This is a genomic window from Pseudomonas sp. D4002, from assembly GCF_013385665.1.
Taxonomy (GTDB): domain Bacteria; phylum Pseudomonadota; class Gammaproteobacteria; order Pseudomonadales; family Pseudomonadaceae; genus Aquipseudomonas.
The window spans coordinates 409-217,919 of record NZ_JACAPN010000025.1 but is presented as its reverse complement, the minus strand read 5'-3'; the positions used below and the strand labels follow the sequence as shown (position 1 = coordinate 217,919).

219 protein-coding genes, 2 tRNA genes, 2 pseudogenes and 2 riboswitches are annotated in these 217,511 nt (G+C 60.3%); of the genes and pseudogenes, 121 read left to right on the top strand and 102 right to left on the bottom strand.

Translation table 11 applies throughout. From position 1 onward, the window contains the following. Positions 1-61: 61 nt before the first annotated feature. On the bottom strand, positions 62-1,078 hold the full coding sequence (locus HX824_RS20220; protein WP_003212103.1) for a DUF4917 family protein: 1,017 nt from the start codon (positions 1,076-1,078) through the stop codon (positions 62-64). A 127-nt stretch (positions 1,079-1,205) separates the two neighbouring features. On the opposite strand from HX824_RS20220, the gene yiaY reads away from it, so the two are divergent. Continuing rightward, a complete protein-coding gene (gene yiaY, locus HX824_RS20215; protein ID WP_008437790.1) occupies positions 1,206-2,354 on the top strand; it encodes an L-threonine dehydrogenase in 1,149 nt (382 codons plus the stop codon). Here the strand turns inward: yiaY and HX824_RS20210 are convergent. Next, positions 2,321-3,508: an MFS transporter gene (locus HX824_RS20210; protein ID WP_003212098.1), complete on the bottom strand. Its 1,188-nt coding sequence runs from the start codon at positions 3,506-3,508 to the stop codon at positions 2,321-2,323. The two genes, yiaY and HX824_RS20210, sit on opposite strands and share 34 nt — an antisense overlap. A 115-nt stretch (positions 3,509-3,623) precedes the next feature. Between HX824_RS20210 and HX824_RS20205 the strand changes: the two genes are divergently transcribed. The 5 genes from HX824_RS20205 (at position 3,624) to HX824_RS20185 (ending at position 8,987) form a co-directional block, all read left to right on the top strand. After that, complete coding sequence (locus HX824_RS20205) at positions 3,624-4,298, top strand: NAD(P)H-binding protein (RefSeq protein WP_102604145.1); 675 nt, start codon at positions 3,624-3,626, stop codon at positions 4,296-4,298. Then, positions 4,299-5,210: a LysR substrate-binding domain-containing protein gene (locus HX824_RS20200; RefSeq protein WP_102604146.1), complete on the top strand. Its 912-nt coding sequence runs from the start codon at positions 4,299-4,301 to the stop codon at positions 5,208-5,210. It begins immediately after the preceding gene. A 257-nt stretch (positions 5,211-5,467) separates the two neighbouring features. Next, positions 5,468-6,661: a CaiB/BaiF CoA-transferase family protein gene (locus tag HX824_RS20195; protein ID WP_003212092.1), complete on the top strand. Its 1,194-nt coding sequence runs from the start codon at positions 5,468-5,470 to the stop codon at positions 6,659-6,661. Further along, positions 6,658-7,596, top strand: coding sequence for a hydroxymethylglutaryl-CoA lyase (locus HX824_RS20190; protein WP_177054977.1), 939 nt, complete (start codon positions 6,658-6,660; stop codon positions 7,594-7,596). The genes HX824_RS20195 and HX824_RS20190 overlap by 4 nt, the downstream gene beginning before the upstream one ends. A gap of 59 nt (positions 7,597-7,655) precedes the next feature. Continuing rightward, positions 7,656-8,987, top strand: coding sequence for an MFS transporter (locus HX824_RS20185; RefSeq protein ID WP_177054976.1), 1,332 nt, complete (start codon positions 7,656-7,658; stop codon positions 8,985-8,987). Here HX824_RS20185 and HX824_RS20180 read toward each other — a convergent pair whose 3' ends face one another. Further along, positions 8,988-9,476 (bottom strand): DMT family transporter, encoded by a 489-nt coding sequence (locus HX824_RS20180; RefSeq protein WP_003212086.1) that lies wholly within the window; start codon positions 9,474-9,476, stop codon positions 8,988-8,990. Between the two features lie 68 nt (positions 9,477-9,544). On the opposite strand from HX824_RS20180, the gene HX824_RS20175 reads away from it, so the two are divergent. Further along, positions 9,545-10,468 carry a LysR family transcriptional regulator gene (locus tag HX824_RS20175; protein WP_177054975.1) on the top strand — a complete coding sequence of 308 codons (924 nt, stop codon included), beginning with the start codon at positions 9,545-9,547 and terminating at the stop codon, positions 10,466-10,468. Between the two features lie 156 nt (positions 10,469-10,624). Next, a complete protein-coding gene (locus HX824_RS20170; RefSeq protein ID WP_003212082.1) occupies positions 10,625-11,152 on the top strand; it encodes a DUF4142 domain-containing protein in 528 nt (175 codons plus the stop codon). A gap of 55 nt (positions 11,153-11,207) precedes the next feature. On the opposite strand, the gene HX824_RS20165 is transcribed toward HX824_RS20170, so the two are convergent. The 6 genes from HX824_RS20165 to HX824_RS20140 form a co-directional block, all read right to left on the bottom strand. Then, complete coding sequence (locus HX824_RS20165; protein WP_003212079.1) at positions 11,208-11,633, bottom strand: low affinity iron permease family protein; 426 nt, start codon at positions 11,631-11,633, stop codon at positions 11,208-11,210. A 110-nt stretch (positions 11,634-11,743) separates the two neighbouring features. Next, entirely contained in the window at positions 11,744-12,226 is a 483-nt protein-coding gene (locus tag HX824_RS20160; protein WP_177054974.1) for a methylated-DNA--[protein]-cysteine S-methyltransferase, read from the bottom strand. 89 nt (positions 12,227-12,315) lie between these two features. Further along, complete coding sequence (locus HX824_RS20155) at positions 12,316-12,648, bottom strand: hypothetical protein (protein WP_003212076.1); 333 nt, start codon at positions 12,646-12,648, stop codon at positions 12,316-12,318. 22 nt (positions 12,649-12,670) lie between these two features. Then, positions 12,671-13,081 (bottom strand): type II toxin-antitoxin system HicB family antitoxin, encoded by a 411-nt coding sequence (locus HX824_RS20150; protein WP_003212074.1) that lies wholly within the window; start codon positions 13,079-13,081, stop codon positions 12,671-12,673. 23 nt (positions 13,082-13,104) lie between these two features. Next, positions 13,105-13,287 carry a type II toxin-antitoxin system HicA family toxin gene (locus HX824_RS20145; protein WP_003189411.1) on the bottom strand — a complete coding sequence of 61 codons (183 nt, stop codon included), beginning with the start codon at positions 13,285-13,287 and terminating at the stop codon, positions 13,105-13,107. A gap of 171 nt (positions 13,288-13,458) precedes the next feature. Beyond that, positions 13,459-14,367 (bottom strand): LysR family transcriptional regulator, encoded by a 909-nt coding sequence (locus tag HX824_RS20140; RefSeq protein WP_177054973.1) that lies wholly within the window; start codon positions 14,365-14,367, stop codon positions 13,459-13,461. Positions 14,368-14,462: 95 nt separating this feature from the next. Between HX824_RS20140 and HX824_RS20135 the strand changes: the two genes are divergently transcribed. Further along, positions 14,463-15,626 carry an MFS transporter gene (locus tag HX824_RS20135; protein WP_102368280.1) on the top strand — a complete coding sequence of 388 codons (1,164 nt, stop codon included), beginning with the start codon at positions 14,463-14,465 and terminating at the stop codon, positions 15,624-15,626. Next, positions 15,623-16,813 carry an MFS transporter gene (locus tag HX824_RS20130; protein WP_177040315.1) on the top strand — a complete coding sequence of 397 codons (1,191 nt, stop codon included), beginning with the start codon at positions 15,623-15,625 and terminating at the stop codon, positions 16,811-16,813. Before HX824_RS20135 ends, HX824_RS20130 begins: the two co-directional genes overlap by 4 nt. Here the strand turns inward: HX824_RS20130 and HX824_RS20125 are convergent. The 3 genes from HX824_RS20125 to HX824_RS20115 all read right to left on the bottom strand — a co-directional run bounded on the left by HX824_RS20125 (position 16,806) and on the right by HX824_RS20115 (position 18,384). After that, positions 16,806-17,114: an addiction module antidote protein gene (locus tag HX824_RS20125; RefSeq protein ID WP_003212064.1), complete on the bottom strand. Its 309-nt coding sequence runs from the start codon at positions 17,112-17,114 to the stop codon at positions 16,806-16,808. The two genes, HX824_RS20130 and HX824_RS20125, sit on opposite strands and share 8 nt — an antisense overlap. Positions 17,115-17,116: 2 nt before the next feature. Beyond that, positions 17,117-17,410 carry a type II toxin-antitoxin system RelE/ParE family toxin gene (locus HX824_RS20120; protein WP_087692619.1) on the bottom strand — a complete coding sequence of 98 codons (294 nt, stop codon included), beginning with the start codon at positions 17,408-17,410 and terminating at the stop codon, positions 17,117-17,119. A gap of 161 nt (positions 17,411-17,571) precedes the next feature. Next, positions 17,572-18,384, bottom strand: coding sequence for a helix-turn-helix transcriptional regulator (locus HX824_RS20115; protein ID WP_008437810.1), 813 nt, complete (start codon positions 18,382-18,384; stop codon positions 17,572-17,574). 95 nt (positions 18,385-18,479) lie between these two features. Here HX824_RS20115 and HX824_RS20110 point away from each other — a divergent pair, with 95 nt between their 5' ends. Beyond that, positions 18,480-19,370: an SDR family oxidoreductase gene (locus HX824_RS20110; RefSeq protein ID WP_177054972.1), complete on the top strand. Its 891-nt coding sequence runs from the start codon at positions 18,480-18,482 to the stop codon at positions 19,368-19,370. A 33-nt stretch (positions 19,371-19,403) separates the two neighbouring features. Then, positions 19,404-19,645: pseudogene (locus HX824_RS20105) on the top strand (GNAT family N-acetyltransferase); the annotation flags it as partial. A 49-nt stretch (positions 19,646-19,694) separates the two neighbouring features. Here HX824_RS20105 and HX824_RS20100 read toward each other — a convergent pair. Both HX824_RS20100 and HX824_RS20095 read right to left on the bottom strand, forming a co-directional pair. Further along, positions 19,695-20,045: a BrnA antitoxin family protein gene (locus tag HX824_RS20100; protein WP_008437812.1), complete on the bottom strand. Its 351-nt coding sequence runs from the start codon at positions 20,043-20,045 to the stop codon at positions 19,695-19,697. Positions 20,046-20,048: 3 nt separating this feature from the next. Next, the gene (locus tag HX824_RS20095; RefSeq protein WP_177054971.1) at positions 20,049-20,330 is read right to left on the bottom strand and encodes a BrnT family toxin; all 282 of its coding nucleotides are present in this window, start codon (positions 20,328-20,330) and stop codon (positions 20,049-20,051) included. Between the two features lie 574 nt (positions 20,331-20,904). Between HX824_RS20095 and HX824_RS20085 the strand changes: the two genes are divergently transcribed. The 4 genes from HX824_RS20085 (at position 20,905) to HX824_RS20070 (ending at position 25,427) form a co-directional block, all read left to right on the top strand. Then, positions 20,905-21,711, top strand: coding sequence for a polysaccharide lyase family 7 protein (locus tag HX824_RS20085; protein ID WP_177054970.1), 807 nt, complete (start codon positions 20,905-20,907; stop codon positions 21,709-21,711). 222 nt (positions 21,712-21,933) lie between these two features. Beyond that, the gene (locus tag HX824_RS20080; RefSeq protein ID WP_008437815.1) at positions 21,934-22,707 is read left to right on the top strand and encodes a 2OG-Fe dioxygenase family protein; all 774 of its coding nucleotides are present in this window, start codon (positions 21,934-21,936) and stop codon (positions 22,705-22,707) included. After that, complete coding sequence (locus tag HX824_RS20075) at positions 22,704-23,627, top strand: lysine exporter LysO family protein (protein ID WP_177054969.1); 924 nt, start codon at positions 22,704-22,706, stop codon at positions 23,625-23,627. Before HX824_RS20080 ends, HX824_RS20075 begins: the two co-directional genes overlap by 4 nt. A gap of 24 nt (positions 23,628-23,651) precedes the next feature. Continuing rightward, a complete protein-coding gene (locus HX824_RS20070) occupies positions 23,652-25,427 on the top strand; it encodes an amidohydrolase (protein WP_256347035.1) in 1,776 nt (591 codons plus the stop codon). A gap of 115 nt (positions 25,428-25,542) precedes the next feature. Here HX824_RS20070 and HX824_RS20065 read toward each other — a convergent pair. The 10 genes from HX824_RS20065 to HX824_RS20020 all read right to left on the bottom strand — a co-directional run bounded on the left by HX824_RS20065 (position 25,543) and on the right by HX824_RS20020 (position 35,888). Continuing rightward, positions 25,543-25,616 (bottom strand) — tRNA-Gly (locus HX824_RS20065). Positions 25,617-25,753: 137 nt separating this feature from the next. Then, complete coding sequence (locus HX824_RS20060) at positions 25,754-26,638, bottom strand: alpha/beta fold hydrolase (RefSeq protein WP_003212046.1); 885 nt, start codon at positions 26,636-26,638, stop codon at positions 25,754-25,756. Positions 26,639-26,943: 305 nt separating this feature from the next. Continuing rightward, the gene (locus tag HX824_RS20055; RefSeq protein ID WP_177022964.1) at positions 26,944-27,636 is read right to left on the bottom strand and encodes a pseudouridine synthase; all 693 of its coding nucleotides are present in this window, start codon (positions 27,634-27,636) and stop codon (positions 26,944-26,946) included. Continuing rightward, the gene (locus HX824_RS20050) at positions 27,636-27,848 is read right to left on the bottom strand and encodes a cysteine-rich CWC family protein (protein ID WP_008437822.1); all 213 of its coding nucleotides are present in this window, start codon (positions 27,846-27,848) and stop codon (positions 27,636-27,638) included. Before HX824_RS20050 ends, HX824_RS20055 begins: the two co-directional genes overlap by 1 nt. Before the next feature lie 73 nt (positions 27,849-27,921). Beyond that, positions 27,922-31,563 carry an urea carboxylase gene (uca, locus tag HX824_RS20045; RefSeq protein WP_177054968.1) on the bottom strand — a complete coding sequence of 1,214 codons (3,642 nt, stop codon included), beginning with the start codon at positions 31,561-31,563 and terminating at the stop codon, positions 27,922-27,924. Positions 31,564-31,867: 304 nt separating this feature from the next. Then, positions 31,868-32,500 carry an urea amidolyase associated protein UAAP2 gene (locus tag HX824_RS20040; protein WP_003212037.1) on the bottom strand — a complete coding sequence of 211 codons (633 nt, stop codon included), beginning with the start codon at positions 32,498-32,500 and terminating at the stop codon, positions 31,868-31,870. A 9-nt stretch (positions 32,501-32,509) separates the two neighbouring features. After that, entirely contained in the window at positions 32,510-33,235 is a 726-nt protein-coding gene (locus HX824_RS20035; RefSeq protein WP_003212035.1) for an urea amidolyase associated protein UAAP1, read from the bottom strand. Next, entirely contained in the window at positions 33,232-33,996 is a 765-nt protein-coding gene (locus HX824_RS20030) for an ABC transporter ATP-binding protein (RefSeq protein WP_008437829.1), read from the bottom strand. Before HX824_RS20030 ends, HX824_RS20035 begins: the two co-directional genes overlap by 4 nt. Further along, positions 33,993-34,808 (bottom strand): ABC transporter permease, encoded by an 816-nt coding sequence (locus HX824_RS20025; protein ID WP_003212030.1) that lies wholly within the window; start codon positions 34,806-34,808, stop codon positions 33,993-33,995. The genes HX824_RS20030 and HX824_RS20025 overlap by 4 nt, the downstream gene beginning before the upstream one ends. 12 nt (positions 34,809-34,820) lie before the next feature. Then, positions 34,821-35,888, bottom strand: a complete 1,068-nt coding sequence (locus tag HX824_RS20020; protein ID WP_008437831.1) for a putative urea ABC transporter substrate-binding protein — start codon at positions 35,886-35,888, stop codon at positions 34,821-34,823. A 61-nt stretch (positions 35,889-35,949) separates the two neighbouring features. Beyond that, positions 35,950-36,050: riboswitch (guanidine-I (ykkC/yxkD leader) on the bottom strand. Between the two features lie 302 nt (positions 36,051-36,352). On the opposite strand from HX824_RS20020, the gene HX824_RS20015 reads away from it, so the two are divergent. Together HX824_RS20015 and HX824_RS20010 are read left to right on the top strand one after the other, a co-directional pair. Then, a complete protein-coding gene (locus HX824_RS20015) occupies positions 36,353-36,709 on the top strand; it encodes a hypothetical protein (RefSeq protein WP_003212026.1) in 357 nt (118 codons plus the stop codon). A 160-nt stretch (positions 36,710-36,869) separates the two neighbouring features. Then, on the top strand, positions 36,870-37,319 hold the full coding sequence (locus tag HX824_RS20010) for a DUF3757 domain-containing protein (RefSeq protein WP_134325887.1): 450 nt from the start codon (positions 36,870-36,872) through the stop codon (positions 37,317-37,319). On the opposite strand, the gene HX824_RS20005 is transcribed toward HX824_RS20010, so the two are convergent. Continuing rightward, positions 37,313-38,425: an enoyl-CoA hydratase/isomerase family protein gene (locus HX824_RS20005; protein WP_177028564.1), complete on the bottom strand. Its 1,113-nt coding sequence runs from the start codon at positions 38,423-38,425 to the stop codon at positions 37,313-37,315. The two genes, HX824_RS20010 and HX824_RS20005, sit on opposite strands and share 7 nt — an antisense overlap. Positions 38,426-38,560: 135 nt before the next feature. On the opposite strand from HX824_RS20005, the gene ung reads away from it, so the two are divergent. Next, a complete protein-coding gene (ung, locus tag HX824_RS20000) occupies positions 38,561-39,253 on the top strand; it encodes a uracil-DNA glycosylase (RefSeq protein WP_003212020.1) in 693 nt (230 codons plus the stop codon). Positions 39,254-39,321: 68 nt separating this feature from the next. Here ung and HX824_RS19995 read toward each other — a convergent pair whose 3' ends face one another. The 5 genes from HX824_RS19995 to HX824_RS19975 form a co-directional block, all read right to left on the bottom strand. Next, positions 39,322-40,359 carry an AbrB family transcriptional regulator gene (locus HX824_RS19995; RefSeq protein ID WP_003212018.1) on the bottom strand — a complete coding sequence of 346 codons (1,038 nt, stop codon included), beginning with the start codon at positions 40,357-40,359 and terminating at the stop codon, positions 39,322-39,324. Further along, positions 40,352-41,866 carry a tripartite tricarboxylate transporter permease gene (locus tag HX824_RS19990; RefSeq protein ID WP_003212016.1) on the bottom strand — a complete coding sequence of 505 codons (1,515 nt, stop codon included), beginning with the start codon at positions 41,864-41,866 and terminating at the stop codon, positions 40,352-40,354. The genes HX824_RS19995 and HX824_RS19990 overlap by 8 nt, the downstream gene beginning before the upstream one ends. A 1-nt stretch (position 41,867) precedes the next feature. Beyond that, positions 41,868-42,326 carry a tripartite tricarboxylate transporter TctB family protein gene (locus tag HX824_RS19985; RefSeq protein WP_008437838.1) on the bottom strand — a complete coding sequence of 153 codons (459 nt, stop codon included), beginning with the start codon at positions 42,324-42,326 and terminating at the stop codon, positions 41,868-41,870. Between the two features lie 130 nt (positions 42,327-42,456). Beyond that, positions 42,457-43,443 (bottom strand): tripartite tricarboxylate transporter substrate binding protein, encoded by a 987-nt coding sequence (locus HX824_RS19980; protein WP_166742143.1) that lies wholly within the window; start codon positions 43,441-43,443, stop codon positions 42,457-42,459. Between the two features lie 28 nt (positions 43,444-43,471). Further along, a complete protein-coding gene (locus tag HX824_RS19975) occupies positions 43,472-44,752 on the bottom strand; it encodes an OprD family porin (protein ID WP_177046260.1) in 1,281 nt (426 codons plus the stop codon). A gap of 236 nt (positions 44,753-44,988) precedes the next feature. Here HX824_RS19975 and HX824_RS19970 point away from each other — a divergent pair, with 236 nt between their 5' ends. Both HX824_RS19970 and HX824_RS19965 read left to right on the top strand, forming a co-directional pair. Then, positions 44,989-45,660, top strand: a complete 672-nt coding sequence (locus HX824_RS19970; protein ID WP_003212008.1) for a response regulator — start codon at positions 44,989-44,991, stop codon at positions 45,658-45,660. Next, positions 45,653-47,038: a sensor histidine kinase gene (locus HX824_RS19965; protein ID WP_003212006.1), complete on the top strand. Its 1,386-nt coding sequence runs from the start codon at positions 45,653-45,655 to the stop codon at positions 47,036-47,038. The genes HX824_RS19970 and HX824_RS19965 overlap by 8 nt, the downstream gene beginning before the upstream one ends. Here the strand turns inward: HX824_RS19965 and HX824_RS19960 are convergent, their stop codons facing one another. Both HX824_RS19960 and HX824_RS19955 read right to left on the bottom strand, forming a co-directional pair. Next, positions 47,039-47,860: an HDOD domain-containing protein gene (locus tag HX824_RS19960; RefSeq protein ID WP_177035873.1), complete on the bottom strand. Its 822-nt coding sequence runs from the start codon at positions 47,858-47,860 to the stop codon at positions 47,039-47,041. 36 nt (positions 47,861-47,896) lie between these two features. Beyond that, positions 47,897-48,838: a folate-binding protein YgfZ gene (locus HX824_RS19955; protein WP_177054967.1), complete on the bottom strand. Its 942-nt coding sequence runs from the start codon at positions 48,836-48,838 to the stop codon at positions 47,897-47,899. A 139-nt stretch (positions 48,839-48,977) separates the two neighbouring features. Here HX824_RS19955 and HX824_RS19950 point away from each other — a divergent pair, with 139 nt between their 5' ends. Together HX824_RS19950 and HX824_RS19945 are read left to right on the top strand one after the other, a co-directional pair. Continuing rightward, a complete protein-coding gene (locus tag HX824_RS19950) occupies positions 48,978-49,232 on the top strand; it encodes a succinate dehydrogenase assembly factor 2 (RefSeq protein WP_003212000.1) in 255 nt (84 codons plus the stop codon). After that, complete coding sequence (locus HX824_RS19945) at positions 49,216-49,668, top strand: protein YgfX (protein WP_177008913.1); 453 nt, start codon at positions 49,216-49,218, stop codon at positions 49,666-49,668. The genes HX824_RS19950 and HX824_RS19945 overlap by 17 nt, the downstream gene beginning before the upstream one ends. On the opposite strand, the gene nadB is transcribed toward HX824_RS19945, so the two are convergent. Next, positions 49,637-51,253: an L-aspartate oxidase gene (gene nadB / locus HX824_RS19940; RefSeq protein ID WP_003211997.1), complete on the bottom strand. Its 1,617-nt coding sequence runs from the start codon at positions 51,251-51,253 to the stop codon at positions 49,637-49,639. The genes HX824_RS19945 and nadB overlap by 32 nt on opposite strands. Before the next feature lie 467 nt (positions 51,254-51,720). Between nadB and rpoE the strand changes: the two genes are divergently transcribed. The 4 genes from rpoE to HX824_RS19920 all read left to right on the top strand — a co-directional run bounded on the left by rpoE (position 51,721) and on the right by HX824_RS19920 (position 55,578). After that, positions 51,721-52,302, top strand: a complete 582-nt coding sequence (gene rpoE / locus HX824_RS19935; RefSeq protein ID WP_003172477.1) for an RNA polymerase sigma factor RpoE — start codon at positions 51,721-51,723, stop codon at positions 52,300-52,302. Between the two features lie 31 nt (positions 52,303-52,333). Then, complete coding sequence (locus HX824_RS19930) at positions 52,334-52,921, top strand: sigma-E factor negative regulatory protein (RefSeq protein ID WP_003172479.1); 588 nt, start codon at positions 52,334-52,336, stop codon at positions 52,919-52,921. Positions 52,922-52,937: 16 nt separating this feature from the next. Continuing rightward, entirely contained in the window at positions 52,938-53,894 is a 957-nt protein-coding gene (locus HX824_RS19925; protein WP_003211995.1) for a MucB/RseB C-terminal domain-containing protein, read from the top strand. Positions 53,895-54,138: 244 nt separating this feature from the next. Beyond that, positions 54,139-55,578, top strand: coding sequence for a DegQ family serine endoprotease (locus tag HX824_RS19920; RefSeq protein ID WP_003211993.1), 1,440 nt, complete (start codon positions 54,139-54,141; stop codon positions 55,576-55,578). Between the two features lie 67 nt (positions 55,579-55,645). Here the strand turns inward: HX824_RS19920 and HX824_RS19915 are convergent, their stop codons facing one another. Next, positions 55,646-57,079: a M48 family metalloprotease gene (locus HX824_RS19915; RefSeq protein ID WP_003211991.1), complete on the bottom strand. Its 1,434-nt coding sequence runs from the start codon at positions 57,077-57,079 to the stop codon at positions 55,646-55,648. Between the two features lie 95 nt (positions 57,080-57,174). Between HX824_RS19915 and HX824_RS19910 the strand changes: the two genes are divergently transcribed. Both HX824_RS19910 and HX824_RS19905 read left to right on the top strand, forming a co-directional pair. Next, positions 57,175-57,414 carry a sulfurtransferase TusA family protein gene (locus HX824_RS19910; RefSeq protein ID WP_003211989.1) on the top strand — a complete coding sequence of 80 codons (240 nt, stop codon included), beginning with the start codon at positions 57,175-57,177 and terminating at the stop codon, positions 57,412-57,414. A 40-nt stretch (positions 57,415-57,454) separates the two neighbouring features. Further along, the gene (locus HX824_RS19905) at positions 57,455-58,525 is read left to right on the top strand and encodes an AI-2E family transporter (RefSeq protein WP_003211986.1); all 1,071 of its coding nucleotides are present in this window, start codon (positions 57,455-57,457) and stop codon (positions 58,523-58,525) included. 133 nt (positions 58,526-58,658) lie between these two features. Here HX824_RS19905 and HX824_RS19900 read toward each other — a convergent pair whose 3' ends face one another. Beyond that, the gene (locus HX824_RS19900; RefSeq protein ID WP_003211984.1) at positions 58,659-59,132 is read right to left on the bottom strand and encodes a peroxiredoxin; all 474 of its coding nucleotides are present in this window, start codon (positions 59,130-59,132) and stop codon (positions 58,659-58,661) included. A gap of 10 nt (positions 59,133-59,142) precedes the next feature. After that, positions 59,143-59,703 carry a glycine cleavage system protein R gene (locus HX824_RS19895; protein WP_003172487.1) on the bottom strand — a complete coding sequence of 187 codons (561 nt, stop codon included), beginning with the start codon at positions 59,701-59,703 and terminating at the stop codon, positions 59,143-59,145. A gap of 261 nt (positions 59,704-59,964) precedes the next feature. Between HX824_RS19895 and dapA the strand changes: the two genes are divergently transcribed. The 5 genes from dapA to HX824_RS19870 all read left to right on the top strand — a co-directional run bounded on the left by dapA (position 59,965) and on the right by HX824_RS19870 (position 63,654). Beyond that, a complete protein-coding gene (dapA, locus tag HX824_RS19890) occupies positions 59,965-60,843 on the top strand; it encodes a 4-hydroxy-tetrahydrodipicolinate synthase (RefSeq protein ID WP_003211981.1) in 879 nt (292 codons plus the stop codon). 17 nt (positions 60,844-60,860) lie between these two features. Then, entirely contained in the window at positions 60,861-61,976 is a 1,116-nt protein-coding gene (gene bamC, locus HX824_RS19885) for an outer membrane protein assembly factor BamC (protein WP_177054966.1), read from the top strand. Positions 61,977-61,980: 4 nt separating this feature from the next. After that, a complete protein-coding gene (locus HX824_RS19880; protein ID WP_003211977.1) occupies positions 61,981-62,739 on the top strand; it encodes an MBL fold metallo-hydrolase in 759 nt (252 codons plus the stop codon). Positions 62,740-62,767: 28 nt separating this feature from the next. Further along, on the top strand, positions 62,768-63,481 hold the full coding sequence (gene purC / locus HX824_RS19875; protein WP_003211975.1) for a phosphoribosylaminoimidazolesuccinocarboxamide synthase: 714 nt from the start codon (positions 62,768-62,770) through the stop codon (positions 63,479-63,481). An 83-nt stretch (positions 63,482-63,564) separates the two neighbouring features. Next, positions 63,565-63,654, top strand: a tRNA-Ser gene (locus HX824_RS19870). Positions 63,655-63,749: 95 nt separating this feature from the next. Here the strand turns inward: HX824_RS19870 and HX824_RS19865 are convergent. The 5 genes from HX824_RS19865 to HX824_RS19845 form a co-directional block, all read right to left on the bottom strand. Next, positions 63,750-63,941, bottom strand: coding sequence for a DUF1508 domain-containing protein (locus tag HX824_RS19865; RefSeq protein WP_065893477.1), 192 nt, complete (start codon positions 63,939-63,941; stop codon positions 63,750-63,752). 136 nt (positions 63,942-64,077) lie between these two features. Next, a complete protein-coding gene (locus HX824_RS19860) occupies positions 64,078-64,614 on the bottom strand; it encodes a hypothetical protein (protein ID WP_141687970.1) in 537 nt (178 codons plus the stop codon). A 793-nt stretch (positions 64,615-65,407) separates the two neighbouring features. Then, complete coding sequence (locus tag HX824_RS19855) at positions 65,408-65,950, bottom strand: recombinase family protein (RefSeq protein ID WP_177054965.1); 543 nt, start codon at positions 65,948-65,950, stop codon at positions 65,408-65,410. A 133-nt stretch (positions 65,951-66,083) separates the two neighbouring features. After that, positions 66,084-66,302, bottom strand: coding sequence for a hypothetical protein (locus HX824_RS19850; protein WP_065893479.1), 219 nt, complete (start codon positions 66,300-66,302; stop codon positions 66,084-66,086). 69 nt (positions 66,303-66,371) lie between these two features. After that, positions 66,372-66,590, bottom strand: a complete 219-nt coding sequence (locus tag HX824_RS19845; RefSeq protein WP_065893480.1) for a hypothetical protein — start codon at positions 66,588-66,590, stop codon at positions 66,372-66,374. A 426-nt stretch (positions 66,591-67,016) separates the two neighbouring features. Between HX824_RS19845 and HX824_RS19840 the strand changes: the two genes are divergently transcribed. Then, positions 67,017-67,877, top strand: a complete 861-nt coding sequence (locus HX824_RS19840) for an AbiJ-NTD4 domain-containing protein (RefSeq protein WP_065893481.1) — start codon at positions 67,017-67,019, stop codon at positions 67,875-67,877. Here the strand turns inward: HX824_RS19840 and HX824_RS19835 are convergent, their stop codons facing one another. From HX824_RS19835 to HX824_RS19810, 6 genes are all read right to left on the bottom strand, one after another. After that, on the bottom strand, positions 67,878-69,095 hold the full coding sequence (locus HX824_RS19835; RefSeq protein WP_141687972.1) for a hypothetical protein: 1,218 nt from the start codon (positions 69,093-69,095) through the stop codon (positions 67,878-67,880). Positions 69,096-69,558: 463 nt separating this feature from the next. Next, complete coding sequence (locus tag HX824_RS19830) at positions 69,559-69,801, bottom strand: hypothetical protein (protein WP_065893483.1); 243 nt, start codon at positions 69,799-69,801, stop codon at positions 69,559-69,561. Between the two features lie 59 nt (positions 69,802-69,860). Beyond that, a complete protein-coding gene (locus HX824_RS19825) occupies positions 69,861-72,113 on the bottom strand; it encodes a hypothetical protein (protein ID WP_177054964.1) in 2,253 nt (750 codons plus the stop codon). Next, on the bottom strand, positions 72,110-72,520 hold the full coding sequence (locus tag HX824_RS19820; protein ID WP_177054963.1) for a hypothetical protein: 411 nt from the start codon (positions 72,518-72,520) through the stop codon (positions 72,110-72,112). Before HX824_RS19820 ends, HX824_RS19825 begins: the two co-directional genes overlap by 4 nt. Before the next feature lie 316 nt (positions 72,521-72,836). Continuing rightward, a complete protein-coding gene (locus HX824_RS19815; protein ID WP_177054962.1) occupies positions 72,837-73,385 on the bottom strand; it encodes a hypothetical protein in 549 nt (182 codons plus the stop codon). A 741-nt stretch (positions 73,386-74,126) separates the two neighbouring features. Continuing rightward, positions 74,127-75,599 (bottom strand): tyrosine-type recombinase/integrase, encoded by a 1,473-nt coding sequence (locus HX824_RS19810; protein ID WP_065893488.1) that lies wholly within the window; start codon positions 75,597-75,599, stop codon positions 74,127-74,129. A gap of 237 nt (positions 75,600-75,836) precedes the next feature. On the opposite strand from HX824_RS19810, the gene HX824_RS19805 reads away from it, so the two are divergent. The 6 genes from HX824_RS19805 (at position 75,837) to HX824_RS19780 (ending at position 79,205) form a co-directional block, all read left to right on the top strand. Beyond that, positions 75,837-76,232 (top strand): nucleotidyltransferase domain-containing protein, encoded by a 396-nt coding sequence (locus HX824_RS19805; protein WP_087692601.1) that lies wholly within the window; start codon positions 75,837-75,839, stop codon positions 76,230-76,232. Further along, on the top strand, positions 76,222-76,656 hold the full coding sequence (locus HX824_RS19800) for a DUF86 domain-containing protein (RefSeq protein WP_177019695.1): 435 nt from the start codon (positions 76,222-76,224) through the stop codon (positions 76,654-76,656). Before HX824_RS19805 ends, HX824_RS19800 begins: the two co-directional genes overlap by 11 nt. A 75-nt stretch (positions 76,657-76,731) precedes the next feature. After that, complete coding sequence (locus HX824_RS19795) at positions 76,732-77,289, top strand: cytochrome b (protein ID WP_087692600.1); 558 nt, start codon at positions 76,732-76,734, stop codon at positions 77,287-77,289. Positions 77,290-77,332: 43 nt separating this feature from the next. Beyond that, positions 77,333-77,884: a tetratricopeptide repeat protein gene (locus HX824_RS19790; protein ID WP_003211945.1), complete on the top strand. Its 552-nt coding sequence runs from the start codon at positions 77,333-77,335 to the stop codon at positions 77,882-77,884. Between the two features lie 59 nt (positions 77,885-77,943). Then, a complete protein-coding gene (locus HX824_RS19785; protein ID WP_003211943.1) occupies positions 77,944-78,441 on the top strand; it encodes an RNA polymerase sigma factor in 498 nt (165 codons plus the stop codon). Continuing rightward, positions 78,438-79,205: an anti-sigma factor gene (locus HX824_RS19780; RefSeq protein WP_177054961.1), complete on the top strand. Its 768-nt coding sequence runs from the start codon at positions 78,438-78,440 to the stop codon at positions 79,203-79,205. The genes HX824_RS19785 and HX824_RS19780 overlap by 4 nt, the downstream gene beginning before the upstream one ends. Before the next feature lie 2 nt (positions 79,206-79,207). Here the strand turns inward: HX824_RS19780 and HX824_RS19775 are convergent, their stop codons facing one another. The 3 genes from HX824_RS19775 to HX824_RS19765 all read right to left on the bottom strand — a co-directional run bounded on the left by HX824_RS19775 (position 79,208) and on the right by HX824_RS19765 (position 82,138). After that, a complete protein-coding gene (locus tag HX824_RS19775; protein WP_102368299.1) occupies positions 79,208-80,236 on the bottom strand; it encodes an AraC family transcriptional regulator in 1,029 nt (342 codons plus the stop codon). 26 nt (positions 80,237-80,262) lie between these two features. Beyond that, the gene (locus HX824_RS19770; RefSeq protein WP_102368300.1) at positions 80,263-81,084 is read right to left on the bottom strand and encodes an SDR family NAD(P)-dependent oxidoreductase; all 822 of its coding nucleotides are present in this window, start codon (positions 81,082-81,084) and stop codon (positions 80,263-80,265) included. A 112-nt stretch (positions 81,085-81,196) separates the two neighbouring features. Further along, entirely contained in the window at positions 81,197-82,138 is a 942-nt protein-coding gene (locus tag HX824_RS19765) for a LysR family transcriptional regulator (protein ID WP_003211934.1), read from the bottom strand. Between the two features lie 159 nt (positions 82,139-82,297). Between HX824_RS19765 and HX824_RS19760 the strand changes: the two genes are divergently transcribed. From HX824_RS19760 to HX824_RS32985, 5 genes and pseudogenes are all read left to right on the top strand, one after another. Beyond that, positions 82,298-83,608, top strand: a complete 1,311-nt coding sequence (locus tag HX824_RS19760) for an MFS transporter (RefSeq protein WP_008437874.1) — start codon at positions 82,298-82,300, stop codon at positions 83,606-83,608. Between the two features lie 22 nt (positions 83,609-83,630). After that, entirely contained in the window at positions 83,631-84,860 is a 1,230-nt protein-coding gene (locus HX824_RS19755) for a Zn-dependent hydrolase (protein ID WP_177054960.1), read from the top strand. A gap of 168 nt (positions 84,861-85,028) precedes the next feature. Then, complete coding sequence (locus tag HX824_RS19750; protein WP_177019689.1) at positions 85,029-86,054, top strand: histone deacetylase family protein; 1,026 nt, start codon at positions 85,029-85,031, stop codon at positions 86,052-86,054. 155 nt (positions 86,055-86,209) lie between these two features. After that, a pseudogene (locus tag HX824_RS32990) lies at positions 86,210-87,001 on the top strand (MCP four helix bundle domain-containing protein); the annotation flags it as partial. Continuing rightward, positions 86,996-87,859 carry a methyl-accepting chemotaxis protein gene (locus tag HX824_RS32985; RefSeq protein WP_371316151.1) on the top strand — a complete coding sequence of 288 codons (864 nt, stop codon included), beginning with the start codon at positions 86,996-86,998 and terminating at the stop codon, positions 87,857-87,859. The pseudogene HX824_RS32990 and the gene HX824_RS32985, both read left to right, overlap by 6 nt. On the opposite strand, the gene HX824_RS19740 is transcribed toward HX824_RS32985, so the two are convergent. Both HX824_RS19740 and HX824_RS19735 read right to left on the bottom strand, forming a co-directional pair. Beyond that, positions 87,828-88,679: a hypothetical protein gene (locus HX824_RS19740; protein WP_003211926.1), complete on the bottom strand. Its 852-nt coding sequence runs from the start codon at positions 88,677-88,679 to the stop codon at positions 87,828-87,830. The genes HX824_RS32985 and HX824_RS19740 overlap by 32 nt on opposite strands. A gap of 192 nt (positions 88,680-88,871) precedes the next feature. Beyond that, a complete protein-coding gene (locus tag HX824_RS19735; RefSeq protein ID WP_003211924.1) occupies positions 88,872-89,717 on the bottom strand; it encodes a DUF6216 family protein in 846 nt (281 codons plus the stop codon). Positions 89,718-89,868: 151 nt separating this feature from the next. Here HX824_RS19735 and HX824_RS32645 point away from each other — a divergent pair, with 151 nt between their 5' ends. Together HX824_RS32645 and HX824_RS19725 are read left to right on the top strand one after the other, a co-directional pair. Continuing rightward, on the top strand, positions 89,869-90,114 hold the full coding sequence (locus tag HX824_RS32645) for a hypothetical protein (RefSeq protein WP_008437880.1): 246 nt from the start codon (positions 89,869-89,871) through the stop codon (positions 90,112-90,114). Next, positions 90,111-91,013: a LysR family transcriptional regulator gene (locus HX824_RS19725; protein ID WP_008437881.1), complete on the top strand. Its 903-nt coding sequence runs from the start codon at positions 90,111-90,113 to the stop codon at positions 91,011-91,013. The genes HX824_RS32645 and HX824_RS19725 overlap by 4 nt, the downstream gene beginning before the upstream one ends. On the opposite strand, the gene HX824_RS19720 is transcribed toward HX824_RS19725, so the two are convergent. Together HX824_RS19720 and HX824_RS19715 are read right to left on the bottom strand one after the other, a co-directional pair. Then, positions 91,005-91,763, bottom strand: coding sequence for a substrate-binding domain-containing protein (locus tag HX824_RS19720; protein WP_087692592.1), 759 nt, complete (start codon positions 91,761-91,763; stop codon positions 91,005-91,007). The two genes, HX824_RS19725 and HX824_RS19720, sit on opposite strands and share 9 nt — an antisense overlap. 12 nt (positions 91,764-91,775) lie before the next feature. Then, positions 91,776-93,068 carry an MFS transporter gene (locus HX824_RS19715; protein WP_003211917.1) on the bottom strand — a complete coding sequence of 431 codons (1,293 nt, stop codon included), beginning with the start codon at positions 93,066-93,068 and terminating at the stop codon, positions 91,776-91,778. 198 nt (positions 93,069-93,266) lie between these two features. Here HX824_RS19715 and HX824_RS19710 point away from each other — a divergent pair, with 198 nt between their 5' ends. Beyond that, complete coding sequence (locus HX824_RS19710) at positions 93,267-93,413, top strand: hypothetical protein (RefSeq protein WP_166742144.1); 147 nt, start codon at positions 93,267-93,269, stop codon at positions 93,411-93,413. Positions 93,414-93,533: 120 nt separating this feature from the next. Here the strand turns inward: HX824_RS19710 and HX824_RS19705 are convergent, their stop codons facing one another. Then, positions 93,534-93,926 carry a VOC family protein gene (locus HX824_RS19705; protein WP_177054958.1) on the bottom strand — a complete coding sequence of 131 codons (393 nt, stop codon included), beginning with the start codon at positions 93,924-93,926 and terminating at the stop codon, positions 93,534-93,536. Between the two features lie 134 nt (positions 93,927-94,060). On the opposite strand from HX824_RS19705, the gene HX824_RS19700 reads away from it, so the two are divergent. The 6 genes from HX824_RS19700 (at position 94,061) to HX824_RS19675 (ending at position 100,320) form a co-directional block, all read left to right on the top strand. Next, positions 94,061-94,783, top strand: coding sequence for a GntR family transcriptional regulator (locus HX824_RS19700; RefSeq protein ID WP_003211913.1), 723 nt, complete (start codon positions 94,061-94,063; stop codon positions 94,781-94,783). Beyond that, positions 94,780-95,568, top strand: a complete 789-nt coding sequence (locus HX824_RS19695; protein ID WP_087692590.1) for an SDR family oxidoreductase — start codon at positions 94,780-94,782, stop codon at positions 95,566-95,568. Before HX824_RS19700 ends, HX824_RS19695 begins: the two co-directional genes overlap by 4 nt. Before the next feature lie 82 nt (positions 95,569-95,650). Next, positions 95,651-96,583 carry a 3-keto-5-aminohexanoate cleavage protein gene (locus HX824_RS19690; RefSeq protein WP_008437904.1) on the top strand — a complete coding sequence of 311 codons (933 nt, stop codon included), beginning with the start codon at positions 95,651-95,653 and terminating at the stop codon, positions 96,581-96,583. Positions 96,584-96,652: 69 nt separating this feature from the next. After that, entirely contained in the window at positions 96,653-97,531 is an 879-nt protein-coding gene (locus tag HX824_RS19685) for an SMP-30/gluconolactonase/LRE family protein (RefSeq protein WP_003211906.1), read from the top strand. A 75-nt stretch (positions 97,532-97,606) separates the two neighbouring features. Then, entirely contained in the window at positions 97,607-98,929 is a 1,323-nt protein-coding gene (locus HX824_RS19680) for an MFS transporter (protein WP_003211904.1), read from the top strand. A 59-nt stretch (positions 98,930-98,988) separates the two neighbouring features. Further along, positions 98,989-100,320 carry an MFS transporter gene (locus HX824_RS19675; protein ID WP_102604245.1) on the top strand — a complete coding sequence of 444 codons (1,332 nt, stop codon included), beginning with the start codon at positions 98,989-98,991 and terminating at the stop codon, positions 100,318-100,320. Here HX824_RS19675 and HX824_RS19670 read toward each other — a convergent pair. Then, the gene (locus tag HX824_RS19670; protein ID WP_023659101.1) at positions 100,275-100,520 is read right to left on the bottom strand and encodes a hypothetical protein; all 246 of its coding nucleotides are present in this window, start codon (positions 100,518-100,520) and stop codon (positions 100,275-100,277) included. The genes HX824_RS19675 and HX824_RS19670 overlap by 46 nt on opposite strands. Positions 100,521-100,581: 61 nt before the next feature. On the opposite strand from HX824_RS19670, the gene HX824_RS19665 reads away from it, so the two are divergent. The 3 genes from HX824_RS19665 to HX824_RS19655 all read left to right on the top strand — a co-directional run bounded on the left by HX824_RS19665 (position 100,582) and on the right by HX824_RS19655 (position 103,164). Further along, positions 100,582-101,517 (top strand): LysR substrate-binding domain-containing protein, encoded by a 936-nt coding sequence (locus tag HX824_RS19665; protein ID WP_003211897.1) that lies wholly within the window; start codon positions 100,582-100,584, stop codon positions 101,515-101,517. Positions 101,518-101,543: 26 nt separating this feature from the next. Further along, the gene (locus HX824_RS19660; protein WP_177050409.1) at positions 101,544-102,731 is read left to right on the top strand and encodes a low temperature requirement protein A; all 1,188 of its coding nucleotides are present in this window, start codon (positions 101,544-101,546) and stop codon (positions 102,729-102,731) included. 70 nt (positions 102,732-102,801) lie between these two features. Continuing rightward, positions 102,802-103,164 (top strand): 5-carboxymethyl-2-hydroxymuconate Delta-isomerase, encoded by a 363-nt coding sequence (locus HX824_RS19655; RefSeq protein ID WP_102368307.1) that lies wholly within the window; start codon positions 102,802-102,804, stop codon positions 103,162-103,164. A 128-nt stretch (positions 103,165-103,292) separates the two neighbouring features. Here HX824_RS19655 and HX824_RS19650 read toward each other — a convergent pair whose 3' ends face one another. The 4 genes from HX824_RS19650 to HX824_RS19635 all read right to left on the bottom strand — a co-directional run bounded on the left by HX824_RS19650 (position 103,293) and on the right by HX824_RS19635 (position 108,849). Then, a complete protein-coding gene (locus HX824_RS19650) occupies positions 103,293-104,228 on the bottom strand; it encodes a LysR family transcriptional regulator (protein WP_023659100.1) in 936 nt (311 codons plus the stop codon). 137 nt (positions 104,229-104,365) lie between these two features. Then, positions 104,366-105,553 (bottom strand): cyanate transporter, encoded by a 1,188-nt coding sequence (locus tag HX824_RS19645; RefSeq protein WP_177054957.1) that lies wholly within the window; start codon positions 105,551-105,553, stop codon positions 104,366-104,368. A gap of 231 nt (positions 105,554-105,784) precedes the next feature. Continuing rightward, positions 105,785-107,227 carry an aldehyde dehydrogenase family protein gene (locus HX824_RS19640; protein ID WP_177054956.1) on the bottom strand — a complete coding sequence of 481 codons (1,443 nt, stop codon included), beginning with the start codon at positions 107,225-107,227 and terminating at the stop codon, positions 105,785-105,787. Then, complete coding sequence (locus HX824_RS19635; RefSeq protein WP_177054955.1) at positions 107,224-108,849, bottom strand: 5-guanidino-2-oxopentanoate decarboxylase; 1,626 nt, start codon at positions 108,847-108,849, stop codon at positions 107,224-107,226. Before HX824_RS19635 ends, HX824_RS19640 begins: the two co-directional genes overlap by 4 nt. A 111-nt stretch (positions 108,850-108,960) precedes the next feature. Between HX824_RS19635 and HX824_RS19630 the strand changes: the two genes are divergently transcribed. Next, positions 108,961-109,839 carry a LysR substrate-binding domain-containing protein gene (locus HX824_RS19630; RefSeq protein ID WP_008437911.1) on the top strand — a complete coding sequence of 293 codons (879 nt, stop codon included), beginning with the start codon at positions 108,961-108,963 and terminating at the stop codon, positions 109,837-109,839. A 118-nt stretch (positions 109,840-109,957) separates the two neighbouring features. Here the strand turns inward: HX824_RS19630 and HX824_RS19625 are convergent, their stop codons facing one another. Further along, positions 109,958-110,572 (bottom strand): NAD(P)-dependent oxidoreductase, encoded by a 615-nt coding sequence (locus HX824_RS19625; RefSeq protein WP_177054954.1) that lies wholly within the window; start codon positions 110,570-110,572, stop codon positions 109,958-109,960. Positions 110,573-110,606: 34 nt separating this feature from the next. Continuing rightward, entirely contained in the window at positions 110,607-111,479 is an 873-nt protein-coding gene (locus tag HX824_RS19620) for an MBL fold metallo-hydrolase (protein WP_102368312.1), read from the bottom strand. Positions 111,480-111,583: 104 nt separating this feature from the next. On the opposite strand from HX824_RS19620, the gene HX824_RS19615 reads away from it, so the two are divergent. Together HX824_RS19615 and HX824_RS19610 are read left to right on the top strand one after the other, a co-directional pair. After that, complete coding sequence (locus tag HX824_RS19615; protein WP_003210653.1) at positions 111,584-112,489, top strand: LysR family transcriptional regulator; 906 nt, start codon at positions 111,584-111,586, stop codon at positions 112,487-112,489. 100 nt (positions 112,490-112,589) lie between these two features. Further along, positions 112,590-112,766: a hypothetical protein gene (locus HX824_RS19610; protein ID WP_162835184.1), complete on the top strand. Its 177-nt coding sequence runs from the start codon at positions 112,590-112,592 to the stop codon at positions 112,764-112,766. On the opposite strand, the gene HX824_RS19605 is transcribed toward HX824_RS19610, so the two are convergent. Then, positions 112,750-113,646: a helix-turn-helix domain-containing protein gene (locus tag HX824_RS19605; protein ID WP_003210655.1), complete on the bottom strand. Its 897-nt coding sequence runs from the start codon at positions 113,644-113,646 to the stop codon at positions 112,750-112,752. The two genes, HX824_RS19610 and HX824_RS19605, sit on opposite strands and share 17 nt — an antisense overlap. 189 nt (positions 113,647-113,835) lie before the next feature. Here HX824_RS19605 and pobA point away from each other — a divergent pair, with 189 nt between their 5' ends. Together pobA and HX824_RS19595 are read left to right on the top strand one after the other, a co-directional pair. Then, entirely contained in the window at positions 113,836-115,020 is a 1,185-nt protein-coding gene (gene pobA, locus HX824_RS19600) for a 4-hydroxybenzoate 3-monooxygenase (protein ID WP_177035912.1), read from the top strand. Between the two features lie 74 nt (positions 115,021-115,094). Further along, complete coding sequence (locus HX824_RS19595) at positions 115,095-116,606, top strand: MDR family MFS transporter (protein WP_102604253.1); 1,512 nt, start codon at positions 115,095-115,097, stop codon at positions 116,604-116,606. A 144-nt stretch (positions 116,607-116,750) separates the two neighbouring features. Here the strand turns inward: HX824_RS19595 and HX824_RS19590 are convergent, their stop codons facing one another. From HX824_RS19590 to HX824_RS19580, 3 genes are read right to left on the bottom strand one after another with little or no spacing between them, the layout of a single operon-like run. Continuing rightward, on the bottom strand, positions 116,751-117,590 hold the full coding sequence (locus HX824_RS19590) for a cache domain-containing protein (protein WP_032899696.1): 840 nt from the start codon (positions 117,588-117,590) through the stop codon (positions 116,751-116,753). Between the two features lie 55 nt (positions 117,591-117,645). Continuing rightward, complete coding sequence (gene cynS / locus HX824_RS19585) at positions 117,646-118,116, bottom strand: cyanase (protein ID WP_177054953.1); 471 nt, start codon at positions 118,114-118,116, stop codon at positions 117,646-117,648. A 29-nt stretch (positions 118,117-118,145) separates the two neighbouring features. Further along, positions 118,146-118,787 (bottom strand): carbonic anhydrase, encoded by a 642-nt coding sequence (locus HX824_RS19580; protein WP_087692575.1) that lies wholly within the window; start codon positions 118,785-118,787, stop codon positions 118,146-118,148. Positions 118,788-118,899: 112 nt separating this feature from the next. On the opposite strand from HX824_RS19580, the gene cynR reads away from it, so the two are divergent. Then, positions 118,900-119,766: a transcriptional regulator CynR gene (gene cynR, locus HX824_RS19575; protein WP_008437920.1), complete on the top strand. Its 867-nt coding sequence runs from the start codon at positions 118,900-118,902 to the stop codon at positions 119,764-119,766. Here the strand turns inward: cynR and HX824_RS19570 are convergent. Continuing rightward, positions 119,741-120,517 (bottom strand): transporter substrate-binding domain-containing protein, encoded by a 777-nt coding sequence (locus tag HX824_RS19570; RefSeq protein WP_008437921.1) that lies wholly within the window; start codon positions 120,515-120,517, stop codon positions 119,741-119,743. The genes cynR and HX824_RS19570 overlap by 26 nt on opposite strands. 387 nt (positions 120,518-120,904) lie before the next feature. Here HX824_RS19570 and HX824_RS19565 point away from each other — a divergent pair, with 387 nt between their 5' ends. From HX824_RS19565 to HX824_RS19540, 6 genes are all read left to right on the top strand, one after another. Continuing rightward, entirely contained in the window at positions 120,905-122,278 is a 1,374-nt protein-coding gene (locus tag HX824_RS19565) for a glutamine synthetase family protein (protein WP_003210664.1), read from the top strand. Between the two features lie 145 nt (positions 122,279-122,423). Then, a complete protein-coding gene (locus HX824_RS19560) occupies positions 122,424-123,074 on the top strand; it encodes a class I SAM-dependent methyltransferase (protein WP_003210665.1) in 651 nt (216 codons plus the stop codon). 122 nt (positions 123,075-123,196) lie between these two features. After that, positions 123,197-124,330 (top strand): ribonuclease D, encoded by a 1,134-nt coding sequence (gene rnd, locus HX824_RS19555; RefSeq protein ID WP_003210666.1) that lies wholly within the window; start codon positions 123,197-123,199, stop codon positions 124,328-124,330. Next, the gene (locus HX824_RS19550) at positions 124,327-124,620 is read left to right on the top strand and encodes a YcgL domain-containing protein (RefSeq protein ID WP_003210667.1); all 294 of its coding nucleotides are present in this window, start codon (positions 124,327-124,329) and stop codon (positions 124,618-124,620) included. The genes rnd and HX824_RS19550 overlap by 4 nt, the downstream gene beginning before the upstream one ends. A 116-nt stretch (positions 124,621-124,736) precedes the next feature. Next, positions 124,737-125,669: a D-2-hydroxyacid dehydrogenase gene (locus HX824_RS19545; RefSeq protein ID WP_003210668.1), complete on the top strand. Its 933-nt coding sequence runs from the start codon at positions 124,737-124,739 to the stop codon at positions 125,667-125,669. A 209-nt stretch (positions 125,670-125,878) separates the two neighbouring features. Beyond that, complete coding sequence (locus tag HX824_RS19540) at positions 125,879-129,265, top strand: hypothetical protein (RefSeq protein ID WP_256347034.1); 3,387 nt, start codon at positions 125,879-125,881, stop codon at positions 129,263-129,265. An 80-nt stretch (positions 129,266-129,345) separates the two neighbouring features. On the opposite strand, the gene HX824_RS19535 is transcribed toward HX824_RS19540, so the two are convergent. Next, entirely contained in the window at positions 129,346-129,945 is a 600-nt protein-coding gene (locus HX824_RS19535) for a nitroreductase family protein (protein WP_008437924.1), read from the bottom strand. Between the two features lie 153 nt (positions 129,946-130,098). On the opposite strand from HX824_RS19535, the gene HX824_RS19530 reads away from it, so the two are divergent. Both HX824_RS19530 and HX824_RS19525 read left to right on the top strand, forming a co-directional pair. Then, complete coding sequence (locus tag HX824_RS19530) at positions 130,099-130,548, top strand: YcgN family cysteine cluster protein (protein ID WP_003210671.1); 450 nt, start codon at positions 130,099-130,101, stop codon at positions 130,546-130,548. A gap of 12 nt (positions 130,549-130,560) precedes the next feature. Next, complete coding sequence (locus tag HX824_RS19525) at positions 130,561-131,799, top strand: hypothetical protein (protein ID WP_087692570.1); 1,239 nt, start codon at positions 130,561-130,563, stop codon at positions 131,797-131,799. A 106-nt stretch (positions 131,800-131,905) separates the two neighbouring features. Here HX824_RS19525 and HX824_RS19520 read toward each other — a convergent pair whose 3' ends face one another. From HX824_RS19520 to HX824_RS19510, 3 genes are all read right to left on the bottom strand, one after another. Beyond that, on the bottom strand, positions 131,906-132,256 hold the full coding sequence (locus tag HX824_RS19520) for a DUF2892 domain-containing protein (protein ID WP_003210673.1): 351 nt from the start codon (positions 132,254-132,256) through the stop codon (positions 131,906-131,908). 69 nt (positions 132,257-132,325) lie between these two features. Then, a complete protein-coding gene (locus HX824_RS19515) occupies positions 132,326-132,793 on the bottom strand; it encodes an RNA methyltransferase (protein ID WP_003210674.1) in 468 nt (155 codons plus the stop codon). A gap of 163 nt (positions 132,794-132,956) precedes the next feature. Next, positions 132,957-133,331: a YajD family HNH nuclease gene (locus HX824_RS19510; protein ID WP_003210675.1), complete on the bottom strand. Its 375-nt coding sequence runs from the start codon at positions 133,329-133,331 to the stop codon at positions 132,957-132,959. Positions 133,332-133,479: 148 nt separating this feature from the next. Here HX824_RS19510 and HX824_RS19505 point away from each other — a divergent pair, with 148 nt between their 5' ends. Next, positions 133,480-134,394, top strand: coding sequence for a ParB/Srx family N-terminal domain-containing protein (locus HX824_RS19505; RefSeq protein ID WP_008437929.1), 915 nt, complete (start codon positions 133,480-133,482; stop codon positions 134,392-134,394). 573 nt (positions 134,395-134,967) lie between these two features. Beyond that, a complete protein-coding gene (gene rarD, locus HX824_RS19500) occupies positions 134,968-135,852 on the top strand; it encodes an EamA family transporter RarD (protein WP_032899734.1) in 885 nt (294 codons plus the stop codon). A 22-nt stretch (positions 135,853-135,874) separates the two neighbouring features. Here the strand turns inward: rarD and HX824_RS19495 are convergent, their stop codons facing one another. After that, positions 135,875-136,561: a spermidine synthase gene (locus tag HX824_RS19495; RefSeq protein ID WP_003210678.1), complete on the bottom strand. Its 687-nt coding sequence runs from the start codon at positions 136,559-136,561 to the stop codon at positions 135,875-135,877. Between the two features lie 78 nt (positions 136,562-136,639). Here HX824_RS19495 and HX824_RS19490 point away from each other — a divergent pair, with 78 nt between their 5' ends. Next, a complete protein-coding gene (locus HX824_RS19490) occupies positions 136,640-136,927 on the top strand; it encodes a hypothetical protein (RefSeq protein WP_003210679.1) in 288 nt (95 codons plus the stop codon). On the opposite strand, the gene HX824_RS19485 is transcribed toward HX824_RS19490, so the two are convergent. Next, positions 136,924-137,397, bottom strand: a complete 474-nt coding sequence (locus tag HX824_RS19485) for a cyclic nucleotide-binding domain-containing protein (protein ID WP_177054951.1) — start codon at positions 137,395-137,397, stop codon at positions 136,924-136,926. The two genes, HX824_RS19490 and HX824_RS19485, sit on opposite strands and share 4 nt — an antisense overlap. Before the next feature lie 82 nt (positions 137,398-137,479). Continuing rightward, the gene (locus HX824_RS19480; RefSeq protein WP_177054950.1) at positions 137,480-139,534 is read right to left on the bottom strand and encodes a S9 family peptidase; all 2,055 of its coding nucleotides are present in this window, start codon (positions 139,532-139,534) and stop codon (positions 137,480-137,482) included. A gap of 21 nt (positions 139,535-139,555) precedes the next feature. On the opposite strand from HX824_RS19480, the gene HX824_RS19475 reads away from it, so the two are divergent. Genes HX824_RS19475 through HX824_RS19465 form a run of 3 tightly spaced genes read left to right on the top strand, consistent with a single transcriptional unit; the run spans position 139,556 to position 141,465 of the window. Beyond that, complete coding sequence (locus tag HX824_RS19475) at positions 139,556-140,104, top strand: hypothetical protein (RefSeq protein WP_003210682.1); 549 nt, start codon at positions 139,556-139,558, stop codon at positions 140,102-140,104. Between the two features lie 30 nt (positions 140,105-140,134). Continuing rightward, positions 140,135-140,911 carry a class II glutamine amidotransferase gene (locus HX824_RS19470; protein ID WP_003210683.1) on the top strand — a complete coding sequence of 259 codons (777 nt, stop codon included), beginning with the start codon at positions 140,135-140,137 and terminating at the stop codon, positions 140,909-140,911. 11 nt (positions 140,912-140,922) lie between these two features. Further along, positions 140,923-141,465, top strand: a complete 543-nt coding sequence (locus HX824_RS19465) for a DUF2937 family protein (protein WP_177040339.1) — start codon at positions 140,923-140,925, stop codon at positions 141,463-141,465. A gap of 110 nt (positions 141,466-141,575) precedes the next feature. Here HX824_RS19465 and HX824_RS19460 read toward each other — a convergent pair whose 3' ends face one another. Beyond that, positions 141,576-142,514: a LysR family transcriptional regulator gene (locus tag HX824_RS19460; RefSeq protein ID WP_008437943.1), complete on the bottom strand. Its 939-nt coding sequence runs from the start codon at positions 142,512-142,514 to the stop codon at positions 141,576-141,578. Positions 142,515-142,690: 176 nt separating this feature from the next. Here HX824_RS19460 and HX824_RS19455 point away from each other — a divergent pair, with 176 nt between their 5' ends. The 3 genes from HX824_RS19455 to HX824_RS19445 are packed head-to-tail and all read left to right on the top strand — an operon-like array spanning position 142,691 to position 145,055. Then, on the top strand, positions 142,691-143,434 hold the full coding sequence (locus tag HX824_RS19455; RefSeq protein ID WP_177054949.1) for a 5-oxoprolinase subunit PxpA: 744 nt from the start codon (positions 142,691-142,693) through the stop codon (positions 143,432-143,434). Next, on the top strand, positions 143,431-144,135 hold the full coding sequence (gene pxpB / locus HX824_RS19450; RefSeq protein WP_177040340.1) for a 5-oxoprolinase subunit PxpB: 705 nt from the start codon (positions 143,431-143,433) through the stop codon (positions 144,133-144,135). Before HX824_RS19455 ends, pxpB begins: the two co-directional genes overlap by 4 nt. Beyond that, the gene (locus tag HX824_RS19445; protein ID WP_177019672.1) at positions 144,132-145,055 is read left to right on the top strand and encodes a biotin-dependent carboxyltransferase family protein; all 924 of its coding nucleotides are present in this window, start codon (positions 144,132-144,134) and stop codon (positions 145,053-145,055) included. Before pxpB ends, HX824_RS19445 begins: the two co-directional genes overlap by 4 nt. A 136-nt stretch (positions 145,056-145,191) precedes the next feature. Here the strand turns inward: HX824_RS19445 and HX824_RS19440 are convergent, their stop codons facing one another. From HX824_RS19440 to HX824_RS19430, 3 genes are all read right to left on the bottom strand, one after another. After that, positions 145,192-146,370: a VWA domain-containing protein gene (locus HX824_RS19440; protein ID WP_003210689.1), complete on the bottom strand. Its 1,179-nt coding sequence runs from the start codon at positions 146,368-146,370 to the stop codon at positions 145,192-145,194. Between the two features lie 11 nt (positions 146,371-146,381). Continuing rightward, on the bottom strand, positions 146,382-147,227 hold the full coding sequence (locus tag HX824_RS19435; RefSeq protein ID WP_003210690.1) for a MoxR family ATPase: 846 nt from the start codon (positions 147,225-147,227) through the stop codon (positions 146,382-146,384). A 142-nt stretch (positions 147,228-147,369) separates the two neighbouring features. Further along, on the bottom strand, positions 147,370-148,446 hold the full coding sequence (locus tag HX824_RS19430; protein WP_134325912.1) for a DUF748 domain-containing protein: 1,077 nt from the start codon (positions 148,444-148,446) through the stop codon (positions 147,370-147,372). Between the two features lie 123 nt (positions 148,447-148,569). Here HX824_RS19430 and cysK point away from each other — a divergent pair, with 123 nt between their 5' ends. The 3 genes from cysK (at position 148,570) to HX824_RS19415 (ending at position 151,946) form a co-directional block, all read left to right on the top strand. After that, on the top strand, positions 148,570-149,544 hold the full coding sequence (gene cysK / locus HX824_RS19425) for a cysteine synthase A (RefSeq protein ID WP_010176514.1): 975 nt from the start codon (positions 148,570-148,572) through the stop codon (positions 149,542-149,544). 186 nt (positions 149,545-149,730) lie between these two features. After that, positions 149,731-150,669 (top strand): aspartyl/asparaginyl beta-hydroxylase domain-containing protein, encoded by a 939-nt coding sequence (locus HX824_RS19420; RefSeq protein WP_003210693.1) that lies wholly within the window; start codon positions 149,731-149,733, stop codon positions 150,667-150,669. Positions 150,670-151,085: 416 nt separating this feature from the next. Beyond that, complete coding sequence (locus HX824_RS19415) at positions 151,086-151,946, top strand: DMT family transporter (protein WP_023659095.1); 861 nt, start codon at positions 151,086-151,088, stop codon at positions 151,944-151,946. A 31-nt stretch (positions 151,947-151,977) separates the two neighbouring features. Here the strand turns inward: HX824_RS19415 and HX824_RS19410 are convergent, their stop codons facing one another. After that, positions 151,978-152,874, bottom strand: a complete 897-nt coding sequence (locus HX824_RS19410; RefSeq protein ID WP_177022940.1) for a DMT family transporter — start codon at positions 152,872-152,874, stop codon at positions 151,978-151,980. A gap of 72 nt (positions 152,875-152,946) precedes the next feature. Next, positions 152,947-154,557, bottom strand: coding sequence for a methyl-accepting chemotaxis protein (locus tag HX824_RS19405; RefSeq protein WP_003210696.1), 1,611 nt, complete (start codon positions 154,555-154,557; stop codon positions 152,947-152,949). 426 nt (positions 154,558-154,983) lie between these two features. Between HX824_RS19405 and aceK the strand changes: the two genes are divergently transcribed. The 6 genes from aceK to HX824_RS19375 all read left to right on the top strand — a co-directional run bounded on the left by aceK (position 154,984) and on the right by HX824_RS19375 (position 164,705). Then, on the top strand, positions 154,984-156,705 hold the full coding sequence (aceK, locus tag HX824_RS19400) for a bifunctional isocitrate dehydrogenase kinase/phosphatase (RefSeq protein ID WP_087692561.1): 1,722 nt from the start codon (positions 154,984-154,986) through the stop codon (positions 156,703-156,705). Between the two features lie 70 nt (positions 156,706-156,775). Further along, the gene (hrpA, locus tag HX824_RS19395) at positions 156,776-160,687 is read left to right on the top strand and encodes an ATP-dependent RNA helicase HrpA (protein ID WP_008437986.1); all 3,912 of its coding nucleotides are present in this window, start codon (positions 156,776-156,778) and stop codon (positions 160,685-160,687) included. A 355-nt stretch (positions 160,688-161,042) separates the two neighbouring features. Continuing rightward, positions 161,043-162,164, top strand: a complete 1,122-nt coding sequence (locus HX824_RS19390; protein ID WP_003210699.1) for a beta-ketoacyl-ACP synthase III — start codon at positions 161,043-161,045, stop codon at positions 162,162-162,164. 25 nt (positions 162,165-162,189) lie between these two features. Further along, positions 162,190-162,804 (top strand): RNA polymerase sigma factor, encoded by a 615-nt coding sequence (locus tag HX824_RS19385; RefSeq protein ID WP_008437987.1) that lies wholly within the window; start codon positions 162,190-162,192, stop codon positions 162,802-162,804. Then, positions 162,798-163,031 (top strand): anti-sigma factor, encoded by a 234-nt coding sequence (locus tag HX824_RS19380; protein WP_003210701.1) that lies wholly within the window; start codon positions 162,798-162,800, stop codon positions 163,029-163,031. The genes HX824_RS19385 and HX824_RS19380 overlap by 7 nt, the downstream gene beginning before the upstream one ends. 339 nt (positions 163,032-163,370) lie before the next feature. Next, positions 163,371-164,705: an OprO/OprP family phosphate-selective porin gene (locus tag HX824_RS19375; protein WP_003210703.1), complete on the top strand. Its 1,335-nt coding sequence runs from the start codon at positions 163,371-163,373 to the stop codon at positions 164,703-164,705. 33 nt (positions 164,706-164,738) lie between these two features. Here HX824_RS19375 and HX824_RS32635 read toward each other — a convergent pair whose 3' ends face one another. Continuing rightward, complete coding sequence (locus tag HX824_RS32635; protein WP_157222855.1) at positions 164,739-164,894, bottom strand: hypothetical protein; 156 nt, start codon at positions 164,892-164,894, stop codon at positions 164,739-164,741. Positions 164,895-164,933: 39 nt separating this feature from the next. On the opposite strand from HX824_RS32635, the gene HX824_RS19365 reads away from it, so the two are divergent. After that, positions 164,934-166,058, top strand: a complete 1,125-nt coding sequence (locus HX824_RS19365; RefSeq protein ID WP_177054948.1) for a GNAT family N-acetyltransferase — start codon at positions 164,934-164,936, stop codon at positions 166,056-166,058. An 11-nt stretch (positions 166,059-166,069) separates the two neighbouring features. On the opposite strand, the gene aqpZ is transcribed toward HX824_RS19365, so the two are convergent. The 5 genes from aqpZ to HX824_RS19340 all read right to left on the bottom strand — a co-directional run bounded on the left by aqpZ (position 166,070) and on the right by HX824_RS19340 (position 171,171). Next, a complete protein-coding gene (gene aqpZ / locus HX824_RS19360) occupies positions 166,070-166,768 on the bottom strand; it encodes an aquaporin Z (protein ID WP_008437990.1) in 699 nt (232 codons plus the stop codon). Between the two features lie 179 nt (positions 166,769-166,947). Continuing rightward, on the bottom strand, positions 166,948-168,780 hold the full coding sequence (locus HX824_RS19355) for an ABC transporter ATP-binding protein (RefSeq protein ID WP_177054947.1): 1,833 nt from the start codon (positions 168,778-168,780) through the stop codon (positions 166,948-166,950). Between the two features lie 83 nt (positions 168,781-168,863). Then, a complete protein-coding gene (locus HX824_RS19350) occupies positions 168,864-169,427 on the bottom strand; it encodes a peptidylprolyl isomerase A (protein ID WP_003210708.1) in 564 nt (187 codons plus the stop codon). 3 nt (positions 169,428-169,430) lie between these two features. Further along, positions 169,431-170,234: an alpha/beta fold hydrolase gene (locus tag HX824_RS19345; protein WP_177054946.1), complete on the bottom strand. Its 804-nt coding sequence runs from the start codon at positions 170,232-170,234 to the stop codon at positions 169,431-169,433. Positions 170,235-170,247: 13 nt separating this feature from the next. Then, on the bottom strand, positions 170,248-171,171 hold the full coding sequence (locus HX824_RS19340; protein ID WP_003210710.1) for a LysR family transcriptional regulator: 924 nt from the start codon (positions 171,169-171,171) through the stop codon (positions 170,248-170,250). Positions 171,172-171,220: 49 nt separating this feature from the next. On the opposite strand from HX824_RS19340, the gene HX824_RS19335 reads away from it, so the two are divergent. From HX824_RS19335 to HX824_RS19325, 3 genes are all read left to right on the top strand, one after another. Further along, positions 171,221-171,535, top strand: a complete 315-nt coding sequence (locus HX824_RS19335; protein ID WP_177054945.1) for a 3-phosphoglycerate kinase — start codon at positions 171,221-171,223, stop codon at positions 171,533-171,535. A gap of 151 nt (positions 171,536-171,686) precedes the next feature. Further along, positions 171,687-172,286 carry an FMN-dependent NADH-azoreductase gene (locus HX824_RS19330; protein WP_003210712.1) on the top strand — a complete coding sequence of 200 codons (600 nt, stop codon included), beginning with the start codon at positions 171,687-171,689 and terminating at the stop codon, positions 172,284-172,286. Between the two features lie 203 nt (positions 172,287-172,489). After that, positions 172,490-173,371 carry a carboxylate/amino acid/amine transporter gene (locus HX824_RS19325; RefSeq protein ID WP_102368336.1) on the top strand — a complete coding sequence of 294 codons (882 nt, stop codon included), beginning with the start codon at positions 172,490-172,492 and terminating at the stop codon, positions 173,369-173,371. Here HX824_RS19325 and HX824_RS19320 read toward each other — a convergent pair. Continuing rightward, positions 173,316-174,221, bottom strand: coding sequence for a LysR family transcriptional regulator (locus HX824_RS19320; RefSeq protein WP_032899700.1), 906 nt, complete (start codon positions 174,219-174,221; stop codon positions 173,316-173,318). The two genes, HX824_RS19325 and HX824_RS19320, sit on opposite strands and share 56 nt — an antisense overlap. A gap of 153 nt (positions 174,222-174,374) precedes the next feature. Between HX824_RS19320 and HX824_RS19315 the strand changes: the two genes are divergently transcribed. Next, positions 174,375-175,019 (top strand): hydrolase, encoded by a 645-nt coding sequence (locus HX824_RS19315; RefSeq protein ID WP_177054944.1) that lies wholly within the window; start codon positions 174,375-174,377, stop codon positions 175,017-175,019. Positions 175,020-175,069: 50 nt separating this feature from the next. On the opposite strand, the gene HX824_RS19310 is transcribed toward HX824_RS19315, so the two are convergent. Continuing rightward, complete coding sequence (locus tag HX824_RS19310; protein ID WP_177054943.1) at positions 175,070-176,368, bottom strand: mechanosensitive ion channel family protein; 1,299 nt, start codon at positions 176,366-176,368, stop codon at positions 175,070-175,072. A 193-nt stretch (positions 176,369-176,561) separates the two neighbouring features. Between HX824_RS19310 and HX824_RS19305 the strand changes: the two genes are divergently transcribed. After that, complete coding sequence (locus tag HX824_RS19305) at positions 176,562-177,908, top strand: DEAD/DEAH box helicase (protein WP_003210717.1); 1,347 nt, start codon at positions 176,562-176,564, stop codon at positions 177,906-177,908. A 46-nt stretch (positions 177,909-177,954) separates the two neighbouring features. On the opposite strand, the gene HX824_RS19300 is transcribed toward HX824_RS19305, so the two are convergent. Further along, a complete protein-coding gene (locus tag HX824_RS19300) occupies positions 177,955-178,230 on the bottom strand; it encodes a hypothetical protein (protein ID WP_102605391.1) in 276 nt (91 codons plus the stop codon). A 153-nt stretch (positions 178,231-178,383) separates the two neighbouring features. Between HX824_RS19300 and HX824_RS19295 the strand changes: the two genes are divergently transcribed. Continuing rightward, positions 178,384-178,773, top strand: a complete 390-nt coding sequence (locus tag HX824_RS19295; protein ID WP_008438132.1) for a hypothetical protein — start codon at positions 178,384-178,386, stop codon at positions 178,771-178,773. Positions 178,774-178,776: 3 nt separating this feature from the next. On the opposite strand, the gene HX824_RS19290 is transcribed toward HX824_RS19295, so the two are convergent. The 3 genes from HX824_RS19290 to HX824_RS19280 form a co-directional block, all read right to left on the bottom strand. After that, positions 178,777-179,643 carry a DUF6279 family lipoprotein gene (locus tag HX824_RS19290; protein ID WP_008438133.1) on the bottom strand — a complete coding sequence of 289 codons (867 nt, stop codon included), beginning with the start codon at positions 179,641-179,643 and terminating at the stop codon, positions 178,777-178,779. 66 nt (positions 179,644-179,709) lie between these two features. Then, positions 179,710-180,435: a TorF family putative porin gene (locus tag HX824_RS19285; RefSeq protein WP_003210721.1), complete on the bottom strand. Its 726-nt coding sequence runs from the start codon at positions 180,433-180,435 to the stop codon at positions 179,710-179,712. Between the two features lie 208 nt (positions 180,436-180,643). Then, positions 180,644-180,823, bottom strand: a complete 180-nt coding sequence (locus HX824_RS19280; protein ID WP_003210722.1) for a hypothetical protein — start codon at positions 180,821-180,823, stop codon at positions 180,644-180,646. A gap of 323 nt (positions 180,824-181,146) precedes the next feature. Here HX824_RS19280 and HX824_RS19275 point away from each other — a divergent pair, with 323 nt between their 5' ends. The 3 genes from HX824_RS19275 to HX824_RS19265 all read left to right on the top strand — a co-directional run bounded on the left by HX824_RS19275 (position 181,147) and on the right by HX824_RS19265 (position 184,175). Beyond that, the gene (locus tag HX824_RS19275; protein WP_017479141.1) at positions 181,147-181,983 is read left to right on the top strand and encodes a S1 RNA-binding domain-containing protein; all 837 of its coding nucleotides are present in this window, start codon (positions 181,147-181,149) and stop codon (positions 181,981-181,983) included. Between the two features lie 142 nt (positions 181,984-182,125). Further along, positions 182,126-182,533: a DUF2177 family protein gene (locus HX824_RS19270; protein WP_177050452.1), complete on the top strand. Its 408-nt coding sequence runs from the start codon at positions 182,126-182,128 to the stop codon at positions 182,531-182,533. Positions 182,534-182,732: 199 nt separating this feature from the next. Then, positions 182,733-184,175 (top strand): NCS1 family nucleobase:cation symporter-1, encoded by a 1,443-nt coding sequence (locus HX824_RS19265; RefSeq protein ID WP_008438164.1) that lies wholly within the window; start codon positions 182,733-182,735, stop codon positions 184,173-184,175. Here HX824_RS19265 and HX824_RS19260 read toward each other — a convergent pair. Then, positions 184,087-185,295 carry an MFS transporter gene (locus HX824_RS19260; protein WP_177054942.1) on the bottom strand — a complete coding sequence of 403 codons (1,209 nt, stop codon included), beginning with the start codon at positions 185,293-185,295 and terminating at the stop codon, positions 184,087-184,089. The two genes, HX824_RS19265 and HX824_RS19260, sit on opposite strands and share 89 nt — an antisense overlap. Before the next feature lie 104 nt (positions 185,296-185,399). Between HX824_RS19260 and HX824_RS19255 the strand changes: the two genes are divergently transcribed. The 3 genes from HX824_RS19255 to HX824_RS19250 all read left to right on the top strand — a co-directional run bounded on the left by HX824_RS19255 (position 185,400) and on the right by HX824_RS19250 (position 189,094). Beyond that, positions 185,400-186,293, top strand: a complete 894-nt coding sequence (locus tag HX824_RS19255) for a LysR family transcriptional regulator (RefSeq protein ID WP_003210727.1) — start codon at positions 185,400-185,402, stop codon at positions 186,291-186,293. Between the two features lie 137 nt (positions 186,294-186,430). Continuing rightward, positions 186,431-186,553, top strand: coding sequence for a PA1414 family protein (locus HX824_RS32630; protein WP_003210728.1), 123 nt, complete (start codon positions 186,431-186,433; stop codon positions 186,551-186,553). A gap of 441 nt (positions 186,554-186,994) precedes the next feature. Then, positions 186,995-189,094 (top strand): FAD-dependent oxidoreductase, encoded by a 2,100-nt coding sequence (locus HX824_RS19250; RefSeq protein WP_177054941.1) that lies wholly within the window; start codon positions 186,995-186,997, stop codon positions 189,092-189,094. Between the two features lie 61 nt (positions 189,095-189,155). On the opposite strand, the gene HX824_RS19245 is transcribed toward HX824_RS19250, so the two are convergent. The 4 genes from HX824_RS19245 to speB all read right to left on the bottom strand — a co-directional run bounded on the left by HX824_RS19245 (position 189,156) and on the right by speB (position 193,552). Continuing rightward, positions 189,156-190,538, bottom strand: coding sequence for a sodium:solute symporter (locus tag HX824_RS19245; RefSeq protein ID WP_003210730.1), 1,383 nt, complete (start codon positions 190,536-190,538; stop codon positions 189,156-189,158). 111 nt (positions 190,539-190,649) lie between these two features. Continuing rightward, positions 190,650-192,155, bottom strand: coding sequence for a cytosine permease (locus HX824_RS19240; protein WP_177019656.1), 1,506 nt, complete (start codon positions 192,153-192,155; stop codon positions 190,650-190,652). Positions 192,156-192,176: 21 nt separating this feature from the next. Continuing rightward, entirely contained in the window at positions 192,177-192,602 is a 426-nt protein-coding gene (locus HX824_RS19235; RefSeq protein WP_003210732.1) for a nuclear transport factor 2 family protein, read from the bottom strand. Further along, on the bottom strand, positions 192,602-193,552 hold the full coding sequence (gene speB, locus HX824_RS19230) for an agmatinase (protein ID WP_003210733.1): 951 nt from the start codon (positions 193,550-193,552) through the stop codon (positions 192,602-192,604). Before speB ends, HX824_RS19235 begins: the two co-directional genes overlap by 1 nt. A gap of 244 nt (positions 193,553-193,796) precedes the next feature. Between speB and HX824_RS19225 the strand changes: the two genes are divergently transcribed. The 7 genes from HX824_RS19225 (at position 193,797) to HX824_RS19195 (ending at position 201,586) form a co-directional block, all read left to right on the top strand. Then, positions 193,797-194,690: a LysR family transcriptional regulator gene (locus HX824_RS19225; protein WP_003210734.1), complete on the top strand. Its 894-nt coding sequence runs from the start codon at positions 193,797-193,799 to the stop codon at positions 194,688-194,690. Positions 194,691-194,696: 6 nt separating this feature from the next. Continuing rightward, on the top strand, positions 194,697-195,293 hold the full coding sequence (locus HX824_RS19220; RefSeq protein ID WP_003210735.1) for a tRNA-uridine aminocarboxypropyltransferase: 597 nt from the start codon (positions 194,697-194,699) through the stop codon (positions 195,291-195,293). Between the two features lie 100 nt (positions 195,294-195,393). Continuing rightward, the gene (gene cysM / locus HX824_RS19215; RefSeq protein WP_003210736.1) at positions 195,394-196,296 is read left to right on the top strand and encodes a cysteine synthase CysM; all 903 of its coding nucleotides are present in this window, start codon (positions 195,394-195,396) and stop codon (positions 196,294-196,296) included. Continuing rightward, positions 196,296-197,648, top strand: coding sequence for a 23S rRNA (uracil(1939)-C(5))-methyltransferase RlmD (rlmD, locus tag HX824_RS19210; RefSeq protein ID WP_177054940.1), 1,353 nt, complete (start codon positions 196,296-196,298; stop codon positions 197,646-197,648). Before cysM ends, rlmD begins: the two co-directional genes overlap by 1 nt. 136 nt (positions 197,649-197,784) lie before the next feature. Then, on the top strand, positions 197,785-200,028 hold the full coding sequence (relA, locus tag HX824_RS19205) for a GTP diphosphokinase (RefSeq protein ID WP_008438176.1): 2,244 nt from the start codon (positions 197,785-197,787) through the stop codon (positions 200,026-200,028). A gap of 153 nt (positions 200,029-200,181) precedes the next feature. Beyond that, positions 200,182-201,015 (top strand): nucleoside triphosphate pyrophosphohydrolase, encoded by an 834-nt coding sequence (gene mazG / locus HX824_RS19200; RefSeq protein ID WP_003210739.1) that lies wholly within the window; start codon positions 200,182-200,184, stop codon positions 201,013-201,015. Positions 201,016-201,040: 25 nt separating this feature from the next. Continuing rightward, complete coding sequence (locus HX824_RS19195; RefSeq protein ID WP_003210740.1) at positions 201,041-201,586, top strand: DUF2058 domain-containing protein; 546 nt, start codon at positions 201,041-201,043, stop codon at positions 201,584-201,586. 188 nt (positions 201,587-201,774) lie between these two features. On the opposite strand, the gene HX824_RS19190 is transcribed toward HX824_RS19195, so the two are convergent. The 4 genes from HX824_RS19190 to purM all read right to left on the bottom strand — a co-directional run bounded on the left by HX824_RS19190 (position 201,775) and on the right by purM (position 204,647). Then, positions 201,775-201,963 carry a hypothetical protein gene (locus tag HX824_RS19190; RefSeq protein WP_003210741.1) on the bottom strand — a complete coding sequence of 63 codons (189 nt, stop codon included), beginning with the start codon at positions 201,961-201,963 and terminating at the stop codon, positions 201,775-201,777. A 253-nt stretch (positions 201,964-202,216) separates the two neighbouring features. After that, positions 202,217-202,930, bottom strand: a complete 714-nt coding sequence (locus HX824_RS19185) for a DUF3108 domain-containing protein (RefSeq protein WP_003210742.1) — start codon at positions 202,928-202,930, stop codon at positions 202,217-202,219. 8 nt (positions 202,931-202,938) lie between these two features. Continuing rightward, the gene (purN, locus tag HX824_RS19180; RefSeq protein ID WP_008438189.1) at positions 202,939-203,589 is read right to left on the bottom strand and encodes a phosphoribosylglycinamide formyltransferase; all 651 of its coding nucleotides are present in this window, start codon (positions 203,587-203,589) and stop codon (positions 202,939-202,941) included. Beyond that, entirely contained in the window at positions 203,589-204,647 is a 1,059-nt protein-coding gene (gene purM / locus HX824_RS19175) for a phosphoribosylformylglycinamidine cyclo-ligase (RefSeq protein ID WP_008438191.1), read from the bottom strand. The genes purN and purM overlap by 1 nt, the downstream gene beginning before the upstream one ends. Positions 204,648-205,006: 359 nt before the next feature. On the opposite strand from purM, the gene HX824_RS19170 reads away from it, so the two are divergent. The 5 genes from HX824_RS19170 (at position 205,007) to HX824_RS19150 (ending at position 209,626) form a co-directional block, all read left to right on the top strand. Next, entirely contained in the window at positions 205,007-206,047 is a 1,041-nt protein-coding gene (locus tag HX824_RS19170; protein ID WP_003210745.1) for a DUF2066 domain-containing protein, read from the top strand. 53 nt (positions 206,048-206,100) lie between these two features. After that, complete coding sequence (locus HX824_RS19165) at positions 206,101-207,174, top strand: AI-2E family transporter (protein WP_003210746.1); 1,074 nt, start codon at positions 206,101-206,103, stop codon at positions 207,172-207,174. Positions 207,175-207,391: 217 nt separating this feature from the next. Beyond that, positions 207,392-208,096, top strand: a complete 705-nt coding sequence (hda, locus tag HX824_RS19160; protein WP_003210747.1) for a DnaA regulatory inactivator Hda — start codon at positions 207,392-207,394, stop codon at positions 208,094-208,096. 213 nt (positions 208,097-208,309) lie between these two features. Continuing rightward, on the top strand, positions 208,310-208,939 hold the full coding sequence (locus HX824_RS19155) for a C40 family peptidase (protein WP_003210748.1): 630 nt from the start codon (positions 208,310-208,312) through the stop codon (positions 208,937-208,939). Positions 208,940-209,083: 144 nt separating this feature from the next. Then, positions 209,084-209,626, top strand: coding sequence for a C40 family peptidase (locus tag HX824_RS19150; RefSeq protein ID WP_003210749.1), 543 nt, complete (start codon positions 209,084-209,086; stop codon positions 209,624-209,626). Between the two features lie 133 nt (positions 209,627-209,759). Here the strand turns inward: HX824_RS19150 and HX824_RS19145 are convergent, their stop codons facing one another. Further along, complete coding sequence (locus HX824_RS19145) at positions 209,760-211,073, bottom strand: sorbosone dehydrogenase family protein (protein ID WP_102368344.1); 1,314 nt, start codon at positions 211,071-211,073, stop codon at positions 209,760-209,762. Between the two features lie 99 nt (positions 211,074-211,172). Further along, positions 211,173-211,410, top strand: a riboswitch (cobalamin riboswitch). A 79-nt stretch (positions 211,411-211,489) separates the two neighbouring features. Here HX824_RS19145 and cobO point away from each other — a divergent pair. From cobO to HX824_RS19115, 6 genes are read left to right on the top strand one after another with little or no spacing between them, the layout of a single operon-like run. Beyond that, complete coding sequence (gene cobO / locus HX824_RS19140; RefSeq protein WP_003210751.1) at positions 211,490-212,101, top strand: cob(I)yrinic acid a,c-diamide adenosyltransferase; 612 nt, start codon at positions 211,490-211,492, stop codon at positions 212,099-212,101. Next, positions 212,098-213,489: a cobyrinate a,c-diamide synthase gene (locus HX824_RS19135; RefSeq protein WP_177054939.1), complete on the top strand. Its 1,392-nt coding sequence runs from the start codon at positions 212,098-212,100 to the stop codon at positions 213,487-213,489. Before cobO ends, HX824_RS19135 begins: the two co-directional genes overlap by 4 nt. After that, positions 213,486-214,136: a 5,6-dimethylbenzimidazole synthase gene (gene bluB / locus HX824_RS19130; RefSeq protein WP_003210753.1), complete on the top strand. Its 651-nt coding sequence runs from the start codon at positions 213,486-213,488 to the stop codon at positions 214,134-214,136. The genes HX824_RS19135 and bluB overlap by 4 nt, the downstream gene beginning before the upstream one ends. Beyond that, on the top strand, positions 214,133-215,041 hold the full coding sequence (cbiB, locus tag HX824_RS19125) for an adenosylcobinamide-phosphate synthase CbiB (RefSeq protein ID WP_087694822.1): 909 nt from the start codon (positions 214,133-214,135) through the stop codon (positions 215,039-215,041). Before bluB ends, cbiB begins: the two co-directional genes overlap by 4 nt. Beyond that, positions 215,034-216,023, top strand: a complete 990-nt coding sequence (gene cobD / locus HX824_RS19120; RefSeq protein WP_102606289.1) for a threonine-phosphate decarboxylase CobD — start codon at positions 215,034-215,036, stop codon at positions 216,021-216,023. Before cbiB ends, cobD begins: the two co-directional genes overlap by 8 nt. Beyond that, complete coding sequence (locus tag HX824_RS19115) at positions 216,020-217,471, top strand: cobyric acid synthase (RefSeq protein WP_087694823.1); 1,452 nt, start codon at positions 216,020-216,022, stop codon at positions 217,469-217,471. The genes cobD and HX824_RS19115 overlap by 4 nt, the downstream gene beginning before the upstream one ends. Positions 217,472-217,511 lie beyond the last annotated feature (40 nt).

Sequence of the window (217,511 nt, the reverse complement as noted above, 5' to 3'; positions counted from 1 at the left end):
TAAGTGGCCGTTACCGCAGCAACGGATATGTACACCCCACCCCACCTCACCCCAACTACCATCACCGCTCCACGGGCACCGAAAGCCCCGAATTCCCAAGCGCATGACTACGCGCATCAAAAAACCGCAACTCCACCTCCATCCCCTCAAACAACTCCGCAAAACGCCGCTTCTGCTGCTGGATAAACCCCGCACTGCGGCCAAACACCGAAATCGCCAACGTGCTGATCTTCGCCTGTCGAATCGCCTGCACCAGATGCACATCCTGCGCGCCGAGGTGATGCCCAAAGATGCATAGCCCACCTTCATGGCCCAACAACTGCTCATAACAGAACGACAAATAGTCAGAACTGCGAATGGTCTTCAGCTTCTCCTCAACCTTGCCCTCGCTGACAAACAACGGCACATCATCCAGCGTCTTGATCGTGTTGTTGATCGCAAAACTGCTGAGCAACGTGCTGTCAGTGGTCGGCAATTTACGCGCCGTACCATCAAGGTTACGCACCAGGTGCAGGCCACCATGCAGATACAAAATGCGCGTGGTGTCGCAGGCAGTATTGCGCAGGTCAAAGCTCGCATCGGCACTGCGAAACAGATCATCGATGCCCGGCGCATGCAGGATCGCCCAGTAGTTGAGCAGGTCGTAATTGCTGGTGAACACCGTCGGGTAACTCGCCAGCTCCTGATGGAGGGTCGCCAGTGTCGACGGCTTCACCAGGCGCCACGGAATATGCACGCTGTGGATCGTATTGATCAGCGCTTCCTTGATCGCGTAATAGCGATTACGCGGCGCAGCCGAGCTGACCGCCAGGGCCTTGTTGACCCGGCTGGTGGTTTTCAGTGCACCCAGCACCTGCTCGAAGCTGCGGGTCTGCATCGCGTCAAACACGCTGAGTTCGGACTGGCTCAGGGGTTTTTCTTCCACGGTGCGGGCGTTTTCGAACAGCGAGTCGTAGGCAAAGTCTTCCCACACTGCGCGGCTGGCGCCGTTGCCGATCAGGATCCCGCTGATGGCGGTACTGCTGCGCAAGGCGTTCCAGTCTTCTAGGTGGGCATCAAAATCCTGGGAATCCTTCATTGCGGCGGGTCTACTCGAAATCGGCTGGGCGGTGACTTTATCACGAGCGGGCGTTGATCCTGGTCAAGATGCCGCAGGCAATCGAGGTCGATGCTGTAGGCATAACGACTTTAAAGGATTAGCCACCATGAGCAGCACCTTCTTCATTCCCGCCGTCAACATCATGGGCCTCGACTGCCTCGACGAAGCCATGACCGCGATTCGCAACTACGGTTTTCGCAAGGCGCTGATCGTCACTGACGCCGGGATGGCCAAGGCAGGTGTGGCCAGCATGATCGCCGAGAAGCTTGCGATGCAAGACATCGACTCGGTGATCTATGACGGCGCCAAGCCCAACCCGAACGTCGAGAACGTCGAAAAAGGCCTGGCGCTGCTGCAACAGAGTGCCTGTGATTTCGTGGTGTCACTGGGCGGAGGCTCACCCCATGACTGTGCCAAGGGCATTGCCCTGTGTGCAACCAACGGCGGGCACATCGGTGACTATGAAGGCGTCGATCAGTCGGCCAAACCGCAACTGCCGCTGGTGGCCATCAACACCACCGCCGGCACGGCCAGCGAAATGACCCGCTTCTGCATCATCACCGACGAAACCCGCCACGTGAAAATGGCCATCGTCGACCGCAACGTCACGCCGCTGCTGTCGGTCAACGACCCGGCGCTGATGGTCGGCATGCCCAAGGGCCTGACTGCCGCCACCGGCATGGACGCGCTCACCCACGCAATCGAAGCCTACGTGTCCACCGCCGCCAACCCGATCACCGATGCCTGCGCGATCAAGGCCATCGAGCTGATCAGCGCCAACCTGCGGATTGCGGTGCGCGACGGTAAAGACCTGGCCGCCCGGGAGAACATGGCCTACGCGCAGTTCCTTGCCGGCATGGCCTTCAACAACGCGTCCCTGGGGTTCGTGCACGCCATGGCGCACCAGTTGGGCGGGCTGTATGACTTGCCTCACGGCGTGTGCAATGCGGTGCTGTTGCCCCATGTGCAAAGCTTCAACGCCAGCGTCAGCGCCGAGCGCCTGAGCCATGTGGCACGGGCCCTTGGCGCAGATATCAAGGGTACGTCGGTGGAAGAGGGCGCCCAGGCGGCCATCGCGGCGATTCGCAGCCTGTCCCAGGATGTGGAAATTCCTGCCGGGTTGCGGGAGCTGGGCGCCAAGTTGCAGGACATCCCGCTGCTGGCGTCCAACGCCCTGAAGGACGCCTGCGGCCTGACCAATCCGCGGCGGGCGGATCAGCGTCAGATTGAAGAGATCTTCCGCAGCGCGTTCTGATCAGTCCTGGCCATGGCGACGCACAGCAGTGCGCCGCCCGCCAGCGTCACGCATAACACCGCCAACGGCCAGGCCTGCTGACTCGCCAGCAGGCTGGCCACGCCACCGATCGCCGCAGCCATCAACTGATGCATAAAGCCGCTCAAGGCCATGGCGTAGGAGCCGCTCACCGGTGATTCATCATTGGCCAGCGACAGGCTGATGGGATAACTCATCGATTGGCCGAACACCGCCAGGCAATACGGCAGCCACAGCAGGATCGCCAGCCCATTGGCAAACAGGCTGCCCAGCAACATCGTCGCGCTGCCGCACATCACCAACGCCACGCCCCAACTCATCATCGACAGGCGCCCGGTGCGGGCGACGAGGCGATTGACCATCAACGCCCCCGCCAGATACGCCCCGCTGATTGGCCAGCCGAGCCAGCCATATTGCGCCGCGCTCCACTCGAAATGGCCCTGCAAAATCAACGGTGCGCAGGTGTTGAACGCGATGATCACCCCGTAACCCAAACCGCCCGCCAACGCAGGCCGCAGGAACGCCGGATGGCGCAGGATCGTGCCGTAGATGCGCCAGGCCGAGACGTGTCCAGAGGCTTTTTCCAATCTTGGAAACACCACCCGTTGCAGCGCAATCATCAAGCCGACAGCCGCGACCGCCAGCCCATAAAAGATCGCCTCCCAACCAAACGCCACCTGCAACAGCGAGCCCACAAACTGCCCGATGCCCAGGGCGATCACGAACGTCATGCCCAGCCACGACAAACCTTTGGCCAACAGGGCACCGCTGAAGCTGTCACGAACCAGCACCCGCGCCATCACCGACACACCGCCCGCACCGAGGCCTTGGACCAGCCGCAGGCCGAGGAACGATTCGAGGCTGTAGGCGGACGGAATCGCCGCACTGGCCAGCGCATACAACGCCAACGCTGCCAGCAACACCGGCTTTCTACCCAGGCGCTCACCGAGGCTGCCCCAGAGCAGCATCGGCAACGCCATGCCGATCAAGTACACCGCCAGGGCCAGTGCCACCTGGTCCTCTGCAGCGGTCAATGACAAGGCAATCGCCGGCACGGCGGGCAGATAACTGCTGATGCCAACCTGGGACAGAAAGGCCGCGCTGCAGGCGATGGCGAGGGTCGTGGTGCTTTTCAAGGGGCAAAAGATCCTGTTGAGCAGTAAGCTGCAAGCCGCAAGCTACAAGTTGCCAGTGGGTTTGTCTCTACCTTGCAGCATGAAGCTAACCGCTTGTCGCTTAGGAACCAACCTTATGAGAGTTCTATTATTCGGCGCCACCGGCATGGTCGGCCAAGGCGTGTTGCGCGAGTGCCTGCTGGCCAGTGACGTGCAGGAAGTCGTCGCCGTCGGCCGTACCGCGCTGACCCAGGAACACGGCAAGCTGCATCAGGTGCTGCATGCCGACATGTTCGATTTCCAGCCCCTGGAGCATCTGCTGCAAGGTTTCGATGCCTGCTTCTTTTGCCTGGGCGTTTCTTCGGTGGGCATGGATGAAGCCAAGTACACCCATTTGAGCTACGACTTGACGCTGGTGGCCGCCAGCACCCTGGCGCGGCTCAACCCGCAGATGACCTTTATCTACGTGTCCGGCGCCGGTACCGACAGCAGCGAAACCGGCAAAACCATGTGGGCACGGATCAAGGGCAAGACCGAGAATGCGTTGCTGCGCCTGCCGTTCAAGGCGGTGTACCTGTTCCGTCCCGGGGTGATCCAGCCGTTGCACGGTGTGCGCTCGAAAACCCCGCTCTACCAGTCCATCTACACCGTGGTCGGCCCGTTGTTGTCGCTGCTGCGCCATGTGCGACCGGCCTGGGTGGTGAGCACGGAAACCGTTGGCCGCGCAATGCTCTCGGCCGTCCGGCACGGTGCACCTCTGCCGGTGGTGGAGCAGGCCGATATCAATCGCCTGGCCACCGAGCGCGCCTAGATGCTGCACAAAAGCCTGGTTCGCCGCCTTGACCTGATCACCCTGCAATTGTTTGTGGCAGTGCATGAAGAAGGTACGCTGACCCGCGCCGCCGCCCGTGAAGCTATCGCGGTCTCGGCGGCCAGCAAGCGCTTGATGGAGCTGGAGCAGGTGCTGGGCGTCAGCCTGTTTGTGCGCCAGGCCAAGGGCATGCAGCTCACGGCTGCGGGCGAGACCTTGCTGCACCATGCACGGCAGATGCTGTTCAATGTCGAGAAGATGGGCCTGGAGCTGGGCGAACACAGTCACGGCGTGCGCGGTTATGTGCGGATGCTGGCGAACCTCTCGGCAATCATTCAGTTCCTGCCGGAAGACTTGCGCGACTTTTCCGCGCTGCATCCACAGGTGAAGGCTGACCTGGAAGAGCGGCCCAGCAATGGCGTGGTCCAGGGTGTGATTGACGGCGTTGCGGACCTGGGCATCTGTTCCAGCGACACCGATACCAAAGGCCTGCCCGGCGTGACCTATCGCCGGGACAAGCTGGTGGTGCTGATGCCGGCGGATCACCCGTTGGCCTCGCGCAAGACCCTGGCGTTCGCCGAGACGCTAGACAGCGACTACGTGGGGCTGCATTCCGCCAGTTCGATCAACATGCGCACCCATGCGGCGGCGCGGGAGGCGGGCAAGGTGCTGCGCTTGCGGATCCATGTGCCGGGCTTCGATGCCATGTGCCGGATGGTCCAGGCCAACATGGGCATCGGCATCCTGCCGCAAAAAGCCTATGAACTGTTTGGCCGGGCGTTGGGCTTGCACGCGGTGCCGCTGACGGATGCCTGGTCGGACCGCAGCCTGATCCTGGTGGTGCGTGACGAGGCGCAGCTGTCGCCGGTGAGCCGGTTGTTGTTCGATTACCTGCGGCGGGAGCAGGCGTAAGCAAACCCTGTGGCGAGGGCGCTTGCTGTGGTGAGGGAGCTTGCTGTGGCGAGGGAGCTTGCTCCCGCTGGGGCGCGAAGCGGCCCCAAAATCCAGGGAGCGCTACGCACTCCAGCGGGAGCAAGCTCCCTCGCCACAACCAGTCCTTACTCAAGCGTTCGCATTTGGCGAACGCTCGTTGCCAACTGACGGTTGGATTTCTACTGCCTGCGTCCTCTAGCCTTGGCCCCACATTCCAAGAACAAGAGGTACACCCCATGACGGCTCCCCTGAGCGGTATCAAGGTGATCGAGATCGGCACCCTGATTGCCGCGCCCTTCGCCGCCCGGCTGATGGCCGAGTTTGGCGCCGAGGTGATCAAGATCGAAGCCATGGGGCAGGGCGATCCGCTTCGCAAATGGCGAAAGCTGCACGAAGGCACGTCGCTGTGGTGGTACCTGCAATCGCGCAACAAGAAGTCCCTGGCCCTGGACCTCAAGTCGGCAGAAGGCCTGGACCTGGTCAAGCAACTGCTGGGCGACGCCGACGTGCTGATCGAAAACCTGCGCCCCGGCGGCCTGGAAAAACTCGGCCTGGGCTGGGACGTGCTGCACGCCCTCAACCCCAAGCTGACCCTGGTGCGCATCTCCGGCTACGGCCAGACCGGCCCTTACCGCGACCGCCCGGGCTTCGGTGCCATCGGCGAGGCCATGGGCGGGATTCGCTACACCACCGGCAACCCGGATTCGCCACCGGCGCGGGTCGGCGTGAGCCTCGGTGATTCCCTGGCGTCGCTGCACGGTGTGATCGGCGCGCTGATGTCGCTGCTGCGGGTCAAGACCGGCCAGGGCGATGGCCAGATTGTCGACGTGTCCCTGGCCGAAAGCGTGTTCAACCTGATGGAAAGCCTGGTGCCGGAATACGACATGCTTGGCCATGTGCGTGAACGCAGTGGCGGCGCCTTGCCCGGCATTGCACCGTCCAACACCTACCTGACCGCCGACGGCGCCTATGTGGTGATCGCCGGCAACAGCGACCCGATCTACAAACGCCTGATGCTCGCCATCGGCCGCGCCGACCTGGCCGAAGCGCCGGAGTTTGCCCACAACGATGGCCGCGCCGCGAAAAGCGGCCTGCTGGACGCCGCCATCACCCACTGGACCAGCAGCCTGCCCATCGACCAGGTGCTCAGTGCCCTGGAAGCCGCCGAAGTGCCGGCGGGGCGCATCTATTCAGTGGCCGATATCGTCGCCGATCCGCACTACCAGGCCCGCGACATGCTGCTCAGCGCCGACCTGCCCGGCGGCCTCACGGTGAAGATGCCCGGTATCGTGCCCAAACTGTCGGAAACCCCCGGCGCGGTGAATTGGCAGGGCCCGAGCCTGGGCCAGCACACTGATTCAATCCTCGGCGACCTGGGCCTGAGCGGCGCCGATATTCAACGCCTGAAAACCTCGGGAGTGGTGCAATGAAAAACTATTCCGATGCGCTGGTCGTGCAGGAAGTCTCGCCTCGTGACGGCCTGCAAATCGAGCCGACCTGGGTCGAGACTGTCGACAAGATCGCGTTGATCGATCAACTGTCCATGGCCGGGTTTTCCCGGATCGAAGCCGGCTCGTTCGTGTCGCCCAAGGCCATCCCAGCGTTGCGCGATGGTGAACAGGTTTTCCAGGGCATCACTCGTCGCCCCGGGGTTATCTACGTGGCGTTGATCCCCAACCTCAAGGGCGCCCAGCGTGCTATCGAGTCCCGGGCCGATGAGTTGAACCTGGTGATGTCCGCCAGCCAGACCCACAACCTGGCGAATATGCGCATGCGTTGCGAGGCTTCGTTGGCCGCATTCGGCGATATCGTGAGCTTTGCTGCCGAGCACCCGGTGCGCCTCAACGGCAGCATCGCTACCACTTTTGGTTGCCCGTTCGAGGGCAAGATCGATGAGGACCGCGTGCTGCAATTGGTCGACGCCTACCGCGGGCTGGGCATCCAGGGCATCAGCCTGGCCGACACCACCGGCATGGCCAATCCGCGTCAGGTCGAGCGCCTGGTCAAGCGCGTGCTGGAACGTGTTCCGGCGAGCGACCTGACCCTGCATTTCCACAACACCCGCGGCCTGGGTTTGTGCAATGTGCTGGCCGCCTACGAGGCCGGTGCGCGGCGGTTTGATGCGGCATTGGGCGGCCTCGGCGGTTGCCCGTTTGCGCCCGGCGCGTCGGGCAATATCTGCACTGAAGACCTGGTCAACCTGTGTGATGAAGTCGGGATCCACACCGGCATCGACCTGCCGCACCTGCTGAAAATGTCGCGGCAATTGCCGGCCTTGCTGGGCCATGAGTTGCCGGGCCAGGTGGCCAAGGCCGGGCGCAATTGCGACCTGCATCCGCCACCGGCCTACATCGCCACCTTGTAAGCCGTAACCAGACAACAAAAACAATCGGATGCCTGCGAGCAGTCCGCTGGAGAGAATCGATGAGCCTTAATACGTTGGAGGCCGGCGTGCGCCCGGCCGCTGAACACGATGCCGAAAAAGCCCTGGTCAGCAAGGTCGCCTGGCGCCTGATGCCGCTGATCATGGTCTGCTACCTGTTCGCGTTTTTTGACCGCATCAACATCAGCTTCGCCAAGTTCCAGCTACAGGCCGATCTGAGCCTGAGTGACACTGCCTATGGTCTCGGCGCCGGGCTGTTTGTGGTGGGCTATGTGATCTTTGAAGTGCCGAGCAACATGATGCTGTACAAGGTCGGCGCCCGCCGCTGGATCGCTCGCATCATGATGTCGTGGGGGCTGGCGACGGCCGCTATGGTGTTCGTCACGGCCGAATGGCAGTTCTACGGCCTGCGTTTCATCATCGGTGCGATGGAGGCCGGGTTTGCCCCGGGCGTGCTGTATTACCTGACGTTGTGGTTCCCGCAGCACTTCCGTGGGCGCATCACCTCGATGCTGTTCCTGGCGTCGGCGTTTGCCGGGCTGGTGGGCGCGCCGTTCTCCGGGCTGGTGCTGGAACACCTCGATGGTGTGCTGCAAATGCGCGGCTGGCACTGGTTGTTCTTGCTCGGTGGCTTGCCCTGTGTGGGCCTGGGGTTCCTGGTGCTCAAGCTGCTCAAGGACCGTATCGAGGACGCCCACTGGCTGACCTCGACGGAGAAGACGTTGCTGGCCAGCCGCATTGCCGTGCATGAACCCCACAAGAGCGGTGGCTCGTTGCTGGCTGCATTGCGTATCCCAGGCTTCCTGATGCTGGGTTTTATCTACTTCCTGATCCAGGTGGCGTCCTACGGCCTGAACTTCTGGGCGCCGCAACTGATCCGCAGCGCCGGCACCCAGAGCCCGGTGATGATCGGCTTGCTGACGGCGATTCCCTACGTCTGCGGTGCCATCAGCATGGTGGTGATCGGACGCTTGTCCGACGCCACCGGCGAACGTCGCAAGTTCGTCAGCGGCCTGGTGGCGCTGGGGGCGGTGGGGTTCTTCTGTGCCGGGATCTTTGCCGATCACACCACGTTCCTGATCGTCGCCCTGAGCTTGCTGGGCGCGGGGATCATCGCTTCGATCCCGACGTTCTGGACGCTGCCGCCGAAGTTGTTGGCCGGTGCCGGCGCGGGCGCTGCTGGCGGGATCGCCGTGATCAACACGTTGGGCCAGTTCGGCGGCATCGTCAGCCCGGTGATGGTCGGCCGGATCAAGGACCTCACCGGCAGCACCACGCCGGCGCTGTATGTCATCGGCGTGTGTGCGTTGCTGGCGGCGGCGCTGTTGCTGTGGGGCTTGCCTCAGAAGCTGCGCACCCTCGACAAGCGCTGATCAGCCGGCGGTCACCAGCGAGCGGGTGGGTGCGGCACTGAATTGAATCAGGGCCACACCGCCAATCAACATCAGCGCCCCGATCAACCGGGGCGCGGTCAATTGGCGTTCCACCAGCCCGAACAAGCCGAAGTGGTCCAGCATCAACGAGGCGACGATTTGCCCGGCCATCGCCAGGGCGATAAACCCCGAGGCGCCGAGCTTGGGCATCAGGATCAACGCCAGCGAAATGAAGCACACGCCGAACGCGCCGCCGCTCCACATCCACAGCGGCGCCTTGGTGATAAAACCCAGGTTGGGCAGCGGCAGGCGCAGGGCCAGGATCACCGGCAGCAGCACGATGATGCTCACCAGCAGCGAGGCCAGGGTGGCCCACAGCGGATGCCCCAGGCCGCGTCCCAGGTTGGCGTTGATCGCGCTTTGAAACGGCACCACTGCCCCGGCGAACGCGGCCAACAGCAACAAACCTACCCAATGCAACGTCGTCATTATCAATCTCCCAGAGGTTTTGCTGGACTCTAGGCTATTCGTCGCGCAAATTTAAATTCCAAGTTCTTATGCAGAACATGCAGCTGATGAATGATCTACGACGCATCGACCTTAACCTGCTGGTGATCCTTGATGCCTTGCTCAGCGAGCAACACGTGACCCGTGCCGCCGAGCGCCTGCACCTGAGCCAGCCGGCGGTGAGCCACGCGCTGGCGCGGTTGCGGGATTTGCTCGGAGACGCGTTGCTGGTGCGCCAGGGCAGCTCGCTGGTGCCCACTGCTCGTGCTCTGGAACTGGCCATGCCGCTGGCGGAAGCGCTGGCCCAGGTACAGGCGCTGCTGGAGCCCAATCGTTTTGATCCGGCGTCGGCCAAGCGCACCTTCCGGGTCGCCATGTCGGACTACAGTGCGGCGATTTTCTTGCCGGGGCTGGTGCGCACCTTGCGCCGGGAAGCGCCGGGGATTGATTTGCAGATTATCCAGGCCAGCCGCGAAGGCATGCTTGACGGTGTGCTCAATGGCGATATCGACCTGGCGGCCGGGGTGTTTCCCGACATGCCTGCCGAACTGCGCAGCACGCCGCTGTTTGAAGAGCATTACGTGTGCCTGGTGGACCGTGACAGCCTGCCGGCAAGCGGTGTACTCGACCTGCCCACCTATCTGGCGCGGCCCCACGTATTGCTGGAAATGCGTGGCAGCGGCACCCCGGAAATCGAACGGGCGCTGACGGCGATTCGCGAGCGCCGACACGTGGCTATCAGCTTGCCTCATTGGGGTGTCGCGCCGCAGTTGATCCAGGGCACGGACCTGGTGCTTACCGTGTCGTCTCGCGGGCTGCTCAATATTGATCACGAACGGCTATTGGCCGTGCCGCCGCCGTTTCATATCCCATCGTTTGCGTTTGTGCTGGCATGGCATTCGCGGCGGGGGGGAGACCCGGCGTTGCAGTGGTTGAATGGGCAGGTGCAGGGCGTATTGTCTGAGCGCGGTTGATAAATACCGTGTTTGTTACCGGGCCTGTTTGGCAGCAGGGCATGACGACCGTTCGTCGCACTAACAAGTTTTTTCTAAACCTTTACCGCCCTGAAAATTCAGATTCAGAGCGGGGCTCGTTTCCCTGCACCTGTTTATTACCTGGAGGAACCCATCATGAGCCGCATGGCTATCCGGTTACGCACCGCCAGTTTCGCGATGCTGCTGGGCCTCGGCGCCAGCAATGCTTTCGCCCAGTCGCCTGCCGATTTCATCGAGCAGGCTTCGGCCAAGGGCATGGCCGATATCGAGACCAGCCGCATGGCACACGCCAAGACTTCGTCCCAGGAGATCAAGGACTACACCATCGAAGTCATCAATGAACGCACCCTGGCCAATCAGCACCTGGCGGCCATCGCCAAGAAGCTCGACTTGCCGGTGGCCCCTCGGGACAAGATTGTCGACAAGGCCGAATCGCTGATGCCCGAGCTCAAGGACGGCGACTCCTTTGACGCCGCCTACACCGCCCAGCAGATCAAGGCCAACGAAGACGCGATCGCCTTGTTCAAGCAGGAGGGCGCCGAGTCGGATATCCCGGAAATAAAGGCTTTGGTGGATGAGACCTTGCCCAAGTTGGAAGAGCGCCTGGAGAAAGCCCGGGCGCTGGCGTCGACGTACGGCAAGGGTCACCAGGGCGACGGTTGATTGCCTTGAGTACCCCATGAAAAACGGCGGCTGGAGTGATCCAGCCGCCGTTTTTTTATGCCTGGTTCAGGTCTGTCTTGGACCGGCCATTGTCATCCGTTGTTTCGGTAACCAGGGTCGTCACAGTGATGGTTTCACTGTCGCCGATGGTCTTGTATTCCTTGCGCAGTTTCTCCAGTTCCTTGCGGTCCAGGCCGTCCAGGCTCAATACGGCGTTTTGTGCATCCTTGGTGGCGCGCAGCAACTCGTCAATCTTGATATGCAAAATATCGTTGTCGCGGTTTTGCGTGTTCTGGATCAGGAACACCATCAGGAAGGTGATGATGGTGGTGGAGGTGTTGATGATCAGCTGCCACGTGTCGTTGTAGTGGAAATAGGGCCCGCTCAGACTCCACAGGAGGATCAATCCCACCGCCGCGTAGAACGTGCGGGCGCTGCCTGCCCAGCGGGACAGGGATTGTGAGATGGCGGAGAATTTCATGACCGTTTTCCTATAAGGGTGGGTGATGAAAATACTGACCGCAGGCGCGCTCTGAAATTTCTTTTTACAATTGAGGATCTGAACAAAGTTGTACGTTTTCCTGCTGGGGGTCAGCCGTGATCCTCCAGCGCCAGTAGATACTGCTTGGCCTCAAGCCCGCCGGCGAACCCGGTCAAGCCACCCGACGCACCAATCACCCGATGGCACGGCGCAACAATCGAAATCGGATTGCGTCCGTTGGCGCCGCCGACGGCACGCACGGCCTTGGGGTTGCCTATCTGCGCAGCGATCTGGCTGTAGCTGCGGGTCTCTCCGAACGGGATGGTCAACAGCGCCTGCCAGACTTTCTTCTGGAAGTCGGTGCCGGCGAAGTCCAGTTCCAGCTCGAAACGATTGCGGGCACCGGCGAAGTACTCCTTCAACTGTCGCTCGGTCTCCAGCAGTACCGGGCTGTTGCTGGCTTCTTGCAGGGCACCCAGGCGAACGCGATTGGGCCGCTCTTTTTCCCAGAGGATGGCGGTGAGTTTTCCGTCACGGGCCACGAGGGTCAGTTGGCCGACGGGGGAGGGCATGTATTTGTATTCGTAGGACATGGTCGGGCTCCTTGAGTGGGTATGGCTCTACTGTAGATGGGCCGGCCCAGGGTGGAACTACGTTTCTTGCGGTCGAATTCGCGAACGACTTAGAAGTTCCAGTAAACCCAATCGGCGTAATACGGATACCAATAAAACCACGAGAACCAGTACAGCGCCTTGAGTACCGATGCCGTGCCAATGACAAAAAATGAAGCGATGTTGAGCAGCGTGATGATCACGGCAAATACGGTTACACGCCGACTGGCATGCAGTTGGGCAAACCGGGCGCCATAAACGGAGGCCGTGATGGACGCCAGCACCAACACGAGTCCCAGCGCAAAGGGCAGCCTGAGGAACGAAAGCAGCAGAGGAGCGATCAGCACCCAGCCCAGTACCTTGCGCAGTACGGGGCTGGGCGTGCGGTGTGACGGAGGGAGCATTGCGCGGTTCCTTGAAGTGCTGTTACCGGTCCTGTTGCAATACCTTGAGGGCAGCAGACGCAAGAAAGCCCGAACGGCTTTTTTCTTCCGGATGATGCAGGACGTATTCGTCAATGCGGTTCAGCAGATAGCCGGGCAACGTGATATTGAGTTTCTGTGCCTTGCCCAGGTACTTGGTCACATCAATATCCACCACCGCCCACGTGCAGCCGGCATATTGCGGGTTGGCGGCATGGAGGGTGACTTTCTGTGCTGTAGGAATGGGCGCACCGTCTTCTGCGAGGATCTCGAAGTGGCCTTCGATCGCTTCGCGGGCCATGGCCATGGCGTCGTCCAGATCATCTCCAGCTGAGAAGCAACCGGGAATGTCCGGGACTTCCACACCCCAGGCATGGTCCTCGTCACCGGTTGAAATTGCGATTGGGTACAGCATGTTTGTTGTCCTCCACGAACGTGTTAGCTGAGCAGAGCTTGTTTCAAAATGCTCTTTGCGGTCTTGTCCAGCAGGTCCTTTTTAGGATGGGGAATCGTCACGAGCCCCGGCTTTGTCGGGTGCTTGAAATGATGATGGCTGCCTCTGATTCGCACCAGATACCAGCCATCCGCAACGATGTGACCTATCAAATATCGGCTGTCCACAGCACCTCCTTGTGGTGTGTGTTGGTGGAGACTATAACCACTGAAAATAAATTATCAACACTCTACCTACCAGCGGTCGATGACCGGTGTTTCTGTAGGGGCTGTATGCAGTGTATGAGCGCATGGGGACGGTGCCCGACGGAGGTATTGCGAGGTTTTTCGAGAGAACAATCAGGCTTTCTGACGAGCCTGCAGCAACTCATCAATTACCGTGAGAAATGCCGTGACCATCAAGCTGCTTGCGCCGCTACGCGTAAGAACGAGCAGCCGTGCATACGCTTCCGCGTCCACCAACGGCCGATACGTCACGCCCTTGTTCATCAAACTCTGCGTACATTCCGGCACCAGCGCCACACCTTGTCCCGCCGCCACCAGTGCAATGATCGAGGTAATTTGCCGTCCCGACGGCCCAGCCTTTAGTGGCAAACCTTTGTGCCGATAAAGCTGCTCAATGGACTGGTTAAGCCCCGAGCCATAATCGGCTGGGAACAGAATCAACGGGTACCCACTCAACTGCGCCAGGCTGACCTCGGCCTGGTTGGCCAACGGGCTGTCGCTGGACACCGCCGCCACCAGCCGCTCCTCACCCAACGACAACGCTTGCACCTCAGTCTGACCGTCCTGGGGCAGTAACCGGCTCAGGCCGATATCCAGGCGGCCATCAGCCACCTGTGCGCCCAGGCTGCCGGAGGCGCATTCCACCAGCGTCAGTTGCACATCGGGAAAGCGTTGGGCGAAGGCTTGAATCGCCTGGCTGAACAAGTCCGACAGGGCTATCGAGCTGACGTAACCCAGCGCCAGTTGCCCGGCGGCACCCGCCGCCAGTTTGCCCGCGATGACTTCAGCGAGGTCGACCTGCTCCAGCACCGCCCGTGCGTAGGGCAGGAACGCGCGCCCCTGGGGAGTGAGCGAAACCGTGCGACTGGTGCGGTCGAACAGGCGAAATCCCAGCTCAATCTCCAGCGCGGAAATCTGCCGGGTCAACGGCGGCTGGGCCAGGTGCAGGCGAATGGCCGCTCGGCCGAAGTGCAATTCTTCGGCGACGGTCAGAAAGTAACGCAGCTTGCGTAGGTCGAGCATCCTGGCCCCAGGGTATTGATCGGTTCGAAATCGGTATTGGTCTCGGGTGTGCGGGTCATTCTATAAAGGCCTCAGATAATAAAACGAGAGGTTTCATGAAACCGCGCCTGCATTGTGCCCGTCTTGCCCTGTTCCTGTGTGGCTGCGCGGCGTTTCTCAACCTCTACGCCACCCAGAGCATTTTGCAGACCCTTGCCGCCAACTTTGAAGTGAGCGCCAGGGCGGCCGGTTGGAGCATTACCGTCACCACCTTGGCGGTAGCGCTGACCGCGCCCTTTGTCAGCCGCCTGACCGGGCGTTTTGAGCAACGCACGGTGATCTCGGCGGCCTCGCTGTTGCTGGCGTTGCCGGCTTTGATGACTGCCTATGCCAGCAGCTTTGCCGAACTGCTGGTGTGGCGCTTTATCGAAGGCATGCTGATCCCCGTGGTGTTCGCTACCAGCGTGGCCTACATCGGTGATCGCTGGCGCGGCGGCACCGTCACCGAAGTCACCAGCCTCTACGTGGCCGGCACCGTGCTCGGCGGGTTTGCCGGGCGCTTCGTCACCGGCGTGATGACCGAGTACGTCGGCTGGCGCGAAGCCTTTGAACTGTTGGCAGTGTTGAGCCTGATGGTGGGCGGATTTATCCAGTTCCTGCTGCCGGGCAATCCGCCCCGAGTCGCACGACCTTCAACCACCTGGGCCGACGTGCTCGGCACGCCGCTGCTGGCAGCCTACGCCGTAGGATTTTGCGTGCTGTTCTCCCAAGTGGCGACGTTTACCTACGCTGGCCTTTACCTCAGCCAAGCCCCGTTCGACCTTGGCCCGGCGGCGCTGGGCACGATCTATATGGTGTTCCTGCTGGCCCTGGTGGTCATTCCCGTTGCCGGGCGCCTGAGCAAATCCCGCCCGCAATCCGAACTGCTGACGGCGGCTGCGGTGCTTGGCGTTTGTGGCTCGGGCCTGACCTTGCTGCCATCCCTGTGGTGCATCGTATTGGGCCTGGCCCTCAGCTCCACGGGCGTGTTCCTCGCCCAGGCCGCCGCCAGCGCCTTCACCACCGCCACCGCCCGCCACAACAAGGCCGGCGCCGTGGGCCTGTACCTCACCTGCTATTACCTGGGCGGCAGCTTCGGCGCCATCGTCCCGGCGCTGATCTGGGGGCGTTGGGGTTGGGTGGGGTGTGTGGCGCTGATCATCGGTTTCCAGCTACTGTCGTTGCTGATCGCCCTGGCGGGCTGGAAGCCCCTCCAACCTGAACTGAGCAAGACCTCATGAACGATGCCGTTGCCCTGCCGGTACCCGAGACTTCCGCCCGTCGCCGCTCGTTGATCGCCGGCTGCAGCGCCCACGCGATTCACGATGGCCTGACCGATGTGATCTACGTGCTGCTGCCGATCTGGCAAGCGCAGTTCGGCATGACCTACGCCCAGGTCGGCCTGCTGCGCGGTGCCTATTCCGGGATGATGGCGGTGTTTCAGCTGATGGCCAGTCGCGCCGCCAAACGCTGGGGACGCACGCCGATGCTGGTGGGCGGCACGGCGCTTGCCGGTGTTGCCTATCTGTTGGTGGGGCAGGCGACCGGGTTGGGCATGTTGTTGCTGGCGCTGCTGTTGGGCGGGCTGGGGGCGAGTACCCAGCATCCGCTGGCTTCTTCGATGATCACCGACACCTACGAGAACGGTGGTGGGGTCAAGGAAGCGCTGTCTCAATACAACTTCTCCGGAGACATTGGCAAAACCCTGGTTCCCGGGCTGGTCGGCCTGTTGCTGACCGTCATCAGCTGGCGCGCGAGCGTCACGCTTCTTGGAATGCTGGGATTGGCCGCGGCGGGGTTGCTGTGGTGGCTGATCCCAACGCAGGCAGCGGCGTCTGCTTCCGGCAAAACCGCCAAGACCTTGATCGGAAGTGGCTCGGTCAGCGGTCTGCGTGCGCTGATCGTCACGGGCACACTCGACAGTGCCGTGCGGATGGGCTTTCTCACGTTTCTGCCCTTTCTTCTGAAAGCTAAAGGCGCCGGCACTGCGGGCATCGGTCTCGCGCTGACCATGCTGTTTATCGGCGGCGCCTTCGGCAAATTGCTCTGCGGCTACCTCGGCGCACGCATCGGCATGATGAAAACCGTGTGGCTGACGGAAACCGTCACGGCGCTGTTGATCGTCGCGGCGGTGTACCTGCCGTTGAGCGGGTTGATGGTGATATTGCCGGTGTTGGGGCTGGCGTTGAATGGCACCTCTTCGGTGCTGTACGGCGCGGTGCCGGATCTCGCTGGCGCAGGTAAACGAGAGCAGGCGTTTGCCGTGTTCTACACCGGCACCATCGGAGGTGGCGCGTTGGCGCCGGTTCTGTTTGGCGGGCTGGGGGACTTGATGGGCGTGCCGGTGGCGGTGATGGTGCTGGCGGGGATGTTGTTGCTGACGTTGCCGTTGGCGTGGGTGGTGCAGCGGGGCTGCTCACTCAAATAATCGAATGATTGGCGACATGCCCCGGCTGTGCTTGCAGATCGATACCCAGTGCGTGAAGCACCTTGAGTACCGTTTCGAAGCGGGGCTTTGCTCCAGGGGCAAATGCCTTGTACAGACTCTCACGGCCCATGCCGGTATCGGTCGCGACCCGCGCCATCCCGCGAGCTTTGGCCACGTACCCGACGGCCCTGAGGAACTCCTCGTTATCGCCGTCGGCCAGAACTTGAGAAAGGTATTCGCTGATGGCTTCATCACTGTCGAGCAGTGCCGCCATATCAAATGTCGTCAGTGTTTGGCTCATGATCAAACTTCCTTTGCCAGTTTTTTTGCTCGCCGGATGTCGGCGTCTTGTGAGGATTTGTCGCCACCGGCCAGCAAGACGATGACGGTTCTTCCTCGCTGCGTGAAATACACTCGATAACCTAGACCGATATCTACGCGCATTTCCGAGACACCATTGCCTACCGTCTTTATATCGCCCAGATTGCCAGCAGATGCGCGATCGATGCGCCGGGCGATGGCGATTTTTGCGCGTAAATCACGTATTGCTGAATGCCAGGTAATGAAGGTCTGCGTTTGCTGGACATGATAGTTCACGGGTTCTCACTGTATCCATATGGATACTGGCTGGCAATAGGCATGAGCACGTGCGCGCGGCGCGGTTAGGCGCAGGAGAATGATGTGAGTAAGGCTAAGGATTCAAATGGTCTCTTGTTGCGAGCGATTGCAGTGTCGAAGTCTCTTGCAGTTGCTGGCGCCTAATCCATCAAGGATGCGATCCGCTGCGCATCCTCCGGCGTCGCCGGGTTGTACACCACCATATTCAGATCCTTGCGCCCATCGACCGCAAACACCGAATACTCAAATTCGATCGGCCCCAACACCGAATGGCGTATCCGCTTGATGCGATCACCATGGGCGCCCTGAACATCGTTTTCGCTCCACATCGCCTTAAATTCAGGGCTGCGTCGACACAGTTCATCCACCAGCGGCTGCACCTGCTCCGCCGCGCCTGAGCGCGCCGTATCAATCCTGAAAGCCCCCAACACAAACCGCGCCACGCTTTCCCAGTCGTATTGGGCCGCGCGGGAATTGGGATCAAGGAACATGAACCGCAGGATATTTCGCTGTTCCGGCGCCTGGGATCCGTAGTCCATCAACATCACCGTCGCCGCCTGGTTCCAGGCCACCACGTCCCAGGTCGCCGTACGCAGGATCGCGGCGCTGGGGTTCAAGGCATCCAGTACCCGTTGCAGGCGTGGCGTCACCGTTTCGTTTTGCTGGTAGCGCACTTCGGGTGGGCGTCCGAAGGCCAGCAGGAACAGATGCTCGCGTTCGATATCGGTCAACATCAGCGCATGGGCAATCCGCTCCAGCACTTCCACCGACGGCGCGCCGCCACGGCCCTGTTCGAGCCAGGTGTACCAGGTAGGGCTGATGTTCGCGCGTTGGGCCACCTCTTCGCGGCGCAAACCTGGCGTACGCCGTCGTGCCGATGAGAAGCCGAATGCCGCCGGATCAAGCCGGGTACGTCGGTCTTTCAGATAGCTGCCCAACTGGTTTGCGCTCATAGCCTGTTAGCCTCTATACCCTGATAACTTCACTACTTTACCCGTATAGGGCAAGCGCACAGATTAGTCTCTGAATACACACGGAGATACGGTTCATGCGCATATTTATAACGGGTGCCAGCGGATTTATCGGGTCGGCTGTCGTCAAGGAACTGATCTCGGCGGGCCATCAGGTGCTGGGGTTGTGTCGCTCGGATGACAGGGTGGCAGCGCTGGAGGCCGCCGGGGCTCAGGTACATCGTGGGTCGCTTGAGGACCTGGGAAGCCTCAAGTCTGGTGTTGCCCAGGCGGATGGAGTGATTCACCTGGCGTTCAATCACGACTTCTCGAAATTCGTCGCGAACTGCGAGGACGACCGCCGGGTTATCCAGGCGCTGGGAGAGGCACTTGCCGGGTCGGATCGACCGCTGATCATTACCTCCGGTGTCGGAATTGCGAGCACCGTGCCGGGGCAGTTGGCGACGGAGGATGGTGCGGTGGTTACCTCAGCGCAAATTCCTCGTGCAGCGTCGGAAGAAGCGGCTAACGCTGTAGCCGCGACGGGGGTGAATGTGTCGGTGATGCGTTTGCCTCAAGTACACGACACCGTCAGGCAGGGGCTGGTTAGCCCGGTGATCGAGTTGTATCGCGAGAAGGGCGTTTGCGCTTACATCGCCGACAGGAAAAACCGTTGGCCGGCGGCACATATTCTGGATGTGGCTCGGCTCTACAGGCTGGCGATTGAAAAGGCCGAGCCGGGCACGAGGTATCACGCGGTGGCGGAGGAGGGTGTGTCGCAAAGGGAGATTGCCGAGGTGTTGGGGACGCGGCTAGGGTTGCCGGTTAAATCCATTTCGGCGCAAGAGGCTCAGGGGTTTTTTGGTTGGTTGGCAAGGTTTACCGCTCACGATATGCCTGCATCCAGTGCGATCACGCGCAAGAAGTTGGGATGGGAACCGGTGGGGCCGGGGTTGCTTGCGGATCTTGCGCAGTTGGAGGGCTTTTAAGGTCGAATTGCTGGAGGGCAGATTACTAATGTTTTCGAGAACGGGTTTGTTTCATTAGTCGTTGTTTCTCCAGCATTCCAACGTCAAGGAATAGCGCTTCGGCTGCTTGCTGCGTCTGAGACCGCCTGCAAGACGATGAAGCTTTTTACCTCGGCAAATACGTCCAACGTCGCTTCCCAGAGACTCATCGCCAAGGCTGGTTTTTTCCAAGCGGGGTTATCGAGAACCCGAATGAGGATGATCCGGAGCTGGTTTATTTCAAACGTATTCGGTGAATGAGACGGGCCGTTTGATCATTGTGAAACACCACGCTTGAGGCCTGGCTTAGTGTTTGCCGGAGTTGTGTGCTCCTAACACACGATGCAACTCCCCCGCGACAGCAAGCAGTTGCTGTTCCAAGGCTTCCACATCGGATGCGTTGATCCTGTCATTGATGACAGGCAAGGTTTTCGCCCGCTTTTTCGGGGCGGTTACTAGGTTATGTGCATCCTGGGAGACCAGAGCCTGGCGCAGAATGTTATTGATCACCGTCTGATAGCCCGTACCGGCGTTTTCGGCGCATGTGCGTGCTGCATCGATCACGACGTCATCCAGCATGATGGTGATGCGTGTCTTGCCTTTGTTGCCTGCAATAGCACCGCGCTTCCCTGAGCTGAAATCGTATTCGTCTTTCATGGTTCAAACCTCCAGATACTGGCGTCGTTCACTTTTGGATGCGAGCCTTGTACCGATGATGCGTACGAAATTCGGATCACGGTAGGTGTAGGCCACCACCAATATTCGATCCTTTGCATCTTTGCCCACGACTACCCAGCGTTCTTCATCGTGGTCGCGGTCTTCTATCATCAATGCTCTAGCGTCGTGAAATACCGGTTCAGCATCGGCCAGGCTTACACCTCTGTGCTTTAGCTGATTCAGTGTGTTCTTGGTGTAGTCATACTGGATTCTGAAGGTTTTCATTATGCATATTTTATATGTATAAAAAAGCGATTGATTGGGGGATGGATCTTGAGGGAAGGGATGACGGATTTCCGTCGGTCGACGCTGATGCGCCCGGTATGAGGGGGATGCTTAGTGTGTAGGGAAGGTGAGGAACCAAGGGGGGATTGTTGAGCGCAGCTATCTGGAAGAGAGATCTTGCGGCTTTGCCTACACAACCATCAGAATCGTCCCGGTTGTACGCCTTGGGCGACGTCTTCAAGGTTCGTCAGCCGCTGCCCATCAGCGGTCGGGTTTAGTAGCCCGATTTGATCAACGGCGTATGGCTGTGCCATTTTTCAGACGTTTGAATGTCTGGTCTTTATGGTGGCTGTACGCGGGGCGCCTTTGGGCGCGCCGGTTTCGTTGATCAACCGGTCTACTAACCCGCGTATAGCCGCCACCCTTTGTTTAGTAGCTTCGGAAGGTGGTCCTAACCGAGGATCAACAGATGTGTACTGGCTCGTATAACTCACCCACATTGATTCGACGCCCCCAATCGCTGTCGGATTGCTGGCGTTGCAGTTGGCGCTTTGACGAATGATCGGTGACGGTGATGCACGCATTTAAAGTGTTTGGCGCTGGATTTAGCGTGGTGTCGGTCTTGGCCATCGGAGTGATTTTTAACGGTGGAAATGCCTTTGCCCTGGATGCCACAAAAACCCCAGGCGACAACCTGCCCAACCTGAGCCGTGCGTACGTTCTTCAGGATTTCAATGCGCAAGGTCAGCCAGAAGAAATAGCGCTAGGCGAAAATCTTCAGAACGCCTATTTCTACACAAACTGTTATCGCTCATCGGGATGCCATCAAGGTGTGCCGGAAGGAGCGCTGGTATTCAACACACCCTCGGGTTTTAACGCGACGCCCAACAGTCACTATCCCCGGGTTGAACTGCGGGCAAAAAGAGAGTTCACCGCAGGTGATGTGTTTGATAACACCCAGTCCGGCGAGCTTTATGTGGTGCAAAATCCAAGCACAAAATCGATCATATTTGCCCAGATACATGGCGACAAGGCGGGAGGTTCGGAGCTGCTGAAGCTTCGCTGGGAAGGTGGCTCGATCATCGCCGGGACCAAAACGCGCTATGGGCAGAAGGAGCAACGGACAGTATTGCTGAAGGGGCTCGAGCTTAACGACAAGCTGAATTACAAGATTGAGGTCAAGGGCTCCGAGGGTGGCATGGTGCTGCTGGTTTCGGCTGCGGCGAATGGCAGGCAGGCCAGCCGGGAATTCGATATTTCGCCATCGGGTTGGCAGGGCATCAATCTGTATTTCAAGGCCGGGAATTACAACCAGACCGCTGAGCAGGACGGCGGGGCAGCTATTGTTGCGTACACCTCCCTGGATGTGGGTTACCAGTAGCAGTGTGCGCCGGTTCAGAGACTCCCCGGCCCAGCAACCTGCGTACAGTTCCACCCTATCTGCGTAGTACTGCGTCAGTAATGCCGAGTAAAAAGATTCGTTCCCCCTCGCTCCATTAGCGTCCGACGTCGTTGTAAGACACTTCTCGTTGTTCGCGCCTCCATTGAAGTTCTCCACGGTGATTGCCTATGTTTGATGGCATCAAACCAAGGAGGAATGACCATGCCTCGAAGTGCCTTAGCAGAAGATGGATATCTGCATTACATGCCTCGTGTGAGCCAGACTCATTGCGTCGAAGAGCTCGCAGAATTACGTCGAGAGTTTGAACAGTTAGAGCCGGATGAGTACGCCCCGCCTGGAGTAAACAGGTTTCGACGGTATGGCAACGGAGTCATTCTTCCCTGGCAAGACACGCATGAAGGCCACTGGTTGCCAATCGTCAAAGATGGGGCAGGCCACGGACGCGCAGGTTACGACCAAGGCGGTAACAATCCGGATCACGCAAATATTCGCTACTTTCACGCGTTGAGTGATGCGGTAAAAAACAATCGCGTACTACTCGACCTGATCGATGAAGATTTTTCCCTGACGTTCTGGCAGCATCCTGGCCAGCCCCTTCCTATCTATTTTGGGGTGCATTTTGTAAAACTCACGTCCGCGAGGTCGGATCAGCCAGGTATAAGCTCACCGAACTTTTTTCACCAGGATGGAGAGCCCTTCACGTTTGCGCACTTGATCTACCGTTCTTCGAACATGACGGGTGGCATCAATTTTATTGGGCATCCGGAAATTCGAAACATGCTGTTTGAGGACGCGCGGTCAAGTCAGATTTGGGCGGAGTTTACCCTTTCGGAGCCTCTCGATAGTTTTGCCGTTCATGATCCGAAGGTTTCGCACTATATAAGCCCGATCAAGAAACTTGACGACGCCTCTCCCGGAGTCTGTGAGCGCTGTATTGTTTTGGTTGATTTCTCGCCAACCATTCAGAGGATATGACGGTGCAGGCGTTGAGCTCGGTATTGCCCATCTTGATTGCGTTGGGAATAGGCTATCTATCGAGCAAACTCTTGCTCCCGGATAAAGTTGTTGTCCGTTTGGTCAGTCTGATCAGCCCTTTGGTTTGGGGGCTACTTTTTCTGATAGGCACTGAGTTCGGCGAAGTGGTTTCTTCGCTGGATGCGGTTGGGTATGTGCTCAAGACATCTTCGCTTGTCGCGGTCGCAACAACAGTGGTGCCTTGCATGCTGCTGCTGGGCTTGGCGGCTTTGAGAGGGGCTGGACGAGAACCAGGCAGGGTTGCCAGTTTCGATATGCATGGCGCTGCTGCTCCTCTGAAAGAATGCTTTATTGCGCTGCTGATGGTGGCCTTGGGCGTGTTGTTCACATATGCAGAATCAACCGTTGCAAGCTTGTGGCTTCCGCCCAGCAACGTGATGTTAATGGTACTGATCTTCTTGGTGGGACTCGACTTGTCGAGCATCAAGTTAGGTCGTGACTGGATCTCATGGGGCGTTCTATGCGTTCCGATTGCCGTGGTCATTGGCTCAATATTGGGAGCCTATGCGGTTCATTTCATCACTGGCGAAGATATCCGTTTGCTCCTGGCACTCTCGACGGGATTTGGATGGTTCACGCTATCCAGCGTCCTGGTTGGAGGGCTGTCCGGAGAAGTTCATGGCGCTACGGCATTGCTCGCAGACCTGGGGCGCGAACTGATCGCGATCGCTTTACTGTACCTGGTCGGTGGCTTCCACCCAAGGGTCGGTATTGCCGCCGCTGGGGCAACCGCTCTGGACTCGACGTTACCGATCGTGCGCCAAACCTGCCACTGCGACACGCTGCCTACTGCTCTCATGAGTGGTTTGATTCTGACGGTGTTAGCGCCCTTTTTTATAACCTTCTTTCTGACCGCATGACGTGACCTCTTACTGGAGGAAATCATGACTCCACGATTTTCAGGAGAAAAACCGAGTCTGCAACCATCAGCATTTAAAAGTCTCACGCTCGGCCCGATGCTTGCCGCGTTTGAACAGCTGCTGATGTGTATCAAAACTCAGCCCAAGGCGTTGATCCCGGTGGCTATGTTCCTGTCGCTGGCGGGGCCTGTCCGGGCGGAGCCAACGATTATGGAAAATGTGCGTGGTTATACCGTGAGTGGAGGCCGTCTGATGCGTTTTGATGCGTTGGCCTTTGATGCGTCGGGCAAAGTGATTTGCGTCGGTATGGCGGCCGATCTTGCTGGCAAGCATGCATTGGCGACGCGCATCGATGGTAAGGGTGCGTCCCTCTTGCCTGGGTTGACCGATGCGCACGGCCATATCAAATGGCTTGGAGAGTCCCTTCGAAGCATTGCTTTACGGGGCTCTCCAACACTGGTTGATACGCAGGAGAGGCTTCGGGTATTCGCTGCAGCGCGCCCCGGCGCCCGTTGGCTGACCGGCTCAGGCTGGAACCACGTTACCTGGAAGTTGGGGCGGTTTCCGACGGCTGCCGAAATTGATAAGGTCGTTGTCGATCGACCAGTGTGGCTAATTCGGGTGGATGCCCATGCCGGATGGGCTAATACCAAGGCGATGCAACTGGCGGGTATTACTAAGGACACGCCTGATCCGAAAGGCGGACGTATCGAACGGGATGCAGAAGGTAACCCGACAGGTGTATTTATCGACGCCGCTATGGGGCTGGTCGCGGATATTATTCCGCTGCCTGACGAGCAGGAGCGAGAGGTCGCGTTGCAGGCTGCATTGGAGCATCTCAATGCACAAGGCCTGACATCTGTGCACGATGCAGGTGCTGATAGGCAGATGATCAAGACGATGCGCGGTTTTGCCGATCGCGGCCGGCTTCCGTTACGTGTCTACTCGATGATCAACGGTGCGGGGGATGATTTCGCGGTGTTGTCCCAGGACGGCCCTTTGATCGGCTACGGCGATGATCGTCTTACCATTCGTAGCGTCAAGCTTTATGCCGATGGCGCTTTGGGAAGCCGTGGTGCGGCGCTGTTTGAGCCATACACCGACGACCCAACCAACAAGGGGTTGCTTTTTGAAAGCCGGCAGGAGATGAAGCACAAGATTGAGTCGGTACTGAAAGCCGGCTTTCAAGCTAATGTGCATGGCATCGGTGATGCTGCCATCAAGCAGGTCATGGATAGCTTTGAACAGACCTACGCCACAGTCGGTGGGCGCGCCTTGCGTAACAGGATCGAGCATGCGCAGGTGGTTGATGTGGCGCAGATACCGCGCTTTATCGATCTAGGGCTGATTGCATCGATGCAGCCTACACATGCTACCAGCGACATGAATATGGCTGAGGACAGGGTGGGTGTCGAACGGATCAAGGGGGCTTATGCCTGGCGCACTCTGCTTAACCAGGGAACGAAAATTGCGGCAGGGTCAGACTTCCCAGTCGAATCTGCCAATCCGTTCTACGGCATACATGCTGCCGTGACTCGCTCGGATCATGAGGGCAACCCCTTGGCTGGATGGCACCCTGAGCAGGCCATGACCCTCTTCGAGGCTTTCCGTGCATTTACGCTGGATGCAGCTTATGCAGCCCATCAAGAAGCTACCCAAGGCAGCATTGAGCCCGGAAAGTGGGCCGATTTTATCCTGGTTGATCAGGACATTTTTGCCGTCAGCCTGGCAGACATCTGGAGGACACGCGTCCTGCAGACTTGGGTTGGCGGGAAGAAGGTCTATCAGGCGATTGAATGAGCCCGGTTCGACCGTTTAATTTCCAAATCCCACCCATAAAAAAACCGGACACCAAGGACCGGTTTTTTTACACATCCCCCGTCAAAACCAGCCTGACGCAGGAGCAAAATCTGAGTGGAGCGGGTAGAGGGAATCGAACCCTCATCTAAAGCTTGGGAAGCTTTCGTTCTACCACTAAACTATACCCGCTCAGAGCGGCTGACTTTGTACCAGATGTGCTCGCGGATTTGAAGTTTTTCTTCGAAAATTCTGTGTTTTACGTGCCAACGGTCGATCGTGGGCAGGCGGCCCCCCTGGGAAATCCGGCCCGCCCACAACCCCACCGCTCATACGGCAAACGCATGCTGTGGCTGTGACGCGTGGTACCGCAACCGGCTTGGCTGCTGCTCCGGTCTCAAAAAGCCCATCAACGCCTCCCGGCTATCCCGGCACGCGGCCTTGTGTTCCATATCCAGAAAGTGCCCGGTTGCCTGAATCGTGCCGAAGCTGCTTTTCGCAATATGTTGCCCAAACAGCTTGGCATCCTGGGCACTGGTGTACTCGTCCCATTCGCCGTTCAAGAACAACACCGGTATATCAATCTGCTTAGCGGCCTTGAGGTAGCACAGCCGGTCGCTGTTGAGCACGTGGCTGATGTGAAAGTGCATCTGCCCATACTCGTGCTCGGCCAGGCTGCTCACGTGTTTGTGATTGAAGCGTTTGAACAGCGACGGCAGGTGTTTGCCGATGGTGCTGTTGACCAGGTGGCCCACGCGGTCGCGGTCGAGGTTGCCGAGGTAGTCGACACCGCGCTCCAGGTAGTCGCGCATCGGGGCGTTGATCACCGGGGAGAACGAGCTGATCACGGCCTTTTCCACACGGCGCGGGCGGTGGGCGAGGGCGACGAGGGTCGCGGCGCCGCCCCAGGAAAAGGACAGCACGTGTTCGGCGGCGAAGTGGTCGATGAGTTCCAGAAGGATCTGGCCCTCGACTTCTTTCGTCAGCATATGCTCGTGGCGGTTGTGGATTTTGGAGCGGCCAGCGTAGGGCTGGTCATACAAAACCACGTTGAACGTCGGGTGCAGGCTTTTCACGGTCTGGGCGAAAGACGCAGTGGTGGCCATTGAGCCGTTGACCAGGATGATGGTCTTGGCTGCTGCGTCCGCGCGATAGAACTCCGTGTAAACCCGATACTGACCCTGTATATCCAGCACAGCGATTTCTGGCCTCATGTCGTAAGACTCCTGGCAAGCGGGTAATGCGCGCAGATCACTCTGCACGAGCTTTGTGACAGGTAGGCATACGCCTGGAAGTGAGGGCCCATGTCGATCCGGTACTGGCTGGCCGACGGGTGTTGTTATGGCGGGCAATTTGCCGTGAGAGGCCCGCAGGTCAAGCGTGCGGACGGGCAAAGTGTTTCTTGTAGGTAGGGGTGACTCGCCAGTCAGATTGCGGCTGGCTGGGTAGATTCAAGCATCAGGGATGCCAGTTCGCCAGTCGATGGCGTGGGTTTTTGCCATCATCGGCTGAACGGTCATCAGACCTGTTGGATTTCAGCCTCTGTAAGCGCCCGGTAATGGCCTGGCGCAAGGGCTGCGTCCAACTCCAGCGGTCCCATGCGTTCGCGGTGCAGGCGCATCACTTTGTTGTCGAAGTGCCCGAACATGCGCTTCACCTGGTGATAACGCCCTTCAATGATGCTCAGGCGCGCCGTTCTGGGGCCCAATAGTTCCAGTTCCGCCGGTTGGGTGGTGAGGTCTTCAAAGGCGAAGTACAGGCCGGCGGCAAAGGTGGCCGCGTATTGCGGGCCGATGTCCTGCTCGGTCTCGACGTAGTAGACCTTGGGCAGTTTGGTTTGCGGCTGGGTCAGGCGGCGCGACCACTGGCCGTCGTTGGTGATCAGCATCAGGCCGGTGGTGTTGAAATCCAGACGACCGGCGATGTGCAGCTCGTGCTTGTCAGGTTCATCCAGCAGGTCGAGCACCGTGGGGTGTTGCGGGTCGGACGTGGCGCTGACGCAGCCCTGGGGTTTGTGCAGCATGAAGTAACGCGCGGGTTTGCCGGCTTGCAGCACTTCGTCATCCAGCAACACACGGCTGAACTCGCTTACCGGGTGGTGCGGATCGCTGGTGGCCTGGCCGTCGACGCTGATCCGCCGCTCCACCAGCAACAGGCGAACCTGTTTACGGTTGAAACGGGGCAGGTTGCTGAGGAAACGATCTACGCGCATTACGACCGCTCGTTGCCGCGCAGTTGTTCGTCCACCTGAGCACAACGCGGGCACAGGCAGGCTTTATTGCGCAGTTCCGCCGGCAAGGCTTCGAGCACTGCGGGGTCGATGCTGACGGAATAGCACCAGCACGCCTGGTCGGCAGTGCGCGGGTCGGCCAGGACGCAATCGTTGCGGGCGCCGCAGGCGGGGCAGAGGGTTGGCGTGGTCATCGGTCGGTTCAGGCTGTATCGGACAAGGTCCCGGTGAAACCCGGTGTGCCTTGCACGATACAGCCCCGCCGCGTTATTGCAAATCACGCTCCAGCACCACCACCCGTTGGCCTGCGCCAATGCCGCTGCCGGGCTGCACCGGAATTTCCCGCACGGTACCGGCGAACGGTGCGACTACCGGGATTTCCATTTTCATCGACTCCAGGATCACCAGCACATCCCCCGCCGCCACGCGTTCGCCAGCGCTCACCTGCACTTGCCAGAGATTGCCGGCGATGTGGCTGTCGATGCTGTATTCGTTGGCCTGCAAGGGCGTGTCTGCGCCCTGTGGTGCGGCGAGTTCCTCGCTGTCGAAATGCGCCTGGCCGCTGGCCATCCAGCGTTCGCGTTCGGCGTTGAACGCGCGCTGCTGTTGCCCGCGAAACGCGCCGATGCTTTCGGCTTCCTGCGCGAGAAAGGCCTGGTAATCCGTCAGGTTCAACTGGCTGTGTTCGATGCTCAGTTCAAACCGCCCAAGGGGGAAATCCCGGCGAATCTGCACCAGCTCATCGGCGCTCACCGGGTAAAAGCGGATCTGGTCGAAGAAGCGCAGCAACCACGGTTTGCCATCGAACGCGGCCACTTCCCGGTAGCGGTTCCACATCTGCAAGGTACGCCCGACGAACTGATAACCGCCGGGGCCTTCCATGCCGTAGACGCACAGGTAGGCGCCACCGATGCCCACGGAGTTTTCGGCGGTCCAGGTGCGTGCCGGGTTGTACTTGGTGGTGACCAGGCGGTGACGCGGGTCCAGCGGCGTGGCCACGGGCGCGCCGAGGTAGACGTCGCCCAGGCCCATCACCAGGTAGCTGGCATCGAACACGGTGTGGCGCACTTCGTCGAGGTTGGCCAGGTCGTTAATGCGGCGGATGAACTCCAGGTTGCTCGGGCACCACGGGGCATCCTTGCGCACGGTGGTCATGTATTTTTCGATCGCCAGTTGGCAGGCCGGGTCGTCCCAGGACAGTGGCAGGTGGACGATGCGCGACGGCACCTGCAGGTTTTGGCTGGCGCAGACGGCGTGCCATTCGGCGGTGATCAGCGCCAGGAGGTCGGCGAGGGTAAGTTGTTCGGGCTGATAGTGGATTTGCAGGGAGCGGATGCCGGGTGTCAGGTCGATGACGCCGTGCAGGGCTTGTGCTTCGAGGGCTTGCATCAGGGCGTGGGCGCGAAAGCGCAGCACCAGGTCGAGTTCCGGGGCGCCGATTTCCAGGAGCAGGTGGGTGTCGCCGGCGAGGCGGGCGACGAGGCGGGTGTCGGCCTGGCTGATGTCCAGAACAACAGGCGACCTGATCATTCCCACGCTCTGCGTGGGAATGCATCCTGTGACGCTCTGCGTCATTGCGTCGACAGCGGGACGCGGAGCGTCCCAGGCGGCATTCCCACGCAGAGCGTGGGAACGATCCCAGTTCAAGGCGAGGTTTCGGGCGGTCTTGATGTCGACGGGGGTGAAGCAGATTTTGTCACCCGCCTTGAGCTGGCCCAGCTGCCACAAGTCCGCCTCGATCACCGTCACCGGGCATACAAACCCACCCAGGCTCGGGCCATCGGGGCCGAGGATCACCGGCATGTCCCCGGTAAAATCCACCGCACCGATCGCATAGGGATTGTCGTGAATATTCGACGGATGCAACCCCGCCTCACCGCCATCCGTACGCGCCCACAGAGGCTTCGGCCCGATCAACCTCACACCCGTGCGGCTGGAGTTGAAATGCACTTCCCACTGGGTGGCAAAGAACGTCTCGATGTACTCGGGCTTGAAGTATTCCGGCGCGCCGTGGGGGCCGTAGATCACCCGCAGTGTTCGCACCTCGCCAAGCGGTTCAGGCACTAGCGTATTGCCGCAACTGAGATCCTCCAACGGCAGTAAGTGCAACACATCACCCGCCCGCAAAGCCCGCCCGCCATGCCCACCAAACTGGCCAAGGGTGAAGGTACTTTTGCTTCCCAGATAATCCGGAACCTGCAGCCCGCCGCGCACGCAAAGGTAGCTGCGAGCTCCGGCCCCGGCGATGGTGCCCAGGCTTAAGGTTGCGCCCGCCGGGATCAGCAACGCGGTGTTCATCGGTACCGCTTCATCATTCAAGCGCAGCACAATGTCTGCACCCGTCACCGCCACCACCGCCGCACAATTGAAGCGCAGCAACGGCCCGCTCATGGTGATTTCCAGCGCAGCGGTGCCCTCGGCATTGCCCAGCAGGCGATTGCCCAGGCGCAGCGCGCGACTGTCCATCGGCCCCGACGGCGGCACGCCTACGGCCCAGTAACCGAGGCGCCCCGGATAGTCCTGCACACTGGTTTGCGTGCCGGCGCTGAGCACTTCAAACGTGTTGGCGTGGTACACCAAATCTTCAAGGCAGCGCGTCCACGGATGGCCACTGGCGAACGGTGTAGCGAGCAGAATCTGGCGCAGATAATCGCGGTTGGTTTCCACGCCGTACAGTTGGCTGTTGCTCAGGGCTTGATGCAAGTCCAGGCGTGCCTGTTCGCGGGTCGGCGCCCAGGTGATGAGCTTGGCGATCATCGGGTCGAAGTAGGGCGGAATCTCGCAACCGGCCTCCACCCACGTGTCGATGCGCAGGCCTTCAGCGACCGGGAAGTCCACATACGTCAAAAGCCCCGGGCTTGGCTGAAACTCCCGGCCCGGATCTTCGGCGTACAGGCGTGCCTGAATCGCGTGGCCGTGAGGCTTCAGTTGCAGTTCCCGCAATGGCGGCATTTCCCCGGCGGCCAATTGCACCATCCAGCGCACCAGGTCCACGCCCCACACTTGCTCGGTGACGCCATGTTCCACCTGCAACCGGGTGTTCACTTCCAGAAAATAGAAGCGGCCATCGGCGCTATCAAAGATAAATTCCACGGTGCCGGCGCTGCGGTAATCCACTGCCTTGGCCAGGGTGATGGCGGCACGGCACAGCTCATCCGCCATGCCGTCGGGCAGGTTCGGCGCCGGGGTTTCTTCAAGCACTTTCTGGTTGCGCCGCTGCACCGAACAGTCGCGCACGCCGAGGGCGATGACCTCGCCGCAGCCATCACCAAACACCTGCACTTCCAGGTGCCGGGCGTGCTGGATGTACTTCTCGATAAACACACCGGCATCGCTGAAATTGTTCTGGCCCAGGCGTTTCACTGCCTCGAAACAGTCGCGCAATTCATCGGCGCTGTGGCACACGCGCATGCCGATCCCGCCACCACCGGCGGTGCTTTTAAGCATGATCGGATAGCCCACGGTTTCCCCGGCCAGTAACGCAGAGTCGAGGCTGTTGAGCAGCTCGGTGCCTTCCAGCAGCGGGATGTTGTGCTGCCTGGCCAACGCGCGCGCGGTGTGCTTGAGGCCGAATACCCGCAGCTGTTCCGGCGTCGGGCCGACGAAGGCGATGCCTGCTGTTTCGCAGGCTTCGGCGAAGGCGGCGTTTTCCGATAGAAAGCCATAGCCGGGATGAATCGCGGTGGCGCCACACGCCTTGGCCGTGGCGAGGATTTTCTCCACCGACAAATAGGTGCCGGCCGCCGCGCCTTCGCCCAGGCTGTAGGCCTCATCCGCTTGCTGGATATGCAGGCTCGCGGCATCGGCTTCGGAATACACCGCCACGCCCTTGACCGAAAGCTCACGCAAGGTGCGCAGGATGCGGCAGGCGATGGCGCCACGGTTGGCGATCAACAGTTTTTCGAACATGGCAAAACCCCGCAGGCCGATGAGTGCTCGGCCTTGTCCTGGGATGCGGGCCGTCCCGCAAATGTGGATGGCGCTGCGGTCGTCCGCAGCGCATGCAGTCAGTGTGGGAGGTGGAGTGTGGGAGCGGGCTTGCTCGCGAATGCGGTGGTTCAGTCAATACATCAGTCGCCTGATACGCCGCTTTCGCGAGCAAGCCCGCTCCCACACAATCTCGCTCCCACAGGTGATCTTCAGCGTTTTCGGAGGCACTGCCCGGCGCGAGCCTGGCACAGGGCGAACAACCACTGGCGCAACCGCTTGATCTTCAGTTCCATACCAGTAACTCCGCAGGGGTTGGGTTGTAGCCGTTGCACGGGTTGTTCAGTTGCGGGCAGTTGGAGATCAGTACGATCACGTCCATCTCGGCCCGCAGGTCGACGTACTTGCCGGGGGCGGAAATCCCGTCCTCGAAGGTCAACCCGCCATCGGCGGTCACCGGCACGTTCATGAAGAAATTGATGTTCGGCCCGATGTCGCTTTTACCCAGCCGGCCATCGTGGGCGCAGGCCCGCAGGTAGTTGTCGCGGCAGCTGTGCATGTAGCGTTTTTCCAGGGCGTAGCGCACGGTGTTGCTCTCTTGGGCGCAGGCGCCGCCAAGGGTGTCGTGGCGTCCGCAGGTGTCGTCGACGATGGTCAGCATTGGCTGGCCGAGGTTGGAATACAGCACGCTGCCGGTGCTCAGGTACACGCTGTTTTGCCGACGCAGGGTGCGCTGCACGTCGTAGCGTTCCCTGGGGTTTTTCAGGCTGTAGAACAGCGTGTCGACCGCCTGGTTGCCCTCAAGGTCGAGGATGCGCAGGGTCTGGCCGGCCTTGACTTCCATCAGCCAGGGTTCGCCGGCGGGAATGGTCGCGCGGTACACGGCCGCGTCCGGTTGTTTGGCGAGTGCGATAGACATGGCAGGTCCTCAGGCGAACAGACGGTCGGTGTTGATAAAGCCGCGCTCGTTTTCCGGGCGCGAGGTACGGCAGTGTTCGGCGACGCTTGGGTCGGCGTTCATCCAGCTGAGTTTCAGCGGCTGCGGCGCGTACTCGGGGTTGGGGTCCATGGGATGTTGCAGCGCGGTGAGCACCACCAGTGTGTCCATCGGTGCGTAGAGTTCGATGTAGTCGCCGGCCTTGGAGTGACCGGGGACAAAGTGCAGGCTGCCAGCTTCATCTACCGTGACTTTGCTGAACAGGTTGAGGGTCATCAGCAGGTCGGACAGCCCCAGGCCCCACTTGCCCAGTTCCACCAGCAGGTTGTCGGTGCCGTTGCGGTAGAAGCCGTTGCGCAGCTCTTGATAGCGGCCTTTGCCATATTTTTCCGCGACCTCGGAGGCGCATGACACGCCGCCGATACTGTCACTCCAGCCGCAGGTGTCGGCGGTGATGGCAGCCAGCACGCGGCCCATGTCCGAGTACAGGCAATGGCCGTTGGTGAGCTTGGCGGTGTGTTGGCATTTGAGGCTGTCGGGCAGGTTCAGGCGCTCGGTTTTTTCATTGGCATTGAGCAGGGTCAGGCTGACGTTGGCGCCGCCGCGAATGTCGGTGAGGCGCAGCAGTTGGCCGCGCTTGAGTACAAAGGAACGGTGGCCGCCGCCGGGGAGCATTTCCTCGGCGAAAGGTGGGAACAATTGAGTTGAGTCGGTCATTTGGAAGTGGCTCCAAGTTCGGCGGCGATCGCCTTGCGGCGCTCGCTGTTCAAAGGGATGTCGTAGGTGATGCGGGCGCCGTATGCGCCGGGGGCGTGTGGGTCGAGGCGCACCTTGTCGAACACCAGCAAGCGGGTGCCGAGGCTGAAGCCTTCGCTGAGGTCGTGGGTGACCATGAACACCGTCAGCCTGGTTTCGCGCCACAGCTCCAGCAACAGCAGGTGCATGTCTTTGCGAATGCCCGGGTCGAGGGCGCCGAAGGGTTCGTCCAGCAGCAACACGCGGGGCTTCATGATCAGCGCCTGGGCGATGGCCAGCCGCTGCTGCATACCGCCGGAAAGCTCCGCCGGGTACTTGTCCAGGGCATGGCCCAAACCGACTTTATGCAGCAGGGCTGCGGCCTGTTCCCGGGCCTGTTTTTTCGCGCTGCCGAACAGGCGGCCGAGCAACGCTGAACGTGGCAACTCAAGGCCCAGCGCAACGTTGTCCAGCACCGTCAGATGCGGGAACACCGAGTAGCGCTGGAACACCACGCCACGGCTGGCGTCGGGTTCGGCGGCGAGCGGTTTACCGTCCAGCAGGATCTCGCCATGGCTGGCGGTTTCCTGCCCCAGCAGCAGGCGCAGGAAGGTCGATTTGCCGCAACCGGAGGTGCCGACCAGGGTGCAGAATTCGCCTTCAGCCACGTGCAGGTTCAGGCGCTCCAATACCACCTGGTCGCCATAGCGCTGCCACACATTGTTGACGTTGATAAAGCTCATGCCCGCGCTCCTTCGTACCAGGGGAACGCGCGCCGCGTCAGGGCCTTGAGGCCCCAGTCCATCAGCCAGGCCAGCAGGGTGATCCACACCACGTAGGGCAGGATCACGTCCATCGCCAGGTAGCGGCGCACCAGGAAGATCCGGTAACCCAAACCGTCGGTGGAGGCGATGGCTTCGGCTGCAATCAGGAACAGCCACGCCGAGCCGAGCATCAAGCGCAGGGAGATCAGCAAACGTGGCAGCAATTGCGGCAGCACCACCCGCAGCATCAGGGTCCAGGTGGAGGCGCCGAGGGTCTGTGCCTTCACCAGCAACTCCACGGGAATTTCCCGTGCCCGCTGTTCCAGGTCCCGCGCCAGGGCCGGGGTGATACCGATCACGATCAGCATCACTTTCGACAATTCCCCCAGCCCGAACACGATGAACAGGATCGGCAGGATCGCCAGCGGCGGCACCATCGACAGCACCGTCAGTAACGGCGACAACGGTGCGCCAAACAGCGGCAAGGTGCCGGCTGCAATGCCCAGGCACAGGCCGGCGAGGGCGCTGATGCCCAGGCCGATCGCCAGGCGGCGCAGGCTTGAGGCGCTGTCTTGCCACAGCACGTATTCACCGGTGCGAGTGTCGGCGCTGAAGGCCAGGCGTTTCACTGCGTCGCCCATTTGTGCGGCGCTGGGCAGCAGCTTGTCGTTGGGGTTGTCTGCCAGGCGCTCGGCCGAGCCCACGAAGTAGGCGAACAGCAGCAGGGCGAAGGGCAGCAGCACCAACAGCAGGCGACTGGAGCGTTCCGGGTGACGGTTGATCAGGCGCATGGCCGCGTCCTCTTACAGCGTGCCGTCGGCGGCCATCTGTACGTAGCTGGGGTCGAAATGCAGCTTGAGGTTGGCAGTGTCGCCGCGGGTCACGCCATTGGCGAAGCTCATGCCCACGGCGTTGGTGTCCTTGGCACCTTCACCCAGCAGGCCGTGTTTAAACGAGAACTCGGCGACTTTGTCCATGGTGGCGGGCAACTGCGCGCTGGTGGCAAAGGCCAGGGCTTCCTTGGGCGTGGCGAACAGCTTGGTGGTGTCCAGTTGCGACTGGAAGCCCTTGAGGTCGGTGCCGGAGGCCTTGGCCATGTGCTCCAGGGCGTCGGTGCTGGCGGCGTTTTTCGCGTTCATCAGCGCCACCACTTCAAACCAGGCGCCGGTCAACGCTTTGCCCAGCTTGGGGTTGTCCTTGAGGGTCTGGGTGTTGACCACCATCATGTCCATGATTTCGCCGGGCACTTTGCTGGAGTCGAACACTTCGGTGACGCCGGGCTTGGCCTTGATCTCCGAGAGCATCGGGTTCCAGGTGGTGACGGCCTTGACCTGGTCGGTGTTGAAGGCGGCGGCGATGTCGGCGTCGGAGGTGTTGACCACTTTCAGGTCTTTTTCGCTGAGGTTGGCCGACTCCAGGGCGCGGGCCAGCAGGTAGTGGGACACGGAAAGTTCCACCAGGTTGACGTTCATGCCCTTGAGGTCGGCGACTGTCTTGCCTTCACCTTTGATGACCACGCCATCGTTGCCATTGGAGAAGTCGCTGACCACCAGCGCGGTGCTGTCCACGCCGCCGGCGGCGGGAATGGTCAGGGCGTCCATGTTGGTCATGGTGCAGCCGTCGAACTGGCCGGCGGTGTACTGGTTGATGGATTCGACGTAGTCATTGAGCTGCACCATGTCGATCTTGATGCCGTACTTCTTGGCCCACTTGTCGAGGATGCCTTGGCTGCCGGCGTATTCCCACGGCATCCAGCCGGCATAGATCGTCCAGCACACGCTGAAATGGTCTTTGGGGGCGGCTTGGGCGGAAAAACTCACCACGGCGGCGAAGGCGGCGGCGAGCAGGGCGGGTAAACGTATCGAGGGCATGGATGCTTCTCCAGTTGATCAAGGGCGAGCAGGAGCAACGCGGCACCGTGAACGGTGGCTTGTCTCCCGGGCTTTTATCCCGCCGTGTAACCTCAACTGGAGGTCGCCGACTCTCGGACCAGCCACTCGCCTTAGCGAGCCGGAACCCTAGTCAGCCATTGCAAATTGTGGTGCCGCGAACCTGTGATGACTCCTGCACGGGAGAGGTAAAGCGAGAGTCGTGCCAAGTGGCACGGGCGCAGTAATGGCGTGGGTTGGCGCGAGGAGGAGGGAGAAACGTGTAGGGAATATGCATTGTGGTGGTGCGGGGTTGCACTGCAATGAGGCGACCGGCAGATGTATCAATCTATGTCTAAATCGCACCAGATTCCGTTTTTGATGTCAGATATTTCGTCAGGCAGTGAAAGCTGTTTGCCGCCCCCCAGCGTCGCTGGGTGTGCTCTTCCGCGGTCCAGGAGGCCGCCATGTATCGTCGACTGCTTCTCATCGCTTTGCTCGGCTTGACCCTGTCTGCGTGCGCGCCTTATTACGGTGGCGGCCAGGCCTACTACGGTTCCGAGGTCTACACGGCGCCCGCGCCGGCGTATTACTACGGCGGCGGCCCGTATTACCATTACCGCCAGGGTTACTACCCGCCACCGCAGCGTTATTACCCGTCGCCGCGTTATTACCAGCCGGCGCCGCGCTATTATCCTGCGGGGCCGCGCGCGGGTTATCGGCCTTACCCAAACCAGGGTTGGGGCAACAGTCACTGGGGTAATGGTGGCGGACATGGCCAGGGTGGTGGTCAGGGTGGAGGCCGTGGCGGCGGTCATCGCTGATAGGAATAATTGGAAAAACGGCGCTCAGGCGCCGTTTTTGTTTACCGTTGGTCGGCACTGTCATATTTGACAGCTATCCTGTGGGTTACGCCTGTAGTTAATTGGGAGCAGTCGCCTGTTTGGCGTATCGCTTCCAGCATCGACTGATGGAACCCATGACATGAACGTCAGCCCGCTCTACCTGTTATTTTTTGCTTTTCTTGGCGTCAGTACGTTGGCAGCAGCGCAATCCTGTCCTTACCCGAGTGCTGTACGCTACGTTGACGGTCACTTTCAGGGAACTGACAGCGACTCGCCATGGATAAGCCAGGCAATGAGCGGCGGGGAATTCGTGGAAACCTTTGTCGGCGCGCTTTTTACTCCTAGCGAGCAGGACGAGCGCAAGCATGGCTATCTGGAAAAGTGCATTTATAAAACCCTGAGGGGTAAGACAGTCACCCTGAGGTACGGCACGGCCCAAGCCGGGGGGGCGATGTCGCTGGCAGATACCACGCATTGGGTACCGGGCACCGATGCTTTCGGGCAACAGGTTTTCCAGTGCGACGACCACCAACCCGATAATTGTGCCTTCACGTTCGAGGGCAAAAAAGCGCCGGCGGACGCTCAATAGTCAGACAGGTCCGCCAGCGGATGCCGCCCTTCCCAGACCTTGTGGAAGTGCGCCTGCACCACGGCCTCGGGGATCAAGTTGATGTCCGGCCAGTGCCAGTGTGGCTGCTGGTCCTTGTCGATCAACCGCGCCCGCACACCTTCGCTGAATTCCGGGTGACGGCAGCAGTTCAGGCTCAAGGTGTATTCCATCTGGAACACCTGGGCCAGGGACAGGTGCCGCGCGCGCTGGATCTGTTCCCACACCAGGTGCGCGGTCAGCGGGCAGCCTTCGTTCAGGGTCTTGCCTGCGCGGCGGAGCAGCGGGTCGGTGTGATCGCGTAACTGGCTCAAGGCTCGCCACGCACAGCGCACATCCCCCACGTCCAGCCACTCGTCGATCTGCCCACGGCGCGGCAGCCATTGGGCTTCGGGCAACTGGCCGGTGGCTTCCTGGGCCAGGGCCTTGAGCAGGCTGTTGAGCTGCATGTCGGTCTGTTCCTGCCAGTTCAGTTGCAGCAGGCCTTCAAGCAGTTCGTCTTGTTGTTCATCCAGCAGGAAACGGTCAGCCAGGCCCAGGTCCAGGGCGTCGCGGCCATTCATATGGGCGCCGGTCAGGCCGAGGAACAACCCCAACTTGCCGGGCAGGCGAGACAGGAACCAACTGGCGCCCACGTCCGGGTACAGGCCGATGCTGATTTCCGGCATGGCCAGGCGGCTGCTTGGAGTGACGATGCGCACGGCGGCGCTTTGCAGCAAGCCCATGCCACCGCCCAGCACATAGCCGTGGCCCCAGCAGATCAGCGGTTTGGGATAGGTGTGCAGGCGGTAGTCGAGGCGGTACTCCGCGGCGAAAAATTGCGCGGCCAGCGCCGGTACTTCGCCGGGATGTTCACGGCAGGCCTGGGCCAGGCTGCGGACTTCGCCACCGGCGCAAAAGGCCTTGGGGCCATTGCCGCGCAGCAGCACGCAGACGATTTGCGGGTCTTTGGCCCAGGCGTCCAGGCGTTCGCTCAGGGCCAGGATCATCGGCAACGACAAGGCATTGAGGGATTTTTCCGCGTCCAGGCTGGCGATGCCAACGCGGGCGCCGCCGGTGCCAATCAGCTCTTCGAAGTGCAGGTTCATCATGACCTCAATCGATAAAGTGAAGGTTCAGTATGATCGCTTCGCAGGAAAGTGCGGTATCTGCGTCAGATCAATTGACAAGCAAGGTCGGCTTTCCTAGGGTTCGCCTCATTCTTTTGACTAGACAGCGTAACCATGACCACCGACGACCGTATCAAACTCGAACCCAGCTGGAAACACGCCCTGCGTGACGAGTTCGACCAGCCGTACATGGCCCAGTTGCGGGAATTCCTGCGCCAGGAGCACGCGGCAGGCAAGGAGATCTACCCACCCGGCCCGATGATCTTCAACGCACTCAACTCAACGCCCCTGGACAAGGTCAAGGTGGTGATCCTCGGCCAGGACCCGTATCACGGCCCGGGCCAGGCCCACGGCTTGTGCTTCTCGGTGCAACCGGGCGTGCCGGCACCGCCGTCGCTGGTCAATATCTACAAAGAACTCAAGCGTGACCTGAACATCGACATTCCCAACCACGGCTACCTGCAAAGCTGGGCCGACCAGGGCGTGCTGATGATCAACACCACCATGACCGTGGAGCGCGCGAATGCCAACGCCCATGCGGGCAAGGGCTGGCAGTTCTTTACCGATCGGATTATTGAAGTGGTGAGCGAGCATCAGCCGCACCTGGTGTTCTTGCTGTGGGGCGCCCATGCGCAGGGCAAGCAGAAGCTGATCGACGCTACCAAACACCTGGTGCTGACGTCGGTGCATCCGTCGCCGTTGTCGGCCTATAGAGGGTTTATTGGCTGCGGGCATTTCAGCCGCACCAACAAGTTTCTTGAGCAGAATGGCGAGACGCCGATCGAGTGGCGATTGCCGCCGGTTTGACATAGCTCCAATGTAGGAGCTGTCTCGCTAAAGCTCGACAGCTCCTACAATTGAACGTCTCTTGGGCTTCAGATTTTGTCTGGCTGCCGGTTCCAGTGTCGAAACAAAGGCTCCGCCAGAAACAGCACAAACAACAAACGCATCACCTGCATCGCCGTCACCAACGGCACCGACAATTGCAGGGTTTCCGCCGTCAGGCTCATTTCCGCAATTCCGCCTGGCATCATGCCCAGTGTCAGCGAACGCAGGTCCAGATGTGTGAGTGCACTCAAGCCCACAGCCGCCAGCGTCGCAATCAACATGGTCAACGCCGTTCCGATCAACGTACGTCCCATGAACAACGGCGCGCGCCGGAAGAACTGCCGGTTGAAGTGGCAACCCAGGCCGCTGCCGATCAGCCACTGGCCGATCTGGCTGCCGCCGTCGGGCAGCCCGATGTGCAAGTCCCAGGTAATGCTGGCGGCGGCACTGACCAGCAGCGGCCCGAACAGCCAGGGGTTTGGCTGACGCAAGCGTTGCCAGCCCCAGGCCACCAGGGCGCCGACGGGAAACAGCAGCGCCAGCCAGGTCCAATCCACCGTCGCCGGATGAAACTGCGGGGCACCTTCCCCCAGCAAATACTTGAACGCCGCCGGCACGCAGAGCACCACCACCAATACCCGCAAACTCTGGCCCGCCGCGACGCGGCTGAGTACTGCGCCGTTGCGTGCGCCGAGGTTGACCATCTCCCCCGACCCACCCGGCATGCTCGAGAAAAACGCTGTGGCACGGTCTTCACCGCTGCGGCGCATCAACCACACACCCACGATGCTGGAGAGGCTGGTGACCAGCGCGCCGAAGAAGATCAGGCCGAAGTGGCTCATCACCTGCTCGATCACCACCGGGGTGAAGTGCAGGCCGATGCCGATGCCCACCACCCATTGGCCGCATTTGCGGCCGCCGGGAATTTCTGCGAGCTGCCAGGGTGTCAGGCAGCGCACCAGGATGATCGCCAGCAACGAGCCGACCATGTACGGCAGTGGCCAGCCGATCTGGCTGGCGAGATACCCGCCCAGCAGACCGACCAGCGGTGTTGCCCACCAGTTTCTGAACGTGGCCTCAGACATCGGCCACGGCACGACGCTGCAGGGAACGCTTGCGCCAGATGCGCAGGAGCGGGAACAACAGCATCAAGGCCGTCAGTACCCACACGCCGAAGGTGATCGGGCTCGACCAGAGGATCTGCAATTCGCCGTTGGAAATCGACAGCGCACGACGCAGGTTCTGCTCCATCAACCCGCCGAGGATAAAGCCCAGCAGCACCGGCGAGAGCGGGAAATCCAGCTTGCGCAGGATGTAGCCGAAGATGCCGATGCCGACCATCAGGAACAGGTCGAAGGTGGTGGCGTGAACCGCGTACACACCGATCGCAGTGATGATGGCGATCACCGGCACCAGTGCCCAGTTCGGCACGGCAAGGATGCGGGTGAAGATGCGGATCATCGGGATGTTGAGGATCACCAGCATGATGTTGGCGATAAACAACGAGGCGATCAGGCCCCAGACGATGTCCGGTTGCTGTTGGAACAGCAGCGGGCCGGGGGTGATGTTGTACAGCGACAGGGCGCCGATCATCACCGCCGTGGTGCCCGAGCCGGGTACGCCGAGGGTCAGCATCGGCACCAGGGCGCCGCAGGCGGAAGCGCCGATCGCGGTTTCCGGAGCCGCGAGGCCGCGCATGTCGCCCTGGCCGAATTTACCGCTGGCACCGGCCAGGCGTTTTTCGGTCATGTAGGCCACGGCCGAGGCCAGTGTGGCACCCGCGCCCGGCAATACACCCATGATGAAACCCAGCAGGCCGCAGCGAATATTCACGACGAATACCGCGGAAGCTTCCTTCAGGTTGAACATCATGCGTCCGGTGGCTTTCACGGCTTCCTGGCCACGGTGGGTTTTTTCCAGCAGCAACAGGATCTCGCTGATGGAGAACAGGCCCAATACAAGCACCACGAACTGGATGCCGTCGGTCAGGTGGATGTTATCGCCGGTGAAGCGGTATACGCCGCTGTTGGCATCGATACCCACTGCTGACAGAAACAGGCCGATCAAGGCCGCGACAAAGGTCTTCAGCGGCTTGTCACCGGCCATGCCGCCCAGGCAGACGATGGCAAACACCATCAGTACGAAATATTCCGCCGGGCCGAAGGCAATCGCCCATTTGGCCAGCAGCGGGGCGAACAGCACCATGCCGCAGGTGGCGATAAACGCACCGATGAACGAACTCCACGCCGACAGCGACAACGCCACGCCCGCCAGGCCTTTGCGAGCCATCGGGTAGCCGTCGAGGGTGGTCATCACGGTGGAAGCTTCACCCGGGATGTTCAACAGGATCGAGCTGATGCGCCCGCCGTATTCGCAGCCCAGGTACACGGCCGCCAACAGGATCAAGGCCGACTCAGGCGGCAGCCCCAGGGCAAATGCGATGGGGATCAACAGCGCTACGCCGTTGATCGGCCCAAGGCCCGGCAACAGGCCGACCACGGTGCCGATCAAGGTGCCGCACAGTGCGGTGATCAGGTTGTAAGGGGTCAGTGCAACGCCGAAGCCCTGGCCCAAATAGCTGAACGTATCCATATCAGTTCTCCAGAACTTCAAGCAGGCCGAGTGGCAGCGGTACATCCATGGCCTTGTCGAACAGCAGGTAAAGACCGATGCTCATCAAGGTCACGATCACCACGCTGGGCATCCAGCGGCCGCCATACAGGCGCGCCATCGGAATGCCGATCAGCATGCTGCTGAGGATGAAACCCAAGGGTTCGAAGGTGCCGGCAAACACCAGCAGCAACCCGACGCAGATGCCGATCTTGATCAGGGTCTGGCGGTCCAGCGCGGGCTCTTCTTCTGTGTGCTTGGTGGGCTGTGGACGAAACAGCATGTAGATCAGGCCCAGGCCCATCAGCCCGAGCATCAGCAGCGGGTAGGCCCGAGGCCCTACCGGCTCGTAGGAAAACGACGCCTGATATGGCCAGGCCATCAGTGCGAGGCCGGCACAGACCAGCAACATCACTGAGGCGAAAATGCGTTGTAAGAGCATGGGAAACTCCTTGGAGACTCTTGTAGGCGCGAGCTTGCTCACGAAGAACGCCAGGACGTCGCGTTTATACAGGCAGCACGCGTCATCGTTGAAGTTTTTCGCGAGCAAGCCCGCTCCCACAGAGGGGCGATTACTGGATCAGGCCGAACTCTTTGGCCAGCACTTTGTAGTCAGCCACCTGTTTCTTCACGTAGGTGTCCAGCTCCGGGCCGGTCATGGCGAACGGGAACAGCTCGCGCTGGTCACGCAGCTTGGCGAACTCTTCGGAAGCCAGCAGTTTGTCGAAGGCGTCTTTCCACCAGGCATAGTCTTCGTCGCTGACTTTTGGCCCGAGGTAGAAGCCACGCACCACCGGCCAGACGATGTCGTAGCCTTGTTCCTTGGCGGTCGGGATGTTCTTCATTTCCGGCTCGTCCAGGCGTTCGTCGGAGAACACCGCCAGCAGGCGCATGTCACCACTGAGGATGTGCGGCATGGAGTCGGAGATGTCGGTACTGCCTACCTGGATATGGCCGCCGAGCAGGGCGGTGGCGATCTCGCCGCCGCCTTCCAGTGCCACGTAGCGCAGGTCACGCGGGTTGATGCCGGCGGCCTTGGCGATCAGGGCGGTTTGCATCCAGTCCTGGCTGCCGACGGTGCCGCCGGAACCGATGACCACGCTGCCCGGATCTTTCTTCAGGGCCTTGACCAGATCGTCGAGGTTTTTGTAGGGCGAATCGTTTTTCACCGCGATGGCACCGTAGCTGGTGCCGACGGCCGCGAGCCAGCGCACGGCGCTTTCATCGAAGCGGCCAAATTTGCCCTGGGCCAGGTTCAACAGCGAGCCGCTGGACCACGCCACCAGCGTGCCGGCGTCGGCCGGACGCTGCGCCACGACGGCGTTGTAGGCCACCGCGCCCACGCCGCCGGGCATGTAGGTCACGCGCATCGGCTTGCTCAGCAGTTTCTCGTTGACCAGCGCGCTCTGCGCCAGTTTGCAGGTCAGGTCGAAACCACCGCCAGGGGACGCCGGGGCGATGCACTCCGGGCGCTTGGGCTCGGCGGCCAGCAGTTGGCTGGCGAACAGCATGCAGCTGGCCGTCAGGGCAAATTTACGCAGTGAAAGGGTCATGTTCATCTCCATCATTGTTGTTATGAGGTTGCTGTTACCAGAGTGCGACGCTGTAGCTCACCAGCAGGCGCACTTCATCCGCATCACGGGCCGAATAGTTGGAACGGTAGGTGGCATTGCGCAGACGCACGGCCACGTCCTTGAACGTGCCGCTTTGCACCACGTAGCGGATCTCGCTGTTGCGTTCCCACTCCTTGCCGGTCTCGCCGTTCTTGAGCTTGATGTTGTCACCCGACAGGTAACGGCTCATGAAACTCAGGCCGGGAATCCCCAGCTTGGCGAAGTCGTAGTCGTAGCGGGCCTGCCAGGAGCGTTCTTCGGCGCCGGCAAAGTCGTTGATCTGCACGAAGTTGACAAGGTAAGGATCGCTACCGTCCACGTAGGGAAAGGCACTGTCGCCGGACATGTGCTGGTAACCGGCGCTGAGCTTATGGCCATTGAGGGCATAGCTGAAGAGGCCGTTGAGGGAGGTGTTGTCGATCTTGCCGCCGCGCGCCGCGCCGGTGTCGTCACTGACGGCCAGGCGCAGGTCGGCGCCGAAGGTGCCGGGGCCCATCGGGCGCGAGGCCACGAGGCCGAGGAAATGCTGGCGGTACACGTCGTCGAGTTGGGCGAAGTGGTAGCTGCCGGTGATCTTGTCGGCGAATTTATAGTCCACGCCGCCGAAGTCGAAATGCTTGCCGGTGGCGCCGCTGAGGAAGCGGCTGTTCTTGTTGTTGAGGCCGATGTCTTCGTAGTTGGTGTCGTCGCGGTCCTTGGCCTTGTTCAGGCGGCCGCCGGTGAACACCAGGTTCTTGAATTCCCTGGAACTGAGCAGGCCGCCGTCAAACGTCTGCGGCAGGATGCGCCCGTCGTTGGGCTTGAGGATCGGCAATTCGGGGATCAGCGCGCCGATCTTCAGCTCGGTGGCGGAGATCTTCACTTTGCCGGTCAGGCCGAGTTTGGAATATTCGTTGGCGGCGCGGCCGTCGTCGTGGGTCGGCAACAGCCCGGTGCCGGTGCGGTCGGGGCTGGAGTCGAGCTTGACCCCGAGCATGCCCAGCGCATCCACGCCGAAGCCGACGGTACCGTCGGTGTAGCCCGACTGCAGGTTGAGCATGAAGCCCTGGGCCCACTCGTCGCGCTTGGATTGTTGTGCGCTGGTGCCGTCGCGAAAGTCGCGGTTGAAGTACATGTTGCGGGTTTCGAGGGTGGCGGTGCTGTCCTCGAAAAAGGCGGCCTGGCCTGCGGGCGAAAAGCCGGCGAGGGCGGCGGCACTGGCAAGGGCGGTCTGGGTGATACGAGAAGAACGAGCAGGCGGCTGTGTGCGCAGCATCGTGGGTGTACTCCGTTATTGTTCTTATTTTGGCGAAAACGCTTCGAGGCGTTTTTCGGGCGCTATGGGTGAAATAGCTCGGCAGGCGAAACCCACCGTGGCTGGATGCTAAAGGGCGAAGCTTTCACTAACCTTTCAGTCGCCTTTCAATGTTTTCGGGCTTCACAGCGCAGGCCGCGCCTGTAAACTCCCCGGCAAAGCGTGGCGCCGACCACCCCCGAACGAGGTAAAAACCCATGCGTGTCCTTCTGGTCGAAGACCATTTGCAGCTAGCCGAAAGTGTCGCCCAAGCGCTCAAGAGCACGGGTTTGACCGTCGACGTGTTGCACGACGGAGTGGCGGCGGACCTGGCCTTGAGCAGCGAGGAATACGCGGTGGCGATTCTCGATGTGGGCCTGCCGCGCATGGACGGTTTTGAAGTGTTGGCTCGCCTGCGGGCCCGTGGGAAAAATCTGCCGGTGTTGATGTTGACCGCACGCAGCGATGTGAAGGACCGCGTGCATGGCCTCAACCTGGGCGCGGATGACTACCTGGCCAAGCCGTTCGAACTGACGGAGCTGGAAGCCCGGGTCAAGGCGCTGCTGCGCCGTAGCGTGCTGGGCGGTGAGCGGCAACAGGCGTGTGGCGTGCTGATTTACGACCTGGACACGCGGCGCTTCACCCTGGGCGGCGAATTGCTGACGTTGACCTCCCGCGAGCAGGCGGTGCTTGAGGCGCTGATCGCGCGCCCGGGCCGGGTCATGAGCAAGGAGCAACTGGCCTCCCAGGTGTTTGGCCTGGATGAAGAGGCCAGCCCCGATGCCATCGAAATCTACGTGCACCGCCTGCGCAAGAAACTCGATGGCCAGCCTGTGGCCATCGTCACCTTCCGTGGCCTGGGGTACCTGCTGGAAGCCCGCGATGCATAAGCCCAGCAGCCTGCGCTGGCGCCTGCTGTGGAACCTGGCGCTGTTGCTGGTGGTGTTGATGATTGCCAGCGGCTTGAGCGCTTACTGGAATGGGCGCGAGGCGGCGGACACGGCTTACGACCGCACGCTGTTGGCCTCGGCGCGGACCATTGCGGCCGGCCTGTCCCACCGCGACGGCACCTTGAGTGCCGATGTGCCCTACGTCGCCCTGGATACGTTCGCCTACGACAGCGCCGGGCGAATCTACTACCAGGTCAACGATATTCACCAGAAGCTGATTTCCGGCTACGAAAACCTGCCGGGCCCGCCGCCGGGAACTCCACGCACCGATGACTATCCGGCGCTGGCGCGCTTTTATAACGCCAGGTATCAGGGCCAGAACGTGAGAGTGGTCAGCCTGCTCAAGGCAGTCTCCGAACCGAACATGAACGGCATGGCGGAAATCCGCGTGGCCGAAACCGACGAGGCGCGGGTGGCGATGGCGCGCAGCCTGATGGCCGATACCTTGCTACGCCTGGGGATGCTGGCCATCGGTGCTTTGTTGTTGGTGTTCTTTGCCGTGAGTGCGGCGCTGCGGCCGTTGGAGCGCTTGCGCACGGCCGTGGAAGAGCGTCAGCCCGATGACCTGCGGCCATTGCCGCTGGTGGAGGTGCAGCATGAATTGGGCCCGCTGGTACATGCGCTCAACCATTTCACCGAACGCCTGCGCGGGCAGTTCGAGCGCCAGGCACAGTTTATTGCCGATGCCGCCCATGAGCTGCGCACTCCGTTGGCAGCGCTCAAGGCACGCTTGGAGCTTGGCCTGCGTGCCGAAGATCCGGCTACCTGGCGCACCACCCTGGAAACCGCAGCCCAGGGCACTGATCGCCTGACTCACCTGGCCAATCAATTGCTCTCGCTGGCGCGCATCGAAAACGGCGCCCGGGCGATTGCCGAAGGCGGGGCCCAGTTGCTGGACCTGAGCCAGTTGGCTCGCGAGCTGGGCATGGCCATGGCGCCGCTGGCCCATGCGCGTGGCGTGGCCCTGGCGCTGGAGGCGGATGAACCGGTGTGGCTGCGGGGCGAGCCCACCTTGTTGAACGAGTTGTTGAGCAACCTGGTGGACAACGCCCTGGCCCACACGCCCCCGGGCGGCAACGTGATCTTGCGGGTCACGGCGCCGGCGGTACTTGAGGTGGAAGATGACGGCCCGGGCATCCCGCTGGATGAGCGGGACCGAGTGTTCGAGCGCTTCTATCGGCGCAGCCAGCAGGGCTTGGGGGCGGGCTTGGGGTTGGCGATTGTTGGCGAGATCTGCCGGGCACACCTGGCGCAGATCAGCTTGCATGACGGAGAGTTGGCGGGGTTGAAAGTGCGGGTCAGTTTTATCGCGGGGTAATCAGTAGAACATTGACCGTGCTTCATCCAGCTCGGCGCGCAAGGTGTCGCTGTAGGGGTCGAGTCGCAGTTTCTTGATCGCAGGTACCGTCGATATCGGTACGCTGGCCAGCGGGTGGTCAGTGTCGCGGTGGCAATACAACACGGCGACCTGCACCAGGTCGATATAGTCCAGGCGCTCGGAGTCGCGCTCAAGGTTCATGTACTGCGCCGGCAGGTTCACCAGCATTTCCGGGAAGTCCCAGCGCCGCAGCAGCTTGTCCCCCAGCAACGGGTGGATGCTTTCAATCACGTGATCGAGGCTGACCGGATCGGACAGCAGTTCATAGTGATCTTCGGCGAAGGTCAGGATCGGTAGCACGCCAATCTGGTGCACCAGCCCACCCAGCGCCGCCTGGTCAGGCTTCAACTGGCTGTGGTTGCGGCACAACGCATAGCTCACGCCGGCCACTTCCAGGCTGCGCCGCCAGACATCGCGCATCTTCTGTTCGACCACTTCGGAACGGGCGTGGAAGATCTGTTCCATCACCAGGCCGATCGCCAGGTTGCTGCTGTAGTTGGTGCCCAGGCGGGTGATGGCGGTGTGCAGGTCGGTGACTTCCTGGGTCGCGCGCAACAGCGGGCTGTTGACCACTTTGATCAGCCGTGCCGACAAGGCAGTGTCACGGCCGATCACTTTGCTCAGGTGGCTGATGCTGATGTCCGGGTCTTCGGCGGCCTGGCGAATGTTCAGGGCCACTTCCGGCAGCGTTGGCAGAACCAGGTCATCGTTATCGATGGCCACAACCAACGCCTGTTGGACTTTTTCCGCCAGCTTGTTCATTCAAGATCTCTAGGGTGTAGCAAAAAGGTACGACGATCAGCGCTGGATCTCGCGATCACGGTCCAGCTGGTAGGGCAGGTCGAGCAGCTGAAGGCCCGGGCCTTCCAGCGTGCCTACATGCACATCGCCACTCTCTGCTGCTTCGGCTTGCAGCACCGCTAGAAGTTCAATCGCCTGATCGGCACGGGCGGCAAGCACCACCTCGCCGATGGCGCTGTTGTGATTCGGGGAAAACAGTGGGGTGCCGGGCTCAGGCAGCTCGCCGGCATTCAGGCTCAGGCGATACAGGCGACGCTTGAGTTTGCCCAAATACTGCATGCGCGCGACGATTTCCTGGCCGGTGTAGCAGCCTTTCTTGAAGCTGACGCCGCCGACGGCTTGCAGGTTGAGCATCTGCGGGATGAACAGTTCGCGGGTCTGGGGCATGACCTGGCCGATACCGGCACGGATCTGGCCCAGCAGCCATTGGTTCAGTTCACCTTCGTGCAATTGTGCGGCGAGTTGGCTGTGCAGGGTTTGAGCTTGGGCGGCGGGAGCCCAGAGTTCGGCACGGCCCGGCGATACGCGGATGGCGATCAGGTCATCGCTGCGCACCACGCTGTCGGTCTCGGCGGGTAGTTGGAGGCCGAGGCCGGCCAGTACCTGATCGGCATCCGACACACCGAAACGCGCCCAGGCAGCGCTTTCGTCGGTGAGTTTGGATTTGGAGAACACGGCGTACTTTTTCAGGTCCGCCAGTTGTGGCTCCAGCAGTTCGGTGGCCATGGCCAGCAGCACGCCATCGCCTTGCAGCAGGATGCGGAAGCTCGACTGCATGCGCCCTTTCTGGGTGCAGCGCGCGCCCAGGCTGGCCTGGGTGTCACTCAGGTAGTTGAGGTTGCAGGTCAGTTGTCCCTGGAGGAACTTGGCAGCGTCGGAACCGCGGACGGCGAGAACGCCTTCGTGGGACAGGGGGCAGAAAAAAGCAGAGTCAGCCATGGGTCATCGCAGGTTAAAAAGTCATGAGTGCATCATAGAGGGGCGCCCGGCAAATGGATAGTTTCCGTATGGCCGACCAAAGCCGACTGTTCCAGGCAGCTTCGGCCTGTATACTTGCGCTCTATTTGAGGAGCGCTCCATGGTCGAAGATGTAGAACTCAATCGCCTCTACTGGCACAGCCGACGCGGCATGCTTGAACTGGACGTGTTGCTGGTACCGTTCGTCAGGGAGGTCTATCCGCACCTCAACGACGTCGACCGCGACTGCTACCGCAAGCTGCTGGAATGCGAGGATCAGGACATGTTCGGCTGGTTCATGGAACGCGCCGAATCGGAAGACCCGGAGCTGCAGCGCATGGTTCGGATGATTCTGGATCGTGTCCAGCCCAAGTAATACGTTCGAATGCCGCTGGCACGCCTCCGGGCAGTTGCTGGCGGCTTATCTTTTCGCCCAGGCGTTCGCACTGGGTGCGCTGTGGTTTCTCGATGTGTCCCGGTGGTTCGGAGCCTTTGGCGCCTTGTTGTGCCTGGCCCATGCCGGTTGGGTATTGCCGCGTCATATCCTGCTGACTCACCGTTCGTCGATCCGTGGCCTGCGTCGCGACGAGGATGGCTGGCAGTTGTGGAGCGCCGCGCGTGGCTGGCACAGCGTGCAACTGCGCCCCGACAGCCTGGCGTTGCCGTTGATCGTGGTGCTGCGCTTTCGGGTGCAGGGTGACTGGCGGGTGCGTTCGATCTGCGTGCCACGGGATTCGCAGGCTACCGATGTGCATCGGCGCCTGCGGGTGCGCTTGAAATTCAGCCGCCGTAGGTGGTTGGCACCAGAATAGTGTCGCGCGCTTCGGGCAGCATTTGCGGGTAGTCGAGGGTGTAATGCAATCCCCGGCTTTCCTTGCGCTCCATGGCCGAGCGGATCATCAGTTCCGCCACCTGGGCCAGGTTGCGCAGCTCGATCAGGTCGCGGCTGACTTTATAGTTGCTGTAGAACTCGTCGATCTCATCCAGCAACAGTCGAACCCGGTGCTGCGCCCGCGCCAGGCGCTTGTTGGTGCGCACGATGCCCACGTAGTCCCACATGAAGCGCCGCAACTCGTCCCAGTTGTGGGCGATGATCACGTCTTCGTCCGAATCGGTCACCTGGCTGGCGTCCCAGCGGGGCAGGGCGGCCGGCACCGGGATGCGCGGCAGCTGTTCAAGGATGTCGGCGGCGGCGGAGCGGGCGTACACGAAACACTCCAGCAACGAATTGCTGGCCATGCGGTTGGCGCCGTGCAGGCCGGTGAAGCTGGTTTCGCCAATGGCGTACAGGCCGGGCACGTCGGTGCGGCCGTTCTGGTCGACCATCACGCCGCCGCAGGTGTAGTGCGCCGCCGGGACGACCGGGATCGGGCCCTTGGTGATGTCGATATTGAACGCCAGGCAGCGCTCGTAGACCGTCGGGAAATGGGTCTTGATGAAGGCTTCGGGCTTGTGGCTGATGTCCAGGTAGACGCAGTCGATGCCCAGGCGCTTCATTTCATGGTCGATGGCCCGGGCGACGATGTCCCGCGGGGCCAGTTCTGCTCGTGGGTCGAAGCGCTGCATGAAACGTTCGCCGTTGGGCAGCTTCAGGTGTGCGCCTTCGCCGCGCAGGGCTTCGGTGATCAGGAAGCTCTTGGCCTGCGGGTGATACAGGCAAGTGGGGTGGAACTGGTTGAATTCCAGGTTCGCCACCCGGCAGCCCGAACGCCAGGCCATGGCAATGCCGTCACCGCAGGCGCCGTCGGGGTTGCTGGTATAGAGGTAGACCTTCGCTGCGCCGCCCGAGGCGAGAATGGTGAAGCGCGCGCCGTAGGTGTCGACTTCGCCGCTGGCCCGGTTGAGCACATAGGCGCCGAGGCAGCGTTCGCCCGGCAGGCCAAGGCGCTTTTCGGTGATCAGGTCGACGGCGACCCGCTGTTCCAGCAGTTCGATGTTGGGGCGTTGCCGGGCCTGGGCGAGCAGGGTCTTGAAGATCGCGGCGCCGGTGGCGTCGGCGGCATGGATGATCCGCCGATGGCTGTGGCCGCCTTCGCGGGTCAGGTGGAACTCGAAGCCGCCGTCGTCGGTGCCGGAATGTTCGTCGCGGGTGAAGGGCACGCCCTGGTCGATCAGCCACTGGATGGCTTCGCGGCTATGCTCGACGGTGAAGCGCACCGCCTCTTCATTGCACAGGCCGCCGCCGGCATTCAGGGTGTCTTCGACGTGGGATTGCACCGTGTCGGTGTCATCGAGCACCGCGGCGACACCGCCCTGGGCCCAGAACGTCGAGCCATTGGCGAGGTCGCCCTTGCTCAGTACGGCTATGCGCAGGTGGCCCGGCAAGGTCAGTGCAAGGCTCAAGCCCGCGGCGCCGCTGCCAATCACCAGGACATCGTGTTGAAACTGTTGGCTCATTTGAAGGATTCCGCAAAAAGCGATCCGTAGGGGGCGCAAACAGGACGCCTGGATCGGCGAATCAAAGGGTGACACGGCCCACTAGTATATAGAGGGGGGGAGCGGCACAATAGCCGGGCATTCGTGGCATTGTGAGACTACGGGCAACGAACTGCACGGCTTTCATGAAACGGACAGCGATTGGGATGGGAACTTTTTGCATAGGCCCCGACTCAATAGCAGGATGCCCGAAAGCTGGGAACACGCTGGATTTGCTGAGCCGCGTCTGTGTCAGGCGCGTCAGGAAACTGGCGACAGATTATTCGCGCAGCCGGCATTGCCCGCGCTGCGTTTTTCGTGTGTGCCAAATCAGTGCGCGCCGGAAACTTGCTTGGAGGGGGAGAACTTTTGCGAAAAGTCCGAGTCTATGTTTGCAAGCCTGATCGATTAGTTATGCAAGCCTCCTTCAAGTACAACGAGGAGTGTTCATGCTAACCCAGGAAGAGGATCAGCAGCTGGTCGAGCGCGTTCAACGCGGCGACAAGCGGGCATTTGATCTGCTAGTGCTGAAATACCAGCACAAAATTCTCGGGTTGATCGTGCGGTTTGTGCACGACACCCATGAAGCGCAGGACGTTGCACAGGAAGCCTTTATCAAGGCGTACCGTGCACTCGGTAATTTCCGCGGTGACAGTGCGTTTTACACGTGGCTGTATCGCATCGCCATTAACACGGCGAAGAACTATCTGGTTTCTCGCGGTCGCCGCCCGCCGGATAGTGATGTTAGTTCGGAAGATGCTGAATTTTATGATGGTGATCACGGCCTCAAGGATCTCGAGTCGCCGGAGCGTGCATTGCTGCGCGACGAGATCGAAGGAACCGTCCATCGCACTATTCAACAACTGCCAGAAGATTTGCGTACGGCGTTAACTTTACGTGAATTCGATGGTCTGAGTTACGAAGACATTGCGAGCGTCATGCAATGTCCGGTGGGTACCGTACGCTCCCGGATCTTCCGGGCTCGGGAAGCCATCGATAAAGCCCTGCAGCCGTTGTTGCAGGAAAACTGAGACAGCGGCGACAGCCAAGAGAGGAACCGCCATGAGTCGTGATGCCCTGCAGGAATCGCTGTCCGCAGTGATGGATAACGAAGCGGATGAACTGGAACTTCGTCGAGTGCTTAATGCATTTGATGATGCCGAAACCCGTGATACCTGGTCTCGTTACCAAGTCGCTCGGGCGGTGATGCACAAGGATCTTCTAATCCCTCGTCTGGATATTGCTGCGGCCGTTTCTGCTGCACTGGCTGATGAAGCCGTTCCGGCAAAAGCTGCTCGCGGTCCTTGGCGTAGCCTGGGCCGTCTGGCAGTCGCTGCTTCGGTGACCGTCGCTGTATTGGCAGGTGTCCGCCTGTACAACCAGGACGAAATCGCCGGTGCCGAACTGGCCCAACAGACCCAGCAACCGGTCATGGCCGGCCCGCAGGTCAAGGGTCCAGCCGTACTGGCCGGCTACAAGGAAAGCTCCGATACCACCGGGCCTATGGCCAACGGTGTACTTCAAGGGCAATCCGGCTGGCAGGATCAGCGTCTTCCAGGCTACCTGCGCCAACACGCACAGGAATCGGCCTTGAAAGGCACTGAAAGCGCTCTGCCTTACGCCCGCGCTGCAAGCCTGGAAAACCGCTAGTCCGCCAAGGAGCTTTATGCGCGCCATACCGCTCCTTGCGCTTTTGCTCAGTGGCTGGTTTGCAGTCCCCGCCCATGCCGATGAAGCCCAAGACTGGCTGACGCGTCTTGGGCGGGCGGAGCAGCAGCAAAGCTTTCAGGGCACCTTCATCTACGAGCGTAACGGTAGTTTTTCTACCCATGACATCTGGCATCGTGTCCAGAATGGTCAGGTCCGTGAGCGGCTTTTGCAGCTCGATGGTTCTGCCCAGGAAGTCCTGCGCGTCGATGGCCGTACCCAATGCGTGAGCGGCACGCTGGTTGCCGGGCTTGGGGGCTCCCCCAATACCTCTGCGCGTACCCTTGATCCGCAAAAACTCAAAGCGTTCTACGATCTTGCCGTCATCGGCAAATCGCGCGTGGCCGGTCGGAATGCGGTGATCGTCTCCGTGACCCCCCGCGATCAATACCGTTATGGTTTTGAGCTGCATCTGGATCGTGAAACTGCGCTGCCATTGAAGTCATTGTTGCTTAACGACCAGGGCCAGTTGCTGGAGCGTTTCCAGTTCACCCAGCTCAATACATCGGTGCCTGACGATCGTGATTTGCAGCCCAGTGGCGAATGCACGCCGGTGGCGGTGACCAACGCCAAGGCCCCGGAGGTCGAGATCCCTCAGGATTGGCGCCTCGACTGGTTGCCACCAGGCTTTCAGCTGGTCAACAGCAGTGCCCATAAAGACTCCCACACCAAGGTAACCGTCAGCAGTCTGATGTATGACGATGGTCTGGCGCGTTTTTCGGTATTCCTGGAGCCGCTTAACGGTGCGACCGTAAACGAGACCCGCACCCAGTTGGGCCCGACAGTCGCCGTTTCACGGCGGTTGAATACCCTGGAAGGCGAGGTGATGGTGACCGTCGTCGGCGAGATCCCGATTGGCACCGCCGAGCGAATTGCGCTGTCACTACGCAGTGGCACCGTGCCCGCCAAGCCTTGAGTTGTTAATCCTATGTTCATCCTGATATTTCAATGTTGCGCAGGAGATAGTCGATGCCTGCCTCTGCCGAGAGCATGAAATGTCTGGATCATTTTTTTCACTTGCTAATATCTCCTATGTTTTTTATAGGTCAGGGCTTAACGGCCCTGGCCTTGTTTTGTTCGCGGAACAAAAATGTCGGTCGCAGTTTTTCGGCGTTTATTGAACCCTGTCGCTCAACCCTGCTCGTCGTAACGGGAGCTGTATGTCGATACCACGTTTGAAGTCTTACCTATCCATAGTCGCCACGGTGCTGGTGCTGGGTCAGGCCGTTACCGCGCAAGCGGCCGAGCTGCCTGACTTCACCCAACTGGTGGAGCAGGCGTCGCCTGCCGTGGTGAACATCAGTACTACGCAGAAGCTGCCGGATCGTAAGGTCTCCAACCAGCAGATGCCCGACCTGGAAGGCCTGCCGCCGATGCTGCGAGAGTTCTTCGAACGCGGCATGCCCCAGCCGCGCACGCCGCGTGGCGGTGGTGGCGGCCAGCGTGAGGCCCAGTCCCTGGGCTCGGGCTTCATCATCTCGCCTGACGGCTACATCCTCACCAACAACCACGTGATTGCCGACGCCGACGAGATCCTGGTGCGCCTGGCGGACCGCAGTGAGCTGAAAGCCAAGCTGGTGGGCACCGACCCACGTTCCGACGTTGCCCTGCTGAAAATCGAAGGCAAGGACCTGCCGGTGCTGAAACTGGGCAAATCCCAGGACCTGAAAGCCGGCCAATGGGTCGTCGCCATCGGTTCGCCGTTTGGTTTTGACCATACTGTGACCCAGGGTATCGTCAGCGCCATCGGTCGCAGCCTGCCGAACGAAAACTACGTGCCGTTCATCCAGACCGACGTGCCGATCAACCCGGGCAACTCCGGCGGTCCGTTGTTCAACCTGGCGGGTGAAGTCGTTGGCATCAACTCGCAGATCTACACCCGCTCCGGTGGTTTCATGGGCGTTTCGTTCGCGATTCCGATCGACGTGGCCATGGACGTTTCGAACCAGCTGAAAACCGGTGGCAAAGTCAGCCGCGGCTGGCTGGGGGTGGTGATCCAGGAAGTGAACAAGGACCTGGCTGAATCCTTCGGTCTCGACAAGCCGGCCGGTGCCCTGGTCGCGCAGATACAGGACGATGGCCCTGCTGCCAAAGGTGGCCTGCAAGTCGGTGACGTGATCTTGAGCATGAACGGCCAGCCGATCGTCATGTCTGCGGACTTGCCACACCTGGTGGGCGCGCTCAAGGCCGGCAGCAAGGCCAAGCTGGAAGTGATTCGTGACGGCAAGCGCCAGAACGTCGAACTGACCGTCGGTGCGATCCCGGAAGAAGGCGCGGCGCTGGATGCGCTGGGCAACAGCAAGCCAGGTGCCGAGCGCAGCAGCAATCGCCTGGGCATTGCCGTAGTCGAGTTGACCGACGAACAGAAAAAGAGCTTCGACCTCAAGAGCGGTGTAGTGATCAAGGAAGTCCAGGACGGTCCTGCCTCCCTGATCGGCCTGCAACCAGGTGATGTCATCACCCACCTGAACAACCAGGCTATCAACTCCACCAAAGAGTTCACCGACATCGCCAAGGCGCTGCCGAAGAACCGTTCGGTGTCGATGCGCGTCCTGCGTCAGGGGCGTGCCAGCTTCATTACCTTCAAACTGGCCGAGTAATCCGCTAGTCCAATAAAAAGCCCCGCTCTCGATGTTCGAGAGCGGGGCTTTTTTGTGGCTGAAAGGTTTAGCCCATCATGTCTTTGACCATGCGTTCCTGGTCGATCAGTTCACGCTGGCGTGCGTCGATACGTGACGAAAGCGGGAAGTTGCTGCCGGCGCGACGCTTGGCGAAATCCAATTGCTGGATGGCCTGCTTGAAATCTCCCACCAGCGCGAAGTACTCGGCCCGGGCCTGATGCAGGCCGATGATATTGCCCGACAAGCCACGGGTTTCCGCAACCTGGTACCAGACGTCCGGATCGTCCGGGCGAGACTTCAACAATCCTTCCAGGGCTTTTTCCGCGTCAGCGTTGCGGTTCTGCTTGAGCAGCAGATCCACACGAACCTGGTTCAGCGGATAGTTGCCTGGATATTGCGTCAACATTCGGTCCGTACGCTGCTGGGCATCCGGCAGGCGATTGTTGGTCATGTCCAGCTCGATCTGCGCCAGGTTGTAGGTGATGTCGTTGGGCGCCTTGGCCAGCAGCGGCTTGAGGTTTTCCCGGGCCAGGTTGAACTGGGCACCCTTGATCTGAGCGATGGCGAGGCCATAACGCGCGATATCGTTCTTCGGATTTTCATCCAGCTGGGCCTGGAAACGTTTGGCGGCCAGCCCTGGGGTGTCTTCGTAATACAGTTGCACTCGAGCACGGATCAGTTGATAGCGCAGGCTGTCCTCAATGCCACCCAGCTTGGCTTGCTCCGCACGGTTGCGGGTGTCGGCGATCCGCGATTCGGTTACCGGGTGAGTCAGCAGGAATTCAGGCGGCTTGGCATCGAAACGGTACTGGCGCATCAAGCGCTCGAACATGGTTGGCATGGACCGTGGGTCGTAGCCGGCTTTCTCCAGGTTGAGAATGCCGATGCGGTCAGCCTCTTGCTCGTTTTGCCGGGAAAAGCGCCGTTGCTCCTGGATCGCGGCGGCCTGGCTGCCGGCGATCGCGGCAATGCCCGCATCGCCTGCGCCAGCGGCGGCAGCGATGATGCCGCCGAGCAGCGCAGCCATCATCGGGATCTGCATGCGCTGCTGTGCTTCCACGCCTCGTGCGAAGTGACGTTGGGACAAGTGAGCCAATTCGTGGGCCAGTACCGAGGCATATTCGCCTTCGGTCTGGGCGTTGAGGAACAGGCCGCCGTTGACCCCGACGATGCCGCCCGGTGCGGCAAAGGCGTTCAACTGCGGGCTGTTGATCAGAATGAATTCCAGGCGCCGGTCATTGACCTGGCTGGTTTCCACCAGCTTATAAACGCTGGATTCGACGTAATCCTTGAGCTGCGGGTCGTTGAGTTGCGAGACCTGGCCACGCAGGTAGGCCAGCCATGCCCGACCCAGATCGTATTCCTGTTTTGGCGAGACAATGGCAGAACTGGCGTCGCCAAGTGACGGCAGGTCGTCGGCGAAGCCTGGAGAGGCAAGCAGGCAAGCCAGCGTCAGCAGGGTAGGGCGCAAAAAAGTCATGCACAAAGCCTTTCGACAAAGAGCTTACTGTAGCCGGACACTGAGCTTCGGACCAGATATTCTAAGCGCCCTCGACGCCCACCCGGAGTTAGACCATGACCGACGCTGTAGCCTTCGATGCCGAACTGGATGCCAGTGGCCTTAACTGCCCGCTGCCGTTGCTCAAGGCCAAGCTGGAGCTCAATCGGCTGGCCAGCGGCGCGGTGCTCAAGGTGATCGCCACGGACGCTGGCTCCCAGCGGGACTTTCGTACGTTTGCCAAGCTGGCCGGCCACACCCTGCTGCATGAAGAAGACGAAGCGGGCGTCTATCGTTACTGGTTGCGCAAGGCCTGAATCGCTTGAATATGCTGTCCTTATCGCCTGAGGTTTATTGATGTTCAAAGTGTTACGTGACTGGATTCAGCGCTACTTCTCCGACGAAGAAGCCGTGGTGCTGGCCGTCCTGCTGTTTCTTGCCTTTACGGCCGTGCTCACTTTGGGCGGCATGCTGGCGCCGGTACTGGCGGGGATGGTGCTGGCATACCTGATGCAAGGCCTGGTCTCCATCCTGGAGCGTCTGCGCTTGCCGGGTGGGGCAGCGGTGGGTCTGGTGTTTGCCTTGTTCATGGGGCTGTTGCTGGTATTTATCGTGATCGTGGTGCCTTTGCTGTGGCACCAGTTGATCACCTTGTTCAACGAGCTACCGGGCATGCTCGCCAAGTGGCAGTCATTGCTGCTGCTGTTGCCTGAGCGCTATCCGCACCTTGTGTCGGACGAGCAGGTCCTGCAGGCCATTGAGGTGGCTCGCGGCGAAATCGGAAAGTTCGGACAATGGGCGCTGACCTTTTCCCTTTCGAGCTTGCCGCTGCTGGTCAACATCATGATCTACCTGGTACTGGTGCCGATCCTGGTGTTTTTCTTCCTCAAGGACCGCGAGATGATCGGTCGCTGGGTGCGTGGCTATCTGCCCCGTGAGCGTGCGCTGATTACCCGGGTCGCCGAGGAAATGAACCGGCAGATTGCCAACTACATCCGCGGCAAGGTTATCGAGATTTTTATCTGCGGTGGCGTCACTTACATCGGTTTTGTCGCGCTGGGGCTTAACTACGCTGCCCTGTTGGCGCTGCTGGTGGGTGTTTCAGTGGTGGTGCCATACGTTGGCGCGGTGGTGGTGACGGTGCCGGTGATGTTGATCGCGCTGTTCCAGTGGGGCTGGAGTGATCAGTTCATCTACCTGATGGCGGTGTACGGCATCATCCAGGTGCTGGACGGCAACGTGCTGGTGCCGCTGCTGTTCTCCGAGGCGGTGAACCTGCATCCGGTGGCGATCATCTGTGCGGTGTTGTTGTTTGGCGGGTTGTGGGGCTTCTGGGGGGTGTTCTTTGCGATTCCCCTGGCGACGCTGTTCAAGGCGGTGCTGGATGCCTGGCCTCGGCAGGAGCCTGTTGTAGCGCCGTTACTCTGATATTTGTGGTGCCGGTGCATGGCCTCATCGCGGGCAAGCCCGGCTCCCACATTGACTGAGTTGTCCTGTCGAACAATGATCACAGGTGGGAGCTGGCTTGGCTGCGATAGCTATTTCAAAGCCAGCAGGTGAATCAAGCCTGGTTCAGCGCCTGTGCCGCTTCGAGCACTGCATCCACATGGCCTGGCACTTTCACACCGCGCCATTCCTGGCGCAGTACGCCATTCTTGTCGATCAGGAAGGTGCTGCGATCAACACCCAGGTATTCCTTGCCATACAGCTTCTTCAGCTTGATCACATCAAACAGCTGGCAAACCGCTTCGTCCTTGTCGCTGATCAGCTCAAAGGGGAATTCCTGCTTTGCCTTGAAGTTCTCGTGGGACTTCACGCTGTCTCGGGACACGCCAAACACCTCGGTGTTGGCCGCCTTGAACGCAGCATGCTGGTCACGGAAGCCCTGGCCTTCAGTGGTGCAGCCCGGGGTGCTGTCTTTCGGGTAGAAGTAGATCACCACTTGCTTGCCCTTGAGCCCGGCGAGGCTGAAGGTTTGCCCGCTGGTGGCCTGGGCTTCGAAGTCGGCTACCGGTTGGTCGATCACTACAGACATGAAGACTTCCTTACATAGGGTTCTGTGGGCGCCAAGGCTCGATCAGTGCGTCGAGGTTCAGGGCATCGGCGAAATCCAGGAACTGGTCGCGCAGCCAACTGATCTGCACGCCGGCCGGCAAGGTCACGGTAAAGGTCGCGTTGAGCATGGTGCCGCCGGTCTGCGGAGCCTGATAGGTGTCGCAGGTCAGGTTTTCCAGCTCGACGTTGTGGTCGATAAAGAACTGGCACAGCTCGTTGACGATGTCCGAGCGGTAGGCCGAACTGACATAGGCCACGTAGGGCAGGGCCTGTGGACGGTTCTCCAGAGCGGCGCTGCGCACCACGTTGACCGTGAAGTCATGCTTCTTCGCCAAACCCGGTAAACCGGTTTCAAGGCGGGCCAGGGCATCCCAGGTCCCGGAAATCTGCAGGACCAGCGCACTGCACTCGCCATGGCGGGTCAGGCGGGAGGTCACGACGGCGCAGCGGTTTTCATGGCTGGCGCGGCACAGGACGTTAGTCAGCTCCATGGGGTTGGCGCCAAGGGCACTGATGACAAGGAATTGTTCGCGGACTGTGGGGGTGGACATGCAGCCTTCCTAAAGCGATGAGCGGTCGATACGATGCAAGCGGTATCAATCAAAGGATGAAGGGTAGCGAAAACCATCGCCAAGGGCTAGGAGGTGGCGTTTTCATTACGTAATCAGCTTCATCAAACCCCGCTTTGGCAGAATGATGGCGCTGCCGCGAACTAAGTTGATCCAGAACGCATCCTCAGGCGGTACTTCGCTTGTACAAGCATCTTGGCGCCAGTACCATTACCGCTCTCTTTTTCCGGCAGGAGCGGTTGCATGATTGCGGGCAGTATGGTGGCACTGGTCACACCCATGGATGCACAAGGTAATCTCGACTGGGACAGCCTGGGCAAACTGGTGGACTTCCACCTGCAAGAGGGCACCAACGCCATCGTGGCGGTCGGCACCACAGGTGAATCGGCCACACTGGATGTGGAAGAACACATCGAAGTGATCGAGTTCGTGGTCAAGCGCGTTGCAGGGCGCATTGCTGTCATCGCCGGCACGGGCGCCAATTCGACCCGCGAAGCGATCGAATTGACCAGCAACGCCAAGAAAGCCGGCGCCGATGCCTGCCTGCTGGTGACGCCGTACTACAACAAGCCGACCCAGGAAGGCCTGTACCTGCACTTCCGCGCCGTTGCCGAAGCGGTCGATATCCCGCAGATCCTCTACAACGTACCCGGTCGCACCGCCTGCGACATGAAGGCCGAGACCGTGATCCGCCTGTCCACCGTACCGAACATCATCGGTATCAAGGAAGCCACCGGTGACCTGCAGCGCGCCAAGGACATCCTGGCCGGCGTCAGCAGCGACTTCCTGGTGTATTCCGGTGACGACGCCACGGCGGTCGAGCTGATCCTGCTGGGCGGTAAAGGCAACATCTCGGTGACTGCCAACGTCGCACCGCGCGCCATGAGCGAGCTGTGTGCCGCGGCCATTGCCGGTGATGCGGTCAAGGCCCGGGCGATCCACGAACAATTGGCACCGCTCAACAAAACCCTGTTTATCGAATCCAACCCTATCCCCGTGAAATGGGCGCTGCATGAGATGGGCCTGATGCCGGACGGTATCCGTCTGCCGCTCACCTGGCTCAGCGAAGCCTGTCACGAACCGCTGCGACAGGCCCTGCGCCAGTCCGGCGTCCTGGTTTAATTGAGGAAGCACTACGCATGAAGCGATTGGCCGGACTTTCCGCACTTGCCTTGATTATCTCCAGCACCAGTGGCTGCGGTTGGATCTGGGGCCCGGAAGGCTACTTCCGCGACCGCGGTAGCGATTACCTGGAAGCCCAACAAACTGCCCCGATGAAATTGCCGCCGGACGTCAATGTCGCCAAGCGCCTTGACCCGTTGCTGCCGATTCCGCGCAACGTGGCCGACGACACCTTCAAGGGTGAATACGAAGTGCCGCGTCCACAGCCGCTGTCGGCCGTGGCCGATGCCAGCGACTACAGCCTGCAGAAGAGCGGCGACACCCGTTGGGTCATGGCCCAGCGCCCACCTGCCGAAGTCTGGCCGGTGGCGGTCCAGTTCTTCCAGGACAACGGTTTCCGCATTGACGAACAACGCCCGCAGACCGGTGAGTTCACCACCGCGTGGCAGCACACCAGCGAACTGTCGGCATCCATGGCCAAGCGCCTGCAGGCCGGTGGCGTAGCCAATGACAGCGAAGCCCGCATCCGCGTGCGTATCGAGCCAGGCGTGCAACGCAACACCAGTGAAGTCTACGTAGTCAGCACCGAGCGTCCTGCCGGCAGCACCGCCAACGTCGACTTCACCCCACGTTCGGTCAACACCGGCGTGGACGCTGCCCTGGTCGACGAAATGCTCGCCAGCATGAGCCGTATTTCCGAGAAGGGCGGTTCCGTCTCCCTGCTCGCCGCCGGTAGCTTTGACACACCTAGCCGCGTCAGCCTCAGCGAAGACGGCAGCGGCAACGTGGTGCTCAACCTGGGTGAAGACCTGGACCGCGCCTGGTCGAGTGTCGGCCGCGCGCTGGAGCACGGCGAATGGCGCGTTGAAGACATCAACCGCAGCCTGGGCCTGTACTACATCAACCTGGCCGAAAAAGCCGAGAAGAAAGACGACGAGCCAGGTTTCTTCAGCAAGTTGTTCGGCAGCAAGCCGACCAAGGAAGAGATCGAGACCCGCGCCGAGCGTTACCAGGTTCGTTTGAGCAAGGTAGGCGAAAGCGTGCAAGTCACCGTCGAGAAAAACATCAACACCGTGGCGCCGGCAGAAGTGGCGCGCAAAGTGTTGGGCGTGATTCAGGACAACCTGGGCTGATCCGATGCGTTTTGCCGTTCTCGGCAGCGGTAGCCAAGGGAACGGCACGCTTGTAGCCCATGACGACACGTACGTCCTGGTTGATTGTGGTTTCTCCCTGCGGGAAACCGAGCGGCGCCTGCTGCGCCTGGGGGTTCACCCCGCGCAGCTGAGCGCGATTCTGGTGACCCACGAACATGCCGACCACGTGCATGGCGTGGGTTTGCTGTCTCGGCGCTACAATCTTCCGGTGTACCTGAGTCGCGGTACCTTGCGCGGGATGCGCAAACCGATCGAACCTGCAGGTTTGCTGGCCGGTGGTGAGCAATTGCAGATCGGTGCCTTGAGCATCGATGTGATTGAAGTGGCCCACGATGCCCAGGAACCGACGCAATACGTATTCAGTGACGGTGAACGGCGTTTTGGCCTGCTCACTGACCTGGGTTCGTACTGCGCCAAGGTGCTGGACGGTTACCGGGACCTCGACGCATTGATGATCGAGTCCAACCACTGCCGTGACCTGCTTGCGCGTGGCCACTACCCGGCCTTTCTCAAGCAGCGGGTCGGCGGGCAGTTTGGACATTTGAACAACCACCAGGCGGCGTACCTGGTGTATGAGTTGGGCTGGCAAGACCTGCAACACCTGGTCCTGGCCCACCTGAGCAGCAAGAACAACCTGCCGCAGCTGGCCCGGCAATGTTTTGTCGACACCCTTGGGTGCGACCCGGACTGGCTGCAACTGGCCGATCAAGATTCAGGGCTCGACTGGCGACACATCGCCTAGCCCACCTACTTAGCAAGCGGAGCCCATCATGGAAAAACGTGAAGAACTCTACCGCGGCAAAGCCAAATCGGTTTACAAGACCGACGACGCCAACCGCTTGATCCTGCTGTTTCGTAACGACACCTCGGCGTTCGACGGCAAGCGCATCGAACAGCTCGACCGCAAAGGCATGGTGAACAACAAGTTCAACGCCTTCATCATGCAGAAACTCGAAGCGGCCGGCATTCCGACCCAATTCGACAAACTGCTGGGCGACAACGAATGCCTGGTGAAAAAACTCGACATGATCCCGGTCGAGTGCGTCGTGCGTAACTATGCGGCCGGCAGCCTGGTGAAGCGTTTGGGCGTGGAGGAGGGCCTCAAGCTCAACCCTTACACCTTCGAACTGTTCCTGAAAGACGACGCCAAGGGTGACCCGTTCATCAACGAATCCCACGTGGTGGCATTTGGTTGGGGCACCGCTGAGCAACTGGCTCGCATGAAGGAGCTGTCGCTGAAGGTCAACGACGTCCTGAGCAAACTGTTCGACGACGCCGGCCTGCTGCTGGTGGACTTCAAACTGGAATTCGGCGTGTTCCACGACGGCTCCATCGTCCTGGGCGACGAATTCAGCCCGGACGGCTGCCGCCTGTGGGACAAAGACACTCGCAAGAAGATGGACAAAGACCGCTTCCGCCAGGGCCTCGGTGATGTCATCGAAGCCTACGAAGAAGTCGCCAACCGTCTCGGCGTACCGCTGTAATCGACGCAAGCATCTGATAGCACGGAAAAAAATCGCTTTTGCGCTTTGCTTCCAGGAAACAGGCTGTTATGATGCGCGCCGTTGGAGAGATGCCAGAGTGGCCGAATGGGACGGATTCGAAATCCGTTGTACCTTCACCGGTACCTAGGGTTCGAATCCCTATCTCTCCGCCATTACATCTAAAGCCCCGTAAGTCTTTGATTTACGGGGCTTTTTTGTGCCTGATGATTTTCTCGTTTGCCCACTCACTTTGCCCACTCAGCAGAGGTCAATTGTCGTAGAAGACGGCAGAGAGTGAAGAGGCTTTTAGAATCTCCACCGATCTTTGGCAGTCGGCATAGGCTACGTAGCTCTCACTGCTGCGGGCAATAGCCTTACCGTTGCTGGCGTAGTAAATCCAATACCAATGGCCGGAGGCGTCTTTCTTCTGCCAGTAGCATGGATACGTGACTTGGGCCATAAAGCTATCCTTGTGTGTTGGTTGATGCCAGAGAGTAGACCTGATCGGCGGGATTTCAAGGGCGTGGTTGTTAGTCGTCAGCACCGCCGAAAGGTGATCACCTTTGATTGAAGTTCACGGCTAACCCCAGCCCCGCTCAAGATCTAGTCAAAGCTTCCAGCTCTAAAAAGTGCTCCCGCCCTAACGGGGTGAGGTCGGCATAGGTTCTGCCATAAGAACCACGGACTGGACGAATCAATCTCACGTTTGCAAGGTGGTCGAGGGCATATTGCGTTGCGATTCTGGACAAGCCAGAACTTTCAATCACCTCTTCGAACCCAACCTGATAACCCTGCTGGATCGCATTCCCTACGACAAGGAATACACGGTTTTGATCATCTGTCAGAGGTGCACCATCCGTAGCCGCACCATCCACAGTCCCAACCTTCTCATACCGGCCATATACCAGCGCTGCAACGGGCACCATCAGCAGCACAATCAGAATAAGTGCGAGCATCACCGCCCAGAACGGAAGAGAAACGTCTCTCGCAAACCAACTGCCAACGTTCTGTATCCAGCTCCACAGTCCTGAAATTGCCGGACTGAAAAACGACAGGTTCAATTGAGACTCGACCATTTTCGTTATCGGCACTGCCACCACCGTACCGAGTGCCCAATACAAAACTTTCTTCACCGTCTTCACCCCTAGCCATCTGATTTGACAGATGTTACCAGAGCCCCTGCTGTAGTCGATTGTGGCGAATAGTTGCCGGAACACCTCCATCCTCCCTGATGTACCCCAGCCCATACCCTGATATCCCAAAATCCAGCCTTAGCTTGCGATCTTGCTTTTTGTTCTATTGGGCTTGAGTAACTGATAGCGTGGCGCTATCAATGGATTAACTGGCGACGGAACGTCGAAGGCGGGATAACTCGAAAGCTCACGCTTTCGGGCAAATCAAGAGCCAAAGCAAGAGCTTTGATTTGTAGAGACACGTATGTAGGTATCTGTGAACTGATCCAGACCTTGTGGTGGTGTTACCGGCGTGAAAGGTCAAGGGCATTATACCAAAATGCCACTATCGTGTCAAGCGATATTTGTTGCAAGGCTGATCTGGATGTGGTAGCGCTTCGCCTGTGTATATTACAACCGTAAATAAGTAGTTATATACAACTGCTCTAGATCAGTGCTTACAGCGCTGCTGTAGACGGATTCACCCAAGGGCTTTTTTCTGGGAAAACCCAAGCCCGCCGAAATTTTCGATGCCCATCGAGGGTGATTTGGGTGGGGCTGGGCGGAATTCCAGACAGTTGCGGGGGTCGCTTAATAACCTGCGACAGTGGGCTTGGTAAGCCGTCTTAAGATACAAATAACAGTATGACTGGGTGCCGCTGGGCTCGCTTCTGGCAGGCGATGAGCCGAGTGCTGTCAATTGGTATCAAATGCGACGGAGCCCGCTCAGGGCGGGCTCTGTGGAGCGTTACACTCAACCTTTCATTGCACGCTGAACGGTGCTCAAGCTGACACCAAGGGCCTTTGCCACCTTGCGAAAGCTCGCCCCATCCTCTGCCATTGCCTTGCGGATAGCATCATCGTCCACAGACTTAACACGTCCCTTGTAGACACCCTTCTCCTTTGCCTTGGCGATGCCCTCTGCCTGACGTTCACGAATCAACGCACGCTCGAACTGAGCAACACTGCCCAACAGGCCCAGCATTAGCTCCTGCATGGGGTTGGCTTCGCCGGTGAAGTGAAGTTGTTCCTTGTGAAACGAGACTGCCACGCCCTTACCAATGAGCCCCTTTACAAGGGCTAGCAGGTCTTCCAATGAGCGGGCTAGCCGGTCGATGCTGTGGACGTGGAGCACGTCGCCCTTACGGACATGGCGAAGCATTGCCTGTAGTTCCGGACGATCAGTGTTAGCCGCTGATACCTTGTCGGTGAACACTTCGTCCAAGGCAACGCCTTCCAACTGGCGAGCGGTGTTTTGGTCGGTGGATGAAACTCGAATGTAGCCGATGCTCGCCATTGCTCTCCCCTCTGTATTCATTTAACTCTAGAGGTTTGAGTATGATCGTGTTCATTAACAAAAACAAACCCTATTGAATACGATCCTTGTATTCACCGGCAAGCGGTCTCAAGGGTATACCCATTTGAATACATCAGTGACCGCGTAGAGCCGTAATGCCATCCGCGATGGCGCTGGCATTCCTGTCGAGCGCTTCAAGCGCCTCCACTGCTTGAGAATGTGCATCACCTCCACCTTGAGACTTTACCCAAACGCCGAGCTCTTCAATCGAAGCGGCAGTCGCTAACTGATTTTCCCAGAGCAGCGTCAGCAGGTCGGCAACGAGGATAACGGGGTCTGATTTGGCAGGCATGGCAGGTCATCCTTTGATAGAGAGGTGCAGCCGTTGTTGATCAGGCGCTGGCTGCATGGGCTGAAGGGATTAGGCGCTGGCGTTCAACCGCTCCGAGTACTGGCGCCCGTGGAAGGTGATTTCGATCTTCATAAAGCTCCAGCCATCGTCTGCACTGCTGTCCAAGGCAGTGACGTAGCCAGCCTCCTTAAGCTCCTTGATAGTGGCGTAGCTGGGCGTGGAGGTTTCATTGACCGCCTTGACTTCATTGGCGGCGATTGCATTGAGAGCGTCTTTGTATCTCTGCATGGTTGGTATGCCTTTCTCTGTGTGTGAGCCTAGAGAATACCATTTTTTCAACAAGCCATCAGAAAGTACTTGACCATCGATACGCATTCGTGCATTGACACATGCGTCAACCCCGAATACCACACCAGAAGTGTGAAATGCGCCGTCAGGCACGGAAAACCACCCCGGAGCGGATTGAAACAACGCATTCGCAGAACTTTGGTTAGCACCATGAGCCACAAGCCACGGAAATACTGGGCTACAGACGTGCTACAAGGCCCATGCTTTAGGTGGTGAGTGCCGAGAGACGCAGGTATTGCGTAGGTTTCGCCGGGGTTTCAGCAAACGTTTCCAAAGGGGTATGCCCCTACATCGCCACCATGGATAATGGTTTTAGAAAGGATGCATTCAATGGAGCATTCCTGAACAGGTACGAGCGAGGTGGTAATGGATTTCTCACAGCGTATGGGGCTGCTTCCTGCGTCAAAAGTCATTCAAGAGTCAAGAATGGATGACGACTTAAAGATATCACTCTGGAACATTCTGACTCAGCACTGCTGGAGATGGTACGAATCTCCATATTCTGGATCTTATAACCCGGTCGCAGGTTCAAATCTAGAAGTAGTGGCTGTGATGCTCTATTCGAAATACTACAAGCGCCCTACGGATAGCATTCCAGAATTGTGGCCGGATTTTTTGGACGTCGTTAGAGCAAACTATTTCAATAGCAACTGGCATCGAATTTACTCACTCATCGAATTTATGGGGGAGCATTGCATATCTAAAAGAATTGGCGGCCCTGATGCCTATACAAAGTACTTTGATGCTTGCAACGAAGTCTTTGAGCTTGAAAACTCAGCATATCGTTTTGTCAGTGGGAAAATCACTCCAATAACATCACCTGAAGAGATTGACGAGATAGAGCGCGCGATAGCCAGCTCTGACCAATACGCAGGCGTCAGAACTCACCTCCAGACATCCCTTGGCTTTCTGACAGACAAACAAAATCCGGACTATAGGAATTCGATTAAAGAAAGCATCAGCGCTGTTGAGTCGCTGGCGAAGAAACTTGTAGGGGATGAAAAAGCCACTCTAGGCCAGGCACTTAAGGTCTTGGAAAAGCATCACCATCTTCACTCAAGCCTCAAAAATGCTTTCTCCGCACTCTATGGTTACACCAATGATGCCAGTGGCATTCGTCACTCCTTGATGGATAACGAATCAGCACTTACCCAAGCAGACGCTAGATTCATGCTTATCTGCTGTTCAGCGTTCATCAACTTCGCCATCGACAGCACGAAAGGTTAATCACTCCCACGGCAGAGGGTCCGCCTCATACGTTGCCGTATTGACCTGTAGCACTGGTAGTGACATGTCATCCATCTGCTCATCTAGCTCATCCAGCTCATCAGCGAACGAGCGGAATGTCTTGAGGACTACCACAGCGGGACTGGAGGCTTGCTTGGGCTTCACATTGAACACAATGGGCTTGTATGCCGGGATACGTTCGCCGTGATCCATGACACTCGTGTGGCGGGCAATGTATTCATTTAGGACGTTCTGGATGGCTTCGACAGGCTGGCCGTGTAACACATCAAATACTGCCTGCTGTTCTCGGGTGTTGAGGTTGATCCGACTCAAGTGCTGTGATGTAAACGGGGCCGCACGCTTGCGAAGGATGTTCACGACAACGGCTAATTCTGGCCGGTATGTGGAATGGCGCTCAAGCTCAAGCAGGAACACGTCAGAGGCTGTGTAGGTGGTGGTCTTCACCACGAAAGACCCTTTTCCCTCTTTGCCTTCCAATGTTGCCTTGAGAGCCCTCAGGGCTTGGGTGGTCATGCCATCGAGACTGTCGAGGTAATCGCGCTGCTCTGGAACAACTGGGTCTAGGTGATCCTGTAGCCAAGCTGTAAGGGCATGGCGCTGGGTTGACTGGATCTTGGCAACCTTCACTAGTTCGGCCACTACATCAGGCCCAAGGAAAGCGATGATGCGTTCTACGATTTGCTTGCGTGGCGCTCCTTTGGCTACAGCGTGCTTGGATACCAAGGCGCTACGACTGATGCTCAGGCCATGGCCGTAGTATTTTGTACCGTGGGCGCGGTTGAGGTGAGTCGGCGCCACTACAAGGTTTTCAGCGTGGTACAAACCGATGGAGTCGCGGCCCTTGGATGGACAGATGTGGGAGATTTCAAAGTCTCGGGTTTGGCCGTATTGGTTGGCCCTGAGCTTGAGCTTGTACACATCGTGCAGCGCTACCAGAGAATAAACTGTATGGCTGGATAGGATTTGCAGGGTTCCCGCACGTTCGCATTCGTAGGCCAAGTGGTATAGGAATGCAGAGTTGGTTGCTTTGGCAAGGCGTGCAGTTCGTCTCTTGGTGGAGGCGGCGAGCTGTTTGCACTGGCGGGAGCAGTAGATGGCTGTAGCGCTCTTTGTACGGAATCGTTGTTTACATTCAGGGCATGTCGGGCGGCGGTAAACTGCCTTAGTGGTGGTCTTGCTCGGTGCTGCTGTTGTCACTAGTGCTGACTCCTACTTGGGTCGTCGAGGTATTGGTTTGGTTATCTGATTGGTACGTGATACGGCATGCCCCGGAACAAAAGGGCATTGGCTTGGAAACGGTGAAAGCTCGCCCGCAGGCGCGACATGTGCATACTTTGCTCATGGGTGAATCACTCTTGAGAGGTTGAATGTTGTGTGCTCTCGCACACTGGTTATGTCCACTAAAAAGTGGCTACAGCCCTTGTAATACGTGGCTTGTGGGGCGTAATGACGGAATCATTTCATTACTAGCGATGGGTGGAGTTTGTTAGTCATGCCGAGAATGCCTGTAACGCAGTATCGAGGTCTCGCTCAAGCGTCACTAACCAAACTGTGGCGCCCCTGTCATCAAGGGCGACATGCCGATACACGGGCCTATGGAGCCTTTGTGACAATTCATAGGCAGCGCGCATTGCGTCGGAGGCGCCGTAGTAGATTTGATTCATTGGTCGTTAGCCCTCGGAAGTGGTTTAACCCGATAATCGATATACACCTCTAAATGCGTTTGGGCCTCCGGGCATCCCGCCAAGATGCAATCTAATACCATTGACGGAATGGGCGGGAAGGCGTTGATTACCTCTTGGCCGTAAACTTCAACGGCGTAGAGTCTGCACGCCTCGTGTATGTCGTTGGCTTGGGCGATGTCGTTGTATTTCATGCGCTTGATCAGTATTAGGTCGGGCATAACGCCTCCTTGGTCTTACTGGGATGGATTAAGGAAAGCCCGTTGTAACGGGCTAGGAATTACTGCACTTCCTTAGGTAGGTAGGTTTGGAACGTCTTTTGAATCTCTTCGCGAACTTGCCCACTTACAGCGGCACCAATAGCCTCTGGGGAGGCATCTGTTTTTGCGTTGATGGTCACTTCAATATGCACGGGAGCGTCAATATTGGTGGTATTGGTAACAGCACCACTTTTATTCGGCTGATCATCTGAAACCATGTAGCCGCTACTTCCCGGTGTAGCACGCGAAGCGTTTGCAACTGCCTGAGCTGCAACTTTAGCAACTGCATTGTTTGGGTCGGACTGGCTCAACAGGTCCTCAAGATGTTTGCCGAAGTCTGGCAATGCACGAGTATTCAGCCCAGACGTATCAAGAGCCTGCGGGCGAATATCCCAAGGCGCTTGATCACTGAAACCAACTTGATCCCAGCGTTTGCGGTTATCGTTGGCAACTTGCTGCAAATCCTCGCCAACCCCAAGGAGGCGCCACAACTTCGACACAGGATCATTTACGTCGGCGTCGAGTTGCTGCTGAACTGTACGAGAGCTTCCACTCTTACCGTTGATATCGAATGGGCTGATTCCAGCGCCTTCAATCATGTATGCAGCTCCAACCTCCTCTGCTTTCTGCTGTGGAGTCTTAACAGTGTCATCGGCGTTCTTACCAGCCATCATTCTGAGTATGCCCGTTTGAAGCTGGACGAGCGCAGTATCGAAGTCACGGAATGCAGCTTGTAGGCCCGTTGTAGAAGCGATTAGCTGACGCTCAGCTTCAAGACGTTCGCCCAGTGCTGAAATTAACGCTGGACTTTCGTTAACACCTGCACCACGCAAGTATTCATCGTTTGATACACGCGCCTGCTCTGCATCCAAACTTGATTTGTGTCGTTTTAGAATTTCCGCACTGTGATCTACTGCATAGGCGTTACCAGCATCAAGAGCACGAGGTGTAATCTCTCCCGACTTCTGTTTCGCCAGCATAAAGCCAGAGGCGCCTTCGTCTTTACCTTTGTAGCCGAGATAACGAGCAGCACCGATATCAACTAGCCCAGCGAGACGAGCGCCAAGCGCAACATGGATCGGCTTGAAGTCGTCGCCTTGGGCCTTACCCTTGGCTAGAACTTGCCCATACTGCAAATTTAGAGATTCTTGTTGTACGGTGCTCAAATTCCCCGCTCTGTAAAGTGCAGCCCTATCACGCATAACCTTGATAGCTTCATCAGGGGTGTAACCCTTTTGCATCAAGCCCTGAACGCCATTCGAGTATGTACGGCTAGTTTCCAGATTTATCGTCTGCCCGAATTCCTGATACGTTTCAATGAACGCCTTCTTAAACTTCGCACGAACAGCAGCATCTTCCGACGACGAATCCAAAGCGTTATGAAACTGTTGGGCGTCACTAGCAACTTCTTGGCGCTGTTTAATTCGCTCACCCAAGTATCCAGCCGCCTCTGTCAAAGCGTACAAGGCTGCTCCAGCAGCGCCAAGGCCGACGGTGAGTCCACCCAACCCGCTGCTCTCTGGACGGTCCTGACGTGCCTTCCAAGCCGCAAAACGCTCTTGGGCCATACTGTAACGTCCTGCTGTCTGTTCACCTCTAACGGAGGCTCTAGCCTCACGGGCGGCGCTGGCAAGTTTGGATGCCTGATGGCGCTCAGCCAATCGAACTCCACGCTCTCTAGCGGCAAGTAAACTAGTCTCGGCACGTTGCAGCTTGCTCTGATGTAGCGCCGCCTGTTGTTGTAGTTGAACTGTTCTCTCTTGGCGGCGAAGCAAAACATCTTGAAGGCGTGCTTCTCGAATCTTAGACTGTTCAGCCGTGGCCTGTAGCTTCGCCCTACCAAGATCGACTTTAAGGGCTTCTTGTTCGGCCTTGTGTTGTTTGCTTGCAAGTACAGCGGCGGTTACTTGTTGCTTGAGCGCTGCACTTTGCAGAAACGACTCTTCACGTTTCCCAGCGGAAGTTAGCTTTTGTTCGGCAAGCTGAGCCCTAAACTGTGATTGCCGCAGTCGAGCCAACTTCCCCTCAGTGGCGAGTTGCTTGGCGAGAGACTTTTCAACTGCTGTATTCGCCGCTGAACTGGCATCACGCTTGGCTGAAATTCCCAACTTTCGATCAAGCTTCTTGTTCAAGTCGTCCGCTGTTCTCATTACGCCCAACATAGATGCCTGAACTCGTTTAAGCATCTGCTCGAACGCAAGGAGCGGACCTGTCTTGACATCGAAAATCAAACTACCCGTTAGGCGGGCAATCTCTTCGTTGTGACTACTCACGGGTTAGTCCCTCCGAAGCTATGTGCAACTTTCGTAGTCACATACTGACGTAGCTGTCGTTCTACGTGCGCTTCAAAAGAACCAACGCCCATTCCTTCGTAGACAATCACCCCAGATTCAAACAATCCAGACATACGACCATGGACCAGGAACAATTCAACATGTGCAATTACAGGGCGAGTGCCAGCGATTGCAACGGTGATACTTCCGTCTTTGCAACGAAACCACAGAAGGCAGTAACTCTGTTCGCCGTAGATGCGTTTAACCACCTCTTTGAAGTTTGCAAGAATACGCTTGATATTGAGAGGTGTATCAGATTCAAGTTTGAAGATGATTCGACGTGGAGCGGGTTCTGCAAGCCTGACGATACGCGCCGCCAGTTGTTCCGGTACTACAGGTTTTTCCATTAATCGTTTTCCTCCGGGACTATAAATACCCAACTTCCAGCCGGAATACCATGCTGGCTAACGGGCAATGTGAAACTTCGGGACATCAGCTCTGGATGTTGAGTATTGAACTCGCGAAGTGCTTTGAATATCGTGCTTTCGTTGTAATCGTTTGAACTCATTACAACAACCATGCCTGAAACCTCCTGTAGCCCCCCTGCAACGCTTTTAACTGTTGAGACTTGCGATGGTGGCGCCTCACACTTAGTTGCTGCTGCAGGCTCTTGCAGAAGCTCTGGACGATACTTGGTCAGTAGCAACTTGGTTAGGCCATCCATTAACGCTTACCCCGACCGGTAGTTACCTTTGCGACCTCTTTAACCGGTTGTGGCGTATACGTCGCACGAACTTCGGCCTCAATCTCTGCACGGCGTTTAGCTGCTGCTTCTGTAAGTTCTCGCTCTTGGCGACGTACCTCAATATTGATTTGGGCTTGTACTTCCGACTCTATGAACGCTGCGTTGTGGGCTTCAATCTCCGCTTTGTAATCGTCTTCAACCTTTTGCAGGATTGCCGCAAGCGTTGGTTTGATTTGGGATTCTGGCCGGTTCATATAAATCTCAAAAGCGGTTGTACCCACTGAAACAGTGCCAACAGGAGTAAGCGTGTACCCCTCAGTGATCTTTTGAATGTAAACAGGAATCAGGTCCTCGGCGTAAGGGACTAGAATCGCTTCAATGCCACCAGCGACATAGCCACCAATACTCCGACCTGTTACTGGGTCAATACTTGCGTGGTGATCAACTCCAGCCTTACGGCCACGGAATTGTTTTTCTGCTGCTGCCTTGCGGGCTTGTAGCTCTCTTTGGTCAACTTGTTTTAACACGGTGATTCTCCTGTAATTTGAATTGGTTTGTCTGAATGGATTAGTTCGATCAGTTCCGGCGTCAACTCCTGCCGAACTATCGCTTCAAGTTGGTCAAGGGTCAGTTCTGGGGCGCAGTCTTCAAAGACGACTGATAGCCTGCCGATAACGACTGTTTTAGTTGTGGAGCGCTTTGCACGCCCGTGAAGTGTTCTGCAAGAGTCACTACAGAACGTTGCTCGACTTGTCTTTGCTGGGAATAGAATATTGCAATGACGGCACGGTCTTTGGATTACGGCCAAGTGCGGCCTCCTGTATAGGTGATGTATTTATTTGGCGGAATGTTTCGGAAGTTGCGTTACTGGGGGCTAGCCGAAAAGAAAGGCATGAAGCTAGAGGGAACTTCATGCCTCAAGGGGCTTTGTGAGCCGATACTCGGTTTCAGTGCTGTGAAGAAGTTGTGCCCATTTTCGATAGTCAAGGGCGTGACCGACTAGAGTCCTCACCCTAGTCTAACAAGTTGTGGCCGACGACTTGCTGGCGTCAGGAGTCGGATGGATCATCCGGGCCGGGTGAAGCTAGGAGAAACGAGGGGGGGGTATTGCAGAAGGAGGCGCGAGAGAATCTTTCTCTACTTATCTGACTAAGTTTACCACGCAAAACGTGATTCTGTCAAGCAGTATTTCACTTTTTGGCACGATTACTGCATAAATTTGCAGTGTCGCCTCACATGAGTTGTTGGATTTGTGGTAGGGATGCCGTCTAAAACGAGTACGTCAGTACCTTTAAGGCTGCAAGCTTTTGAGCAGGGCTAGCGCCTTCATCGTAAACGTCGAACGTCACCAATCCAGTCTCATGGCCGACGATGTTTGCCACTGTTGGGCCAGGAACACCCCCACGGAGTAACAGAGTGACAACCATGGCGCGAACACTGTGAAACACATGCTGTTTGCCATATCCCTGCGCAGTCTTCAATCGACCAAACGCTTTGCTGAGCGAGTCGCTACGGATACCGTACTTGTTGCCGCCTGAACTCGGCAGCAGGTAGCCATCTGTGCTTTCAGCAATGAGACGTTCGACAGTTGCCAGCAGTGCAGGGTGGATAGGTATTTCCCGGATGCCAGCGACGGTCTTGCTGTCCTCAATTTTGAAGCTTTGGACGCCCTCAACTTTGACTACAGATTCTTTGCGGAGCTGGGCGATTTCCTCGACACGGCAGCCGGTATGGGCGCCCAGCGCGATCAGATCGCACAGAGCCTGATTGCCGCCTTCCTTAGCCACACGAAACAGTTGTTCGATCTGCTCTGGGGCGAACGCCTTACGAGCTGCATCCGCCTTAGCCTTGCCACGTACCCTTGGGAGTTCTTGCCCGGAAAATGGGTTGTCCTGCCCTTGGTAGGCGTTCTGCCAAGGGATGTCGTGTTTGAGCGCCCAGCGCCAAAACGTGGAGCCAGCGAGCAGGTATTGCGTCTTGGTCTTGCTCGAAAGTCCCAGCGTGTCCAGCCAAGTAGCAATGGTTTTGCGGTTGAGGGGTTGGCTTTCGTCACGGAGGTAGGTGGACAGCTTTTTCAGTTTGCTTTCTTGCTGGTCTATGGTCTTGGCGGCAATGCCATCTTTCACTCGGTAGGCCCGGAACAGTTCAAGGCGGTGAGTTGTGAAGGGCGACACCGGTTTGTAGGTCGACGGTGATTGCACAATATCGCGTGCTTCTGCCAGTTCAGGCTGGGATAAGCCGTAACGGTGCCCAGCGCTGAGAAGCAAAGTATCTTGGGCAAGCAAAGCAGAGCGCTGCACGCCGTCTAGTAGTGTTATCGGTGGGATCTCAAAAGCGTCCCGCGTTCGCTCTGTAAGCCCGGTAGGGTCTTGAGAACGGTGAGCGAGTTCGACCGATCGGATAAGCATCCCAGAAACTTTAGCGTCTAAAGGTTCCGGTGAGTGTTTCACGGCGTTCAAGAGGCTAGCGTCAGTCCTTGCCTCTAGGGTTAGTCCTTGGTCTGCTAGCTCAGGGCGCCAGAGGTCACGACTAGCCGTCTTACCGTCTTTGGCTGCCTGAATCTCTTGCTTCCAGCGTGCGAGGATAGGCAAGCGTCTATCCATGGCCTCTGCCTTGTTGCTCGTGCCCGTGGTCTTCACCAGCTTAGAGCGCCCGCCAAACGCATGACGCACAGATGGCGGCAAAATTATACGGACGTACCAAACGGATTCGCCGGGCTTCTGAAACAGGTGGGTAGCCATTGATATTTTCTCATGGTTTGCCCACTCACTTTGCCCACTATTGAGCCTAAAAGCCACTGAATACGGTGTTTAAAGGGCTGTAGGGATGAAATAATAGAGTCCCTATCTCTCCGCCATTATTGAAAAATGAAAAACCCCCGATAACTTCAATGTTGTCGGGGGTTTTTTGCTTTCAGTCAGAAACTGCATAATGAATTCTGCTACGGTCTTCGTTAATTGGCGCTTCGGACATCGGTCATGAATTTTAAAAAAGTACTGGCGCATTTGCAGGCTGAAGTTCCCGAGCTATTGGCTGTGTATGTGTTCGGTAGCCAAGTGACGGGTGAGGCAGGTAGTGAGAGTGATCTGGATGTTGCGGTCCTTTCTGCGGGAGTGGTCGAGCCTTTATTGCTATGGCAGCTTTCTGGGGAGTTGGCCGATATCGTTGGAGTTCCCGTCGACTTGCTTGATTTGCGCGCAGCCTCAACGGTAATGCAATACCAAGTATTGACCACTGGGCGTCGGCTCTGGTCCGGGAACGTCCAGGCGGGTCTATTCGAGAGCTACGTCCTGAGCGAAAAAACCGCGCTGGACACGGCAAGGGCTGAGTTGTTGGCGGATATCCAGAAGGAAGGGAAAGTTTATGGTCGATGATGTTCTCATCAATAAAGCAGCCAGCATTGAGCGGTGCGTTGCTCGCGCCCGTCAGGAATACGATAAAGATCCCACCAGCTTCGCCACAGATTTCACGCGCCAGGATGCGGCGATTTTGAATATTCAGCGGGCCTGTGAGGCAGCGCTGGACATGGGCCAGCACTTGATTCGTCGTGAGCGCCTGGGTGTTCCACAAGGAGCTCGTGACGTGTTTGAGTTGTTATGTCAGGGCGGTTGGGTCAATCCTGCGTTGCTGACCAACCTGAAGAACATGGTCGGGTTCCGTAACATTGCTGTTCACGAGTACCAGACGCTTCAATTGCCGATTACTGTAGCGATCATTACAAAACACCTGGATGAGTTTCTAGCATTTAGTTCGCATATTTTGACCAAGGATGCGGGGTTGGAAAATAAACAAGTCTAATCTGTAAATTTTCCATCCCTCTGAATAAGTTTTCCTGCTGCGGTGTTCACCACACAGACCACTCAGGAAACGCCCATGAACAATCCCGCCGACCGCTACGACCGCCTGACCCGCACCTTCCACTGGCTGACCGCCGCCCTGGTGATCTTCATGTTCGCCAGCGCCCACGTCTGGGAAAACCTGGAAAAAGGCACGCCACTGCGCAAGGGCCTGCAATCGGTCCATATCTCCCTGGGCATCGCCATGGCGGTGCTGATCGCTGCACGTATCCTCTGGCGTGTGTTCGGCGGCAATCACCCAAAGGCCGACAATCACCCTGCGCTTAACGTGGCCGCCAAAATCGCCCACGGCTGTCTATACCTGTTGTTACTGACGCAGGTGACCCTGGGCTTCCTGTTCCGCTGGGCCCAGGGCGAGCCCTTCAACTTTTTCGGACTGTTCCCGGTGCCAGCGCCTTTTGTGATCGATCACGAATTGCGAGGCACCCTGGGTGGCCTGCACAACAATGTCGCCTGGGCGATCATCGTACTCGCCGGGCTGCATGCCTGCGCCGCGCTGTGGCATCACTACATCCAGCGCGACAGCACGTTGCGCCGCATGCTGCCGGCCCCTCGTGGCGATCTTCCCTACTGAGTTTGCTGCTGTACTTTCCCTATCGTTACGGAGCATGAATGCCATGAAGAATCGTCCCGAGCACGCCGTTGGTTACCGCACCGCTTTGTTCTTTGGCGCCTGTATGGCCGCCGCGCTATTGGCCGGCCAGGCCCATGCCTCCGGTGACGAATCGGCGCCGCCCAAGCCCAACTGCCCCAAAGGCCAGGTCTGGGATACCAAGACCGGCAAGTGCGTGCTGCAAACCAGCAAGGCCACGTCGGACGCCGACCGCACCGACTACGCCTATCGCCTGGCCAAGGACGGGCGTTACGAAGAAGCCCTGTCACTGCTCGACACCCTGCACAACCCGAACACCGCCAAGGCCCTGAACTACCGCGGCTACGCCACCCGCAAACTGGGGCGCACCGATGAAGGCATCAGCTACTACCTGAAGTCCGTGGCACTGGACCCCAACTACGCACAAGTCCGTGAGTACCTGGGGGAAGCCTACGTCATCAAGGGCCGTGTGGACCTGGCCCAGGAGCAACTGGTGAAGATCAAGGCGTTGTGCAGCACCACCTGCGAAGAGTACGAAGACCTGGCAGAAGCCATCGCCGCCGCGCCTCAGGCTTGAAGCTGTGAGCGAACAGCCGGGAGATTGCCATCACCACAGACGCTGAGTTGCGCCGAGAGTTGAGCCAGCTGTTGCCACGTTTATGGCGATACGGGCTGGTGCTGTCGCGACAAAAGCATGTGGCTGATGACCTGGTGCAAGCCACCTGCGTGCGGGCGTTGGAGCGTGCAGGCCAGTTCGTGGCTGGCACGCGGCTGGACCGCTGGTTGCTGACGATCATGCATTCGATCTGGCTTAACGAATTGCGCGCCCAGCGAGTACGGCAAGGGCAGGGGTTTGTCGACGCCGAGCAGGCGTTGTCGTTCGACGGTGAAGCCCTGGCTCAGGACCAGGTCCTGGCCGCACAGGTGATCAAGCGCGTCAATGCATTACCCGAAGCGCAGCGGGAGACTGTTTTTCTGGCCTACGTCGAAGGCCTCTCATACAAGGAAATTGCCGAAGTCCTGCATATTCCCGTAGGAACGGTGATGAGCCGGTTGGCCGCTGCGCGCATGAAGCTGGCTGAAACTGCGCACTCAAGCGGCTTGTTGGATAAATCGAGCGGAGAACGACGATGACTCAAAATACACCACCGTCGGATGAACTGCTGGTGGCTTACCTGGACGGTGAGTTAGACCCTCGGCAGCGTCAGGTTATCGATAACCTGCTGGGGATCGATCCTGCCGTGACGGCCCGCTTGGAGCTGCTCAAGCGCGGCCACTTGCCGTTCAAATCAGCCTTCGATTCGGTTCTCGATCAAGCCCCTACAGAGCGTTTGCAGGTGATGCTCGATGCCTTGCCGCCGGCACAAACACCCACCCTGAGTCGACGCAAATTTCTCGCGGTAGCAGCAAGCTTTGCGGTGGCCGGTGTGGTCGCTGATCGCTTGTTCATGACCTGGCCCCGGCCTGAGCCCGGTTCGGGCTGGCGTGCCTCGGTTGCCGAATACATGGCGCTGTATACGCCCCAGACCCTGGAAAACCTCAGCGCCGATCCCGACTCCCATATCGCCCAGCTGAGTTCGGTCGGGACCCGGCTCGGCCTGTCGTTGAACCCGGATGCAGTACACCTGCCTGGCGCCGAATTTCGCCGCGCACAAATCCTTGATTATGACGGCGTACTGATCGGCCAACTGACCTACCTCGACGCGCGCCACGGCCCGCTGGCGCTGTGCATTACGGCGGCGAAAAAAGGTGCGGTGGCCATGGCCACCGAACAGCGCCGGGGCATGAACGTGGTGTTTTGGTCCAGCCCGTCCCATGCGTTCATGTTGATTGGCAGAAACCCGTTCGAGGATTTGCAGATCATGGCGCGCAGTGCCGAGAAGGCTTTGTCGGCATAGCGTCAATGAGACGATGAGGGCGTCTGCAACGCCCGCCACCGAGCCGGCGTCGTCCCCTCCCAGGAACGAAACGCACGATAAAACGAGTTGGTATCTTCATAGCCCACCAGGCACGCGATCTCGTCTATCTCAATCGACGGCTCGGTGAGCAGATGCCGCACCACTTCCTGGCGGGTTTCCAGCATCAGTTGCCTGAAACTGGTGCCGGCCTCGGTAATGCGCCGTTGCAACGTGCGTTCGCTCATGCCCAGCTCCCGCGCTACCTCGACCATCTCGGGGCGGCCACTGGCCAGGAAGCGCTTGAGGGTGATCTTGACCTGATGGCTGATGCTGGCCGGTGTCGAGGCCTCGGCAAGCGCTGCCACCAGGCCCGGGTTCAGCATTTCGAGCATTTGCGGGTTGTACCCCGGAAAAGATCGGTCCAGATCGGCGGCGTCCAGTATCAGCGCGTTGCGCCCGGCACCAAAACGCACGGAGCAACCGAAAAACTCGGCCAGTGCACGGCTGCCATCGTCCGGGCGAACCAGTTCGACCTGCAGGGGAGTGATCTGCGTCCGTGCTCCCCGTCGCCCCAATTCAACAAACGTCGCAAACGCCGCATCCACCAGCAGCGCAGGCGGTAATTCTGGCGTGTGCAACCAGTCGATGGTCACCGTACAGGTACGGCCATCCTCGCAAACCTGCAGGCGCTCGGGTGTGCACAATTGCTTGAAGCGGGCGAGGCGGTGCAGGCCATCGCGATAATCCCGGGCGATAAAAGCGGCAAAGCTGGAGGGTGGAAGCGCGGTGATATCCAGCCGCGTCACCAGTAATATCCCGACAGCCGGATCAGGATTAAGTATGCGCACCGCCTCCCACAAGCGAAAGAACTCCAGCGTCGTCACCTGCCGCCGGTCTCGCCGCTCGCGGATATGCAGGGTCATGGGCAAGCGTGCCTGACGCAACACCACCGACGGCTCCAGCCCGACGCTCTGCAGCGCCAGCCAGAACACATCCGGTATGTTGAAACGGGGTTGGGTCACGTCAGGCATGCGGCACCTTTTTCAAAAGCGTGAGATTAATCCGAGGCTGACACGCTGAGGTCATGCCACTTCTTATCCGACTCGGCCAAGTCTGCTGCTGCCCGGGCGGCGTATTGCACGGCATCGCTGCCGATCAGCAAGCGTAGCGGGGCGTCTTTGTTCAGTGCCAGCTCCAGCACGATTTCGGCAACCCGGTCCGGACCCGTCGGCAGGATGCCGGGGGAGTTGAGCAATTCAACCAGGGCGCCGACCGTTTGTTGGTAGGGCTCACTGATGGCCGGAATCGTCATGGAACTGCCCGACCAGTCCGTGCGCATGCCGCCCGGCTCCAGCACGGTCACCTGGATGCCCAGTGGTGTGACTTCCTGTGCCAGTACTGTGGAAAATCCACCGACTGCCCATTTCGCACTCTGATACGCGGCCAGGCCGGCCATGCCGATGCGGCCACCCAACGACGATACCTGGAAGATATGCCCACGGCCCTGGGCGCGCAGCACCGGCACCACGGCCTTGCTCACGTGCACCACACCATAGAAGTTGGTGCTGATCTGCGCGGAAAAATCCTCCAGCGTCACATCTTCCACCGACGCCAGGTCACCGTAGCCGGCGTTATTGACCACCACATCCAGGCGACCAAAATGTTTCACCGCGGCATCCACCGCTTCCAGCACCTGCTGGTTGTTGGTCACGTCCAGCGTGACCGGATAAATCGCCTCGCCGTAGTCGGCCACCAGGTCATCCAACTGCTTGGGATTGCGCGCGGTGGCAACCACACGATCACCGGCGCGCAGGGCGGCTACGGTAATCGAGCGGCCGAGGCCGCGGGAACTGCCGGTGATAAACCATATCCTGGACATTCGAACACCTCTTCGTTTGAGACTGCGGGAGTAACCTGTGAACGAATGATGGTCGACGGGCTTCTCTCATACACTAGCAAGAGGCCGCCAAGTGACTTGCATATCACGCCATTTATTCTGCGGCCAACCGTGCCGACAGGCTTTCGATAAACACCGTCTCCGCCCGGCTCATCTTCTGCTCACGGTTCCACAGCAGGTGGATATCCACGTCGGTAATCCCTTCGTCTGGCGGCAGGCGCCAGAGCAACCCATGCTTCACATCCTCGGCCACCACATGAATCGGCAGGCAGCCCAGGCCAAACCCGGCAATCACCAACCGCCGCACTTCCTCCAGGCTGGAGGACGACGCCACGATGCGCCCGCTGAAGCCCTGCTGGTCGCGAAAGATCGTCAACGGCGAGAGCATCCCGCCGATCTGGTCGCTGGTAAAACTCACGAAGTTCTCCGACTGCAAATCTCCCTCCGCCAGCCCGGTGCGTCCGAACAACGGGTGATGCCGCCCGCAAAAAAATGCATAACGCTGACGCAGGAACAGGTGCTGCTCCAGCCGTGGTTGCGGCCGGCGATTGAGGCTCAGGCCCAGCGTCGCGGTTTTCTCCAGCAGGGCGGCGACGATGTCAGAGCTGCGCATCACCTCAACGTCCAGGTCGACCCGGGGATGCTGGCGATGGAAGTCCGCCAGGAAGTCATCAAAGGTGTCCGAACTGATCCGGCTGATCATCAGCAACCGCACTTTGCCAAGCACCTCGTCGCCAGGCTTTTGCAGGGCGTTGCTCATCTGCGAGACCTGGCCATACATCTCGCCGGCGATCGCGAAAATCTGCTCGCCGGCTTCGGTCAGCACGAAGCGCGGGCCGCGCCGGGCGATCAACTGGCAGTCGAGCTGTTCTTCCAGGCGCTTGAGCGCCTGGCTGATGGCCGGCTGGGTGAGGTGCAGGCGGGCGGCGGCGCGACTGATGCTCAACTCCTGGCCGATCACCCGGAAGGTGCGCAACAGGTTCCAGTCCAGGCGGTCATTGAGCAGCGGATGAACATCGCGGCGATTTTCAGGCATGTCGACAGCTCGATAATAAGCAGGATTTATAATCGGAATAATAAATAGAAAATTGACTAATCATAGGGCCGAGACGAAAAATCACCCTCAACCAGCGCCATCAGAGCGCGTGCGCCAGACCTTTCTCCTGCCAAAAAAATAACCAAAGGAGCCAGCCCCATGAAGCCTTCCGCTTCGCCGCAGCCGCGCCGTGCCGCGGCCGCCGCTTTCATCGGCACCATGATCGAGTGGTACGACTTTTACATCTACGCCACCGCCGCCGCGCTGGTGTTCGGTCAATTGTTCTTCCCTTCCGACGACAAACTGTTCAGCACCATGGCCGCGTTCGGCACCTTTGCCGTGGGCTTTTTCGCCCGGCCATTGGGCGGCATTGTGTTTGGGCATATCGGTGACCGTATCGGTCGCAAGAAATCCCTGGTGATCACGCTGGTGATGATGGGCGTGGTCACCGTATGTATCGGCCTGTTGCCGACCTATGCGCAGATCGGCGTCGCGGCGCCGGTGTTGCTGGTGCTGCTGCGCATCGTGCAGGGCATCGCCGTTGGCGGCGAGTGGGGCGGGGCGGTGCTGATGGCCGGCGAACATGCACCCAAAGGCCGTCGCAATTTCTTTGCCTCCTTTGCACAGTTGGGCAGCCCGGCGGGTTTGATCCTGTCGTTGCTGGCCTTCAGTGCGGTAACCCGTTTGCCGGAAGCCGACCTGCTCAGTTGGGGCTGGCGCGTGCCGTTCCTGGCCAGTGCCTTGTTGTTGATCGTCGGCCTGGCGATCCGCCTGGGCGTCAACGAATCGCCTGAGTTCCTGGAAGACAAAGCCAAGGCAGAAAAGGCCCGGGCCATCACCGAGGATCAGGCCCCGGTCATCGAAGTGCTGAAAACGGCCTGGCGCCCGCTGCTGCTGTGCATCGGTGCCAACACCCTGGGGATTGCCGGGGTGTATTTCACCAACACCTTCATGATTGCCTACACCACCCAGCAACTTAACCTGCCGCGCTCGTTGATTCTGGAATGCCTGTTTGTCGTGGCCATCATCCAGTTCTGTGTCCAGCCGCTGGCGGCCTGGGTGGCGGAGAAGGTCGGTGCCACACGCTTTCTGTGTGCGATGAGCGTGCTTGCGATGGCCTCGCCTTATCCGATGTTCGTGCTTGTCAGCAGCGGCCAGGCGCCATTGATCATCCTCGGCATCGCCCTGGCCGTGGTGTGCATGGCCTCGTTTTATGCGGTGATTGCCGGCTTCGTCAGCGGCTTGTTCGAAACCCGCGTGCGCTACACCGCCATCTCCCTGGCCTACCAAGTGTGCGGCGCACTGGCCGGTGGCCTCACGCCGTTGATCGGCACCTGGCTGGCCCATGAATACCAGGGCCAGTGGTGGCCGATGGCAGTGTTCTACAGCGCGATCGCGGGGGTTTCGCTGGTGTGCGTACTTGCGTTGTCCCGGCGTCACGCCACCGCCCACCGTCTTGAAATGGCTTGAAGCGTTTGATTGGAGAATGTGTATGTTGAAGATTAATGGCGAGCGCCTGTGGGCCAGCCTGATGGCCATGGCCGAAATCGGCGCCACGGCCCGCGGTGGCAGTTGCCGCCTGGCGTTGAGCGCCGAAGACCAGGCGGGCCGCGCACTGTTCAGCCGCTGGTGTGAAGAGGCCGGGCTGACCCTGAGCGTCGATGCCATCGGCAACCTGTTCGCCCGCCGGGCTGGCACCGACCCTGAAGCTGCGCCGGTGATGATGGGCAGCCACCTCGACACCCAGCCGGAAGGCGGGCGCTTTGATGGCGTCTATGGTGTGCTGGCCGGACTGGAAGTGATCCGCAGCCTCGACGACCACGGCATCAAGACCCGCAAACCACTGGAAATCGCGGTATGGACCAACGAGGAGGGCGCCCGGTTTACCCCGGCCATGCTCGGCTCGGCGGTGTTCACTGGCACCTTGGCGTTGGATAACGCGCTGGCCACCCGGGATGTCGCCGGTGTCAGCGTGGCGGATGCGTTGCGCAGCACCGGCTACAACGGCCAGCGCCCATTGGGCGGCGCGGTGGATGCGTATTTTGAAGCGCACATCGAGCAAGGTCCTATTCTGGAAGACAACGCCAAGAGCATTGGCGTGGTCACCGGTGGGCAGGCGATTCGCTGGCTCGACGTGCGCGTGGAAGGCATGGCCGCCCATGCCGGGACCACGCCGATGCCACTACGCAAGGACGCCTTGTACGGCGCCGCGCAGATGATCCAGTCGCTGGAAAACCTGGCGGCTGATTTTGCGCCTGAGGGCCTCACGACCGTGGGTGAATTGAGCATCGCCAAGTCGTCGCGCAACACCATTCCCGGCCTGCTGAATTTTACCGTCGACCTGCGCCATCACCGCGACGCCGACATAGAAGCCATGGAGCAACAGGTGCGCACCCGCTTGCAGAATATCGCTGCCCAACGTGGTCTGAGCGTCACCGTCAGCCCGCACTGGATCAGCCCGGCGACACCGTTTGATGCCGAGTGTGTCGCCTGTGTGCAGTCCGCCGTGGATGCGTTGGGCTATGCCCAGCAATCGATTGTCAGCGGTGCTGGCCATGACGCCATCCACCTGGCGCGGTTCTGCCCCACGGCGATGGTGTTCATTCCGTGCGTGGGAGGCTTGAGTCATAACGAAGCCGAAGATGTGCTGCCCGAGGACGTTCGCCAGGGTACCGATGTATTGCTCAATGCCGTGTTGAAACGTGCCGGCCAGGCTAATTAATGAAACATTTCTGCAAGGTTGAACACGATCAAAATGTAGGAGCTGGCTTGCCTGCGATAGCGGTGGTTCAGGCAACAAATTTGTATCTGAGCCACCGCAATCGCAGGCAAGCCAGCTCCTACAGGTCCGGTGTTCAACCGCAGATGTGTGCCCATCAGGAGAAATCCCATGCGTACTTATTTCCACCCCGAACAACTCCTGCACCATCCTCGCAGCTACTACTCCCGTGGCCAGATGCGTACCCCGCAGGAAGTCCCGGAGCGCGCCCGCAATCTGCTGCTGGCCGCGCAAAACCTGGGCTTCGACATCCAGCAACCCCACGACCACGGCCTTGATCCACTGCTGGCTGTGCACGGTGCGGCCTACCTGGCCTTCCTCCAGGAAGCCCACCAGCGCTGGAAAGAAATCCCCGAAGACTGGGGCGACGAAGTCATGTCCAACATCTTCGTGCGCGAGCCCAACGCCCTGCGCGGCATCCTTGCCCAGGCGGCGCGCTACCTCGCCGACGGCAGTTGCCCGATTGGCGAACTCACCTGGCGCTCGGCCTATTGGTCCGCCCAAAGCGCCGTCGCTGCCGCCCGGGACATCCTCGACGGCGCACCCGCGGCCTACGCGCTGTGCCGCCCGCCAGGCCACCACGCGCGTTTTGATGCAGCCGGTGGGTTCTGCTATATCAACAACGCGGCGGTTGCGGCGCAGGCGTTGCGCGCGGGCTTCGAGCGCGTCGCCGTACTCGACACCGACATGCACCATGGGCAAGGCATCCAGGAGATTTTCTACGAGCGTGATGACGTGCTGTACGTGTCGATTCACGGCGACCCGACCAACTTCTATCCGGGTGTTGCAGGCTTTGCCGAAGAGCGCGGCGCTGCTGCGGGTGAAGGCTTCAACCTCAACCTGCCAATGGCGCATGGCGCGAGTGAGGCGGTGTTTTTCCAAAAGCTGGAACTGGCATTGAAGGCAGTGAAGGACTTCTCGGCGGACGTGCTGGTGTTGTCGCTGGGGTTCGATATCTACGAGCTGGATCCGCAAAGCAAAGTGGCGGTGACGCGGGAAGGATTTGCGCGGCTGGGGGAGTGCATTCGTGGATTGGGGTTGCCGTGTGTGATCGTGCAGGAGGGCGGGTATCACCTGGAAACGCTGGACAGTAATGCTCAGGCTTTTTTTGCAAGTGCGCAGGCGTGGTCAATGTAACCCGCTGAATAAAGCGCCCCGGACTGCCTTGGAAATACATTCAAGGCGCGTCCGACCCGTGGGCCTTTCACGTCGATAATTTATATCTCTTAACTTCTGGTCGACACCCCTAAAGTCCCGCCCTGACTGGCCGAAACTCTGTCATACGATGTCGTATGCCCATAATGAGAACAATCGCCATGTCGCTCCGCAGCCTGTCCATCGCCCGCCGTGCGGGTCTCGGTTTTGCCTTGATTGCCTTGCTCGTGGCGCTGTTGGGGTTCTTTGCGCTCTCGAACATGGCAAGCATCCGCGAAAGCGCCGTGCAGGTTGAAAGTGGCCTGGTGCCGAAAATGCGCATGGTCTCGGATATCCGCGAAATCATGCTGCGCATCCGCACTATTTCCCTGCGCATGGCCCTTGATCCCAATCCCGCGAGCCTCTCGCAATACCGTAGCCAGATGGACACCCGCAGCCAGGATCTGACGAAGAAACTGGCCGACCTGAATGCGGTGATTGATACCCCCGAGGTACGCAATCTTTATGATCAGTTCCAGGTCTCCCTGCGTCAGTATCAGCAAGGTCTCACTCAGTCATTCATCCTCGCCGACAAGCAGCAGACCGCCGAGCTGAACAAGTTGCTGCTGGTGGACATGAAGACCGTGGTCGACGGTTCCGGCAATCAGCTCAATGCCCTGGCCGACTATTACAACGCCCAGATAAACCTGCAGGGCCAGACGGCCGAGTTGCAGTACAGCCGCTCGCGCACGATGGTCTTCGGCTTCGTGCTGCTGGCCGCGTTGAGCACCGTGGCCCTGGCCTGGTTGCTGACGCGTAGCATTGTCGGCCCGCTCAGCCACGCGGTGCGCGCCGCAGAAAACGTCGCCCAAGGCGACCTGACGCAAACCGTTGAAGTGACCGGCGATGACGAAGTGACGCGCCTGCTGGTGGCGTTGCAGACCATGCAAGGCAGCCTGCGCAGTACCTTGCAGCTGATTCGCCAGTCGGCCGGGCAGATGGCCGCGTCGGCCACCGACCTCAACGGCATCACCGACCAGAGCAGCCGCAGCCTGCAAAAGCAGACCGCTGAAATCGAGCAAGCCGCCACCGCGGTCAACGAGATGACCTCGGCCGCCGATGAGGTGGCACGTAATGCAGTCTCCACTTCCGAATCCACCCGGCTCTCTAATGAAACGGCCCGCGATGGCCAGCAGCGCGTCGGCGAGACGGTCAGCGCGATTCAGGCGTTGAGTACCAACATCGGTGAAACCTCGAGCCTGGTGCAAAACCTCGCCGATCAATCGCGGGACATCGGCAAGGTGCTCGATGTGATTCGCTCCATCGCCGAGCAGACCAACCTGTTGGCCCTGAACGCCGCCATCGAGGCGGCGCGTGCCGGTGAGTCCGGGCGTGGCTTTGCCGTGGTGGCCGACGAAGTGCGTGCGCTGGCCCATCGCACCCAGCAATCGACCCTGGAAATCGACCAGATGGTCACCGCGATGCGCAGTGGCTCCAGCGAGGCACTGACCTCAATGCAATCGAGCACCCAGCGGGCCAGCGAAACCTTGATCCTGGCCGAAGGCGCCGGTGGAGCCTTGAGCCAGATCACCGACTCCATCGACCAGATTCACCAGCGCAACCTGGTCATCGCCAGCGCCGCCGAGGAGCAGGCGCAAGTGGCCAAGGAAGTGGATCGCAACATCGTCAACATTCGTGACCTGTCCGCGCAATCATCTTCGGGAGCAGGGCAGATCAACGGGTCGAGCCAAGAGCTGGCGCGCTTGGCCGTGTCGCTCAATGAGGCGGTGGCGCGGTTTCAGCTGTAACCGGGTCTAGTCGTGCCACGGATGGCACCAGCTCCAGGATCCGGTCACGACCCCCTTCGGCCACCAGGTACGTTCCCTTCGTCGTACGCACAATCGACTGTGGCGCCTTCAGGAAAGACAGAATCGTCTGCTGGCGTCCTTGCTTGTCGATCAACAACAAACGCGCGCGGTGGGTGGAATCCTCGTTGATCCATAACCCGCGTTCATCGCACATCAGGAAGGTGGGTTTGTTCAATTGGCTCAGTACCACTGGATCGCTACCGTCCTCGGTTAATTCGCGGACCACACCCTTCTTCTTTTCCGTGTAGAGCATGCGCCCATCGGTACAGCGAACGATCGACTCGCCTTCGCTGAGTTGGTCACGCACGACGCTCAAGGTCTTGTCGCTCCAGCGATAGCGCAGTATGCGGGCAGCTACCTTGCGGTCTTCGATGGCGTAAAGGAACTCGCCGTCGTCCCACAGCCCTTGCACGCTGTCGCCCTTGAACAGCTCGGTAACGACGCCGTCCTTGAGGAAACTGACCGGCGCGCCGTCCACTTCCTGGCTGAATACCCAACCGCCTTGAGTGGCGACCATCCCATCCGGTTTGGATAAATTTCCTACCACCTGTTCGCGTTTTCCGTCGGGCAAGATGCGCACGATACTGCCAAGGCTGTTGCTCAATTCCTGGCTGACCATCAGCGAACCGTCAAGCATTGGCATCAGCGACGCAGCCTTTTCCACATTGCGGTGGATCACTTGCACACTCCAGTTATTGGCAGCGCTGACCGGATAGAAACTTTGCCAGGCGAAGAAGCCCAGGGTGGCAAGGCAGAGCAACCCCAGTAGCCACAGACCCAGAAGAAGCGCGCGATAGAGAGGCGCTGGGTTGGAAGTCCTTTTTATTGTGTTATCCATTGAGTGCGCTGCCGGTAGGTAGTCGTGAATAGAAAAGATCTGAATATAAATTAATTGTCGTGGTCACCTGCAAGAGGGCTGCATATCGTGCCCCACCTGAAACGTCTCTGGGAATCACCTGATCCCTCTGGCAAGCCACTGGCGGTATAGCTTACGGGCGACTTCCATTCGCGCGATAAGGATAACCAGCCAGATCATCCCGCCCATCGAGAGCAAGGCGAACCACAGCAGGAGCCCGCGCTGTTCGCTCAAACCGTCGCGCACGTATTTACTGTAGTTTTTATCGATAAAAAATGAGCAGATGACGTCGAGCTTTTCTTCTGGCAGACCGGGAAGGATGAAGGCTTGCAGAGACCCTGATGACCGACATTGCTCAACAGTGAGCCTTGCGTCGGACCATATCCCGAACTTCACGTTTTCTTCGGAGAGGTAGAATGATGGCGACTCCGGAGAGTTTTTCAGTGACACCATCAAATACCCGGATTCAATCAAAGGTGGAGTGATCGCTACGCCTGCCAGCAGCACGATGGCCAACAAGAAACAGCAATTGGTCCTCCACTGCGCGAACCTTCTGGTGATGAAGCTCAAGGCAGTGAAGTCGCTCCAGTCAATGTAGCGCTTCACTCGACCGAAATCGCGTGGGGTGAATCCATTGTTGTACATCCACTCTTCAGCCGAGTCTGCATCCTGCAAGGTGTTTGCAGGAATGTTGAACTCATAGCGGTAGTACTCCAGCTCACGGAGGTCCTTGCGCATGCGTTCGAAACGTTCGGTTTCGAAGTGCGGCTGCCCACCAAAAAAACGCCAAATCCAGTCGCGCAGAAACAACAGAGAGCCGGAGCGTCGGTAGATGAAACAAAGCAGCCACACAACGGCGAGTAGAGTAACGATGCCGCTGAATGCAGGGAAATTTTCAACATACCAAGTCAGCGGTGTGCTTTTGGAGATTGGGGCGGTCATGGCTTAATCCTTAGTCATAACGAGTCGAACGCGCGATTCTAGGCAAACTGGGCAGAGGTGTCTTTGCTTCAGGAAAAACAGGAAGAAGCTGACTTGCACGTAGGAAGCCGGACAGCATCAAGAGGTCATTGAACTGAAACGCTTATACGGTGTGCAGATTCACGTAGACCTGCTGATCAAGGGTTTTGACGGTGCCAGCGAGCGTGTGAAGCTTGATGCCAGTTTTGCGACAATTGACGCCCTAATACCCGAGACCTATGATCAAGCCCAGCTCACTGAGCTGTTAGCAGAGGCAGGATTTTTGTATACGGCAGATACCGGAAAAACCCAGCCTGTTGCTGGGTTTTTTGCATCTGAGCGTTTTTCTCCCGCGACTACCCAACGGCCCACTCGATGATCATCAACTTCGACCTCAACGACCTCCAGGCCTTCCGCGCCGTCGTAGACAAGGGCAGTTTCCGTGCGGCGGCCGAAGCCATCCGTATCTCCCAGCCGGCCCTCAGCCGGCGTATCGAGAAGCTCGAATCCGCCCTCGACGTCAAACTCTTCGAACGCACCACGCGCCGGGTCAGCCTGACCATGGTCGGCCGCGCGTTCCTGCCGCAAGTCGAGCGCATGCTCGATGACCTGGACATCGCCCTGATGGGCATCAGCAACGTCGCCTCGACTCGCATGGGCAATGTCACCATCGCCTGTGTGCCGTCCACCGCGTACTACTTCATGCCCCACGTGATCTCCGAATTCCACAAGCTCTATCCGAAGATTCGCCTGCGGGTCCTGGACGCGAGTGCGGGTGAGGTGTGTGCGGCGGTGGAAAGTGGCGAGGCGGATTTCGGCGTGAGTTTCAGCGGCAGCCTGGCAGACGGGGTGGAGTTCGAGCTGCTGTTGCAGGAGCGTTATGTACTGGCCTGTCGCCGGGAGCATCCGCTGGCGGACCGCGCCAGTGTGACGTGGGCCGAGGCGTACGAGCACGACTACATCACCGTGGACAAGACCTCAGGCAACCGCTTCCTGCTGGACCAGGCCCTGCGCGGCGTGCGGGTGAAGAAACCAAGCATCTGCGAAACCCATCACGTGACGACCATGATCGGGCTGGTGGAGGCGGGGCTTGGGGTGGCGATGGTGCCGTCGATTGCGATGCCGGGCGGCGAACATCCGATTCTGACGAGCGTGCCGCTGGTGGAGCCGGAGGTGGTGCGCAACGTGGGGTTGATCAAGCGCCGCGGGCGTACGTTGACGCCGGCGGCACTGGAACTGGAGCGGTTGACGCGGGAGATGCCGTTCCGGTCAGTGTGAGACCGAATCCAGGCCGGTGGATTGCACCACCGGTTGCGCCTGGGGCGAGGCGAGGAATTGCAGAAGCTTTTTCGCCTGCGCGGGGTGCTGCGCATTTACCGGAATGCCGGCGGCAAAACGGGTGACGGACTGCACGTCTTCGGGGATCTTTCCGACGTAGGTCACGCCTGGAATCGGCAGCAGTTCGGACACCTGTTGCAAGCCCACTTCATAATCACCCTTGGCCACCTGTGAGGCCACCGGGATGCGTTCGATCATGGTGCCCTTGGACGGCATGCCGAGCTTCTTGAACAGTTCCTTTTCGACGTAGACGCCGCTGGCGCTGTCCGAGTACGCGACGGATTTGGCGTTGGTCAGTACCGTCTTCAGTTCGGCATCGGTGGCAATCGAGGGCTTGGCCGCGCCTTCCTTGACCACCAGGCCGATGCGCGAGTCCGCCAGTTCAACGCGGGACGCCTTGTCGACCTTGCCTTGCTTGATCAGCTCATCCAGTGCGTAGCCGACCATGATCACCACGTCGGCGTGTTCGCCACGGGCCAGGCGGTTGGGAATCGCTTCCGGCGCCTTGCCCATCGACGGGCCGAGGATGGTGTCGAGGGTGTCGCCGCTCTGGGTGGCGTATTGCGCACCCAGCACCTTGTAGGCAGCGGTGAAGCCGCCGGAGGTCATGACTTTCAGCTCTTCGGCGTGGGCGACCATCGCCAGGGAACCGATCGCCAGTACCGCCAGTGTTTTCAGCATGGGGTTCATCAGTGCGACTCCTCAGGCAACTTGCAGACGGGCGCTGGCGCGGCGATACAGCGCAAACGTCGCGCACAGGGCGCACAGCGCGGCGAACATCAGCCAGTAGGCGGGCGATGCCTTGTCGCCCGTCTCGTGGATAAACCAGGTGGAAATCGCCGGGGTAAAACCACCGAAGATCGCGGTCGCCAGGCTATAGGCCAGGGAGAAGCCCGCCACACGCACTTCCACCGGCATGATCTCGGTCAGGGCCGGGATCATGGCACCGTTGTACATGCCGTAGAGGAAGGAGAACCACAGCAGGGTTTCCAGCATGTGCGCGAAGCTTGGCGCATTGACCACGTAGGAAAGTGCCGGGTAAGCGGTCAGCACGGTCAAAGCAGTCATGGCGATCAGCACCGGCTTGCGGCCAAAACGGTCACTGAGGGTGCCACCGATGGGCAGCCAGATGAAGTTCGACACGGCCACCAGCAGGGTCACCAGCAGGGCGTCGGCGGTGGTCAGGTTGAGTACGGTTTTGCCGAAGGTGGGTGCGTACACGGTGATCAGGTAGAAGGCCGTGGTGGTCATCGCCACCATCATCATGCCGCCGATCACGATGGTCCAGTTCTTCACCAGGGTGGCCAGCACTTCGCGCATGGTCGGGCGATGCTTGCGGTTGGCGAACTCTTCGGTTTCCTGCAGGTTGCGGCGCAGGACGAAGATGAACGGGATGATCACGCAGCCGATGGCGAACGGAATGCGCCAGCCCCAATCGGCAACCACGGCTGGTTCCATCCACTGGTTCAGGCCATAACCCAGGGCGGCCGCGACCACGATGGAGATCTGCTGGCTACCCGATTGCCAGCTGGTATAGAAACCCTTGCGGCCCGGGGTGGCCATTTCGGCCAGGTACACCGACACGCCGCCCAGTTCGGCACCGGCCGAGAAACCTTGCAACAGCCGGCCCATCAGCACCAGCAGCGGTGCCCACAAACCAATGGTGTGATAGCCGGGCACCAGCACGATCAGCAGGGTGCCACTGGCCATGATCGCCAGGGTCACGATCAAGCCTTTGCGACGGCCCACATCATCGATGTACGCGCCGAGGATGATAGCCCCCAGCGGACGCATCAAAAAGCCCGCGCCGAACACGGCGAAGGTCATCATTAATGACGCAAATTCATTAGCGGCAGGGAAGAAGGCGGCGGCGATATAGGTGGCATAGAAACCGAACAGAAAGAAGTCGAACTGTTCGAGAAAGTTGCCGGAGGTGACGCGAAAGACCGCGCCGACTTTGGAGCGGGCAGAGTCAGGCCGTGAAGGGTTTTGCATTTTCTTGTGTCTCCAGCGTTCTTTTTAAAGTGCTTGTTTCGCTTAAGACCGCGGATAGTGGCTGACACATTTGGAAATGATAAGTGAGTTGTTTACATGTATTGATGCGTCGTGGTTATCAATTGCCGGATGCACACAAAACCGCTCCCTCATCTATGCTTGCCCAGTGTGTCCAATTCTTACGGATGGGAGGTGGGTATGAGCAACGAACAGAAGCAGCGCGAAGAGTTGGAGCAGGAGCGGGCGAGGAAGCTTCGCGAGGAAGAAAAGCCGCAGACCTGGAAGCATCCGGACGATGGCACGGAACTGTCCGAGCGTGACCAGGAGCGCCCGCTCAAGCCTTGAGTCCTTGTTTCCTGTAGGAGCGAGCTTGCTCGCGAAAAACCTGAGGGCGACGCGGGGCACCTGATTTCCCGCGTTATCGTTAACGACCTTCGCGAGCAAGCTCGCTCCTACAGTGTTTCTTCAGTTTTGAATCGGCGTACACAACTCCACCAGCGTCCCATCCGGGCACCGCACATACGACACCACCTGCCCCCAAGGCTTGGTGCTCGGCGCAGCAAGTTCTGTCGCACCCTCGGCCAGCGCTCTGGCATGAGCCTTTGACACATCCTTGGTAACAAACCCCAACTCCATCCCCAGCGGTTGCTGTGAAGCATGCGCCTCCACATGCCCGCCCTTGAAGTTCATCTCGCCCAACTCATGCGCTGCAAAAGAGAGGGTGGTATCACCGGTATCCAACTCGCCATAGGTCCCCGATTCATGCAGGAAACGGCGACTGAAGCCGAAGGCTTTTTCGAAGAATTGCAGGGATGCAGCGACGTCCGGGACGTAGACGATGGTGTAGGCAAATTTCATGGTTCAGCGGTCCTTGCTGGAGAAAGGGCTCATTAGAGTCAGCGTCGTGCATACCGTCAACGGGAAACTATTTGACATATTTGATTTGTGATCACATATTGGAGCCATAAGAACGACAACACAGGTTTTGACTCATGACAGATGGCCCGCTTCTCCTTCCCACCTTGCGCCAGGTGTCCCGCGATACCTTGCAAGACCAGGTCTATCGCCAGATCCGCGAAGCCTTGATGAGTGGTCGTTTCCAGCCCGGCCAGAAACTCACCATCCGCGGCCTCGCCGAAGCCCTCGGCTCCAGCCCCATGCCAGTGCGCGAAGCCCTCCAGCGCCTCAGCGCCGAAAACGCCTTTGAAGTCACCGAAACCTCTCGTCTGCGGGTACGCATGATGACGGTCGAACGCCTGCGGGAAATCCGCGATGCGCGGGTCGCCCTGGAAGGTTTGCTGGCAGAAAAGGCCGTATTGCTCCTGGAAAAAGCCGACCTCGACGAAATCTCCGACCTCTGCCAACAGATGCAACAGGCCGCCGACGAAGTCGACGTTTCCCGCTACCTGTGGACCAACTTCGCCTTTCACCGTCGGATCTATGCCGTCGCCCAGGCCGAATTGACCATGGCCGCCGTGGAAAACTTCTGGCTGCACATGGGCCCGTGTTTTGCCCTGGTCGCCCCCGATAAAGCTCACTTGCAACGCTCGATGGAGGCGCATACGCGCATCGTCGAAGCCCTGGCCGCCCGCGATGGTGCCGGTGCCCGCGCGGCCGTGACCGATGACATCATGCAGGCCGCCGATTCCCTGGCGCGCCTGCTCGTCAAGAACGACCGTTCGCGGTCGTCTGTTTCAGGAGGTAAACGTGCATGAGTGTCCTACAGCGGCTGCAGCCCTATCCTGGGTTACGTGTGTTGATTTCCGGCGGGGCTGCCGGCATCGGTGAAGTGTTGGCGGCGGCCTATCTGGAGGCGGGTGCCAAGGTGCATGTGTGTGATGTCAGCGAAGCGGCCCTGGCGGCGTTTCGCGACAAGTACCCGGGCACTGTCGCCACCCGTGCCGACGTGAGCGATGCCGCGCAGATCGAGGCGGTGTTCCAGGTGCAGCGCGAGCAATTCGGCGGGCTGGATGTGCTGGTCAACAACGCCGGGATTGCCGGGCCCACCGGCGGCATCGACGCCATCAGCGATGCCGAGTGGCAAGCCACGATCAATATCAACCTGACGGCGCAATACCGCTTTGCCCACCACGCGGTGCCGATGCTCAAGGAATCGTCCCACGGCCATCTGCTGCATATCGCCTCGGTCGCCGGGCGCCTCGGCTACGCCTGGCGCACGCCGTATGCGGCGACCAAATGGGCCATCGTCGGCCTGATGAAATCCCTGGCCTCGGAGCTGGGTGAAAGCGACATCCGCGTCAACGCCTTGCTGCCCGGCATCGTTGAAGGCCCGCGCATGGACGGCGTGATCCGCGCCCGTGCCGAACAGGTCGGTGTGCCGGAAGCCGAGATGCGCCAGGAATACCTGAACAAGATCTCCCTCAAGCGCATGGTCACCGCCGAAGACGTCGCGGCCATGGCCTTGTTTCTCTGCTCGCCTGCCGCCCGCAATGTCACCGGCCAGGCGATCAGTGTCGACGGTAACGTCGAGTACCTGTAGGCCGCGTCAGCGTTAAGCCAGGGAAGAACACACAAGTTACACCCGGTATTTTTTTCATAAGAATAAAAGTCGGAGAATCGTCATGTCCAAAAATCGTCCTGTGATCATCACCTGCGCCGTCACCGGTGCCATCCATACGCCGTCGATGTCGCCGCATTTGCCGATCACCGCGCAGGAAATTGCCGACGCCGCCATCGGTGCCGCCGAAGCCGGCGCCGCCATTGTCCACCTGCATGCCCGTGATCCCATCGATGGCCGTCCCAGCCAGGACCCCGCGCTGTTCGCCGAATTCCTGCCGCACATCAAGGCCGCCAGCGACGTGGTGATCAATATCACCACCGGCGGCGCACCGACCATGGGCGTCGAAGAACGCCTGCAACCGGTGATGCAGTTCAAGCCGGAACTGGCCTCGCTGAACATGGGCTCGATGAACTTCGGCCTGTACGAAATGCTCAACCGCTTCACCGAGTTCAAGCATGACTGGGAGCGTCCGTACCTGGAAGAAAGCGACGACCGGATCTTTCGCAATACCTTCCGCGACATTACCCACATCCTCAATTCCTGCGCCGAGAACCGCACCCGTTTTGAAATCGAGTGCTACGACATCGGCCACCTGTACACCGCCGCCCATTTCCTGGAGCGCGGCCTGCTGAAACCACCGTTGTTTATCCAGTCGGTATTCGGTTTGCGCGGTGGCATCGGCGGGCACCCGGAAGACCTGGCCCATATGCGCCGCACCGCCGACCGCCTGTTTGGCGACGACTACGTGTGGTCGATCCTCGGCGCCGGCCGTGGGCAGATTCCGCTGGCCACCATGGGCCTGTCCATGGGCAGCAACGCCCGGGTCGGCCTGGAGGATTCGCTGTGGGATGGCCCGGGCAAACTGGCCGCGTCCAACGCCGACCAGGTACGGCGCATTCGCACAGTGATCGAAGCCCTCGGCCATCAGGTCGCCACGCCGGATGAAGCGCGGGAAATCCTCGGGCTCAAGGGGCGTGACCAGGTCAATTTCTAAGTGATAAACCGGCCGCGTCACGGCGCGGCCATGCCCATCCCGCACAACAACAAAAAAGGGGATAACACCATGCGTATCGAAGTGCTTGTGGACGTGAAGACCACCCTGGGCGAAGGCCCGGTGTGGGACGTCGAACAACAACGGTTGTACTGGATCGACAGCGCCGACGGCCGGATCCTGCGCTGCACCGAGGATGGGCGCGAATTGCGCGCCTGGGATGTGGGCCAGAAAATCGGCTCCATGGCCCTGCGCCATAGCGGCGAGCAAGCCATCGTCGCCCTGCAAAACGGCGTGCACCTCCTCGACCTCAACAGCGGCGAACTGGCCCTGGTGATCGACCCGGAACCCGCACTGCCCAACAACCGCCTCAACGACGGCAAGGTCGACCGCCAGGGGCGCTTTGTCTTCGGCTCCATGGACACCCTCGAAGACAGCGCCAGCGCCAAACTCTACCGCCTCGACGCGGACCTGAGCCTGCACACCCTGGACGAAGGCATCATCGTGTCCAACGGTCCGTGCTGGAGCCCGGCGGGCGATACGTTCTACTTTTGCGACACTTGGTCCGGCGAGATCTGGGCCTATGACTACGACCCAGCCAGCGGCGCGGTGAGCAATCGACGCACCTTCGCCAAGGTCGATACCAGCGGCGGTGGCGCTGCCGACGGCTGCACCGTGGATGCCGAAGGCTGCCTGTGGCAGGCGCTGGTCTATGCCGGAAAACTGGTGCGCTACACGCCCGACGGCCAGGTCGACCGGATCATCCAGATGCCGGTGAAAAAGGTCACCAGCCTGACCTTTGGCGGGCCGAACCTGGACACCCTGTTTGTCACCTCCATGGCCAAGCCACCGTTGCCGCGTTTCCCGGCCGACGGTCAGCAGCGCGGGGCGCTTTTTGCGATCACCGGGCTGGGCGTGCAAGGAATAGCCGAGCGACGGTTCGCCAGCTAGCGCGTTTTTTTCAACAAGGCACTTTCCTTTCGCAACCTTGTGTCAGTGCGCGCCCTCGCGCGCCTGGAGAAACCCATGGCAACCTTGAAAAAAGCCTCGCTGCGCAGTATTCACCGGCACTCCTGGGTGTCGCTGCTGGTGTGCTGGATGATCTGGATCCTCAACGCCTACGACCGTGAGATCGTGCTGCGCCTGGGGCCGACCATCTCCAAGCATTTCGATTTGTCGGCCGACCAGTGGGGCACGATGGCCACGGTGATCATGCTGGCCCTGGCCCTGCTGGATATTCCCGGCTCGATGTGGAGTGACCGCTACGGCGGTGGCTGGAAACGTGCGCGGTTCCAGGTGCCGCTGGTGCTGGGCTACACGGCTATTTCGTTCCTCTCCGGGTTCAAGGCCCTGAGCGGCAACCTCGCGACCTTTATCGCGCTGCGGGTTGGCGTCAACCTCGGCGCAGGCTGGGGCGAGCCGGTGGGCGTGAGCAACACCGCCGAATGGTGGCCGGTGGAGCGTCGTGGTTTTGCCCTTGGCGCGCACCACACCGGTTACCCGATCGGCGCCATGCTCAGTGGCATCGTCGCCAGCTTTGTCATCAGCACCTTCGGTGAAGACAACTGGCGCTACGTGTTCTTCTTCGCGTTTGTGGTGGCGTTGCCGCTGATGATTTTCTGGGCGCGGTATTCCACCGCCGAACGCATCACCGCGCTGTACGTCGACATCGCCGCCAAGGGCATGACCCCGCCGGACAACGCACCGGCCAGCCAAGTGAAGGGCCACGCCTGGCGCACGTTTATCGCCACGTTGCGCAACCGCAATATCGCCCTGACGGCGGGTAATACGATGCTGACCCAAGTCGTGTACATGGGCGTCAACATCGTGCTGCCGGCCTACCTGTACAACATTGCCGGGCTGTCCCTGGCCGAGTCGGCGGGGATGAGCGTGGTGTTCACCTTGACCGGGATTCTCGGGCAACTGGTGTGGCCGTCGCTGTCGGACATCATTGGCCGGCGCGTCACCCTGATCATCTGCGGGGTGTGGATGGCCGCCAGTGTCGGTGCGTTCTACTTCGCCAACACCCTGACCCTGATCATCGTCGTGCAACTGCTGTTCGGCCTGGTGGCCAACGCGGTGTGGCCGATCTACTACGCGGTGGCCTGCGACTCGGCCGAGCCGTCGGCGACCTCCACCGCCAACGGCATCATCACCACCGCGATGTTTATCGGTGGCGGCCTGGCGCCGGTGCTGATGGGCAGCCTGATTGCCATGGGCGGCGGCTGGACCACCTTGCACGGCTACACGGTGTGCTTCTTCGTGATGGCCGGCTGTGCCCTGGGCGGGGCGCTGCTGCAACTGTTTTCCCATCGCCCGCCGGCGCTGGTTGCGCAACTCGAACCCTAGAACAACACCGATGCGTCCCCCAGCCGTTGCGCTGGCGGGGCGCCAAGAGGAATTGCCCGATGAAGACTGCCAACACCGCCCGTGAACCACGGGAGTTGAACAAACTGATGTTCGTCAAGCTGATGCCCTTGCTGATCATCGCCTACGTGCTGAGTTTCCTGGACCGCACCAACATCGCCTTGGCCAAGCACCACCTGGACGTTGACCTGGGAATTTCAGCAGCGGCCTATGGCCTGGGCGCCGGGCTGTTTTTCCTGACCTATGCGCTGTCGGAAATCCCCAGCAACCTGATCATGCACAAGGTCGGCGCGCGGTTCTGGATCGCCCGGATCATGGTGACCTGGGGCCTGATTTCGGCGGCCATGGCGTTCGTCCAGGGTGAGACCTCGTTCTATATCCTGCGCCTGCTGCTGGGCATTGCCGAAGCCGGCCTGTTTCCCGGGGTGATGCTGTACCTCACCTACTGGTTCAACCGCGAGCAACGGGCGCGGGCTACCGGGTATTTCCTGCTCGGCGTGTGTTTTGCCAACATCATCGGTGGCCCGGTGGGCGCGGCGTTGATGCGCATGGACGGGCTGCTCGGCTGGCACGGCTGGCAGTGGATGTTCCTGCTCGAAGGGCTGCCGGCAGTCGCGTTTGCCTGGGTGGTGTGGTGCAAGTTGCCGGACCGTCCGAGCAAGGCGCCATGGCTCTCGGCCGCAGAGGCGCGCGGGATTGAACAGCGCATCGCGATGGAGACCGAAGAGGGCGCAGGCGAGGGCGGGCATTCCCTGAAGAACTGGCTGACACCGCAGATCCTGCTGGCGATCTTTGTGTATTTTTGCCATCAGATCACCATCTACACCGTGATCTTTTTCCTGCCGAGCATCATCAGCAAATACGGTGAATTGAGCACCATGAGCGTCGGCTTGCTGACCTCATTGCCGTGGATTGCCGCAGCGGCCGGCGCTGTGCTGCTGCCGCGCTTTGCGACCACGCCCACCCGTGCCCGGCGGCTGTTGATTACCGGTTTGCTGACCATGGCGTTGGGGCTGGGGATTGCCTCGGTGTCGGGGCCGGTGTTCAGCCTGCTGGGCTTTTGTCTGTCGGCGGTGATGTTCTTTGTGGTGCAGTCGATCATCTTTCTCTACCCGGCCTCGCGCCTCAAGGGCGTGGCGCTGGCGGGCGGGCTGGGCTTCGTCAATGCCTGCGGATTGCTCGGCGGGTTTGTCGGGCCGTCGGTGATGGGCGCGATCGAGATGAGCACCGGCAATGCCACGAATGGCTTGAAAGTGATTGCCGTGGTGCTGGTGGTGGCCGCGTTGGCCGCCTTGCGTTTGCGTCAGGGGCAGGAGCAGGAGCCCGGTCACACCAGCAACGAGGTAGGAAACCCCGAAGCCAGCACCAGGTAAGCCACGACTGCCGCCAGGCACAAACCGACAAATACCCGTAACAGTGTCCTGGCGGTGGGATGAGCGATGAATTTGATGGCCCAGAGCAAAATCCCGGCAACCAGGACGCTCAAGGCAGAAATGACCAGCACGATGGTGTTCTCGCAAGCCTTGGAAGCTGCTTTATAGTCCCAAAGGCCCGTGTTGAACAGTGTGCGCATAGACGCAGGGCCCCGGGTGTTTCTAAACTGCGACTTATCCAGGGCAGTGGGGCGGTCGCCGATGAATCGCAATGAATTACGCAAGGCCGACATCAATTTGATGGTGGTCTTTGAAACCTTGATGCTCGAACGCAACGTGACCCGGGTGGCGGAGAAGCTGTTTCTCGGGCAACCCACCATCAGTTCGGCCCTCAACCGCCTGCGTACGTTGTTCAATGACCCGCTGTTCATTCGTGTCGGCCATCGGATGGAACCTACCGCGCGGGCCGAGGAAATCATCAAGCACCTGTCGCCGGCCCTCGACTCCTTGTCGTCGGCCCTGAGCCTGACCCACGATTTCGACCCGTCCATCAGCACCATGACCTTTCGCATCGGCCTGTCCGATGACGTCGAGTTCGGCCTGCTGCCGCCGCTGCTGCGGGCCTTGCGCCAGGAAGCGCCGCAGGTGGTGTTCGTGGTGCAGCATGTGGATTACTGGCGCATCCCGGACCTGCTGGGTTCCGGGGATATCACCGTCGGCATCACCCAGACCCGCGGCCTGCCGGCCAATGCCAAGCGCAAATTATTGCGGCATATCCGCCCGTGCCTGCTGCGGGCGGATGCCTCGGACAAACCCCTGACCCTCGACGAATATTGCGCACGGCCCCATGTGCTGGTGTCCCACACCGCCAACGTGTCCGGGTTTGCCGATGAGTGGCTGGCGGAAATCGGTCGCAAGCGCCACGTGGTGCTCTCGGTGCCGCAATACAGCGCATTGCCGGCGCTGCTCGCCGGCACCGACATGATCGCCAGCCTGCCGGATTACACCGCCCAGGCCATGGCCGCCGGAGGCAATCTGTTCTGTGAACCGTTCCCGTTCGAAACCCCGACCCTGGACTTGTCGATGGTCTGGCTCAGCCACGTTGACACCGATCCGGCGGAGCGCTGGATGCGTTCGCGGCTGGAGGCGTTCATGAGCGAGCGGGACATGCTGCCGGTGGTCGCACCCAAATCTTGAGATAAAACCTTCAGGGAGATCCAGGCATGTCCCCATCCCGTTCCTTGCTGCGTGGGCGCGGCAGTCATGACAGCGGCAAGGTTGGCATGGTCGAGCTGTTTTTCGACCTGGTGTTCGTGTTTGCCGTGACCCAGTTGTCCCATTCGCTGCTCGCCCACTTGTCCATCGGCGGTGCCGTGCAGGTGGCGTTGATGATGGTCGCGGTGTGGTGGGTGTGGATCTTCACTTCGTGGGTCACCAACTGGCTGGACCCGGAAAAAATCCCGATCCGCATCGGCCTGTTCGGGTTGATGGTGGCGGGCCTGTTGCTGTCCTCGTCGATCCCCAAGGCGTTTACCGATCGCGGGCTGTTGTTCGCCGGCGCCTATGTGTTCATGCAGGTAGGACGCACGCTGTTTGCGTTGTGGGCGGTGCGCGGCGAGTCGCTGAACATGACCCGCAATTTCCAGCGGATCCTGGCGTGGATGCTGTTTTCCGGGGTGTTCTGGATCACCGGTGCGCTGCTCGAAGGCGAGCAGCGCCTGGCCTTCTGGGCCCTGGCGCTGTTGATCGAGTTGATTTCCCCGTCGGTGTATTTCTGGGTGCCCGGGCTTGGGCCCTCGACGCTTGCGGACTGGAATGTGGAAGGCAACCACATGGCCGAACGCTGCGGCCTGTTTGTGATCATCGCCCTCGGTGAGTCGTTGCTGGTGACCGGCGCGACCTTCGCCGAACTGCCCTGGAGCGTGGACGGGCTGGCGGCATTCCTGGTGGCAGTGGTGGGCAGCATCGCCCTGTGGTGGATCTATTTCGACAGCGGCGCCGAGCGCGCCCACCATCGCATTGCCAGCTCTGCCGACCCGGGCCGTCAGGCGCGGATCGCCTACACCTACCTGCATGTATTGATCGTCGCCGGGATTATCGTCAGCGCCGTGGCCGACGAACTGGTGCTGGTGCATCCGGGGCATGCCAGCCAGGCGGGCGTGGTGGCGATCATCGCCGGCCCGTGGTTGTTCCTGCTGGGCAGTGCGCTGTTCAAGTGGGTGATGAGCGACCGGCCGTTGCCACCGTTTTCGCACCTGGGCGGCTTGCTGATGTTACTGGTGTTGCTGCCGCTGGGATTGCAGCAGGTGTTTTCGGCGTTGGTACTGGGGGCGTTGACGTCGGCGGTGTTGGTGATCGTGGCGATCTGGGAAAATCGCTCGCTGCACAGCCTGACCGAAGTTTCACACTGAAAGCGGTCTGATTCCGCCCGGCCCCGTGCTATATGTATGACTCTTTTCCTACAACAACTCGGAGCCTTTCATGCCGCATCTGCATCTGGAATACACCGCCAATCTCACAGAGCTGGCCGTTGAGAAAACCTTGTTGCGGCTCAACAACGTGCTGATGGCGTCCGGGCAGTTCGGTTCCGAGTTCGATATCAAAAGCCGCGCGCTGAAGGTGGAGACATTCCAGGTTGGCACGTCCATCAGCCCGCGCGCTTTTATCGCGGTCAAGCTGTCGCTGCTTAGCGGGCGTTCACCGCAGGTCAAGAAGCAATTGTCGGAAAGCCTGTTGGCGGCGCTGCAGGACCTGGGCGATTGGCCTGCAGACCTGCAGGTGCAGCTCAGTGTCTTGCTGGTCGATATGGATCGCGAGTCCTACAGCAAAGTCACCATCGGCTGACGGGCAATACTCTGAGGCGAGGGAGCTTGCTCCCGCTGGACCGGGCTGGCGCTCCAGTGCGAAGCGCTCCCAAAATTCTTGGGGCCGCTACGCAGCCCAGCGGGAGCAAGCTCCCTCGCCACAGGGGGTCATAATAATCCCTGATCCGCACACACCTTCACCACCTGCTCCCTGAACCACGTGTTGGCGCTGTCCTGCGCGCTGTGTTCATTCCACTGCATATCCAGGGTAAACCCCGGCAAACCGTTCGGCGCTTCGCAATGGCCGAACACGGTCGTGTCTGCCAGCAGCTTCAGCACTCGACGGGGCAAGGTGACGATAAAGTCAGTGCCGGTGATCATCTTCAGCGCCGCGCTGTAGCTGTTGGCGCGGGCGATCACCTGGCGTTTGTGGGACTGGCGCGCCAGCCAGCCGTCGATCATGTTGGTGTCGGAACTCCAGGGCGTGGGGAACACATGGCGCCGGGCGACGAAGGATTGCAGGCTGAACGCCGGTTCCCGGGGCGCCGAGTGTTTGTCGAACACGCACACCAGGTCGTCCTCCAGCAGCATCTGGGTCTTGATGTCCTTGTGCTCGCGATGAAAGTGCGGCCCGAAGCAAATCACCAGGTCCAGACGCCCGTCGCGCAAGGCGTCGGCCGGGACCTCGGTTTCGAGCTTCTGCACGTTGACGATCACCGGCAGGTCGGCGCGGTCGAAGTTTTTCAGCAGGCGCGGCAGGATCAACTGTTCGAAGTATTCGGGGGCGCAGACGTTGAAGGTCACAGCCTTCTGGGTGGGGTCGAACGTTTGGCTGCCGGCATGGCACAGGTTGATGCTTTCGAGGATTTTCTGCACATGCCCGTACATGGTGGCGGCTTTGTACGTAGGACGCATGCCCGCCCGGGTGTTGATAAACAACTCGTCTTCGAAGCTGGTGCGCAGCTTCTTCAGGCTGTAGCTCACGGTGGACTGGCTGACGAACAGGGTTTCGGAAACCTCGGTGACGCTGCTTTGGTCGTAAACAGCGACAAACACCATCAGGTCCTGCATATCGAGCTTTCTAAGCAAGTTGCTGTTTAGCATCCGTTCCGTCCGCAAGCGCTTTGTACCGAACTCGGTACAAGACAATACAAAATGTTAACGGAACGCTCGTACCAATAGAAAGCTCTGTCGGACCTTTCTCTGTTTGAGGTGGGACAAATAATGTTTACAACACGACCTCAGCGAATATGCCGCGCGTAATGCCGGGGATCGAAGCGCAGTACGATCAGCAGCATCACCACCACCACGGCCGTCAGTGACCACCAGGCCCACTCGAAGCTGCCCAGCTGGTCGCGGATCATCCCGGCAATCAACGGCGACAACCCGGCGATCAGGTAGCCGATGCCCTGCACAAAGGCCGTCAGGCCACCGGCGCGGCGCGGGTTGTCGAGGTGGTCGAGGGACAGGATCAGGCTCATCGGAAACAAGCCGCCAATCCCCAGGCCGAGCAAACACGCCCACAGCAGGCTCAGGTATTGCGGGCTCAGGATCAGCCCGCAGAAGCCGGCGATGATCAGCACCAGCAGCACCGCGACCACACCCCGCTTGTCCCTCCGGCGGTTGGCGATGGCCGGGGTAATCAGGCCGGAGACCACTTCCATGGCCGTCAAAAAGCCCAGCAACAGGCCGGCGTTCTGTTCACTCCAGCCTTGTTCCACGTAGTACGGCGCCAGCCAGGCCAGCACGCAGGTGTAGGACGCGGTACCGAGGCCGAAGAAAATCGCCAGCAACCAGGCCCGGCGATTGCCGAAGAATGACGCCTGCGGGCCTGCGCCGGCTTGCGGCAGCGGCGGCAGCACCGAGCGTTGGGCGTACCAGAACACCAGCGCCAATACCGCGAGAACCGCCCAGATGGCCAGGCCGATGCGCCAGCTGCCGGTTTGCACCTGGATAAACGGCGAGAACGAAGCGGCGAGGGCCGCGCCGCCCATGATCGCGGTGACGTACAGGCCCATGAACAGGGAAACGTTGTCGCTGAAGCGCGACTTGATCAAGGCTGGCATCAACGCCTGGATCATCGCGATGCCTACGCCGGCGGCGATGGCGCTGAGGATCAGCTCAACCGCCGAGTCCAGGAACAACCGGGAGACGGTGGCCAGGCCGATCACCACCAGCGACAGCACAATGCTGCGATGCTCGCCGAAGCGTTTGGCCACGCCCATGCCAAAAAACATCGCCAGGCCCATGGCCATGACGGGCAGCATGGTCAGCAGGGAGGCCGTGCTGAAACTCAGGGCCACATCGGCGCGAATCGACGACAACAACGGGCCGACGGCGGCCATTGACGGGCGCAGGTTGAGGGCAACCAGCACAACGCTGATCATCAGCCACACGGCGGTGGCGGGTTTTGCGCGGACGTTTTCCATGGGCGAGCCTTGAACTGACAAGGGCAGTATTAGGCCGGGCGTGGGGGAGGGCGGCAAATGAGAAAGTCGTTGGCGCTATTGAAAAAATGCATCTGCTGACACGGCACAAATCAACAGGTAGGAGCTGGCTTGCCTGCGATAGCGGTGGGTCAGGCAACACATCTGTGTCTGATAGACCGCAATCGCAGGCAAGCCAGCTCCCACAGGGAACAGTGGTGCTCTTGAGTGTTTCTACACCGCCCGGATCACATGCTTGATCTCCTGAAACGCCTGCAACCCCCACGGCCCCAGTTCCCGGCCAATACTGCTCTGCTTGTAACCACCCCACGCCGTTTGCGGGAAGATCACCTGCGGCGCATTGATCCACACCAAACCCACCTGCAAAGCATTGGCCACTCGCTCAGCCGCTTCCACGTTGCTGCTCAGCACGCTCGCGACCAGGCCAAACTCACTGTCATTGGCCAGCGCCACCGCCTCGGCCTCATTGGCAAAACTGCGCACGCACAGCACCGGGCCGAAGATCTCCTCGTTCCACAACGCGCTGTCCAACGGCACTTCAGTGAAGACCGTCGGGCGAATGAAATACCCATGAGGCAAATCCGCCGGGCGCCCGCCGCCACACAGCAGCTTCGCGCCGGCTTGCACGCCACGTTCGATATGCCCCAGCACCCGCTGGTACTGCGCACGGTTGACCAATGCGCCCATTTCCACGTCTTCGGCAAACGGGTCCGCCACGCGAATGCTCTCGGCCCTGGCCTGCAAGCGGGTGAGAAACTCGTCCGCCAGTTCGTCGGCCACCAACACCCGGCTGGTGGCGGAACACATCTGCCCGGCGTTGAAGAAACCACCGCCGCAGGCCAGTTCCACGGCCAGGTCGAGGTCGGCGTCCGCCAGCACCAGCAACGCGGATTTGCCGCCCAGTTCCAGGCTCACACCCTTCACCGTTTCGGCGGCGCGCTGCATCACCTGCACGCCCACGGCATTGCTGCCGGTGAAGGAAATTTTCGCGATCCGTGGGTCAGCCGCCATCGGCGCGCCCACCGCCAGGCCAGTGCCGCAGACCAGGTTGAACACACCGGCAGGCAAGCCCACCGAGGCGATGATCCGGGCCAGTTCCAGCTCTGCCAGCGGCGTCACTTCCGAAGGCTTGAGCACCACGCAGCAACCGGCCGCCAGCGCGGGGGCGAGTTTCCAGGCGGTGGTCACCATCGGGAAATTCCACGGCACAATCAGGCCGACCACGCCGCAGGCTTCACGGCGTACACGGGCGCTGAAATCCTCAGTGGGCAGTACCACCGGACGATCTTGGCTGGCGTCCATTTCGTCGGCCAGGTTCGCGTAATAGGCAAAGGTGGCGATCACGTCATCCACATCGATGCCGGCTTCAAACAGCGGCTTGCCGTTGTTGCTCGATTGCAGTTGCATCAGGTGTTCACGCTCTGCGCTCACACCCTCGGCGATCTTGCGCAACAGCGCGGCGCGGTCGCGGCCGGTGCTTTTCGACCAGTCCGGGAAGGCCGCGCTGGCGGCGCCGATGGCCTCAGTCACCGCGCCTGCATCACCCACGCTCACTTGGGCCAGGGTGGCCTCGGTGGCCGGGTTGATCACGTCCAGCACGTCATGGCCGGCACGCCACGCGCCATTGATAAACAGCCCATTCAATACCGCGCTCATACCGCCACCTCCTTCATCCAAAGCCCCTGGTCGATTTCAATCAGCGTCGGGCCCTGGCGATCAGTGGCGGCACGCAAGGCGCTGCGTAATTCCTCAACACCCTGGATGCGCTGGGCAGCAGCGCCGAGGGCCTTGGCCACGCCGATAAAGTCCGGGGTGTAGATGTCCACGCCCACCGGTTCGATGGCGCGGTTGACCATGTATTTCTTGATCTCCTCATAGCCCTGGTTATTCCACAGCAGCACGATCACCGGCGTGCGCGCTTCCACGGCGCTGGCCAGTTCCGGCAGGGTGAATTGCAGGCCGCCGTCGCCGATCAGGCACACCACCGGCGCACCGTTGCCGCGCCCCAGCCACGCACCGATGGCCGCCGGCAAGGCGTAGCCGAGGGTGCCGTAGCCGGTGGAGGAGTTGAACCAGCGGCGCGGTTGGTCGAGGTTCAGGGTCAGGTTGCCGGTGTACACCGGTTGGGTGGAGTCGCCCACCAGTACGGCGTCGGGCAGTTCGTCCAGGACGGTGTTGAGGAACAGGGTTTGCGCGCGGGTGGCGGCGTCCCAGGTGGGTTCCAGTTCGCTCCACAGGCGGGCGACGCGGTGGGCACCCCAGTTGCTGTCGCGGGCGGCCAGGGGTTTGTTGCCCAGCTCGGCAAGCAGTGCCTGCGCAGCGATTTGCGCGTCGGCTACCAGCGCGACTTGCGGCGGGTAATTGCGCACGGTCTGGTCGGAATCGATGTCGATGCGCAGCAGGGCGCCGGGAATGTCGAAGCCGCCGGCGAAGGTCACGTCGTAGTCGGTTTCCGCCAGCTCGGTGCCGATCGCCAGCACCACGTCTGCCTCGGCCACCAGCGCGCGGGTGGCGACCAGGGTTTGGGTCGAGCCGATCAGCAGCGGGTGGTTGGCGGCCAGCATGCCCTTGGCGTTGATGGTCAGCGCCACCGGCGCGCCGAGGGTTTCGGCCAGCTGCGTCAACTCGGGGGCTGCGTCGATGGCGCCACCACCGGCGAGAATCAGCGGGCGTTTTGCCGCCGCCAGCAACTGGCTCATCTGCTTGACCGCCGACGGCGCAGCGCCAGCGCGGGAAACGCTGACCGGTTCACTGCCGAGCAACGCGTCGGCGTTTTCCACCAGCACGTCCAGCGGGATTTCGATGTGCACCGGGCGCGGTCGTCCGGCCTGGAACAGCGCAAATGCCCGGGCCAGTACACCGGGCAACTCGGCCGCCGACATCAAGGTATGGGAGAACGCCGCCACGCCCGCGATCATCGCGTTCTGGTTCGGCAGCTCGTGCAGCTTGCCGCGCCCGCCGCCCAGCTGGCTGCGGGACTGCACGCTGGAGATCACCAGCATCGGGATCGAGTCGGCGTAGGCCTGGCCCATGGCGGTGGTGATGTTGGTCATGCCGGGGCCGGTGATGATGAAGCACACGCCGGGCTTGCCGCTGGTGCGCGCATAGCCGTCGGCCATGAAACCGGCGCCCTGTTCGTGGCGCGGGGTGACGTGGCGGATGCTCGAGCGCGCCAGGCCCCGGTAGAGTTCCACGGTGTGCACGCCGGGGATGCCAAACACCTGGTCCACGCCGTAGCCTTCCAGCAGGTTGACCAATACTTCGCCGCAGGTCGCCATTGTCGTCGCTCTTATTGTTGATAAAGGCCCGTATTGGAACGGCTGGCCCGTAGCGGCAACAATCGATAAAAAGTCATACTAGCCATGTCCTCACGTCATGGCTGCGCCCTTATGAAACGTCTTCCGCCGCTGCCGGCCCTGCACACCTTTTGGGTCACGGCCCAGTGCTGCAACTTCACCCGAGCCGCCGAGCAATTGCACATCACCCAGGGCGCGGTGAGCCGGCAGATCGCCGGGCTGGAAAGTCATCTGGGCTATGCGCTGTTCCAGCGCCAGGCTCGTGGCTTGAGCCTCACCGAAGAGGGCCGCGAATGGTCACTGCGGGCGCAGCAGGTGTTCGGCCTGATCGGCGAGGCGGTGGAGCAGATCGGCACCCGCCGCGAGACCTTGCAGCTCAAGGCCTCCACCTGCGTGATGCGCTGGCTGTTGCCGCGCCTGATGCAGTGGCAGCAGGAACGCCCGGATGTGCCGGTGGAGTTGACCACCACCGTGGCCTACACCGTCGACTTTCGCCGCGAGCAGTTCGATGCCGCGGTGATCTACGCGCCGATTGCCGAGCAGTCGGCCCAGGCCCGGCATCTGTTCGATGAGCGCCTGACACCGGTGTGCGCGCCGGCCTTGCTCGGTGGCTTGCACACGCCCGCCGATTTGCAGCAACAGGTGTTGTTGCACCCTACGCGGGATGAGCGCGATTGGGCGTTGTGGTTGAAAGCGGCGAATACACGCTTGAGCAATCTGGCCCAGGGGCATCATTTTGAAACCCTGGACCTGGCGATGACGGTGGCGTCCCAAGGCTCGGGCGTGGCAATTGGTGACAGTGCGCTGATTGGCGAGGACCTGAAGGCGGGGCGGTTGGCCACACCGTTTGAACTACGGGTGCCGACGGGGATGGGGTATTACCTGGTGTACCCGCCGGGCACTGAGCCCTCGGCGGGGTTGGAGCAGCTTATGGATTGGCTGGTGAGCCAGGCACAGTCGCCGTCACAATGAAGATCAAAATGTGGGAGCGGGCTTGCTCGCGAAGGCGCCGGGTCAGCCAATACATCTGTTGACTGACACACCGCATTCGCGAGCAAGCCCGCTCCCACATTTTTAGTGCGCGTCAGCCTTAGTAGCCGACGGTGAACCGCTGGCGTGAATGCTTCGGTGTTTCCACTTCATCAATCAGCGCAATCGCGAAGTCGGCAAAGCTGATCCAACTGCGGCCTTCACTGCTCACCAGCAATTCATCCCGGCCCAGGCGGAATGTGCCGGTGCGTGCGGTCTCCACGAACTCCGCCGAAGGTGACAGGAAGGTCCAGTCCAGGTCTTTTTCCTGGCGCAGGGTATCGAGGAAAACACTGCCGGCGTTGGCTTCGGCTTTGTATTCCTCGGGGAAGCCCGGGCTGTCGATCACTCGGCTGCCGCCCGGCAACAACAGCGAACCGGCACCGCCGACCACCAGCAGGCGCTTCACGCCGGCTTTTTTCACCGGGTTGATCACCGCTTCCGCAGGCAGGGTGGCGAAGTGCGCCGCGCTGATCACCACGTCGTTGCCGCGGATGGCCTGTTCCAGCGCCTGGGCATCCAGCGCATCGACTTGCTTGGCGGTGACACCAGGGCGCGCGCCGATCTTGTCGGTATTACGTGCGATGGCCGTGACGGTGTGCCCGCGACGCAGCGCTTCTTCCAGCAGTTGGCTACCGGCACGACCGGTGGCACCAATGATTGCGATCTTGCTCATGACGTTCTCCAGTACGGTTAAGGGTTGAATCAACTCACCACTGCATTTCGCCCTTGGCGACTTTGGCGCCCAGTTCCAGGGTGCTCTCGTCACCCAGGTTCGGGTAACGCTTTTGCATCGCCGCAATCAGGGCGGCGGAGTCCTTGGCCTTGGCGGTTTCTTCGTCAAAGGCCTTGATGTAGTCGGCGGTGAACGCCACGGATTTGAGCGACGGCGTGCCCAGGTAGTGACCCGGAATCACGGTGCGCGGTTTCAAGTCCTGGATACGTTGCAGGGTAGCCAGCCAATCGGTGTGGGACTTCGCGGTCTGCGTATCGGCCATCCACACATGAATGTTTTCCGCGACGACTACACCACCGACCACCGCCTTGATCGACGGGATCCACACAAAGGTGCGGTCCGGTTGTGCGCCGTCGAGGCCGATCACCTCCAACTGCTTGCCTTCGAGGGTCAGGCTGTGGCCCTCAAGCACCTGGGGAATGACGGCTTTGCCAGGCTTGTCCGCGCCCAGTTTCGGGCCCCAGAACGCCAGTTTGTGTTCAACGGTGGCCTTGATATGGTCCACCACCGGCTGCGGTGCCAGGACTTTGGCCTGGGGGAAGGCGGCGGTCAGGGTATCGAGGCCGAAGTAGTAGTCCGGGTCGCCGTGGCTGATGTAGATGGTCGTCAGGCGCTTGCCGCTGGCGCGGATTTTTTGCACCAGTTGCTCGGCCTGGGTCTTGCCGAATTGGGCGTCCACCAGGATCGCATCTTTGTCGCCGCTGACCAGTACCGAGGTGACCGGCATCATCGCGGTCTCGCCCGGGTTGTAGGCGTCCAGAGTCAAGTCGGCCGCCATGGCGTGCGCGGCGAAGGCCAGGGAGGCGGCGGCCAGGGCCACGCGCTTGAGCGGGGAGAATCCAAACATGTGCAGCTCCAGTCATCGGTAAGGTGTGGACAGAGCTTAGTTGCACCAAACGCTACAAAAAATGCGATGCTTGGACATAGTTTGTTTCTAAAAGCGGGCAAATCATGGATCGTCTTCAAGCAATGCGGGTGTTTGTCGCGGTGGTGGACTTGGGCAGCCAGTCGGCGGCAGCCGACCATCTGGACCTGTCGCGCCCGGTGGTGTCGCGCTACCTGGCGGAGCTGGAAGACTGGGTCGGCGCGCGCCTGATGCACCGCACCACCCGCAAGCTCAGCCTGACCGCCGCCGGCAGCGAAACCCTGCCCCGTTGCCGGCAGATGCTGGAGTTGTGCAGCGACATGCAGGCCGCCGTCAGCGAACCCGACGAAGCGCCTCGCGGCCTGCTGCGCCTGAGTGTCAGCACCTCGTTCGGCCAGGCACAGCTGGCCGATGCCATGGCCGAATACGTCAAGCGCTACCCGCTGGTCAACATCGATATGCAGATGCTTGATCGCACGGTGAACCTGGTGGATGAGCGCATCGACCTGGCGATCCGCACCAGCTTCGAACTGGACCCCAACCTGATCGCCCGCCGCCTCACGCTGTGCCGTTCGGTGATCTGCGCATCGCCCGCTTACCTGTTGGAGCATCCGCAACCGCGGCAGGTACAGGACCTGGCCCGGCACAATTGCCTGACCCACTCCTACTTCGGCAAAAGCCTGTGGCACTTCATGGAGAACGGCGAGCCGGTGTCGGTGCCGGTGCAGGGCAATATCAGTGCGAATGAGGCGAGCACCTTATTGCGGGTGACGCTGGCGGGGGCCGGGGTGTCGCGGCTGCCGAGTTATCAGGCGGGCGACTACATCCGCAGTGGCGAGTTGATCCGCTTGTTGCCCGAGGCCGAGCCGCAGCAGATGAACATCTACGCGGTGTACGCCTCGCGCAAGCATATGCCGGCGGCGCTTCGCAGCCTGCTGGATTTCCTGGTATTGAGGTTTCCGGAAGAGCCGGTGTGGGACGTCGGTCTCTAAGCCGACATAAACAGGTTGAATGTCGCCCGATAATGGCGACTTGCCCCAGCTGACCTATGCTTATCAAAGCACCTTCTTGATCGGATCAGAGGTCAGCATCATGTCGATCAAAACAAGAAAGTACCTGATGATTTTCACCCTGTGCGCCGCCGCCACCGCGCTCTATGGCACTGCCGCCTACCGCGTCGAACAGACCCGCATGCAGCCGGGCTTCGCCTCCAGCTGCAATCACGGTCAATGCGTGGGCCACATGGCCGCTTTCAGTTCGCTTCGCTAGCGTCCTGGTCGGCTTTCAACTGCTCCCGAAACGCCTTCGGGGAGAACCCGACGCGTCGGCGAAACAGCCGTGAGAAGTTGGTCGGGTCGGAAAAGCCCAACACCTCCGACATTTCATTGATGGTCATGCTGGTGTAGGTCAGCAGGCGCTTGGCTTCCAGCAACTGGCGGTCGTGCATGATCTGCAACGCAGGCTGCCCGCCCAACTCCCGACACGTACCGTTCAGGTGTGAGACCGAGATCCCGAGCTTGTGGGCCAGGTCTTCGATTTTTGGGTGCTCGCGATAATGTTGCTCTACCAGCTGGGTGAACCGGCGGAAGTATTCGCGGCCCCGCGGTGCCCGTGGATGGCGGCGCTGGATGGCCTGGCGGCTGATCCACACCAGCAGCACGCTGACCAGGGCGTGCATCATCATGTCCCGCGCCGGTTGGTCGCTGGCGTACTCCTCCTGCAGGCGCGCAAACAGGCTGTTGAGGTAGTCACTGTCGTTACCGGCAGGGTAGCTGCCCAAGGCGTTCAGGCCATCCAGCGCAGCCCCCAGTTGCCCCTGCAAATGCGCCATCAGCGGCGCGGCCAGGGTGACCACAAACCCCTCGACGTCTTCGGAAAAGCGAAAGCCATGCACGCATAACGGCGGCAGCACCTGCAGCGTCGATTCATTCAGGGTGCTGCGCTGCCCCTCGATCTCCAGTTGTGCCTGGCCTTTGTGCACGTAAAGCAACTGGCACAGGTCCGCATGCCGGTGGGGCTGGATTTCCCACTGGTACTCACGGCTGCGCCGGGAGATGGTTTCACAGTGCAACAAATCCGGGGTCGGCCATTGCTGGCTCTCACCGTAGAGTTTGAACACTGGAATCGCGGCACTGGCAGTTTTGGTCATGGCTTCATCCGATACTTCGGGAGAGTTGTGCGGTAATCGCCCCAATTGGCGAAAAGCGCAGCTTTGGGCTCAGTTTTCACCTTCTTATGCCGGGCACTCAAGTGAAAAATGCCAGCAACACCTTCAATGACAACTCTTTCACCGGATACGTTCGGATGAAGCTTGCGGGCCATAAAAATAATGAAAACGCTGAAAACCCAAGTCGCCATCATCGGCGCCGGTCCCTCGGGGCTGCTGCTCGGGCAACTGTTGCACAACGCCGGGATCGAAACCCTGATTCTTGAGCGCCAGACGCCGGATTACGTGCAAGGGCGCATCCGTGCCGGGGTGCTGGAACAAGGCATGGTCGACCTGCTGCGCCAAGCCGGCGTGAGTGCGCGGATGGATGCCGAAGGCCTGGTGCATGAGGGCTTTGAGCTGGCGCTGAATGGGCAACTGACCCATATCGACCTCAAGACGCTGACCGGCGGCAAGACGGTGATGATCTACGGGCAAACCGAAGTCACCCGCGACCTGATGGCCGCGCGCCAGGCCAGCGGCGCGACAACGTTGTATGAAGCCGGCAACGTGCAGCCCCATGATCTGAAGAGCCCGGAGCCGTGGCTGAGCTTCGAACATAAAGGCGAGCATTACCGGCTGGACTGCGACTACATCGCTGGCTGCGATGGTTTTCACGGTGTGGCGCGTCAGTCAATTCCCACCGAGGCATTGAAAGTCTTTGAACGGGTCTATCCGTTTGGCTGGCTGGGCATCCTCGCCGACACCCCGCCGATCCACGATGAACTGGTGTACGCCAAACACGAACGTGGCTTTGCCCTGTGCAGCATGCGTTCACCGACCCGCAGCCGTTATTACCTGCAGGTGCCGGCCGATGAGTCGGTGGACGACTGGTCCGATGAGCGCTTCTGGGATGAACTGAAAACCCGTTTGCCCAACTCACTCACCGAGCAACTGGTGACCGGCCCGTCCATCGAAAAGAGCATCGCGCCGCTGCGCAGTTTTGTGGTGGAGCCGATGCAGTACGGCCGCCTGTTCCTGCTCGGCGACGCCGCCCACATTGTGCCGCCCACCGGCGCCAAGGGTTTGAACCTGGCGGCCAGCGATGTCAGTACCTTGTTCAATATCCTGCTCAAGGTGTATCGCGAGGGCCGAGTGGAATTGCTGGAGAAGTACTCGCAGATTTGCCTGCGGCGGATCTGGAAGGCCGAACGGTTTTCCTGGTGGATGACCTCGATGTTGCATCAGTTTCCTGAGGCAGACGGCTTCAGCCAGCGCATCGCCCAGAGCGAACTGGAATACTTCGTCGACTCAGAAGCCGGTCGTAAAACCATTGCAGAAAATTACGTCGGACTTCCTTACGAGGCTATCGAATAGTCAGCTATCTAGTACACTGACGAGCATTCCCGTGGGCCTTCTTTTCCCGCGGGCCCTTGCTCGCAGGTTCTGCCGTGACCAACCTCAATCAGCCCGCCACACCCGCCGTGCGCAGTGTCCTTGTCGCCTTGATGATGGCGATCTTTCTCGGGGCTTTGGACCAGACCATCGTCGCCGTCTCCATGCCGGCGATTTCCGCCCAGTTCCATGACGTCAACCTGCTGGCCTGGGTGATCTCCGGCTACATGGTGGCAATGACCGTGGCCGTGCCGATCTACGGCAAGCTCGGCGACCTGTACGGGCGCCGGCCAATGATGCTGATCGGCATGGGGCTGTTCACCCTCGCGTCACTGTTCTGCGGCATGGCCCAGAGCATGGAGCAACTGGTGCTGGCGCGGATCCTCCAGGGCATCGGTGCTGGCGGGATGATTTCGGTCAGCCAGGCGATTATCGGCGACATTATTCCGCCCCGTGAGCGCGGGCGCTACCAGGGTTACTTCAGCAGCATGTACGCGGTGGCGAGCGTGGCCGGCCCGGTGTTGGGCGGCTACATGACCGAGTACCTGTCGTGGCGCTGGGTGTTCCTGATCAACCTGCCGCTGGGCGCGGGCGCCTGGTGGGTGGCCCATCGCACGCTGGTGGGGCTGCCGGTGCCGCAACGCAAGCCGGTGATCGACTACCTCGGCACCTTGCTGATGATCGTCGGTTTGACGGCGCTGTTGCTGGGTATCACCGAAATCGGCCAGGGCCATCATTGGCGCGACGATGAAGTGCTGGGGCTGTTGGTCTGTGCCGTGGTGGCGTTGACGGTGTTTGTGTGGCACGAGCGTCGGGCGCGGGAGCCCTTGTTGCCGATGCACCTGTTTGCCAACCGCAGCGCGGTGTTGTGCTGGTGCACGATTTTCTTTACCAGTTTCCAGGCGATTTCCCTGACGGTGCTGATGCCGCTGCGCTACCAGACCGTCACCGGTTCCGGTGCCGACAGTGCCGCCTTGCATTTGCTGCCGCTGGCGATGGGCTTGCCGATGGGGGCGTATTTTGCCGGGCGCATGACCTCGGTGACCGGGCGTTATAAACCGATGATCCTGATTGGCGCCTTCCTGAGCCCGATCGCGATTTTCGGCATGGCGTTGAGTGCGCCTCAGGCGGTGGCGGTCACCAGTCTGTTTATGTTGCTGTGCGGGATTGCCGCCGGGATGCAGTTTCCGACTTCCCTGGTGGGTACGCAGAACTCGGTGGAGCAGCGGGATATCGGGGTGGCGACCAGCACCACCAACCTGTTCCGTTCCCTGGGCGGTGCGGTTGGGGTGGCATGCATGTCGGCGCTGTTGCTGGCGTTGTTGCAGGACTCCAGTTTTGCGCACCTGGCCAGTGGGGCGCTGGTCGCGGAAGGGAGTTCGGGGAATGTGCTGCTGGATGGCTTGAATGCGGCGCCTGGGCCGGCGCAGGATGCCTTGCGGGGGGAGTTGTTGATTACCTTCAGGCATTTGCTGATGGTCAGTGCCGGGGTGTCGTTGTTGGGGTTGGCGGCGGCGATTGCCATGCCTGATCGGGTGTTGCGGGGGCGGGAAGACAAGGCCAAATAGTCGAAAAAATGAAGATTAAATGTGGGAGCGGGCTTGCTCGCGAATGCGGTCTGTCAGTTGATAAATAGGTTGGCTGATACACCGCATTCGCGAGCAAGCCCGCTCCCACATTCGATTGCGTTCCAGCATTTAAATAGCTGACCTTCACGGGCTGTAATACCCCACAGCCACCATGAAATGTCCGGTTTTGCGCAAATACGCATGCTTGTTCTCAACCTTTCCGGTCACCGGATTTTTCCAGCGGTACTTGTATTCCCCCTGATCCTGCTCGGCCATGACCGCCAGGATCGGCTCACCCACCGGCTTCCCGTCGGGATCCTTGATCTTGCTGAAATCCGTATTCACCAACCGCGGAGTCGTGCCATGGGCCACGTAGCGCTGGGTGTCGAGGTCAACCACAAACACATACAAATCGTCCTGTAGAAAACCACCCTGCATGGCGTTGATCGCCTTGAGCGTCCCGGCCGGGTCTTTCTCCAGCGCCTTGACGGCTTTGTTTCGCAGCGCTCTGGCATGTTCCGGCGTCGCCCGCGGCAGGTAGTAGCCAACGGCCAAAATCCGCTGCCCGACGCGCTGGTAATACACATGTTTGCGTTCCACCTTGCCGTCATTCCAGTTCTGCCACCGGTAATCGGCCTGCTGGATGCCACTGCCTTCCGGCACCGCCAACGCCTCCTTGAACGACTTGTTCAGATCCGGCCCCAGTACCTCGGAAACATTGCGCCCGATCAACGCAGAAGAGGGCCCGCCACTCGCCAGCAGCACGCCCTTGGTGTTGACCACGAACACGTAACGGTCCTGGTCGACGAATTCACCCTGGCGGCTGAACGCCGCAAAAGCCTTGTCACCATTCGTCTGGTAATACGCCAAGGCCTTTTCCAGCAAGGCCTTGGCGGCTTGGGCATCCGCCTCCTCAGCGGTGGCGGCGTGCACCTGGCCAACACATAACAGCAGCAGCCAGGTGGCTCGGAGCATTGCCTTCATTACCCGTCCCTCGTTCTTGTTGGTGTGCCAAGAGCGTAGACGGTTTGCCGGCAAATCAGAACGGTTTGGTCGGCAGGTATTTGCCATCCAGGGTGATCACCGCGCGGGAGCCGCCGTCCGGGTCTTCGACCTTCTTGATGTCCAGCTTGAAGTTGATCGCGCTGATGATGCCGTCGCCAAATTGTTCGTGCACCAGGGCCTTGAGGGTCGAACCGTAGACCTGCAGCATTTCATAGAAACGGTACATGGTCGGGTCCGTCGGCACGCCGCCCGGAAAGCTGCCGCGCAGGGGCACGGTTTGCAGCAGGCGGCTGGCGTGCTGGTCGAGGCCAAGCTTGTCGCAGACCACATCGGCAGCGTCCTTGGGCAGCGGATGCTGGCCGAGCAGGGCGGCGGTAACGAACGCCAGGCTCAGGCCGGTGCCGTCGGTGAGGTCCTGCCATGACAGGTTCTTGCGCGCCTTGATGTCGATGACGGTGTCGGCCAGGGCCAGGCGTGGGGATTGGGCGAACTGGGATTGCAACATGGTGATGTCCTCTTGGGTTTGAATAAGGTTCAGGCGGCGTAGGCACGGGTGGCCGGGTGGTCGAGCAGCGACACGAAGCGCCCGCTGCGGCCATCCAGGGCGTCGATGGCGCCGCTTTCGATGTCGTAGACCCAGCCGTGCAGGCTCAGCCGGCCTTGTTCCAGGGCCAGGGCCACGGAAGGGTGGGTCTTGAGGTTGGCCAGTTGGGCGACCACGTTTTCCCGTACCAGCGAGTTCAGCCGGTCGGCATCCGATGCGTGAGTGCGGGCGGCGTTGATCACCTTGGCCGACTCGGCGTGGCGCAGCCAGTTGGCCACGGCGGGCAAGTGGTCGAGGCATTTGCAGGTGGAGATCGCGGTCATGGCACCGCAGTCGGAGTGGCCGCAGATCACGATGTCGCTGACGCCGAGAACGGCTACTGCGTATTCGACGGTGGCCGACACGCCGCCAGGCTCCGGCCCGTAGGACGGGACGATGTTGCCGGCGTTACGGATCACAAACAGGTCACCGGGTTCCTGCTGGGTCAGCAGTTCCGGGACTACGCGGCTGTCGGAACAGGACACGAACAACGTGCCGGGGTTTTGCGTGGTAGCCAGGTGTTTGAACAGGTCGCTGCGTTGAGTGAAGGCTTCACCCTGGAACTTGCGGAAGCCGTCGATGAGATCTTGCATGGTGGTTCTCCTTGCGTCGCTGATGGGGCAAGGATGGAAGTTTTCAGCTATAGCGTCCAAGACCGGCTTATTATGGTTTCTATAAGTCATGCCTATAGTTGGAGCGCCTTCCATGTTGCTGCGTCATATCCGCTACCTGCTGGCCGTTGCCGAGCACCGTAATTTCACCCGGGCGGCGGAGGCGCTGCATGTGTCGCAGCCGACCTTGTCGCAGCAGATCCGGCAACTGGAAGACACTCTCGGTGCGCCACTGCTGGACCGTTCCGGCAGAAGCGTCAGCCTGACCGATGCAGGCGAGGCCTATGTGCGGTTTGCGCGCCTGGCCTTGCAGGATCTGCAGGCCGGCACCCGCGCCATGCATGACGTGCAGGACCTGAGCCGTGGCAGCTTGCGCCTGGCGATGACGCCGACATTTACCGCCTACCTGATCGGGCCGCTGCTGGCACGATTTAACGGGCTGTATCCGGGGATTACAGTGAGTGTCGAGGAGCTGACCCAGGACCGCATGGAGGCGGCACTGACGGAGGATTTGCTGGATATCGGCATCGGTTTTACCGGCGAGCATTTGCCGGATATCGAGTGTGAAGGGGTGTTTGTCGAGGCGTTGAGCGTAGTGGTGAGCGCCGCTCATCCCGGCATTGATCGACAGTCGTGGCTCCAGCAGCCGTTGGTGCTGCTGAATGCCGGCTTCGCCACGCGTCGCTATATCGATGAGTATTTTCGCAGCCAGGCGGTGAAACCGCTGATCACCATGGAGGCCAATTCCATCAGCGCGATTATCGAAATCGTACGAAATACGCAGTTGGCGACCATCCTGCCCAGCGCGATTGCCCAGGTGCAGCCGGGGTTGCAGGCGGTGCCGCTGAGCCCGCCGTTGCCGCAACGCACGGCGGCGTTGCTCAGCCGCAAGGGAGGCTATCGCAGTGCGGCGTGCAGGGCGTTTGTCGAGCTGGTCAGGGCGCAGCCAGCCACTGATTGATGATGCCGTCGTACACGCCGGTCACCGTGCTCAAGTGCAGCCACTGGTCCACATAACTCTTCCATGCGACATCATCGCGGGGCAGCAGGAACGCTTTTTCGCTGTACTGCATGTACCGCTCGGGATTCACCGCGCACAGTCCCGGCTTGAGCTTCTGCTGATACCGCGCCTCGCTGGCGTCGGTGATCATCACGTCCGCCTTGTTCGCCAGCAGTTCCTCGAAAATCGTCACGTTATCCGGGAACAGCGTCAGTTGTGCCTTGCCCAAATGCGCCCGCGCAAATACTTCATTGGTGCCGCCCGCAGGCTCGATCACGCGTACCTGCGGCTGATTGATCTGCTCCACCGTCTGATAGCGCTGCACATCGGCGCAACGCACCAGCGGGATCTTGCCGTCGACGCCCAATGGTTGGCTGAAAAACGCCTTTTTCTGCCGCTCCAGGGACACTGAAATACCACCCACCGCAATATCACAGCGCTGGGCCAGGAAGTCCGGCATCAGGGTTTTCCAGGTGGTCGGCACCCACTTCACCTGCACCCCAAGGCTCTTGGCCAGGGACTGGGCCATCGAAATGTCGATGCCTTCGTAGCTGCCGTCCGGACGTAAATAGCTGTAGGGCTTGTAGTCGCCGGTGGTACAGACGCTCATTTCGCCGCGCTGGAGCACTTCATCCAGGCGCGACGCAGGGCTGTCGGCCAGGGCCTGGGCAGACAGGCCGGCCAGCAGGGAAAGGGTCAGCAATGCTTTCATGCGGTCGGGTCCTTGGGCATGGGCAGGGCCGCCATTATTTGCAAATGTTTAGCCACGGCACAACCAAACTCCATCAAGACTGGATTTAACGGCTTAACCTCGCGTGTGAGGCTGCCCGGCATCTCTTTACTGTGAATCCCGCATGGACGGTTCCCCCGACACACACCCTGAGACATCGCCAGGCGCCACCGCGTCCAGCCGTCCGGATGGTCGTCGAGTCACCGCTGATGCCCTCCCTTCCGAACTCGCCTTCTGGGCGCTCTGGCACTGCCGCCACGCGCGCCCACCGGACACCTTTCTCCTACGTTGATTTGCCCGAATGGATGCCCCGCGCATCTGCCCGGCAGCGCCCGCGCGCCTGCCTGACGCGAACGTATGAGAATGCCCATGAGCACGCCCTTTGCCACCCTGCACGAAGCCCAGTCCTTTCTTGAGCAGAACCCGGATATCGAGATGTTCGAGCTGTTCATCCTCGACAACAACGGTGTGCCTCGCGGCAAACTGCTGCACCGCGATGAACTGCTGGCGGTCTATGAAAGTGGCCGGCCGCTGCCGAGTACCATCCTCGGCCTGACCATCAATGGCGACGACGTGGAGAACTCCGGGCTGGTCTGGGAAGTCGGTGATATCGACTGCCGCGCCTACCCGGTCAGCGGCAGTTTGCAGCGCATGCCGTGGCGCCTGATCCCGACGGCAGCAGTGCAAGTCAGCATGCACCCCACCGAAGGCATGCCTGCTACCGTGGCCGATCCCCGGCACCTGCTGGCCAGGGTGATTGACGACCTCAAGGCCGACGGCTATTACCCGGTGATGGCGGCGGAGCTGGAGTTCTATTTGCTCGACCAGAAACCCGACAGCAACGGCCGCCCGCAACCGGCGCGGGATGTCGACGGCGGGCGCCCGCGCTCGACCCAGGTCTACGGCCTGCGGGAGCTGGAGCAGATCGAACCGTTCCTCGCCGACCTCTACAGCGCCTGCAAACTCCAGGGCATCCCGGCGCGCACGGCGATTTCCGAATACGCCCCGGGCCAGGTGGAAATCACCCTGGAACATCGCAGCGATGCCCTGCAAGCCATGGACGAGGCGGTGCGTTACAAGCGCCTGGTCAAGGGCGTAGCCCACAAGCACGGGATGACCGCGTGTTTCATGGCCAAGCCGTTTGACGATCTGGCCGGCACCGGCATGCACATGCACGTCAGCCTGGCCGACCGCGACGGCAATAACCTGTTTGCCAGCGAAGCGCCCGACGGCACGCCGCTGTTGCGCCACGCGGTGGGCGGCATGCTCAGCACCTTGCTCGACTCGTTGCTGATGTTCTGCCCCAACGCCAACTCCTATCGACGCTTCCAGACCAACAGCTACGCGCCGCTGGCCGCGACCTGGGGCGTGGACAACCGCACCGTCACACTGCGGGTGCCCGGCGGACCGGCGTTTTCCCGGCATATCGAACACCGTATCTGCGGCGCCGACGCCAACCCGTACCTCGCGGCGGCCGCGATTCTGGCCGGTATCCACCGGGGCATCCGCGAACAGCGCGACCCCGGCGCGCCGGTGGAAGGCAACGGTTATGCCCAGGCCAAGGAGTTGCTGCCCACCGATTGGCTGACCACCTTGCGTGCGCTTGAAGGCTCGGTTTGGGCGCGTGAGGCGTTCGGCGGCGAATTCCTCGGCGTGTACCTGGCGGTCAAGCGGGCCGAATACCGTCAGTTCATGGGCGAGGTGGGCGAGCAGGATTGGCGCTGGTATCTGCACCAGGCCTGAAGATGAAGGCGCTGATCACAGACAGTTAACAGACAGGCAGCGGGCTGGATACTGGTTCTGCATTAACGGCGAACAATCCTTCGACCTTTTTTTCACGAGACGGTGGTTAAGCTGCGAATGTCTGATCCATTAACAGAGTCGTGTGATGCCGTCGCAACCGCCGTCTTCCATCGAGATTGAATTTGCCGAACGCGCTGGCCAGCAGCATGCCCTGGTCTGCGCCGACACGCGTCCGCCGGGGCTGTTGCGGCGCCTGGGGTTGTGGCGCGATGAGCAATTGGTGCGCCGTGCACTGAAGATCGCCGGCGAGCCAGGGCTGATTCTCGACCTGGCGTGCGGCTCCGGGCGCTTTTGGCCGGTGCTGGCCGAGCACAGCAACCGGGTGATCCTGGCGTCGGACAATTCCCAGGACATGCTCGACCACGCACGTACCCACCACGCGCCGGGCTTGCTCAAGCGGATCAAGACCTTCCAGGGCTCGGCATTTTCCATCGGCCTTTCGGCCAACGCGGTGGACTGCATTTTTTGCCTGGAGTTGTTTCGCCATGTGCCAACGGCAGAAGGGCGCCTGGCCCTGCTCGGTGAGTTTCATCGGGTAAGCCGCGACACGGTAATTGTTTCGGTCAACAGCGACAGCGGCTACCGGGCGTTGCAGCCTGGCCCGGCGGCAGTTGCCAGCCACCGGGCGCAAGTGGAGGCGGAGTTTCGCCTGGCGGGTTTCAAGGTCCTCGGTCAACAGGAGTTCATGCCCGGCTCAGCCATGTGGCGGGTGTATGTCCTGCGTAAGAGAGGATAAGTACCGACTGTCGGACTATTCTTCAGCTCCTATAAGAGTTTTCATGGCGGATGCTGTACTGCGAATGCTCGCAACTCCCTTTCGCGATATATACTGCGCGCCATTCTTCAAGGGAGAGCCGTGTGGCCATCGATATTCACTGGATCTGCGACAACGATAGCCTCGGCCAGCACTGCGCCGAATGGCAGCAGTTGCCATTCGTCGCCCTCGACACCGAATTCATGCGGGTCGACACTTTTTATCCCATTGCCGGGCTGATCCAGATCGGTGATGGCGTGCGCGCTTACCTGATCGACCCCCTGACCATCGACAACTGGCAACCCCTGGCCGCCTTGCTGGAGAACCCGGCGGTGATCAAGGTGGTACACGCGTGCAGCGAAGACCTGGAAGTGTTGCTGCGCCTGACCGGCAGCCTGCCGGTGCCGTTGTTCGACACGCAACTGGCGGCGGCCTACCTGAACCTCGGTTTCTCCATGGGCTATTCGCGGTTGGTGCAAGCCGTCCTCGATATCGAGTTGCCCAAGGGCGAGACCCGCTCCGACTGGTTGCAGCGGCCATTGTCCGAGACGCAAATCAGCTACGCCGCCGAAGACGCGGTGCACCTGGCAGAAGTCTACACACGCCTGCGCCCGAAGCTTTCCGACGACAAATACGCCTGGGTCCTGGAAGACGGTGCCGAACTGGTGGCCAACCTGCGCCGCGAAGTCGACCCGTACGAGGTTTACCGCGACGCCAAGCTCGCCTGGAAACTCTCCCGCGCCCAGCTCGCCGTATTGCGCGAACTGTGCGCCTGGCGCGAACAGCAAGCCCGTGCCCGTGACCTGCCGCGCAACCGGATCATCCGTGAGCACTCGTTATGGCCCCTGGCCAAATCCCAGCCGGATAACCTCGCCGCGCTGGGCAAGATCGAAGACATGCACCCGCGCACCGTGCGCCAGGACGGCGAGTTCCTGCTGGGCCTGATCAAGCGCGCCGGCAGCGTGCCCATGGACCAGTGGCCACCGGCGGTTGCCGAGCCATTGCCGGTGGACGCCGCCACGCTGATCAAGCAACTGCGCGCCCTGGGCCAGGCCGAGGCCGAACGCCTGGACATGGCGCCGGAACTGATGCTGCGCAAGAAAACCCTTGAAGCCCTGGTCAAGAGCGGCTATCCCGAGGGGCCTTACCAATTGCCAGATTCGCTGCGTGGCTGGCGCCGCGAACTGATGGGCCAGGCGCTGCTGGACAGCCTGGCCACTGCCGGAGAACAGCCTTGAAACGTATCTGCTCCATCTATCGCAGCCTCAAACGAAACGAGATGTACCTCTACGTGCTGAAAAGCGATGCACTGGAGCGTGTGCCGGAAAGTCTGCTGGCCGCCTTCGGCAAGCCGCACCACGCCTTCGACCTGGTGCTGAGCCCGGAGCGCAAGCTGTCCCGCGAGGACATCACCGTGGTTCTGGAGAACCTCGAAAAGCAGGGTTACCACCTGCAAATGCCGCCGGCCGAGGACGAGTACATCGAACACTTGCCCGAAGAGCTGCTGCGACGCAATGACCCGATGTGATCGGTCAGTGCCCCGTCCGGGGCACATCATCTATGGAATTCAATTTTTGGCGGCGGCCGCACGGTACAGTGAACTGGACCGGCGGCCGCCTGCAGTGTTTTTGAAAGGTTTGAACCATGCGCGTTCTGATTGCTGAACACGATCACCCGCTGTACGCCCGGCTGCTGCGCGAAGCGGCGCCGGACCTTGAGGTCATGACCAGCGGCGACTCCGCCGAATTGTCGCGCCTGGCGGCCGATTGCCCGGTGTGGCTGGGCCAGCCGGATCTTCTGGCCACCTTGCTGCGCCAGGGGCACCAGCCACAATGGCTGCAATCCACCTGGGCCGGCATTACGCCGCTGCTGGCCGACGGCCTGCCGCGGGATTACCGCCTGACCCGCGCCGTGGGCATTTTTGGCCAGGTGATGGCCGAATACGTGCTGACTTACATGCTTGGCCATGAGCGTGAAGTGCTGGCGCGGCTGGTCAGCCAGGTCGAGCGCAAGTGGGATAACCGCATGGGCCAGAGCCTGGCGGGGCGCAAAGTGCTGATCGTCGGTACCGGTGATATCGGCCGCAGCGTTGCGCAATTCCTGCAGCCGTTTGGCGTTGAGCTGTACGGCATTGCCAGTGAGGCCCGTGAGCAGGCGCCGTTTGTCGAAGTTGCCGGGCTCGACGCGTTGCCGCGCCTGGTGGGTGAGGTGGACTACGTGGTCAACCTGCTGCCTAACACACCGAACACCCACGATTTGTACAATGCGGCGCTGTTCAAGCAATTCAAGCCGACCGGGTTGTTCATCAACGTCGGGCGCGGCGTGGCGGTGGTCGATGCAGACCTGGTGGAAGCGTTGAAGGAAGGCCATCTGGCCGGCGCGGTGATTGACGTTTGCCGTCAGGAACCATTGCCCCAGCGCCATCCGTTCTGGACCGCCTGGGGGTTGCTGTTGACCGGGCACAGCTCGGCGCCGACTTCGCCGGGGATGATGGTGCAATTATTTGTCGAGAATTTGCGCGCGTACCAGGCGCAGGAAACGTTGCGCGGCGAAGTGAGTTTCGAGCGCGGTTACTGACAGCGCGAAGGCCCGGCAACGCGTGTTGCCGGGCGCTTACAAATTTCTGCAAACACTAATCAGATGTTCGTTTCGCAGGCCGTATGTGAGGCTCGTACCCCTCTCCAGATGGGTACATTCTCATGTTGAATGCTGGCACTGTGTCTCTCCCTCCACGGGTAACTCCGCAACTTTCCCTGCTTTCTACCGAGCCGGCGGAGCTCCCTCTATTGCCCTCTGCTCTGGGTGCTACGGCCGATCGCGATACGCAGGCCCTCGCCCCAGTCCCCCGGCAATCCGGTCTCACCGCGGCGTTGGGCGACCGCGAGAATCTGCGGACACTGGGCCAGAAGCTCAACGAAATCGCCAGCCGTCTTGGCGTGAATGCCAGCCCTCAAGCGGTGCTGGCCGCGCTGCAAACGACACCGATGCAAATACACCCCGACTCGTCCTACCCGACCCAGGCGGGTAAAGCGGCGACGGTAGAGACCTTTCTCGGAAGTATCGGCTTGGGGTTGCCCACCAATCATTTTCAGCTGACCGGTCATGCCCATGCGGTGAGTGACAGGGCACTGGAGCATCCGCTCGGCAATTTTGGCGGCGGGTTGTCCTGGCCTGTTCCCATGAGCGCCGCTGAACAGCGCAGAGTACTGGCGGCGGCTACCGACCATGGCAGCCAGAACCCCAATGCACCGCACATCGGCGCAAGCGTGGGTGTACTGGAATATCTGAACGCGAACCAGCCGTTGTCGGGCGAGGCATTGGCTGATCCTGCCAAGGCACTCGAAACCCTCGTCAGCTCCACCCGCGGGCAGGCACTGGGGCAAGCCATACAGGACCAGCTTGGGGGCGCCGCCTCCGAGACCAGCGTGAACGAGTACGCACTGAGTGCGATCCATCTGCTGCTTGACCCGGAGTCCATCACGGCGCCGCACCGTAACCGCGTGGCGGGTTTCGACCTCGCCCAACAAGCCCGTTGGGGCAAGCCGGCTTCGACAGTGCTCGAGCGCCTGAGCACTTACCTGCACGAAAATCACAAGACCAGTCCCGAGATGGCCAAGGCCGGCGCCTATTTGTTACTGGCACGAAAGGCGCCCGAGTTTTTGATCAAGGACATCCCCGACCGCGTGACCTACGGCAGCCCGGCCTGGGTAAGCCTCGCGGTCGCAGCGGCGGCCATAGAGGCGCAGTTCCCCGGAAAGGTGGCGCACATGACCTTTGCCCAAGTCATGTCCAGCGCGGAAAACGCGATCCTGACGAATCGAGCCGCCGCCGAACATGCACAAAAGGCGGCATTGGTGGACTGGGCCGTGGTCAACGGGATCGTCACATGCCAGCCAGGTGATTGTTACAGCGACGATGAGATAGACCGTGCAAGGACGGCATTCAACGCACAACTGAAGTCGCCGCTTGCGGCTACCGGTTTGTTGGAAGCCGAGATTCCAAGCCGTAAAGACATTGCGTTGGCCCATTTGAAGGAGCGGTTTGGCGAACACGTACCTTTTGAAGAGAATCGACTGAAGGTCGTTGACTCGAAACAACCGTCAGCCCAACCACTTTATGATCCGAACCGGGCGCCCGGCGGGCTTTTCTCGTTGTTGGACATCGCCATGAGCGGACTTGGCCAATACCCATGGGAAACCAGGGACCCGAGCATTGCCGAGGCAATCAAAGGCAAGAGCCTGGATTTCAGCGTGAACAAAATCTTCAACGAAGAATTTGAACAAGCAATCACTTCTCGCCAGCAAGGGGTTCGCAGCGTCATCAAGCACCTTGTCGCAACACTGCCCTTGGTTGACCGGGAAAACCTGGAGTTTGCAAAGCTCGAGTTTTTTCAGAAAAACACTTATGAACTGGGCCTCGACTTCACCTCTAAAAAACGGCAGGGCGCGGAAAACAAACTGTGGGTCAAGGCCACCGGAAGGAATGGCAACACTGTTTATGAAATTGATTTGAACGCAGGTGCAATCAAGTCGGTGCCGGCCTCGGAGTTAACAACAAAACGCGAGCGGCAGGCCAACAAGGAGTTCAAGACGGAGCCCTTCAAGCCCAAGACCGTGAGCGAGGCTGCCCTTGGCCAAAAGAGCCAGGACGGCTTGTCAACGCCGCCCCTCAGTTTTTCCAGTGCGCGAACCCAGCACATTGCCGATGCCTTTGTTGAGCATCTTGATCTCGACAGTGATGACATAAAAACCTATGCCCGGGGTGTCACCTCATTCGATAAACAAATGGCAACCGAGTGGAACGTCACCCACTTTTTTCTTGACCTGATTCCGCTCAGGTCAGCCATCGTGAATTTTTCCAGGGGTAACCACCTGGAAGGGGCCAGTGACCTGGCGCTGGATGTCTTTGGTTTTGTCACGGCGGGCGCGGGTGTGGCGGCGAAAGTCACGAAGGCGGGGGCCAAGGTCGCGAGCGCCGCCGCCAAGGCCATTCAAGTGGCAAAAGTCATCGGTGTGGCTGCCATTCAAGCATTCAACCCATTGGATGGCTTCGGCGAACTGGTCGCGGGCGGTGCCCGGTTGCTGGGCAAAGGCGCCAACTTTGTATGCGCCACGGGTGCAGAGGTGGTCAACAAGCTTAGGGGCGCGAGCGGCAGCTATGACCTGTTGAAGGCTGCCAGTAAACACTATGACGCAGCAGCGACGGGTACCTTCAAGGTCGCCGGGCAAAGCGTTGATGGAGGCGCGGTACTCCAGAACGGTCGATGGTATGCGTTTGATGTGGACAGGATGCGGCCTTACGGCAGCCCTCTTGAAGGCTTCACCGCAAAAACGAGTGCGATGGATGGGGCGATCATCACCACGCCTGCCGAGCCGGGCAGCGCCCTGAACAACCGGTTGCTTGGCGACTACAGCGTGGCCGAATCGAAAATAGCCGGGCTTGCGCGCAACAGTCAGGGGATCTATGTGGCGGCGGACGGTCACTTGTCCCACATCCGCCATACCGATACTGCCGGCAACACTGCGGTCTACGAAGTGCGGCAAGTGACTCGCACCGCCGACGGTGCCGTACAGGCGCAGATTTATCACAACAACCGGCAAACGCCGCTGCTGGTGCAGCACCTTCAGGGGGACCAATGGCAGCGCCTGGGGGCACGCGGCGGTAACCCGCCTTCTGTGGCATCAGACCTGGGGCCGGAAATTGGCGGGGGCGGTGAGGGGACGATCTACGACAGTCTCGACGGGAAAAGTGTCTATAAGGACTATGGCCCTTCATCCATGACTTCTGCCGACGACTTTGTCGATAACGAGACCCTGTGCCTGAACAGCTATTACGGTGACGGCTTTGCAACCACGATATTTGAAAATGGTCGCCGTTATTTGAAAATGGGCAAGCTGGACGGGGTGGATGTAAATACCCTGGCAAGGGGAAGTTTGCCCCCAGAGGCCAGGCTTTTACTGGATGACGCATTTCGGCGCATGGAACAGAAAAATCTTTACCACAACGATCTGCAGTTAAGTAATTTCCTGTATTCAGCGAGGGATAATAAAATCTATCCAGTGGACTTGAACGCAAACGGTCTTGAAGACATGACACCGTTTCTCGCCAGTATGTACAAGCGTGATCGAGACGAGCTGCGCAGGGCCTATTACGCGCTGATCGCCAAGGCGTAGCTGCACTTGTGGCGGGTGTACCCTGCTGTGATCGCAGCAGCAGGGTTTTGACGTGACCGTCAACGACTGCCAGAGCGTGTTCAGTCCTGGTGGTTGAAGTCGCCTTCGGACACCAGCTCGTTCAATGGACGACGCGGGCTCGGGGTTTCCCGGGCTTGCAGGTAGTCGGCCAGGGTCGATTTGTCGCCGAGCTTGCCAATCGCCACCGCAGCGTGCAGGGCGTAACCTTCAGGAATCTTCAGTTCCTTGCGGGTCAGTTCCTGGTCGAAACCGGCCATGCCGTGGGTGTGCCAGCCGCTGAGGCTGGCTTGCAGCGCCAGGTGGCCCCAGGCCGAGCCGGTGTCAAAGGTGTGCCACAGGGCCGGGGTTTCTTCGGTGGCACCAGGCACGGCAAAGGTCGTCTTCGACGCGACGATCACCAGGGCCGAGGCATGCTGCGCCCAGCCACGGTTGAATTCGTTCAGCAGGCCCAGGAAACGTTCCCAGTTCGGCGTGTCGCGGCGCGCATAGAGAAAACGCCATGGCTGCGAGTTGTAGGCCGAAGGTGACCAGCGCGCGGCTTCGAAGAAGCTCAACAGGGTGTCCACCGGGATGCTTTCGCCGGTGAAGGCGCGCGGCGACCAGCGGTCGGTGAATTGTGGGTGGATCGGATAGTCGGCGACGCGTGGGTTGCTGCTCATTGGGCTGATCCTGATGAAAAACCGGGGTTCAAAACTACTTCGCCGCCGGGTGGCTGACAAGTCTTGTTCTACCGACAGTCGTAAGCGCTTGGCCCCGGGGGCCATGGGCACTAGACTGGCGGCCTTTTAACATACCGATATTGATGTAGAGCCATGGCCGCCAAAGTCGAACCTTTCTGGATCCGCAAAACCCTCGAACAACTCGACCAGGACGAGTGGGAGTCGTTGTGCGACGGCTGCGGCCTGTGCTGCCTGCAAAAGCTCGAGGATGAAGACGACAACAGCGTCTACTACACGCGCATCGCCTGCAAACTGCTGGACCTGAAAACCTGCCAGTGCACCGATTACCCCAACCGTCGCGCCTCGGTGCCCGATTGCATCCAGCTCACTCCGGGCCAGGCCGACCAGTTCAAATGGCTGCCGCCCACCTGCGGTTACCGGCTGGTCAGCGAGCGCAAGGATTTGCCGCTGTGGCACCACCTGGTCTGCGGCGATCGCGACGCTGTGCACCAGGAACGCATTTCCCAGTCCGGGCGCATGCTCAGCGAAGGCAGCGTGCCCGAGGATGACTGGGAGGATTACCTGATTTTTCGTGCAGGCTGAGAAGGAGTGTGTATGACGGTTGGAGCCAGGCTGGCGGCGAGCCTGCTGTTGTTGGTATTGAGTGCGCCGGCGTGGGCGGCGAAGAAAGTTGACCTGGACTATCACGTCAAGCTGTTGCCCCAAAGTGATCAGGCAGAAGTGCGCCTGAGCCTGTCCCAAGGCTCGGCGGTGCGCAGCCTCAACTTCGACCTGGGCCGCGACGGCGACTACAGCGACTTCAAGGCCGATGGCCAGTGGCAAGTGTTGCCGGGCAATACCCCGGGTGACAGCCGCGGCCTGTGGCAACCGAGTGCCGACAAGGCCAGCCTGACCTACCGTGTACGCCTCACCCACGCGCGCAAGAAAGGCGTCTATGAAGCGCGGATGACCCCGAGTTGGGCGCTGTTTCGCGGCGAGGACCTGGTGCCCACTGCACGTCTGGATCAACAGGACGGCATTGAACTGGTGTCGCGCCTGGTGTTTGAACTGCCTGCCGGCTGGAAAAGCGTCGAGACGTCCTGGCCGCGCATCGGCAAGAACAAATTCCGCATCGATAACGTTTCCCGCCTGTTTGACCGGCCCACCGGCTGGATGCTCGCGGGTACGCTGGGCAGTCGCAGGATGCGCCTGGGGGAAACCGAAATCACCGTGGCGTCGCCCAAAGGGCAAGGCATGCATCGCATGGATGTGCTGACCTTGCTGACGTTTGTCTGGCCGCAAGTGCAAGCGGCATTCCCACGGCACCCGGCGAAATTGCTGGTGGTGGGCGCCAGTGACCCGATGAGGCGCGGTGCGTATTCGGCGCGGGACTCGATTTACCTCAACAGCCGAACGCCGTTGGTCAGCGAGAACGGTAGCAGCCCGTTGATCCGTGAAGTGGTGCAGGCTATCGGCCGCTTCAACGACCACCAGGGCAGCGATTGGATCAGCGAGGGCTTGGCGCAGTACTACGCCATTGAGCTGATGCGCCGCGCAGGGGGGATCAGCGACGATCGTTATGCCGCCCTGCAGGCCCGGCTGGCCAGCGAAGGCAAGGACGTGACCACTCTGCGGGTCGAGCACGCCAGTAGCGCGACCGTCTCACGAGCGGTGGTGTTGTTGCAGGAGCTGGACCGCGAGATTCGTGTGAAAACCCACAACAAGCGTTCGCTGGATGATTTGACCCAGGCGGTGATGCGCCTGAACAGCATCAGCACCAAGGAATTCGTGCAGCTGGGGGAGAGCATTATTGGCGAGTCGTCGGTAGTACTCGATACCAAACTGCTGCATTGAAACCAAGGTGGGAGCGGGCTTGCTCGCGAAAGCGGTGTATCAGAAACACAGTCAGTGACTGACACTCCGCTTTCGCGAGCAAGCCCGCTCCCACTTTTGATCGGGGTTAACCCACAGTTTTGCTGGCGTTTTCAGCCGCCACTTCAGCCTTGGTCTTGAGGTTTTTCAGTTCCTCACCGGCGCGTTCGATCTTGGTTCGCACGCTGTTCATTTCCTGGCGGCTGCGCTCCAGCAACTCTTTCGCCGAGCTATGCCCGCTGATCCCGCGTGCCAGCGCTACGCCGCCAATCGCCACCTGGATCAAACCGAAAAAGCCGCCACGGCGCAGGCCTTTGCCCATCATCACCACACCGCCAGCCAGGGAGCCGATGCGTTCCCAGCCCTGGACGTTTTGCGTGGGTTGGGGCTCGAACGGGGTGGACCGGATAACGGGTCGCAGGGTTTTGCTGTCGCTCATGATCTGTCTCCAACAAGGGCTGATTGATATGCAGCTGACTGCACACAGGCCGCGGATGTTCCCAAAAAATCAGTATTTGGGGCCCGAACGGGTGTTGTTGCCCTTGGCCAGACGGTCGTAAAGCACCACGTTGACGGTGGCGGCGAGGTTCATGCAACCGGTGGTCGGGATGTAGATCACGTCTTCACACCAGTCGCGAATCTCTTTGTCGAGGGAGCCGTCTTCCGGACCGAAGATATACAGCGCACGGTCCGGATGGGTGTATTCGGGGAGAGGGCGGGCGCCTTCCACCAGCTCGACGGCGACGGGGATGCAGCCCAGGGGCAGGATCTTTTTCAGGTCGTCGATACCGATCAGCGGAATGTCGTGGTGGACCTTCTTGGTGTCGGTAATAAAGTCCCGGGCCCGCTCATAGCGCTTGCCGGTGTAGAACACCGAGGCCACGCCGTAGCAGCCGGCGGCGCGCATCACCGAGCCGACGTTTTCGGGGGATTTGGGGTTGTACAGACCGATGCAGCTGTAGCGTTTATTGCCCACGGGAAAGGGTGCCTTCGAGAAAAACCGCGATTATACGGCCTCGGGCTAATGCATTGCTTGGGCGATCGCTATCGCGGGCAAGCCCGGCTCCCACATTTGGAATGCAATCCCTTGTGGGAGCCGGGCTTGCCCGCGATGAGGCCGTCACATTCAGCGAAGATACTCAGTCGTCTTTCTTCATCAACCCGGCCAACGCCGCAAACGGGTTGTGCGTCGCCTTGGCGATCGTCGGGCTGCTGGTGGAGCCTTCGCCGAAATACTGCTGGTCGGTATAACGCGAGTGTTCGTTGTCGTGGCAATACAGGCACAGCAACTCCCAGTTGGAGCCGTCCTGGGGGTTGTCGTCATGGTTGTGGTTGCGGTGGTGCACGGTCAGTTCGCTCAGGCGCTTGCCGGCGAATTCACGGGCGCAGCGGCCACACACGTGGGGGTACATCTTCAGGGCTTTGTCGCGGTAGCCCATTTCCCGGTCGCGCTGGGCATCGGCGAGGATGCGGTCCAGCTTGGCGGTGTGGGAGGGCGGGTTGGTCGAGCTCATCATGGCTCCTGTCTTTTAGTGGATCACGGATAGCGTTGATTCTAGCTGCTTGCGGGCTAATAAACCTCCGGCTTTTTCAGGCGCGGTCATGCCGGTGAGGGGGATTGTTTGTAGTATCGACGAACTGAATTCATAAGGAGCGGTACTCATGCGGATGCATTCATGGTTGTGGGCGCTGCTGTTGTGCGCCGTCAGTGTTCAGGTCCAGGCGTTTTCCACGCCCCAGCCAGGCCAGGTGATCAATGTGGCGCTGGAGCAGCTCCATCCGACCCAGGCCGTCATCGGTTTTGATCAGATTCATTACAAGCTGGGGGTATTTGCCGAGTCGCCCAAAAAAGTGTTCGACGAATATTGTGAAACCAACGGCCAGGGCGGTGTCGACAAGGTGCCTGAAGATGCCGATCTGCATAAGCCGGGCAGCTTCACCTGCAAAGACCCGGTAGGCGCTCACGTGGCGGACATGAAAACCGTGGTGGTCGGCCCCGCTGGCCAGTTGTACCTCACTGACGGCCACCACTCGTTCAGTACCTTGTGGGAGCAGCCAGGTGCCGGCGCCAAACTGAAGATGTGGGTGCGGGTCACCGATAACTTCAGCGACAGTCCCGACCTGGCGACTTTCTGGAAACGCATGGAGCAGGGCCGCAAGGTCTGGCTCAAGGACGGCCAGGGCAAGACCATCACGCCTGAGCAAATTCCGGCACACCTGGGCTTCAAGGACCTCGGCGACGATATGTTCCGCAGCCTGGTTTACTTCTCCCGCAAGGCGTCCTACGGCAAGCCGACCTCTGGTGAGGTGGTGCCGGAATTCCTGGAGTTTTACTGGGGAGGATGGTTGCGCACGCAGATTGACCTCGGCGCGTTCAACCTGAACAAGCAAGGCGGGTATGAAAAGGCAATCGAGGCGGTAGCCAAGCGCATGGTCAGCCTGGCGCCCGAGGCACCGGTAGGGGACAGCGGCTTCAGCGCCCGGCAGTTGGGCGGCTTCACGTCACTTGACCGCAAAGAACTGAACGATACGTTCAAGAAGAAAGTGCCCTACGTTATCGACAGTAGAAGTAACTAAGTGACGAACCGGCAGGGGCGGCCTTGTGCTGTTTCTGTCGGGCGTATAACGGCTTAATATACAGTAAAGATCCGGAAAATATCGATTTAAATGCCGTGGGGCATTTAATTGGCTTCAGGGTGATAAAGTGTTGGACTAACTTTGCCAGTTTGTTTAATGTGGCGCCTCTTGGCCTACTGCCGTTAGTGTGTTCTGTGGTGGCGTCAGGTAGTCAATACGTCAGGTCTTTCCTGGCGACTGTCAGTTTCCCGCAAGCCGGGCTTTCCTTTCACGATATCAACCGCCGTGGTTGACGTTGTGGCGTTTCAAATCAGAAGCGCTCATCCAGAGCGTACTGCTTCCAATAACCGAAGTCGGGTGGTTGAAGTGTCTGATGATCGTCGTGCAAATAATAAAAAATCAACGCGTTACCCTGTTGTTATAACTTGAAGATTCGGGATAGGTGTCCTGTGCAAGTTGTAAGTTTATGGTGCCCGTTAATAAACTTCTGATGTTCATCTCACTGACATTCACACTGCGTGAATGCAACGGCCTGCTTCAATTGAATACATGCAATTTTTTGTAGAGGCTGTTGTGTCTAAAGGCGTTGTTCTGGCGGTTTCCGCTTCCTTCCTGTTTGGTGTGCTGTATTTCTTTACCTCCCTTCTTGAACCCTTGAATGGCCAGCAGATATTTGGCTGGCGAATGCTCATCTCCTTGCCCTTCATGACGTTGCTGCTGTGCCTGTCCGGGGATTGGAAGTGGGTGCCGTTGATCTACAAGCGTCTGCGGGAGAAACCCGCGTTGCTGCCCTGTGTCGTGCTCACCAGTGCCCTGGTGGGTGTGCAGTTGTGGATCTTCATGTGGGCGCCCCTCAATGGCCACGGCCTGGATGTGTCGCTGGGCTATTTCCTGTTACCGCTGACCATGGTCATCACCGGGCGCATCGTTTACGGCGAACGCCTTTCCCATCTGCAAAAAATTGCCGCAGCGCTGGCGGCGGTGGGCGTGGCCAACGAGCTGTATCGCACGGGCGGGTTCTCCTGGACCACCCTGGTGGTGTGCGTCGGTTATCCGCTGTATTTCGTAGTGCGCAGGCGTTGTGGCACCGACAACCTCGGCGGGCTGTGGCTGGACATGATGCTGATGATTCCGGTCGCGCTGTGGTTCGTCCTCGGTAGTGAGCCCATCAACGAGACCCTGGCGCAGCGCCCGGCGCTCTATTGGCTGGTGCCACTCATGGGGTTGGTCAGCGCGGCGGCGGGTTATTCCTACATCCTGGCCAGCCGGCTGTTGCCGTTCAGCCTGTTCGGTTTGCTCAGTTACGCGGAACCGGTGCTGCTGGTGGCCGTGTCGCTGATGCTGGGAGACGCCCTCAAGCCGGGCCAATGGATGACCTACCTGCCGATCTGGCTGGCGGTGGTGGTGTTGGTGCTGGAAGGCTTGAGGCATTTGAATCGACTGCGCCGGTCGATCTGACTTCAACCCACGCAGTTAATGCTTAGCCCTTGAGCTTTTCAGCAATCCAGATGGTATGCCGCGTGCCCTTGTTGCCATGGGCAAACACTTGCACTTCCTCGGCCTTGAAGCCGGCCTTGCGCAGTTTGTCGCTGAACTGCTTGTCGGCGCTGGCCGACCATACCGCCAGCACGCCCTTGGGCCGTAGCGCCTTGGCGCAGGCGCTTAGGCCACCGGCGGAATACAGCCAGCTGTTGGCTTTTTGCGTCAGGCCTTCGGGGCCGTTGTCGACGTCCAGCATGATCGCGTCAAACCCCTGGGGCTCGGCCTGCAGCACCTTGGCCACGTCTTCCAGACGGATCACGGTGCGCGGGTCCAGCAGCGGGCGGCCGGACTTTTCCCCCAGGGGCCCGCGATTCCACTCGACCACGCCGGGCACCAGCTCGGCAACCACCACTTCGGCAGTCTTGCCCAAATGCTTGAGCGCTGCCGCCAGGGTAAAACCCATGCCCAGGCCGCCAATCAACACCCTGGAGCCGGGCCGACCGGCGACTTTGCGGCACGGAATCTCCGCCAGCGCATCCTCGGAACCGTGCATGCGCGTGTTCATCAACTGGCCACCGTCACCGCCCTGAATCTTGATGACAAAATCCTCACCGTATTCGAACAGGCACAAGGCACCGCCGTTGTCGGGGATCGGAGTGGTGTCCAGCAGAACGAAACGTTTCATGGAAATCTCATTGGGAAGGGCATTCTTGCGCGGTTGGGAGTAGCCTTACGACTTTACGGTCAGGCCATGGAGCCATCGATGAAGTGCAGCATTCTAACGGTCATTGTGTGGAGCGCGCTCGCCCTTGGCGGTGTGGCCCAGGCTCAGGAGTCGCAAACCGTGCCGATTACCCCCGCGCCCACGGCGGGTTCACCGGGTACTGCAACGCCCACGCCTTACCCGCAAGTCACGCCACCGGCAACGCCAAAGGCGGCCGGCAGCGGTGAGCCATTGTTGGCGCCGATCGTGCTGCCCGCGCCGCCGAAGGACCAGACGATCCCCGGCTTGCAGCAAAACGACATCAAGCCCAAGACCCCAGGCGGCTAAAACTGCTGGGACAGCAATTGCCCGTCCGCCATGCGCAGGCGCCTGGACAGGGCGATAGCAATTGCACGAATGATCTTGGCCGCGATTTTCGGTGCCTCATTGAGCATTTTTTCCAGGGAATCCTTGCCCAGGTTCAACAGCACGCAATCGCTGGCTGCCACACAGCTGGCGGAGCGGCGCTCGCCGTCCAGCACAGCCATCTCGCCAAAGGTCCGCCCGCTGCGCAAGGTGGCGATAGTCAGGCGCTGGCCTGCATGGTTGGTCTTCTGCACCGCCACCTGGCCTGAGTGAATGATGCACATGAAGGTGCCCGCGTCGCCCTCGAGAAAAATCACCTCATCGCGGGCGATGCTGCTGATGTTGAAATAGCCCGCCGCTATGTGGAAGTCTTCCGGCAGCAACGGGTCGAACAGGCCGCAATCCATCAGCATGTCGCGGATTTCGTTATTGAGTAAGGTCGGTTCTGGCATGAGGCTTACAGTCTTTGTCCATAAATCGTGCAGGGCGCGCCCGGCGGTCAGGTGTTCAGACCCGCCCGCCAGGCGGAGTTCCTTAAATCAGCCCCAGCGCCTTGAAAACAAATGCATATTCGAGTGCTACGTCACGTAATCCCTGATAACGCCCACTCATGCCGCCATGGCCTGCGCCCAGTTCGGTCTTGAGCAGCAACAGGTTGTCGTCGGTCTTGGTGTCCCGCAGCTTGGCCACCCACTTGGCCGCTTCCCAATATTGCACGCGACTGTCGTTGTAGCCGGCGATCACCAGCATGGCCGGGTAGGCCTGGGCGCTGACGTTTTCGTACGGCGCGTAAGCCTTGATCCGCTCATACACCTCCGGCTCTTCAGGGTTACCCCATTCGTCGTATTCGGTGATGGTCAGCGGCAACTCGGGGTCGAGCATGGTGTTGAGCACATCGACGAACGGCACTTCGGCAATCGCCGCCTGGAACAGCTCCGGGCGTTGATTGAGCACCGCGCCGATCAACAGGCCACCGGCGCTGCCGCCGCTGATGGCCAGTTGCTTGGAGGTGGTCAGGCCCTGGGCGATCAAGTGTTCGGCGCACGCGATAAAGTCGCTGAAGGTGTTTTGCTTGTGCTCCTGCTTGCCGCCGCGATACCAGGCCTCACCCAGTTCGCCACCGCCGCGTACATGGGCAATGGCGAAGGCCACGCCACGGTCCAGCAGGCTCAGGCGGGCGTGGGAGAACCACGGGTCGAGGCTGTGGCCGTAGGCGCCGTAGCCGTACAGATACAGGGGCGTCGGCTTACCCGACTGATCGCGTCGGACGACAAGACTGATCGGCACCTGAGTGCCATCGGCCGACGTTGCCCACAGGCGTTGGCTGACGTAGTCGTCGGCGTTGAACACGCCCAGCACCGGGGTTTCCTTGAGCACTTGTTGTGCGCCGCCGGCCAGTTCCAGCTGACGAACCTGGGCCGGGCGGTTCAGCGCCTCATAGCGCAGGCGGATCTTGTCGCTGGCAAATTCCAGGCTGTTTTGCACATAGAGGCTGTAGGCCGCGTCCGGTAACTCCACGCGATAAGCGGCTTGCCCCTGTGGGTGCACTTCGATGATCGGCAGGCCGCCGATCCGCAGGCTCAGGGTCATGGCCCGGGCATTGAGGCTTACGCCATCGAGCATTACCGCGTCGTCGTGGGGGATCAGGTTCAGCCAGTCGTCCTGGGTCGGCACACTGCCGGTGTCGGCCGCCTGGAACAGCGCAAAGTTGATGCCGTCACGGTTGCTGCGGATAAACCAGGTCCACTGGTCGTCCAGCTTGCCGTGGTCGACGTCATATTCATGGCCCTCGACCCGTGGCGCCATGCAGGTAAACGCCTGCTGCGGCTTTTCGGCGTCCAGGGCCCAGATCTCGCTGGTGGTCTTGCTGCCCAGGGCCAGCAGCAACTGACGCTCGGAGCTGGAGCGGTAGCAGTGCAGGAAGAAACGTCCGTCAGGCTCGTGGAACACTTCTTCGGCGGCAGTGCCGTCCAGGCGATAGCGATACAGCTTGTGCGGGCGATGGGTGTCGTCCAGTTCGGTGAAGAACAGGGTCAGGCTGTCGTTGGCCCAGGTCATGCTGCCATCGCAGTCTTCAAACTCCAGTTCGCTGACCTTGCCGGTGGCCAATTCCTTCACGTAGAGGGTGTAGATCTCTTCGCCGCTGGTATCCAGGCTGTAGGCCAGGCGCTGGTGGTCCGGGCTGATGCTGAAGGCGCCGAGGGAGAAAAAGCCGCCATTGGCCAGTACGTTCGGGTCCAGCAGCAGCTCTTCCGCGCTTTCGTCGACCTGTTGGCTGTCGTCCGCCGGGCGCGGGCAGCGGTAGTGGCGGGCGTATTCGTCGCCGGCGGTGGTGCGGGTGTAATACAGGTACGGGCCCCAGGGCGAGGGCAGGGACAGGTCGGTTTCGAGAATGCGGCCCTTGATCTCCTCGAACAGGGTCTCGCGCAGCGCCTGCTGGTCGGACAATTGTGCTTCTTGCCAGGCATTTTCCGCCTTGAGGTAATCGAGCACCTCGGCGCTGTCACGCGCTTGCAGCCAGGCATACGGGTCGGTGCCTGGGGCCTTGCGGGCGATCGGGGCGGCAGTGATGTGGGTCGATGGGGGCATGGATCACTCTCTGTCTGGCGGTTGGCCGACGGCATTGCAGCCTCGGCACTGAAAAGCCGTTATCATAGCGGCCTGTTTGCCTACCTTGCCATGGACACCATGACCGAGAACGACTATCTGATCGCTTGGGGCCTCTACGCCTTCGCAGCCCTGGGTTGCCTGTTGGTGTGGTTTGCCATGACCCGCTGGATGTGGCGCTGGCTGCGCGAGCCGCTGCGGTTGCTGGTGGCGGTGCTGCTGTTCAGCCCGACCATCGTCGACCCGGTGAAGACCCAGTTCGCCCCGGCCGTGGCCATCACCGCCCTGGACCTGGTGCTCAAGGTCGGCAACAACGCCTGGCGGGCGATCTCCGATCTGTTCATGTATTGCATGATCGCGTTCGGCGTGTACCTGGTGTTCGTGCTGATCCGCTGGCCCATCGAGCGTGCCGCCAGGGTTCGTCGTGAGCAGAAGGCCGCCGCTGCGGCAGCCGCTGCCGCCGAGCCGGAGGATGACGACGAACCCTTCGCCGATGAGCGTTACGGTCGCCCGGCACCTGTCAGCGGTATGCGGGTCGAACCGCGCCTTTAACGTTGTACGCCCTGTATCGAGAAGCCTGGCATGTGTGAATTATTGGGCATGAGTGCCAACGTACCGACCGATATCGTCTTCAGCTTCACCGGGCTGATGCAGCGCGGCGGACGTACCGGGCCCCACCGCGACGGTTGGGGCATCGCCTTCTACGAGGGCCGTGGCCTGCGGTTGTTCCAGGACCCGGCGGCCAGCAGCGAATCGGAAGTCGCGCTGCTGGTGCAGCGTTATCCCATCAAGAGTGAAGTGGTGATTGGCCATATCCGCCAGGCCAATGTGGGCAAGGTGTGCCTGTCCAATACCCATCCGTTCGTCCGTGAACTGTGGGGCCGTAACTGGTGCTTTGCCCATAACGGTCAACTGGCGGACTTCAACCCCCGCGCCACGTTCTACCGCCCGGTGGGCGATACCGACAGCGAAGCGGCGTTCTGCGATTTGCTCAACCGAGTCCGTGAAGCGTTCCCGGAACCGGTGGACATCGAACAGGTGCTGCCGGACCTGATCGCCGCCTGCAGCGAATACCGCAGCAAGGGCGTGTTCAACTGCCTGCTCAGCGACGGTGACTGGCTGTTCTGCTATTGCTCGACCAAGCTGGCACAGATCACCCGGCGTGCGCCATTTGGCCCCGCACGGTTGAAAGATGTCGACGTGATCGTCGATTTTCAGGCCGAAACCACCCCCAATGACGTGGTGACGGTAATTGCCACCGAACCCCTGACCGAAAACGAGACCTGGACCCGCTACGAACCGGGCCAGTGGAGCCTGTGGCGACGCGGCGAATGTGTCAGCCAAGGTAAAACGGAATAAGGACGTCGAATATGTTGCTCAGCTATTTGCGACTGGTGTTGTTTGCCGTGGGTCTGTTGGTCGGTGTGCAGGTGCCGGGGTTTATCAGCGACTACGCCAAGCGCGTCGAAGCCCACTTGATCGAAGCCCAGACCGGCTTGCGCGGCTTCGATGCCACGGCGCAACAGTTCTTCAACGGTGACTTGCAGGCGCTGGTGGCCCATTACCGTGCCAGTGACGACCCGGTGTTTCGCAGCGATGCCAACAGCCTGGGCACCTTGCTCGACCGCCAGGCAGCGCTGGATAAGCAGTTCCAGGCGATGCAGGGCCCGTGGTACATCCGCGCGCTGCAAGTGGCGGTGGCCGCCGACCCGGCGATTCGCCAGGAAACCTGGAACGGCTACAGCTACATGCTGTTGCTGACCCCGGAAGCCATGGGCTGGGGCCTGGGCGGGGCGATGCTGTTGTCGTTCGGCATCGAGTGCCTGTTCCGCCTGATCGACTGGGTGGTGTTGGGCGGCAAGCGCCTGCGCCAGAGCCGACCGATTGAAGAGCGGGACCTCAAGGGGCTTTAAAGGCTGACGCGGTCAAATTGTGGGAGCGGGCTTGCTCGCGAATGCGGTGCGTCAGTGACATATGGGGTGGCTGGCACACCGCATTCGCGCGCAAGCCCGCTCCCACAGTTTTAAATCGGTTCCTTCAGTGGCATGGGTTTGCTCAACACCATCAAGTCCTCGCCCACCTTCTGCGCATACTGCTGCACCACGCTCTGGCACAGCGCCACAATCTCCTCCACCAACTCCACGCCCACTCGCCACGACACCACCACCTGCAGGTTCGGCGGCCGTTGTTCCATGGGCAGCATGGTCAATTCACCTCGTGCCAGCTCTTCACTGACCAATACGGGCGGGAACGCACCAATCCCGAACCCGTCCCGCAGCAGGCGGGTGATCGCTGACACCGAGTTCACACAGTTCATCCGTGGGGCGGATACGCCGTTAGCCTGCATCAGGCTGAGCACGTCCTGGTGCGGACAGGAGTTTTTCGAGTAGGTGATGATGCGCTCCTGGGCCAGTTCGGCGAGGGACGCGTAGTCGCGGTTGTAGATCGAGTGGCTGGCGACGATCCAGCCCATGGGGTGGCTGGCCAGTTCCAGGCTGCGCAAGGTTTCCTGGCGCAGCAGGTCGGTTTGCAGGATCAGGTCGAGAAAGCCTTTTTGCAACTGATCGCTGAGGTTCAGCGCGGTATCGGCGACCAACTCGATTTCTACCCGCGGAAAGTTGTCCGTCAGTTCTGCCACCAGCGCGCTCAGCCAGGTGTGGATCACCGTGTCCATCACTCCGATGCGGATACGCCCGACCTTGCTGCTGGTGGTTTCCAGGGACTGCTTGAGCCCTTGCATGGTCGCCATCATCTGCTCGGCATAATCGAGCACCTTCAAGCCTTCCGGCGTCAGGCTCACACCTCGGGAGTCGCGCAGGAACAGCTTCACCCCCAACTCGCTTTCCAGCACGGCGATGCGGCTGGAGATCGAGGCCTGGGTGGTGAACAGCTTCTCTGCCGTGAGGCGAAAGCTCTTGAGCTTGGCCACCCAGACGAAGGTTTCGAGGAACTTCAAATTCATGGGATCAACTTTTCTTATGCATGGATTGTTTTTTATTAGTTGGACGCAGCGTGCCGCAACCGCCAAAAATCGAGCTGTCTCACGATAAGCGTCGTTGGGGCTCGGGACAACATCGTTGCGAGATCTTGGTAAAAGATCCCACACTACAAAAAAATAAAGCCTACAGGAGCCCTACCGTGAGCCGCCTGCTATTGAACTGCGACATCGGCGAAAGCTTTGGCAACTGGACCTTGGGTCTGGACGCCGAAGTCATGCCGTTCATTGATTGCGCCAACGTAGCCTGCGGTTTCCACGCCGGCGACCCGAGCATCATGCGCAAGACCGTCAGCCTGGCCTTCGAGCATGGCGTGCAGGTGGGCGCGCACCCGGCGTACCAGGACCTGCAGGGTTTCGGTCGCCGCTCCATGGCCTACACCCCGCAGGAAATCCAGGACCTGTTGCACTACCAGGTCGGCGCCCTCGACGGTATTTGCCGGGCCCAGGGCGGGCGGGTCAGCTACGTCAAACCCCATGGCGCGATGTACAACGACATGATGGCCAAGCCTGCGCAATTGCGTGCGGTGATCCAGGCCGTGGCGGCCTACGACGCCAGCCTGCCATTGATGCTGATGGCCACCCGCGACAACAGCGCCGCCCAGGCCCTGGGTGACGAATATGGCGTGACCCTGTGGTTCGAAGCCTTTGCCGACCGTGCCTACGACAGCGCCGGCCATCTGGTTTCCCGCCAGTTGCCGGGCGCGGTGCATCATGACCCGGAAAAGATCATCCAGCAGGCCTTGATCATCGCCCGGGGAGACCAGTTGGTCGCCAGTGATGGCAGTCCGTTGCACCTGCAAGCCAATACCTTGTGCGTGCATGGCGATAACACCAGCTCAGTGGCTGCCGTGCAGCGCATCCGCGAGGCGTTGACCCCAGCATGAAGCCACGGATTGAAGTGGTGGCCATCGACTGCCTGATGGTGCGCCTGTTTGAGGTGATCGCCGAAGACAACATGCCCTGGATGCTCGCCGCCACCCGCCGTTTGCGCGAAGGTTTTGGCCCGGCGCTGGTGGACCTGGTGCCGTCCTACACGACCCTGATGGTGCACTACGACCTGCTGGCGCTGGACCCTGGCCAGGCACGGGCGTTGATCGACCAGGCGCTCAAGGAATTGCAGCCCGAACCCAAGGGCAGCGGGCGATGCCATGTGTTGCCGGTCTGGTATGACCTGAGTGTCGGCCCGGAGTTGGCGTTGCTGGCGCAGCGCAGTGGCCTGGCAGTGGAGGAGGTGATTCGCCGTCACAGCCAGCATGAGTACCAGGTATTCGCCTTGGGCTTCGCCCCGGGGTTTGCCTTTATGGGGCTGGTGGATGAACAGCTCGCGACACCGCGGCTCAACACCCCGCGCAAGCGGGTGGCGGCGGGCAGCGTGGGCATCGCCGAGCGGCAGACGGCGGCTTATCCGGTGGTCTCGCCAGGTGGCTGGAACCTGATTGGCCGCACGCCGGCCAAGCTGTTTGACCGTGAACGCGAGGGCTACAGCCTGATGCAGCCGGGGGATACCGTGCGTTACGAAGCGGTCAGCCATCGCGAATTCATCAACCTGGGTGGCGATGACACACCGTTGGAGGCCCAGGCATGAGCCGCTTGTTGATCGAGGCCAGCACGCCGCTGTGCCTGTTGCAGGACGCCGGACGTTTTGGCGTCAGGCATTTGGGCGTGACCCAGGGCGGCGCGCTGGATTGGGTGTCGATGTCGTGGGCCAATTGGTTGCTGGGCAATGCCCTGGATGCGCCGGTGGTGGAAATCACCTTGGGTGGCTTCACCGTGCAGGCCGAGGCCTATTGCCTGCTGGCGCTGGCCGGGGCGGACTTGGGCGCGTATGTCGACGAGCGCGCGATCAGCCCGGGGCGCAGCTTTATTCTGCAAAAGGGCCAGCGCTTGCGTTTTACCCAGCCTTTCAGCGGTGCGCGGGCTTACCTGGCAGCGCCGGGCGGGTTTGATGCGCCGCAGGTGCTGGGCAGCTGCGCCACGGTGGGACGTGAAGAACTGGGCGGGCTGGATGGCTTTGGCCGGTCACTGGCCGAAGGTGCGCAATTGACCTATTCGGGCGTGGGCGGTGCGATGCAGGTGTTGTCCGCCGGGCAATTGTCGAAGCTGGATTCCAAGGCGCCACTGGAGGTGATCCTCGGGGCGCAGATCGGCCAGTTTGGCGGGCAGAGTCTGTTTGATGTGTTCAACAGCGAGTGGACCCTCGACAGCCGTGCCGACCGCATGGGCATGCGCTTGCTTGGCACGCCGCTGGAGTATCAGGGGCCGTCGCTGATCTCGGAAGGCATCCCGCTGGGGGCGATCCAGGTGCCGCCGGACGGGCAGCCGATTGTGTTGCTCAATGACCGGCAGACCATTGGCGGCTACCCACGATTGGGCGCGTTGACGCCATTGGCGTTGGCGCGGCTGGCGCAGTGCTTGCCGGGGGAGAAGGTGAGGTTGGCGCCGGTGGTGCAGGAAACGGCGCATCGCCAGCAAGTGGAGTATTTGCAGTACCTTGCCAGAAACTAAAGATCGCCGCAGGACAAAATGTGGGAGCGGGCTTGCTCGCGAAGGCGGTGTATCAGCCAATATATTCGGTGACTGACACTGCGCTTTCGCGAGCAAGCCCGCTCCCACATTTGATGGTGGTTGTCTGGGGAACAGGTTACTTCGACAAAAAGCGCATCCCTTCCTCAAGCCCGCGCAACGTCAACGGAAACATCTGGTCCTCGATCAAATCCCGGACAATCCCGGTGGACGCCGTATAGCCCCAGGTATCTTTCGGGTACGGATTAATCCAGATCAGCTTCTTGTACTTCTCCATGAACCGCTGCATCCACACATACCCGGGCTCTTCGTTCCAGTGCTCGACGCTGCCGCCGGCCTGGGTGATTTCATACGGCGCCATGGCCGCATCACCAATAAAGATCACTTTGTAGTCGGCGCCGTACTTGTGCAGCAAATCCTGGGTCGAGGTGCGTTCCGAGCCCCGGCGCATGTTGTTCTTCCACACCGATTCATAAATGAAGTTGTGGAAGTAGAAATACTCCAGGTGCTTGAACTCGGTCTTGCACGCCGAGAACAACTCTTCGCAAGTCTTCACATGGGCATCCATCGAGCCGCCGATGTCGAACAGCAGCAACAGCTTGATGGTGTTGCGCCGCTCCGGGCGCATCTGGATATTCAGCAGCCCGGCATCGCGGGCCGTATGGTCGATGGTGCCGTCAATGTCGAGCTCTTCCGCCGCACCCTGGCGTGCGAACTTGCGTAGGCGGCGCAGGGCGATCTTGATGTTGCGCGTGCCCAGTTCCACCGAATCATCGAGGTTCTTGTACTCGCGCTGGTCCCAGACCTTGACCGCCTTGCCCTGGCGCTTGCCGGCATCCCCCACGCGAATGCCTTCGGGGTTGAAGCCGCCGGAGCCGAAGGGGCTGGTACCGCCGGTGCCGATCCACTTGTTGCCGCCGGCGTGGCGTTCCTTCTGTTCTTCCAGACGTTTCTTGAATTCTTCGATGAGCTTGTCGAGCCCGCCGAGGGACTGGATCTGTGCGCGCTCTTCGTCGGTCAGCGAGCGTTCGAATTCCTTGCGCAGCCAGTCTTCGGGGATCAGCGCCTGCAGGTGATCGTCGAGTTTTTCCAGGCCGTTGAAGTAGGCGCCGAAGGCCCGGTCGAACTTGTCGAAATGCCGTTCGTCCTTCACCAGGATCGCCCGGGCCAGGTAGTAGAACTCGTCCATGTCGGCGAAGGTCACGCGCTGTTTCAGCGCGTTGATCAGGTCCAGCAGCTCACGCACCGACACCGGCACCTTGGCTGCACGCATTTCATTGAACAGGTTGAGCAGCATGGCAATCGCCCTTATCGGTTACCGCGACGGCTCATGAACGCCAGGCGTTCCAGCAACTGCACGTCCTGCTCGTTCTTCACCAGGGCACCGGCCAGGGGCGGGATGGCCTTGGTGGGGTCGCGCTCGCGCAGCACCGCTTCGCCGATGTTGTCGGCCATCAGCAGTTTCAGCCAGTCCACCAGTTCGGAGGTGGACGGTTTTTTCTTCAGGCCCGGTACTTTGCGCACGTCAAAGAATACGTCGAGGGCTTCGCTGACCAGGTCTTTCTTGATGTCCGGGTAGTGCACGTCGACGATCTTTTGCAGGGTGGTGCGGTCCGGGAAGGCGATGTAGTGGAAGAAGCAGCGGCGCAGGAACGCGTCCGGCAGCTCTTTTTCGTTGTTGGAGGTAATGATGATGATCGGGCGCTTCTTGGCCTTGATGGTCTCGTCGATTTCGTAGACGTAGAACTCCATCTTGTCGAGTTCTTGCAGCAGGTCGTTGGGGAACTCGATGTCGGCCTTGTCGATTTCGTCGATCAGCAGGATGACCCGCTCCTCGGACTCGAAGGCTTCCCAGAGCTTGCCCTTTTTCAGGTAGTTGCGTACGTCGTGCACCTTGTCCACGCCCAGCTGCGAGTCCCGCAGGCGGCTCACCGCGTCGTACTCGTACAGGCCCTGGTGCGCCTTGGTGGTGGACTTGATGTGCCAGGTGATCAGCTTGGCGCCAAAGGATTCGGCCAGTTGCTCGGCGAGCATGGTCTTGCCGGTGCCCGGTTCGCCCTTGACCAGCAGTGGCCGCTCCAAGGTGATGGCGGCGTTGACGGCCAGTTTCAGGTCATCGGTGGCAACGTAGGCCTGGGTGCCTTCGAACTTCATCTATCAATCCTCGAACGTGACGCCGAACGGTGCAGGACCGAAGCGGGCGAGTAATCAGCTTGGCCCGACTATACCGCGCAGCCCCGGCGACTGTGAACGCAGACGGGCTATTCAGTCTCTGAATGGGCAGTCACGTTGAAGATCAATCTGTCGAGGGCTTGGGTTGTTCATAGCGGGCGTTGAAGGCCTGGACAAAACCATTGCGCAAAATCTGCAAAAACGCCTGGAACGCGCTGATATCTTGCTGGTGCACGTTGCCGCTCAGCTCCACGCGGGTGGCGAACTGGTTTTTCTGCTGGTTCTTCAGCACGGTTTCGCTGACGCCAACCACCGCTTCCCAGATCGACCGGAAGATGCCCTTGTCCTTGTTCTCGACATCCTGCTGCCAGTTGAACACTTCGACATTGCGCAGCAAAGGCTTGATGTAGCCGGTCAACTGGCCTTTTTCGGCCTGGGCTTCCACCACCAGGTCGCCGGTGCCGGCATTGAAATCGAACTTGCCGTAGGCCGAGGCGAAGTCATTCATGCGCTTGAGTTCGATATCCCGGGCCCGGAAGCGGAATTCGAAGTTTTCGAAATTGCTCAAGGGGTCGAACGTGGCGGTGGCTTCCAGCGGTGCCTGGCCCAGAAACAGCGCCTTGCCGTCGAAGCGCGCGTCTCGCTGGCCTTTGACATCCACCACGTTGGTCAGGTTGTAGAAGCTGGCGTTGACCTGGGTCGCGTACATATTGACCGGCGGTTTCGAACTGAAGTTATGGAACGCGATCTTGCCGTCGTTGATGCGCACCTCATTGAGGGTGATCGGCAACAGTTTGCTCAGTTGTGCCCGCCAGTCGGTGCCCTGACCGGTCTGGGACGCCTGTTTGTTGGTGCCGCCGTCGACGAAGTTCAGCTCCGGCTTGATGAACTGTGCCTCGGCCACCACTGCGTGGTCGTACCACAGCGAATGCCAGCTCACTGACAGGTCGATCACCGGCGCCTTGACGAACGGTACCGGCACCTTGCCGTCGACCTTGACGATCTGCAGGCCGTTGATCCGATAGGCGCCGCGCCACAGTGCGAGGTCGACATCGGTGACCTGGCCGCGGTAATCGCCCATGTCGGCGAGTTTGTCATTCAGGTAATTGCGCACCAGATAGGGCAGGGCGATATCCAGGACGACCAGCAGTACCACGACCCCGACGAGGGTCCAGAGCGGCCAACTGTAGCGACGTTTCATAGGAAAATTCTCCATCCGTGTAGGCGATTGACTGCTGGCGCCGCCGGACGTTCGCTTGACTGGACGCCTTGCAGCACGAGGCATACCCTTGGGGCCTTCCTGAAATTGCCTTAAGGACCCGTCATGAGCCGCATTTTTGCAGACAACGCGCACTCCATCGGTAACACGCCCCTGGTTCAGATCAACCGTATCGCGCCGCGTGGCGTGACTATCCTGGCCAAGATCGAAGGGCGTAACCCGGGGTATTCGGTGAAGTGCCGGATTGGCGCAAACATGATCTGGGATGCCGAAGGCAGCGGCAAACTCAAGCCGGGCATGACCATTGTCGAGCCGACTTCCGGCAACACCGGGATCGGCCTGGCATTTGTTGCCGCCGCCCGTGGTTACAAGCTGTTGCTGACCATGCCCGCCTCCATGAGCATCGAGCGCCGCAAGGTGCTCAAGGCCCTCGGCGCCGAACTGGTGTTGACCGAGCCGGCCAAGGGCATGAAGGGCGCGATTGAAAAAGCCGGCGAAATCCTTGCCAGCGACCCGGCCAAGTACTTTATGCCGGCCCAGTTCGAAAACCCGGCCAACCCGGCGATCCACGAGAAAACCACCGGTCCGGAAATCTGGAATGACACTGATGGCGCGGTGGACGTGCTGGTAGCGGGCGTGGGCACTGGCGGCACCATCACCGGGGTGTCGCGCTATATCAAGAACATCCAGGGCAAGCCGATCCTGTCGGTGGCGGTGGAGCCGATCAGTTCGCCGGTGATTACCCAGGCACTGGCCGGTGAAGAGATCAAGCCCAGCCCCCACAAGATCCAGGGTATCGGCGCCGGTTTTGTGCCGAAGAACCTCGACCTGTCGATGGTCGACCGGGTCGAACTGGTCAGCGACGAAGAATCCAAGGCCATGGCGTTGCGCCTGATGCAGGAGGAGGGGATTCTGTGTGGTATCTCCTGCGGCGCGGCGATGGCCGTGGCGGTGCGACTGGCAGAGAAGCCGGAAATGCAGGGCAAGACCATCGTCGTGGTGCTGCCGGACTCCGGTGAACGCTATCTGTCGAGCATGCTGTTCGCCGATTTGTTCACCGATCAGGAAAACCAGGCTTGATTCAAATCAGCGCGATGGCGTGGCCCTTATGCATAATTGGCCCGTTATCGCGCACCGCTAGATGCTGATTGTTGGAGTGCGCGGGTTTTTCCCGAGGCCCGGAGTGTTTATCATGGCCGGCTGCTACGTCTGGTTTCCCCTTAACGGGAGGCTAATGGCCAGACGCCTATTTCCAGGAGTTGCTGCATGACCTTTTCTTTGGCCGCCAAACTGTCGGTGTTGCTGCTGTTTATCGGCAGCACGCTGTATGTACATTTGCGTGGCAAGGCCCGTTTGCCGATGTTGCGTCAGTTCGTCAACCATTCAGCGCTGTTCGCCCCGTACAACGCCTTGATGTACATCTTCTCCGCCGTGCCGTCCAAGCCGTACCTGGACCGCAGCAAGTTCCCGGAGCTGGACGTGCTCAAGGACAACTGGGAAGTGATTCGCGAAGAGGCCATGCACCTGTTCGACGAGGGCTACATCCGCGCCGCGGAGAAGAACAACGACGCCGGTTTCGGCTCGTTCTTCAAGAAGGGCTGGAAGCGTTTCTACCTCAAGTGGTACGACAAACCGTTGCCGTCGGCTGAACTGCTGTGCCCGAAAACCGTGGCCCTGGTCAGCAGCATTCCCAACGTCAAGGGCGCGATGTTCGCCCTGTTGCCAGGTGGCAGCCACCTCAACCCGCACCGTGACCCGTTTGCCGGTTCCCTGCGTTATCACCTGGGGCTGTCCACGCCGAACTCCGACGACTGCCGTATTTTCGTCGACGGCCAGGTGTACGCCTGGCGCGACGGTGAAGATGTAATGTTCGACGAGACCTACGTGCACTGGGTGAAGAACGAAACCGAGCACACCCGGGTGATCCTGTTCTGCGACATCGAACGCCCGCTGAGCAACCGCCTGATGACCCGCATCAACCGTTGGGTCAGCGCGCAACTGGGGCGCGCCACCGCACCGCAGAACCTGGATGACGAACGCGTTGGCGGGATCAACCAGGCGTATGCCTGGAGCAAGCGCTTCAGCGACAGCTTCAGTGGCGTGGTCAAGCAGTGGAAGCGCAAGCATCCGAAGGCTTATCGCATCCTGCGGCCAGTGCTGGCGGTGGTGGTGCTGACGGCGCTGGGGTATTGGTTGTTTGGTTAAGGCGTTTGCAGGCTCGAAAAAACCGCTCCGATGAGCGGTTTTTTTATGCGCTGGATTTGTGCGGGCGAAGTTATTGCAAAGCATGTCCCCAGCTGGTTATAGTCGGCCGCAGGTGTTTCCAGACACCTTGTTCATCCCTCCATAAAAGATCAGCACATGCCAGCTTCCCTGCGCATAGCGGTAGTCGATTCAGCGGTCAACGCTGCGGTCGTGCCGTGCGGGAGCCAGCAGCCTGCGCAGATCAGTCACTACCCCCCACCTGTCAGTAGCACGCCGGTGTACGCAGTCGTATCACCGCCGGGTGTTGGCATTTCGGGCTGATCAGCTGATGGCTGTTCCCCTGTGCCCGCCTGAAAAAACCTACTGAATTTCAGCTGTTGCTGAGTTGGCTTTTTGCCTGATCACAGGTGGTATCCATGTCTGTTCTTTCGAAACAATCCGTGGCCGCGGCGGCCTCGACGAGCCTGTTTGTCTTGCTGTGGAGCAGCGGGGCGATTTTCTCCAAATGGGGCCTGGCCCACGCTTCACCCTTTGCGTTTCTGCTGATCCGTTTCGCCATCGCCCTGGCGGGGTTGGTGATACTGGTACCGATCCTCAAGCTGAAGTTGCCGCGTCCCGGCAAGCCGATGCTTTACGCGGCGGCTACCGGGCTGGTGCTGTTGGGGGCCTACCAGATTTTCTATCTGCTGGCCCTGGACCTCAAAGTCACGCCCGGCATGATGGCAACCATCATGGGCGTGCAGCCGATCCTGACCGTGGTGTTGATGGAGCGCCGGCGCTCCTGGAGCCGGATGTTCGGCCTCGCGCTGGGATTGGCGGGGTTGATCATGGTGGTGTACCAGGGCATCGGGATGTCCGGCATGTCCCTGGCAGGCATGCTTTTTGGCCTGTTGGCCCTGGCCAGCATGACCTTTGGTTCGATCATGCAGAAGCGCATCACCGATAACCCGTTGGGCACGTTGCCTGTGCAATACCTGGCCGGCTTGCTGTTGTGCTCGGTGTTTGTGCCGTTCCAGCCGTTCCACTTTGAACACAACACCGGCTTTTTCGTGCCGGTGCTGTGGATGGGGCTGGTGGTGTCGTTGCTGGCGACGCTGTTGCTGTACCGGCTGATTGCCCGGGGCAACCTGGTGAATGTCACCAGCTTGTTCTATCTGGTGCCCGCGGTGACGGCGGTGATGGACTACCTGATCTTCGGCAACAAGCTGGCAATGTTGAGCTTGCTGGGGATGGGCTTGATCATCGTCGGATTGGCTTTCGTGTTCCGTAAGGGCTGATAAACCCAATGCTGTAGGAGCCAAAAAGCTCCTACAGCTTGCTGGCCAATTTCCCCGGCCGAAGCACCAGCCACAACGCCCCCGCAATCAACAACCCGCCATACAGATGCGCCATGGACAACGGCTCATCCAGCAGCAACGCGCCCCACAACACCCCGAATGGCGGAATCATGAAGGTCACGGTCATCGACTTCACCGGGCCGATGGACGTCAGCAAGCGGAAGTACAGGATGTAGGCAAACGCTGTGCATACCAGCCCCAACCCCAGCAGCGACAACCATACAGGCCAGCCACCCCAGCTGACCGGTGGATGGCTGATGGCACTCCAGGCAAACAGCGGCAGCAGGAACAGCGTGGCCCCGAGCATGCTGCCCAGGGCCGCCAGGCGACTGTCCAGCCCGCCCTGTTGATCGAGCCAGCGGCGTGCCAAAAAGCCGGCAAAGCCATAGCAGGTGGTCGCCAACAGGCATGCCAGCGCACCCATCAGCAGTTCCATGTCGAAGGCCACCGGCCCGGCGCGGGTCAGGATGCCAACGCCGAACAGGCCCAGGCATACCCCGGCGATTTTCGACGGCGTGAGGCGCTCACTGAAGAACAACCCGCCAATCAGCACGCCCATCAGTGGCGTCGTGGCATTGAAGATCGCCGAGTAACCGGCCGGCAGCACTTGGGCCGCCACTGAATACATGGTCGCGGGAATGCCCGAGTTGATCACCCCGAGCAACAGGACCGTCTTGAACTTGCCCTGGAAATCCCAACTCACCCGCATCATGGCGAGGATCACCAGCAGGCCGGTGGCAGCAATCGACACCCGGAAAAACGCGGTAGGAAGGGTGCCGATTTCCGGCGCGATAATTCGCATGAACAAAAAACTCGCGCCCCAGATAGCGGCCAGCACCAACAGGTGCAGGGTGTCGACAGGTCTCACGGAGGAACTCCAGTTTGATAAGGGCGGAAGTGTTGCCCACCGACCTGTCTGACACAATCGCTAATACATGTTTTACAGCACGAAACGCGTCACCAAGCCATTGAGGTCCACCGCCAGCCGCGACAGTTCCTGGCTGGCCGCCGAGGTCTGGGTGGCACCGGCGGCGGTTTGCGTCGACAGGTCCCGGATGTTCACCAGGCTGCGGTCCACCTCACGAGCCACCAACGCTTGCTGCTCGGCGGCGCTGGCGATCACCAGGTTGCGCTGGCTGATCTGCGAGATCGCCGCCGTGATTTTCTCCAGTGCACTGCCGGCGCTGTTGGCCCGCTGCAAGGTCTGGCCAGCGTGTTCGGCGCTGCTGTTCAGGGCGCCGACGGTGTCCTGGGTGCCTTGCTGGATACCGTTGATCATCTGCTCGATTTCTTCGGTGGAGTCCTGGGTGCGTTGTGCCAGGGAGCGCACTTCGTCAGCCACCACGGCAAAACCACGACCGGCCTCGCCCGCGCGGGCCGCCTCAATCGCCGCGTTGAGTGCCAGCAGGTTGGTCTGCCCGGCAATCCCGCGAATCACTTCAAGCACCTTGCTGATGTCTTGGGCCTGCGCCGCCAGGCCCTCGGCCTTGGTCGAGGCACCGAGGACTTCGTCCACCAGGTTCTGGATCGAGCTGATGGTTTCGCTGATCTGGTAGTGACCGTGCTTGCTGTCTTCGTCGGAGGCCTTGGAGGCTTCGGCGCTGGAAACCGCATTGCCCGCCACTTCATCGACTGCCGCGCTCATCTGCGTCACGGCTGTGGCAGCCTGTTCGATCTCGTCGTTCTGCGCTTGCAGGCCGCGGGTGCTCTGCTCCATTACCGAACTCATCTCTTCCGCCGCCGAGGCCAACTGCTGCGACGATTCGCTGATGCCACGGATGGTTTCCTGCAGGTTGGCCTGCATGGTGGCCAGCGCGGTGAGCAGTTGCGCCGGCTCATCCTTGCCCTCCACGACGATCGGCCGGCTCAGATCGCCGGAGGCGATGGTGCGGGCCACTGTCAGTGCCTGGCCAATGGGCGCGGTGATGCTGCGGGTCAGCAGCCAGGCCAGCAACAAGGTGGCCAGCAGGGCGGTGATGATGATCAGGCCTACGATCCATTGGGCGCTGTAGTACATCTGCGCCGCCGACTCTGCGGCTTCCTGGACGCCTTTCTGGTTGAAGGTGATCAGGTCTTCCAGGCTCTTGTTGAGCACCAGGCCCTGGGGCGCGAGGCGGCTGTTGAGCAGGTCCATGGCCTGCTGCTGTTGATCCTGGTCCACCAGCTGAATCATCTGGCCCATGATGCTCATGTACGTCGATACGGTACTTTTCAGCTGGTTGAGCATCTCGGCGTCCTGCTCGTTGACCACCAGTGTTTCGTATTGCTTGAAGCTTTCCTGCAGGTCTGCCTGTTCCTTGCTGATCAGGCTCTTGCTGTTGTCGCGCACCCTGGATTCGTCGGTGGTCAACAGGCGCAGTGCTTCCAGGCGGATGCTGGCGATAAAGGCCGCGCTGTCGTGGACCGTCTCGATGCTCGGCATCCAGGAATCCTCAATCACGGTGGCGCTTTCCCGCAGCTTGGCCATTTGCCCCAAGCCAAACAGACCCACCACTACCAGCAAGCCGGCCAGTACCGCAAAGCTCAGACTGGCGCGCAGGCCGATCCCCATATTCCTCAATGACATCTCAATGCTCCTTTGGCGGTTAGAACCTGTTCCCGGATCGGTCTTCTGACCTTGTTAGGTGGGAGAGGGCGCGCTATATAGCAAAGTGCCACTAGCTAGGGTAGTCAGGGTTTCCCTTACGTTGGATCCAATGGTCAAGAAGCCACCAGTACCGGGGCAGTAGAGCAAAGACTCTTATTTACCCCGGCTCGCACAGGCAGGCCACGTCACACAAGGCCTGTAGATGAAACGTTTAATGCGGGGAGGGTGACGCGCGGGTTTTTTGTTGACCGGTTAGTCGAATTAAATAAAGAGTAAATAAATGTACGAAATGAACAATCTTGTACAAGTCTGAATGAAAAATGATCCTTCTCCTGTTCCCGCACACTGGCTAAGCTCAGCTCACTCCAAATGCCCGCAGAGGTTTCCCGAATGCCGCAGCCAACGCCCGCCCTCGACATTGCGCAGATGATCCTCGACGGCTTCGACGACTACCGCGAGCACTTCCGCCAGATCACCGACGGCGCCCGGGAGCGCTTTGAAAAGGCGCAGTGGCAGCAAGGGCAGGCGGCATCGGCTGCGCGCATCAATCTTTACGAAGAGAAGGTCAGCGAAGTCACGGCGCGGCTGCGGGCGGCTTTCGATGAAGCCGTGTTGCTCGACATTGCCGACTGGCCGCTGGTGAAAAGTGCCTACATCAGCCTGATCGACCTGCGGTTTGACGATGAGCTGTCCGAGACCTGGTACAACTCGACGTTTTGCGGGCTGTTCAGCCATGACCTGATCAGCGACGGCTGCATGTTCATCCATACCACCCGGCCCAGCCTGCGCCGCGCCCGGGCGGCGCAAACCCGCACCTACAAGCCGGGCGGCAAGCTGGCGGGCATGCTGGAGCAGATTTTCGCCGACTACAGCTTCAGCGAACCCTACGCCGACTTGCCCGCCGACCTGCGCCGCCTGGAGGCGCAATTGCGCGAAAACCTGCCGGACTGGGTGTGCAAGGACCCGGACCTCAACGTCGAACTGTTTTCCTCGGTGCTGTACCGCAACAAAGGCGCGTACCTCGTAGGGCGCATCTACACCCGCGACGAACAGTGGCCGCTGGTGATCCCGCTGCTGCATCGGGAAGGGCGCGGCATCCAGATCGACGCGCTGATCACCGACGAGGCCGATGTGTCGATCATCTTCTCGTTCACCCGCTCCTATTTCATGGTGGACGTGCCGGTGCCGGCGGAGTTTATCGGCTTCCTCAAGCGCATCCTGCCGGGCAAGCACATCGCCGAGTTGTACACCTCCATCGGCTTCTACAAACACGGCAAATCCGAATTCTACCGGGCGCTGATCAACCACCTTGCCACCACCGATGACCAGTTCATCATGGCGCCGGGCGTGCGCGGCATGGTCATGAGCGTGTTTACCCTGCCGGGCTTCAACACCGTGTTCAAGATCATCAAGGACCGCTTTTCACCGTCGAAAAACGTCAACCGCGCCACCGTGATCGAGAAGTACCGGTTGGTGAAAAGTGTCGACCGGGTAGGGCGCATGGCCGACACCCAGGAGTTCGCCGACTTCCGTTTTCCGTTGAGCAAATTCGAGCCTGAATGCCTGGCCGAACTGCTGGAAGTCGCCGCCGGTACCGTCGAGGTCGAAGGCGATACGGTACTGATCCGCCACTGCTGGACCGAGCGGCGCATGACCCCGCTGAACCTCTACCTGGAAAACGCCAACGAAGCCCAGGTGCGCGAAGCCCTGGAAGACTACGGCCTGGCGATCAAGCAACTGGCGGCGGCGAATATTTTCCCGGGCGACATGCTGCTGAAGAATTTTGGCGTCACCCGCCACGGTCGCGTGGTGTTCTACGACTATGACGAAATCTGTTTCCTGACCGAGGCCAACTTCCGCCACATCCCGGCGCCGCGTACCCCGGAAGATGAAATGGCCTCCGAGCCCTGGTATTCCATCGGTCCGCTGGACGTGTTTCCCGAGGAGTTCCCGCCATTCCTGTTTGCTGATTCCGCCCAGCGCCGCCTGTTCGACGAACTGCACGGCGAGTTGTACAACGCCGACTACTGGAAAGGCCTGCAAGAGGCGATTCGCGCCGGCAAGGTAATCGATGTGTTTCCTTACCGGCGCAAGGGCCTGGACAATGAATGAGGGGAGCGCGCGGCGGCGCTTTTCTGCGACAATCCGCCCCCTGCCTACATAGACGACCTTTGCGTACCTGATGACTGACCAAGCGCCCGCTATCGACCAACTGCTGAAAAACCTCGATCACGCCATGCTCGCCGACCGCCACCGCCTGCGGCGGCAGCTGCTTGAGCTGCGCAAGAAACCCGATGAGGAAAAACTTGCGCAGTGGGTGACGCGGATGCAGGCCTCCTGCGCCCAGGTGACAGCGCGGCGCGCCAGCCTGCCGGTGATTCGCTATGACGACAGCCTGCCGATCGCCGCCAAGCGTGACGAGATCAAGGAAGCGTTGCTCAAGCATCAGGTGCTGATCATTGCCGGTGAGACCGGTTCGGGTAAAACCACCCAGTTGCCGAAAATCTGCCTGGAAATCGGCCGCGGCCAATACGGCCTGATCGGCCACACCCAGCCGCGGCGGATTGCGGCGCGCAGCGTGGCGAGCCGGGTCGCGGAAGAGTTGGCGACGCCGCTGGGTTCCCTGGTGGGTTATCAGGTGCGGTTTGAAGACCAGAGTGATTCCAACACCCTGATCAAGCTGATGACCGACGGTATCCTGCTGGCCGAAACCCAGAACGACCGCTACCTCGAACGCTACGACACGATCATCGTCGACGAAGCCCACGAACGCAGCCTGAACATCGACTTCCTGCTGGGTTATCTGAAAACCCTGCTGCCGCGTCGCCCGGACCTCAAGGTCATCATCACCTCGGCCACCATCGACCTGGAGCGCTTTTCCAAGCACTTCGACGATGCGCCGATTGTCGAGGTGTCGGGCCGCACCTTCCCGGTGGAGACCTGGTACCGCCCGCTGACCCTGGAGCAGGACGAGGAGGGCAACCGCGTCGAGGACGACCTGACCGTCGACCAGGCGATTCTCGCCACTCTCGATGAGATCGCCGCCTTCGAGCGCAGCGAGCGCAAGAGCCCCGGCGATGTGCTGGTGTTCCTGCCCGGCGAGCGCGAGATTCGCGACGCTGCCGACATGCTGCGCAAGGCCCAGCTCAAGCACACTGAAATCCTGCCGCTGTATGCGCGCCTGTCGCCGGCGGAGCAGCAGCGGATCTTCCAGTCGCACCCGGGCCGGCGTGTGGTGCTGGCGACCAACGTCGCGGAAACCTCGCTGACCGTGCCAGGCATTCGTTATGTGATCGATAGCGGCACCGCGCGCATCAGCCGCTACAGCTACCGGGCCAAGGTGCAGCGACTGCCGATCGAGGCGATTTCCCAGGCCAGTGCCAACCAGCGTAAAGGCCGGTGCGGGCGGGTCGAACCCGGTATCTGCGTGCGCTTGTACAGCGAAGAGGATTTTATCGGGCGCCCGGAATTTACCGACCCCGAGATTCTTCGCACAAACCTCGCGGCCGTAATCCTGCAGATGCTGCACCTGCGCCTGGGCGAGATCACCGATTTCCCGTTTATCGAGCCGCCGGACGGCAAGGCCATCAGCGACGGTTTCAACCTGCTGCAAGAGTTGTCCGCCGTTGACCGCAACAGCCAGCTGACACCGATGGGCCGCCAGTTGGCGCGTCTGCCGGTGGACCCACGCATGGGCCGCATGTTGCTGGAGGCAGCCAAGCTTGGCAGCCTGCAGGAAGTGCTGATCGTCGCCAGCGCCATGTCGATCCAGGACCCGCGCGAGCGTCCGCCGGAGCGCCAGCAAGCCGCCGACCAGGCTCACGCACAATGGAAGGACGCGGATTCGGACTTCGCCGGGTTGGTGAACCTGTGGCGGGGTTTTGAAGAGCAGCGCCAGGAATTGACCGCCAGCCCGCTGCGCAATTGGTGCCGCAAGAATTTCCTGAACTACCTGCGCCTGCGGGAGTGGCGTGACTCCCACCGCCAGTTGAGCCTGATCTGTCGCGACATGCAGTTGACCGTCAACAAAGAACCGGCGGACTTCCCGAAACTGCACAAGGCGGTGCTGTCCGGCCTGCTCAGCCAGATTGGCCAGAAGACCGAAGAGGGCGATTACCTCGGCGCGCGTCAGCGGCGTTTCTGGATTCACCCGTCGTCGGGTATTGGCAAGAAGCGTCCGCAATGGCTGATGACCGCCGAGCTGGTGGAAACCACCAAGCTGTACGCGCGGATGGTGGCCAAGATCGACGCCGACTGGATCGAGCCGTTGGCCGGGCACCTGATCAAGAAAAACCACTTCGAACCCCATTGGGAAAAGAAGCGCGGCCAGGTGGTGGCGTTTGAGCAGATCACCCTGTTCGGGTTGATCATCGTCGGGCGCCGGCCGGTGCATTACGGGCCGATTGATCCGGTGACGTCCCGCGAGCTGTTTATCCGCGAAGGCCTGGTGCGCGGCGAGATCCAGTCCCGGGCCCGCTGCCTGACGGCCAACCAGCAATTGCTGGAGCAGCTCGACGAACTGGAAGCCAAGGCCCGCCGGCGCGACATCCTGGCGGACGAAGAAACCCTGTACGCCTTCTACGACGCGCGCCTGCCGGCGGAGATTCACCAGACCGCGACCTTCGACAGTTGGTACAAGGTCAACAGCCAGAAAGACCCGCAGCTGTTGATCATGCGCGAAGAAGACGTGCTGGCCCGCGAGGCCAGTGAAGTCACCGCCGCCCATTACCCCGACACCTTGCACCTGGGCGACCTGGCCCTGGCCTTGAGTTATCACTTCGAACCCAACCATCCACGGGACGGTGTGACCCTGCGCGTGCCGGCGCCGCTGTTGCCGGCCTTGCCACCCGAGCGCCTGGAATGGCTGGTGCCGGGTGTGATCGAGGCCAAGTGCATTGCCCTGGTGCGCAACTTGCCCAAGGCCCTGCGCAAGAACTTCGTGCCGGTGCCGGATTTCGTCAAGGCGGCGTTGCAACGTATCGAGTTCGGCCAAGGCTCGTTGCCTCAGGCCTTGGGGCGCGAGCTGCTGCGCATGACCGGGGCACGGGTCAGCGATGAAGCCTGGGCCGAGGCTGCGCAGCAGGTGGAGAGCCACCTGAAGATGAACCTGGAAGTGGTCGACGGCCAGGGCAAGTTCCTCGGTGAAGGCCGCGACCTGGCCGAGTTGACCGCGCGTTTCGCCGAGGCCAGCCAAGCTGCGTTGGCGGTGCCGCAGACTGCGAAGAGCCAGCAGCCGGTGGAGGCCAAGGTGTTCGCGGCGGTGGCCGAGAAAACCCAGCAAAACATAGCCGGGCTTTCGATGACGGTGTATCCGGCCTTGGTCGAAGAAAACGGCACGGTCAAGGAAGGGCGTTTCTCTACCGCTGCCGAGGCTGAGTTCCAGCACCGTCGAGCCTTGCAGCGCCTGCTGCTGCAACAACTGGCCGAGCCGGCAAAGTTCCTGCGGGGCAAATTGCCGGGCCTGACCGAGTTGGGGTTGATGTACCGCGAGCTGGGGCGTATCGAAGCCCTGGTGGAAGACATTCTGTTGGCCAGCCTCGACAGTTGCGTGCTGGAAGGCGAAGCCAGCCTGCCGCGGGACGGCGCCGGCCTGGCCGCCCTGGCCGAGCGCAAGCGTGGCAGTTGGACCGAGCACGCCGAGCGCCAGGCGCGCCTGACCCTCGAAATTTTGAAACTGTGGCATGGCCTGCAAAAACGCTTCAAGGGCAAGATTGACCTGGCCCAGGCGGTGGCGCTGAATGATATCAAGCAGCAACTGAGCAATCTGGTGTACCCCGGCTTCGTACGGGAGACCCCGGCGCAATGGTTCAAGGAACTGCCGCGCTTCCTCAAGGCCATCGAGCTGCGCCTGGAGAAATTGCCAAGCCAGGTGCAGAAGGACCGGGTCTGGAGTACCGAGTTGGGCGGTTTGTGGAGCCAGTATCAGAACCGCCTGAACAAACACGCCCAGGAAGGCAAGCGCGACCCTCAGCTGGAGCTGTATCGCTGGTGGCTGGAGGAATACCGGGTTTCGCTGTTTGCCCAGCAGTTGGGCACCAAGGTACCGATTTCCGACAAGCGCCTGAGCAAGCAATGGAGCCTGGTCGAAGCGTGACCGACGTGCGGCAAGCAACGGTGGCGAGCGAGCTTGCTCGCGCTGGGCTGCGAAGCAGCCCCATAAGGTCTCTCTGAAACACCCGGGTCACTTTATTGGGGCCGCTTCGCGATCCAGCGCGAGCAAGCTCGCTCGCCACAGGGAAGGTGTTTGCGCGGGATAGGCGCCAAGTGTCCGATGTTGTGGCAAACTTCGCGGTTATAAATGCCGGGATCGTCGAGTTGGGCTGGTGCAGCCGTGGCGCGATGGAATAAAGCGTTTCCAGTTTGAAGGCCGCTGGGCGGCATAAAACTACTTACGGTTTGGTACGACGGTACCAATACCCTTCTGCCTGAACAGATTTAGAGGAACGACCGTGCATAACGTCGTCATCAGCGGCACAGGCCTGTACACCCCGGCCAACAGCATCTCCAACGAAGAGCTGGTGCAGTCTTTCAATGCTTACGTGCAACAGTTCAACCTGGATAACGCCGCCGCCATTGAACGCGGTGACGTGGAGGCCCTGACCGAATCCAGCGCCGCCTTTATCGAGAAGGCCTCGGGCATCAAGAGCCGCTTTGTTATGGACAAGGCCGGCATTCTCGACCCGCAACGCATGGCGCCACGCCTGCCAGAGCGCTCCAACGACGAATGGTCGATCCTCTGCCAGATGGCCGTCAGTGCTGCCGAGCAAGCCTTGCAGCGCGCCGGCAAGACCGCCGCCGATATCGACGGTGTGATCGTCGCCTGTTCCAACCTGCAGCGGGCGTACCCGGCGATTGCCATCGAAGTCCAGGAAGCGCTGGGTATCCAGGGTTTTGGCTTTGACATGAACGTGGCGTGTTCCTCGGCGACCTTCGGTATCCAGAACGCCGCCAACAGCATCCAGCTGGGCCAGGCGCGGGCGATCCTGATGGTCAACCCGGAGATCTGCACCGGCCACCTGAATTTCCGCGACCGCGACAGCCATTTCATCTTTGGCGATGCGGCCACCGCCGTGATCCTGGAGCGGGCCGACCTGGCCACTTCCGAGCATCAGTTCGACGTGGTGAGCACCAAGTTGCTGACCAAGTTCTCCAACAACATCCGCAATAACTTCGGCTTCCTCAACCGCGCGGCGGAAGAGGGGATTGGTGCCCCGGACAAGCTGTTCGTGCAGGAAGGCCGCAAGGTCTTCCGTGATGTCTGCCCGATGGTCGCCGAGTTGATCGGCAAGCACCTGTCGGAAAACCAGCTGAATGTTGGCGATGTGAAGCGTTTCTGGCTGCACCAGGCCAACCTCAGCATGAATCATCTGATCGTGAAGAAACTGCTGGGCCGCGAGGCTTCTGTGGAAGAGGCGCCGGTGATCCTCGATACTTACGCCAACACCAGTTCGGCGGGTTCGGTGATTGCGTTCCACACCTACCAGGACGACTTGCCCAAGGGCGCTGTGGCTGTGCTTAGCTCGTTTGGCGCAGGGTATTCGATTGGTAGCGTGATCCTGCGCAAACGCTGATCATGTTTTGAAATCGAGGTCTTGAATGGCAGCAGCGGACGACGCGCACCTGCTTGAACGATTGCTCAAGGGTGAGCAGCGGGCCTACAAGGAGTTGGTCACCACCTACCAGAGCGCGATGCGTGCCGTGGCCTATGCCATCGTTGGCCAGCGCCATGCCGATGAGGTGGTGCAGGACGCCTGGCTCTCGGTGGTGCGCAACCTGGCGAAGTTCGAGGGGCGTTCCAGCCTCAAGACCTGGCTGCTGACCATTACTGCCAACTCGGCAAAGGGCCGCTACAAGCAAAACCGCCGGGAAGTACTGCTCGATGACTTGCCGGCGCCCCATGGCACCATCGGTGATGATCGCTTTGTGCCCGACGATGGCCACTGGGCGGTCGCGCCGTTTGCCTGGCATCAGGACACTCCCGAAGCGCTGCTTACCGAAGACGAACTGCGTAATTGCCTGGAGCACACGCTGGCCAGTCTTTCCGAGCTGCAAAGCAGCGTACTGCTGCTGCGTGAGCGCCAGGGGCTGGAGTTGGAGGAGATTTGTAATCTTCTGACGCTATCGCTCTCCAATGTTCGTGTGCTGTTGCATCGAGCACGGCTTAAAGTCTTCGCCACGGTGGAGCATTTTGAGGAAACCGGCGAATGTTGACCTGTAAGGAACAAGTGGCACGTTCCAGTGACTATCTCGATGGGCAACTGACCTTTCGCGAGCGCCTGCTGGTGCGCCATCACCTGATGTTCTGCCCCAACTGCCGGCGCTTTATCCGGCAGATGCGCTTGATGCAGGCGACGCTGAAGATCCTGCCCGAGCCGCCTATCGCCGATGTTGATGCGTTGGCCGAACGCCTGGCCGCCGAGCGCTCCCGCGACCAATAATATCCATCACTTTTCACACTGAAACGACGCCCGCATCGACAAAAGATGCGGGCTTTTTTTTGCTCAAAAAACAACCAAGATGAAAAATATTTCATTTTTCTCGGGTGTTTTTACATTTTGTATCATCTGCCATTTTTACCAGTTTTCAGGGCTGGAGCCTTGATTTCCGTAGGCTCTGGCTTATTTCGAATGGCTATTAAAAAGTTCCCGAGTAACAAAATCTTTATGTTCCGGCAACCCGGCTGAAATATCCCCTCGCCAAGATCGCCCCCCAACACCAGCGGCTCTAAACCGCGTGTTTTACCAATGCACAAGACCATCAATTAGGGGAATTCTTCGATGATCCGCAAGCACTTCGCCGGTTTCGCGGCCAGCGCCTTGGCCCTGGCCGTTACCGCCCAGGCTTTCGCCGGTACTGTCACTACTGACGGTGCCGATATCGTTGTCAAAACCAAGGGCGGCCTTGAGGTTGCAACCACCGACCAGAATTTCAGCTTCAAGCTGGGTGGTCGTTTGCAGGCCGATTACGGCACGTTTGATGGCTTTTACACCAAGAATGGCAACTCGGCTGACGCCACATACTTCCGACGTGCCTACCTCGAATTGGGCGGCACGGTGTACAAGGACTGGAAATACCAGATCAACTACGACTTTTCCCACAACTCCGGCAATGCCGATGATGGCTACTTCGACGAAGCGTCCTTCTCGTACGTAGGCTTCAAGCCAGTGGTGATCCGCGCGGGTCGTTTCGACCAGGACTTCGGCCTGGAAAAAGCCACCAGTTCCAAATGGGTGACCGCCATCGAGCGTAACCTCGGTTATGAAGTCGCCGACTGGATCAACTCCCACGAGAACGGCATGGGCCTGCAGGTCAGCGCCGTGGTGGCTGACATGGCCTACCTGTCCTCCAGCGTGTCGTCCAAGGACATCAACGACAAGGACGGCAAAGGCGTGAAGCAGTTCAACGGCCGTGCCGTGTTTGCGCCGATGCACGACAGCGGCAACGTTTTGCACCTGGGTGTGGACGTGGCGGTGCGTGACCTGAAGGACACCTCGTTCGACTCGCGGATCCGTCCTCGCCTGGACGCTCGTGGCGTTGCCACCAACGGCGGTAACGATGCCGGGGCCAACGGCAACCGTGCGACCTTCGGCGGCGGTGTAGGGCTGGACTCCGGCAACCTGACCGCGAACGACGCCTACGACACCGACACGGTGTTCGGCGGCGAATTTGCCTTCGCCCGCGGTCCGCTGTCCCTGCAGGCCGAATACCTGAACCGCAAGATGAAGGCCGACAGCAGCGCTTATCAGGATGTGAAGGCCACGGGTTTCTACGGCCAGGTGGCCTACACGCTGACCGGCGAGTCCCGGGTCTACAAACTCGACGGCGCCAAGTTCGACACCATCAAGCCGCAGAACAAGCAGTTCGGTGCGTGGGAAGTGTTCTACCGCTACGACAACATCAGCGTTGACGACAAAAACGTGGTGCGTAACAGCGCGACCCGTGAAGTGGGTGACGCCAAGGCAAGCCTGAACACCATCGGTGTCAACTGGTACGCCAACGAAGCGGTGAAGGTGTCTGCCAACTACCTCAAGGTCAGCACTGACAAGATCCAGAACGCCAATGGCGACGACAGCGGCGACGCCATCGTGGCCCGCGTGCAATACGTGTTCTAGGCACCTGTAATACCGCTCCAAAGCGCTCTTTCTTCATCCGTCAAAGCGCTCCTCATTTGGTTTGCCCCGCCGTTTGGCGGGGCTTTTTTTTGCGCCGTGTCCTGTAGGCGCGAGCTTGCTCGCGAAGAACCCGAGATCACCGCGTTCTGTCAGAATGGTCGCGTTGTCGTTAACGATCATCGCGAGCACGCTCGCTCCTACACAAAGCCGTGACCGTCGGGGAATGGGATGCCGTTACAACGTTTGAATAACCTGTCCGAGATTGCGCCCGATGAATGGAACGCGTTGGTCCCCGTCGATCAGCCGTTTCTGCGCCATGCGTTCCTCAGTGCCCTGGAAGACAGCGCCAGCATCGGCCCGCACTCCGGCTGGCAGCCCGAGCATTTGCTGCATTATGAAGGTGGACGGCTGATTGCCGCGTTGCCCAGCTATCGCAAATGGCATTCCTATGGCGAGTACGTGTTCGACCACGGTTGGGCCGATGCCTGCGAGCGGGCGGGCATCGACTACTACCCGAAATTGCTGACGGCCGTGCCCTTCAGCCCGGTCAGCGGCCCGCGCCTGTTGGCCGCCAGCGCCGAGGACGGTTTCGAATTGCTTAAAAGCCTGCCCGGTTACCTGGAAATCGAAGGCCTTTCCAGCGCCCATATCAACTTTACCGACGCCCTCGCAGACACCGCACTGGCCCGGCAGCCGGGTTGGCTGCAACGCCTGGGCTGCCAGTTTCATTGGCAAAACCGCGGCTACCGCGACTTCCAGGACTTTCTCGACGCGCTGAGTTCGCGCAAGCGCAAACAGATGCGCAAGGAGCGCGAGCAAGTGGCGGGGCAGGGCATCGAGTTCGAGTGGCTGCAAGGCCATGAGTTGAGCGAGGCACAGTGGGATTTTGTCTACGCCTGTTACGCCAATACCTACGCCATACGCCGACAATCGCCCTACCTGTCCCGGAATTTTTTCAGCCTGCTGGCCGAGCGCATGCCCGAGGCGATTCGCGTGGTGCTGGCCAAGCAAGGCTCACGGCCGGTGGCCATGGCCTTCAGCCTGATCGGCGGCAACAGTTTTTATGGGCGTTACTGGGGCTGCCTGGCCGAGTTCGACCGGCTGCATTTCGAGACTTGCTTCTACCAAGGCATGGATTACGCGATTGCCCATGGCCTGCAGCGTTTCGACGCCGGCGCCCAGGGCGAGCACAAGTTGATTCGCGGGTTTGAGCCGGTGATCACGCACTCCTGGCATTACCTGCGACACCCGGGATTGAAGACCGCCGTGGCGGATTTCCTGGAGCGCGAAAGCGTGGGGATCCTGGCATATGCCGAGGAGGCGAGGGCAGCCCTGCCTTATCGGCAGGGCTGAACCTGTCTGGCTCAGGCGGTTTTTTCCGCGCCCAGCCATCGATAGGTAATGCCGCCGACCACTGCACCGAGGATCGGCGCCAGCCAGAACATCCACAACTGCTGCAGCGCCCAACCGCCGACGATCAGCGCCGGGCCGGTACTGCGGGCCGGGTTGACCGAGGTGTTGGTGACCGGGATCGAGATCAGGTGGATCAGCGTCAGCGCCAGGCCAATGGCAATGGGCGCGAAGCCCGTCGGCACACGACGGTCGGTGGCGCCGAGGATGATCAGCACGAACATGGCCGTCATCACCAACTCGCACACAAACCCCGCTGCCATCGAATAACCACCAGGCGAATGCTCGCCGTAGCCGTTGCTGGCCAGGCCCGAAGCCAGTTCGAACCCCGGCTTGCCGCTGGCTATGAAGTACAACAGTGCAGCGGCAACGACGCCGCCGATTACCTGGGACACGATGTACGCCGGTAACTCCCTGGCCGGAAATCTTCCGCCCACTACCAGCCCCACCGACACTGCAGGGTTCAGGTGACAACCGCTGATGTGCCCGATGGCAAATGCCATGGTCAGCACCGTGAGCCCGAACGCCAGGGCCACACCGAGCACACCGATCCCGACCGGGGACGATGCGGCCAGTACCGCACTGCCGCAGCCACCCAACACCAGCCAAAACGTACCCAGTCCTTCCGTAACGGAACGTTTGAACAGTGACATGAACACATCCTTAATAGATTGCTCTATCTGATTAACGGGTCTGTGATGCATCCCTGCTGCCTTAAATCAGGGCCCTCCTGGGGCCTGATTGGAGTACAGCAGGATTGTGTAGCAAGACCAGCGGGATAGAGAAAACTGTCAGAATTGTTCGGAATTGAGGTTGCAGTTAACCAACGGAATCAGTCTATTCCGACGAAGCCACCGGTCTGGTGTTGCCACAATCGCGCATACAAACCGCCGTGTGCGAGCAATTCGGCATGGCTGCCGGTCTCGGCGATCTGGCCTTTTTCCAGCACCACCAGCCTGTCCATTCTGGCAATGGTGGACAGCCGGTGGGCGATGGCGATCACTGTCTTGCCCTGCATCAGGGTTTCCAGGCTTTCCTGGATCGCCGCTTCGACTTCCGAATCCAGCGCGGAGGTGGCTTCGTCCATGATCAGGATCGGCGCATCCTTGAGCAGTACCCGGGCGATGGCAATGCGCTGACGTTGCCCGCCGGAGAGTTTCACCCCGCGTTCGCCGACGTGGGCGTCGAGGCCGGTGCGGCCCTCGGCGTCCGACAGCAATGGGATGAACTCGTCGGCGCGGGCCTTGTGCACGGCGGCCCAAAGCTCTTCGTCGGTGGCGTCCGGCTTGCCATACAGCAAGTTGTCGCGGATCGAGCGGTGCAGCAGCGAGGTGTCCTGGGTGATCATGCCGATCTGTTCGCGCAAGGTTTCCTGGGCGACGTCGGCGATGTTCTGGCCGTCGATCAGGATACGGCCGCCTTGCAGGTCGTACAGGCGCAACAGCAGGTTGACCAAGGTGGATTTGCCCGCGCCGGACGGACCGATCAGGCCGATTTTTTCACCCGGTTCAATCGCCAGGTTCAAGCCGCTGATGATCCCGCTCTTCTTGCCGTAGTGGAAATCCACCTGATCGAACCGCACCTCGCCATGGGGCACTTCCAGGCGCGGGGCATTTTCCCGGTCGGTCACTGCCAGCGGCTGGGCGATGGTTTTCAGGCCGTCCTGGACCATGCCGATGTTTTCGAAAATGCCGTTGACCACCCACATGATCCAGCCGGACATGTTGACGATACGAATCACCAGGCCGGTGGCCAGGGCGATGGCGCCCACCGAAATCAGGGATTGGGTCCACAGCCACAGGGCAAGGCCGGTGGTGGTGACAATCAGCAGGCCGTTCATGGTGGTAATCACGATGTCCATGCTGGTCACGACGCGGCTGGCCAACTGGGTTTTCTCGGTCTGCTCGACGATCGCTTCCCTGGCGTAGTTCTGCTCGAAATTGGTATGAGCGAACAGCTTCAAGGTGGTGATGTTGGTGTAGCCGTCGACGATCCGCCCCATCAGTTTTGAGCGTGCCTCGGAGGAGATGACCGAGCGCTCCTTGACCCGTGGCACGAAGTACCGCAGGGCCAGGCTGTAGGCGACGATCCAGGTGATCAGCGGGATCATCAGGCGCCAGTCGGCTTCGGCGAACAGCACCAGGGCGCTGATGGCGTAGATCGCCACGTGCCAGATCGCGTCCACGGCGGCCACTGCGGAGTCGCGCAGGGAGTTGCCGGTTTGCATGATGCGCTGGGCAATGCGCCCGGCGAAATCGTTCTGGAAGAAGTTCAGGCTCTGTTTGAGCACATAGCTGTGGTTTTGCCAGCGGATCAGGCTGGTCATGCCGGGGCTGATGGTCTGGTGCACCAGCAGGTCATGCAGGGCGCCGAAGATCGGGCGCAACAGCAGGGCGACCACGGCCATCCAGATCAGCTCGGTGGCGTGGATCTGGAAGAAGTTGGCGGGCGGCGTGCCCTGGGCCAGGTCGATGATGCGGCTCAGGTAGCTGAACAGCGCCACTTCGATCAGCGCGCCGATCAGGCCCACCACCAGCAAGGCGGTAAAGCTTGGCCATACCTGGCGCAGGTAATAGACGTAGAAGGGTAGGACTTTGTCTGGAGGGGCCGCGCTGGGAGGTTCGCGGAAGATGTCGATCAGTTGTTCAAAACGACGATAGAGCATTAGGTCTGACGCCCGCGCGGCGGGCTCTCCTGTTCAAATGCGCGCGACGCCTTGCGGGCCTCGCGCGAAACTCCCTGTAGCCTTCAGTCGATGCGCTTGGCCGACTTGATCAGGACAGGATCGATTGGCACGTTCTGCATGCCCTGTTTGGTGGTGGTCTGCGAGTTGACGATGATGTCGACCACGTCCATGCCCTTGACCACTTTGGCGAACACCGCGTAACCGGCATCACGGCCCGGGTCGAGGAAGGCATTGTCCGCAACGTTGATGAAGAATTGGCTGGTGGCGGAGTTCGGGTCGTTGGTACGCGCCATCGACAGGGTGCCGCGCACGTTATGCAGGCCGTTGCTGGCTTCGTTCTTGATCGGTGCTTCGGTCGGCTTTTGCGACATTTGCTGGGTAAAACCACCGCCCTGCACCATGAAGCCCGGGATTACCCGGTGAAAAATGGTGTTGGTGTAGAAGCCCTTGTCGACATAGGCCAGGAAGTTCTTGGTACTGATCGGGGCCTTGACCGGGTCCAGTTCGATCTCGATGTCGCCATTGGTGGTGGTGATCAAGACGTGGGGTGCCTTGGCGGGTTCGGCCGCCATCAGGTTGGCAGCGAACAGTACGGAACCGGCAAAGAAGGCGATTTTTTTCAGCATGGGTCAGTGATCCTGGGTTGTGGTTTCGACTGTCTTGAGAAAATCGAGCAGGGTGTTGTTGAAGCGTTCGGGTTGGTCCAGCGGCGTGGCATGGCGGGAATCCTCGATCACCACCAGCCGCGCATCGGGCAGCAGTTTTACATAGATTTCTTTCTGCGCCACGGGGGTGTAGTCGTGGTCGGCGCTGATGACCAGGGTTGGACAGGATATTTTCGAAAGTTGTTCCTGTACGCCCCAGCCAACAATCGCATCGAAGCTGGCGAGGTAAGCACGTTTGTCGTTTTTTGCCCAGCGTTCGGCCATCTTGCGCCGCAGTTCGGCTTGTTCGGGCTTGGGAAACAGCAGGCTGCCCAGGGCTTTGCCGATGGTGTTCAGGCTGAGGACGCGCGCCAGGCTCCAGCGCTTGGCCCACTGCCAATAGTCGCTGGCGCTGCGAACCTTGACCTGGGGCGCACTGTTGACGATGCACAGGCTCTTGAGCATTTGCGGCTCATCCACTGCCAGTTGAAAGGCGATCATGCCGCCCATGGACAGGCCGACCACGTGGGCCGGCGGCAAATGCAGGTGTTCGATCAAGGCCACCAGGTCGGCGGTGAAGCCGGCGATGCTGTAGCGCTCACGGGGTTTGTCGGAGCGGCCGTGACCGCGCACATCCACCACCACCAGGCGATAGTGTTGGGACAGCATGGGCACTTGCAGTTCCCAGTCCAGGCAACTGGAGCCCAGGCCGTGGATCAGGATCAGCGGCGCGCCGTGGCCATATTCCTCGTAATGCAGGGTGCAACCTTCATGTTCGAAATAGGCCACGTGAACTCCTTGTTCAGGCTTGCTGCGGTGCGGCGAATGGCGCGTCCAGTGGTGCAGTGTCGAAGGTGCGCAGCAACTCGACGAGAATCTGCGTGGCCGGGCCCAGGGGTTTGTCCTTGTTCGAGTAAAGATAGAAGGTCGGGTTGCGGCTGCCACCCCGTTCCAGGGGCAGTAGCTTGAGCAGGCCTTCCTTGAGTTCGCGTTCGATCAGGTGTCGCGGCAGCCAGGCGAAGCCCAGGCCGCTGCTGACGAAGGTGGCGGCGGTGGGCAGGCTGCCGACGGTCCAGCGCTGCTCGGCGCCGAGCCAGCCGACGTCCCGTGGCTGCTGGCGGCCGGAGTCGCGGATCACCACCTGCATGTGGCTTTCCAGATCCTGGAAGCTCAGTTCGCGGTGCAATTGATGCAGCGGATGTTCGGGGTGGGCCACGGCGACAAATTCGACGTCGCTCATTTCCGTACCGAGGTAACCGGGAATGATGAACCCGCTGATGGCGAGGTCGGCCATGCCGTCCATCAACAGCTCTTCGACGCCGGACAACACCTCTTCGCGCAAACGCACCCGGCAGCCACGGCTTTGCGGCATAAAGGCAGTGAGGGCGCGCACCAGGCGGGCGTTGGGGTAAGCGGCATCGACCACCAGCCGCACCTCGGCTTCCCAGCCTTGTTCCATATGGTGGGCCAGGTCTTCCAGTTGGCTGGCGTTTTTCACCAGTTGCCGGGAGCGGCGCAGCAGCACTTCACCGGCTTCGGTGAGCACGGCCTTGCGCCCGTCAATGCGCAGCAGCGGCACGCCGAGCTGATCCTGCATGCGGGCCACGGTGTAGCTCACCGAGGATTGCGAGCGGTGCAGCGCTTCGGCCGCCTGGGCGAAGCCGCCATGGTCGACCACGGCTTGCAAGGTGCGCCATTGATCAAGGGTAACGCGGGGCGCTTTCAAGATGAGCTCCTCTTGTCCTAAGCTGGCGGTCCTTATTGGAGACTGCCGAATGAGAAAATTCTGTTGTGTGCTGCTGGCGTTGCTGCCGTTGAGTGCGTTTGCATTCAGTACCGATGTGACGAAAGACATTCAGGGCGTGAAGATCGATTACAGCGCGTCAGACGTCGACAGCAATATCAGTTCGATCCAACTCACCAACTACGGCCCCAATGACGCGGAGTGCAAGGTACGCTTTACCAATGGTCCGGAAGCCCCGCGTACGCGCAAGGTCACGGTTGCAGCAGGGAAAACCACCAATACCACGGTCAAATTCAACCGTGCCGTTATCAAGATGCGTATCCAGCTCACCTGCGCACCGAAATAAGGCAAAAGCGGAGCTTGCGTACAGCAATACTCCGCTTATAAACAAATTTCTAGATGGGTTATAGCAGTTTTTTACGCTTTTTAATCGAACGGACCCTGTCTAACCTTCACTCCATCGCCTTACAGCATTCACCGATGGAGCTTACATAATCATGGCCCGTGTTCTGATCATCGAAAGCAGCGCCCGTCAGCAGGACTCAATCTCCCGGCAGCTGACCCAACAATTCATCAGCCAATGGAAAGTCGCCCATCCGGCTGATCAGATCACCGTACGAGACCTCGCCATCAACCCGGTTCCGCACCTGGATGCCAATCTGTTGGGCGGCTGGATGAAACCTGCCGAGCAGCGCAGCACGGTTGAGCAGGCCTCCCTGGACCGCTCCAACGAACTGACCGATGAATTGCTGGCCGCCGATGTGTTGGTGATGGCCGCGCCGATGTACAACTTCGCGATTCCCAGCACCCTCAAAGCCTGGCTCGACCATGTGCTGCGTGCCGGTGTGACCTTCAAGTACACCGCCACCGGCCCCCAGGGCCTGTTGACCGACAAGCGTGCCTTTGTGCTGACCGCCCGCGGCGGCATCCACGCCGGTGGCAGCACCGACCACCAGGAACCGTACCTGCGTCAGGTCATGGGCTTTATCGGCATCCATGACGTCACGTTCATTCATGCCGAAGGGGTGAACCTGGGCGGTGATTTCCAGGAGAAGGGTTTGAACCAGGCCAAGGCGTTGTTGGCCCAAGTGGCGTGAGATGTTAATCGTCAGATAATCGCCCGCTGTTTAGATAGCTCCACGCAACCCTTCAAGTACGCGTATCGAACCTCCCTTTGCACTTTTTGCTCCTGAGTGCTCCCGCCCGACTGACGCTTTTAGCGAGGTCGGGTTTTTTTTGCCTTGAGTTTCGTAACGCGCGGAAAACCGCTAATGTCGCGCCCATTCAAAATGAGGCGAGCATGGGCTATCTACTTGTTGTGACGCTGATCCAGGCGTTTTCCTTCAGCTTGATCGGCGAATACCTGGCCGGTCACGTCGACAGTTATTTCGCGGTGCTGGTGCGTGTACTGTTGGCCGGGCTGGTGTTTATCCCGCTGACCCGCTGGCGCTCGGTGGAGCCGGCGTTCATGCGCGGCATGCTGTTGATCGGCGCACTGCAGTTCGGCGTGACCTACGTGTGCCTGTACCTGAGCTTTCGCGTACTGACGGTGCCGGAGGTGTTGCTGTTCACCATCCTGACACCGTTGCACGTGACCTTGATCGAAGACGCCCTGAACCGCCGCTTCAACCCGTGGGCGCTGGTGGCCGCACTGGTGGCGGTGGCGGGGGCAGCGGTGATTCGCTTCGACCAGATCACCCCGAACTTCTTCATGGGCTTCCTGCTGCTGCAACTGGCCAACTTCACCTACGCCGCCGGGCAGGTGCTTTATAAGCATCTGGTGGCCCGTCATCCGAGTGATCTGCCGCATTACCGGCGCTTTGGCTACTTCTACCTCGGCGCGTTGGCGGTGGCGTTGCCGGCGTTCCTGATGTTCGGCAAGGCCAACTACCTGCCGGAAGCGCCGTTGCAGTGGGGCGTTTTGGTGTTCCTCGGTCTGGTCAGCACGGCACTGGGTATGTACTGGTGGAACAAGGGCGCGTGCATGGTCAACGGTGGCACGTTGGCGGTGATGAACAACCTGCATGTGCCGGTGGGGTTGTTGCTGAACTTGCTGATCTGGAATCAGCATGAACCGTTGGGCAGGTTGCTGCTGGGCGGTTTGGTGATTCTCGGGGCGGTGTGGATCAGCCGGCTGGGCCTGCGGTCGTCGGCGCCAATTGCGTCAGCAAAAAATCAATGAATGCGCGGGTCTTTTGCGGCACGCGTCGCGCTGACGAATAAACCGCATTGATGGTGATTGCCGGCGCCTGCCATTCGCAGAGCACCGGCACCAGGCGCCCGGCGCTCAGGGCGTCTTCGACGATAAAGTCCGGCAACAGCGCGATGCCCATCCCGGCCTCTGCCGCCTGGGCCAGCAGGTCGCCGTTGTTGGCGTGCAGAGGGCCGGTAACGTTGACCCGCTGGGTTTCCTGGCCCTTGCTCAATTGCAGGCTGACGCCGCTTTGCAGATACCCATAATTGAGGCACTGGTGCTGGCGCAGGTCTTGCGGGGTCTGCGGTATGCCCGCGCGTGCCAGGTAGGCTGGCGCAGCCACCATGATCCGTGGCGCAGGTGCCAACTGGCGGGCGATCATCGTTGAGTCGGGCATGCTGGCGATGCGGATGGTCACGTCGAAACCACCGCGTACCGGGTCGACCTGTTGGTCGCTGAGCACCAGTTGCAGCTCGATATGCGGATGCTGTTCATGGAACAGCGGAATCAACCGCCCCAGGCGATGCAGCCCGAACGACATCGGCGCATTGACCCGCAACACGCCCCGTAGCTCACCGATACCATCCCGGGCCCGCTGTTCGGCTTCGTCCAGGGCGGCCAGTACTTCACGCGCAGCTTCAAAATACTCGGCCCCGGCCTCCGTCAAATGCAGGCTGCGGGTGGTGCGCTGAAGCAGTTGCACGCCTATGGCTTCTTCCAGCGCCTGAATCTGTTTGCTGACTTTTGAGCGCGGTACGTCCATGGCTCGCGCGGCGGCCGCGAAGCCGTTCTCGCCGACCGTGACGACAAACGCCCGCATGCATTCGATACGGTCCATGATTGTACCTTTTTTAGAATCAATGATTCTCTATTTTAGGTAATTGTCTCGATTTTATCCATCCCATAAAGTTACTTCCAAGCCGCCAGCCAAGCTTCACAGCGGCGCTGAACGCACCTCTTACCGAATCGAAACCATTAAAAGGAAGTCACCATGTCTATTCGCGAATTGCTCAACCCAACCAACTCCACCCTGATCCTGATCGACCACCAGCCGCAGATGGCCTTTGGCGTGCAGTCGATCGATCGCCAGACCCTGAAGAACAACACGGTGGCGCTGGCCAAGGCCGCCAAGATCTTCAACGTACCGACCATCCTGACCTCGGTTGAGACCAAGAGCTTCAGCGGCTATATCTGGCCGGAGCTGCTGAATGTGTTCCCGGACCAGCAGCCGATCGAGCGCACCTCGATGAACTCCTGGGAAGACAAGGCGCTGGTGGCCGCGGTGAAGGCCACCTGGCGCAAGAAGCTGATCATGGCGGCCCTGTGGACCGAGGTGTGCCTGAACTTCCCGGCCCTGGAAGCCCTGGCCGAAGGCTACGAGGTGTACATCGTCACCGACGCCTCCGGCGGCACCAGCAAAGAAGCGCATGACATGTCGGTGCAACGGATGATTCAGGCGGGCGCGGTACCGGTCACCTGGCAGCAAGTGCTGTTGGAATACCAGCGTGACTGGGCTCACAAGGAAACCTACGACGCGGTGATGGGCCTGGTACAGGAGCACAGCGGCGCTTACGGCATGGGCGTGGATTACGCTTACACCATGGTTCACGGCGCGCCGCAGCGTCAGGTCAAGTAAGGTCCAACGCAAAAAAAACGGCACAACTCGGGTTGTGCCGTTTTTTGTTGTTACATCACTGCCTTTTCCGCCGGGGGCAGGTGACTGGCCCCCAGCACCGCCGGCAACATCCCCGCCCGCAAGTCACCGCCGCTCGGCTGCTGGTACAGGCTCAAACCAAATTCCGGCAGCACCGCCAGCAGGTAGTCGAAGATATCGCCCTGGATCCGCTCGTAGTCGGCCCATGCGGTGGTGCGGGTGAAGCAGTAGATCTCCAGCGGGATGCCTTGGGCGGTGGTCTGCATCTGCCGCACCATGCAGGTCATGTTCGGCTGGATCTCCGGATGGCTTTTCAGATAGGCCAAGGCATACGCGCGGAAGGTGCCGATATTGGTCATGCGTCGGCGGTTGGCGGACATCGCCGCGACATTGCCCTGGGCTTCGTTCCAGGCCTTGAGCTCGGCCTTCTTGCGGCTCATGTAGTCGGTCAGCAGGTGTACCTTGGTGAGCTTCAGCTCTTCGTCGTCGCGGATGAAACGCACGCCGCTGGCGTCGATATACAGGCTGCGCTTGATCCGCCGGCCACCGGAGGCCTGCATGCCGCGCCAGTTCTTGAACGACTCGGACATCAGGCGCCAGGTGGGAATCGAGACGATAGTCTTGTCGAAGTTCTGCACTTTGACGGTGTGCAGGGTGATGTCTACCACGTCACCGTCGGCGCCGACCTGGGGCATTTCGATCCAGTCGCCGACCCGCAGCATGTCGTTGCTGGTCAATTGCACGCTGGCGACGAACGACAGCAGGGTGTCCTTGTAGACCAACAGAATCACCGCCGACATTGCACCCAGACCGGAAAGCAGCAGCAGTGGCGAGCGGTCGATCAACGTGGCGACGATGATGATGGCGCCAAACACGAACAGCACCATTTTCGCCAACTGCACGTAGCCCTTGATCGAGCGGGTGCGGGCGTGTTCGGTGCGGGCATAGATGTCCAGCAGGGCGTTGAGCAGTGCACTGATCGCCAGCACCATGAACAGAATGGTGAACGCCAGGGCGACATTGCCGATGAACAGGGTGGCGGTCTTGCTCAGGTCCGGCACCAGGTACAGGCCGAACTGGATCACCAGCGACGGCGTCATCTGCGCCAGGCGGTGGAAGACTTTGTTGTGCCGCAGGTCGTTGAGCCAGTGCAGCGCGGGTTGCCGGCCCAGCAGCTTGACGGCGTGCAGGATGAGGTAGCGGGCCACTCGTCCGAGCAGCAATGCCACTACCAGCAACACCACCAGCGCAAGGCTGGAATGCAGCAGCGGGTGTTCGTCGAGGGTGCCCCAAAGGTCTTTGACGTTGAGCCAGAGCTGTTTGATATCCATGGGTAAACGCGATTCTTCTGTAAGACGTGACGGGCCGATTAGAGCATTTAAGTACGTCAAAGTTGTGGTTGTGGACAAATCCCCTGACAAAAAAGCGCCTGATTAACCCAGTTCGCGTAAAGAAACTCGGCCTGAGCGCCCGAAACCGTTACCCTATGCAGCTGTTTTTTTGTATTTCTTCGAGGTAGCACCCGTGTTTTCCCAATTCGCCCTGCACGAACGCCTGCTCAAAGCCGTGGCCGAGCTTAAATTTGTCGAGCCAACGCCTGTGCAAGCAGCGGCCATCCCGCTCGCGCTCGAAGGGCGTGACCTGCGGGTGACGGCTCAAACCGGGAGTGGCAAGACCGCCGCTTTCGTCCTGCCGATTCTTAACCGTCTGATCGGCCCGGCGAAAGTCCGTGTCAGCATCAAGACCCTGATCCTGCTGCCGACCCGCGAACTGGCCCAGCAGACCTTGAAGGAAGTGGAGCGCTTCTCGCAGTTCACTTTCATCAAGTCCGGCCTGATCACCGGCGGCGAAGACTTCAAGGTCCAGGCCGCCATGCTGCGCAAGGTGCCGGACATCCTGATCGGCACCCCGGGCCGGATGATCGAACAACTGAACGCCGGCAACCTGGACCTCAAGGAAGTTGAAGTCCTGGTGCTCGACGAAGCCGACCGCATGCTCGACATGGGCTTTGCCGACGACGTGCAGCGCCTGGTGCAAGAGTGCGTCAACCGCCAGCAGACCATGCTGTTCTCGGCCACCACCGGTGGTTCGACCCTGCGCGAGATGGTCGCCAAGGTCCTGAACAACCCTGAGCACCTGCAGGTCAACAACGTCAGCGACCTGAACTCGACCACCCGTCAGCAGATCATCACTGCTGACCACAACGTGCACAAAGAGCAGATCCTCAACTGGTTGCTGGCCAACGAGACCTATCAGAAGGCTATCGTGTTCACCAACACCCGGGCCATGGCCGACCGCATCTACGGTCGCCTGGTGGCTCAGGAGTACAAGGCGTTCGTCCTGCACGGTGAGAAAGACCAGAAGGACCGCAAGCTGGCCATCGACCGCCTCAAGCAAGGCGGCGTGAAGATCCTGGTCGCCACCGACGTTGCCGCCCGCGGCCTGGACGTGGATGGCCTGGACATGGTGATCAACTTTGATATGCCCCGCAGCGGCGACGAATACGTACACCGTATCGGTCGTACCGGGCGTGCCGGCAACGATGGCCTGGCGATCTCGCTGATCTGCCATGGCGACTGGAACCTGATGTCGAGCATCGAGCGCTACTTGAAGCAGTCGTTCGAGCGCCGCACCATCAAGGAAGTCAAAGGCACCTACGGCGGGCCGAAGAAGGTCAAGGCATCGGGCAAGGCCGTTGGCGTGAAGAAGAAAAAGGTCGACGCCAAGGGCGACAAGAAGAAGGCCGGTGCCAAGTCGCCGACCAAGCGCAAGATTGCCAACCGTCCAAAGACCGACAACCTGTCGTTGGTCAGCAAGGACGGCATGGCGCCTCTGAAGCGCCGCAAGCCGGAAGCACCGGCTGCCGAGTAAGGCTTGAGCCATAAAAAAACCGGACAATGTCCGGTTTTTTTTCGCCTCAGTTTTTAGTTTTGTCGGTCGCCTCATTGAGTTCCGTGAGGCGCTGGTCGATCAGTTGGCACTTGTCGGGCAGGTCTGCGCTGGCGGTTTCCAGCTTCATGTTCTGCAGTTCTTCGTTGATCTCCTTGGCCTTCTCTGGATTCTGCTGGGTGAGCTCGGTCACCTTCTTGGCCAGTTGCTCACGTTTGGCGGTGGCCTCTTCCGGCGTGCAGGCCCAGGCGGGCAGGGCGGCAAGCAGCGTGGCCGCCACGGTCATATTCAGCAGGGTTTTCATAATTCGGACCTCCATGGCGATGATGTTCGGTTGAGGGCCGCGAGCGCTTAAAAGTTCAGCGAAATTGCGCCTGTCCACTAGGCTGAACGGACGATGGCCCGGCATGTCACACCTTTGAAGGGCCTATTTCGTGTGCCTTCAGGAGGAATCAGGATGACGACTTACGATTGGGATTTGATCGAACGATTGCTGCATGAGGTACAGAACGGTGGCGCCAACTTCGCCCCGCGCAAATATGCCGAGGAGGAAGCCGCTGAAAGGGCTAATGCTAGAGAGCCCATCGGTAACCTTGATAAGTTCAAAAAGACCGCAGCGGATTACGAGGCGTTGTTGTTCAAGCACGGCTTTATTGAGTCGAGGTCAGAGGAAGAGTGCGGCAATGGGGAGAATTTCAAATTGACCCCGCGCGGCTCACAGCTGCTGAGCCTGATCGACAGCAGCATCCCCGGCAATAATCACCCCCGGCAGGTGCTGGACGAACAGGCGGATGCGCTGGATCCGGCGACGTTTGATGAAGTGGCTTCGAAAGCACAGATTGCCTGATGTCTACGGGGTGCCAGCCTTCAGGCATTTAAGGGCCTTGAAATCGCTGCGCACCTTGTCGATCTTCTGCGTGAGCTTCTGGCGTTGCGGCACTGTGCTTTCCGCCATCAGGTCGACGATCAGGCTGCGGGCTGCGGTTTCGGTCTGGGCGTAGGCCTGGCGATATTCAGGAGTCCACAGGCTTTCGCGGTTCACCAGCAGTTGCTCGATCTTCTGAGGGAAATCGCTGCTGTGGCGATCTTTGACCGCTGCGATAAAGAGCGTTTGCCAGTGGGCGCGGTTGCCAATCCATTGTTGGTTCTGCTCACCCAAGGCGATCGACCAGGCGGTGACGCGATTCTGCTGGCTGGCACTTAACGGCCCGAGCCACGCATCGAGGCGCTTATTCATGCGCTCGGCGCGTTCCTTGATCTGCTGCTCGAGGGGCGGTTTCAGGTATTCGTCCTGACGCTTGCGCAGGTCCTTGGCGAACGCTTGCTCCATATCCTGTACTTGCTGGTCGTCCAGCCCCTGCAGTAGCTCGACGGCGGACGGCGTGATCGCCCGGGCGCTCTCGGCAATAGCTTGTTTGGCTTCGGCGGTACGGGTTTGCAGGGCGGCGTCAGTCACCTGGTTGGTGTCGACCATCTGTTGCAGGCGATCGAGCCAGTCCAGGTAGCCCGGCAATTGTGTGGTGCAATGCCAGGCCAGGTGTTCCTTGAGTGTGTCGTTGAACCAGCTCTTCTGCCCGGCGTTCATTTCCAGGTAGTCGCTGAGGGTCCAGGGGATGATCACATCCAGATTGCGATAGGCCAGGCCCACCCGATTGCAGCCGGCAAGCACCAGGCTGAGGGTCAGCAACATCACCAGAAATTTTAACCGACGCAGCATGAGCGAGTCCTTGCGCAGACGAGAGTATTGCATCTGAACCCGTCAGGGCAGCGACAGTTCAGCCCATCAATAAAACGCCCGCTCGGCCTTCAGGGTCAACAGCCCGTCGCATTGCGAGTTGTGTCCGGAGTAGGCCGAGCAATCGCCGCCGCTGAGGCTGGAGTCGCTGTAGATCAGGTTCAGGTCGACGCCCATCCATGGCCTGGAAAATTGTACCGACCAGTCGCTGAAGCTGCGGATCGAGCTGCCATCGGCCACCGAGACCGGGGTGCCGAGCTGGTGGGTGGTGTATTTCATGCTGACGCCGATGCCGAACGGCTTGGTGCCGCCGAGGTCGGCGAACAGGGTGCTGTCCTGCCGGTCCGGGTCGTTGCTGAAGGAGGCGCCGAAGCGATTGCCCAGCAAGGTCAGGCCGCCGTAGAACTCCTGGCTGTCGAGGGGGCTCAGCTTGGGATAGCTGTAGTGAATCATCCCCAGTTCATAACCCAGGGTCTGGTCGAAGGGGCGTTTGAAACCCAGGTAGGAGTCGACTTCCAGGTTGCTGGTCGGGGAAATGCCCATGCTCGGTGAGAATTGGCCGAGGTACAGGCCGCTGCCGTGGCTCAGGTCCAGGCCGCCATGGAACGAGTCGCTCCCGGGCGCCGTGGGCTTTACCAGGCCTTGAGCCATGCTTCGGCTGGGTGTCGTGCCCAATTTCAGGTCGAAATCACCCAATTCACGCTGGAAAACCTGCGCTTCGGCGAGGGGGCTGGCCAACAGGGCACCGGCCAGGAATATGCAGGATTTGAGCATGCTTCACTCCATGAAAAGCGAGGAGCAGTAACGGGAAATATCAGGCAAATGCCCGATCTAGACGTGTGCAAGCATACCGGCGATGGTTCGCAGATGAGGCCCGTTCGTCGATTGGCGTAATAAAGGGGTGTATCAGGGGGTAGTGCGGGCTCTAGTCCTAGCGCCTTGAAAGGCAAAGCGCATAGGGACCAGGTGTAATGCGCGAGTCTTACTTTTTACCCAGGGTGATCTGCTTGGACGGGCCGAAAGTCTGGCCGCTTACGCCTTTGGCAATCTGCTGGATTTCGCCGCCCTGCTTGAGGAATGCAGCAATTTGGCTGTTGATCGATTCGCTGGTTTCAACGGCGGGAGCTGGCTTTGCTTTGCTGTTGGATGCTTTTACGCGCATGGCGGCCACTAACCTGTAGAGAATTAACTTGGCCATGCATCGTACATGAAATGCTTGACAATTGCTTGGCAAATATCCCCCTGAAATATACGCAGGGTTTATGATTCGCCTGGATTATTAAGTGAAATACTCACCTAACTTGCTGTTTTAACTCGAATCCCTCGAGGAAATCCGGCCGTGGGTACTGGCCGGATTCAGCCCGATGACCTGACGAGCGGGGCGCTTCTCGGCAAACCCATGATTTTTCAGGCCTGTACGCCGGTACGCGGGACCGCCGTCGTCAACTCGGGTAGAATGCCGCCCACGCAATGAGGGTATTTGAGATGGCTTTAGTCGGGCGCTACAACAGCTTGCAAGTGGTTAAACACACCAACTTTGGTTTGTACCTGGATGGTGATCAAGAGGGCGAAATCCTCTTGCCCAACCGATATATCCCCAAAGATATTCCCAGTGAAGATGAAGACTGGCTCAACGTTTTCATTTATCTGGACAGCGATGACAAACTTATCGCGACCACCGAAAAACCAAAAGTACAGGTGGGTGAATTTGCCAGTCTGAAAGTGGTTGAAGTCAACAGTATCGGTGTATTCCTCGATTGGGGCCTGCCCAAGGATCTGCTGCTGCCTTACTCCGAAGAAAAGCGCCAGCTGACCGCCGGTGAGTATTGCGTGGTACACGTCTACCTCGACAAACACACCAAGCGCATCACCGCCACCGCGCGCCTTGACCGCTACCTGGACAAGACTCCGGCCACCTACAAGGTCGGCCAGGAAGTTGACTTGCTGGTGGCCGAAGCCACCGACATGGGCTTCAAGGCCATCATCAACAACAAGCACTGGGGCCTGATCCACAAGAACGAAGTGTTCAAGTTCCTGCGCCCGGGCAAGGAAGAGAAAGGCTTCATCAAGGAAATCCGCGCCGACGGCAATATCAGCCTGAGCCTGCAGCCTGTGGGTGAAGAAGCGGCCTCCAGCCTGAACTCGAAGATCCTCGCCAAGTTGCGTGACAACAACGGCACCTTGCCGGTCAGCGATAAAAGCGATCCAGCAGTGATCAGCAGTTTGTTCGGTGTCAGCAAGGGCAACTTCAAGAAGGCCATCGGTGCCCTCTACAAGCAGGGTCACATCGTGATTCACGCGGATCGCATTGAACTAAGCTGATCGCGGTTTGCTCTTTTGTAGGAGCGAGGGGGACGCCTGGTTCTTGCTCGCGAAGAACGTCAAGGCAACGTGTTCATTCAGACTGGGCGCGTTATCGTTGACGACCATCGCGAGCAAGCTCGCTCCTACAAAGGTCACGACGATGTGCAGGAAAACACTCTTCGCCTACCTCGGCACCTTGCTCGCCTTTCTGATTCTTGACGGCCTTTGGCTCAGCGTCCTCATGGGGCCGACCTACAAAGCGCTGCTCGGCCCGCTGATGCTCGATCAGCCGCGCCTGTTCCCGGCTGTGGCGTTCTATCTCCTCTATGTATTTGGTTGTCTGGTGTTTGTCGTCCTTCCGGCTTCGGCGAGCGGCGGCTGGCAACGTGCCGCGCGGCTTGGCGCGTTGCTGGGGCTGGTGGCTTACGGCACCTATGACTTGAGCAATTGGGCGACCTTGCAAGGCTGGTCTGCCGGGCTGGCCGTTATGGACATCGCTTGGGGCACCTTTCTGAGTGCGGTTTGCTGCACCGTGGGCTATCAATGTGCACGCAGGGTGCACAATTGATTGTGTACAGGAATCATCTGCACCATCCCTGAGCGAAGCTGCACTGTCTATCTCCGGATAGTCCCGCGTACCAGAGGGATTGTGCCGAATTTCATTCGATTGGCACGCATTCTGCTCATCAACTCGTATACAAACCATGCCGCCTCCCGTACGCACTCCCGTCGCGGGTGGCAGGCCGGTATTTACGAGGAGCCCTGCGATGACCGAACAATTGCCCAAAGGCTATAGCCCGCGCCTGTACAACCAGGACTTGGGACCGCTGCCGCAAAAATGGAACTGGTACAACATCTTCGCCTTCTGGATGAGCGACGTGCACAGCGTCGGCGGTTACGTATTCGCCGCCAGCCTGTTTGCCCTGGGGCTGGCGAGTTGGCAGGTGTTGATTGCCTTGCTCGCCGGGATCTGCATTGTGCAATTGATCGCCAACCTGGTGGCCAAGCCGAGCCAGCAGGCGGCTGTGCCGTACCCGGTGATCTGCCGGTTGGCCTTTGGGGTTTTTGGGGCGAACATCCCGGCAGTGATTCGCGGCTTGATCGCGGTGGCCTGGTATGGGATCCAGACGTACCTGGCATCCAGCGCACTGATCATTGTGGTGCTGCGCTTTTTCCCACAGATGGCGGTATACGCAGAGCCGCACTTTGCCGGCCTGTCGTACCTGGGCTGGTTCGGTTTCCTCAGCCTGTGGACGCTCCAGGCGCTGGTGTTCTGGGCGGGCATGGAGTCCATCCGTCGTTTCATCGACTGGGCGGGGCCTGTGGTCTATGCGGTGATGTTTGCCCTGGCAGGCTGGATCGTCTGGAAGGCTGGCTGGGCCAATATCAGCTTCACCCTGGCGGAAAAATCCCTCTCAGGCTGGCAGGCGTTTGGCCAAATCATCGTGGCAACCGCGTTGGTGGTGTCGTACTTTTCCGGGCCGACCTTGAACTTCGGTGATTTCAGCCGCTACTGCCGCACGATGAAAGACGTGCGTCGAGGAAATTTCTGGGGCTTGCCGGTAAATTTCCTGGCGTTCTCCCTGGTCACCGTGGTGATCGTCTCGGGCACCTTGCCGGTGTTCGGCGAAATGCTCCACGACCCGATTGCCACCGTTTCGCGCATCGACAATGACATGGCTGTGTTGCTGGGGGCGTTCGCCTTTGTCACTGCGACTATCGGCATCAACATCGTGGCCAACTTCGTCTCGCCCGCCTTTGATTTCGCCAACGTGGCACCGAGCAAAATCAGCTGGCGTGCCGGTGGAATGATTGCGGCGGTGGCCTCAATCTTCATCACCCCATGGAACCTGTTCAACAACCCGCTGATGATCCACTACACCCTCGATATCCTCGCCGCGTTTATCGGGCCGTTGTTCGGGATTCTGCTGGTGGATTTCTACCTGATCAAAAAACAGAAGATCGACGTGGATGCGCTGTTCGATGACAGCCCGAGCGGGCGCTACTACTTTGACGGCGGCGTGAACTGGACGGCGGTCAAGGCACTGGTGCCCGCGACGCTGGTAGGCGTCGCGATCACCTTCACCCCGGCGCTGCAGGGCATGGCCAATTTCGCCTGGTTTACCGGCTGCTTCCTGGGTGGGCTGTTTTTCCTGGTGTTGGCGCGGCGTGAACAGGTTCGCGCGCCTGTGTCGATGGTTGCCGGCTGACCAGCACCGATCCGGCCACCAACAAACCGGCGCCTGCTACCACCAGCGCCGGTTGCAGGCCACCGCTGAGGTGGCTGCTCACCGACGCCAGCAACGGACCGCTCAATTGGCCGATCGCAAAGCTGGCGGTCAGCAACCCGGTGCTGCGCTGGTAGCCGTGGGGGGCGACCTCACGCAAGCGCGCCATCACCAGTTGCATGCACGCCAGGAATGGCCCACCGCACAGCAACACCCCCAGCGCCAGCCCCCAACCGTTGCCCAGCAGGCAGGCAAACACGCCTGCCGCTTGCAGCCAAAGGGTTGTCATCAGCCAGCGACGGGTGGTGTCCGGGTCCTTGCGGCGCAAACTTGCCGCCACCACGCCAATCGCGGCAGCCAGGCCAAAGCAGGGCCAGAACAGGTCTGCTTGCCATGCGCCCTTGAATTGCGCGCTGGCCATCTGTGACAGGAATGTCGCCGGGATGATGTAGCCAAGGCCATACAACACGTAGATCCAGCACAGATGTGTGATGCTGCCGTTGCTGGCCACGTCGGTGTGGCTGGCAACGGGCGAGTCGGCAGCGGAAGGCTTGGGCAGGAACGGCAGGATTGCCAGCAGCATGACCAGGGCGACTACCCCATACACCAGCCACAAGGTTGCAGAGTCTTGCCCCAACAGGTTGGAGCCCAGCGCCAGCAACCCGGTCAACAGAATCCCCAGCCCCGGCCCCGCAAATACCAGCGCACCCAGGCGTGGGCGCCCGGCCGCAATGGCCAGCGGCTGGCTCAGGCTGGTAATCATCACCAGCGCCCAGGCACTGGCTACACCGGTACCAAAGCGCAACAACAGATGCGGCCAGAACACGTGGGCCCAGTACGACGCCAGGGTCAGCAGCACACACAGCCACAGCCCACCGTACAAACGCCCGCGTACATGATGATGGCTGCGGGCAAAGATCGAATCCACCGCACCGACGAAATAACCCAGGTAGTTGGCCGCCGCAATCAGGCCGGCGCCGGTCAGGTCGATCTGCCCTTCACTGAGCAAATGCGGCATTTGCGGGGTGAGCGCGAATCGACCTATGCCCATGGCCATCATCAGGGCGATAAAGCTGGCGAGTAAGCGGATCAGCGGTGACATGGTGGTTTTTCCTGGGAGCAGCGAGTGACCATCAGGCTAAAGCGGATTGACTTTCTTTAAAAATGAATAATAGTGAGTAACTTGTTCAGTTTTGGAGAATGGTGATGGAATTCAGTCAATTGCGGATTTTCCAGGCCGTGGCCGAGGAAGGCTCCATCACCCGTGCCGCTGAGCGCTTGCACCGGGTGCCGTCCAACCTGTCGACCCGGCTTAAACAGATGGAAGAACAACTGGGCGTCGAACTGTTCGTGCGCGAGCGCCAGCGCTTGCAGCTTTCTCCTGCAGGCAAAGTGCTGCTGGACTACAGTGCGCGCCTGCTGGCCCTGCATGACGAAGCCCATGGCGCGGTGCAGGGCGGGCAACCGGCTGGAGACTTTGTGCTCGGCAGCATGTACAGCACGGCGGCGATTCATTTGCCCAAGCTGCTGGCGCGTTACCACAAGGCGTATCCGATGGTGAACCTGCAGGTGCAGTCAGCTCCCAGCGGTGAACTGCTGGAAGGCTTGATCACCGGGCGCCTGGACGCCGCATTGGTGGATGGGCCGTTGACCCTGGCCACCCTCGACGGCGTGCCGCTGTGCGAAGAGCGCCTGCTGCTGATCTGCGAGGCGGATCATCCGCCGGTGCGTGGGCCGCAGGATGTTGCCGGCCGTTCGGTGTTCACTTTCCGACGCAGTTGTTCTTATCGGGCGCGCCTGGAAGCCTGGTTTTCCCACGATCGCGTGGCCATGGGCCGGGCCATCGAGATCGAGTCCTACCAGGGCATGCTGGCCTGTGTAATCGCCGGTTCCGGCGTGGCGTTGATGTCGGAATCGATGCTCGACAGCCTGCCGGGCAAGGACAGCGTGTCCATTCATCCGCTGGCCGAGCCTTTTGCCAGCGCCACCACCTGGTTGATGTGGCGCAAGGGCATGCTCGGCGCTAACCTCAATGCGTGGATTGACCTGCAGCAGGAGGGCAAGGTGCTACCGGAAACCGAAACCCGAGCGATTGCTTGAACGATCCGTCAGGATTTTGATCAATTCAGTAATAGTTCGTTGTGGTTTCGTTCAAGCAATACGTAAGACTTAAGACTACTATCTGTAGGAAGCGGCCACAGAATTCCAGCCGCTCGGCATTACCCCAAGGGGGCACCATGAAAGAGAAACTGCAAAACTGGCTGCACGACCTCGGCGTCGCACTCGGCTTGATCGAGCCACCGCTGCAACCGGTGCCAATCCGCACCGATGACGAGCAGCGTCGCCCGCGTCGCAGGTAAGTCCTGGAAAGCGCTCAAGCATGTTTGTTTGGGCGCGGCCAGGAGGTTTGCCTATGTATTGGAGTCATGATTGATCATGACCCGTTGCTGTGTACTTCAATTCTTCGTCTGGCTTTGGCCGGACGTTTTCATTTCCGGGGTTTGGTGATTTTCTCAAGACACCTGCTTTCGGAATAATCCTTCAAATATTTAATTTAACAATGCCACGGTAATACCGATTGGTAGTCCGGACGTGTGCGCGTCAGTCGAGTTTTGCCATTAAGTATCGGAATTGGACTACCTGTTTGTCAGAGTCGACGGGCTTATTTGATTATTAGGATAGGCGTAGGTTGAGTTTCATCACGAAAAGATTTGTATCGTTTGCAGTTCTTACAAGCCCCCAACTTCATTGAGTTGCGCTCTCCGGAGTATGAGCCAGTCAGAACTGTTGGAGACAAAACCATGATGTTCTCTTCCGTTCCGCCAGTCGCCGCGTCACTTATTGCCACCACCGAAAACATCTTGCATATCGCCCCTGCATCGCGTGGCTGGAAAGCTGATGCACCCAGCAACGTGGTGTTTTTCCCGTCGACGTTAACCAAGCAGGCTCTGCTTATACAGATTGCACTGCTGCGCCCATCAACGATCATTGTCGCAGACCAGGTTATTGATGCCGACGTCATCAACCAATGGCGTATATCCCACCCATTTGGCGAACTCTGTTTGGTCCGCAGAGGTACAAGTCTGGATAAGATCCGATTGGATCTGTGCGAGCGCAACAATGTTCGAGTGATTAACACGCCAGGGGTCAATGCGCCGCATGTTGCTGCCTATATTGCGCACTGGCTGACGCTGGCCGATGGCTCCTTGCCCCATGACATCTGTGTACTGGGATACGGCAATGTAGGGAAAGAGCTTGTTAAGTTGTTGCTTGCTCGAGATCCGGATGTTCGGATTAAGGTGTTGGGTCGACGCGATCGAGTGTCGGACAGTTTCGGGAAAGCCTCTTCCGATTGCAGGGTTTCATTGGTTGACGACTGGCTTGAGGCGCTCGAGGGGGCCAATGCAGTCGCCCTATGCTTATCCCTGAATGATGAATCCATTTATCGCATTGATCGGACCCTCATTCAGTGCCTGCACAGAAAGGCTCGCCTTGTCTGTGTCGCCAAGCCGGATGTCTTTAGCGACGATGCGTTGCAGACCCTGGCAGTCTCCGAAGATATCCAGCTCATATTGGACTACGGCCCCAGGACACTGGATGCGTTTCGGGTGCGCACACAAGCGCTCGGCTGCAGTGTCTCCACATGGTACAAGCCGGCGACGCTGACCACACAGGCGGCCACCACCGAAGCCTGCCATTGCGACCTCGACTATGCGGTCTCGGTGCAACTGAGCTTGATGGCCTTGCGCGGCCTTGTCCGGCGCAAGCTTGCACACTCATTGGCGATCCCCTCTCGGCAAGCCGATGCCGGTGCGCCGCGTGTGTCGATCATCGGCAGAGGTATCAACGGGCTGCTCCAAGCCGTGATGTTCCGCCTGGCAAATTATCAGGTCACGGTTTACGGAGGAAATCAGCAGCGCGATGGTGCCAGTCACAAGCAGGTGAACATGCGTCATCTGTCAGCAACGGAGACGACTGCAAAACCGCTGCCTAACGATTACCTGACTCCCGCAAATCAGTACCTGGCCATTGAGTGCAATCGCGCAGGCATCGAGCTGTTTGAAAAATTCCTGGCCGACAACCCATCGCTGGCACGATTTGCACGATCGCGAATTGTACGAGCCTATGTGGACGACTCCAGTGGCACGGAGGCCGCGATCCGCGAGCAATGGGATATTGAAAACAGGCCTTGGCCGAGTGGCAAGCCGGGGCGAGAGCTTGCAGAGATCAGTCAGCTGCAATTCCAGGCAATGTATGGAGTTCCCGAGGTCGGGCGGGCGATTGAGGTGTCGGGCTACGATCTGGAATTTATCCATTTAATGGATGAGATGGTGACGCTTTTGCAGCGCTCAGGGGTTGAGTTCCTGCCACGGCACCTGAGTCCGGTCCAAATTGCCGATCTGAGTAGAGAGCACTTTGTCGTCACGGCCATGGGGGTGGACGAGCCAGAGGTCATCCCGATCATTGGCTGGTTTTTCAAGCTGCGCGCCGTTGATGATGAAGGTGTCGACATGCGCGGACTCAAGCTGCAGTACGACCTGCCAATCGGCGTCATGAATTGCCGCCTGGACGGGAACTGCATCCTTGTCTCCGCCGGGCAGGTGCCGCCCGATTCGACGCCGCAGTACAAGGAGCAGATACGGGCGGCGTGCCTGGCTGCCGTTTCTCGACACTTTCCAAAGTCCTGCAGCCGCGCAATCGAACGTGGCGACTTGCAACAAATCGAATGTGCCAGGCCCGGCACCGCAGATGGACTTTCAATCGTGCATTGGTCCGCCTACAACCGCATTGTCGCGGGGGCAACTTATGCCGGGGGCACCACGCAGGGATTGGTATGGGCCTCTTTGGTCCAGGAAGTCATCCAGGCCAGAGCGCCGGGGGTTTCGGCAGTATGGGAATAAAAAAAACGGGTGCGACATCCGACGTCGCACCCGCTGAAGAAAGCTACTTTCAACTATTCGTTCAGATCGCCCGAGCCGCAACAGCCTCCGGACGACGGGACAGCAAACTCACCAGCACAAAACTCACCAGGCCCACGCCCAGGCTGTAGTAGATCGGTGTATTGGCGTCCAAACCATCCTTGATCATGAACACCAACGCGGTCACAAAACCCAGGGTCATGGAGGTGATCGCCCCGGAAGTCGTCGCACGTTTCCAGAAAATCGCCCCGATCAGCGGGATCAACATGCCGCCCACCAACAGGTTGTACGCCAGGGTCAGTGCGCTGATCACATCACTCACCACCAGCGCGATACCCAACACAGCGATACCGGTCAGCAAGGTAAACAGACGGTTGATCTTCAAGCTTGACTGCTTGCCACCACGCAGGCGCGGCAGCAGGTCTTCGGTCAATACGGTGGAAGCGGCGAGCAAGCCGGCGCTGGCGGTGGACATCATCGCAGCCAGTGCAGCGGCGATCACCAGGCCGCGGATACCGTCGGGCAGCGAGACTTTGACGATGGCGGCGAACGCATTGTTGACGTTGTCCAGGTCCGGGATCAGTACGTGGGCGGCCATGCCGATCAGCGCACAGGCCAGGCCGTAGAGGATGCAGTAGAAACCGGCGAAGGTGCCTGCGTACTGGGCGACCTTTTCGTCACGGGCGGTGAACACCCGTTGCCAGATGTCCTGGCCGATCAGGATGCCGAAGAAGTAGATCATGAAATAGGTGATGATGGTGTCCCAGCCGATTTCAGTGAAGCTGAAATTCGACGCGGGCAGCTTGGCCACCAATTCATCCCAACCGCCGACGCGGTACAGGCAGATTGGTAGCAGGATAAACATCAGGCCGACCGTCTTGATCACGAACTGCACGATGTCGGTCAGGGTCAGCGACCACATGCCGCCAATGGTCGAGTACACCACCACCACGCCACCGCCTACCAATACCGACATCCAGAAGGGCAGGTCGAACAACACTTGCAGCACGGTGCCGATGGCCAGGATCGAGGTCACGCCGATCATCAGCGCGTAGGCCAGCATGATCACCGCACTGGCCTGGCGGGCCATGGGGTTGTAGCGTTTCTCCAGGACCTGGGTCACGGTGAAGATTTTCAGCTTCAGCAGCGGCTTGGCCAGGAACAGGTTCAGCGCAATGATCCCCGCGCCCAGCGCGGCGCACAGCCAGAAACCGGAAATACCATGTACATAGCCCAGGCGCACGGTGCCGACGGTGGACGCACCGCCCAGCACCGTGGCAGCCATGGTGCCCATGTACAGCGTCGGGCCGAGGTTGCGGCCGGCCACCAGGTAGTCTTCATGGGTCTTGGCGCGGCGCATGCCGTAGTAGCCGAGCACCAGCATGCCGGCGGCGTAGATGAGGACGACGAATAGATCTAAGGCCATGACGGCGAGTCTCCGATTATCTTTTTTATGTGGGGCTAAAGGGGGCTGTGTGGCGAGGGAGCGTGCTCCCGCTGGGCTGCATTGCAGCCCCAATCCATTCCACGCAATTCATCAGGCAGCCTCGCGACTGCTGCGCAGTCGAACGGGAGCAGGCTCCCTCGCCACAGTCGGTCCGTAGACGGCAGCCGGTTCAGGGAACACGCGAAGCAGTGTCAGGTACACCAGCGAGGCCAGGCCCAGGGTCACCGGCAAGCTGATGTCGATGCCGTCGGCGAGGTTGCCCAGCGGCCCGACAAACTGCCCCGGCAGGTTGACGAAGCACAGGCCCACCAGCGCACTCGGGATCCAGGCCCCCAGGCCGCGCCAGTTCCAGCCATGGCTGAACCAGTAGCGCCCGCCGGTTTCGCCGCGAGTGAACACTTGCAGGTCATCCGGGCAGTAGTAACCCCGGCGCACGATCAGGCCGATGATCATCATCACCATCCACGGCGTGGTGCAGGTGATGATCAGCACGGCGAAGGTCGACACGCTCTGCACCAGGTTGGCGGCGAAACGTCCGATAAAGATGAAGGCAATCGACATCACCCCGATCAGCAGCGTCGCCTTGACCCGGGACAGCAGCCGTGGGAATACGCTGGACATGTCCAGGCCGGTGCCATACAGCGAGGTGGTGCCGGTGGACATGCCGCCGATCACCGCGATCAGGCACACCGGCAGGAAGAACCAGCTCGGTGCCACCGCCAACAGGCCGCCGACATAGTTGTTGGATGCGATGTAGTCCGGTGCCTTGATTGCCACGATGGTCGCGGTGGCCAGGCCGAACAGGAACGGGATCAACGTCGCGATCTGCGCGAACACCACCGCCAGCATGATCCGCATCTTCGAGGTTTCCCGTGGGATGTAGCGCGACCAGTCACCGAGGAACGCCCCGAAGGAAATCGGGTTGCTCATGGCCACCAGTGCTGCACCGATAAACGCCGCCCAGAAGCCGGTCTGGCCGAGGGCAACGGTGCCGGCGAAGTGGCTGTCGAAGGCCGGCGCGAAGGCGAAGATCCCCAGCAGGAACAGCAGGCTCGCCGCCCACACTGCGATGCGGTTGACCCACAGCATGAAGCGAAAGCCGTAGATGCACACCGTCAGTACCAGAATGGCGAACACGCCGTAGGCCAGGCCCAGGGTCAGGTCGGTTTCCGGCAAGCCCACCAGACGTTTCGCACCGCCCACCAGCGCATCGCCTGAACTCCACACCGACAGTGAGAAGAACGCAATAGCGGTCAGCAGCGACAGGAACGAGCCGACAATCCGCCCGTGCACACCAAAATGCGCACCGGAAGACACGGCGTTGTTGGTGCCATTGATCGGACCGAACAGACCCATGGGGGCGAGGATCACCGCACCCACCAGCACGCCCAGCACAATCGCCCAGACGCCGGCCTGGAACGACAAGCCAAACAGCACCGGAAAGCTCCCCAGCACGGCGGTGGCGAAGGTGTTGGCACCGCCGAAAATCAGGCGAAACAAATCCTTCGGCCCGGCGGTACGTTCGTGGTCCGGGATCTGTTCGACGCCGTTGGTTTCTATGTTGCGAATACTGTTTTCGTTGTTTTTATTATTCATGATCTGCTCCGATCACATTGGCTAATGGGGCGGCAGCCCTTCCGGCATAGCGGACAAATGTTCGTGACAGGCCAGCCACAGGCCTTCTTTTTGTTGTGTGCGATCCCCTTGCCGCTTGAAGACAATGGTCTCGCGTTCCTGGCTAAAGAATTGCTCCCCGTTCATGCGCAGCTCGGTGGCCACGTCATGCACAAATACCGCGACGTCACCGTGCAGGCTGACGAAAGCGTTGCTTGAGGTGCAGGAAAGCACCTCAAATCCCTCGTCCCGGCGCCAGCTGTCCCACAACACCTGGTAGGCATCGCGACTCAGCAGCGGCTGGGGGAGGGTGTAGAACACGAAGCTGGCATCGGCACTGAACGCACCGAAGTAGGCGTCGCGATCATTGCGGGCGAAGGCCGACACCAGGTCGGCCGCGGCTTTTAATACCTCGGCCTGGGCGCTCATCAGCGGTGCGCCACGCCCGGCAATACGCAGAGCATTTCGTACAGCAGGTTGGCGCCCAGCAGCGAGGTGTTGCCGGTGGTGTCGTACGGCGGCGAAACTTCTACCAGGTCGCAACCAATCAGATCCAGGCCTTGGCAGCCGCGGATGATTTCAATCGCCTGGATCGTGGTCAAGCCACCGATTTCCGGGGTGCCGGTGCCGGGCGCCCAGGCTGGGTCGATGCCGTCGATATCGAAGCTCAGGTACACCGGGCCACCGCCGACTTTCTCGCGCACTTCAGCCATCAGGGGCGCCAGCGAGTGATGCCAGCATTCTTCGGCCTGGACCACGCGGAAGCCCTGTTTGCGGCTCCAGTTGAAGTCTTCGGCGGTGTAGCCCTGGGCGCGCAGGCCGATTTGCACCACGCGGTCGCAATCCAGCAAGCCTTCTTCCACCGCGCGGCGGAAGGTGGTGCCGTGGGCGATTTTCTCGCCGAACATGTGGTCGTTGACGTCGGCGTGGGCATCGATGTGCACCAGCCCGACCTTGCCGTGTTTCTTGTGGATCGCCCGCAGGATCGGCAGGGTGATGGTGTGGTCACCGCCCAGGGTCATCGGGATCACATTGTGTTCGAGGATCTCGTCGTAGGCTTCTTCGATGATGCGCACAGCGTCCAGCAGGTTGAAGGTGTTGATCGCCACGTCGCCGATGTCGGCAACCGACAGCGAGTCAAACGGCGCGGCGCCGGTGGCCATGTTGTAAGGGCGGATCATCACCGATTCGGCGCGAATTTCCCGCGGCCCGAAACGGGTGCCGGCACGCAGGGAGGTGCCGATGTCCAGGGGCACGCCGACGAAGGCGGCATCCAGGCCCTTGGCCGATTGCAGATGGGGAAGACGCATCATGGTGGCGATGCCGGCGAAGCGCGGCATTTCGTTGCCGCCCAGTGGTTGGTGGAAAATCTTGTCCACGGGATTGCCTCATCGTTTTGTTTATTAGAAGCCGATTCTGCGAAATGCATGGGAAGGGAAGAATCGGCAGGGGCAAATACTTAGTTCAGATTTTTCTAAACTAATGCCTGAGGTAAACTCGGCTCAAATGTGGGAGCGGGCTTGCTCGCGAATACGGTGTGTCAGTCACGGAGGGTTCGATTGATCCACCGCATTCGCGAGCAAGCCCGCTCCCACAGGTTTTATGTTTGCCTCTGGAGAGCCCATGGCCAACGCCTTGCCCGACCTGAAACTCCTGCGCATCTTCGTCAGCGTCGTGCGGCACCAGGGTTTCGCCAATGCCCAGCACGAACTCAACCTGTCGACCTCGGCCATCAGCACTTACATGAGCCAGCTGGAAGCCGCGTTGGGCCTGGTGCTGTGCCATCGCGGGCGGGGCGGGTTCAGCCTCACCAGCAAGGGCGAGTTGTTCCATCAGGAAACCCTGCGCCTGCTGGGCGAGCTGGAAGGCTTCGAGCAATACGCCGCCGCGCTCAAAGGCGAACTGCGCGGCACCCTGAAACTCGGCGTACTCGACTCCACCGTCAGCGACAAGGCCTTGCCGTTTGCCGAAGTGATCGGCGCCTACAGTCAGGAACACCCGGCGGTGCATTTGCACCTGTCGGTGATGAGTCCTTACGAGTTGCAACTCGGCGTCCAGGACAATCGCCTGGACCTGGCCATCGGTGCGTTTTCCAACCGGATGAGCGGGCTGATCTATATGCCGCTGTACCGCGAACAGCACTGGCTGTATTGCAGCACCCGTCACCCATTGTTCAACGAGCGGCGCATTCCCGAACAAGTCATCACCCAGCAACGCATGGTCGGTCGTGGTTACTGGAGCCAGGCCGAACTGGCGCGTCACGGCTTCAAGCACAGCGCCGCCACGGTGGAAAGTATGGAGGCGCAATTGATCCTGGTGCTGTCCGGCGCCTACATCGGCTACCTCCCGGAGCACTACGCCCAGGCCTGGGCCGACAAAGGGGATTTGCGGGTACTGCTGCCGGCAACCTTTGGTTACCAGGCGCCGTTCTCGATGATCATGCGCCGGGGCCGCAGCCGCGAACCCCTGATCCAGACCTTCCGCGATTTACTCAAAGCCCAGCTCAACCAGGCCTGAAAACCCATGTCCAGACCCCAATGCTCCCGCTGCCTGCGGCCCACCACTCACTGCCTGTGCGCGCTGATTCCCCGGCTGGATAGCCGAACCCGGGTGTTGCTGTTGCAGCACCCAAGTGAGGTCAATCACGCCTTGAATACCGCGCGGTTGGCGGCGCTGGGCTTGGTGAATGCGCAGCTGGTGGTGGGGGAGGTGTTTGAGGATTTGCAGGCGTTGTTGAATCCGCCGGGTTATCAGGCGCGTCTGTTGTTTCCGGACGAAAATGCCCAACCCTTGCAGGCCTACACGCCATCCGACGAACCGTTGCTGTTGGTGGTGCCGGACGGTACCTGGCGCAAGGCGCGCAAGTTGCTGCACCTCAATCCTTTATTGGCGGCGCTGCCTCGGGTGACGCTGGCGGAAGGCGCCGTGTCCCGTTATCGGCTGCGCAAGGCACCGGGGCCCGGGGCGTTGTCGACGGTGGAGGCCATCGTGCAGGCGTTGCAGGTGCTTGAAGCGCCCACCTCATTTGAGCCGCTGCTGAAACCGTTCGAGGCATTGATCGAAGGACAGATTGCCGCGATGGGCGATGAAGTGTTCCAGAGAAACCACGGCCCCGCCTGAGTTATTCCATTAAGCGATAAGCACCACACTTTGCGTGATATGGCCCGCCAGCCTTTCCCGGTATGATAGTCGCCCCCGCAGTCTGGATTGCGAATACGCCATGACCTTGCAGTACCCCACCATCGCCGATTGCGTCGGCAACACCCCGCTGGTCCGCTTGCAGCGCCTGCCGGGCAACACCAGCAATACCTTGTTGCTCAAGCTCGAAGGGAACAACCCGGCCGGCTCGGTCAAGGACCGCCCGGCGTTGTCGATGATCACCCGCGCCGAGTTGCGGGGGCAGATCAAGCCCGGCGACACCCTGATCGAAGCCACCTCCGGTAACACCGGGATTGCCCTGGCCATGGCCGCGGCGATCAAGGGCTACAAGATGGTCCTGATCATGCCCGACAACGGCAGCGCCGAGCGCAAGGCGGCGATGACCGCCTACGGCGCCGAGTTGATCCTGGTCACCCAGGAAGAAGGCATGGAAGGTGCCCGCGACCTCGCCGAGCGTATGGCTGCCGAAGGCCGTGGCCTGGTGCTGGACCAGTTCGCCAACGGCGACAACCCCGAGGCGCACTACACCACCACTGGCCCGGAAATCTGGCGCCAGACCCAGGGCACCATCACTCACTTCGTGAGTTCGATGGGCACCACCGGCACCATCATGGGCAATTCGCGCTACCTCAAGGAGCAGAATCCCGAGATCCAGATCGTCGGCCTGCAACCGATGGAAGGCGCAGCGATCCCGGGGATCCGTCGTTGGCCCGAAGAGTACTTGCCGAAGATCTACAACGCGGCTCGCGTCGATCGCATCATCGACATGGCCCAGCGTGAGGCCGAAGACACCACCCGCCGCCTGGCCCGTGAAGAAGGCATCTTCTGCGGCGTGTCGTCCGGTGGCGCCGTGGCCGGGATGTTGCGCTTGTCCCAGGAGTTGGAAAACGCGGTGATCGTCGCGATCATCTGTGACCGTGGCGACCGTTACCTGTCGACCGGCATTTTCGACGCGCCCAACTGATGGCCAAGCACGAGAGAGGCCTGCGCTTCCAACCGACGGGCGGCAGCCGGGCCCCACAGATTCCCGTAGGCAAGAAGCAGCGCCTGACCATCGAGCGCCTGGCCAACGACGGCCGTGGCATTGTGTTCTTTGAAGGCCGCACCTGGTTTGTCGTGGGTGCGCTGGCCGGTGAAGAGGTGGAAGCGCGGGTGTTGGGCGCCCACGGCAAAGTGGTCGAGGCGCGCACCGAGCGCGTATTTACCGCCAGCGAACTGCGCCGTCCGGCACCCTGTGTGCACGCCGGCCGCTGTGGCGGTTGCAGCCTGCAACACTTGCCCCATGACGAACAACTCGCCCTGAAACAGCGCATGCTCGCCGAGCAATTATCCCGTGTGGCCGGTGTCGAACCCCAGGAGTGGGCCGCGCCTTTGAGCGGGCCGGAATTCGGCTATCGTCGCCGCGCCCGCGTGGCCGTGCGCTGGGATGCCAAGGCGAAGAAACTTGAAGTCGGCTTTCGTGCCGTGGCCAGCCAGGACATCGTCGCCATCGACGATTGCCCGGTGCTGGTACAGGCCTTGCAACCGATCATGCAGCGTTTGCCCAACATGCTGCGGCGCTTGAGCAAGCCTCAGGCATTGGGGCATGTGGAATTATTCAGTGGTTCGTCGATTGCCGTGTTGTTGCGACACATGGCGCCCTTGTCCGAAGCGGACATGACGATCCTGCAGGAATTTTGCACGTTCCATGAAGCCCAGCTGTGGCTGCATGGCGAGGGCCAGCCGCAACCGGTCGAACCAGACCAGGCCTTGGGCTATCGTCTGGAACCGTGGGATTTGCAGTTGGCGTACCGCCCGGGCGACTTTGTGCAGGTCAACGCCGGGGTCAACCAGGCGATGGTCGCCCAGGCGCTGGATTGGCTGGCGCCAAAGTCCGACGAGCGGGTGCTGGATTTGTTTTGTGGCTTGGGCAACTTCGCCTTGCCGCTGGCCCGCCAAGTGCGGGAAGTGGTGGCGGTGGAAGGGGTGCAGGCCATGGTGGACCGGGCGGCACAGAATGCCGTCAGCAATAATTTGCATAATGTTCAGTTTTTTCAGGCCGATTTGTCCCAGCCTTTGACCGACGCGGAATGGGCCAAACAGGGCTTTTCTGCGGTACTCTTGGACCCACCCCGCGATGGTGCCCTGGAGGTTGTGCGCAAGCTCGCTACCCTGGGGGCTGATCGCCTGGTGTATGTGTCCTGCAATCCGGCAACGCTGGCGCGGGACACGGTCGAGTTGGTCAAGCAAGGCTACCGGCTAAAACGTGCCGGGATCCTCGACATGTTTCCCCAGACGGCCCATGTCGAGGCCATGGCGTTATTTGAAGCGGGCTAGGATGCCCGTTTAATCCGACTGGCCTGCATCTCCTGGGCCTGTGACCTGCCAGGGAGCGTGCACAAGCTTTTTTTGTAAAGCAGGTCAGCGATGATTTTGACGCACTAAAAGGTGCGTCGTAGGGAAGGTAAGCAAGATGGTACAGGTGAGAGCACACCAGCCGATCAACACCGACGGCAGTATCAATCTCGAGGCATGGCTGGATCATGCCATCAGTGTCGACCCGGCACTGGACCGTGAAGCCTTGAAAGCAGCCTGCGAGTTCGCTCGTGAGTCTGAACAGCAAGACAATGCGGCGAAGAACCTGTGGGCCGAAGGCACTTCAAGCTTTCGCACCGGGTTGGAAATCGCCGAGATCCTCGCCGATCTCAAGCTCGATCAGGATTCGCTGATCGCGGCGGTGCTGTATCGCGGCGTGCGCGAAGGGCACATTCAGTTGCCCACCATCAGCCAGCGTTTCGGCACCGTGGTGGCCAAGCTGATCGACGGCGTGCTGCGCATGGCGGCGATCAGTGCCAGCCTCAGCCCGCGCCAGTCGATGGTGCTGGGCACCCAGGGCCAGGTGGAAAACCTGCGCAAGATGCTGGTGGCGATGGTCGACGACGTGCGCGTCGCCTTGATCAAGCTGGCCGAGCGTACCTGCGCGATTCGGGCGGTGAAAACCGCCGACGACGAAAAGCGCAACCGCGTCGCCCGCGAGGTGTTCGATATCTACGCGCCGCTGGCCCACCGCCTGGGCATCGGCCATATCAAGTGGGAACTGGAGGACTTGTCCTTCCGTTACCTCGAACCCGATCAATACAAACAGATTGCCACGCTGCTCCATGAGCGGCGGCTGGACCGTGAGCGCTTTATCGCCGACGTGATGAGCCAGTTACGCACGGAATTGCAGGCCACCGGGGTTGAAGCCGACATCAGTGGCCGGGCCAAACACATCTATTCCATCTGGCGCAAAATGCAGCGCAAGGGCCTGGCCTTCAGCCAGATCTACGACGTGCGCGCCGTGCGCGTGCTGGTGCCGGAGATGCGCGACTGCTACACCGCGCTGGGTATCGTGCACACGCTGTGGCGGCACATCCCCAAGGAATTCGACGACTACATCGCCAACCCCAAGGAAAACGGTTACCGCTCATTGCACACGGCAGTGATCGGCCCCGAGGGCAAGGTGCTGGAAGTACAGATCCGCACCCACGCGATGCACGAAGAGGCGGAGCTGGGCGTATGCGCTCACTGGCGCTACAAGGGCACCGACGTCAAGGCCGGGTCGAACCAGTACGAAGAGAAAATCTCCTGGTTGCGCCAGGTGCTGGAGTGGCACGAAGAGCTGGGCGACATCGGCGGTTTGGCCGACCAGCTGCGGGTGGATATCGAACCTGACCGGGTCTACATCTTCACCCCCGACGGCCACGCGATCGACCTGCCCAAGGGCGCCACACCGCTGGATTTTGCGTACCGGGTGCACACCGAGATCGGCCACAACTGCCGTGGCGCCAAGATCAACGGGCGCATCGTGCCGCTCAACTACAGCCTGCAGACCGGTGAACAGGTCGAGATCATTACCAGCAAGCACGGTACGCCGAGCCGCGACTGGCTGAACCCGAACCTGGGCTACATCACCACGTCCAGGGCGCGGGCGAAGATTGTCCACTGGTTCAAATTGCAGGCGCGCGACCAGAACGTCGCCGCCGGCAAGACCTTGCTCGAGCGCGAATTGGCACGCCTGGGCCTGCCGCAGGTGGACTTCGACAAGCTGGCCGAAAAGGCCAACATGAAGATCGCCGAAGACATGTTCGCCGCCCTCGGTGCCGGCGATCTGCGCCTGGCGCAGTTGGTCAACCTGGCCCAGCAACTGGTTGAGCCGGAGCGGGGCAGCGAGCAGTTGGAACTGATTCCACGCAAGGCCACCGGCTACAAGCCGGGCAAGCGGGGCGATATCCAGATCCAGGGCGTCGGCAACCTGATGACGCAAATGGCCGGCTGCTGCCAGCCATTGCCGGGCGACGCCATCGTCGGTTACATCACTCAGGGCCGCGGGGTGAGCATTCACCGCCAGGACTGTGCCTCGGTGTTGCAACTGGGCGGGCGCGAGCCGGAGCGGATCATCCAGGTCAGTTGGGGCCCGGTGCCGGTGTTGACCTATCCGGTGGACATCATCATTCGTGCCTACGACCGTTCCGGGCTGCTGCGTGATGTGTCGCAGGTGCTGCTCAATGAGCGGATCAACGTGCTGGCGGTCAACACCCGCTCGAACAAAGAGGACAACACGGCGCTGATGTCCCTGACCATCGAGATTCCGGGGCTGGACGCGTTGGGTCGGTTGCTGGGGCGTATTTCCCAGTTGCCGAACATTATTGAGACCCGGCGTAATCGCACGCCATGAGTAGCTGGATGAGCGCGGACTGAAATGTGGGAGCGGGCTTGCTCGCGAAGGCGATGTGTCTGTCAAATATCAGGTAACTGACACGACGCCTTCGCGAGCAAGCCCGCTCCCACATTTGATCCTCAGCGTTCCCACTTCTGCGGAAAGAGACTGATGTATTCACTTGAAGACCTGCTGCACCTGATGAACCGCCTGCGCGACCCGCAATACGGTTGCCCGTGGGACATCAAGCAAACCTACGCCACCATCGTCCCCCACACCCTGGAAGAAGCCTACGAAGTCGCCGATGCGATCGAGCGCGGGGATTTTGATCACCTGCAAGGTGAGCTGGGCGACCTGTTGTTCCAGGTGGTGTATTACAGCCAGTTGGCGCGGGAAGAAGGGCGCTTCGAATTCGCCGGGGTGATCGACAGCATTACCCGCAAGTTGATTCGCCGTCACCCGCATGTGTTTCCCACGGGAGACTTGTACGCGCCGCTGGATATTCCGCAGCTGAGCGAAGAGCAGGTCAAGCAGCGTTGGGAAGAAATAAAGGCCGAGGAGCGTGCGGAAAAATCCGACGCACCGGAGCAACTGTCCTTGCTGGATGATGTACCCACGGCCTTGCCGGCGCTTTCCCGCGCCGCCAAATTGCAAAAGCGCGCCGGGCAGGTGGGTTTCGACTGGCCGGCCGCGTTGCCCGTGGTGGATAACGTGCGCGAAGAGCTGGATGAAGTGCTCGAAGCCATGGCCGATAACGACCCGGCAGCCATCGCCGATGAAGTAGGTGACCTGCTGTTTGCGGCGGTCAACCTGGCCCGTCACCTCCAGGTCGACCCGGAAGCAGCCTTGCGTTTAGCCAACGCTAAATTCGAACGACGTTTCCGATTTATCGAACAGGCATTGCGCGAGACCCACCGTCCCATAGAAGATTGCACCCTCGAAGAGTTGGACGCCCTGTGGGGCGAAGCCAAACGCCAGGAAAAGAATCTGTCCAGCTGCGGCTGAGCCGTTGCCCAAGTGAGTAAGCACCATGAGCATTTCCCTTCGCGACCAGTTGCTCAAAGCAGGCCTGGTCAACCAAAAGCAGGCCAAGCAGGTCGGCAAAGAGAAACAGAAACAGCAGCGCCTGGTGCATAAAGGCCAGGCCGAAGCGGACGACAGCCAGGCGCGCCTGGCCATCCAGGCGCATGCCGAAAAGGTCAAGCGCGACCAGGAGCTGAACCGTCAGCAGCAAGAAAAGGCCGAGGCTAAGGCCCGCGTTGCGCAGGTCAAGCAATTGATCGAAACCTCGCGCCTGCCCAAGCTGACCACCGAGGACTACTACAACTTCGTGGATGACAAGAAGGTCAAGCGCCTGTCGGTCAACACGCTGATGCGTAACAAGCTGAGCAACGGCTCCCTGGCGATCGTGCATCACGGTGGCGGTTACGAGGTGATCCCGCGCGAAGCCGCGCTGAAGATCCAGGAGCGGGCGCCGGAGCGCATCGTCCAGATGAACGTGCTGACCGAAAGCCAGGTGCCGGATGAGGATGATCCGTACGCCGCCTACCAGATCCCTGACGACCTGATGTGGTAATGCGTTAGAAACACACATTGTGGCGAGACGGCTTGTTGTGGCGAGGGAGCTTGCTCCCGCTGGGGCGCGAAGCGCCCCCAAAATCCCAACCCCCAACCCCCAAAACACAAACCCCGCTCAAAAGGCGGGGTTTGTGTTTATAGACACTCCAGCTGCGTGGGGCTGGTTATCTACAGGATTTCAGAGTTTCAGGAGCTTTGCGCCTGGCGTTTCATCTCAAGGGTCTCGAGCTCGTTTTTATAATTATGAGCTTCGGCCTCGTCGTGAAACATGCCGACCAGCAGGTCTTGCTGGTGTACATCCCAGATGTGAATCCCGTGGGCTACTGCTTCGTGGGACATATGTTCATCGTCGCGTTCAGTTACTTTTACAGTCATCTGCTTGCTCCAATCTCTGGTTGATCTGCGGCAAGGCGTCGCAGGCCTTTGTTATATGATTTGTTAGCTTGCTAAGTAAATAACCAGGAATTGCAACACACCTTTACAGAAACTGGAGTAATCCCGCGAGCCCACGGAAACCGCGACATTGCGTCGCAGGGCGCTGAGTTTTATGACAAAAGTTTCATGTTGGCGTCAGGCGACAGGCGAAAAAAAGCCCCGCGTACGCGAGGCTCTTTCATTGCGCAGAGGATCAGCTGCCTTTGACAGCCTTGCCGTCAACGGTACCGTCTTGCAGCATGATGTTGTATTCCTTGCCGTCAGTCTCGACCTGGCGCAGGGCAACCAGGATGCCGCCCCAGTCCTTGGCAAACCACATTTGGGTAATGCGCTTGCTTTGAGTCGGGTCACGCACGCGCTCGACCTTGATCGCATCGATGGAGCCGGCTTTGGTCTGGACCTTTTCCGGGCCGATCACGCGGAAGTCGTAGGTATCGACATCAGTGCCTTCGACGACGTTGTAGCTCATGCTTTTCTTGCCGGCTGCCACATCGCGCTGCAATGCCAACTGGTAGGTCGACTTGTCGAGCATGCCGCTTTGAAGGGCCACGTTGACCGGGTCCTTGTTTTCAAAGCCGGTGACTTTCTTGGCCGTCTGATCGAAGTCGAGGTTGATCTTCTTCGTCTTGCCCAGGCCACCGCGTTCGAAGGTGTAGCTCACCGGTTGCAGGGCGTCTTTGTCGAAGCGGATCACGCTGGTTTCAGTCAGGCTGGCGATCATCATGGAAGCCTTGAAATTCAAGGTCCAGCTGCCGTTGTCATTCTTGGTCAGGCTGCGTTCTGCCGAACCACTCATGGGCAACTGTTTCCAGTCGGCGGTGTAGCTGGCGGAGAAAGGGTGAAGGTCTGCCGCTTGCACGGCAGGCAAGGCGAACAGCGCAAAAGCGAAGAGCAGGGCGCGACGCATAAAGTCTCCTAGGTTCGAATCAAGTGGCCGCTGGCCGCAAGTAACTGACCGTCCAATAATGCACCGTGGTCGCCAAGAATCAACCGTCCCTCAGCGAACCAGCGAACAGCCAGCGGGTAAATCCTGTGTTCCTGGGTGTGAACCCGTTGCGCAAGCGTCTGCGCAGAGTCCGCAGACTCTACCGGAACTACTGCCTGTACGACCAGAGGCCCGCCATCGAGTTCCTCGGTGACAAAGTGCACGCTGCAGCCGTGCTCGGTGTCGCCGGCCTCCAGGGCACGCTGGTGGGTGTGTAACCCTTTGTATTTTGGCAGCAGGGACGGGTGGATATTCAGCAGACGCCCGTTGTAGTGACGCACGAAGTCAGCGCTGAGAATGCGCATGAAGCCGGCCAGTACCACGAGTTTGGGGTTGAAGGCGTCGATCAGTTCGATCAAGGCGCTGTCGAAGGCCTCGCGGCCTTCAAAAGCCTTGTGATCCAGGGAGCGGGTGTCGATACCTGCGTCCCTGGCGCGTTGCAGGCCGTAGGCGTCGCTGCGGTTGGAAATCACCGCAGCGATGCGCACCGGGCTGTCGCCGGCGCGCGTGCTGTCGATCAGGGCCTGCAAGTTACTGCCGGTGCCGGAGAGCAGCACCACGACATCACAGGTTGCAGGCATCAGTGCGCCTTAAGGTTCTTCAGTTCAACCTGAGCCGCGCCTTCAGGGGCGGTAGCGATCTGGCCGATGACCCAAGGCTGTTCGCCGGCTTCACGCAATACGTTCAGCGCGCTTTCAACGTGCTCTTGAGCCACGCAGATGACCATGCCCACGCCGCAGTTCAGCACGCGGTGCATCTCGGTTTCGTTGACGTTGCCTTTCTCTTGCAGCCAGTCGAAGACTGCCGGGCGCTGCCAGCTGGCCACGTCGACAATCGCCTGGGCGCCTTTAGGCAGTACGCGCGGGATGTTGTCCAGCAGGCCGCCACCGGTGATGTGGGCCATGGCCTTGACCGCGCCGGTGTCCTTGATCAGCTTGAGCAACGGCTTCACGTAAATGCGGGTCGGGGCCATCAGCAGGTCGGTCAAGGGCTTGCCGTCGAGCTGGATGGTTTCGATGTCGGCGCCGGACACTTCGATGATCTTGCGGATCAGCGAGTAGCCGTTGGAGTGCGGGCCGGACGATGGCAGGGCCAGCAGGGCGTCACCGGCAGCCACCTTGGAACCGTCGATGATTTCGGATTTTTCGACAACGCCGACGCAGAAACCGGCCAGGTCGTAGTCTTCGCCTTCGTACATGCCTGGCATTTCAGCGGTTTCGCCGCCGACCAGGGAGCAGCCGGACAGTTCGCAGCCAGCGCCAATGCCGGTGACCACCTGGGTAGCGGTCTCGACGTTGAGCTTGCCGGTGGCGTAGTAGTCAAGGAAGAACAGCGGCTCGGCGCCGCACACCACCAGGTCGTTCACGCACATGGCAACCAGGTCGATGCCGATGCTGTCGTGCTTGTTCAGGTTCAGTGCCAGGCGCAGCTTGGTGCCCACACCGTCGGTGCCGGAGACCAATACAGGCTGCTTGTAGCCGGCCGGGATCTCGCAGAGGGCGCCAAAACCGCCCAGGCCGCCCATGACTTCGGGGCGCGCAGTGCGCTTGGCGACGCTCTTGATGCGTTCGACCAATGCTTCACCGGCGTCGATGTCTACACCGGCGTCCTTGTAGCTCAGGGAGGGTTGCTTGCTCATGATCCAGGCCTTTAGGGGGGATTCAGGGGTAACGACCGAATGCGGCGGGTGTACCGAAACCTGAAGTTTCAGCACGGCCTGCCATTGACGGTCTGCGAAGGCGCGCGATTTTATCAGGCTTGAGGGGCAGCGGCCATCCTCGGGCCGACGGGCAGGGGCAATAGCTGTTAAAAAAATCGCTAATCGAGTCGGTCACAGGCCCTATTAAGGTATAGCCTTTAACTCGCTATCGTTATGACAGTACAAAAACTTGCCGAGACCCTGTGAATGTTTTGCCGGTCGCTGTGGTCACAGCCTTGCTCAACAGTGTTCACGCGGTCTGTTCCAACCGCTTATTTGCCGTTCGGGAATCTTCTTTCATGGGTCTGAGTAAATATTTTTTTGTGGGCTGCTTGTCGTTGGTCAGCCTGGCGAGTCATGCCGAAACCCTCAATGGTCTCTATCAAGTGCTGGAGCCGGTCAGCAGTCAGTCTCCCCAGGAGCGCGACCAGGCGACCCAGCGTGCCCTGCAAACCCTGGTGATCCGCCTGACCGGCGACGCCAAGGCCGCCGATGGCCCGGGCCTGGCGGCGATCCGCAAAGACCCGCAACAAATCATCAGTCAGTATGGCTACGACGCCGGCCCGCCGGAAAGCCTGCAGGTGGATTTCGACCCGGTCAGCACCGACCGCGCGTTGCGTGGCGCGGGCCTGGCGCTGTGGGGCAGCAATCGGCCATCGATCCTCGGTTGGTGGCTGAACGACTCCGTGGAAGGCAGCAGCCTGGTCGGTGATGGCCAGGCCGTCGCCCAGCCGCTGCGCCGCGCGGCCCAGCACCGTGGTTTGCCGCTGCGTCTGCCATTGGGTGACCTGGACGAACAGATCGTCGCCACCGCCCCGAATCTTGAAAGCCCTGACGCCACACCGCTGCGCGCCGCGTCCGAGCGTTATGGTGCCGATGCCTTGCTGGCGGTGCATGCTCGCGAAGACGGCGGCCAATGGTCGGCCAAATGGCGCCTGTGGCTGGGGGATAAAAGCGAGCAGGGCACCGCCACCGGCACTGATACTGCCGCATTGGCTGACGCCGTGCTGCTGGCCGTCAGCGAACGCCTGGCACCACGCTTTGCGGTCAAGGCCGGCGCTGCCACCAGTGATCAGTTGCTGGAAGTGCAGGGCATGAATCTCGAGCATTACGCCGCCCTCGGCCATCTGCTGGAACCGTTCGGTGCCCAGCCGGTGCGCGTGGACGGCACTCGCATCGTTTATCGGGTGAATGGCAGCGCCGAGCAGCTGCGCACCCAGTTGAGCCTGGCCAAGTTGCAGGAAATCCCGGCAGGTGAAGCTCCGGCTCCGCAGCCGGTGGTAGAAGGCGCGCAACCGGCACCGGTCGAGCCGACGCCGCAGCTACGTTTTCATTGGTAAGTGTTCTTCCTTCTTATATAGAAGCAGGAAGCAAATAACAGAGGGAGTGGTTTATGGCGGATACGCGTCGTTGGGTGTGGCTTGGCGGGATTGTCCTGCTGTGCGTTTTTGTGTTCCTGCTGCATTCGATCCTGACGCCGTTCCTGGTCGCGTTACTGCTGGCCTACCTGTTCGATCCGGTGGTGGATCGCCTGGAAAAGATCGGCCTGTCACGTACCTGGGGCGTGGTGGCGGTGTTTGCGTTGTTCACCTTGATCATCACGGCGCTGGTCCTGGTGCTGGTGCCGATGTTGGCCAAGCAGCTGTTCAAGCTCTATGAGCTGGCGCCGCAGATGCTCGACTGGCTGCAACACACGGCCATGCCGTGGGCGCAGGCCAAGCTGGGGCTGGCAGACGGCTTCTGGAAGTTCGACAAGGTCAAGGCGGCCATCAGCGAGCACATGGGCCAGACCACCGACATTGTCGGCGTGGTGCTGAGCCAGGCGACGGCGTCGAGCCTGGCGCTGATTGGCTGGCTGACCAACCTGGTGCTGATCCCGGTCGTGGCGTTCTACCTGCTGCGGGACTGGGACATCATGATGGCCAAGATCCGCGGCCTGCTGCCGCGCGACCGTGAGGAGCGCATTGTCTCCCTGGCCGAGGAGTGTCATGAGGTGCTCGGCGCCTTCGTCCGTGGCCAGTTGCTGGTGATGCTGGCGCTGGGGATCATCTACGCGGCGGGGTTGATGGCGATCGGCCTGGAACTGGGGCTGTTGATCGGCCTGATCGCCGGCCTGGCAGCCATCGTGCCTTATATGGGCTTCGTGATTGGTATCGGTGCGGCGCTGGTGGCCGGGTTGTTCCAGTTCCACGGCGACCTGTACCCGATGCTAGGGATTGTCGCGGTGTTCATGGTCGGCCAGGCCCTGGAAGGCATGGTGCTGACGCCGTTGCTGGTGGGCGACCGGATCGGCCTGCATCCGGTGGCGGTGATCTTTGCGATCCTGGCGGGCGGCGAGCTGTTCGGCTTTACCGGCATCCTGCTGGCGCTGCCGGTGGCGGCGGTGATCATGGTGCTGGTGCGCCATGTGCACGACTTGTACAAGGACTCGGACATGTACGCCGGAACTGACGAACCGGAGTTATAACCGCAGCATCACAAACCCGGCTCAAGGCCGGGTTTGTCATTTATCGGCTCTGGCGTTTCGCCATTGCGTCAAACATTCCTCACCAAATCCAACAAGTTAACGCAAACCTTTGATTTTGCTTGTGGTCTGCTGCATTGTGCGCCCGGCGTCACGGGTATAAACTTTGCAAACTTTACACAGAGGTCACTAACGGTTCGATTGGAACCGTTCAGTCAGCATGAAACCGATTCAGCTGCCCCTAGGTGTGCGTCTGCGTGACGACGCCACCTTTATCAATTACTACCCAGGCGCCAATGCCGCTGCACTCGGCTATGTCGAGCGGCTCTGCGAAGCCGACGCCGGGTGGACCGAAAGCTTGATCTACCTGTGGGGCAAGCACGGCGTGGGGCGTACCCACTTGTTACAGGCCGCTTGCCTGCGCTTCGAACAGATGGGTGAACCGGCGGTGTACCTGCCGCTGGCGGAGCTGCTGGACCGCGGTATCGAGATCCTCGACAACCTTGAACAATACGAACTGGTCTGCCTGGACGATTTGCAGGCAGTGGCGGGGCGGGCAGATTGGGAAGAGGCACTGTTCCATCTGTTCAACCGCTTGCGTGACAGCGGCCGGCGCTTGTTGATTGCCGCCTCCACCTCGCCACGTGAGCTGCCGGTGAAGCTGGCGGACTTGAAGTCGCGGCTGACCCTGGCGCTGATTTTCCAGATGCGCCCGTTGTCCGACGAAGACAAACTGCGGGCCCTGCAACTGCGTGCTTCGCGCCGCGGGTTGCACCTGACCGATGAAGTCGGGCATTTTATTCTCACTCGCGGTACACGCAGCATGAGCGCACTGTTCGACTTGCTCGAACAGCTCGACCAGGCTTCCTTGCAAGCCCAGCGCAAGCTGACTATTCCCTTCCTCAAAGAAACCCTGGGCTGGTAGCCAGCCCTTTAAAACCGGGGCTTTCGGCAAATTACAGGCGCCAGAAAACCTGCGTTTGGGCCGTTTTGGCCACGCAAATGGCTGGCATAGGGTGTTAAGGGCTTAGATGTCATAGTCCAAACAAGAAGTCACATAGATCACGATTGAATTTGCAAATCGATGTGATAGAAGGCATAGTCTCGGCTTCTTTACACATCAGCCACGGTCGTGCCCATGCTAAATCGCTTCGCACCCCTCGTGCCTCTCGCACTCGTTACCCTGTTGTTTGGTTGCGCCACCCACACTCAAAACGTGGCTGAGCAGCAAAAACCAGTACAGCAGTCCCAGGCAAAATTCGTTGCGTCGCAGTCTTCCACTGTTTATCAGGAAGAGATCGCAACTGAAAAAGAACTCGCCGACTTCGCCGGCGCCAAGCCTTACCAGCTTCCCGTTCTGGCCGACAGTATTCTCGAACGCGGCATGTCCCTGATCGGTACCCGTTACCGTTTCGGCGGTACCTCTGAAGCCGGTTTCGACTGCAGCGGTTTCATCGGCTACCTGTTCCGCGAGGAAGCCGGCATGAACCTGCCGCGTTCCACCCGCGAAATGATCAACGTGGATGCACCGTTGGTCGCGCGGAACAACCTCAAGCCCGGTGATCTGCTTTTCTTTAGTACGGCTGGCCGTGGTCGTGTCAGCCACGCCGGTATCTACCTGGGCGACAACCAGTTTATCCACTCCAGCAGCCGCCGCAGCGGTGGTGTGCGAGTCGACAACCTGGGTGACAGCTACTGGAGCAAAACCTTCATCGAAGCCAAGCGCGCCCTGGCGATGGCCCCGACTACCGTTACCGCCAGCAAGTAAAGTTAAAGTGATACTTGAAGTTTGACGTGTAAGCGCTAGAATCCCTGGACATTGTTGTAAATTGATCGCGCGAGCTTTGCTTGCGCGTTCTGTTTTTCAACGTTCGGCAGCGAAAGCCGCATCCAGATCAGGATTGTTCTGCCCATGTCGACCTCGGCCCGCCTAATTCTTCTCGTTTGCGCCGCGCTGCTCAGCGCCTGCGCAAGTCGTCCTCCGCCTGCTCCCGTGGCCGTCAAGCCCAAGCCGGTGTTCAACACCTATGCCACCCAAAGTTTCTCGCCTGCGGCCGAAGACGTGCTTTTTCGTGCGCTGGGCCTGGTCGGCACGCCTTATCGTTGGGGCGGCAACACGCCGGACTCGGGGTTTGATTGCAGTGGCTTGATCGGTTTCGTCTACCGTGACGCAGCGGGCATCTCCTTGCCACGTACCACCCGCGAGCTGATCGTGATGCGCGCTCAGGACGTGAGCGAAAACAACCTGCAGACCGGTGACCTGATCTTCTTCGCCACGGGTGGCGGCTCGCAGGTCAGCCACGCCGGGATCTACGTGGGAGAAGGGCGCTTTGTGCATGCGCCGCAAACCGGCGGTACGGTGAAGCTGGACACGCTGTCCAAAGCCTATTGGCAAAACGCCTATCTGAGCGCCAAGCGTGTGTTGCCAGCCGAGCACCTGGCACGAAACCCCTAGGAAAACACGAAACCAAATGTGGGAGCGGGCTTGCTCGCGAATGCGGTGGATCAGTCGACAACAAGCTGACTGACACACTGCATTCGCGAGCAAGCCCGCTCCCACATTTGTTTTGCGGTGTTTGCGAAGCTGGCTATTTAGCCGCCGACACTCGCCACACCTTGTTCCCCACGTCATCCGCCACCAGCAAATCCCCCTGCTTGTCGATCACCACGCCGACCGGGCGGCCCATGGCTTTCTCATCGCTATTGAGGAACCCGGTCAGCACATCCACCGGCTGGCCTTTGGGTTTGCCGCCTTCAAACGGCACGAAGATCACCTTGTAGCCACTGTGGGGCTTGCGGTTCCAAGAACCATGCTGGCCGATAAACGCGCCATTGCTGAATTGTGCCGGTAGCTTGCTGCCCTCGGCAAAGGTCAGTCCCAGGGAGGCTGTGTGCGGGCCCACCGCGTAGTCCGGGGCAATCGCCTTGGCTACCAGTTCCGGGTTCTGCGGACTCACCCGCACATCCACGTGCTGCCCGTAGTAACTGAAGGGCCAGCCATAGAACGCGCCATCCTTGACCGAGGTGATGTAGTCCGGCACCAGGTCGCTGCCGATTTCATCGCGCTCATTGACCGCCGTCCACAGCTTGCCGCTTTGCGGTTCCCAGGCCATGCCGTTGGGGTTGCGCAGGCCGGAGGCGAAGATGCGGTGCTGGCCGGTGGCGCGGTCCACTTCCCAGATCGCGGCGCGGCCTTGTTCGGCTTCCAGGCCGTTTTCCGCGACGTTGCTGTTGGAGCCCACGCTGACGTACAACTTGCTGCCGTCCTGGCTCGCGACCACGTTCTTGGTCCAGTGATGGTTGATGCTGCCGCCCGGCAAGTCGGTCACCGTGGTTCCGGCTTCCTTGATCGAGGTTTCGCCTGGCTGATAGGGGAAGCGCAGCAGCTTGTCCGAATCGGCCACATACAGGTCGCTGCCCACCAGTGTCATGCCGAACGGCGAGTTCAGGTTCTCCAGGAACACCGTGCGGGTTTCGGCTATGCCGTCGTGGTCGGCGTCCCGCAGCAGGGTAATGCGGTTGGGGCTCGGCACGGCGGCCCCGGCGCGGCCCATGACTTTCTCCATCACCCAGCCACGAATACCCTTGGAATCGTCCGGTTTGGGCGGCGCATTGGTTTCTGCCACCAGCACATCGCCATTGGGCAGCACATACAGCCAGCGCGGATGGTCCAGGCCTTCGGCAAACGCCGCTACTTGAGTGCCTGCCGCCGCCGTTGGCTTGGTGCCTTCGGGCCAGCCGATGGCCGGGGCGATATTCACCGTGGGGATCAGGGTTTTATTCGGTTCCGGCAGTTTGGGCGAGGGCCCGGTGCCGTCGGACACTTGCAGGGTAGAGCTTTCGCCGCAGGCGGCGAGGGTGCCGGCGAGCATGATCAGTAGGGCAAGTCGGGTCTTGTGCATGGTTTTCTCCTTAATACCTGTAGCGGTAGAGGCACGCAGCGGCCCGATGGTTCACGCGCATGTCCGGCTTTAATTGACGCTCCACCCCCAACCCACTAACCTTCGCGGCTTGTTTCAGGTGCTCTGTGGCGTACGCGCCGACTGAGTGAAACAGGGAAGCCGGTGAGTGAGCGCATTTTTCTACAGTGCTGCCACGATCCCGGCGCTGCCCCCGCAACGGTAAATGAGTCAAGACGGTGCCTTAAGCCACTGTATCGCCCGCGATATGGGAAGGCGCACCTTCGGCATCCAATGCCACTCATGAGCCCGGAGACCGGCCTGATCCATCCAACAGCATCACGGTGGGCGATGCTTGGCTGTCTGTATGTGTCTTTTTCCTGCCCGCCGTTTTTGTCCAGCCCCAACGGAGAGCTGCCATGACTGAATCCCCCGATCGTGACGAACGCCACCTGGCGCGCATGCTGCGCAAAAAAGCCGTGATTGACGAGCGCATTGCCAATTCACCGAACGAGTGCGGGTTGCTGCTGGTGCTTACCGGCAATGGCAAAGGCAAGAGCAGCTCGGCCTTTGGCATGCTGGCCCGGGCCATGGGCCACGGCATGCAGTGTGGCGTGGTGCAGTTCATCAAGGGCCGCAACAGCACTGGCGAAGAACTGTTCTTCCGCCGTTTCCCCGAGCAGGTGCGCTTCCACGTGATGGGCGAAGGTTTTACCTGGGAAACCCAGGACCGCGCCCGCGACATCGTGGCCGCCGAAGCCGCCTGGGCGGTCTCCCGGGAAATGCTGCAGAACCCGGCCATCGGCCTGGTGGTGCTGGATGAACTGAACATCGCCCTCAAGCACGGCTACCTCGACCTGGACCAGGTACTCAGCGACCTGCAGGCCCGCCCCCCGATGCAACACGTGCTGGTCACCGGCCGTGGCGCGAAACCCGAATTGATCGAAATGGCCGACACCGTAACTGAAATGGGCATGCTCAAGCATGCATTCCAGGCGGGTATCAAGGCGCAGAAAGGCATCGAACTTTGAATCAGCCCCGTCACTGTCCTGCTGTGCTGATCGCCGCACCGGCGTCCGGCCAGGGCAAAACCACCGTCACCGCCGCGCTCGCCCGTTTGCACCGCAACCTGGGGCGCAAGGTGCGAGTGTTCAAATGCGGCCCGGACTTTCTCGACCCGATGATCCACGAGCGCGCCAGTGGTGCGCCGGTCTATCAATTGGACATGTGGATGGTCGGCGAGCAGGAAAGTCGCCGATTGCTGTGGGAAGCGGCGGGGGAAGCCGACCTGATCCTGATCGAAGGCGTGATGGGCCTGTTCGACGGCACGCCGTCCAGCGCCGACCTGGCGCGGCATTTTGGCGTGCCGGTACTGGCGGTCATCGATGGCACGGCCATGGCCCAGACCTTCGGTGCCCTGGCATTGGGCCTGGCGCGTTACCAGCCGGACCTGCCGTTTGCCGGCGTGCTGGCCAACCGCGTCGGCACATTGCGCCATGCGCAACTGCTTGAGGGCAGCCTGACCGAAGGCCTGCGCTGGTACGGCGCACTGTCCCGGGAAACCGGGATCGAATTGCCCAGCCGCCACCTTGGCCTGGTGCAGGCCAGCGAATTGAACGACCTCGACCTGCGCCTCGACGCCGCCGCCCAGGCCCTGGGCAGCAGCTGTGAGGTAGCGCTGCCACCGCCGGTGGAATTCGCTGCGCCCGAGGTGATCGAGGCCCAACCGTTGCTGGCCGGCGTGCGCATCGCCGTGGCCCGCGACGAAGCCTTCGCGTTTACCTACGGCGCCAGCCTCGACCTGTTGCGAGCGATGGGCGCCGAGCTGCGCTTCTTCTCGCCGATTCGTGACCGCGCATTGCCCGAAGCTGACAGCCTCTACTTGCCCGGCGGTTATCCGGAATTGCATCACCAGGCGCTGTCGGAAAATACCGCGATGCTCAACGCCATCCGCGCCCACCACGCTGCTGGCAAGCCACTGCTGGCCGAATGCGGCGGCATGCTCTATCTGCTGGACTCGCTCACTGATGTCGACGGCACCCGTGCCGAACTGGTCGGCCTGCTCCAGGGCGACGCCGTGATGCAAAAGCGTCTGGCGGCACTGGCCCTGCAAAACGTCGAACTGCCCGAAGGCCTCTTGCGCGGTCACACCTACCATCACTCGCTGACCAGCACCGAGTGGCAGCCGATTGCCCGGGGCCTGAGCCCGAATGGCGGGCGCGGTGCCGAGGCGGTTTATCGTCAGGGCCGGATGACGGCTTCCTATGTGCACTTTTACTTCCCGTCCAACCCGATGGCGGTGGCTGCCTTGTTTGCGCCAAGCCTTGAGACCGCCATCGCAGGCAAGCCCGCTCCCACAGTTGACCGAGTTGAAACGCAATCTACTGTGGGAGCGGGCTTGCCCGCGATGAGGCCATGACTGACAACGCCTTTCCGGAAGCCGACCGCGAAGCCGTCTACCGCGCTATCGCCGAACGCCGCGACATGCGGCACTTCAGCGGTGGCAGCGTGGCGCCGCAATTGCTCCATCGCCTGCTGCAAGCCGCGCACCAGGCGCCGAGCGTCGGCTTGATGCAGCCCTGGCGTTTTATCCGCATCAGCGACCGCAACCTGCGCGGCCAGATCCAGCAGCTAGTGGAAGAAGAACGCGTACGCACCGCCGAGGCTCTCGGCGAGCGCTCCGACCAGTTCATGAAGCTCAAGGTCGAAGGCATCAACGACTGCGCCGAAGTGCTGGTGGCTGCCTTGATGGACGACCGCGAGCGGCATATCTTCGGGCGCCGCACCTTGCCGGAAATGGACATGGCATCGTTGTCCTGTGCGATTCAGAATCTATGGCTGGCGGCTCGTGTCGAAGGGCTGGGCATGGGCTGGGTCTCGCTGTTCGAGCCCCAGGCCCTGGCCGATCTGCTGGGCCTGCCGCCAGGTGCCAAGCCGTTGGCCGTGTTGTGCCTGGGCCCGGTGGCCGAGTTCTACCCGGCACCGATGTTGCAGCTCGAAGGCTGGACCGAACCACGGCCGCTGAGTGACATGTTGTACGAGAATGTTTGGGGAGTGAGTCAATGAGTGTGGCCTTGCTGAGTGTCGCTGCCGTGGCGCTGGATGCGCTGCTGGGCGAGCCCAGGCGCTGGCATCCGCTGGTGGCGTTCGGCAATTTTGCCGGGCGCATCGAGCAACGATTCAACTCCGGCGGTCGGGGCTGGCGCAGCCATGGCGTCACCGCCTGGGTGATCGCGGTGGTGCCGCTGACCCTGCTGGCCACGGCGCTGTCGTGGGCGCCCTACATCGGCTGGGTCCTGGAAATCCTCGCATTGTATTGCGCCCTCGGCATGCGTAGCCTCGGCGAGCACGTGCTGCCGGTAGCGCAAGCATTGCGCAGTGATGATCTGGACGAGGCACGCAAGCGTGTCAGCTATCTGGTGAGCCGCCAGACCAGCGAGCTGGATCGCACCGAAGTCGCCCGTGCAGCCACCGAATCGGTGCTGGAAAACGGCAGCGACGCGGTATTTGCCGCCTTGTTCTGGTTTGTGGTCGCTGGCGTGCCCGGCGTGGTGCTCTATCGCCTGAGCAACACCCTGGATGCCATGTGGGGCTATCGCAATGAACGCTTTGAGCGTTTCGGCTGGGCCGCAGCAAAGATCGATGACGTGCTCAACTACATTCCGGCGCGCCTGGTGGCGTTGACCTACGCGCTGCTGGGCAAAACCCGCCTGGCTCTCAAATGCTGGCGCACCCAGGGCCCGACCTGGGACAGCCCCAACGCCGGCCCGGTGATGGCTGCGGGTGCCGGTGCCCTTGGCGTGGAGTTGGGCGGTGCAGCGATTTATCACGGTGAGCTGCACCAGCGCCCGCCACTGGGCGAAGGCCCGCCGGCGGATGCGGATTCCATCGAGCGTGGCTGGCAACTGGTGCAACGCGGCGTGTGGCTGTGGTTGCTGATCCTGTGTGTGGGGGCTGAGTTTTATGCTTGAGCACGGTGGCCGCTTGCGCAAGGCGGCGATGCAGTACGGCATTCCAGAAGCAGACTGGCTGGACCTGTCCAGCGGCCTGGCGCCGTGGCCGTTCCCGATTCCGGAAATCCCGCTGCGGGCCTGGGCGCGCCTGCCTGAAAACGACGACGGCCTGGAGCAGGCTGCCTGTGAATATTACGGCACGCCCCATGTATTGCCGGTGGCCGGCTCCCAGGCCGCGATCCAGTTATTGCCGCGCCTGCGCCGGGCCGGCAAGGTCGGTGTGCTGTCGCCGTGTTACGCCGAACACGCTGAAGCCTGGCGTCGCGCCGGCTACATCGTGCGCGAAGTGCTGGAGCAGGAAGTCGACTTCTTCCTCGACAGCCTCGACGTGCTGGTGGTGGTCAACCCCAACAACCCCACCGGCCTGAGCCTGACGCCGCAACGCCTGCTGGACTGGCATGCTCGCCTGGCCCAACGCGGCGGCTGGCTGGTGGTGGATGAAGCCTTCATGGACATCACCCCGCAACTGAGCCTGGCGGGCCAGGCCCATCAAGTCGGCCTGATCGTGCTGCGCTCGTTCGGCAAATTCTTTGGCCTGGCCGGAGTGCGGCTGGGGTTCGTGCTGGCCGAGCGCAAGCTGCTCAAGCTGCTCGCCGAACAGGTGGGGCCGTGGGCCGTCAGCGGGCCGACGCGGGTGCTTGGGCACGTATGCCTGCGCGATACCGCCGGCCATGCGCAACAGCGGCTGCGTTGCGAATCGGCCAGCCAGCGCCTGTTTGATGTGCTTGAACGCCACGACTTGCGGCCCCAGGGCGGCTGCGCGTTGTTCCAGTGGATGATCACGGACCGGGCTGAGCAGCTGCATGAATTCATGGCCCAGCGCGGCATTCTGCTGCGCTTGTTTGTCGACAACAGCAGCCTGCGTTTCGGCCTGCCGGATACCGAGGCCGACTGGTTGCGGCTGGAACAGGCACTGAAGGCCTACAAGGAAGCCTCATGAGTACCTTGATGGTTCAGGGCACCACCTCTGACGCCGGCAAAAGCACGCTGGTGACCGCACTCTGCCGCTGGCTGGTGCGCCAGGGCATCCCGGTGGTGCCCTTCAAGCCGCAGAACATGGCGCTCAACAGCGCCGTGACTGCCGAAGGCGGCGAGATCGGCCGGGCCCAGGCGGTGCAGGCCCAGGCCGCGAACCTGGCGCCCCATACCGACATGAACCCGGTATTGCTCAAGCCCAACAGTGACACGGGCTCCCAGGTGATTATCCATGGGCGCGCCGTGACCACCATGAATGCGGTGGCCTATCACGATTACAAAGCCATCGCGATGCAGGCGGTGCTTGCCTCCCACGCGCGCTTGAGTGCGGCGTATCCGGTGGTGATGGTCGAGGGTGCGGGTTCACCGGCCGAGATCAACCTGCGGGCGAATGATATTGCCAACATGGGCTTTGCCGAGGCGGTGGACTGCCCGGTACTGCTGATTGCCGACATCAATCGCGGCGGGGTGTTTGCGCACCTTGTGGGCACTCTGGAATTGTTGTCACCCACCGAACAGGCGCGGGTCAAAGGCTTCATCATCAATCGCTTTCGCGGGGATATTGCGCTATTGCAGCCGGGGCTGGATTGGCTGGAAGCGCGCACGGGCAAGCCGGTGGTGGGGGTGTTGCCGTATGTGATGGATCTGCATCTGGAGGCTGAGGACGGTATCGACCAGCGCCAGATCGACAAGGCGGCGCAAGTGCTCAAGGTGGTGGTGCCGGTATTGCCGCGGATCAGTAATCACACGGATTTTGATCCGTTGCGGTTGCATCCGCAGGTGGATTTGCAGTTTGTGGGGCCGGGGCAGGCGATTCCTGCGGCGGACCTGATTATTTTGCCGGGCTCGAAGAGTGTGCGCAGTGATTTGGCGTATTTGCGGGCTAACGGGTGGGATACGGCGGTGGCGCGGCACCTGCGTTATGGCGGGAAGGTGCTGGGGATTTGTGGTGGGTTGCAGATGCTCGGCGAGCAGGTGCACGACCCGCTGGGGTTGGAAGGGCCTTGTGGTTCTAGCGCTGGGCTGGGGTTGTTGGCGTTCAGTACGACCCTGGAGGAGGAGAAGCAGCTGCGTAACGTGCGGGGGCGGTTGTTGCTGGAGGAGGCCGAGGTGAGTGGGTATGAGATCCACGCGGGTGTAACCAGTGGCGCTGGCTTGGTGCGGGCTGCGGTGCAGTTGGACGATGGGCGCCTGGATGGGGCTCAGAGTGAGGATGGGCAGGTTCTCGGGACCTATCTGCATGGGGTGTTTGAGACGCCGGCTGCGTGTAGTGCGTTGTTGCGGTGGGCGGGGTTGGAGGATGTGCAGGAGGTGGATTATCACGGGTTGCGGGAGCGGGATATTGAGCGGTTGGCGGACTTGGTAGAGCAGCATCTGGATACCGGGTTGCTGCGTTCGTTGTGTGGGGTTTGAGTTGGTTGTAATGGACCGTGTACATATCCGTTGCTGCGGT

Excerpts from the sequence above, each read along its gene's own strand:
- HX824_RS20220 (WP_003212103.1), bottom strand. The coding sequence starts at position 1,078 with ATGAAGGATTCCCAGGATTTTGATGCCCACCTAGAAGACTGGAACGCC.
- yiaY (WP_008437790.1), top strand. The coding sequence starts at position 1,206 with ATGAGCAGCACCTTCTTCATTCCCGCCGTCAACATCATGGGCCTCGAC.
- HX824_RS20205 (WP_102604145.1), top strand. The coding sequence starts at position 3,624 with ATGAGAGTTCTATTATTCGGCGCCACCGGCATGGTCGGCCAAGGCGTG.
- HX824_RS20200 (WP_102604146.1), top strand. The coding sequence starts at position 4,299 with ATGCTGCACAAAAGCCTGGTTCGCCGCCTTGACCTGATCACCCTGCAA.
- HX824_RS20195 (WP_003212092.1), top strand. The coding sequence starts at position 5,468 with ATGACGGCTCCCCTGAGCGGTATCAAGGTGATCGAGATCGGCACCCTG.
- HX824_RS20190 (WP_177054977.1), top strand. The coding sequence starts at position 6,658 with ATGAAAAACTATTCCGATGCGCTGGTCGTGCAGGAAGTCTCGCCTCGT.
- HX824_RS20185 (WP_177054976.1), top strand. The coding sequence starts at position 7,656 with ATGAGCCTTAATACGTTGGAGGCCGGCGTGCGCCCGGCCGCTGAACAC.
- HX824_RS20180 (WP_003212086.1), bottom strand. The coding sequence starts at position 9,476 with ATGACGACGTTGCATTGGGTAGGTTTGTTGCTGTTGGCCGCGTTCGCC.
- HX824_RS20175 (WP_177054975.1), top strand. The coding sequence starts at position 9,545 with ATGCAGAACATGCAGCTGATGAATGATCTACGACGCATCGACCTTAAC.
- HX824_RS20170 (WP_003212082.1), top strand. The coding sequence starts at position 10,625 with ATGAGCCGCATGGCTATCCGGTTACGCACCGCCAGTTTCGCGATGCTG.
- HX824_RS20165 (WP_003212079.1), bottom strand. The coding sequence starts at position 11,633 with ATGAAATTCTCCGCCATCTCACAATCCCTGTCCCGCTGGGCAGGCAGC.
- HX824_RS20160 (WP_177054974.1), bottom strand. The coding sequence starts at position 12,226 with ATGTCCTACGAATACAAATACATGCCCTCCCCCGTCGGCCAACTGACC.
- HX824_RS20155 (WP_003212076.1), bottom strand. The coding sequence starts at position 12,648 with ATGCTCCCTCCGTCACACCGCACGCCCAGCCCCGTACTGCGCAAGGTA.
- HX824_RS20150 (WP_003212074.1), bottom strand. The coding sequence starts at position 13,081 with ATGCTGTACCCAATCGCAATTTCAACCGGTGACGAGGACCATGCCTGG.
- HX824_RS20140 (WP_177054973.1), bottom strand. The coding sequence starts at position 14,367 with ATGCTCGACCTACGCAAGCTGCGTTACTTTCTGACCGTCGCCGAAGAA.
- HX824_RS20135 (WP_102368280.1), top strand. The coding sequence starts at position 14,463 with ATGAAACCGCGCCTGCATTGTGCCCGTCTTGCCCTGTTCCTGTGTGGC.
- HX824_RS20130 (WP_177040315.1), top strand. The coding sequence starts at position 15,623 with ATGAACGATGCCGTTGCCCTGCCGGTACCCGAGACTTCCGCCCGTCGC.
- HX824_RS20125 (WP_003212064.1), bottom strand. The coding sequence starts at position 17,114 with ATGAGCCAAACACTGACGACATTTGATATGGCGGCACTGCTCGACAGT.
- HX824_RS20115 (WP_008437810.1), bottom strand. The coding sequence starts at position 18,384 with ATGAGCGCAAACCAGTTGGGCAGCTATCTGAAAGACCGACGTACCCGG.
- HX824_RS20110 (WP_177054972.1), top strand. The coding sequence starts at position 18,480 with ATGCGCATATTTATAACGGGTGCCAGCGGATTTATCGGGTCGGCTGTC.
- HX824_RS20100 (WP_008437812.1), bottom strand. The coding sequence starts at position 20,045 with ATGAAAGACGAATACGATTTCAGCTCAGGGAAGCGCGGTGCTATTGCA.
- HX824_RS20095 (WP_177054971.1), bottom strand. The coding sequence starts at position 20,330 with ATGAAAACCTTCAGAATCCAGTATGACTACACCAAGAACACACTGAAT.
- HX824_RS20085 (WP_177054970.1), top strand. The coding sequence starts at position 20,905 with ATGCACGCATTTAAAGTGTTTGGCGCTGGATTTAGCGTGGTGTCGGTC.
- HX824_RS20080 (WP_008437815.1), top strand. The coding sequence starts at position 21,934 with ATGCCTCGAAGTGCCTTAGCAGAAGATGGATATCTGCATTACATGCCT.
- HX824_RS20075 (WP_177054969.1), top strand. The coding sequence starts at position 22,704 with ATGACGGTGCAGGCGTTGAGCTCGGTATTGCCCATCTTGATTGCGTTG.
- HX824_RS20070 (WP_256347035.1), top strand. The coding sequence starts at position 23,652 with ATGACTCCACGATTTTCAGGAGAAAAACCGAGTCTGCAACCATCAGCA.
- HX824_RS20060 (WP_003212046.1), bottom strand. The coding sequence starts at position 26,638 with ATGAGGCCAGAAATCGCTGTGCTGGATATACAGGGTCAGTATCGGGTT.
- HX824_RS20055 (WP_177022964.1), bottom strand. The coding sequence starts at position 27,636 with ATGCGCGTAGATCGTTTCCTCAGCAACCTGCCCCGTTTCAACCGTAAA.
- HX824_RS20050 (WP_008437822.1), bottom strand. The coding sequence starts at position 27,848 with ATGACCACGCCAACCCTCTGCCCCGCCTGCGGCGCCCGCAACGATTGC.
- uca (WP_177054968.1), bottom strand. The coding sequence starts at position 31,563 with ATGTTCGAAAAACTGTTGATCGCCAACCGTGGCGCCATCGCCTGCCGC.
- HX824_RS20040 (WP_003212037.1), bottom strand. The coding sequence starts at position 32,500 with ATGTCTATCGCACTCGCCAAACAACCGGACGCGGCCGTGTACCGCGCG.
- HX824_RS20035 (WP_003212035.1), bottom strand. The coding sequence starts at position 33,235 with ATGACCGACTCAACTCAATTGTTCCCACCTTTCGCCGAGGAAATGCTC.
- HX824_RS20030 (WP_008437829.1), bottom strand. The coding sequence starts at position 33,996 with ATGAGCTTTATCAACGTCAACAATGTGTGGCAGCGCTATGGCGACCAG.
- HX824_RS20025 (WP_003212030.1), bottom strand. The coding sequence starts at position 34,808 with ATGCGCCTGATCAACCGTCACCCGGAACGCTCCAGTCGCCTGCTGTTG.
- HX824_RS20020 (WP_008437831.1), bottom strand. The coding sequence starts at position 35,888 with ATGCCCTCGATACGTTTACCCGCCCTGCTCGCCGCCGCCTTCGCCGCC.
- HX824_RS20015 (WP_003212026.1), top strand. The coding sequence starts at position 36,353 with ATGTATCGTCGACTGCTTCTCATCGCTTTGCTCGGCTTGACCCTGTCT.
- HX824_RS20010 (WP_134325887.1), top strand. The coding sequence starts at position 36,870 with ATGAACGTCAGCCCGCTCTACCTGTTATTTTTTGCTTTTCTTGGCGTC.
- HX824_RS20005 (WP_177028564.1), bottom strand. The coding sequence starts at position 38,425 with ATGAACCTGCACTTCGAAGAGCTGATTGGCACCGGCGGCGCCCGCGTT.
- ung (WP_003212020.1), top strand. The coding sequence starts at position 38,561 with ATGACCACCGACGACCGTATCAAACTCGAACCCAGCTGGAAACACGCC.
- HX824_RS19995 (WP_003212018.1), bottom strand. The coding sequence starts at position 40,359 with ATGTCTGAGGCCACGTTCAGAAACTGGTGGGCAACACCGCTGGTCGGT.
- HX824_RS19990 (WP_003212016.1), bottom strand. The coding sequence starts at position 41,866 with ATGGATACGTTCAGCTATTTGGGCCAGGGCTTCGGCGTTGCACTGACC.
- HX824_RS19985 (WP_008437838.1), bottom strand. The coding sequence starts at position 42,326 with ATGCTCTTACAACGCATTTTCGCCTCAGTGATGTTGCTGGTCTGTGCC.
- HX824_RS19980 (WP_166742143.1), bottom strand. The coding sequence starts at position 43,443 with ATGAACATGACCCTTTCACTGCGTAAATTTGCCCTGACGGCCAGCTGC.
- HX824_RS19975 (WP_177046260.1), bottom strand. The coding sequence starts at position 44,752 with ATGCTGCGCACACAGCCGCCTGCTCGTTCTTCTCGTATCACCCAGACC.
- HX824_RS19970 (WP_003212008.1), top strand. The coding sequence starts at position 44,989 with ATGCGTGTCCTTCTGGTCGAAGACCATTTGCAGCTAGCCGAAAGTGTC.
- HX824_RS19965 (WP_003212006.1), top strand. The coding sequence starts at position 45,653 with ATGCATAAGCCCAGCAGCCTGCGCTGGCGCCTGCTGTGGAACCTGGCG.
- HX824_RS19960 (WP_177035873.1), bottom strand. The coding sequence starts at position 47,860 with ATGAACAAGCTGGCGGAAAAAGTCCAACAGGCGTTGGTTGTGGCCATC.
- HX824_RS19955 (WP_177054967.1), bottom strand. The coding sequence starts at position 48,838 with ATGGCTGACTCTGCTTTTTTCTGCCCCCTGTCCCACGAAGGCGTTCTC.
- HX824_RS19950 (WP_003212000.1), top strand. The coding sequence starts at position 48,978 with ATGGTCGAAGATGTAGAACTCAATCGCCTCTACTGGCACAGCCGACGC.
- nadB (WP_003211997.1), bottom strand. The coding sequence starts at position 51,253 with ATGAGCCAACAGTTTCAACACGATGTCCTGGTGATTGGCAGCGGCGCC.
- rpoE (WP_003172477.1), top strand. The coding sequence starts at position 51,721 with ATGCTAACCCAGGAAGAGGATCAGCAGCTGGTCGAGCGCGTTCAACGC.
- HX824_RS19930 (WP_003172479.1), top strand. The coding sequence starts at position 52,334 with ATGAGTCGTGATGCCCTGCAGGAATCGCTGTCCGCAGTGATGGATAAC.
- HX824_RS19925 (WP_003211995.1), top strand. The coding sequence starts at position 52,938 with ATGCGCGCCATACCGCTCCTTGCGCTTTTGCTCAGTGGCTGGTTTGCA.
- HX824_RS19920 (WP_003211993.1), top strand. The coding sequence starts at position 54,139 with ATGTCGATACCACGTTTGAAGTCTTACCTATCCATAGTCGCCACGGTG.
- HX824_RS19915 (WP_003211991.1), bottom strand. The coding sequence starts at position 57,079 with ATGACTTTTTTGCGCCCTACCCTGCTGACGCTGGCTTGCCTGCTTGCC.
- HX824_RS19910 (WP_003211989.1), top strand. The coding sequence starts at position 57,175 with ATGACCGACGCTGTAGCCTTCGATGCCGAACTGGATGCCAGTGGCCTT.
- HX824_RS19905 (WP_003211986.1), top strand. The coding sequence starts at position 57,455 with ATGTTCAAAGTGTTACGTGACTGGATTCAGCGCTACTTCTCCGACGAA.
- HX824_RS19900 (WP_003211984.1), bottom strand. The coding sequence starts at position 59,132 with ATGTCTGTAGTGATCGACCAACCGGTAGCCGACTTCGAAGCCCAGGCC.
- HX824_RS19895 (WP_003172487.1), bottom strand. The coding sequence starts at position 59,703 with ATGTCCACCCCCACAGTCCGCGAACAATTCCTTGTCATCAGTGCCCTT.
- dapA (WP_003211981.1), top strand. The coding sequence starts at position 59,965 with ATGATTGCGGGCAGTATGGTGGCACTGGTCACACCCATGGATGCACAA.
- bamC (WP_177054966.1), top strand. The coding sequence starts at position 60,861 with ATGAAGCGATTGGCCGGACTTTCCGCACTTGCCTTGATTATCTCCAGC.
- HX824_RS19880 (WP_003211977.1), top strand. The coding sequence starts at position 61,981 with ATGCGTTTTGCCGTTCTCGGCAGCGGTAGCCAAGGGAACGGCACGCTT.
- purC (WP_003211975.1), top strand. The coding sequence starts at position 62,768 with ATGGAAAAACGTGAAGAACTCTACCGCGGCAAAGCCAAATCGGTTTAC.
- HX824_RS19865 (WP_065893477.1), bottom strand. The coding sequence starts at position 63,941 with ATGGCCCAAGTCACGTATCCATGCTACTGGCAGAAGAAAGACGCCTCC.
- HX824_RS19855 (WP_177054965.1), bottom strand. The coding sequence starts at position 65,950 with ATGGCGAGCATCGGCTACATTCGAGTTTCATCCACCGACCAAAACACC.
- HX824_RS19850 (WP_065893479.1), bottom strand. The coding sequence starts at position 66,302 with ATGCCTGCCAAATCAGACCCCGTTATCCTCGTTGCCGACCTGCTGACG.
- HX824_RS19845 (WP_065893480.1), bottom strand. The coding sequence starts at position 66,590 with ATGCAGAGATACAAAGACGCTCTCAATGCAATCGCCGCCAATGAAGTC.
- HX824_RS19840 (WP_065893481.1), top strand. The coding sequence starts at position 67,017 with ATGGATTTCTCACAGCGTATGGGGCTGCTTCCTGCGTCAAAAGTCATT.
- HX824_RS19830 (WP_065893483.1), bottom strand. The coding sequence starts at position 69,801 with ATGCCCGACCTAATACTGATCAAGCGCATGAAATACAACGACATCGCC.
- HX824_RS19820 (WP_177054963.1), bottom strand. The coding sequence starts at position 72,520 with ATGGAAAAACCTGTAGTACCGGAACAACTGGCGGCGCGTATCGTCAGG.
- HX824_RS19810 (WP_065893488.1), bottom strand. The coding sequence starts at position 75,599 with ATGGCTACCCACCTGTTTCAGAAGCCCGGCGAATCCGTTTGGTACGTC.
- HX824_RS19805 (WP_087692601.1), top strand. The coding sequence starts at position 75,837 with ATGAATTTTAAAAAAGTACTGGCGCATTTGCAGGCTGAAGTTCCCGAG.
- HX824_RS19800 (WP_177019695.1), top strand. The coding sequence starts at position 76,222 with ATGGTCGATGATGTTCTCATCAATAAAGCAGCCAGCATTGAGCGGTGC.
- HX824_RS19795 (WP_087692600.1), top strand. The coding sequence starts at position 76,732 with ATGAACAATCCCGCCGACCGCTACGACCGCCTGACCCGCACCTTCCAC.
- HX824_RS19790 (WP_003211945.1), top strand. The coding sequence starts at position 77,333 with ATGAAGAATCGTCCCGAGCACGCCGTTGGTTACCGCACCGCTTTGTTC.
- HX824_RS19780 (WP_177054961.1), top strand. The coding sequence starts at position 78,438 with ATGACTCAAAATACACCACCGTCGGATGAACTGCTGGTGGCTTACCTG.
- HX824_RS19775 (WP_102368299.1), bottom strand. The coding sequence starts at position 80,236 with ATGCCTGACGTGACCCAACCCCGTTTCAACATACCGGATGTGTTCTGG.
- HX824_RS19770 (WP_102368300.1), bottom strand. The coding sequence starts at position 81,084 with ATGTCCAGGATATGGTTTATCACCGGCAGTTCCCGCGGCCTCGGCCGC.
- HX824_RS19765 (WP_003211934.1), bottom strand. The coding sequence starts at position 82,138 with ATGCCTGAAAATCGCCGCGATGTTCATCCGCTGCTCAATGACCGCCTG.
- HX824_RS19760 (WP_008437874.1), top strand. The coding sequence starts at position 82,298 with ATGAAGCCTTCCGCTTCGCCGCAGCCGCGCCGTGCCGCGGCCGCCGCT.
- HX824_RS19755 (WP_177054960.1), top strand. The coding sequence starts at position 83,631 with ATGTTGAAGATTAATGGCGAGCGCCTGTGGGCCAGCCTGATGGCCATG.
- HX824_RS19750 (WP_177019689.1), top strand. The coding sequence starts at position 85,029 with ATGCGTACTTATTTCCACCCCGAACAACTCCTGCACCATCCTCGCAGC.
- HX824_RS32985 (WP_371316151.1), top strand. The coding sequence starts at position 86,996 with ATGCAAGGCAGCCTGCGCAGTACCTTGCAGCTGATTCGCCAGTCGGCC.
- HX824_RS19735 (WP_003211924.1), bottom strand. The coding sequence starts at position 89,717 with ATGACCGCCCCAATCTCCAAAAGCACACCGCTGACTTGGTATGTTGAA.
- HX824_RS19725 (WP_008437881.1), top strand. The coding sequence starts at position 90,111 with ATGATCATCAACTTCGACCTCAACGACCTCCAGGCCTTCCGCGCCGTC.
- HX824_RS19720 (WP_087692592.1), bottom strand. The coding sequence starts at position 91,763 with ATGAACCCCATGCTGAAAACACTGGCGGTACTGGCGATCGGTTCCCTG.
- HX824_RS19715 (WP_003211917.1), bottom strand. The coding sequence starts at position 93,068 with ATGCAAAACCCTTCACGGCCTGACTCTGCCCGCTCCAAAGTCGGCGCG.
- HX824_RS19710 (WP_166742144.1), top strand. The coding sequence starts at position 93,267 with ATGAGCAACGAACAGAAGCAGCGCGAAGAGTTGGAGCAGGAGCGGGCG.
- HX824_RS19705 (WP_177054958.1), bottom strand. The coding sequence starts at position 93,926 with ATGAAATTTGCCTACACCATCGTCTACGTCCCGGACGTCGCTGCATCC.
- HX824_RS19700 (WP_003211913.1), top strand. The coding sequence starts at position 94,061 with ATGACAGATGGCCCGCTTCTCCTTCCCACCTTGCGCCAGGTGTCCCGC.
- HX824_RS19695 (WP_087692590.1), top strand. The coding sequence starts at position 94,780 with ATGAGTGTCCTACAGCGGCTGCAGCCCTATCCTGGGTTACGTGTGTTG.
- HX824_RS19690 (WP_008437904.1), top strand. The coding sequence starts at position 95,651 with ATGTCCAAAAATCGTCCTGTGATCATCACCTGCGCCGTCACCGGTGCC.
- HX824_RS19685 (WP_003211906.1), top strand. The coding sequence starts at position 96,653 with ATGCGTATCGAAGTGCTTGTGGACGTGAAGACCACCCTGGGCGAAGGC.
- HX824_RS19680 (WP_003211904.1), top strand. The coding sequence starts at position 97,607 with ATGGCAACCTTGAAAAAAGCCTCGCTGCGCAGTATTCACCGGCACTCC.
- HX824_RS19675 (WP_102604245.1), top strand. The coding sequence starts at position 98,989 with ATGAAGACTGCCAACACCGCCCGTGAACCACGGGAGTTGAACAAACTG.
- HX824_RS19670 (WP_023659101.1), bottom strand. The coding sequence starts at position 100,520 with ATGCGCACACTGTTCAACACGGGCCTTTGGGACTATAAAGCAGCTTCC.
- HX824_RS19665 (WP_003211897.1), top strand. The coding sequence starts at position 100,582 with ATGAATCGCAATGAATTACGCAAGGCCGACATCAATTTGATGGTGGTC.
- HX824_RS19660 (WP_177050409.1), top strand. The coding sequence starts at position 101,544 with ATGTCCCCATCCCGTTCCTTGCTGCGTGGGCGCGGCAGTCATGACAGC.
- HX824_RS19655 (WP_102368307.1), top strand. The coding sequence starts at position 102,802 with ATGCCGCATCTGCATCTGGAATACACCGCCAATCTCACAGAGCTGGCC.
- HX824_RS19650 (WP_023659100.1), bottom strand. The coding sequence starts at position 104,228 with ATGCTAAACAGCAACTTGCTTAGAAAGCTCGATATGCAGGACCTGATG.
- HX824_RS19645 (WP_177054957.1), bottom strand. The coding sequence starts at position 105,553 with ATGGAAAACGTCCGCGCAAAACCCGCCACCGCCGTGTGGCTGATGATC.
- HX824_RS19640 (WP_177054956.1), bottom strand. The coding sequence starts at position 107,227 with ATGAGCGCGGTATTGAATGGGCTGTTTATCAATGGCGCGTGGCGTGCC.
- HX824_RS19635 (WP_177054955.1), bottom strand. The coding sequence starts at position 108,849 with ATGGCGACCTGCGGCGAAGTATTGGTCAACCTGCTGGAAGGCTACGGC.
- HX824_RS19630 (WP_008437911.1), top strand. The coding sequence starts at position 108,961 with ATGAAACGTCTTCCGCCGCTGCCGGCCCTGCACACCTTTTGGGTCACG.
- HX824_RS19625 (WP_177054954.1), bottom strand. The coding sequence starts at position 110,572 with ATGAGCAAGATCGCAATCATTGGTGCCACCGGTCGTGCCGGTAGCCAA.
- HX824_RS19620 (WP_102368312.1), bottom strand. The coding sequence starts at position 111,479 with ATGTTTGGATTCTCCCCGCTCAAGCGCGTGGCCCTGGCCGCCGCCTCC.
- HX824_RS19615 (WP_003210653.1), top strand. The coding sequence starts at position 111,584 with ATGGATCGTCTTCAAGCAATGCGGGTGTTTGTCGCGGTGGTGGACTTG.
- HX824_RS19610 (WP_162835184.1), top strand. The coding sequence starts at position 112,590 with ATGTCGATCAAAACAAGAAAGTACCTGATGATTTTCACCCTGTGCGCC.
- HX824_RS19605 (WP_003210655.1), bottom strand. The coding sequence starts at position 113,646 with ATGACCAAAACTGCCAGTGCCGCGATTCCAGTGTTCAAACTCTACGGT.
- HX824_RS19590 (WP_032899696.1), bottom strand. The coding sequence starts at position 117,590 with ATGAAGGCAATGCTCCGAGCCACCTGGCTGCTGCTGTTATGTGTTGGC.
- cynS (WP_177054953.1), bottom strand. The coding sequence starts at position 118,116 with ATGTTGCAATCCCAGTTCGCCCAATCCCCACGCCTGGCCCTGGCCGAC.
- HX824_RS19580 (WP_087692575.1), bottom strand. The coding sequence starts at position 118,787 with ATGCAAGATCTCATCGACGGCTTCCGCAAGTTCCAGGGTGAAGCCTTC.
- cynR (WP_008437920.1), top strand. The coding sequence starts at position 118,900 with ATGTTGCTGCGTCATATCCGCTACCTGCTGGCCGTTGCCGAGCACCGT.
- HX824_RS19570 (WP_008437921.1), bottom strand. The coding sequence starts at position 120,517 with ATGAAAGCATTGCTGACCCTTTCCCTGCTGGCCGGCCTGTCTGCCCAG.
- HX824_RS19565 (WP_003210664.1), top strand. The coding sequence starts at position 120,905 with ATGAGCACGCCCTTTGCCACCCTGCACGAAGCCCAGTCCTTTCTTGAG.
- HX824_RS19560 (WP_003210665.1), top strand. The coding sequence starts at position 122,424 with ATGCCGTCGCAACCGCCGTCTTCCATCGAGATTGAATTTGCCGAACGC.
- HX824_RS19545 (WP_003210668.1), top strand. The coding sequence starts at position 124,737 with ATGCGCGTTCTGATTGCTGAACACGATCACCCGCTGTACGCCCGGCTG.
- HX824_RS19535 (WP_008437924.1), bottom strand. The coding sequence starts at position 129,945 with ATGAGCAGCAACCCACGCGTCGCCGACTATCCGATCCACCCACAATTC.
- HX824_RS19530 (WP_003210671.1), top strand. The coding sequence starts at position 130,099 with ATGGCCGCCAAAGTCGAACCTTTCTGGATCCGCAAAACCCTCGAACAA.
- HX824_RS19525 (WP_087692570.1), top strand. The coding sequence starts at position 130,561 with ATGACGGTTGGAGCCAGGCTGGCGGCGAGCCTGCTGTTGTTGGTATTG.
- HX824_RS19520 (WP_003210673.1), bottom strand. The coding sequence starts at position 132,256 with ATGAGCGACAGCAAAACCCTGCGACCCGTTATCCGGTCCACCCCGTTC.
- HX824_RS19510 (WP_003210675.1), bottom strand. The coding sequence starts at position 133,331 with ATGAGCTCGACCAACCCGCCCTCCCACACCGCCAAGCTGGACCGCATC.
- HX824_RS19505 (WP_008437929.1), top strand. The coding sequence starts at position 133,480 with ATGCGGATGCATTCATGGTTGTGGGCGCTGCTGTTGTGCGCCGTCAGT.
- HX824_RS19495 (WP_003210678.1), bottom strand. The coding sequence starts at position 136,561 with ATGAAACGTTTCGTTCTGCTGGACACCACTCCGATCCCCGACAACGGC.
- HX824_RS19490 (WP_003210679.1), top strand. The coding sequence starts at position 136,640 with ATGAAGTGCAGCATTCTAACGGTCATTGTGTGGAGCGCGCTCGCCCTT.
- HX824_RS19485 (WP_177054951.1), bottom strand. The coding sequence starts at position 137,397 with ATGCCAGAACCGACCTTACTCAATAACGAAATCCGCGACATGCTGATG.
- HX824_RS19480 (WP_177054950.1), bottom strand. The coding sequence starts at position 139,534 with ATGCCCCCATCGACCCACATCACTGCCGCCCCGATCGCCCGCAAGGCC.
- HX824_RS19470 (WP_003210683.1), top strand. The coding sequence starts at position 140,135 with ATGTGTGAATTATTGGGCATGAGTGCCAACGTACCGACCGATATCGTC.
- HX824_RS19465 (WP_177040339.1), top strand. The coding sequence starts at position 140,923 with ATGTTGCTCAGCTATTTGCGACTGGTGTTGTTTGCCGTGGGTCTGTTG.
- HX824_RS19460 (WP_008437943.1), bottom strand. The coding sequence starts at position 142,514 with ATGAATTTGAAGTTCCTCGAAACCTTCGTCTGGGTGGCCAAGCTCAAG.
- pxpB (WP_177040340.1), top strand. The coding sequence starts at position 143,431 with ATGAAGCCACGGATTGAAGTGGTGGCCATCGACTGCCTGATGGTGCGC.
- HX824_RS19445 (WP_177019672.1), top strand. The coding sequence starts at position 144,132 with ATGAGCCGCTTGTTGATCGAGGCCAGCACGCCGCTGTGCCTGTTGCAG.
- HX824_RS19440 (WP_003210689.1), bottom strand. The coding sequence starts at position 146,370 with ATGCTGCTCAACCTGTTCAATGAAATGCGTGCAGCCAAGGTGCCGGTG.
- HX824_RS19435 (WP_003210690.1), bottom strand. The coding sequence starts at position 147,227 with ATGAAGTTCGAAGGCACCCAGGCCTACGTTGCCACCGATGACCTGAAA.
- HX824_RS19430 (WP_134325912.1), bottom strand. The coding sequence starts at position 148,446 with ATGAAACGTCGCTACAGTTGGCCGCTCTGGACCCTCGTCGGGGTCGTG.
- cysK (WP_010176514.1), top strand. The coding sequence starts at position 148,570 with ATGAGCCGCATTTTTGCAGACAACGCGCACTCCATCGGTAACACGCCC.
- HX824_RS19420 (WP_003210693.1), top strand. The coding sequence starts at position 149,731 with ATGACCTTTTCTTTGGCCGCCAAACTGTCGGTGTTGCTGCTGTTTATC.
- HX824_RS19415 (WP_023659095.1), top strand. The coding sequence starts at position 151,086 with ATGTCTGTTCTTTCGAAACAATCCGTGGCCGCGGCGGCCTCGACGAGC.
- HX824_RS19405 (WP_003210696.1), bottom strand. The coding sequence starts at position 154,557 with ATGGGGATCGGCCTGCGCGCCAGTCTGAGCTTTGCGGTACTGGCCGGC.
- aceK (WP_087692561.1), top strand. The coding sequence starts at position 154,984 with ATGCCGCAGCCAACGCCCGCCCTCGACATTGCGCAGATGATCCTCGAC.
- hrpA (WP_008437986.1), top strand. The coding sequence starts at position 156,776 with ATGACTGACCAAGCGCCCGCTATCGACCAACTGCTGAAAAACCTCGAT.
- HX824_RS19385 (WP_008437987.1), top strand. The coding sequence starts at position 162,190 with ATGGCAGCAGCGGACGACGCGCACCTGCTTGAACGATTGCTCAAGGGT.
- HX824_RS19380 (WP_003210701.1), top strand. The coding sequence starts at position 162,798 with ATGTTGACCTGTAAGGAACAAGTGGCACGTTCCAGTGACTATCTCGAT.
- HX824_RS19375 (WP_003210703.1), top strand. The coding sequence starts at position 163,371 with ATGATCCGCAAGCACTTCGCCGGTTTCGCGGCCAGCGCCTTGGCCCTG.
- HX824_RS19365 (WP_177054948.1), top strand. The coding sequence starts at position 164,934 with ATGCCGTTACAACGTTTGAATAACCTGTCCGAGATTGCGCCCGATGAA.
- aqpZ (WP_008437990.1), bottom strand. The coding sequence starts at position 166,768 with ATGTCACTGTTCAAACGTTCCGTTACGGAAGGACTGGGTACGTTTTGG.
- HX824_RS19355 (WP_177054947.1), bottom strand. The coding sequence starts at position 168,780 with ATGCTCTATCGTCGTTTTGAACAACTGATCGACATCTTCCGCGAACCT.
- HX824_RS19350 (WP_003210708.1), bottom strand. The coding sequence starts at position 169,427 with ATGCTGAAAAAAATCGCCTTCTTTGCCGGTTCCGTACTGTTCGCTGCC.
- HX824_RS19335 (WP_177054945.1), top strand. The coding sequence starts at position 171,221 with ATGAGAAAATTCTGTTGTGTGCTGCTGGCGTTGCTGCCGTTGAGTGCG.
- HX824_RS19330 (WP_003210712.1), top strand. The coding sequence starts at position 171,687 with ATGGCCCGTGTTCTGATCATCGAAAGCAGCGCCCGTCAGCAGGACTCA.
- HX824_RS19325 (WP_102368336.1), top strand. The coding sequence starts at position 172,490 with ATGGGCTATCTACTTGTTGTGACGCTGATCCAGGCGTTTTCCTTCAGC.
- HX824_RS19320 (WP_032899700.1), bottom strand. The coding sequence starts at position 174,221 with ATGGACCGTATCGAATGCATGCGGGCGTTTGTCGTCACGGTCGGCGAG.
- HX824_RS19315 (WP_177054944.1), top strand. The coding sequence starts at position 174,375 with ATGTCTATTCGCGAATTGCTCAACCCAACCAACTCCACCCTGATCCTG.
- HX824_RS19310 (WP_177054943.1), bottom strand. The coding sequence starts at position 176,368 with ATGGATATCAAACAGCTCTGGCTCAACGTCAAAGACCTTTGGGGCACC.
- HX824_RS19300 (WP_102605391.1), bottom strand. The coding sequence starts at position 178,230 with ATGAAAACCCTGCTGAATATGACCGTGGCGGCCACGCTGCTTGCCGCC.
- HX824_RS19295 (WP_008438132.1), top strand. The coding sequence starts at position 178,384 with ATGACGACTTACGATTGGGATTTGATCGAACGATTGCTGCATGAGGTA.
- HX824_RS19290 (WP_008438133.1), bottom strand. The coding sequence starts at position 179,643 with ATGCTGCGTCGGTTAAAATTTCTGGTGATGTTGCTGACCCTCAGCCTG.
- HX824_RS19285 (WP_003210721.1), bottom strand. The coding sequence starts at position 180,435 with ATGCTCAAATCCTGCATATTCCTGGCCGGTGCCCTGTTGGCCAGCCCC.
- HX824_RS19280 (WP_003210722.1), bottom strand. The coding sequence starts at position 180,823 with ATGCGCGTAAAAGCATCCAACAGCAAAGCAAAGCCAGCTCCCGCCGTT.
- HX824_RS19275 (WP_017479141.1), top strand. The coding sequence starts at position 181,147 with ATGGCTTTAGTCGGGCGCTACAACAGCTTGCAAGTGGTTAAACACACC.
- HX824_RS19270 (WP_177050452.1), top strand. The coding sequence starts at position 182,126 with ATGTGCAGGAAAACACTCTTCGCCTACCTCGGCACCTTGCTCGCCTTT.
- HX824_RS19265 (WP_008438164.1), top strand. The coding sequence starts at position 182,733 with ATGACCGAACAATTGCCCAAAGGCTATAGCCCGCGCCTGTACAACCAG.
- HX824_RS19260 (WP_177054942.1), bottom strand. The coding sequence starts at position 185,295 with ATGTCACCGCTGATCCGCTTACTCGCCAGCTTTATCGCCCTGATGATG.
- HX824_RS19255 (WP_003210727.1), top strand. The coding sequence starts at position 185,400 with ATGGAATTCAGTCAATTGCGGATTTTCCAGGCCGTGGCCGAGGAAGGC.
- HX824_RS32630 (WP_003210728.1), top strand. The coding sequence starts at position 186,431 with ATGAAAGAGAAACTGCAAAACTGGCTGCACGACCTCGGCGTCGCACTC.
- HX824_RS19250 (WP_177054941.1), top strand. The coding sequence starts at position 186,995 with ATGATGTTCTCTTCCGTTCCGCCAGTCGCCGCGTCACTTATTGCCACC.
- HX824_RS19245 (WP_003210730.1), bottom strand. The coding sequence starts at position 190,538 with ATGGCCTTAGATCTATTCGTCGTCCTCATCTACGCCGCCGGCATGCTG.
- HX824_RS19240 (WP_177019656.1), bottom strand. The coding sequence starts at position 192,155 with ATGAATAATAAAAACAACGAAAACAGTATTCGCAACATAGAAACCAAC.
- HX824_RS19235 (WP_003210732.1), bottom strand. The coding sequence starts at position 192,602 with ATGAGCGCCCAGGCCGAGGTATTAAAAGCCGCGGCCGACCTGGTGTCG.
- HX824_RS19225 (WP_003210734.1), top strand. The coding sequence starts at position 193,797 with ATGGCCAACGCCTTGCCCGACCTGAAACTCCTGCGCATCTTCGTCAGC.
- HX824_RS19220 (WP_003210735.1), top strand. The coding sequence starts at position 194,697 with ATGTCCAGACCCCAATGCTCCCGCTGCCTGCGGCCCACCACTCACTGC.
- cysM (WP_003210736.1), top strand. The coding sequence starts at position 195,394 with ATGACCTTGCAGTACCCCACCATCGCCGATTGCGTCGGCAACACCCCG.
- rlmD (WP_177054940.1), top strand. The coding sequence starts at position 196,296 with ATGGCCAAGCACGAGAGAGGCCTGCGCTTCCAACCGACGGGCGGCAGC.
- relA (WP_008438176.1), top strand. The coding sequence starts at position 197,785 with ATGGTACAGGTGAGAGCACACCAGCCGATCAACACCGACGGCAGTATC.
- mazG (WP_003210739.1), top strand. The coding sequence starts at position 200,182 with ATGTATTCACTTGAAGACCTGCTGCACCTGATGAACCGCCTGCGCGAC.
- HX824_RS19195 (WP_003210740.1), top strand. The coding sequence starts at position 201,041 with ATGAGCATTTCCCTTCGCGACCAGTTGCTCAAAGCAGGCCTGGTCAAC.
- HX824_RS19190 (WP_003210741.1), bottom strand. The coding sequence starts at position 201,963 with ATGACTGTAAAAGTAACTGAACGCGACGATGAACATATGTCCCACGAA.
- HX824_RS19185 (WP_003210742.1), bottom strand. The coding sequence starts at position 202,930 with ATGCGTCGCGCCCTGCTCTTCGCTTTTGCGCTGTTCGCCTTGCCTGCC.
- purN (WP_008438189.1), bottom strand. The coding sequence starts at position 203,589 with ATGCCTGCAACCTGTGATGTCGTGGTGCTGCTCTCCGGCACCGGCAGT.
- purM (WP_008438191.1), bottom strand. The coding sequence starts at position 204,647 with ATGAGCAAGCAACCCTCCCTGAGCTACAAGGACGCCGGTGTAGACATC.
- HX824_RS19170 (WP_003210745.1), top strand. The coding sequence starts at position 205,007 with ATGGGTCTGAGTAAATATTTTTTTGTGGGCTGCTTGTCGTTGGTCAGC.
- HX824_RS19165 (WP_003210746.1), top strand. The coding sequence starts at position 206,101 with ATGGCGGATACGCGTCGTTGGGTGTGGCTTGGCGGGATTGTCCTGCTG.
- hda (WP_003210747.1), top strand. The coding sequence starts at position 207,392 with ATGAAACCGATTCAGCTGCCCCTAGGTGTGCGTCTGCGTGACGACGCC.
- HX824_RS19155 (WP_003210748.1), top strand. The coding sequence starts at position 208,310 with ATGCTAAATCGCTTCGCACCCCTCGTGCCTCTCGCACTCGTTACCCTG.
- HX824_RS19150 (WP_003210749.1), top strand. The coding sequence starts at position 209,084 with ATGTCGACCTCGGCCCGCCTAATTCTTCTCGTTTGCGCCGCGCTGCTC.
- HX824_RS19145 (WP_102368344.1), bottom strand. The coding sequence starts at position 211,073 with ATGCACAAGACCCGACTTGCCCTACTGATCATGCTCGCCGGCACCCTC.
- cobO (WP_003210751.1), top strand. The coding sequence starts at position 211,490 with ATGACTGAATCCCCCGATCGTGACGAACGCCACCTGGCGCGCATGCTG.
- bluB (WP_003210753.1), top strand. The coding sequence starts at position 213,486 with ATGACTGACAACGCCTTTCCGGAAGCCGACCGCGAAGCCGTCTACCGC.
- cbiB (WP_087694822.1), top strand. The coding sequence starts at position 214,133 with ATGAGTGTGGCCTTGCTGAGTGTCGCTGCCGTGGCGCTGGATGCGCTG.
- cobD (WP_102606289.1), top strand. The coding sequence starts at position 215,034 with ATGCTTGAGCACGGTGGCCGCTTGCGCAAGGCGGCGATGCAGTACGGC.
- HX824_RS19115 (WP_087694823.1), top strand. The coding sequence starts at position 216,020 with ATGAGTACCTTGATGGTTCAGGGCACCACCTCTGACGCCGGCAAAAGC.